Raw genomic sequence first — 230686 nt, 5'->3', positions numbered from 1 at the left:
TTGACAGCATCCGTAACCGGGGTTACGGATATATGCAACCGTAATATTAAATACGCTTTTGAGGATCCAAAATGACCCAACCGAACCGGCATGCATCTGCCGCTCTCGTCACGCTGATCCTGCTACAGTTGATCATGCTGTCCGCGCTCAACGCAGGAATCAGACCGCACCCGCCCGCAGCGACACCGCTTTTTGGTATTGCGCCGTTTATTGGGGCCTCGGTATCCATCGCCGTGTCCGCCCTGATCGTGCAGCCTTTGACAACGCCGGTGGGTCGTGCCCTCAGCCTTCTTGCCGTGATGATGGCATTGGTTTCCTTCGGACCGCAAAAGTACTTTGATGCACAGTTTGGCCTGATCTGGCCGGCGGTCGTATTGGGCCAGATTGCCGCTGTCGTGATCTTCGCTCGGGTGATGGGCGCCAGCCGGATGAATGTCTAATACCCTGACGAAAAAAACACTCAGACCAAAGCGTTTTGCTGAGCCCAATTTTCAACCACAAAAAACCGTGGACAGAACGCCTACGGCATCTGACCCACGCAAATGCCGCTGTCCTGGCGCATCCAAAGTTTTCTGCAAGATCATCAACAACGAGAGAGCTTGCATGAGGCGAAGAGGGGTAGGTTCTCGACGGGACAGAAATCGAAAAACTACGGCCCCATCCACCACGCGCGCAGTTTTGCAGACGATAGTGTGTCTCTGAGCCCAATAGCCACAACACCCGGAGATTGAACATCTTCGAGCTTCCGGAGGTCTATTTGCGCGCCGACAACGTGAATTTCCCAATACCCACCGGCGGTGTTTGGAAGCAGAGCCTTCAATCTCAACAAGCCTGGTGGAATGGAAGAAAGACGGGCGTCAAGGTCATCCTTTGACAAGGCCTGGGGTGCCGGTTCGGACCATTGCACATAGGCCGGATGGGGTTGAGTTCCGGGCGCTGGATCGAGAGACAAAAGACTGTTCCCGAAAATCACCCCGGTGACCGCCGCGATGTCCGAAGTGCTGACACATGGCGCAACGCCTTCACCCTTCAAAAGAGATGCCACCTTTTCCCGGCTGGTTTTGCTGACAGCAATCAGGTCGGCTGAGCGGAACTGATCCTTCACCTGCTCGGAAATTCGCGGGTCAGCAAGCTGACGCTCGACATTCAACCCGTCGATGACGGTAATGATGCCTGCATAGCGCAGCTCCTTCTCTGCCAATGACACGGCAGCAATCTTCGCCGGGTTCGCAATGCCGCTGGCTTCGACAAGGATGTGGTCCGGGCGTGGCCTGCGATCAAGCAGATCACCAATAGTGAAGAACAGATCGCCCGACATAGTGCAACACACGCACCCGTTGGTCAGCTCGATGGTATCTTCGCTGGCCGATTGCAAAAGGGCGGCGTCGATGTTGATCGCACCGAAATCATTGACCAGAATGGCCAGCCTCAGCCCGTGATCCAAGCCCAGCAACTGGTTGATCAAGGTTGTCTTGCCAGCGCCAAGATACCCACCAATCACCGAAAGGGGTACAGGGCTCATAGCAAGTGTACCCGACCTCCGGAAACCGTGCCGAGCACGGGCACGTCTTTCAGTTCTGCCGCGCCGATTGTTGACGGATCACTTCCCAGCACCGCAAAATCGGCGCGTTTGCCCGGTTCGATGCTGCCGATTTCATGGTCCAGCCTCAAGCTACGGGCGGCACCCAATGTGATCAGTTCCAACGCTTCCGGCACCGAAATGCATTCTTCCGGCCCAAGCACATTGCCACCCATGGTCTGGCGGTTCACGGCGCACCATGCCGTGAACAAGGGAGCAAGAGGCGTCACCGGGGCGTCGCTGTGAACCGCGACCATCACGCCGGTGTCAATGGCGGTGCGAACGGCATCCATTCGTTCTGCACGATCCGGACCGATGGTCAGAGCGGCGTGTTGATCCCCGAAGTACCAAAGATGGTTGGCAAAGATGTTGCAGGCCACGCCCAGTTCAGCGGCGCGTTCGAACAATGCGCGATCCATCATTTGACAATGCTGCAAGACATGCCGCGCGCCTGGCCAGGGATGCGCACGCGCTGCGGCCTCCAGCGCGTCAAGCGAGACCTCGGCGGCCTCGTCGCCGTTGACATGGATGTGCATTTGCACCCCACGGTGCTGCATTTCCCGGGTCAGAGCAAAAATCTCGTCAGGTGCCATATTCCAAATCCCGTTTGGTTGCCCGCCGATATAGCCCGGCCACCGAACACGCGCGGTCCACCCTTGGATCGACCCGTCGGTCATCAGCTTGACGGCACCAAGTCTCAACTTGTCGCTCGACCTTTCGCGCAACGCCAGTGCCTTGTCAGCGACCTGCGCAGGTGCGCCGCTTGCCCCAAGAGCCTGGACAATCCGCAGAGGGTAGTCTTCGGCGCCAGTCAGACGCAGCATCAGCGCGATGTCCTCGTCTTCCAACATGGAGTAAAGGTCGGTCATCGTGGTGACCCCGGCACGCACCGCAATCTTGCCATAGTTTTCGATGGCGTCGGCACTTTGCGACAGGGTCCTGAAGTCAATGCCCATGCGACGCAAAACCGGGAACATCGCGGCCATTTCCTGCAACTCGCCAGTCGGGGTGCCGTCGGGGCCTTTCACCACACCCTCCAAGGGCGTCTGGGCGTCATAGCCTGCCATTTCCAATGCCACAGAATTCACGCACATCAGGTGGAAGTTGGAAAACAATACCGCGACCGGTCGGTCGGTCGAGACTTGATCCAGATGCGATCTGTTCAACCTTTCAGAAGACAGAAAAATCGGGTCGAAACCCCAGCCAAAAATTTTCTCGTTGGATTGCGGCGCATCCGATTTGAGGCGGGCGATCATTGCCTCCGCAGTATCAATTCCGGCCCAGGTCTTGCCCTCGGGATCGATCCGGTCGTGATAACCGACATAGGTGAACTGCCACATTGCACCCGCCATTAAGTGCGCGTGTCCCTCGACAAGCCCAGGCATCAGTACCGCATCAGCCAATCTGTCGTCGGCGACGAAGTCCCCCCAGGGCGCGGCACACTCGCTGTTGCCAACTGCGAGAATCCGACCGTCGCGCACAGCGACATGGCTGGCCACGGGCCGCAGCCGGTCCATGGTGATGATCTTTCGTGCTTTGAAAACGCGTATATCGCTCATGGGCCTGCCCCGCAATTGTGCCGCAGCTTTGCCGATCCGATCTCCAAAGTCTATCAGCGCCACCACTTAATTCCTTGACGGCACAACCATTCCCATGATCCGCTTCATTCAAAACAGAAAAATAAAACGTCAAATGATCTTGGGAGGTCCAGAATGATCAGAAGAAGCCTATTGAAAACCACCGCAGCGTTGGTGCTGGCGACTGTAACGGCACTGCCGGCGGCAGCGGCCGACGTCACGATGAATGTCGGCTTTGGCGCGCCGGAGGAATCGCTCTATGGTCGTTTCGGCAAGATTTTCCAGGCCAAGGTCGCCGAAATCTCCGGCGGAGACATCGAAGTCAAGTTGCGCTGCTGCAACCAGATTTCCAGCGAAGACGAAGCCTTCAAGGCCATGCAGCTTGGCACTGTCGATGGTTTCTTCATCACCGCCAACAACGTCTCACCGCATTGGCCGCTGATGGATGTGACAGTCCTGCCCTACATCTTCCAAAACGATGATCACTTGGCGCGGGTACTGGACGGCGACGTCGGGCAGATGATGAAGGACAAGCTTCAGGCTGATACCAGCGTTCATCTGCTGGCTTTCGGTCCTGCGCTTTATCGCGATTTTTACAACTCTGTACGGCCAATCAATACGATGGCCGATATGGATGGCCTGAAAATCCGCGTTCCCAAGAATGAGGTCATGATCGCCACCTTCGAAGCATTCGGGGCGAACCCCGTGCCGCTGGCCTGGTCAGAAACACCGACTGCGCTTCAAACCGGAACCGTCGACGGCGGCGACAATGGTACCTCCTTTATCCGTGACATGAAGTTCTTCGAATTCGAGCCTCACCTCGTGATCCTCGAGCACTTTGTCTCCTTCGCGCCCCTATTTGCCTCGGACAACTTCATGAAAAAATTGACCGACGGGCAGCGCGCACAAATCCTTGAAGCGGCCGAAGCGGCCGGTGAAGAGTTTGCGGCACAGGTCGCGAATGAGACCGAAGAAGTGCGTCAGTGGCTGGTGGACGAAGGCGGCATGACCCGCACCGATCCAGATAAGACAGACTTTGTCGCAGCAGCCAAGACTGTTCAGGACGATTTTGCCACCAAACGCGGTGATGAGTTTGTGGAACTTGTGAAAGCCATTCAGGCGGCAGCTGAATAAGCTCTTCGGGAAAACACCGGGGGCGTGACCATGCCCCCGGCCAAACAAAATTGAGGCAAGGGCAGACATGAAGGCACTCAAATGGCTTGAGCGGCATTTCGAGGAGCTAATCTGCTGCGTGTGCCTGTCCATCATCGCGGTCAGCGTTTTCGCGCAGGTCGTCGCCCGCTATGTTTTCCAGATCGCCCTGCACTGGACGGAAGAGACCGCTGCAATGTGCATGGTCTGGGCAGTTTACATGGGGGCCTCGCTCTGTGTCCGGGAACGCTTCCACATCCGCATCATGGTTGCGGTGGCTTCGCTGCCCACTTCGTTCGGACGCATCGTTATCTTCATCGCCGACATCCTCTGGGCATTCTTCTGCGTGTTCATGATCCGGGTTAGTTGGGATTATCTGGCGATTTTTTGGCGGTTCCCTGAAACCAGCCCCAGCCTTGGGATCAACCAATTCTACCCTCAAACTATTTTGGTCATCGGCTATGGTTTGATGTTGATCCGACTGGTCCAAACGTACTTTGAGTGGTGGCGAGACGGTGCAGACGGTCTGCCCGGCATGCTTGCTGAAGAGTGGGAAGAAACGACCAAGGATCAGGAGCATTCACTTTGAGTCCGCTCATGATCCTGGCCATCGCCTTCGTTGTGTTGACGATCGTGGGTATCCCGCTATTCGTCTCGGTCGGGCTGACAACGGCACTGGCGCTCTATCTGATTGACATCCCCTACACGCTGATGGCGCAGACCGGTTACGGCAGTCTGACACCCTTCCCGCTGCTGACGATACCCTTGTTCGTCCTTGCAGGACGATTGATGGAAACGGGCGGCATGGCCAACCGAATGATCGCCATCGCCACAAATCTTGTCGGGGCTTATCGCGGCTCCATGGGGCTGGTGACGGTCTTTGCGTGCATGCTGTTTGCTGCCCTCTCCGGATCTGGCCCCGCGACGACGGCCGCCATCGGCTCAGTCACTGTGCCAGCGATGAAACGCGACGGCTATGACGTGCCTTTCGCCGCCGCCATCACCGCAAGTGCGGGCGCACTTGGCAGTCTGATCCCGCCCTCGAACCTGATGATCATCTACGGGTTGGTGTCGGAAACCTCGATCCCGCGCCTGTTTCTCGCTGGTCTCGTCCCCGGCCTGATGGTGACGATCCTTCTGATGATTACCACCTATATCATCGCGCGCCGCCGTGGTTACGGCGGCGATGGCGATGCCTTTTCCTGGGGGCCGTTCCTGAAAGCGGCCTGGGATGGCAAATGGGCCATCGGCGCACCTGTCCTCATTCTGGGCGGCATCTACGGCGGGGCCTTTACACCTACGGAAGCCGCCGGTGTCGCTGTCTTTTACGCCCTTTTTGTGGGGCTTTTCGTCTATCGCGAATTGACCTTGATGAAGATCGTCGAGGCGCTGCGCTTTACCGCACTCCTGACCGGCATCCTGATCCTGCTGACACCGACGCTGGCCTTTGGGCAATTGACTGCCTTTTACGACGTGCCGACGGCCGTGCAGGAAGGCATCACCTCGATCACCACGAACGTGTTTCTCGTGATGCTGCTCATTGGCATCTTTTACATTTTCATCGGCACCTTCATGGAGAGCCTGGCGCAGATTGTTCTGTTTACGGCCGTCTTTCTGCCGCTGGTCACCTCGCTTGGCGTTGATCCGGTAATGTTTGGTGTCTTCACTGTCATCACCTGCGAGATCGGATTTCTGACGCCACCGCTTGGGGCCAACCTCACAGTCGCGGCCCGTATTTCAGGCATCTCGATTGAACGCATCTCCGTCGCCGTTTTGCCGTTCATCCTTGCTTATATCATTGGAATGGTGATCCTGATCTTCTTCCCCGAATTGACGTTATTCCTGCCCGACTGGGCCTACGGCGAGGCGAAATAGGAGGCCCGTTATGTTCGATGTGATCCTTAAAGGTGGCGAGGTTCTGGACGGAACCGGAGCAGAAAGCATGACCGCTGATGTGGGCGTGACGGACGGCAAAATCGTCGAAATCGGAGATTTGAGCAAAAGCACCGCCGCCCGGGAAATCAATGTCTCGGGCCTGACCGTCTCGCCGGGTTTCGTCGATATGCACACCCATTCCGATTTCACGCTCATCGCAGACGGTCGCGCGGAAAGTCAGGTCCATCAAGGGGTTACCACCGAGGTCATTGGCCAATGCGGGATCTCTTGCGCCCCGGTCTGTTCTCACAAAGATATCCGGGCGGTGTCGCCCTGGTACACGGATCGGGCCAAACACCGGAACTGGCTTGGATTTGGAGAGTATCTTGATGCATTGAACGCGACCGGTCTTGGTGTCAACGTGATGGCCTTCGTCGGACACGGTACAATTCACCGCGCGGTTCTGGGTGACGAATTACGCGCCGGCGAACCCGAGGAAGTTGTCAAGATGGCCAGATTGGTCGATCAGGCGATGGAGGAAGGCGCAGGCGGTTTCTCCTCCGGTCTGGAGTACTTCCCCGGCATCCTCGCGGCGCCCGAACATCTGGTCCCCATGTGCGAGGTTGCTGCCGAACGCGGCCGCCTCTACGCCACCCATGTCCGCAATCGTGATACGCATTACGACCTGGGGTTTGCCGAGGCCATCGCCACGGCCCGGCAATCGGGCGCGCGTCTGCAAATCAGCCACATCCAACCAAAGTTCGGCGCGCCGGATTACGCGATGAACCACACGTTGGAAATGATCGAACTGGCGCGTCAGCATGATGTGGATATCGCCTTTGACGTGATCCCGCATGATTGGAATCACACTCTGATGGCTGCGATCCTGCCAAAATGGGCGCAGGCTGGTGGTGTTGAAGAGGTCATGAAGCGCCTCGCTGACCCGGTAGCCCGCGCGCGCATCAAGGCGAACCCCCAGCCCATGTGGCTAATCGTAAAGGCCGAGAAATGGGAAGACATCGTGCTTTTGAATGCCACCGTGAACAAGGATATCGTCGGTGCCGATTTTGCCGAGATCGGGCGCATGCGGAACACACACCCATATGACGCCGTCCTCGACATCTTGCTGGAAGAAGGAGACAACCTCATGTCCTGCATGTGGTCGTCGAAGAGCTTTCGCGACAGCGATCTGGACCTCTGTCTGCAACAACCCGAATGCGCCGTCATCTCCGACACGGTTGCCATCGCCAACGACGGCATCCTGAAAGATCACATCGGCTCTCTCAGCGGATATGGCTGGGCGGCGCGCTTCTTGCAGTATTATGTCCGGGACCGGAGTGTGCTGAGCCTTGCCGAAGGGATCGCGAAGATTACCGCCATCCCCGCCGAACGTCTCGGCATAAAGGATCGAGGCAAGCTGCGCCCCGGTTATGCCGCGGACATTTGTGTATTTGATCCGGCCAATATCGCCAGTAACGCAACCGCACGACACCCACGCCGCTACGCCTCGGGCATCGCCCATGTTCTGGTCAATGGCAAACTGGCCATGTCCAACGGAAAGCGCACGGAGGTAAACGCCGGGCAGGTTATCCGAGAGTTTGCGGCCTGACCTCTTCAACTTCCATGATCGCCCGAAGAACTGAAATGCGCTGCCTCTAACATGGTCCCGCGTACTTATCACTTAGCGGGGAAGCGTATTTAAATCCATATGAGGACCGTCAAACAGCTCGAAGAAAGGAGCAACGATGCCCTAGAGTAATTCGAGTTTCGACTGAAAATCAGCGTTTCCGAGCCTTTTTGATTATACCGTTCGCCGTGTTCATTGACAACTTGCGCCCCACTGTCGCTGTCAAGGACAGCGGGAAGCCGGACGATCACACCCGAATGATCGTCGCCAAAGACGGTGAAACAGCGGTTTCCGGTTGTGATGTCCCGTTCGCACCGAACCGGAAAAACGATGTGGATGACTATTCTCAGTATGTTGTCGTAGTCAGAGGTCGCTTAACCGATAACAATCTGACACGCAGAACTCATCAGGGGCAGTGACCAATGCCATGCAAACAGGCCGGACACACGATTGTACTGACAGACCGTCGCAATCATAAAACTCTTGCCATGCACGAGCCATCCACAAGCGGTATTCGCCACATCATCTCGTGCTGCGGTGCTGCTTCCCTAAAACGACGTTGACGGTAGAAGCTGCTGAGCTTCGGACAGCTATGTTAGGCCCGGCACAATCAGTCGGCCAAGGGTTCTGGCGTGGTCCACCTGATCAGGGCTTCCGTCGGTGAGTCACCCGTGCTGTATACAATTGTGATCAAACACGAGCTTTTGACGTTCGAAGGATGTATGAGCTCGCCGCGCTTCCCGCCCTTGCTACCGTTAGCGCTCCGATACACCTCAAAAAATCAAAGGATAGAATGCTTTGGACGTAATTTAACTATGGAAGCGGGCTCTGAGGGTGCATTTCTGACGCATGCCAAGTCCAACCAATAGACTAGGGTCAGAACTCATAGCCAGTAAATGACGATAGCGGCGAGCGCGATGGCTGACAGGAAGACCTTTGGGCATCTGTCGTATCGGATTGCAACACGCCGCCAATCCTTCGGCCTACCAAACATGATCTCGATCCGATTGCGGCGTTTGTACCGGCGCTTGTCGTATTTCACCAGTTTCTTCCGTCGTTTCCGGCCAGGGATACAAGCGCGTATCCCTTTGTCTTTCAATGCTTCCCGAAACCAGTCGGCATCATAACCACGGTCTCCAAGTAGACGGTTGACTTCGGGCAGGTTGCTCAGCAATCCATGGGCACCGATGTAGTTGATTTCGGTGCCCCTGATCGCTTCGAGCGCAGCTTTCGTTGATCGTCGATCTAGTAACCAGAAGGCGACACCTAAAGTCGCAACCACTGCTGTGTAGAACTCCAACGGATTTGCCAGAAACAAATATTGCGCGAAGAAGGGACGCCCCTTTCACGCGATGAGCTGTTTGAAAAGTTGGTGGAGCGCGATACTGCTATTCACGGGAAAAACCCACCTGTCGTTCTTCAAACCATGCTTTTGCGAATGCAAGAACGTATCGTTCATTTGAAAGGTCACGGTTACTGGCCGCGTGAAGATGCTTATAGGCGGCAGATTATGTTGGTGGCACCGAACCGGAAGAGAGTGAAGATTTAGATAGCCTCATATGAGCAAATGATCGGGGCAACTAGTGTGAGTTCCGCTTTGGGTCAAGCACGTATATAAGTCCCAACAAAATTTCCACTATTAACGTGCAAAATTCCCAATCAACTCGGAGCGCGATCTAGATCTGAAGGCCCGCGGCGAGAAGGCTCTCTGAGATCAGTTTGTCTATGCATTCGGCGTTTGCGGCCAACCAATCGATAGCAACATCTGGCGGATGCCGGCTCCTGATTGTGACTTCGGTATCAAGAGCTTCAATCGTTTCAATTTCCAGTTGCAATCCAGCGAGAAGATACCTTAGCGCATTGGGTGCAGTTCGAAGGAAATCCCGGTTGGCTGTTATCCAGCCATCGTCCTGCGGACCCATCGCGCTTTCAGGGTCCGAAAGTAAGGCGAGATCCGTCGTCGCGTTGACGAATGATGGTCGCCAAATGGCAGCAGCAAATCGGCGACCTTTTTCCGTGCCGTTTTTGATCCACTCAAACCAGTCTTTTTCCGGCACCGCATGTACATGGAAACCTGCTGTATCCAGACCATAAACCTGTAGGGCATTGCGCGCGCGGTCGGTGAGTGTTGCACCACCAGGTCCCACTGACACCACCGCCCGCTCAACGGCATCAAACTGTCCAAGGTCAAGGATGCACCGAGCTCCGTCCTGCGCCAGTCTTGGCGATGCAGCAATGTAAAACCCGCCCCCGCGAAACAGGCATCCCAACTTTACAGCCCGTTCTTCGATGGGGGACCATAAAGTTGCATGCGCGCCTGGAAGCCAAGTGGCACAGAAAACGTCGATTTCCCCTGAGCCCAATCTGGGGTAGATCTCGTCGTGGAACGCCATAACATGTTCGGTGGCATATCCGGCCCTTTCCAACACGGCGCAAACAACTGCGCCTTGAACGGCGTAAAATGACAGTGGCGGAGATCCTACTCTGATTGTCATCGCCTTGAAGATCTCGCTCTTAGTTGCATGTCACGGGATGTTAACGCCATTCAAAAGCTGCCGGTCAAAGACGAATTCGACGGTTCACCAAGTCGGGCTTCAAGGGGAGCGTGCCGATTGGCGAGCGGACTCAAGTGCGGCCTGCCAGTCATGCGCATGAACCGACACAATTTCTCCTCGTTGTGAGACGAAGAAAATGGGTGGGTATACCAGCTCTAGCTGCGGCGCCGCCAAACGAAGGATTGGGTCGCGATCGCCGTAAGCGCCCGGATTGGGGACGTCGCGGGTCCTGGCGATGATGTTGTCCTCGATCGCGAATCCATACGCCCGCCCCATTGCCTCAACATCTGACAAGTTGTTCCGCTTGAAGGCCATGCAAGGTGGGCAGTCTTCGGCACCATAGAAGTGAAATGTCACATTTGTGTTCGTATCTGCCTGTCCAGATGACCCCATCGCGAGAGTAGCAAGTGACGCGGTGCAGAACATCCGTCTGTTCATATTGACGCTGCCTGATTGAACGAGATGAAGGGGGTTTAGCATGCGCATTCTCCGTCTTTGGTGTCAAAGCGATCAGCATCAAGGCCATTTGCGGCAAGTGCGTCAGCTATGGATGGAAGGACGTCCCAGGCTTGGGCCGCAATCGCCCAGCCGTCCGGATTTTTGACTAAAAGAAAAGCACTGATATCTTCTGTGACATCTTCTTGGTTTTCGTGCATTTCACAGCCGGCCATGGCCACGGCGACATTGCCCGTGACCCAGATGTGCAGACCAACACCTTTCTCCTCAAAGACCGAAATCCGCCCACTCTCTCTCAAGGCGCGCATGCGTCTACCAAACTCTTCTGCGGTTTGACCACGCGCGGGCCGAGCCGAAGCAAAGAGTTGAGCGCCTTGCAAGTAAGTGCCCGTTAGGGCTTGCGTGTCTGGAGGGGTATCTTCGTTCCAACAAAGAGACCTGAACTGGGTTGCGATCAATTTGGCAATGTCGTCGCGATCACGCGAGATTTGTTCTGTGTCAGTCATGAGGCACCTTGGGTTTTAGCTTAAAGAAGGCCGATGCAATTCATCTCGCTTCGGCCCAAGAGACAGAGCGCGGTCAATCTATTCGCCCGACATCCTGTAGCCTGAATGTCTCCTGCAGGGGGGCATTCTCCTCCAGCGTCGCCCCAAGCGTATGCAAATATCCATGTGTAACGACCATCCGCCCATCGACCATCACTCCTGTCGTAGGGTAGCTGTCGCTTGCCGCTGTGGTGCCCAAAGACGCGGCGCTAGCCCACCCGTTTTCAGACCTGAGCAGGTGAAACGCGTTGCCGACAGTGTCGCCCGCTCGATTGGTGATGGCCAGCAGGGTCCGGTCATCGACAAGTACCAGCCCATCCGGCGCACGCAAAGATGTGTCGATCGTAACCTTTTCAAAGCTGGCAGGGTCTTCGAGCGGGACGCGGAATATGCTGCCATCGCTTTTCTTAGCGACCAGTAGATATCCGTCGGGGTGCACTACGATACCATTAAGGTTGAACCCCGGGCCACGAAACGCCTCGTGCGCAATGAAGACGTCCCCCCGCCCCTCCGGCGTGACCCGGTATATTGCAGCCGCAAGACTGTCGGTCACATAGGCATTTCCATCATTATCAACCGCCAGGTCGTTGATGAAGTTGCTTTCGCCAGGACGCAGCGCAGACAAATCTATGAACTGCAAAGGTGCACCCGTCTCCAGATCATAAACCCCCAGCGCGGCCGTCTCAAACCTATCTTCAGGTCCGGAACGCTCGGCGACGCCGTAGTCGGCTGAGTTCACAAGCAGGCGGCCGCGGGTCGCGTCGGCCCGAATGCCCACAACAGATCGCAGACGATCATCTGCAACCAGCACGGTTGGTGTCCTGTCGCGGTCCACAGCCACGACTTCGCCCCGGCGGATGGAGCCAAGGAGAAAGCGGTCGCGCGCGGCATCATACTCCACGCCTTCCGGATAGAGACCTGGGTCTACGATCTCCAGGAAAGTCCGGTCATCGTCGTGCAGAGTGACTTCAGCTGTCGCCTGCGAGGCCGCGAAAGATGAGGCTGTCATCATCACAGCATACCTGAGAGCTTTGAGTGCCATGTGCAGTTTCCTTAGTTGTGTTCGTCACAACGCATCTGGCCGTGTATCTGGACAGAGGCATCGGAAACCTGGTGAGCATGGGAAAATTTCACCTTATTGTGAAGGCGGAACCACAAAATACGTATTTACAGTGAAATAAACTCAACGTAACCGGATCTTGAGGTCTTCAGAATCTGTTCCATATGCCGCGATCCGGCTGTTTGCTGAAGCGGTAGAGCTTGGATCCCTGAGGGCCGTAGCCAGAGAATCCGGTGTCACGCCATCCGCTGTAAGCCACCGCATAGCCACGCTCGAAGCGTGGATCGGCGCGCCGATATTGGATCGCAGCGTGCGCCGTCCACGACCGACGGCACTTGGTCGGGCTCTTCTGGACGGGTCTGCACCCGCCTTTGAACGGCTGGATCGCGTGGCAATGGCGGTCAGACGCGCGTCGCATCCGGGCCGCGTGGTAATCAGCGCGCCGCCTGCGATAGCTGCTTTGCGCCTTCACCCTATTGTCAGCCAGATTGATGAGGGACTGACCATCGAATTGAGATCGGCAAATTTCAATGCACCCGTCGAGGATGATCCGGTCGATCTTGCCGTACGGTTTTTACACGATGGACCGTCGGACATGCGCCTTGGGGCGCCCGGATGGTCAGCTGTTTGTGCGATTGACCAATGGGAACGCATCGGATGTCCGCACCATGTGCACGATCTGAAGGATGTTGCGCTCCTGCACGAGGTGGTTTTCAACTTCTGGCCAGATATCCTAAGCGGCAGGTCAGAAGTAACACCGCCAAAATTTGTCCCTTTCGGAGACGCGTTGAGCGTCTTTTCCGCGGTCGCGTCCGGGTATGGCGTAGCACTCCTGCCTCGGGAAATAACGCGCTTGGCCGTTGAGCGTGGTGAACTTGTCGCGTTTCAGGGTGGCAATGCCGAACCGGAGGCCGCGTTCTACGTGATCCCGACAGAAATTGGCAAGACGCGTGATACCGCCATGCTGTTACAGCGACGAATCATAGATAGCTTCTGACTTCGAGAAAGGCAGGCAGATGGCAGGAATGCACTTGTCTTCGCAATGAACTTTAGTGGCGAAATTCACGGGCGCTCGACCTTCAACACGATGAATTGAGCATCAGTTTGTACTCAGACTATGAGTATAGTCGGCCCTCGATTTTTCGCCCGAAGTGAACGGCAGGTTTATCGGGCCGCACCGCAACACGTGGGAACTCAAATGGAAGGCAGCTTTGGACCGCCCGCGAAGGCGACCCAATGGCACTAGATTTCAATTGCTTCCGCGATAGCTAATGCATCCTAGAGTTCCACGCCGAGGTATTGGACCGTGCTGTCCATCTTGGTATGGCCGAGGAGGAGCTGGACAGCTCGATGATTTCCGGTCTTCTTGTAGATCTGAGTGATCTTGGGTCGCCGCACTGAATGGGTCCCGTAGGCGCTCGCCTCAAGGCCGATCAGCACCACCCAGTCTCGAACGAGGCGTGCATATTGGCGTGTCGAGATATGCAGGTGCTCGTGGAACCGGCCCGGCCATGGATACTGGGAGCCGACCATCAGCTAGTCTTCCATCCACTTCTCAACTGAGACTCGTGTGCCTTCGGATATTTCAAAGCGCACCGGTTTCTGAGTTTTGCTTCATAGGACGGAGGCGCGTTCCTTGATCTGACCTGGCGCCATGACATCAACGAGTTTAATCTTCAGCAGCTCACAGCCCCGTAGCTTGCTGTCGATGGCCATGTTGAACAGTGCGAGGTCGCGATGGTTCTCGGTCGGTTCAAGTCGAACCCTGATCGCCCAGACGCGCTTTGGCTTCAACGGTCGTTTCTGGCTGACGAGGCGGCCCTTGTTCCAAGCCGGTCGAAGTGCACGAATGGCGGGTGGTTTGGTGTTTCCATGACTGATCCTCGAATCCACCATGCGCCCCCAAAACGACAACCCGACGTTGACCGGAGTACTTGATCATAAGATGCTGCGCAACCTCCGCTGGAAGGAGCCCAACCTGTGAATTCGGTTCTTGCTGGGAGCGCCCGTCGCGGGAGAATTGCTGTGGTCATCCATGAGTTGTCGCTGTTCAGCAGCGGGAGAACTGGTCATTGATGCGACCTGCGCAAAGCCAGTATTGGCAGCTTGTAAGAAGCAGGCAAAATCCGCCTCACTTACAACCTCTGTTCGCCGCTGCATCGCTTGTAACAAGCCGCAGGCTGATCGCTGCGGCACAGCGCTTCTGCCAAAGTAACACGTCAATGCATCTCTTATGCGCTAATCCCTAACTGTTGGCCTTGCCGCGCGGGCTCGATGGCCTGGTTTCGGCCGCATATGCCTGGAAGTCGGAAAACGGCATCGGCTTGCCAAAGAGGTATCCTTGGGCCTCGGCGACTTGTCTGGTTTTGAGGAACCTCAAATGCGCGTCGGTTTCCACGCCTTCGCACAACAGCGTCATGCCAAGTCCGTGGCACAGATCTCTGATTGCAGTCAGGATCGTCTCAGCACCCGGGTCGGTGCCGAGGCCAAGCATGAAGGATTTGTCGACCTTCAGTTTCTCGATTGGAAGCTGCGACAGATACCCTAACGATGAATAACCCGTTCCGAAGTCGTCCAACGCCCAGCAGACGCCTCGAAACTGGATATCGCGCATCTTTTCAACCAGTTCTCCAGTCCCATCGAACAACACCGTCTCTGTGAGCTCAAGACAGAGGCGCGAGGCGGGGAATTGGGTCTCTTGCAACAGCCTATTGATATCGCTGATGATATTGTCCGCCACCATCTGAACGCCCGAAACGTTCACGGCGACGCTCATGGGAGCGGGGAGCAGCATCATGTCCCGGACCGCCTTGTCCAGCACCCATGCGCCCAATTCGTTGATGAAGCCGGTTGATTCCGCGATTTCGATGAATTCGTCAGGATAGACCTGCCCGAGCGTATCGGATTTCCAGCGCAAGAGCGCTTCGGACCCTATGAGTTTGAGATCCCCGACGCGGTGCTGAGGCTGATACCAGACCTCGAACTCTTCACGGTCCAAGGCGCGGCCCATCGCGCGCTCTATCGCCCTGGATCGAAACTGCTTTTTTGACATCGCGGAGTTGTAGGGATGCGGGGCATCGTCGCCGGCCAGTTTCGCAGCATCCAACGCCTCCTCAGCCTGAGACAGCGCATCCGGGGCCGAAACGCCGGTGCCGGGATCAATGAGCGCGTACCCAAGCTTGAGGCCGATCCGGGCGTTGGCGTTTTCAAGCTCGTAGGGCAGGCCAATGATCTCGCAAAGACGGTGCGCCAGATCCAGCGCGCCAGCGTCATCCACCGCAAACTCCGTGAAACATGCAAAAGTGTCTCCGCCAAGGCGCGCGGCGGCGGAAATGTTCAACTCTGCTTCTTCCAAACGCTTCACGACATGTTGCAGGAGGGCGTCCCCGACATCCCGGCCCAACACGACGTTCACGGTTTTGAAACGGTTCAAATTGAACACAAAGATTGCGAAGGGCTCTCCTGCCTCTGCACGGAGAGTGATGAAATCGAGAAAAGCGCCGCGCCGGAGGGCACCCGTGAGTGCGTCGTAGCTGGACAGATATGCAATGTGGCGTTCTTGCTGCTTGATCGTTGTGACATCGCGCATGGACAGTGTGGCAATCTGAACCGTCTGCTCTTTGTTTTGATCGAAAGTCACGGTCTGCGACGGTGTGACCGTATACTCCAGATGTAGGGCGGTGCCAGTGCCGAAGGCCTCGTAGATCCGCATCGCCCCGTCGCCACCTGTCTGCATGGCCACCATAGCATCGTTTTTGAGCCGCGCTGGCAGCATCAGACCCTGTGTGTCGCTATGGTCGAACAGACGCGCGGCTGAATCGCTATGCATTTGCACTTTGCCCGTTTCATCGACAATGGCGATGGCATCGAAGCTGTCGTCGAAGACCTGCCGCAAAAGGGCTGATGTGTTGGCAACCTCCTGCCGCTGCCTGGCAATGATTGTCCTGTTGACATGCAATTTCCAGAGGAGCGACCAACTGCAAAAGACAAACAGGCCCGGATAGAGGGGTGCCGTGGGAATCACGATGGCATGCCGTGCGAAGGCACCGAACGCCGCCGCCTCGCTGGCGACGAGGATAAGACAAGCTGCGGCGATCAATACCGTTGGCTTTTGGAACGCCCGCGTCCGGAACAAAAGCAGCAGAACAAACAGGGCCAGCAAAATCCAATCCGTCGCAAGGGTGGCTGGCACGACACCAGCCGCCAGGGTTTCGGCTGCCAGAACATGAACAAGTGGTCCGGGGATGATCCCGTGCACCGGAACCGCAAAAAGATCCCCCAATTCGATGGCGGAGGCCCCCACAATGATCGAACGGCCCGCGATCATGTCCGGCTCGAACCTGCCTTCAGCAACATCGACGGCAGACAAAACCGGGACGCTGTCCGGTCGAATGGCGTAGTTGATCGGAAAGCTGCCGGATCGTTCAGAAAAGGTGCCGGTGATCAAGGCGGCCGCCGATGGGATGTACTCTCCCGCGATCACCTCGCCATATGGGTAGAAGCGGATCGCCCCCTGCACATCGCCAAAGACGTTGACGAGCGCAGGCCAGCTTCGTTGCGCAAAGGCCTCCATCGGCCAATTGATGGTCTCCTCGCTGCTGTTCGTGCGGTTGAGCTGTTGAAAAACAGGCAGATAGGCGTTTCCCGATCTGTCCAGAGCCGCTGCAAAGGCCGCATCGCCAACCGGATCGGCAGGAAATGCGAAGTCGATGTCAAAAAAGACATCCATAGCACCTGCACTGGTCAGATTATCGAGAATGTCTGCATGTACCTGACGAGACCAAGGCCAGGTACCGACAGCGCGGATGGAGTTTGCGTCAACCGCCACAAATACAAACTCGCCGGACGCGCTTCGGTCTAGCAAACCTGACCTGATGTCTTCCAAACGGTCATTCAGGCCACGTAAAAAGCCGCCGCGGTCAGCGAGGAAAACCGCAGCGACAATCAAATGCGCAACGAGCAAATGTCGCACAACATGGGAGGAGAGTGTCAGTTTCCACCTCCATTGCCGTTTCCATTCCCATTGTTTCCATTGCCGTTTCCACCACCGTTGCCGTTCCCGCCGCCGTTGCCGTTTCCACCACCGTTGCCGTTTCCACCACCGTTGCCATTTCCGCCGCCGTTACCATTCCCATTTCCAACGCCATTGCTGCCGGTGTTGACGGCTCGCGACGCTCCGAAAGCGTTTCCATTGGCGAGCCCTGTCGCGCTCGCATTGTTCAGACGGTTCGACGCGGGGGCCTGTCGCAATTCAATGCTGAAGCTATTCGGTGCGCCCGGAACCTGACTGGTCACTTCTGCAGCAGCAACGCGCAGGGATTGACCATCGGAGACAGCCTCACGCCCCGCTCCGACATCGACGCTGCGTCCGTCACTGCGCACCTCGACAACACCCTTGTCTACCCGAACGGATGCGCCTTTCCGGCCCGTGGTAACCTCCAAGACCGTCCCCTTGATGACAGCGGCCAAATGCGGCGTAACAACGCTGGTGCGTTTACGCTGCTTGGTGATCACAGACAAAAAGACAGATCCACGCTGGTGAGTGACCTGCGTGGTTTGACCCGTTGGTTGAGAAACGGAGACCGCCGCGAGTGTATTCGCACGGTAAATGATCCGCTCGGCTCCGCGACCGAGGATCGCGCGGCTGCGCGCGCCTGTTCGGATCCAGGTTCCACTGGACAGGGTCGTCCCGTCCTCTGCACGGTTCCAGGTCTTTCCATCGACTGAAATGCGGACGTTCCCGTCCGCGCGCTGGAGTTCCCACCCTTCCGCAGCAGCTTGGACAGCAGCACTGATCAGGAAAATAAACGTCAAAAGTATGCGTAGAAACATGGCTCACCTCTTCAAAAAAGCGCTTGAGAAATGCCATGGAGAAGTAAAAGAAATTAGAACCAGGTCATGGTTTGCATGAAGTTGGTTAACGAGCATTTTCGGTTGCGCCTCATCGAGCAAGACCAGAAGATGAAACGTTTCTTATGCGTGTGCTGAAGTGACCCTTTGGATCGTTCGATTGCAAAAGGGTCAGCTTGCGACCTGCATGAGTGGGCATTTAGCCACATGGACATCTGGACCATGCCGTCACTCACCCGCCGCACAGACCTAAGCCAACGACCAAACGTTAGTGCGGGCGCAGACGAGCCCGTCTTGCGCGCGCCATTTGAATTGATCGCGTGGATCTCACCGCAAGCAGCGCGACAACCAAGGCCAAAAACGGTTTTTCAGCCGCCCAACGTCAACGTTTCCACCCAGTAAATTTCGATGGTGTGAAACCCGTCATTCGAAAAGAAGGCCAGCTCATTGATGTTTCACCACCCGCCCTGAACCTGCCGCTTTCAACCCGCAGCAGGCATTAAGGATACAGCACGCTGCATGAGCGAAGATTGAAATTCAATGTCAGTTTTGTCCCGCGGTGCGGTCGTTCACTCATGTGCTGTCGAGGGTCCGGTGTGCGTAACGGAATAGACTTTCATTTAAGTGCAGTGAAGATCTGCACTGGTAAATTGGGAATGATCAACACAAGCTCGCATGGGGCGACTTAAGGACAAAGATAGCCATGATCCGCGACGTTTCTTTTCCCGCAATCTATATGGGCCTCCTGGCCGCGTTCGTAGGTTATTCAGCCTCTTTTGCGATCGTTCTCGCAGGGATAATTGCGATGGGGGCAACTGATGCGCAGGCCGCAACTGGGCTGTTCTTTGCAACAATCGGGATGGGGATTTGCAGTCTGTGGTTGCCTGCCATTACCCGAACCCCGGCGGCTGTAGCGTGGTCGACACCAAGCGCGGCTTTCCTTGCCGCGAATGCCGCGTTGCCCGGTGGCTTTGGCGAGGCCGCAGGGGCCCTACTGTGCTGCGCGGGATTGATCGTCCTGACAGGATTAGTCCCTGCCCTAGTGCGGATCGTCGCTGCGATCCCGAAACCGATTGCGAATGGATTGCTCGCCGGTGTTCTGCTGAAGCTTTGTCTGGCCCCCGCGTTGGCCCTTGGTGACATTCCTTACCTTATCGCGCCGGTCCTTCTTGCTTGGCTTGTCGGACTTAGATGGAACAGGCTGGCAGCGATGCCGTTTGCGGTGATCGCCTTTCTGGTGGTTTTGTATTTTTCCGTTGATCAGTCCGAAAGCCTTTTTCGAAATGAAACGGCATGGCTTCCGGCGTTCAACCCAGTTGCCCCGACATTCACTTTTCAGGCGTTCATCTCAATTGCCCTGCCGCTCTACTTGGTGACTATGGCGGGCCAGAATATTCCGGGTTTTGCTGTGCTGGAGCTGAACGGTTATACCGTGGACCGGCAGCCCCTTATCCGCAACACCGGCTTTGTCAGCCTTGTGATCGCGGGGTTCGGGTCAGTTCCGGTGAACATGTCCGCGATCACCGCTGCCATGATGGCCGGCGAAGACGCCGGACGCGATCCTGCGACCCGTTATTGGGCCGCAATTACATCTGGTATCGCGTATGTTTTATTGGCATTCGCCGCTGCGTTGGTAACTTCGCTCGTCAGCCTTGCACCGGTGGCATTGATCACCGGGGTCGCAGGTCTTGCGCTTATCCCCGCTTTGGTCAGTTCACTTTCAGCGGCGTTTGACGAACCATCACAAATGGAGGCACCGGCGCTGACATTTCTTATCGCGGCGAGCGGTATGACTCTCTTTGGAATCAGCGGAGCATTCTGGGGCGTCATCGTTGGGGCCGTGGTCTGGTTCTCGAAAAGGCTGACCCGCTGATCAGCGGAACGATCGATCTCGACAAGGCTTCATTCACCGGGGGCAGCCGTTTGAACGTAACGCAGCATCAGATAATTGGCTCGTTGCACGCGTTTATCGCGCATTGCGCCGATGACCGGTTCGCGGGACTTTTCTGCAGTTCAATGTCCTGGTCCCGATGTCCGCAGTGATACGGTTCGATAAATGCAGATCCCGCTATGATTGGATCGCAGCATCTTTGATCTGCACGATGCCTTCCGTTTGAGAGTGCATGCTGAACTTAAACCATTTTCGAAACGTTTTGATCAATCGCTGGTCTCCGCTCATGAAGAAGCTTCCGTCTTCCACTGCCCGTTCAAATGACCTGCGGCCAAGGTAAAAGCCCGTCATCACAGTGACCTCTGTCTCAATGTAGAGATCGACATCGAACCCAGGATCACTGGCACATAACTCAACCGTCTCGCCCGGTTTGGCGATGAGCCAATACGTCGATGCCGGGGAAGTCGCATCGGAGAAATTGAACCGCATGACATTCTGCTTGGCGGGCAATTCGTCCAGATCTACCTGACGTCGCACATTCCACATAAGCAGATCGGCATCCCGATCTTCCAGCGCGATCTCTGCCTTGATGTAACATTGGGCCCATTTGGCAAGTTCTGTAAGCACTGTATCCAGCTCCGCGGCTTTGTCGGTGCGAAGATAATCGATGTTACCAGTTGCAGGGTCCTCGACGCGCTCCAGCAGCCCATTCTCCTGAATTTCTTTCAGGCGTTTGGTCAGCAGTGTCGGTGAGATGCCCGGCAGTCCACGCTTGATCTCGTTGAAACGCGAAGAGCCGCCCCAAAGCTCCCCTAAAATCTGGATCGTCCAGCGCGGCATCAGAACTTCGCAGGCTTTCGAGGTAGGGCAATAGAGACCGTAGGGTTTGGTTGTCATGATCGAGGCTCCCTGCGAGTGCACGTGTTCCTGGCAGTATAACGTCACTGCATACCTATGAGCTAGTACACATTCTGTACTGGGGGCAGTCCACTTTCTACACTGCCCCATGACAGTGGCGCCGTGTGAGATTGAGTGCATCACGACTGCAAACACAAACCCAAGGAGAAGTCAGATGACCTTCGTTTCGCAAACCGCACCGCTGAGCCAGACACGGATGACCGAGATGTTTGCGGGGCTGATCGAAGCCACCGCAGCGATGGTTCGCAAGTTCATTGATCGCCAGAATATGAAAGCGAGCCTTGAAAAACTGTCCGACAAGCACCTGAGGGACATCGGTCTGACCCGGAACGATTTATCTGCTATCTCCCACACGCCGCTGCCTTCCAATGGCGCGCTCGAACTCTCCAACACCTCCAAGTCGCGGGCTGGCAACTGGTAAATTGGTTTCAGCATTCAACATGGCTATATTGGGCTCGATCTGGACATCGAGGCTCAACATGGTCCTTTGGGATAACGGTCAACTATAAGAGGTGAGACCATGGCGACTGGAAAAAAACTAAACGGAACACTCCGGAAATTCATTGAAAAGCAGCCCGTGTTCTTCGTGGCGACCGCAGATCAGACTGGGCGCGTGAATGTGTCCCCCAAGGGACTGGACACGCTCAGGATCGAGGATGACAACCGGATTGTCTGGCTCAACCTGTCCGGCAGCGGCAACGAGACCGCCGCACATGTTCAAGCAACAGGTCGCATGACACTCATGTTTTGTGCGTTCGAAGGCAATCCCATGATCCTTCGCGTTTACGGCCAGGCGAAAACTTACCATCCGCGCAACGCCGAGTGGGCGCCCTTGGTTTCCAAATTCGCCAAAATGGGCGGAAGCCGCCAGGTCTTTGATCTGACCATCGATCTTGTTCAAACATCGTGCGGGACGGGCGTGCCAGAGATGGATTTGCGGAGGTCCCGTGGCGAAGAAGATCTGGAACCCTATTACGACGAGTTGGGGTCTGACGGCGTCAAGGAATACTGGCAACGCAGAAACGTCGAGACGATTGACGGACGGCCAACTGGCATTTTCGAAGACTAATGTCATCGGTTGGCAACGACAGCGCGGAGGACACGAATAATGACCATCATGAACAAAGGCTTTGACACAAAGCCCATCGAGATGGTGCCGATGTGGCAGGTTACGTTTCTAGCATCGGATGAGGATATCGATCGCATTTTCGATGCCGTTGCTGACGTTGCACCGTTGACCTACGGCGCGACCGATCGCAATGGCCAACCGGACCCTGGCCGACCATTTGCTATTCTGGAGAACCCCGTCGAAGGAGACATTCGCCGCACGCGCAAAATTAGGAACCGGTTAATCTAGCGATCTGCGGACGATGCGCTCTTTCGCTGCGATTGCACCAATGGCCGCTTCTTATAAGCAACCAGTTCTCGAGCAAAAGCTGCCTTGAACAAACGCGCCCGCAACTCATTCAGTTTATCGTGATCCCTGAGAGGAGCACGATCCAGGTCCTTGATGCAGATTTCGGGCAGCGCATTCCGACAGGTCTTGACCGCTTCGACAGCATTTTCTTGGCGTTTAAGTGCAACATGGCTGGCGGCCGAAACAAATACGCGGAATACCACCGTCGCATTCGATGAATTGCACGCTCTGCCCATTCGATTGCGGTCTCAAAACGCCGCGCCATTTAGTGCGCCAGTGCGATCGTAGAAAAGCGGAAGAAAATACTTGGGTCGAGGGGATTGGCGCGGATGGCGATCTCCTGTTTGGCAATGGCCTCTTCTGAGCGGCCAAGGATGCCGAGCAAAGTGCCAAGGCTGCCATCGGATAGCTAGCAGTTTGGATTGAGAGCTACTGCGCGCTCCAGGGTTGCGAGGGGCTCGTCGTACTTGAACAAACCCCAGCAAGAAATCCCCAAAGCCCAATGCGTGTATTCGTTGCGGTCATCCAACTGCGCCGCGCGCCGCGCCAGTACATACGCCGTTTCCATTGCGGGCTGGACCTCGGGGACAAATCCCATGATGGCGATGTGGTGGTTGATCAACGACAAAATCATGTTCGCCTCTGCGCTCCCGGGATCAGTTGCCGAAGCACGTTCCACCAAGGTCTTGGCGAAAGCATAGCTTTCGGGCCTAAAGTCATAGAGCAGATGCCAGGATCGCATTGTCAGCTCCCATACCGTCAGATCGGGGCGAGATGCGCATTCGACAGGTTCTTGGATTGCACTTAGATGAACGGTTGTCTGGATAGACGCCACAACGTCGCGGGTGATCGCATCCTGCAAGTCAAAGACATCCTCAAGCTGCCCATCATAGCGTTCGGACCAGACATGCCCACCGGTCGTTCCGTCGATCAGCTGCGCCGTCAAGCGCACCCGGTTGCCTGACCGCCTGACGCTACCTTCCAAGACAAACCGAACCCCAAGTTCTTCGACAACGCGGCGAACATCGATGGATGTGCCTTTTTAGGTAAAGGTGGTGTTGCGCGCGATGATAAACAGCCAAGGGGAACGCGAAAGGGCGGTTATGATGTCATCACTAATCCCGTCTGAGAAGTATGCCTGCTCTCGATCACCGGACATGTTTTCAAAAGCCAGTACGGCGATCGAGGGTTTTTCTGGCTGGACGGGGTGTTCAAAAGTCAAATCGGCGAGCGTGGTTGCTACAAGTACCAGCCTGTCGCGCAGTTCCGATTTCGAGGACACACCAAGTTTGCAATAGATCGTGGCCAGATGCGTCCGCACCGTTGATGGCGCGAGACACAAGCGATCCGCGATCCGCTGATAGCTTTCGCCTTGTGCGTAGCCCAGGTTTTCGCGGGTGCTGAGCGTGCTTGTATCGTCGGGTGTCTCGGTCACGAATGCGCCGCCTGTATCGCTCTGATCATGCGCGCGTTCTCCAATGCGATCACGCTTTAGGCGGCAAACCTCTGTGCAAGTCGGGTGGTGTCGTCAGAAAACGGACGAACCGTCTGGCGATAGATCGTGAATGCGCCGACCAAACTGTCACCGGCAAGCATAGGAACGGCGACAAAGGATCGCGCCCCACCGAGATCCGCCGTGGCACAGCGCAAGAGATCATCCGATTGGTAAAATGCCTCGGATTTGACGTCGATGATATTGATCACCGCGCGCAACTCGTTCATCCGGCCAAATCCGGTCTCGGGGCTGACTGCAAAGATACCCTGATCGTCTGGCCACGTCTTAAACGGTTTCGGAATTCCGACAGCGTGATTGGCATGAAACCTGCTTCCTGCTGATGCTCGAACAGGATACCAAACTCCGCATCGCAAAGCTCAAGTGCGTAGGTCAGGATCAATGGCATCACAGCATTGAGATCACCTTGTGCCGCACTAACGATCCGCAGCACTTCGCTCAGCGCTTTTTCCCGGCTGATCGCTTCCTCCAAGCTCAACGCCAATTCCGAAACCACAGCGGCCATTTCCGACGGGCTGCGGGGCTGCTGGACTTCGCCATTCAGATGAGTTGCCAGCTCCAGTTTCGAAAATACTTCAAGCTTGCGGTAGATGGTCGCCAAATGCGTCCGCACCGTGGACGGAGCGATGCATAGCGTATCGGCGATTGTCTGACAGGTCGCCCCACCCGCATAAGAACGCGCGATCTGCAATTCCCTTTGGCTGAGACCTGATTGTCCAGATACCTAAAATACTATGAAAAAACAACGTACTATGAGTTTGATGAGAACGCGTTCAACAAGCAATCCTGCAAATGCTGTAGTTCGAATGCTGCACACAGGACGCGGATCTTACGGCATCTGCACGATATCCGGCACCGCGGGCGTTGGTCTAAGCTGACTTCATCACATCAACATGGAAGATGGCACAATGACACAATACGAAACCGCAGTGGCACTTTTCGAAGCCTGCGAATCCGGCAAGGGATGTCAGGGCTGCAAAACATATTGCCACGAAGGTGCTATCTTTTCATGTCAAGCTGATGCGTTGAAACAAACGACGACACTCGCCGCATATGCCGACTGGATGAAGGGGCTTTTGACGCCCGTACCGGATGGCCGTTACCAATTGACGGGTTTTGCGCTGGACGAAGCAAGAGGCACTGTCGTTGCTGCCGCCGAATTCCACGGAACGCAAACGAGTGAAGGCGGACCAGTCGCACCAACCGGCAAAGCCGTGGTGTCGGATTACACATACATTATGCAGTTGGATGGCGACAAAATTGGTCATGTGACCAAGATTTGGAAAGACGTACATGCGCTACGCGGACTTGGCTGGGTGTGATGCGCTGGCGCATCTTGAGCTTACTGTTTCTGGCCCGCATCGGGCTTGGGTTCTAGTTTCACACCTTGGCGTCCGTCGGCGACGATTTGGTCGTCGCCTTCGGGTTCGACTATGTTGATATCGGTTTCCTGATCGGGCTGTTCATGACACCTGGACTGGTTCTGGCCATCCCCACGGAGTATTAGGGACGTTACCTGTCGGATCGAGTCATGGTGGTGTTTGGGTTGAGCGCATTGGCCGCGGGTGGGGCCGCGTCCTCCCTTGCGACAGATAGCTGGGCCATTGGGGTGGGCGGGGTCTTTGCCGGGATCGGTTTTCTGTTCACCTCGCTTTATTTCACCAGGATGGCGGCGGATTGGTTTGAAGGCCGCGAGATCGCGACAGCTATGAGCATCCTCGTGATGTCCTGGCCTTTCGGCATGGCTATGGGTCAAGTCGGCCATGCTTGGTTTTCCCAGATATATGGCTGGCAGGTTCCGTTTTCAGGCGGCCTCAGTCTATTGCCTGATCGCCGCCCTCGGCGTCTTTCTGTTTTACCGCCCGCCACACGACTACCGCACGCGGATGGCGGCAAACGGGGTGCGATGACCACCCGCGTCTGATCCTCTGTGCTGCCGCCGCATGGGGCGTGTTTAATGCCGCCTATGTCACCTATCTTACCTTTGGGCCGAAGGTTCTTGAGGACCACGGCCAATCCGCCACCGCCGCCGCTGGCATCAATAGCATTGGCAACTGGATCATGATCTTTTCCGGTGCCGCCTGCGGGGAGATCGTAGATCGCTTTGGTGAGCGGAGTATTGTCTTGGCGGTCTGCATGGGTGGCGCCATCGCTGCGCTCTTGCTGCTCAGCCTGCCGGGCGCTGGCTTCGGTGCAAGCATGCTATTTGATCTGATCGGCATGGCCCCGGCTGGTGTTATCATCGCAATGCAGGGCAGGCCATGCCGCCTCAAGTCAGAGCTTTAGGCATGGGGATTTTTTACGGTTTGCTATGCGATCATATTAGTCACGCCACCCGTCGCAGGTGCGATCCTTGATGCGACAGGCAATACGCGGGCACCACTGTGGCTTGCAATGATCCTCTTCGCTGCGGTGGTTCCGCTTGGCATCGCATTTCAGTTTTTCAAGGATGCACCCCTTACAGGTCAGGAGAAGAGAGTGTGACCACGGACGCTCGAAAAACGGTATTCACTAAGGAAATCATCACTGCAGATGAGATGGTGTGGTCTGTGACCGGATCAAGCGCGTTGTTGCAATGGCGGTTTTTGAGAACCCCTTCGCGGGGATGCATCAAGACGACCTGTCGCCCCTATTCGACGTTGGCGCGCAACTTGGCCAATCGCTGACGCAGGAGCTTGTGAACACGTTGGAGCAGCCTCCAGTTTCCTACGGAAAGGCGGCCCTTGTCGGGTCCGCTGGCACGATGGAGCATGGTGCTGCTGTGTTGCACCCCGCGCCTGGCAAACCTGTGCGCGCAACCGTTGGTGGTGGTAAATCCCTGATGCCTTCCAACCACAAAGCCGGAGCTTTGGCCGGGTCCATTGATCTGCCTCTGGGTCATAAAGACGAGGCATGGTCATTCGATCACATCGACACGATGACCCTCTGGGTGCCGGACGCGCCCCGCGCGGACGAAATTTTACTTTGTATTGGACTGTCGGACGGAACACGCGCGCATCCGCGCGTTGGAAAAGGCCCAAGTCCCTCTTGATCAGTTATTCTGTCTTTAAGCTGCCATTGGCAACAAGCGCTGCATCGGTGACCGTGGCGGGCGAAGCTGATGGCGGCGACGGTTCAGCACCCCGCCTGCCCTACCCCTAGCCTCGGATTTTGACGGCCCCTTAGCTACCATCCAGCAACGGTTCGCGATACTGAGGTTGCAGCCTGCTTTCCCGACATTCGCCGTGAGTGCGAAATCAGGCGACGCGCGAACTACGCTATTGGCCCAAAGCGGATTCTCGGCACAGCATCGCGAGGCTGCGGTCACAACCCACGATGCCGTCATTCGCTGCGAGAGCAAGATATGAGGTTGGGCGAACTCACAAGGTGAGGACGAAGCGATCACTTGTTTTTCGAGCACCGGACTGCTCTCAAAAAACCCCGGCCACCTCATACATCACTGGCTCGAAGCGCGTGGAAAGCTGTGCGATCTCGCGGTTCCGCGCCCGCATTTCTTCGCTACGTATCATCGCCTGAAAGTCCTCGCGCTTCGCCCATTGCGAATAGTTGGCTATCCGCGTCTGCGCGTCGTTAACGTGCAACCCAGCGGCGATGAAGCCTTGCTGTTGTGAGATGAAGTCGCGATAGGCGCTCTGCAACTTGTCCATTAGATCCGCGCAAGTGCCTGGGGAGCATTCGAAGGTGGTGATGACTGTCTGGTATGTGGCGGCTGAATCAATCTTGAGCATCGGGTCCTCCTCCCTGACACTATAGCAGTTATCGCACCACCTTGCGCGGCTGCATGTTTACTTGGCGTCGAACCAACGGTTTTTAAGGTATTGGATGGGCGGTGAGGCTCGGTAGGATTGGGTTCGCGGCTCCCGATCCTGGCAACGCGGCGACCGACAATACGCATTGTCGTGTCTAAGGAACTGCTTTCCCAATCCAGACCTTCGACCCAAGTCGAGTATGCCGCGGAGCCAGCTGTTCGCGGCGCACACAAGTCTCAAGGTGCTCGAACTCACTCAATGTGGAAAAGAGCCATCCCATGCCCACCCAACCTGCATGCCTCTCCTGATGCGGATTTTTATGTTAAGGTAGGATGTCTGTTTCACCGCAGGGTCTGTTGGCAAACGGATCAGTGCAGCGCCATACTTTGGGAGGAGTATGTCATGACATCCAAGACAAAAGGGGCCACATCACCGGACAACTTGACGCCGCAGCATGCCCAGCCCAAGCCCAACAAAGTGACTGCGAATGACATCATCGCGTCGCTGAGGGCCGGGTTTTCCGACTTTTTGGCGCGCCCCTTTATGAGCAGCTTCTTCGGCCTCTTCTATGCGGCATTCGGGCTCTTGTTTGTGTGGACCCTGGTCTGGCTCGGCAAGATATGGATGATCATTCCTGCGGTTGTAGCTTTCCCGTTGGTCGCTCCTTTCGCGGCCGCCGGACTTTATGAAATGTCCCGCCGGTTGCAGCAGGGAGAAAGCTTCGGCTGGGCGGAAATCCTGACCGTCGTAGCCGATCAGCGCAACCGCGAAATGGGTTGGATGGCCTTTGTCACTCTGTTCATTTTCTGGGTGTGGATTTACCAGGTCCGGCTTTTGCTGGCGATCATCCTACAGGATGCATCCTTCTCGGATTTCAAGGGGTTTTCGAACGTCATATTCTACACACCAGAGGGTTGGGCCTTTCTTGCTATTGGCACCTGCGCAGGTGCAATTCTGTCTGCTGTCCTGTTCTCGGTGACCGTCATCGCTATGCCCATGCTGCTCGATCGGGAAACCAATTTCGTTTCTGCCATGATAACGTCTGTCCGCGTTGTCATAGAAAACCCGGTGGTTATGCTCACCTGGGCGGCGATCATCTCGGCCACCATCCTCTTGTCGTTGGCTTCGGCGTTTCTGGGCCTGATCTTCGCCCTACCGATCCTTGGCCACACCACGTGGCATCTTTATCGGCGGGCAGTGCCACCGGTGGAGGGGTGATCTGAGGCGCTTCGACTTTAATTTGAGGCTACGGGCTTACTTGAGCTGAACGGACGGCCCATTGCCGACATCCGCCGCACTGTCTTTATGCCGCAGTTGCGCCTGCTTTTCCGGACATTCGCTGCAGACGCAAAACAATTTGATGGTTGAATTCACGCATCGCGGACCGCGCCAACTTTCATTTAGGCATTGAGGTCGCTTAGTATATTTCGGCAGAACTCATGGAATGTTCTGGTATCAGTCGATTTGATCACCCAGCGTCGATCCAGGTCCAGTTTCCTGACAGGTACAACTCTCTCTGCGACCTCGGTTGGTGTCGTCTCATCGACACGACCACTCGCCCAGTCGTGAAAGGCAGAAGAATATCGAACGACCGCGCCGCTATCTGGAAGCTCCATCAACCCGCCTTCGGCGAAAAATGTAAGCCCATCCCCCATCTCTTCCCCGATCAGTTCGAGCCGCTCTCCGAGGCGGTGCTTCAACAACGCGGCGAACACGATTGCGGCTGAGAACGTGAACTTGTCGACAAGCAAACCAACGCGGCGAGCACCGCCACCATTTGTGATGGCATCAAGCAGAGGAAGTGTCTTCAGAAAATCACCGCCTGTATTGCCTCGCAGGTCAATGATGAGAGGGGAGTCTGGCTGAGAGCGCACGCGTCTTGCGGCCCCGAACATTGCATCCGAAAGCGTTCCACGACAGGGATCGAAAAAACTTGGCAAAGAGATCAAAAGCCCGAGCTCATCGAAATCTTTAATCTCAACAAAGCTGTCAGGAGACCAGCTTGCATTGGGTTTGCCATGCTCGTTTCGAGGGTAGTAGATCGATCCAGTAACCACATCTGTCGTTTCAAACTTCAATGCAGTTACATGCCCCGTCGCACTCTGCATTGTGTACTCGACTGCGCTGCTACCTGCATTAAAACCCAATCGCTCCAATGCTTTCGGCCATGCAAAAAGGATTGACCCGATAACGCGCTGCCGTTGGCGTGTCCCAGACAAGAATTGGTCGGCCGCAGTTTCAATCGCCCCAACGGGAGCGCCATTAATGGCAATCAAGGTGTCACCGATCGATTTCGCGAGAGCTGGCTTTACCGCGACTAAGTGCACGGCAGAACCTATGGACAAGAACCTCATAGGCAGCACTGAGATCGCATCATTTGGAATTAGGCGTGTATGCCCATTTCTTGGCAGTGCCATCAAGCGCATCAAAGAAAGCAAGAAATCGTCTTTCGAATCTGCAAGCGCAGCACGCCTCGCATCGCTGATGCAACGATCCATTTCCTCGCGCCCGATCACCCGAAAGCTGGGATCAATCGGCAACACCTGTGTCAGAACTAACTCGAGATCGTGGATCATAGACATGACAAAGACTGCAGCCCGATTTGCTTCAATTTTAATAATGAACTCTCAATAGACCTCGAGTGCTGCGCGGTATCAACACCAACCTGATCAAACTGCTCGACAAAGGCGGCCCGAAGCCGACCTTGAGCACAGTCCTCAAATTCTAGACATGCAACCCGCGTTGCCGACATTCGCTGCGCGCGCGAAATCTTGATGTCGTCGGGGGAAGCCGCACCAAAGGACGGAGCGGCCGGTTGATACGGGCACGCAATGGCCCGCTTTGTAAATCGGCATTGGTGCTGACCCCCGATAGTTATCCAATATTAGAGCTGTTTCAGAATCGATCCAGTCTAAGGTGACCGAAGTCACGAAAAAGGTGAAAACGCAGAGCGCGAGAGTCTGACTAAACCAGGAATGGTTGATCACGGATTCGTTACCGCTTGGCTGAAACTATTCTGGTGCCGCATTCGATACTTGAGTGATCCGGAAAGAACATTTGTTCGGATTGTCCGGGTCGATTGTAAACAAAGGATATTAGTTATGACTGAAGCATTTATTCCACCGCGGCGCATCAATCCCAGTGAAATTACCGTCCTAGAGGAGCGGCGCGCGACGAGCCCGACCGATCCATCCCCGTCCGATTTTGCCTCCCGAGTCGCCATGGCCGATGCGGCGGGACTCTTGGCACAGGTGCGTATGCTTGCGGAACTCGAGCCCGATATGATCGAGAGCGATCCGCAGATGGCTCTACTCGCCAAAATGAAGGCCGAGGACCTGCAATACGTTTCCCAAGAAATCAAAGAAATCGCCCCTGCAATGCGCGAATCCTTCAACGCCTTCGCAGTGAACTGGCCGGAGCTTCCAGCCTATTGGCCGCCAAGTTCCGTTTCGTTGTTCTCTGACCTCTACACGGATGCCCTGCACATCTCAGGGCTGACGATTCCGTGGAGGTCGACCGTGAACACCATTGTAACGCCCGATCGGCGAGGCCTGACATGGATCGAGGACCGTGACTATTCTGCTCATGTGTTCTTCGTAATTGAGGCACGGCTTCCGGGAATGGAAGAACCCTTCGCCCAACTGATCCGGCGGCAAGACGCCGGGGCTGTGAAACTCTATAGCGATGGGCAAGACTATACATTTACACAGGTCGACGGCGAATTCCCGGGCAAGTTGGACCCAATCCTGCATTCCGACCGGCATAAGTCATTTCCAAAAGAGGTCGCGAAAGGCACCTTCCACCGCTTCACGCATATTGCCGGGTACGATCCACTGGCGGTGGCAAAATCCGGAGAAGTTCTGTCAAAGGATGAAATCAAGGCGCAGCGCCAGCAATATGTCAACGATGATGATCGCTCGAAAGGTCTGAAGACACTGGCCCTGTTGGGCAATCACATCCATGAAGATCTGCGCTACTATCTGGTCGATGCCTTTCTTGTCCTTGAACCAATACCGACGGGCTCGACGAAAACACCGTTCGTGAGCCGCGTCGCCATGTCTCAGATCGAGAACAAGGCCAAGGCGCTGGCAGGAAAGTTGGCCGATACAGTGCTCAAGAATCTGCTCGGTCCGGTGGGCGGCGCTGCCTCGGCGCTCGGTAAGGCGTTCATCAATGAATTGACCAAGGAATTGAAGGCAAACGACGCCCCGGTCTCCAGCATTTTGACGATCCCACTCAATCAACGTGGTTTGAATGGCAAGGCAGTCAGTACGAACAAGATCGAGATTCCGATCGAGAATGAGACCCCACATTCAAAGTTCGACACTCCCATCGGCACAACTCCCGAGCTCTGGGCCTACGGGTCCGGTAGAAACGATGTGCTGTTTGAACAGGATGAGTCGAGTGTGATTGCGATTGGTGCCCTCAAGCGTGCTCAGAAGAAGATGGAGACGCATTTCGATATATGTCCGTCCGTGCGGCTGATGATCAGGCGAGGCAAATTGGAGGGATCCACTCCGAAATAGCTGATCGCAGCGGCACGGGTTGTCGCATACATCAGTGATGGAAATTCTCCTGCTATTCTTTCTGGGCCTTGGGCCGCATGTTCAGTTCCGATTGAAGTAGGGGCAACCGCTCTGTCTGCAGAATTGGTTGTTGTACCTTTCAGCAATGCCCGTTTCGGAAACCCAGACGGGCATTGCTTGCAAGATTGGAGGCCACCGCCTGATATGAGTTCCCGCCCTGATCGCTGAGGAGCGAAGTCGAAATCAGAAGGAGGTAGATCGATCTGATAAGAACGGTTGGGACGTAGGTTCGTCTGCCAACTCCGCAATTGACATTGGAGACGATCCGCCACCGAAAACCATTGTGAGACGCGAGCACCACGACCACCTTGATCGGATTTTGTGCATCTGGCGGGCTCGCCCTATTTGTATGTACCGGCTGCTGCTCGCAAGTGATTTTTTCGCATGTTCTTGGAAGTCGCTCATACGTATCCGATGAGGTAGACGCCCCTCCGACGGCATCCATGTGCCAAATTGGTGGTGTGATCACCACGTTGAGGAGGAGACGTCCATGGAAGAGATTAGCATAGTTGGCCTAGATTTGGCCAAGAACATATTCAAGGTTCACGGAGCGACTTCCGATGGGAGGCTGGTTTTCAAAAAGAAGGCTCGGCGATCAAAGCTGCTGTATCTGCTGGCTGGCATTCCGACTTGCAACGTGGCCATGGAGGCGTGTGCCAACTCTCATCATTGGGGACGTGAGATTGGAGCTCTTGGGCATACTGTCAAAATGATCCCCCTATCTACGTGAAAACCTACGTCAAGCGACAAAAAAACGATACAAATGACGCTTAAGCAATTGCTGAAGCTGCGTCTCGCGCCACGATGCGTTTTGCTGCAGTGAAGAGTGCATAGAAACAGGCATCAGGCATTGCACTTCGAACCGTTGACCTGCCCGTGCGGAAAAACCCAAACAATTAATGCGCTACGTGGGCATCTGGCCGAATACGGGCTGGTAGCACCTTCTGGGACAGTCCCCCTCAATCGGTTACAGGCAGCGGTCAGAGACGGGATCGATAAAACCAGGCATAGGCCCTGCGCCTAAGAGCGTGCGTATCCGAGTTGGACCTAAGCCGCACATCTCCATACCGGCCTGCCGCGTGTTGGGTCCTTCTACAACTAAACCATCACCCGGGCTCTCTGCTTAACTCTGAGGCAGTGCAGAATCTTGATTGCCGCAATCCTTCAATCACCGATGAGGACGGCCCCAAAGCGGTCACTCGAGTGGGTGCCAGAATGCTGCGGTTGCAGCTCGCTTTGCCAACGTTCGCTACGCCAGCATCATCCGGAAGCATTGAATCTCACACTTTGCCGACGAAGACGAAATCCACCGCTGTCGTCTAATTGGTATTTTTAAATCGAGACATGCCAAAAGGCATTAGATTTTAATACCGCATTCGCAAACGTGCCTTTCGAGTTTATGTCTTTCGCCGCATCGGTTGCAGTCGCATGTAAGTAAGCGAACGCCAGAGCCACTCCAGTGGGCCAAAACGGAATCTTGCGAGCCAAAGCGGGGCGATGATTATCTGCAAGGTCCAAACTGCAATGACGATTAGCACCTGTTCCCAACGTTGAACATAGCCGAAAAGGCCGATACCGAACCCATAGAAAAGGAATGTGCAGATCAGTGATTGCATGATGTAGTTGGTGAAGGCAGTTCGCCCGACCGCCGCAAGCCGTTTTTGCAGGCCCGGCAACCACTTACCTTGCACCAACCGCATAACGACACCGATATAGGCCAAAGCTATGGCGATGCTGCCGATGTAGTTATAAATTATCCCCATCCCCAGCTGACCGAAGAGGGGATCATAGCCGTGTTCGGTCAGCTTGAGGGTGCTGAGAGTGACCAGCGGCAGACCGACCGCCAACCCCGCGATCGCAAGCTTCATGTAGAACCGCGCAGAGCAACGCCCCGCCAAAACACCGGTTTTGAACAGCCCCATGCCGATCAGCATGAGACCGCCCGCCCGCCAAAAGAGGAAACCTGGGAGAGCGGCAAGGTGCATGTCCAGGGTGGCTGGAATGCGGTACGCGAATGCCTCTGACCAGCTACCCCGGTATGCTGTGAGCTCGGCGGTGATCTCTTCCATCGTGTAGGCGAAGTCTGCCGCGACCTCCTTCAGGACCTCCGGGGGGGCAAGTGTCAGCGACAGGTTGATCAGCAGGGGAATACTGAGCAACACCGTCCCGAGAATAAACAACCTTAGCGCTCGCAGGTTGCGCAGCCAGTAAAGCACAAAAGCCGCAAGCGCATAGGTCACGAGGATATCGCCATACCAGATCAGGTAGGCATGGATCAGGCCAAAGACCAGCAACCAGAAGTTCCTGCTATAGTGATGCGCGAGCGTGGGGAGACATTTGGCCTGCCGCGTCTGCGTCACAAGCACGATCCCTGCGCCGAACAACATCGAAAACAGTGCCATGAACTTCATATCCGCAAAGGCATGGCTGAGCGCCCAAACCCACCAGTTTGTGCCGGTCAGATCGCCATATTGCGACGGATCGAAATAGGCCGCCTCAACCAACGCATAGCTCTGGATGTTCATCAGCAAAATGCCCAAAAGCGCGAAGCCTCGCAGCACGTCGATGCTCTCTATCCGGTCCCGTGCGCGAACCGGTGCTGCAAGTGCCGTCACGATCGCCTCCTGTTTTGCGGCCTGTTCGTGGTGATGTGGCTTGGCCCTTTCCGGGGCTTCGGCTGCAACACTCTAAGACAAACAGGTATCGGGTGCGATGGCGCTCTAAACAAATATGTCGTTCGCTGCGATTTACCACTCGCGTTGGTGGAGCAGTAAGCTGACCTCAGAGGCAACGCATTGGCTGAAGCGGCTGGGACAAAAGTCTTTCACGGTCCAAAGCCGCCTTCGAACATAGTGTGCAAATTCTGCGATCACAGCCCGCACAACGGACATTCACCGCGAGCGCAAAACTAGATTAATCAACCTCTGTAGTTCTACGGAATTCAAAACCGCACCGAGAGGTTGCGCTCAACCTGACTTCACAATGCGCAATGCACCGGAGCACCGGGCCTACCATGTCGTGACCATCGCCACGGTAGCAACGGTCCCAAGCTCATGTCGCTCGCGATCGATCTCGGTAACGATCCGGGATTTTTCACCAGCCCCTACGACGGCACCGCGCACATCGCCGCAGCCCATCTCAACCTTGATGCATTCACCAAAATCCGCGCTAGAGCGTGTTGAATTTCGCTATCCGGTCCAAAGTGTCCGTCGTCAGGGGTTTTGGCACAGATAGCAGCGTGACCTAAGAGAGGGCCTGGCACATCTGGTTGGTTTAATTATGTGGCGGATTTGCGGTGACGCAAGCGCCGCGCCGCCACTTCTATTGGTTTGCTATCCAGCAGTAACGCATCGAAAGCGTAGTTCTGAATTGGCCACACTTATTAAAGTAATCGGTCGCTTTGTTGGCGGCAATTGCGAAACCGAGTCGAAAGCTCCGAGTCTCACATTTCAACGCCCCACAAGCGAGCCGTAGACGGCGGCTGAGCTTAGAGATCTTTGCGAAACACCCAAAGAACGTATCTGCACGGGTTGTATGGATACCTGGTATCACTGCGCACCTTATATGTATAATCTGATTTCTAGATAGTCTGGAAACGAGATTACTGGAAGTGTTCGAGGCATCTTACGGACACTCAATTGACCAAAACACTTCGCACCAACGGACACTTGGCGCTCATTGAAGTGCTCATTTCTGCCCGGGCGTCAAAAAATCTCCCTCAGATAGCCCTGGCTGAGCGGTTGAGGTGTCATCTAATCGTTCGTCGCGCGGATCGAGTCAGGTCAGCGATGTATTGATGTACCGGAATTGGTGATCATAGCGCGGGCGCTTGATGTTCCGACGGAACACTTCTTCGAAGCAGTCATCAAGGCCGTGCCACCTGATGATCGGCTTTAAGGCCCTGATTCCATTTAAATTATCACGCATGTCTCGAATGATTTTCGCTGCTTTTGGTGTGACCAAAGCATGATTTTCGCGTCCAAAAACCTCCTCAACCCCATACTCAAAATAGAGACGGCTTCACCCAGAAAGCATCGTTGTGAAGCCGCTCAATGTACAAGCTATGTGTAGATAATGGACCCAAGTTAGAACGAAATGGGCAAACTATGGGTCACTTCACATCACCACAGATTGCATTATCAAGCGGCTAACTACATTTGTTATCAGCGCAATTACTTAGACCACTTAGTTAATAAATTCATCAAAACAACAACTTGCGTCGAAAACACCTAACCTATCCGTCCAGATACTCGGCATTTGTAGTGTTCACTTACGTTGCAACCACTCCAAAACTGACAACAGTATCAAAGACCTAGGGGACTCAGGAGGAACTTAATGCCACGCTGGTTCTCTCGTCTCGAGTGGTTTTGTTACCTGATGACAGGCCGTTGAAGTGTTAGGGATTCAACCGATCAAAACATGGGCATTGAAACACAGACTTTCAGATGAACAGATTATAGTATTGTTCTAAGATTATCATAGCGATGTGAAAACGAACGAGCGGTGCCGGAAGGACCAGCATTTAAGCCTCGTCAGTGACGGCCGAGCGGGCGTTTTCGTGGTTCTTAGGATTTGCTATGTTCTCTTTCGAGTTTTGAAGCAGGAGGCGGTGGTTGAGAGTTCGACCAGGTTTGCACCCTCCGAATTAGGTGGCAAGCCTCCGCATAGAACGCAGCGTCCGTCGCGTTGCGAAACCGCGATGGCTTCGTCGTGCACTAGCGCCGCGACAGGTGCCGACCGCATTAGGAACCGCCCGTACAGCTCGGCGTGATGGGAACGCAAAGCCGCCAGTTCAGCTTTCAGAACTGCGATTTCTTCCTTGTGTAGTTCTTCACGGTGGGCGAGCGCTTCGGTACGTGCCTGACCGGAACATCGCGCTGCGCGATAACCCAGATCGCGCAACGCGTCTGCAACAACCGTTTCGTATTTCAGCAACGTCGTACGTGAGCATGGCACGCGTTCTGCGATCGCCTTCATCGAGACACGCTTCGGATCGATCCGGTCCCCCAGGTCGCGCGCATGTTCGCGCACGGCATCTTCGATGCGCACTTTCAAGCCCTCGCCCCGAAGCTGGCGAGGCTTGGGCGCCTGGAGTGATTTGGGACCTTGCTCCGGCCGAGTGCTTAGGTTTCGTGCGGTAGGTCGTTTATTCATGAGCGTCCGGCCTTTTTTAGAATAGTGAGCGTGGAGCGGGCAATCCGTTGAAACTTAATATACTGCGGGCTTCCCTCAGCGCCGTCCTCTTCCAAGATTTCGGAGATCGATAAGGCGTTGCGGTGAATTTGCGCGACCTCATCGAGGTGCGCGGCGTCATTCGCGTCGATGATCAAGTGCTCGCAGGGCTCGGATTCATCGTCACGTAGATCGCCGCAGCTGAAGCAACTCAGCGCGTGAGGGCACGGCTCCAACGCCCAGTTCAGACGGCAGATACCGTGCGGCATCGGGTTTTGGAACTTGATGGCGGCCTCAAGATACTCAGTAGCCTCTTCGGCACTTTCCTTAGCGATCTGTGCGTATGCCGCGGGGGCGTGCCCAATGAGGAGGCCATCGGCCATGGCGTCCTTCAGGCGCTCACGTCTCACCACGCTGTTGGTGTGGTCGTAGACTGAGTTTGAAGAGGGGGATGATCGATTGAAAAGGGTCGCGATCTGCGTTTGTGACAGACCGCCATTCTCATAGGCGGTCGCGAGCCAATGGCGGAAGTCGTGATTGGTAAATTTTGCCGGCTCTTCAGTCCTTGGGTCAAGGATTCCCAACCGCGCGCACACAGCGTCCCCGGGCTTTCCCGTACCGCGGTCGCGTGCATAACCGCCCAACCAGTGGTTGAATTGGTTGATCGACACCGCTTTGATCCTCCCTTTGACCATGGCGTGGCCCGACGATAGCTGGTTCTTGAATAAGACGAACAGAGCTTCGTCCAAGCGCAACACTACGTCACCAGTCTCCGGGTGGAGAAGCACTTCCGGCGTGACGCGATATTGCTCTTCCAAAACTGCGTTACGATGAGGTCGGTGAAATTCAGATTGCGAGAGCTGCGCATTCCGAGCCTCATCAACGAGTTCCATCAAGAGCGCGTTTCGAGGGGACTTTTGAAGGTTTAGGCCGGTTAGTCTACCAAAGGCGGCGATTGACGGAAAACGACGGTCGGTGTCGAAAGCGCGCTGGGAGTTCGAATTCTTAGATCCGAGATAAACCTCATTGCGTTTTGACGCTTCAAGTTGCCTGACTAACTTTGTCACGCTGACCCGGGCCATGCTGAGCTTTCGCGAGATAGCTGAAATGTTGCCTTTGTGAATGTCGAGAAGTTCGGTCAGAAGCACCCATTGGGATCGATCACCCTGCGAGAAATATGCACAATGCTGGTCGATCATCCTGTGGTCTGGATCTGTGATCCAATCGCCTAGCCAGCGCCTTACGAAATACTTGAATGCCGTAGGATCGGGATCCCGTACGACAGACATCCAATCTATTGGTACTTCATTTGCCCAGGCTCGCGCCTGTTCACGTGCGGGCTGAGTGATTGCCCGGATGCAACCAATCGCGTCGATCACTATGTCAGCCATTTCCGCCGGAACAGGCCGCGGTGCTGCCTTGCCACTCTTCGAGACGAAGCTGCGCACCAGGAGGACACCTTGGTCGTGAATGAGGCAATCGGCGGGGAGCGTAAGAAGCTCGCACAACCGGAAGCCGGTGGCGACCGAGATTGAGGTCGCGGCGAGATAAAAGCGGTCGCGGTCAGAGAGATTAGACTTATGTCGAGCACCAAGGAGATCGGCAACGACGGCGTCTGGTAGCAGCTTGGCGTCGCGTCTGTCGTCGGTCACCATACGCCCGTGAGCGAAAGGCACACGAAGCGTTGAGGTGTAATCCAGCCGAAGCTCGGTTTGACGGTTGAGCCATGCGCTGACGCGTTGCAAACCGGCATTCATGCGCGCACTGGTTCCTGCAGAGTAATGACTACGGATTTCAAGTTCTGCGGCGTGGAAGTCTTCGGTTTTCAAGGTCTTCAGAGGTCGTGCACCAAGCTGATTACCAAGATAAATGAAGACGCTGAGCGCACCAGTTAGAGTAGAAGGACCGACCCGTTGTTCGACGATTTGCCAAAGCGCGTGCGCGCGGGCGACTGCTCTGAGTTCTGGATGCACGACGCGTCGAAAGTCGAGAGACCAGGTCTTCTTGTCTGACCGCGGATGGAGCGACGCGACGTTCCAGATGTCGGCCTCAGGATTGAGCCACTCTGGTGCCCCGGAAACATAGCGCGGCAACGCGTGGACGATAGCTCCAGATCCAACAGCGCCGCGAACAAGGTCTCGGAGAGCCTCAGCGGTGGCCATCCACAGTCTCTCCGTCGATTAGGGACATGATTTCGCGTACGCTTGCCGCAATGCGGTCAAAGTCCTTGATGGCCTTGGATCGAGAGTTGCTAGCCTCTACCGCACGCCAGCGCACATATTCTGCCTCAACGAAGTCCAGCACCTTCTGGTGATTGGCATCTCGGAACGCGAGGAAATGCTCGCAGGAATAGCAACTGAAGAGTGGGTGCACAGAGCAGGAACCGCCTTTTCCGCAGGCACCAACAGCCGCGGGCGCGTTGGTGTCAGGAACAATAATAGGACGGTTTGGTGCGTCTTTTCTGTCAACAACGCGGCCATTGAACCATGCGTCGCGCATCATTGAGAACCGCCCTCCGAGGCTGCTATCGACCCTTTCAAACGCCGGAAGGAATTCGGCACCCACAGCATCGATGTAGTAGCGTGTGGAGACCGTACTCTCGTGCTCGAGAATGTCGGCGATGAGTTCGAGCGGATAACCTTGCATTGCTAGGTGCGTCGCGCCCGTGTGTCGGATCCTGCGCAGATTGATGTATAGCGGTTTTCCTGTGCGGGGGCTGATGATGCATTGGCCTTTAACCCACGATTGAGACGCCGCTTTGGCGTGGCTGGCGTTGGGCGCGATTACGCGTTTCGCGACGCCGCCGCGAGTTCTTTTATCGTATGACCCAATTGCGAAGGGAAGGAGCACCTCATCAGAAACCGGCGAGCTCACAATCTCAGGTCGCGAGCGGCAGGCATCGATATCGTTGGCCAGATCGACGGGAATAGGTAGCCGGGGCGCTTGAGCTCCAGTTTGCGCCTTGCCTGTTGGGATCCGAAGATCCGTTGTCGTCCCGACTGTGGTCGAGATGCGGCGCAGTCCGCCCGCCTCAATCGAGATCAACTGAGAGGGCCGGCGCAACGTCGTGAGGGTAAGCCGGACCACAAGACGTGCAAAATGCTCATAAGGCGTTTCCGACGCTGGCGGAGATAGATGGACGCGCAATACTTCCAGCTCCGCAGATGTCATGGATCCGTCCCGTGGGTCCCACTCAAGAACCGACCGCCTCCAATTCAGCCGCCTCTTGGCTTTCCAGTCTTTCAAAAGAAGCGACATTGCGTAGGCTGCGTGAGGATTTTGCGGCGCGATGAGATCTGGAAGCAAGCCACGCATATGAGGTCGCAGATCACTGGGCAGCGTATCCCACAGTGCGCGGACGATTTCGCCATCGAGAAGATCGTCGCTTCGGAGCCGGCGGCCATCGACGCGAAGACGCACCATCGCGTCGATTACTCGCCGATACTTTTCGAGCGCGGACGGGGCCATGTGCCGCATTCGATCTTTCAGTACGCTCTCCAGAAGCCTTCGAAGGTCGGGGTCGAGAGCAGTCGGCCAAGTCAAAGTATAGGCTTTCTGAAGATGAACCCCAGACCAACTCTTCTCGCTAACTGACAGGTAAATTGGACGAGTGGGGTTAAACTCGTTCTTGATGAAGCCGGCGCCCTGAGCGTCGATCCAGAAACCTGATGATGTATCGAACTTCATCCAAGGGCCTCCCAAAGATTCGAACCGTTCCAGATAGCGAGGCCTGTGCGGGCGCGCTCTTTGCGTACGCGTCGCACATAGCAGTCGAGGCTTCTTGGATCACGCCAACCGCCCCAATAAACGAGGTCGCTGAGGCGTGTTGTGCGCTGGGTTGGATTCTCGATGGCCGCAACGGCGCCATATGTGCGATTGAAAAAGGCATGGCGCGCAAGGTGCCATGTAAAGGAAACACCAGTGTTTTTTTCGATCGCCTTCGCGAGATTGCGCGCAGTAAAGACAGATAAAGGATCGCCATCATCGTTGACGAGTAGATAAGTATGGGACAAAACAGGGCGCCAGACAACCCGTCCATTTGCACGATGAACGCGCTTCAATCGGTGATCAGCTTGGTAGTCGATCACGAGACGAGGAAAAACGGTGTTCGACAGAATTGGCGCTAGATCACGCCCTGAGGTCTTCGGGCGTGGCGAGTAGACACTCCGAGAATCCGATATTACATCGCGATCTTCTATGCGGACAACTCTGAAAGCTGGATTTACGCGACTAGGGCAGTCTTCCAGCCGGAGTGCCAGAATCTCACCGATGCGCAGACCAAACTCGATAGCTAGTCGCCAAATCAGATACGCGCGGATCCATCGCCGTTCAGGATACTTGCATATTGCAGCGTTTCGCAGAAAGGTCTCGATGGCTGAGATGTCGTCATCGGAGATGTCGGGTGCCTCCGGGTCGGCGGCGTCCTTGATCCGCTGGTTCTTCCAAGCGCGCTTTGAGGTTTCGTGGAGAGCGTCAAGCAACACTCCGCGAGGCAGTTGCGCGTGAGAAGCGTCGTAGTACCTGTCGACGAACCACGTCACCATTCGTCGAGCGCCATCCAGGTGAGCGTTGTAGGTTCTTATGCCAGCGCGGGTAAGCGTGTTCGCCTGTCCCCTGTGGTGCGCCTCGAGCCAATGGCCAAAAGCTTCGATGTCCTGCGGTTCAAGCGAAGCACCGTAGAGAAGCCGTCGCTCGAGATTGATGCCGACGTCGTGTGCCCAGGAGAGAAGAATCTGCGCGGAACTGAGTGCATGGTAGAGCGTGTTGGGAGACGCGTACTTTCGGCTGAGGGACGTCTCGTATAGAGATCCGGCGATTGACGGTTCAAAAGTTCGCGCGTTCAGCAAGATACCGCGTGCTTTGCCATCAACGGTTTGAAAACAGCGGAGCTTAATAGGAAGGTTTGTCTTTCGCAAATTTCAATTTCTTTCAGCACCGATTTTCAGATTCGTTCGACGTAGATTGACAATGACAATCAGCGCCGATTTCGGTCGCTAGCGGCACCAAAACCTAAGATTTGTTAAATCAGGCCTTTTCTGTACACCGAACCGTCCGCTTCGGGCTCTAAGCCGCGCCTTGGTCTCTTCTCTATTTTAGACCTCTTTGTTCTACTCCAAAGTAACGACCAACAATTGCTGGCTAACGCTAACTCCAAGGATCTCAAAAATCAATCCTAAGGTTCTGTTATCATTAGGTTAAAAATTGATTCTACTTTTGACACTATCGAAATGCCCCTGGTAAAATAACTTTCTGATTTCACGTCTATTTTGGCAATGCTTGGCTCTCAATCACTAGTCCGTTAGCGATTCACTAGACATTTTCGATTAGAAAAATCTGCTCAGAACTTTCCACCGCACCTTAGTGCGTTCGGTCGAAACCCGCCTTTTCGGCTAGCCTTTCCAATGGGCGGCGATATTCCGCAATTGGCGCTTAGGCGTTTTCTCCATAGAGCGTTCCATTCAAGAAAACCGTATTTGGCCATACCTGTCTTAAGATACATTCGCGATTGCCCATTGCGATGAACAGTGCAGGATGTAGAATAGATCGCGTGATCGATAGTCGATCAGATGCATGCATAGACAATCGAAAAAATTGCTCTCATGTATCTTGAAGATGACCTGGGCCTCCAGCAGAAACTACTCTCCAACGAAATGTGAGCTAATCTCTCAGGAGTACCCAGCTTTCAATGTCTAGTCCGACAGCTACGCGGTAAAGGTTATCAATGGAAATGTTCTGCTCAGACCGCTCTACCGCACTCAAGTAAGTACGATTCAACCCTGCTTCTTCGGCAAGGCGTTCCTGAGACCAGCCGCGTTCTGCCCTCAACTTTCGCAAGTTTCGGGCGACAATGTCTCTGAGAGGGCTTTTGGGCGTTCTTTTCACACATAAGTCTATTGATGAACGCCTGTTTTAACTCTACCTGTTTTAACATACATTCGCAATTGCGATGTACCGAAGAACTTCATGATAGAAGGTGAGATCGAGATGCTATGGCTAAGGCTACCAATGAAAACGCGAACACTATTGATGACATCCAATCCAAATTTGGACCTGTCTTCGCGCTCAAGTCTACAGTTCTGGCGGCGAGCCCAGAAGCAACGCCATTAGATGCGGCTCAACAGCAACTAAGCTGGGACACGTTGATGGCAGTTGTTCCAGATATTCTGGCGCAATGCTCCGGCATATCCGTCCATCCTGATAACGAAGACTTTCCCCTCCTTTTGAAACTTTGGGATTTCTTCAATGGGCGCGAGATAAGCGTCAGCGTCAACAAACATGGCGGATACAATCTGAGCATCCAATCTGAGGAAATACGTTGGATGGAGACGCAGTTGCCGCTTGATCTGCTCCTGCTAAAATTACTAGCACTCGACTACACCCCCGAAGAATTTCGGGCCCTTGTAGGCTGAACGAACCGAGTAAACACACAATGACAATCTGGTATACGGCTGACACGCATTTTGGCCATGAAAACATCATAGGTTTCTGCGATCGCCCATTTACTTCTGTCGCCCAGATGGACGCGGTGTTGTTGGAAAACATGTGGAAGCTGGTCAAACCAGAAGACCAGTTTTGGATTCTGGGTGATTTTGCCTTCGGTGCCAAAGCGAAAGAAAGCGCTTATGTCGAACAAATTTTCAACCAGTTGCCAGGTGCAGAACATCATTTGATTATTGGCAACCACGACCATAAGCCAACGCTGGAACTGCCTTGGAAGTCAATCTCCCACTTAGCAGAACTACGAGATGGACCCCAGAACCAGCCCAACACATTGTGCCATTATCCAATGATCACCTGGAACCACGCTCGTAAGGGCGGGCTGCAGTTCTTCGGCCACGTTCATGAGAACTGGCGAGGGTCGCGAAATTCGGTGAATGTTGGGGTTGATGTGTGGAACTTCATGCCAGTCACCTTTGACGATATAGCGCGACGGGCAAAGAAGTTGCTGCCAAACAAGCACTGGGTCGATGTTGAACACCGGGCAGAACTCGACACTTAATTGGCGATGAGGACAAATATGAAGGTCTTTTCGATGACCCAATTGAGGTGAAACACGATGGAGATTCTTGAGGCCGCTCAATGCGAACCTGTCACGATCACCTGGCACGGAAAACCGCGCTTCGTCCTGATGCCATACGAACAATTCGAATCAATGCAACTTACGCTCAATCATGCCAACATAAGTGAAAAGACAGACGATCAATGTTGAGGGGCGGCTTCTGGACATTCGCTGCACTGTGCACGCATGTCCGCATTTAGACCTTAGGGGCTCCAGTGCCAGGTAGAGCGGTAGATGGTTTTTCCGTTCCAGTCGGCGCTCGTCCACATGAGTCTTTTCGGATTTCCACCATACTTGGAGGTGTCGTTGAGCATGCTGAATACGGCTGACGAGATCCTTGTAGGGTAGTCGCTTGAAAGGGAATTCATCCTAGCGGCATGGTTTGCTGCGCTTCCAACCCAAACCAAGTCATTGTTGTTGCGGATTCCACTCCGCACTACCAACATGTCAGATGTGTCGATGCCCACCGTGTGTCGAAGTTCGTAGTTGGTTGCGCTGTACTGATTTTTCAGCGCTGGCCGAATGATCCTTTTGACAGCGTAGTTGATTTGAAGCCCGGCTTTTGCTGCAGAAGAGTTCTTGGCATCACCGATGAAGACTCCCATTACACGATCTCCATCGAAAGATCGAACCTCGCCGCCGTTCAGCCTAATGATCCGTGTAGCACAGAGCAGGAAGGCTTTGTAGACTTCCGCAGCAAACTGAGAAGAGAATTCGTCAACTAGACGAGTAGAACCGTCAATGTCAGCGTAAAGAACCGTTGCAGTAAGTCTCCGGCCCACGTTGGATAGCCCAAGATCTTTTGATTCTGGGACCACTTGCCCCTTCGTCTCATTCCAAGCAATTCGAAAAACCTCTCGAACATCGGTAATCAGTTTTGCTTCAAACTCAGACATAAAATCTTCGGCAGCCAACTGGGTTCAAGAGAACGCAGTTGCATCTGCGACTATCTCCTATTCTCCATATGATCTTTCCATAAGCACATTCCCATCACCAAGATTATGGGAAGCGAGGTCCCGATCGAGGTACCAATGTCGGTTGGAGCGCCACTAGGTAGCAGTCCAAACTGTAAGCTGCCGAACCCTTGACTGGCTTCAAGCGATATCGAAGTTTCCAGAAAGGATTTCCCAACAAAACACCAAAGAAGTACTGAGAAACTGCGTCTCCATATGTACGCAGGGTTTTGCAGCAGGACGAAAAGGAAAGTTCCAATAGCAGCGCAGCCCGTTGAAACTGAACGCGCAGCGAGGGTCCAGTCGCCGGACGCAATTGCCAACCACACAATAGAGGCGACTATGATCGCAGTTCCGACCGATACACCAAACCAAAGCAACGACATGTTTTCCTTGACGATCTGACCAGCCGCGAGTTGCTCCCTATGACGCGAAGCCATCTCAACCTGAAGCCTACCTTTGAACTCAACTTGTTCACTCCAAACCGCCCGAAATTTTCCGCCTGATATTCGCCACGCGCAAACTGTTTCGCTGCGAACTTGATTTGTTGCGGAGCGGGCCTTGCCAGGTTCGATAGCTGCCATCTCTCCGATTTGGTTTGGCGCGCCCCTGAATGTACGCTTGCGTCCATCCACAAGGACGTCTGCTTCACCGGCGAGCAGGAAGTACACGTCATCATCGTCAGAGCCTTGCTCAATGATCTTGTCTCCTCGGTGGAAACCAACCAGCTCTCCTGCAGATATGATCTCGGCGACGATCTTTGCGTCTCCGCCGACGGCAGGATTTTGCATTAGAGTTTTTTGAATTCTATCTTCAGCGCCATCTCCCCGAAAGTTAACCAACGGGTCCGCCTTGTTCTTCAAGCCGAATGCGTGCGCTAACCTCTGCGACCAAGACATTTCTCAACCTCTTTCAGGTTCGAAACCTGCAAATGGAAACTACTCTTGTTTCTGAACGCTGCACCGTCAATGTCGTCTGGATTGAAGCCGTAGTGTCTGAGGTAGTACCAGAGCATTGCTTGCCGAACCTTCAGGCTTAAGCGTCCGTCCGTCATGCCATACTCTAGTTCCAACCTGTCACGCTTTTGCTTCGTCAATCCGGTTTCGGGCTTCAACACGATCTCGACATCAACATTCCACTCAATATCCTCCCGGACCTGCTGTTCGGGAGCACTCAAAATCTCGGAAACGTCCAGCCTGGATAGAACAAAGTCTGAGTAGCGGTCCTTTGCAAAATCAAACGCTCGTACATGCCATCTGTGCCCATCGCTGCCGATCGCATGCGGCAAAAGAACCCGTGGTTCGACGTTGTCGGAACTCAATGAAATGTAGCGCGCCTCAACGCGATGGCCCTCGCGGATCGCTGACAAGATGCATTTGAAAGTTCCGGGGTCTATCTCACGATTTCTCGTTGAGACCACATCAAAAGTTGGAAGGCTGCCGACCCAAATCTCCCCTACCGATCGGTAACCTTTTTGCAGCATATCCAGCTGCATCAGGTACTCAGTAACACGTCCGCTGGTTAAGCGAGGGCGAAAGTCTGGGCTCGGCACGTAAGCCTTTTGCCGGGGGTCATAGAGCATATTCCCTGGGAAAAGGTCGAGGTATGCGTTGAGATCGTTAGTCGCTTGCTGCAACGAAATTTGCAGCTGATCTTTCAGTTTCTTCCTACCTACTGAACCTTCCCAATTGAGCTGAAACTCAATGTATTCGAAGCGCCGCCGGACGCTCGGCTTGATCTCGATACCTGTCATCTTCTCCCCCAGGTGTTTTTTGAATTTTGTAGCATATTGACATTTTTTTGGAAGCTCCTATTTTTTAGGAGGATTCGTCAAAATGTGCGACTCGCTGCCATGCTAAGCCGCCGATTAAGGAGAAGATGATCATGCCTTGGAAGCACCCGGTCGCACGTGATCGTATTCAGAAGCTCTTGGATGAGGTGCCTGAAATGGATGTGCAGCGCTTCGACCAGTATTGGTTGCGATATCAAATCGATAAGGCGCTCCAGACAGCGATGAAGCAGCCCACTACGCCGCCGCTTTTCAGCCTGCCAAGGGACAAGGCAGTCGTAGTTGATACCGTACAGATCTATATCTCGATCGTTGGGTACGATGAGATGCGTTTGGATGATGGTCGTGAAACGGAAGCATCCCACGCGCGGGCGCTTAAGGGGCTGCATCTGTACTACGGTGCAGCAGATCGCGTGATCGAAGAAACCAACGCACAGAGGGTCGATTTCCACAGTGGGCGGATGCATGCAGTATTTCTTGAGACCGGAAGCGGCGGGGTATCGCGAGAGACTATTGGTCAGGCCCTTGCACTGGCTGAAGATTTCAAGCGCGTAGTCAAATTGGCCAATGATCGGTTGGCCAACGGGGAGTTCGGAACTGAGTTCCGGGTGGGTATTGATGTTGGGACATGCGTTGCGATCAACAACGGGACTGGTTCCGAACAAGAACCGATGTTCCTCGGCTCGGCGGCCAACCATGCGGCAAAGCTTGCGGAAGGGGACACGCCTGGCGTGTACGTTTCCGACCGCGTTAGAGCTGTGTTGGGATATCAAGAGGTCGGCTTGCTTGAGAAGTATTTGGAGCTAAACTCCAGTCAAATCAGCGCGAATTCAGCTTATACTTCCGATGATGGCAGCGTGTTGTTTGGCGTGACCAACAGGCAAGCCTTTTCAGATCGAATTGTCGACACTTGGTCGGACGATGTTCGAAAGCGGATTGTCGACGACTTAACGTCCCCCGATTTCAAGTTTTCCTTCAAACAACCTCCTTTGAGCGAGATTGACTACTCGGAACTCTATCCGAGCAAGTCAATCCGGATGCCCCTGGTCTCATTGTTCGCCGACATATCGGGCTACACCAATTTCATCGACGAGGCGGTGTCCGAAGGAAACATTCAGGTTGCTGTGCGCGCGCTTTTTGTCATACGCCAAGAGTTTCAAAATGTTGCCGAAAACGACTTTGGCGGTCGAAAGGTTCGTTTCATCGGTGATTGTATCCATGCCTTAGTTGCAGAAGGCAGCGGCACATCAACTGACGAAGTCAGGAGTGTCGCCACAGCCACACAGTGCGCAGCGGGATTTCATGCTTCCTTCGACCTCTGCAAATCTATGCTTGATGGGATAGAAAGCTTGGAGCTTGCCGTAGGTCTAGAGCTCGGCACGACTCCGGTCTCGAGGATTGGTATTCGCGGCGAGCGATCCGTACGTGTGGCATCATCAAAGGCCACATCTGAGTCGGAGAAAATGCAGCGAGAGTGTAACGAGGGCGGTGTAAAGATCGGACCAGATGCACTTCGCGTCGCTCCCAAGGGCCTTATTGATATCCTCGGTGACCAAGGGTACGCGAGAGAAGTCGATTACGACGATGTGTCAGCTAGCATTCTTGCGACGCCGACTGAATTGGCTCAACCGTTGTACGCCCGCGCCCACGTCCCCGCAGAACCAAGCAAACCGCGCGCCCATCTAGCAAAGAAATGAACTCTCTTAGGCTGCTACTGAAACACACCCCTTCATGGGTCAGAGTAAAAAAAGATAGACAAGCAGCGGCTCAGGTGACTTGTGCACCCCAAAAGGCGAGCGGATTGATCGCGGGACACTACCTTCTGAAGCTCGCTCTATTGCGCGGAGGAGGCGTTAGCGTGGCGGAGGTCGAAGAGGCCAGCCATTTCCCCGCTTCCTGCCCAGAGAGACACATCAATCCCGATGCCACCTTTTGTATCTCCTATGGATCGACTGAACCGCTTATCGAGACGCATGCGGCGATAGCGTGGTGGGAATACCTACGTATGTTCCTCCTCCATCAGGAGTATGCGCGGAAGTACGGAGTGTGGCCTCTTGAAGGAGGTCTTTCTCACGGGGACGCGGCGTGGATTCAGGAAAAAATGGAAAAGTTGGCTGCTCCGTTGGGCTGGAAGGAAGAGATCCTAATCGGCATGTTCCGCGGGAAGGGTTGGCTGGCCAACTCCTTGCCTAAAGCGTCTCAGCGCTTGGACCGATTGCTCAATTCTAGAACTCCTTGCCCGAGGGGTTGTAAGCGTCAGGCCGACAGCAACCGTTCGATTGTTTGTCGCCCAGCAGACACCGACCGTGAGGTAACAGGTGGGAAACCGATCCTCAGAGCAGAGTGTCCAAACAGATCTGCACTGGAGTGCATTGCCTTACTGGAGCACAGGCGTCGCAAGGCGCAGAATGACTTCATCCAGAATACTTGTAAGGATGCGCCCAAGTGTTGCGGGACGATGAAATACTGCCCACTGGCGAAATCGAGTTCGTGACCGGCACCCGTTTGGCATCGTTGCATTACAGCGAATGACTGCTACCCAACCGTACATCCGTTCTTTCATCAATGTCGGCTCTGGGCCGTCCACATCGCCGCGACCTGGGCCTGCCAATAAGATGCTGCAATTGCTCCGATGGCGGCAACGAGCCCAATTCGGTCGTGACCTTTCCTCGCTGCGCGCGCTCGCAGCTCGAAAATCGCTGCAATCGCTCGGTCGCGGACGCTGGTATGCGGCGGCCAAACCGGTCGTTCATGTCTGCCGCAGTACTGATTGCTTGTGCAAGGATCAAGTCGCGGGACATTGCTACCGTTCAGCTTTTTCAGATCAAAGTCCACTATGTGAAGTTTGGGGTCGCAGTGAAAAGCGACACTCGCTGCAAAAGTACCGGCGTCGCCAGTATCGGTATCGGAGCTTGAATTCAACACGGCGCACTCGCCTTGCAGCATAGGGTCAATTGTCAATCGTCACTAAGAAATCCATTGCAGTTGGATTGAGTCTAGAGAGATTTAATCAGGTGCCCCGTGCAACTCTTTGCAAAAAGAGCGTCAATACAAAAAAACTAGCAGCAAAAACTGCTAAGGAGATCTGCCCTGCCGACGCAATGAATGTCGCATCATAAAGTGAAATCCCCGCAATCATGCTGATGACCGCGATTGGCACGTCACCCGGTTGGCGTCGGAAGAGCCGCCAGAGCGCCTGGGCGAGCATTGCGATGAAGAGTGCGGCGAAGGAGATCACCAGTGGTGTTGAAACGGCCGCAGTGATGATTAGTAGAACCGGGACTGCCAGCACTGCGAGCGGCCAGGCGGATCCAATTGTATCATATTCTTCCTGCTTGGCAGCGTAGGTGAGACCAATGATATAAGCAAATAGGCCAAGGGCAGGTAGAAGCGCTGTTGTCTCCATCGTCCCCGCCGCCATCATTGCGGCGAGCGCGTATGACAAGAACCGCGTCGTAGCCATGATTACGGGACCAAAAGATACTCTCTTATGCAGCCAGTCGTAAAGGATGATAGCGACGGCAAGCGCTACTGCGACCACCGCACTTCGCCCGCCAAAGGTGGCCCCTAACGCCAGCCCAACGCCTAGAAACCCGAAGCCCCAAGCGAACACAGACTGGGCCGAAACTTCACCGTTTGGGATCGGTCGGTCGGCCCGCTTTGCCTTATCATATTCAGCATCAAAGGCGTCGTTAAGGAACATGCCGCCGACGTAAAAGAATGACAGCGCCACCCCCGCCGCCAAGAAGCTGAGCACGGGGGACTCAACTGGCTTTGGTACGCTAACGAGCACAATGGCGGCTAGCGCGTTGGTCCAGACGGTTGGCAGGTTCGAAATGCGCCCAAGGCGCAGAAACGTCGTGATCATACCGCAGCCAGCTGTTTGGAGACCCATTTGAGTTCCCGCAAAATGTCTTGCTCAATCGTCTCGGCCCGGATTCCGTCTGGCAGCACGTCCCAGGTATAGGTCTCAATTTCCAAGTGTCGGGACAACGGGGTCTTGCGATGCAGCGCCAGAACCTGTTTCAAAAACGCCTGCGTGCTGTCGAACTTCGCGAGTGTTTCGACGAAGAGTGGGACATGAAAATGCACGCGCCATTCCTCGCCATCCGCTGCCCCATCTGGGCCAAGCGCCTCAGGCAGGTCCGAGAATCGTCGCAGGCCGTTTTCGCCTTTTGAGATCAACTGATGCAGATAGGTTGGTTCATTGAAGGGTGCCAAGGCTTCGCGCATTGCAGGCGACCCCTTGGCAACGCGGAGGGCAGAGGAAAGCTGGATCTTGTGAACCTCAATCCCTTCTGCTGCGAGGTCCTTAAAGTTCTGCGCGGGGTCTTCGAATTCAACCGCTGCATGGCAGACGTCGTAGCATAGACCGATTTGATCATGCAGGGCCTGCTCTGCTTGGCTCAGAGCCAGGCCAGTTTTCTCGGCAAGGGTCTGAGCCGCCTCGCGCGAGAACAGGTAGTCTTTGAAGAAAGCAATCGTTTCTTCGATGGTTTCAAGGAAACAGAAGGGTTCAGGTTCGATTGCCAAGGCGATCGTCTGGCCTTTCTCGCGTCCAATCCGAATGCAGTCCGCAACGCTTGCGATGTATTTTGCGGTCATCGCCGCCTCTGCACCGACCCCGTTGGGGCGAAAAGCCCCCGGCACGGTTGATATGGTCAGGAAGGTCTCGGGTCTATTAATATCTGCCATCAGGGTGATCAGATCGTGGGTGTAATCCACCCGTTCCGACGCCCGCCAGTCTGGCAGATACACGTTTTCCTTCACCCGCGTCCCGTGGAACGGGCCGTAAGGGAAACCGTTCATGGTCAGTGGCAAGAGGCCAATATCCGAAAGCACATCGGCCAGTTCTGCTGTTTTGCCTCCGGCCAAGACGGCCCGGGCTGTTTCCGCAGAAAAACGTAGGCCGATGGGGAAATCTATCTTCGGCGAGAAACCAGCCTTCACCTTGCGCACAGGCCCCTGCAGCGATTGGATCGTTTCCGCATAGGTCTGCGTCGGGTGGATATTCATACAATAAGTGAGCATCGGCACCGTCTCATTCAGCCGCGTGCGGCAATGGGCCAAAGCTGTCTTTAAGCCAATGCAAGGCTTGCAACATTAGCGCATCGTCGATCTCGTGCACCTCAACGTCGATCCCGAGTCTGGATATTAATGTGATGGTCAACTCACCGCCTAGATGTTCACGGAATTCTTCCAGACCGGCAATCAGGCGCGACCTGCCATCTGGTCCTTCGGCAAACAGATCGGGGTGATAGAGAGAGAAGCCTAGCCCTTCCAACAAAGTCATCACCCGGTCCGCCTGATCCGCATCCAACAATCCGGTCAGAACGGAATAACGGGTGTCGAGTGCGATGCCGATGGCCACGGCCTCACCATGGCGCAGGGTATTGCGCGTTATCGACTCCAGCTTGTGGGCTGCCCAATGGCCGAAATCTAGGGGGCGGGCCGAACCGCGCTCGAACGGATCACCGCCCTGGCCGATCTGACGCATATGCAACTCAGCACAACGGCGGATCACGTAACGCTCTGCACTTTCTTCAAACCGGGTAAGATCGCCGGTATGCGTTTCCATCCAGTCAAAGAACGCGCCGTCGCGGATCATTGCGACTTTGACCGCCTCTGCCAGACCGGCGATCCGGTCACGTGTCGGCAACGAACGGATGAACTGATAGTCGTTGATAACGGCCCATGGTGGGGCAAATGTGCCAGAGTAGTTCTTCACCCCGTGCAGGTTGATTGCGTTCTTAACCCCAACACCGCTGTCGTTCTGAGCCAGCACGGTTGTGGGCAGGCGAATGTGGCGGACGCCCCGGTGCGCAATCGCGCTGGCATAGCCGACTGCGTCCAGCACCGCACCGCCCCCGATGGCGATCACGTAAGAGTGGCGATCAATCCGATATTTGTGGATGTCATTCTGTATCTTCTCAAGATGTTCTGGGCCCGTTTTGATTGCTTCGCCACTTGGGACAGCAATCGGATGAGCAACCATATCTATTCGGTTAGGGTGAGCCGCGCAAAATGTCGCAATCTGGTCAAGTAGGTCCGATGAGCCGTTTTCGAGCAATCCAGCATCTACAAACAAAAGGCACTTGTGGCAGGAATCTGGCTCTCGGTACGACATAGCATCGAGCAGCGTGGTGCTGGTTGGATCAAGTACATTATCGCAAAAGACGACCGGAAATTCGTAAGGAACTTCAAAGCGCTGCCATACTAAATCAGAACCATCACCAATTGTTTCTAACTCTAAACCCATTCATCCAACCTTAAACCAAAGGACTTCGCCACGCGAATTAACGACAGGTGCAGCACAACCATTCCTAAAGTCAGAAGACTGCGAGTGCCGTCATCAAAAAAAGCTTTGCACGATTTTGCCATCCTTGCAAATGAGTGGTACAGTAAAGTTGTTAGGGCTTAGGAGCACAAACCCGACGGGATGGCTCGAAAATGAGAAGCTTATCTCTTTGGAAATTTGATGAAAACTGAGAAAATTGAAGAGGTCCTGTATCGGATCGTTTCCGTACGCGTTGGCACAGAGGCAGGCTGGTTCAACAACCAGTGCGCCGAGTTGAAAAGCAGTGATGTCGAGAGTGATTTGCACCTCTACCTTGGGTTCGTACCTCGCAAATTGGGTAAGGCCGATCTCGACCCAACGCCGGATGAAGCGGCTGCGGTGAAAGACGCCTATGACGGATGGTCCGTTGATAACTGGAGTATCGACGTCGCTGCCCGCATTTATGGTTTGTTGGTTTTCAAGCCGCAGCGCCCCTTCGCAGACATGTTCAAAGATTTGCGCCGGACCTCTGATGCGGCCGAGATGATCGCCCTTTATTGCGGCCTTGCGCTCTATCCAAAGCCCCAGTCGCTCGCGTTCGAGGTCGGCGAAGGTTTGCGCTCAAACCTGCGCCCAGTGTTTGAGGCAATTTGCCATCACAATCCTTACCCGCGTGATCACTTCGACGAGCATCGCTGGAACCACATGATCCTCAAGGCGCTGTTTGTCGGCTCTGAACTGTCGCCGATCCTGGGCCTGCGCGAACGGGCCAACCGGGAACTGGCTCGGATCCTTGTCGACTATGCCGCTGAGCGGCATGCGGCAGGCCGACCGATCACCGAAGAGCTGTGGATACCGATTGAACCTTTCCATACTGATCCAGAGATTGCAGCTTTGCTCGACCGCCTTGGCGATGCCGCCCCATCCTTTTAAGAGTTTTGCACCATGATGTTGATAGACCCTCACGCACATATGATTTCGCGCACGACCGATGACTACGAGGCGATGGCCGCCTCCGGGGTCGTTGCGTTGATTGAACCTGCCTTTTGGGTGGGCCAGCCGCGTACGTTCGTCGGCACCTACGTTGACTATCTGTCGACCATCGTCGGATGGGAGCGCTTCCGCGCCGGGCAGTTTGGTATCCGCCACTACTGCACAATCGGGTTGAACTCAAAAGAAGCCAACAACGAGGAACTTGCTGAAGGCGTCATGGAGTGGCTGCCCCGCTTTGCCTTGAAAGAGGGCGTCGTAGCAATTGGTGAGATCGGATATGACGAACAGACCGAGCTGGAAGACAAATACTTTCGCCTGCAACTAGCCCTCGCCAAAGACCTAAACCTGCCAGTCATGGTCCATACCCCGCATCGCGATAAGAAGCGCGGCACGTCCCGGTCGATGGATGTGTGTGAAGAGATGGGCGTCGACCCGTCGATGGTGATCATCGACCACAATAACGAGGAAACTGTGGGCGAGGTCCTTCAGCGTGGCTATTGGGCTGGCTTTTCGATCTATCCCTCGACCAAGATGGGCAATGCGCGGATGGTGGAACTGCTCAAACAGTACGGTGGAGAACGGATCATCGTGGACAGCGCTTGCGACTGGGGCATCTCCGATTGTCTTGGTGTCGCGAAGACAGCGCAACTGGCGCTCGAAAGCGGGATTGCCAAGGATGTGGTGGAACGGGTGTGCTACAGAAACGCGCTCACGGCTTACGGCCAGTCTGGTCAAATGAAGGAAGAAGACTGGCTAAACCCACCCGCGATTGACCAGCGGACACTGTACGAAGGCAACTCGATCCTGCGCGGCGGGCGTGATCCGGTGATTGAAGAGCCGGGTGCACAACGTAAGTCGTTGATTATCGAATAGTCTATCACCATCAAGTATTCACGGTTTGGCGTTCAATTCATGGGGCCAGACCTACGAAGGGTAATGAATATGCGGGATACGCTGGTAATTCTTGTGGTGGGCCTGGCCCCACATCTGTTGGGGCAACATACGCCCAACCTGAACAAGCTCGTCGCTCGCGGTGGATTAAGACACCTCAACACGGTGACACCAGCGGTGACCTGCACAGTACAGGCCACACTGGCCACCGGCCTCACGCCGTCCGAGCATGGGATCGTCGCGAACGGCTGGTTCTTTGATGACCTGAAAGAGATATTATTGTGGCGCCAGCCCAATAACCTTGTGAACGGGGAAAAGATCTGGGACGCGGGCAAGAAGATGAACCCGGATTTCACCTGCGCCAAGATGTTCTGGTGGTACAATATGTATTCCACCGCTGATTGGTCCGCGACGCCCCGCCCGATGTACCCAGCAGATGGGCGCAAAATCCCCGATCACTATGCCTATCCGCCTGAACTGCATGATGAGCTGGACGCGAAGCTGGGCCAATTCCCGCTGTTTAAGTTCTGGGGCCCGCTGACGGATCGGTCCTCTTCGGACTGGATCGCGCAATCGACGATCCACGTGATGGAAACCCGCAAACCCACGCTGGCGCTGGCGTATCTGCCGCATCTGGATTACAACCTGCAGCGGCTTGGACCCGACCTCGACCATCCGACATTGCAGCAAGACCTGCGCGAGATCGACGAAATTTGCGGCGACCTGATCACGGTCGCCGACGCGCAGCACCGGCGCATCGTCGTCGTCTCCGAATACGGGGTCACCGAGGCGACGGACGCCATCCACATCAATCGCGCGCTGCGCAAGGCGGGCTTGATCGCTGTGCGTCCCGAGGAACACGGGCGCGAAATCCTCGACGCAGGCGCCAGTGCCGTCTTTGCGATGGCCGACCACCAAATTGCCCACGTCTATGTCAACGACGAAAGCAAACGGAAAGAGGCCCGCAACATCATCGCAGCGCTTGATGGCGTGGAAAGCATCTGGGAAGGCGAAGAGCGGGCCGCAAACGGCCTCGACCATCCACGCTCTGGTGACATGGTCGTGGTCAGCAAGGCAGATCGCTGGTTCAGCTACTACTACTGGCTGGACGAAGCCAAATCCCCCGACTTCGCCCGCACCGTCGATATCCACCGCAAGCCTGGATATGACCCGGTTGAGCTATTCATTGACCCTAAGATCAAGCACCCAAAGCTGACTGCGGGTCTGAAACTCGCCAAACGCAAACTGGGGTTCCGACAGCTTCTTGATATCATTTCGCAGTCAGAAACCGGGCTCGTGAAAGGCACGCATGGTCGGATCACCGACGATCCGTACTTCGGCCCGCTCGTGATATCATCAGAAGCAGACTTGCTACCCAAAAGCGCAGTGAACGCAGTGGATTTCAAATCGCTGGTTTTGAATCACGTTTTTGGCGAATAAAATTGATGACTTCTCTTTTTGCTGCGGACGACGCGGCATTACCCATTTCTGGCCCACCAATACGGTCTCGGTAATTCCGAATGGATCTGCACTCCGAGGAAATGTGGACAATTACTGACCGCAACGCACCCTGACTGGTAAAACTCGAGGAGTCACTCCGAATGTTGATTGCCGGCGTGAATGACCGCATAGCGCGTCATACGTCTATGTGAGCGCGACGCAGCATCGGTTAGAGTCGACTCTCTCCCGCCTATTGCTGGAGCAGCAGCGTTGTAGTCGGGGGGCAACTGGGACCGGTCATCCATCACTGTCGCCAACCTCATGAATTTCTTCCATCACAACCGAATGACTGACCTTGGTGCGGCTAGCCGCGAAGCCAACGTGCAAGCCTATGACGCAGATGCTGCGCACCAAACGAATGGCAACGAAGTGCCGAAAACCGTAACCCGTTTTGGTAAACACGATTCACATATTCTGATTTTGGTGATCAACTGCTTCCTTGCAAACTTGTTTTGAAGCTGTTTTCCTTTATTCCTGTGCAACGATGTGTACTTTATGAAAAACGCAAAAAGCTACTTCTCTGTCTTCCTGATCTCGACGATTTTTGTCATCGTCCCGTTCCTGCTGTGGGGCGAAGATATAGAGAATTGGGTTGAACTAGAGTTGTTGAACCGACCTTTGTTCATGGTTGCATTTATTGGCAGCGTACTCCTGATAGTCGATATTTTCCTTCCTATCCCGTCGAGCGCCGTTGGCATCCTACTTGGTGCTACCTTAGGCATTTCTGTCGCGTTACCGCTTGTTGCAGTCTCCTTAACCTTAGGTGTCGTTGTTGGGTATTGGGCAGGCGTCTACGTACCACAACTTTTGCTGAAAACGGAAGAGACGGAAAAGCAGCCGGCCCCAGTAGACCTTGTGTCTCTTGCAATCTTTCGGCCCGTGCCTGTGCTCGCGGAAGTATCTGTCGTTATGGCGGGGTTTCGGCGCGTTCCGTTTCTTCAAGTGATTGCTGTAACTTCAATTGCCAACGTTGGACTCGCGGCACTCTATGTGTTGATCGGCGTGGCACTACCATTTAGCGTTGCCGCAACCATGGCCTTCATTTTGATGGTGCTCGCAGTTTTTTATGCGGTTCGCAAGCCATCTCAACACAGTTAGCTACATCAACCACTCGAAGGGACGATTGCCGTAATTGTCGAACTCAACGGCAATTTCTTCGGCGTCGCGACCCTTCCACTTTGTGGTTATCGAGTCTGTGACTTGCTGAGCGAGAGGTTCATTTTGGTTCGGGTAGATCTCCTGCGGGCGTGCTTTGCATTGCAGTTCCCAGCCCATCCCATTGATCCATCTGAGGTCTGTCCAAAAGTCCGCTTCATCCTCAAGAACCAAGGCCGCCTCAATGAAGCCATGCCAACTGTGATAATCCTGTGCGAGCAGACCGCCGTTCATCGTATGCACAAGTTCATTGGGCGGCCGCTCTGTGGTTCCTGGGCTGGCCAGGATCCCAAACGCGAAGTCTTGGAACGCGCGTTTGACGTCGTCCATATCACCATTGAATGCTGTGTCGAAAGAGCGGCGCTGCTCAGCAGCCAGATACAGGATGTCTTCCTTTTTTTCTTCGCAAAACCCGGTGAAAATATTCATGTCGCCGGCAGCGCGCGCCTCCGACCATTTTTGCGCGGGTGCGTTGTAACCACCCAATGCGGTATACCGGTCGGCCAAGCCATTGCTGCCAGCTTTGAACTTAAAATAGTCGTCGAAATCGAACCAGAATTTCCGACCGATTGCTTGCGTATATGCCATAGTGAGACCTTTCCACTCCTTTGAAAGAAATTCATTCAACCAATCTGGTTTAGGACTTGTTCGATGAAGGTTGCACGCCTTCCGTCCAGGAACCCTATTTTCAGCGACAACGGATTTGGTATGGTCACTTTCTTCATCTGTTCCATGCTTTGGGCATGGAGCATTTCTTGATGTAACCAGATCAGCCGTGGCCTGTCCGGTAAGGCCAAAGTATAGGGGAGTTCGAACGGCCCCGCTGCGACCAAGTTTCTGCCCTCATCATCTTTGGTGCCATCAGTATCTCTAGGCAGCTCTACAAGGTGTTCTGCGATCTCGCTCAAGAGAAACATGTCCTCGAAAGCCCATTGCGCCAATGTCGCGCGATCCTGTCCTTCTGGAAGGAACAAGTGACTGCCGACGCTCGCAAGTGTCCAGCGAAACCGATGATTGAAGACATCTGCCCAGAGCCGGGCCTCGGGGTTCTCGATGTAGCCCTCCGCCGATGGCTCGTGAACCGTTGGGTCGGTCGGTACCGGGAGCGACAAAGGGCCAGGAGCAGCTTTGGCTGCTTTGTAAATCTCGAACAGGCGTTCAAAGTGCGAGACGCCGGGGGTTCCAGGCAGACTGACGCCCTCGCCCTGCTCAGCAATCTCGTCGACCATTTTTAGCACTTCCGCTTTGGTCGAAACTTTGTTTAAGACCAGACCGTTGATGCCAGCGCGCCAAGCACCGGGATCGCCTTGGTATACTTCTGCGCCTGCGATCAGTAGATCTTCATCCGCTTCGCCGATGAGCTCTAATAGCAGCTCAAAGAGCAAACCCACCCGGTTGACGTTTCCGGCTCCGGGGGCCAATCCGGCATCTGAACGAACTTCCTCGAGGCTAAATCCAATCTCATCCGGAATGGTGGTCGGATCCGGCATTTCTGCAAGCACATACCGAGCGACAGCAGAGACAGAGAACGGTTCCAGCTTGAAGGGGAACGGATAGAAGATGTTAAAGGGATAGTCTTCTCGTTCAAAGTTCAACACGCCGCCGATCGCGGAGAGAATGTTCTGGACCGCCATAAGGTGTCCCATCTCTTCCTTCGCGATCAAAATGAGCTGTCGTCGCCAATCCCCTTGAGCGCCGGTTTTTGGCAGAGAAAACGCGCTATAAAGATACTGCGCCATCAAGGCATGTTCGATCTCAGCTGCGGTGTGAAGCAAAAAGATGATCTCATCGCGCAGAAGCACTGGAGGGTCTTGCCGACGCAAGACCAGATCTTCAGAGCTTTCGGCTGCAAACTCCGCAATTGCGGCATCGAATGAGGTCAGACTTTTTGCATCGAACGAAAAGAGCACCGTTTCAGGCTTAGATCGTGCGGCAAATGCGTATTTGCCTTTTCGTCTCAGCATGCTTCACATCTCACTAAGCGACCGAAGGAAGGTCATACTTGGTGCAAAAAAGTACTCTCCGCCCAGCATCCGGACAAAGTTCGCCATAGTGAATTCTACGTCTCCGTTACTGGGCCAAGTCTGAGCGACGGGGGATTCATTCTGCCCAATCACCGCATCAACGCCTGTGCCAGGTCGCACAAAGTCGTTTCCGTCGGACCCCTCTTGCTGAATGATGAAACTATCTAGGTTTGATTGGTAGCACATGAACAAAAGGCCGACACCGGAGGATGGCGGTGGCCCTCCATCGCTTAGATCTGGTCGTTCGCCATATGTTATGCCCCTCCGAACAATCCTGCGGGCACGTTCGAACGCATCAAAACCTCCAAGAATACGAGCGATGTCTCCACGAGGATTTGTCTTTCGAATATGGGCATGAAACGGGCACGCAGACCCGTCGGGGTCCTGATCAAAATGAAAATCGTTCGGGTCTACGGCTGGATCGGCGGGCCGATCGCCGACCAGCGGAATACCATCTGTTGTGCGGCCAACAGCCATCGCGCCGACCTCCTCCGGACTGACCCCCATGACGGCTGACCCATCAACGAGCGCTTGGCTGAATCCAAGAACGTTCTGTTCAAGTTTTCTGAAGACAAGGAAACTGCCGTAGCCGCCTGCCGGATCAGGCGCTAAGGCCAGCGACAGTGGTGCCTCAGGGGACCAATGATCGTTTCCCCGCCGGGCAACTTCTTCCTCGATCTTTTGCTTGATCATGAGAGGTTGGCTGACGCCATCCTGATACCCAAAGTGTTCGATGACCAACGTGCCGCGATCAAACTCCTTCTTTAGTTTACGCCCTGTCTCTAAGGCCGCAACTTCGAAAACACCGTCGATTGCCTGCCGAAACAGATCGATCCTCTCAGCGAGGCGTTGATTGTCATTGTCTGCAAGAATGACCAATGCGTGTATGTCGCCTCGATAGGACGCCTCCCAATTCGACGCAGGCGGATCGTTGTAATGCCTGCCCGGAGGCGGTACATTGGACTGGTTTTTCATTCCAAGGGCGAAATATCGATCATCTACCGGTCCTTTGAAAGCCCCCCCTGCAAGGGGAATAGCCTCATCGGAAACGCCCAAATAACGATAGCCCTGATGGGAAAGTGCAATGCAGGCAAACGGCTCCCCAACGCCTCTATCGGATCTCCAAACCGCAGCAAGGTCACGCGACGCAAGCGCGGTTGTAACACTCTCGGCAAAGCTTCCAATCCAGTTCGCGACGTCGCGCGGCTCACCGATCATGCGCAGCAAAAAGTGGGCGGCAAAATCACGCCCGTGGCCACGTAGGATATTGCCTTGAAGATCATCTAAAAATTCTTCGGCCTGGGGGTCTGCCAAGTCCAACGGTGCATCAATTGATATCAAAAAAACGTCTCGCTTCTAAACTAATATTAAAATATATTAGGGGATGTATTGGTTTAAATCAATAATCAGCCCTGCTTGGGTTTTTCTAAATCCCTAGCCTATCAGTTCTTCAATGATGTCAGGCAGTTTCACGAGCCTTCATTGCGGATATGGCATGTCGAAGAAGCTACTTTCATATGAGAATGAAGTAAGAAAGCTTCAGGAGATAGAGCGTAGGCCAAACATCTGGGGACGTCAGCGCTTATGGTTTTGGATATCTTTATACCAGTCCCGTCCAGTCTGGTGAACACACTCGCGGACGCATTGTTAGGGCTCTCACATGGGGCATTTTCTGCGTGGGCCGGGATGACACTTGGCTGTGCAATCGCTAATTGGGTTGGATCAAAAGCGGGCACACCGTTCGTACGTGAACTGGTTGGTCAGGTTGAGTTGCATAGGGCAGCAGCGATATCGAAAAAGATCGGTTTTGCCTCGCATGTCGTTTCCCGTGGCGTTCCGGTTCTTGCTGAAGCGTCCACGGTCGCCGCAGGCATTGTCTCTTACCCTTTTCGCAAGTTTGTTGTCATTACCGGAATAGGCAATGCAGCGATTGCGGGCAATTATGCAGGTCTTGGCGTATATGCCCATGAACAGAAAGCGTTTCTTCTGGCGTTTGCTGCGGCTATCTTGTTGCCCACTGTCTGCTCGTTGCTGTACCGTTTTGCATTTCGGAAGTCATGATGACTTTTGCTGCGCTACGCGGCAAGATCACGCGACCAACGCATTTTCAGTTAGTGTTGGGAGTTCCAAACTGCCCTTTGCATATGCACAAAGCACGTCAGAGTCCCAGCACCCCATCCAGAGGTCCATCGCCCAAGCTCCGCCTGCAATATTGGGGTTGAGCACACCCGCGGGATCGGAAACTTCCCACCACGGGCCCTGGAAAATATAGCGCCATGTCATGCCCACAAACAACGGCACAGGTCCTCCCGTTGTGGCCATGATCGGGCGCCCGCTTTGATCAGCGCGTGCTCGAGCGCGGTATAAGCGACTAAGCCGATCTTTCTTGGCAACGAGTCCCGCTGCGTCGGCTTCGAGAGCCTCAAGATTGGATATTCGCTTTTCGAGGAAGTCTTTCGGATCTCCGATGCCAGATTCTTCGAGCATCTCAAATCGCGCCTGCGTTCCTGGTGCTCTGACGCTCAGCAAGGAACCGTCACTCAGATCGCGCAGCTCTCTGCGAACTTTGAGCTTTTCCCGCTCAATTTCAATGATCATCGGTAAAATGGGTTCGATCGTGTCCGGCGCAACAAGATCGTTTCTGCCTTCGAATACGGGCGACCCCGCGAAGTTGACTGGTGCGCCGAGCAAGACATGTGCGTCCTGCTTAACGCCATTGAGTTCGACCGCTTGAACCGAGAGCCCAACCTTTGGAGACAAAGGTCTCTGGACAGCTTCCGCGCCATTTGTTTGGACAATCCGGTCAAGAGGTGGCTCTCCTGAATATGCGCGGACATACCCCGAGACACCCCATCTTTCGTCGGAAGGATCGGGATCCGTTGCAAGACGGCACTCAACCCAACCGCCAAATGTCAACTTAAGCATTGCGCGATCCTCCTGGCCTTACCTGATCGATCTCCTCGTGGATGATTTCAATGTTCCGCAGAACAAACTCGAAGCGTCCATGCACACCGTCGCTCTGCAGCTTTCTGCATTTTTCCAAGGATGAAGATACACGTTCAAATAGTCGCTTCCAGCGAGCAGGTGATTTAGGGGCCACTGAAACATAGGCCCCAATCTCAAACGTTGGTGCGGCGCGTACATCACCTTTATCAAAGGCAGGAAGGTCTGTGATTATCTCGGCGAGCGGTCGGATTATTCCACTCATTGTGCCCTTCATGAGCCGACGAAGCAGTGCGCGTTCCTCGTCGGTCTCCTGCGCGTGATCGTAAAATGCCATCAGCATCAGGAGCAATGAAACGTAAAAATCGTTGAACAACTCAGCTGCCCGAACAGCGTTTTCGCTCTCAATAAGCGTGACATCTCCGTGACGTGCCGGATCTTCTTTCGCCGCTGGGTTGTTGAGGACGTTTTTCCGCCATGGCACCTTCTCTGTCTCCAACCGCGCAACGAGCTGTTGTATGTACAAAAACCGCTCGTAGTGAGACCGACGGCCATTAAAAAACTCATGCGGAGGAAGTTTCAGATCGGACAAATCGGGCTGGATCGAGCTTCCTTCGCCTTCCTCGATGATAAAACGGATAGCGGATTCGACATCATCGGTTGATCGAACCGAAAAGATCTCGAGCCCCGCACCCCAATCATTAGAATCCTGATCAAAAAAATCTCCGTCAAATAGAGTTTCCGTTGTCCCGGCAACGTTCAGGAACCCGGAATAAATCGAACGATACAACTCTCCGATGTGATCGATCTCGCCGTCTGAGTCGTCTTCTTCTGGCTGCTCAAACCTTAGGAATCGCTCCATTGATTCATTGCCGATCCTCTCAAGACAGAAGGGAAACGGGAACCACTCGCCAATGTTCTTTTGTGGAAAGGGCGGGAGGCTGAAATCCGGTGTCGCGCCAATCGCGATCATAAGATTTGCCACAGTTCCCAAATGCGCCATTTCTTCGCGGGCCACCTTTAGAATTTGCTCGCGGATAACCCGAACCGCTTCCCAAGTTTCGGGATCCAGACCGTCGGGCTCGGATGCCAGGGAGAAGGATGCGAACAGATACTGGACCATCAAACCATGCTCAAGACGGCACGCGAGTCGCAGCGCCTCTATCAGGTCATCGCGCGTATGAATTGCGCTCTCCGTCGTTATTGTTGGCCCAGTAAATTCAGGTGTAAAAATCACCAGCGTGACGAATCGATCAGAGCCTAAGAAACTGTGTGCATGATGCTTAGGAACATAGACCAGATCGAGCGGCTTTAGTGATTTGTGAATGGGATCCTGGCCATTTGGCAGGTGGATCTCTATTTCTCGCTCCCCTTCAAGAACAAGATAAAGCTCATCTTGATCGTGTTTCCCCTGCTTATCTTCGGCGTCTTTCGCCAACCGATAAATATGCGCACTCAATTGCGTATCATTGGGCGCATTCGCTGCTCCGTATCGACCAATCAACGTTGTAAATGGCATTTCGTCGGAAACGAGATCAGCGAGTTCGAACTTGGTGCCGGGATTGATCATCGACAGAACCTCTTCTGAAGATTCAATTCAGAAATGGAAATTTCAATACAACCAAGTTCTCATAAAGTCCGGCACAGCGCAAGACAATCGCGGGTAACACGTGCGTTTTCGGTACTCGTAAGATGATAGACTAAAGAAGAGCAGTGAATCCTCGGCAGGAGGAGCGGGTTAGCCGAATGATCTCAGCAGAAGGTCTGGACAGCGCTCAGGGCGGACACGAACAAATACAACTCAACTGTTTTGGCGGATCAATCATTCTGCTTAAACAGTTAGTCTGAAAAGGCTCCGTTACCAAAGTCCTGAGCCTTCTGTATATCTGTTTTGCAGTCGTGCCCCTTCCTTTCACCTTGGTCGAGGTTGCTGAATGGGCGTTGAATCGTGTCAGAGCCTTATGGGATTGACTACGGACGTCTTACCGGATTGACCGCGGCTGTTAGAGAAGCAGCATTCGTTCCCAAGCTAAAGACGGTAGCTTCGCCCCGCACCTTTCGAGTTTAGCGTCTCTGCGGCGAAGGTGTGGCTCAGGAACTGCACTGCGCGGGCGTGTTTAAAGACCGCTTTGGCGAACCTGATTGCGATTGCAAAGTATCTATGCCGCGCTTGCTCGGTGGAGGTGCTAGATCTTGCTGCGTGAGCGCAATGTCGGGAAAGTCCCGCATTGTGTGAACTGAGGAGCTGCTCGTTTTTTGCTTTGTAACGAATGTCGCCTTCCATGGACCGCTTTGGCCAGAAACGCTGCGATATTTGAGGTCTACGCGCTTCTGGCCAAAGCTACGTTGGGCGCGTCATGAGATAGTTAAACGTCCAGTCCAGACCGGTTTGTACGTTCAAGCTCGATTGGAACGGATGTTCATCTTTGTTGGTATGAGCAGTGGTCTATGCGCTTCTGGCTAATGCCGCGTTGGGTTGATGGCTTCACATCGAATAGCTGACGTAATTGTAGTGGGCCGCTTGTCACAATGAGTAGTCATTCCAATAACTGGTCAAGAGAAACAATTTGGATCTGGAAAAACGTGCAAAATCCATAATTTACATAACCAAAAAAAAAATCGACTAACAGTTTGGCCAATTTTATCCGTAGGGTGGGATGCCAGTTGTGCCCGGAAACAACAGGGCGACACAGAAAAAAGCGGCCAAGTCAGCGACTTGGCGGCCTTCCTATTATGATGTGGTGAATTCATTAAGTGGACTTAGCTCATGGCTATTGACATTTCGAAAAGCCGCAGCTTCCACAGGTCATACATCCTTCGACCATGCGGAGATCATATTGGCCACAACTGCTGCACGCCTGCCCTCGCTGCGCATCCAGGCCAACGACCTGCGCTTGCGGGTCCGATTTCAGCCCCATCCCTTCACCTTCGATGAACCCTGTTGCAATCATGTGTTGCTCGATCACCCCGCCGATAGCAGCCAGAATGGACGGGATATATTTGCCCTGCATCCAGGCGCCACCGCGCGGATCAAATACCGCTTTCAACTCTTCAACGACAAAGGACACGTCCCCGCCGCGCCGGAACACCGCAGAAATCATTCTTGTCAACGCAACGGTCCATGCGAAATGCTCCATGTTTTTGGAGTTGATGAATACTTCAAAAGGCCGCCGATGGCCGCCGAGCACAATGTCATTAATCGTTATGTAGAGCGCATGCTCGCTATCCGGCCACTTGACCTTGTAGGTGTTGCCTTCCAGTTCGCTAGGGCGATCCAGCGGTTCTGACATATAAATGACGTCACCATGGGGCTGCTGCGGCTCGGCGACGTCACTGGTGATCACCTCCGGAGCGCCATTGGCCGGTTTGTCCTCCGCCACGCTCAGAACCGACCCTGTCACCGCATTTGGCCGATATGTCGTGCATCCTTTGCAGCCCGTGTCCCAGGCTTGCATGTAGACGTCCTTGAAATCGTCAAAACCGATGTCCTCGGGGCAGTTGATCGTCTTCGAAATTGACGAATCCACCCATTTCTGCGCGGCGGCCTGCATCTTCACATGATCAAGCGGCGCCAGAGTCTGGGCATTGGCAAAATACTCAGGCAGAGCCTTGTCCCCGAATTTCTCGCGCCAGAGATTGACCGCGTAATCAACGACTTCCTCTTCGGTGCGCGATCCGTCCTTTTGCAGAACTTTCCGCGTGTAGGCATAGGCGAACACCGGCTCAATGCCCGAAGATACATTGCCCGCATAAAGACTGATGGTCCCTGTCGGCGCAATCGACGTCAGGAGCGCATTGCGAATACCGTGGGTCCGAACGGCATCCCGCACGTCGTCATCCATCGCCTGCATCGTGCCGGATGCCAGATAGGCATCTGCGTCGAACAAGGGGAACGGCCCTTTCTCCTTCGCCAATTGCACCGACGCCAGGTACGCGGCGCGGGCGATCGCGTGCAACCAGTCCTCGGTCTGACGCGCCGCCTCGTCGGAGCCATATCTCAAGCCCATCATCAGCAAAGCATCAGCAAGACCCGTCACGCCCAGCCCGATGCGCCGCTTGGCCTGCGCTTCTCCGGCCTGCGCTTCCAAAGGAAATCGTGACACATCCACAACGTTATCCATCATCCGAACGGCGGTGCCGACCAGCTCCTGCAGCGCAGCATCATCCAAAGCCGCCGCCTCTTCAAAGGGGTCCGACACCAGCCGCGCCAGATTGATGGATCCCAGCAGACATGCGCCATAGGGCGGCAAGGGCTGCTCGCCACAGGGATTGGTGGCAGCAATGCTCTCGCAATAGCTGAGGTTGTTGGCGGCATTGATCCGGTCGATGAAAATCACACCCGGCTCCGCGTAGTCATATGTCGCCTGCATGATCCGGTTCCAGAGATCCAATGCCTGTACCGTCCGGTAGGTCTTACCGTCGAAAACCAGATCCCAGGATGCATCCGCTTTGACCGCTTCCATAAAAGGATCAGTGACCAGAACCGACATGTTGAACATGCGCAGCCGCGCCGGGTCTGATTTTGCGGCGATAAAATCTTCGATGTCGGGATGATCACAGCGCATGGTGGCCATCATCGCCCCGCGCCGCGACCCCGCAGACATGATTGTCCGGCACATGGCATCCCACACATCCATGAAACTCAACGGACCGGAAGCATCTGCTGCAACGCCATGTACATCCGCGCCCTTGGGACGGATCGTCGAAAAATCATAGCCGATGCCACCGCCCTGCTGCATGGTCAGGGCCGCCTCCTTCAGCATCTCAAAAATGCCACCCATGCTGTCAGGCACCGTGCCCATCACGAAACAGTTGAAAAGCGTCACCGACCGCGCCGTACCCGCCCCGGCCGTAATCCGCCCCGCAGGCAGGTATTTGAAATCTTCCAGCGCCGCATAAAAGCGGTCTTCCCATACCTCCGGTTCATTCTCGGCTTTCGCGAGGTCCCGCGCGATGCGACGCCATGTATCCTCGACCGTTTTGTCTTTGGGCGTGCCGTCCGCTTCTTTGAAGCGATATTTCATGTCCCAAATCTGTTCAGCAATCGGGGCGGCAAAACGTGTCATCGGTTCCGTTCCTTGGAGTGGGGGAGATACGTAAATTAACCCAGAATCGCGAGTATTTCCACAAGAAGTTGAAGAAGACCTGCACAGTATTAATATATATAGTGTTCAGGCAGGGGATTCTGTGAGTGTTTTGGTGGGCAAAGCTGTGGATAAATGCGTCAATCTGATCAAGCTTTCCGTGGGATCGGAAAACGTGGAAAGCCTGGCAGCCTGGCAGGCCACGAAGCCTGCGCAAACCAAAGATGGTCTGCCCCGGCATGTCACGCGCATGTGGCCAAAACGCGAAGCCGAAATCCTGAACGGCGGTTCGATCTACTGGGTGATCAAAGGCGTCGTGCAATGCCGCCAAAAAGTCCTGCGTCTGGATGAAGTGATCGGAAACGATGGTATTCGCCGCTGCGCGATTGTGCTGGACCATGAAGTCATCCGCACTCAGGGCAGCCTCAAACGCCCCTTTCAGGGATGGCGTTATCTGCCAGTGAGCGATGCACCACCAGATCTGCCAAAGGGTCGCGCTTCAGAAGATCCATTGCCAGTAGAACTCAACCGTGCTCTGGCCGAGATTGGGGTTCTTTGAAGATCAAAAAGACAGCTGGTCAATCAGATTCTTGATCACGTTGCGATCCTGATCGTCGACCGGTGCCATCCGACTGCGCCAGAGCGTTGCCTGAGACTTCAGTATTGGCTCTTCCTTCAGCACTTTCAAATGGTTTGCCCGTAGCGTTTCACCGCTTGAGGTTATATCCGCAATAGCCTCGGCCGTTTCATTCGCAACAGTGCCTTCCGTTGCTCCCTGACTGTCGACCAGCGCATAGTCGGCGACACCCCCGTGACGCAGATAATCCCGCACCAGCCGGTGGTATTTTGTCGCAATCCGCAGACGCATCCCATGCGTGGTTCGGAATGCAGCGGCCACTGCATCGAGGTCATCCAGCGTGTCCACATCGACCCATGCTTTCGGGACAGCCATGACCAAATCCGCCTGACCGAAACCAAGTTCCTGCATACATTGAAGCTGCTGCTCCCAGAGGGGAAGTTTTTCCCGAACCAGATCGGTACCGGTAATCCCGAAGTGGAGACGACCGGCAGCCAACTCCCGCGGCACTTCTCCTGCGGACAGCAAGACCAAAGATACGCCTTCTATCCCCCCAACGGCGCCGGCATACTCGCGCTCCGATCCGGTACGCGTCAGTAAAACGCCACGTTGTCTGAACCAGTCAAAGGTCTTTTCCATCAACCGTCCCTTGGAGGGAACACCCAGCTTCACGGTCATGGCTGCGCCTCCAGTTCCAGCATCAATCCCGGGCGCAGAACGCCACCCACTGCGGGGATTTCCGCACCACTACCGAGGCGATGTGTAAGCGCATCATAGCGTCCGCCCGTGGCAACCGCGGGCAGATCGGGGCGTTTCGCACTGAAAAACCCAAAGACAAAGCCGTCGTAGTATTCCATCGACGTACGCCCGAAACTCGCCTCGAAAGCCAGATGTTCCACATCGACACCCCGCCTGTCGAGCGCGTCGGCCCGCATTTCGATACCTGAGACGGCAAGAGAAATTGACGGCATATCGACGGCGATGTCGCGCAGTCTCTCCAAAGCGAAGGGGGTCGTTTCCCTGACATCAAGCAAGGCGTCCAGCAGATCGACTTCCCCAGCGGACAGGGGGGCGGCAGTTGCATCTTCGCGTAATGCGTCGATGCGCCTCTCAATTTCCCTTCGGCTGCGCTTGCCCACCATGGGTATGCTGGTATCGGAAAGCGCGCCGGATAGCAGTTTTGCACGTTCATCGGATACAGGCACCCGCCCTGCGTAACGCTCAAGCAACGCCCGAAACCTGCGGGGGCGCCAGATGTGCCGGAGCAGCGCTGCCTTGCGCGGCGCTGTTGTCTGCAATCCTTTAACTGCGGCCATGAGAACACCGATATCGCCGGTCGCAGCGCGCAAATTCAGATGAACCACCGCCTCTGACAGCAATGAAAAGACTTCGGCGTCAGCGGAGGCTGGATCAGTTCGGTCAAAAATCTCGTACCCTACCTGAACGTACTCGTTGGCCCTGTCAGGGTCATGCTCCTGACGCCGGAACACTTCGCCGGAGTAAGTATACCGCGCGGGCTCAGCCCCGTGCGCCATATGCATCTGCACGACGGGCACCGTAAAATCCGGGCGCAGCATTTGCTCCCCGCGTAGCGCGTCAGACGTCACATAGGCCCGTGCCCGGATTTCCTCGCCATAAAGATCAAGCAATGTCCGCGCGGGTTGCAGAATCGGGGTCTCCACAGGTACGGCACCTGCCGCCTCGAAATCCGCCCGAAGCTCTGCTGCGCGCGCAAGCGTCTTTGCGCGATGGATCATTGATCAGCACCGCCTCCGGGCAGGCCATGTTGCGAGAGAATATCTCGCACTTTTGAAACCAGCTGATTGCGGGGAACTTCGAATTGGCTCGGACGATCTTTCCACTCTTCCAGGGTCGCACTTTCGGCGATCCGGGCACCCAGGATCAGATCCTTGATCTGAATGACGCCCTGCTCTTTTTCATCGCCCCCTTCAATGACGGCAATCGGACTGCCCCGCCGATCCGCATACTTCAGCTGGTTGCCAAAGTTCTTCGGATTGCCAAGGTAAACCTCCGCCCGAATGCCCGCACTGCGCAGCTCCGCAACCATCGCCTGATAATCTGCCATGCGGTCGCGGTCCATGACGGTCACGACGACCGGCCCCTGCATATCAGCCCGCATACGGCCCTTCGCGTGCAATGCGGCAAGCAACCGGTCCACGCCAATCGACACGCCCGTCGCCGGAACTTCTTGCCCAGTAAACCGCTTGACCAGATCGTCATAGCGCCCACCACCTGCGACGGAGCCAAACTGACGTTTACGACCCTTTTCATCGAATATCTCGAAGGTGAGTTCCGCCTCAAATACAGGACCGGTGTAATACCCAAGGCCGCGCACAACCGAAGGGTCGATCTCTATCCGATCCGGTCCGTAGCCTCCCGCTGCAAGCAAATCTGCGATGGTTTCAAGCTCGTTCACGCCCTGCACACCTATCTCGGAATCCTGCACCAGCGCACGCAGTCCGGCGACCGTTTCCGCGCCGGTGTCTGCTTTGGCTTGCATGAAACTCATGATGACATCCGCTTGCGCGTCGCTGAGCCCGGCACCATCGGTGAAATCTCCGCTTTCGTCCTTGCGTCCGGGACCGAGCAGCGCCTTGACGCCCTCCAACCCCAGCCGGTCCAGCTTGTCGATGGCCCGCAACACAATGCCCCGTTCGGATTGCCTGTCATCGCCGGACAGGCCCGCAACTTCAAGCACACCGTTCAGGACTTTGCGGTTGTTGACGCGCACTACATAGTCGCCGCGTGGAATGCCAACCTCTTCAAGACAATCGGCCAGCATGGCGCAAATCTCCGCGTCCGCAGCAACCGAAGGCGCGCCCACCGTATCCGCATCACATTGATAGAACTGGCGAAACCGGCCCGGACCGGGCTTCTCATTACGCCAGACCGGGCCCATCGCGTAGCGGCGATACGGCTTGGGCAAATCATTCTGATGCTGCGCGTATACGCGGGCCAGTGGTGCAGTCAGATCATAGCGCAGCGCCAGCCAATCACCCGGCTTTTCGCCTTCTGCATCTTCTTGCCAGGCAAAGACACCTTCATTTGGGCGGTCCACATCTGGTAGAAACTTTCCCAAAGCCTCAACCGTTTCCACGCCGGAGCTTTCGAGCGCATCGAACCCGTAACGATGATAGACCGCCGCGATCTTGCGCAGCATTTCGGCACGTTGCGTCACTTCGGCACCGAAATAATCACGGAAACCCTTGGGCGTCTCTGCCTTGGGGCGCGGGGTCTTTTTGGTTTTGGCCATGGTTCTACCTTTGGCGTTTGGGCTCGCGCGCGGTCTAGCGGATGGGGCTGGAACAGACAAGGCGGCGATGACACTTGATGATTATGGCTTTATCGCATCGGCTCCCCATGATACGCGACCGCCTTCAATCAAAGGAAATCGCCATGGAAAAGCTCGAAGAACAGATTGCGCATTTAACGCGCGTGGTCGACGATCTGTCCGATGTGATTGCCCGACAGGAAACTGAAATTGCAACCTTGAACCGCCGCGTATTCATGTTGATGCAGCGTGAAGGGGAACGCGACGCACAACAATCCGGCGGTGTGGTTGTTGGCGACGAACGGCCCCCTCATTACTAGAGCTCTTCGACCTCCAGAACACCAGCGAGCGATCTTATGGCGCCCTTGATTTGCGGATTTACAACGAACTCCTGACCAAGCTCGACCTCCACCTCGCCGGGCAAGGTCGGATCCATCAAACAAAGCTCCACGGGCCCCCGCGCGGCGGTTTTTACGGCGTTTGCGGCCCCCTCCAACACCTTTGCCACAGCGGTGATCGCCTCGGGCGCTTCGACAAATACCCTGAGCCCCATGCCGCCCGCGTCTGCCGTGACAACGTCGATCGGCGACACCGATCGCGCCAACAGCTTAAGCTGATCGGCCTCCAGGCTCGCTTCGACGGCGATGACGACCTTCGCCCCGGTTTCAAGATGCTCGCGGGATTTTTCGAGTGTTTCAGAGAAAAGCGTTACCTCATACGCGCCGGTGGTGTCCGACATCTGGCAAAAGGCGAAACGGTTGCCACGCGCAGATTTGCGCTCCTGCCTGCCCGCGACGATGCCCGCCAGCTTCGCATTCATCGGACCTGACTGCGCTTTTTCCAGGACTTCATCCAATGTCAGAATACCCTTGCGCTTCAACGGCCCCATGTAATCGTCGAGGGGGTGACCAGAGAGATAAAAGCCCACCGCCTTGAATTCTTCGCCAAGCCGTTCGGCAGGCAGCCAATCTTCCATCGGATGCAGCCTTGGCTCTGGTAAGTCCTCCCCCGCCTCTCCAAACAACGACACCTGATTGGAGGCCTTTTGTTCATGAATCGCCGCTGAATACCCGACAAGCGCGTCCAGCGCGCCGAACACACGGCGGCGATTGGGGTCGAGTTGATCAAATGCGCCAGAGCGCGCCAACATCTCCAACGGGCGCTTTCCCACGCGTTTGAGATCGACCCGGCGCGCAAGATCAAACAGCGTCGCAAAGGGTCTGTCACCTTTGCCATCGGTGATCAGCCTCATCGCCTCAACGCCTACGTTTTTCAACGCACCAAGCGCATAGATGAGCGCCCCATCCACCACTTTGAACGTCGCATCCGAGCGGTTCACACAAGGGGGCACCCAGGGCAATTCAAGCTGCTTGCGCACCTCTTCGAAATAAACGGCCAGTTTATCGGTCAGATGAATATCGCAATTCATCACGCCAGCCATGAATTCGACAGGATGGTTCGCTTTCAGCCACGCAGTCTGATAGCTGACCACCGCATAGGCCGCCGCGTGCGACTTGTTGAAGCCGTAGTTGGCAAATTTTTCCAAAAGGTCGAAAACTTCGGTGGCCTTTTTCTTCTCCACCCCGTTTTCCATCGCTCCCTTTTCGAATTTAGGACGTTCCTTGGCCATCTCTTCGGCAATCTTCTTGCCCATGGCGCGACGCAGCAAATCGGCACCGCCAAGGCTGTATCCGGCCATGACCTGCGCGATCTGCATCACCTGCTCCTGATAAACGATGATCCCTTGGGTTTCCTCCAGGATATCGTCGATCAGCGGGTGAATGGATTCGCGGTTCTTCAGCCCGTTCTTGACCTCGCAATAAGTCGGAATGTTCTCCATCGGGCCGGGCCGGTAGAGCGCAACCAGCGCCACGATATCCTCAATACAGGTGGGCTTCATACGTTTGAGGGCATCCATCATGCCCGAACTTTCAACCTGAAAAACCGCAACCGTCTTGGCAGAGGCATAAAGCTTGTAGGACGCGTCATCATCCAAAGGAATGGTGCCAATGTCATCTTCGAGCCCATCGGGCGGCTGAAAAAGCTCCGTCCCATCCGCCGCAATGTGCAGATGACGACCCGACGCCTTGATCTGATCCACCGCGTTCTGAATGACAGTCAGGGTTTTCAGGCCCAGAAAGTCGAATTTCACCAACCCGGCCTGTTCCACCCATTTCATGTTGAATTGCGTGGCGGGCATGTCCGAACGTGGATCCTGATAGAGCGGCACCAGCGCATCCAGTGGCCGATCCCCGATCACCACACCCGCCGCGTGGGTAGACGCATTCCGGAGCAGACCCTCGACCTGCTGACCATAGTCGAGCAGGCGCGCCACAACCTCTTCGTTGCGGGCTTCTTCACGCAGACGCGGCTCATCTGCCAACGCCTTTTCGATGGAGACAGGTTTGACCCCTTCAACCGGGATCATTTTGGACAAACGATCCACCTGACCGTACGGCATTTGCAATACACGTCCGATATCGCGCACCGCCGCCTTTGACAAAAGCGCACCAAAAGTGATGATTTGCCCGACCTTATCGCGGCCATACTTATCCTGAACGTACCGAATGACCTCTTCACGCCGATCCATACAGAAGTCGATGTCGAAATCGGGCATGGACACGCGTTCAGGGTTCAAAAATCGTTCAAACAGCAGATTGTAGCGCAGCGGATCCAGATCCGTGATGGTCAGCGCATAGGCCACCAGAGAGCCCGCACCCGACCCCCGGCCCGGGCCGACCGGAATGTGATTGTCCTTGGCCCATTTGATGAAATCCGCAACGATCAGAAAATAACCCGGAAACCCCATCCCTTCGATGATGTCCAATTCGAAATCGAGCCGTTTCTCGTACTCTTCCACGCTGGTGGCATGCGGAATGACGGACAGCCGGTTTTTCAAACCGGCGTGCGACTGGCGCCTGAGCTCTTCAATCTCGTTATCGGCAAACCGGGGCAGAATGGGGTCGCGTCGATAGGCCTGAAACGCGCAGCGCTTTGCAATCTCAACCGTGTTTTCAATGGCTTCGGGGAGATCGGCAAAAAGTGTCACCATCTCGGACTGTGACTTGAAATAGTGCTGCGCCGTAAGGCGGCGGCGTGCATCCTGCTGATCGACATAAGCCCCTTCGGCAATGCAGATCAGCGCATCATGGGCCTCATACATGTCGGATTTGGGGAAATAGACGTCATTGGTCGCGACCAAGGGCAAATCCATCGCATAGGCCATCTCCACAAAGCCCCGTTCGGTCAGACGTTCCGCTTCGGGTTGCCCATTCTCATCCGGATGGCGCTGCAATTCCACATACAGCCTGTCGCCGAAAGCCGCCTTCAACTGGTTCATCAACGTCTGAGCCGCTGGTTTTTGCCCCCCTTGCAGCAACATCCCAACCGGGCCATTTGCACCACCCGTTAAGCAAATCACATCCGCAGCATGCGTTTCCAGTTCATCCAGACTGACTTGCGGCAGCGCACCGCCCTTGTCCAGATAGAGGCAGGAATTGAGCTTCATCAGGTTTTCATAACCGACCTCGGATTGAGCCAATAAAACCAGCGGCGCAGGCAGGCGCGGTTTCTCTCCAGGGTGCGTTTGCATGTAAGTGACATCGACCTGACAACCGAGGATCGGCTGTACACCAGCACCAGACATCGCAACAGAAAACTCCAGTGCTGCGAACATGTTGTTTGTGTCGGTCAGCGCCAGTGCTGGCATCTGCGCGTCACGGCATAGGCCAGGCAATTTCTTGAGACGCAAAGCCCCTTCCAACAACGAGTATTCGGAATGGCTGCGCAGATGAATGAATCGGGGATCAGAGCTCATGACGTGACCCTAGAGGACCATATTGATCGCTGCCAGAGGGAAGAAGATCGCGATGCCAGATTTCGTCAGGACCTATTCAAGCCACGGTAGAAATACATATTTTTACTTGCAAAACGACATTGCGTGCGCTTAGCCTCTGTTTGCTTAACGCCTGCCTGACGTTCTACGCCGCATCGAACGCATGGCAGTCCGGGCCCTTGGTACCGCGGCGGATCTGACTAAATGAACTCAGCGTTTCGCCGAATTGGAGAAACAGAGGCGCAGCGCTTGCGGGTGTTGCTCTTGGATCGGGTTACCCGCTCGATCGACAAAGCCACAATTCTCTCAATCCCGAACTTGCGGACGACACTTTGATGACGCCCTTGTTGTCGCTCAAGGGGCTGACCAAGGCCTACCCGGGTGTTGTCGCGAACGACGATGTATCTTTGGAAATCAACCCCGGAGAAGTGCATTCCCTGCTAGGCGAAAACGGCGCCGGCAAATCAACGCTCGTCAAAATGATCTATGGGTTGGTCAAGCCGGATCATGGCGAGATGAAAATGAACGGCGTAGCCTACGCCCCGTCCGAGCCCCGCGCGGCGCGCGGTTCTGGTGTGGGAATGGTCTTCCAGCACTTTTCCCTCTTTGACGCGCTGAGTGTTGCCGAAAATATCGCCCTGGGCATGGAGAACGCACCTAAACTGACCGCATTGTCGGAACAAATCAGGAAGGTCTCCGACACCTATGGATTGCCGCTGGCACCCGACAGGATTGTGGGTGACCTGTCTGCGGGAGAAAGACAGCGAGTCGAGATCATCCGCTGTTTGTTGCAGGAACCTAAATTGCTGATCATGGATGAACCGACATCGGTTCTGACGCCGCAGGAAGTGGACATTCTGTTTCAGACCCTGCGCAAGCTAAGCGCCGAAGGAACGGCGATTTTGTATATATCCCATAAGCTTGAAGAAATCCGGAGCCTGTGCGATTCAGCAACAATTCTGCGGCTTGGCAAGGTCGTCGGCACCTGTGTCCCGCGCGAAACTACAGCGCGGGAGATGGCCGAAATGATGGTCGGTAAAGTCCTCGGGACACCAACGCGCGCCGGTGTCACATTGGGAGAAATTGTGCTTGAGGTCAGCGCGTTGTCGCTGCCATCACCTTCCGCGTTCGGCATGCCCTTGCGGGAAGTTTCCATTCAACTGCGCAAGGGTGAGATTCTGGGCGTCGGCGGCGTCGCTGGCAACGGGCAGGACGAGCTGCTGGCGGCATTATCAGGCGAACTCCTGTCACCTGCGGGCAGTATCAAGATGAGGAATGAAGACATTGGGCATCTGGGGCCCAACGCGCGGCGCGCAATCGGGTTACTGGCAGCCCCAGAAGAGCGATTGGGCCATGCCGCCGCGCCGGATATGTCTTTGACCGAAAACGCTATGCTCACAGGAGCGGCGCGCCAGAACCTGGAGCGGAATGGTTTTTTGAACTGGCCCGCAGCACGTGGCTTCGCAGAAAAAATTATCGAAGCATTTGATGTACGTACGCCCGGCCCGGGAAATGCCGCACGGTCCCTCTCCGGCGGTAACCTGCAAAAATTTGTTATCGGTCGCGAGGTATTGCAGCGCCCCGATGTGCTGGTCGTCAATCAACCGACATGGGGCGTTGATGCCTCCGCTGCGGCCGCCATCCGGCAGTCATTGCTCGATCTGGCGGGCAAGGGGGCTGCGGTCATCGTGATCAGCCAGGACCTCGACGAGTTGATGGAAATTTCTGACCATTTTGCAGCGCTCAACGAAGGACGGTTGTCGGAGCCGTGCAGCACGGATGGTCTCTCGGTCGAGCAGATCGGGCTGATGATGGGCGGCGCACATGGCATGGAGGTGGCGCATGTCTGAACGTCTGAAGCCAACGATCCTTCTTGACCCACGGGGCGTACCGCAATGATTGCGCTGGAAAAACGCCCCGAACCCAGTCGCGCCTTTTCTTATTTGACGCCTGTTCTTGCGGTGATCGCCACTTTCTTTTTTGGCGGGTTGCTCTTTGCGGCCTTGGGCAAGGATCCGGTGACCTCCATTCTCACCATCTTCTGGGAACCGCTTTTTGGCGAGTTCTCGTTTTATTATCGCCCGCAGCTTCTGATCAAGGGCGCGCCGCTCGTTCTGATCGCGATTGGTCTGAGTCTTGGCTTCAAGGCCGGTATCTGGAACATCGGGGCCGAAGGGCAGTACATCATGGGCGCGCTTTTCGGGGCCGGGGCCGGGCTGGCCTTCTACCCCAGTGAAAATGTCCTGATCTTTCCGTTTATGGTGCTGGCGGGTGCATTCGGCGGCTGGCTCTGGGCGATGATCCCCGCTTTCCTGAAGGTAAAATTCGGGACGAATGAAATCCTCGTATCGCTGATGCTGGTCTATGTGGCGGAGCAGTTCTTGGCCTCCATGTCTTTGGGATTGCTGAAAAACCCGGAAGGCTTCGGATTTCCGGGCAGCCGTAACCTGCAACAATATGCTTCCGCCCATAACGCCGAGATCATTGCCGGGTCTGGCATGCATTGGGGTGTTGTCGCGGCCCTGATTGCCGTGATTTTTGCCTATGTGCTGCTGGCGCGGCACCGGCTGGGATTTGCGGTTCGGGTCACCGGCGAAGCCCCGCGCGCGGCGCGGTTTGCTGGTGTCAATCCAAACCGGCTGATCCTCTTCTGCCTTGGCACATCTGGTCTGCTAGCCGGACTTGCCGGTCTTTTCGAAGTCTCCGGCCCGGCGGGGCAGGTCAGCATCGACTTTAACGTAGGATACGGTTTCACAGCCATCATTGTGGCGTTTCTGGGCCGCCTGCATCCCATCGGCATCGTGCTTGCGGGGCTGTTGATGGCGCTGACCTACATTGGCGGTGACATAGCGCAAAGCCAATTGGGCCTGCCTGCCGCGGCCATTCAGGTCTTTCAGGGCATGTTGCTGTTCTTCCTGCTGGCGCTGGACATGTTCACGAACTACAGGCTGCGTTTTGGCCGGTCGGAGGCCGCATAATGGACCTTTCAGTCATTAATCCGATCCTGCTATTTGCTGCACTGATGAGTGCCGCGACACCCATTCTGCTGGCGGCCACCGGCGAGCTTGTGGTCGAGCGTGCGGGTGTCCTGAACCTCGGTGTCGAAGGCATGATGATCCTCGGAGCGATCTGCGGCTTTGCCATTGCGGTTGAAACCGGGTCCCCGATCATCGGCTTTGTGGCAGCGGCTGCGGGTGGCGCGGTGCTCAGTCTGCTTTTCGCGTTTCTGACCCAGATTACGCTGGCCAATCAAGTGGCTTCCGGCCTCGCGCTCACGCTCTTTGGTCTGGGTTTGTCGGCCCTTCTGGGGCAGGGGTATGTGGGTATCAAACCACCGCGTCTGCCGGATATCAACTTCGGGTTTCTGGCGGAAATTCCGGTCATCGGACCGGTCGTCTTTTCCCATGACCCGATCCTTTATTTCGGCATTGGCCTGGTTGCGGCAGTCTGGGCGACGCTCAAATATACCCGCGTCGGTCTGGTTCTGCGGGCCGTCGGCGAAAACCACGACGCGGCCCATGCGCTTGGCTACAAGGTCGTTCGCATCCGCACGCTTGCCATAATGTTCGGCGGTGCCTGCGCGGGCATGGGGGGCGCCTACATCAGCCTGATCCGCGTGCCGCAATGGACCGAAGGGATGACGGCGGGCGTTGGCTGGATCGCGCTCGCGCTGGTTGTCTTTGCCAGTTGGAAACCCTGGCGCGTTCTGCTGGGTGCCTATCTTTTTGGCGGGATCACGCAATTGCAGCTCAATCTGCAGGGGGCGGGCGTTGCCATTCCCGTCGAATATCTGGCAATGTCACCCTATCTGATCACCATCGTCGTACTGGTCATCCTGTCTGCGGATAAAAGTGCGGCACCCGGCTCTTTGGGCCGAACATTCCACGCCTCGCACTAGAGGCCAATCAACGCTCCAAACAAGGGGCTGCACAACATGGGGAAGACCTGAAATGAAAATCACAACCCTTTTGGCCAGCGCTGCGGTGGCGCTGGGTCTGGCCACAAGCGCCTTTGCCGATGGCCACGAAAAAACCAAGGTTGGTTTCGTCTACGTGGGCCCGGTCGGCGACGGCGGCTGGACCTATGAACACAACAAGGGCCGCCTTGCGGTCGAAGAGGCATTTGGCGATGCGGTTGAGACCGTGTTCGTGGAGAACGTGGCAGAAGGCCCGGACAGCGAGCGCGTGATGACACAAATGGCGCTTGACGGGGCGGATCTGATCTTCACCACGTCGTTTGGCTACATGGATCCGACGATCAACATCGCCAAGAAGTTCCCGAAGGTGAAATTTGAACATGCTACGGGCTACAAACGTGCGGAGAATGTCTCGACCTATTCGGCGCGGTTCTACGAAGGGCGCGCGATCCAGGGACATATCGCCGGGTCGATGACCAAATCGAATATCATCGGGTATATCGGGTCTTTCCCCATTCCCGAAGTGATCCGGGGCATCAATTCCGCCTATATTCATGCGAAAAAAGTAAATCCTGACGTGCAGTTCAAGATTGTTTGGGCCTACACTTGGTTTGATCCTGCCAAAGAAGCGGACGCGGCCAAAGTTCTGATCGAACAGGGGGCTGATGTTGTTCTGCAACACACGGATTCGACCGCGCCACAGGCGGCCGCACAGGAAGCGGGGAATGTGATCACCTTTGGTCAGGCGTCCGATATGGGCCAATATGCGCCCCTGCCGCGCGTTTCCTCGATCATTGATGACTGGGCGCCCTACTACATCGCGCGGACAAAAGCGGTGATGGATGGCACCTGGGAAAGTGTTGACACATGGGACGGCATCGGCGCGGGCATGGTCGGGATTGGCGAGATTTCTGACGCGGTGCCGGCCGACGTGAAGGCCGAAGCGCTGGCGATGAAAGACGCGATTGCCTCCGGCGAATATCACCCCTTCACCGGCCCTTTGAAAAAGCAGGACGGCAGCGATTGGCTGGCGGATGGCGAAGTGGCCGATGACGGCACCCTTGCGGGCATGAGCTTTTATGTCGAGGGCATTGAAGGCGATATTCCGAACTGATCCATCTGACATCAGCCCCAAGCGATGCTCCGGCCCAACCGCCGGGGCATTTTTTTTCGACCACTGCCCGAATGGTCACCAAGGCGTACGCGCAACACCGCGAGGCGGCCCGGACATGCCCCCTGGCCCGGGTCCCAAACCGGCCCGCAAAACAAGGGATATCCCCGGCGCACACCCCGTACACAAGCTGTGCACAGCCCGTGCACCGATCAGCGGCGTTTCCATGCATATCCACGTCAAAGACCGGAAAACACCCGCCTCGGTTAAACAAACCCTGCCCCGGCGCACGTATCTTAACGCCGATCCACGATGTTCCATGCTGCACAGTTTCTGCACATCCTGACAGGCCCATCTGCAAAGCCGCGCGTCATACCACCAAGCATGGAACAAAAACGCGATACATTGCTTTGGACGGGTTTGGCGCTGGCCTCTGCCCTGCTGGCTGTCGAGCCCCTCAAATGGCTCGTTCACAGCTGGCACGATCCATCCTATCAATCCGATGGGGGACTTTATTGTCTGGCACTTTTCGGTCTGGTTGGTCTGTCCCTTAAAAGCTCCTCCCCCAGAGCGGCACCCCCGACCGGTCGCGTTTTTGTTCTGTTTCTCTTCGCTGCGGGCCTGCGCCTGCTGGGCCAAATACTTGCCGTAAACATCGTAAGCGCGCTTGCCCTTGCGGCTGATATCTACGCGCTGGCGGCCTTGCTACGCCTTGAACATCGCCGTTTCGCGATCTCGCCGTTCTGGCTCGCGGTATTTTTCCTCTTTGCCTTGCCGCTTGGCCCGATCCTGCAGCGGGTCGCAGGCTATCCGTTGCAAAGGCTATCCGCGGAAGTCGCCTGCCGAATGCTGTCGCCGGTCTTTGACGATCTGATCTGCGAAGGCGTGCGGCTCCAGGTGAACGGGGCTGACGTTCTGGTGGACCTGCCCTGCTCCGGTGCGTCGGGATTGTTGTTGATGGTCAGTCTCTGGGCCTTTCTGAACGTGATTTATCGGCCAGCTTTTTTGCCTGCCATCAGTGGTCTGGGGGTGGTTATGCTGTTTGCCTTGTTGGGAAATGCCCTGCGGATCAGCCTTTTGGCCGCTGGGCTGGCACTTGGTTATGACACGATGGTCCAAGTGCCGCATGTGGCAATCGGGGTGATGACGATTGCCCTGTCCGGCGGGCTGTCCCTTTGTTTCTACCGTCCGACCCCAGCGCGCCGAAACAGCCGCATCTGCGTCGCATGGCAAATACCATGGCAAGCGCAGCTGCCCATCGTGGCCTGCGCGATCATCGCCGCGTTGAGCATCGTCAGCGCGCCCGGACGGCCCCTCGACGTATCCGCCCCCGTAAAAGCAGCGATTTTGCCCATACAGTTGCGCGGCCACCCCGCGGTCGAGGTTGCCCTGTCAGAGATCGAACAGCATTATTTCACCGCCTTCGGGGGAACGGCCCAGAAGGTGCAATACGGCCCGCTTGGCCTGAACCTTGTCAGCACCTCATCGCCATTGCGCCACTTGCATTCCCCGGAAACCTGCCTGCGGGGCATGGGCTTTGAGGTCGCGTTCAAGGGCACCCGGTTCGACCCGATCCCGACCTCGATCTATGAGGCCACGGGACCGGACGGTCAGGTCTGGACCGTCGCGGTAAGTTTCATCTCGGAACAGGGGTATGCAACCGCAAGCGTGGGAGAGGCGGTGTGGCGGTGGCTCATCGGCACATCCCGCACTTGGCGGTCCGTTCAACGGATCACCCCCGCAGCACTTCCCGAGACCGCCCGAAATTCCTATGAGCTGGCAACGCTGGCTGCACTCGACCTTCCCTAACACGAGGATACCATGCGACACTCATTGCTTGCGCTTCTCTGCGCCCTTTTCAGCCTCACAAGCGCGCCTGTCGCGCGGGCACTCACCCCCGACGACATGGGAGGTCACGTGATCGGGTCCTTGGGAGGTGAGGCGTTTCTGCTGCCGATGCTGCACAGCGACATCGCGGTCAGCATCGAAGGCGATGTGGCCACGGTCGAGATCACGCAGACCTTTGTCAACGACGCGCAGCTGCCGATTGAGGCGGAATATCTTTTCCCCCTGAACCAGAGCGCGGCCATCTACGGCATGGAGATGGTCGTGGGCGATGACATCGTAACAGCCGTCATTCAGGAGAAGGCCCAGGCCGAAGCCACGTTTGAGGAGGCTGCCGAGGCGGGTAAGGCCGCAGCCCTCCTGACCCAGCACCGCCCGAATATGTTCACGCAACGCATCGCCAATCTGATGCCGGGGCTGCCCATCGAAGTGACCCTGCGCTACGTACAGATGGTGCCGAAAATCGACGGCCAACAGGAGCTGGTCATCCCCCTGGTCGTCGGCCCGCGCTACAAGGGATCGCCGGAGGCGGCAGAAACCGCAGCGATTGCGACAGAGGAGTCTGCGGCGTTGCCGGTCAACACATGGACCATCGCCGATGTGCCGGATCACCCGCCGGTGTTTGGGCTGGAGATCCCAGAGACCTTTCGCGCTGAGCGGGTCTCGCTTGACCTGAAAATGATCAGCGGCATTTCCGTCGCGGATTTCGGCAGTGCGACGCATCCTCTGACCGTTGAAAGAACCGAAAACGGGCTGACCGCTGCCTTCTCCGATGCGCGGGTGCTCGACAACAAAGACCTCGTGATCCGCTACAAGCTGGGGCGCGCGACCCTTGAGGCGGCGAGCCTGTCGCATGTTGACGAACGCGGCGGCTTTCTGTCGCTGATGGTGGAACCCCCCGCACTGCCTGACGACGCGATGATTACCCCGCGCGAGCTTGTCTTTGTTCTGGACACCTCTGGTTCCATGAATGGCGCGCCAATGGAGGCCAGCAAGGTTTTCATGGACAGGGCCCTTCAGGGGCTGCGTGAAGATGACTATTTCCGGATCATCCCTTTTTCCGATACCACCCGGACCTATTCCGCCGAGGCCCAGCCTGCGACGGGGCGTAATGTTCGGCAGGCGCGCGATTACGTGCGCCGCCTGAGTGCCGGTGGCGGGACCGAGATCGACAAGGCCATCCGCACGGCCCTTGCCACAGAGCAGCCCGCCGACACCCTGCGGATCGTTGTCTTTCTGAGCGACGGCTACATCGGTGACGAAGCACAGGTCTTGCGGACGATCCACCGACAGATCGGTGATGCGCGCATCTATGCCTTTGGCATTGGCAGTTCGGTGAACCGCTATCTGCTCGATGCCATGACGCAAGAGGGGCGTGGCTATACCCGCTACGTGCCGGTGGGGGAAAAGGCCAATGATGTGGCCGAAACCCTTGCCGCAGACTTAAAGACGCCGCTGTTGACCGACATCCATATTGATTGGGGCGATCTGGAGGTTTCCGATGTTACGCCGTCGCGCATTCCTGACCTCTTCGCGGGGCAGGGTCTGCGGGTCTATGCGCGTCACAACGGCCCCGACACGGCACAGATCATGGTCAAAGGTCTCGTCCAGGGCCGGGCTGCGGAAATGCCGGTGGCGCTGAGCCTGACACATAACGAACAGGCGGCGGGTTTGCCGCTGGTCTGGGCCCGCAACCGGATTGCGACGCTGACGCGCGACGTGGCCCTTGGGCGCGACAATGCGCAGGCCGCGAATGCGGAGATCACCCGCCTTGGCCTGGCCTTCTCGCTGCAAACGCAGAACACCTCCTTTGTTGCGGTGTCCCGGCAAAAGGTGAACACGACCGGACAGGCGGCGACACCGGCATCGGTTCCGTTGCCGATCCCCGCAGGCGTGCCCGTCACCGCGTTTCAGGGCGGGTTTTCCGGCGCGTCCACACCGGAGCCTCAAACGATCTTCGGCTTTCTGATCGTCCTCGTCATGTCGCTGATCAGCCTGCGCCGCAGGATCGCAAGTGCCGGTTGGTTCTGGACAAAGCGATGCGCGGAAGTACAACGTCACCCATGATGTCCCGCGTCCTGATTGTTGATGATGACCCGCATATTCGCGATGTCGTGCGGATCGCCTTGCAATCGGCGGGTTTCGAGACGCTGGAGGCGGCAAATGGTCAGGCTGCGCTGACCCGGATCTCGCGTGAGGCTGTCGATCTGGTGGTTCTTGATATCGGGATGCCACAAATGGATGGCTTTGACTGCTGCAAGGCGATCCGCGCCACCTCAAATGTTCCGGTGCTCTTCCTGACTGCACAGGAAGATGAGATTGACCGGGTGCTGGGCTTTGAACTGGGCGCGGATGATTTCGTGCCCAAACCCTTCAGTCCGCGCGAACTGGTTCTGCGGATCAAGGCGATCCTTGCGCGCGGTAAACCTGCGGCGGATGACAGTCTGAGCCACGGGGATCTGACCTTGCATCCGACCGCTCACAGCTGTGTTCTTGGCGGGGCCGAACTGGTCCTGACCGCGACGGAATTTTCCTTGCTGGAACTGCTGGTGCGCGCGCCACAGCGGGTTTTTGACCGCAACCAGCTGATCACCGGCATCTATGGGCCCAATACCGCCCTGTCAGGCCGGACATTGGACAGCCACCTGCGCAATATTCGCGCAAAGGCAGCGGCAGTGGGGTGTGGCGATCTGATCGCAACCGTCCATAGCGTTGGCCTGAAACTGGGCACATGTCGCAGGTGACCGGCATCCGAAAACGCCGGCGCCCGTCCATTGCGATGGTTGTTGCAGGCGTTTGTGCGGCCCTTGTCTCGGTTCCGCTGATCGCACTGCTCGCCCTTCGGCTGACCTCGAACCAGTTCGTGCGGGAGACAGAACAATCGCTTATTCAGCAAGCCGCCATCTATGCCGAGCTTTACGCGAGCGCCTTCAGCCCCCTGCCCGGACCGACAATTGGCACCGCTCTGACGGATGCACAAAAGCAGCACTGGGGCCAGGACCTGCATCCGGCGCGGGCGCTGTTGAATGTGCGTCACGATCCGGTGCTGCCACCGCGCCCGGCAGGTGACCCGGTTTCGACGGAAATTGACCCGCGGTATATGGCCATCATTGACCCGCTTGTCAGCATCGCCCGGGGGGCGCAGCAGACAACCTTCTCCGGCGTTGCGTTTCTGAGCCATGACGGGCGGCTTTTGAACGCGCCCGGTGCCCCGAGCCTTGGCGATCTTGTCGAAGTTCAGGCGGCACTGGGTGGTGATATCGGTCGGGTGCTGCGGTTGCGCGGCGATGGCAACAAGGTGCATCCGCTTGCGTCCCTGAGCCGCGACACCGGGTTTCGCGTTTTTGTCGCCTATCCGGTGATTGTTGCAGATCGCGTCATTGGTGCCGTCCACATTTCACGAACACCCCTCAATCTGGGCAAATTCCTCTATCAGGAACGCAGCGCCATCCTGACCATGTTTGTCGTCATGCTCGCCCTTGCCTCTCTGATCGGATGGGTGCTGATCCGGCTGATTTCACGTCCCGTGACGGGGCTGCGCGATGCGGCAATGGCGGTGGCTGAGGGCCACAAGGACCACGCGGCAGCGCTGCCGCATTACGGATTTCGCGAGCTTGCCACCCTGGGCGAAAGCGTTGAACAGATGGCCGCGACACTGACCAAACGCTCGCAGGAGATCACAACCTATTCGGATCATGTGACCCATGAGCTGAAATCACCCGTCACGACCATCGTGGCTGCGGCAGAGCTGTTACAGGGCGATGGCCTTGCCGATGACGACCGCCTCAAACTGCTGGATAACATCGCCGCCGAGGGTCACCGCATGAACGCCTTGCTGGAGCAATTGCGTGAAATGACTCAGGCGAGAACCATGGCGCCGGGTGAGCCGGGCAAGCTCTGCGAAATGATCCCGCAGGTAGACGGCTTGCGCATCGACAATGGCTGCCCTGAGGATACACAGCTGCCCCTGACCGTGGAACATGGCCGGATGATCCTGCTGCACATGGCGCAAAACGCGCAGGCCCATAATGCACAAACGCTGCGGATTTCCCGGGATGGGCATGTCCTGACCTTGGCAGATGATGGCGATGGCATCGAGGCGGAGGATATTGACCGCCTGTCCGAGCCGTTTTTCACGACACGGCGCGACACGGGCGGCACCGGCATGGGGCTAGCGATCTGCAAAACCATTCTGGAGGGCTATGGCGCGACATTGAGAGCGAAACCCGGCAACAAGGGTGCCATTTTTCAGATCGTGTTCAGGCGCTGAGCGGCGCGCGATCCTTGAAACCAGGGCCCTACCATTTACGGAAGCCCGTTATCGTGACCGGCGTTCGGGCCTCGCGCCTGCATCAGGCTGCGGGGCGCTCTGCGCTCAGTAGGAATATTCCGAATAGATGCGGTTCAGATCACCCTGCCAGTCGCCGTGATAGTGATCCAGCAGCTCATCGGCGGGCACTTTGCCGCTTTCGATGCTCTCTTGCAGCGCGTTGAGGAAATGGGTTTCATCCGGCACCAAGCCACCGGCTCCGGGACGGGCGCGGGCCTTGAGTCCTTCGTGGCTGAGCGCCACCGCCTCGCGCGCGATGTCATGCATGTTGATCCCGTTCACCTCGGCCTGAAGCCCGTCAACGGAGGCCGCCACGCGCATGGTCTCACGGGTCTCTGCATCCCAGTCTTTTGCGAGATCCCAGGCCCCGTCCAGTGCCGACTGGTCATACATCAGTCCGACCCAGAACGCGGGCAAGGCACAAAGACGGCGCCATGGGCCGCCATCGGCCCCGCGCATCTCGATAAACCGCTTCATCCGCGCCTCGGGGAAGGCGGTGGTCAGATGATCCGCCCAATCGCTCAATGTCGGGATTTCGCCCGGCAAGGCAGGCAGTTCGCCTTTCAGGAAGTCGCGGAAAGACATGCCCAGCGCGTCGATATACTGGCCGTCGCGATAGACAAAATACATCGGCACATCGAGCGCATATTCAGCCCAGCGCTCAAAACCGAATCCGTCTTCAAAGACAAAGGGCAAGGTCCCGGTGCGCGCGTCATCAAGATCGCGCCAGACGCGGCTGCGCCAGGATTTATGCCCGTTGGGTTTGCCTTCAAAGAAGGGCGAATTGGCGAACAGCGCCGTGGCAATCGGTTGCAGCGCCAGCGCCACGCGCATTTTCTGGATCATGTCCTGCTCGGAGCCGAAATCGAGGTTGACCTGAACCGTGCAGGTGCGGCGCATCATGACCCGGCCCATGGTGCCGACCTTGGCCATATATTCATTCATCAGTTTGTAGCGGCCCTTGGGCATCAGATCCATGTCGTCATGGGTCCAGATCGGGGCTGCCCCCAGACCGATGAACCCCGCGCCGATCCTGTCGGCCACGTCCTGCACTTCGCGCAGATGGGTGTTCACCTCGTCGCAGGTCTCGTGGATGGTCTCCAGCGGACCCCCCGAAAGCTCAAGCTGCCCGCCGGGTTCCAGGCTGATATTGGCCCCGTCCTTTTCCAGCCCGATGAGCTTGCCGCCTTCTTCGACCGGCGCCCAGCCGTGGGTGTCGCGCAGACCTTCCAGCATCACCCGGATCGAACGCGCACCCTCATAGGGCAGCGGTTGCAGCGTGTCTTTGCAATAGCCAAACTTCTCGTGCTCGGTCCCGATGCGCCAGTCTTCTTTCGGCTTGCATCCATCCGCCAGATATTGCGCCAATTGGTCATGGGAGGTGATCGGGCCGCCGCCGGATTGAGGAATGGACATGTGCGAGGCTCCGTTTGTTCAGCCGATGCGTATCAGGGCTCAGGGATGCGGCGAATTCATCGGGGTGTCAATGCAGACTAATCTGTGCATTCGCCGAAGGATCGCGCTGCCAGATCACAATCGGGTGTTTGCCCTTTGTCTGCAGGGCGCTCAGCATGCGTTCTGTCCGCAATCCCGAGAGCGTCGCGAAAGCGTCAAAAAGTGCGTCGGCCCCTTCGGCGTTGATCGGGATCAGCAGTTCAGGATGACCGGGCTGCCGCAACCGCCAATGCGCCGGGAAAAGTCCTTTGTCCAGAGTGAGTTGCGACAGTTCCTGCAAAGCAACCGCGCCCCCCGTCAGGGGTCCGAAATAGGTGATCTGTCCCTCATCGACACGCACGGAACCCGGCCCTTCACCCGCATTTCGAAACCGCGCGCGTTGCACACCGATCCAGATCAGCGCGCCCCCGGCAACAATCAGTGCCGCTGCCGGGAAGATCAAGAGCCGCCCCGGACCCAGAAGCCACCACAGGCCCACAGCAACCATGAAAGCGCCCGCGAGGGCTTCGCGCCATCTGAGCAGCTGGGCCTTGGCCTCGGGTCGGATCATTGCCAGTCTCCCAGTTGATTTTGCCACAGTGTCAGGGCCGCAACAGCCGCCGTGTCCGCTCTCAGGATCCGTGGGCCGAGCGGCACCGGGTGCGCAACCTCCAGCCGGTGCAGGCGGTCCCGTTCCTTGGGTGAAAACCCGCCTTCGGGACCAATCAGGATTGCCCAGGGGCCGTTTGCCGGAGGCAAAGCCGCCTGCTCCCCAGCCCGGGCTTCGTCGCAGAACATGATCTGGCGCGACCGATCCCATCGGTCCAGTGCCGCATCCAGCCGGACCATATCGGCCACTTCGGGCACATATGTAGCGCCACATTGTTCGGCTGCCTCCACCGCGTGGGCCTGAAGGCGATCTTTGTGGATACGTCCGGAATTCGTGAACGCGGTCTGGACCGGAACGATCCTGCCCGCCCCCAACTCGACCGCTTTTTCCACGATGAAATCCGTGCGCGCCTTTTTGATCGGCGCAAAGAGCAACCACAGATCGGGCGGCATCTGCAACGGCCTTGTCTGCTCCAGAACGCTCAGCACGCCTCCGCGTTTGCCAGCCTCGGCCACTTCGGCCAGCCATTCGCCATTCTTTCCATCGAAAAGTAGCACGGGGGCACCCACACCCAGCCGCATCACGCCAAAAAGGTAATGTGCCTGCTCCCGCGACATCGGAACCAATTGCCCCTGCCCCAAAGCATGCTCTACATAAAGTCGGATCTTGGCTGTCACGATACGGTCCATGGAGAGATACATATGCAAGACCCGAAGACAGTACCAGATGGTCAGGTGGCCGATGCGGTAAAAGACAACTGGGTCGATATACATGCCCCTGCGTGGTCACGCCCGTATTTGCGCCTCAGCCGCGCCGACCGACCGATCGGCACGTGGCTCTTGCTGTTGCCCTGTTGGTGGGGCCTCATTCTGGCGATGATCCACGATGGCAACACCAGCTGGCACGATCTGTGGATCGCGGTCGGCTGTGGCATTGGTGCCTGGCTCATGCGGGGCGCGGGCTGCACCTGGAATGACATCAGTGATCGCAATTTTGACGGGCAGGTCGAGCGCACGCGATCACGGCCCATCCCGTCAGGGCAGGTCAGCGTTCGGGGCGCGGTGATCTGGATGTGCGCGCAATCCCTGCTGGCCCTTTGCATTCTGCTGACCTTCCATCAGGCGGCGATTGCCATGGGGGTGCTTGCGCTGTTGCCGGTGGCGATCTACCCCTTCGCAAAGCGGTTCACATGGTGGCCGCAGGTTTTTCTGGGGCTCGCCTTCAACTGGGGTGCCATGCTGGCCTGGGCCGCCCATAGCGGCACCCTGCACGCCCCGGCGATAGTGTTATACGCCGCCGGAATCGCCTGGACATTGTTCTACGACACGATCTACGCCCATCAGGATACCGAGGATGACGCCCTGATCGGCATCAAATCCACCGCCCGTCTTTTTGGAAAAAACACGGCTAAATGGCTGCGCCGCTTCCTGATGGCGACGGTGGGGTTGATGGGATTGGCAGTGATTTACAGCGCACTGCCGCATGCCAGCGTCCTGGCCATGGTGCTGGCGCTGGCGGGACCCTGGGCCATGGGCTGGCACATGGCCTGGCAATTGCGCGGGCTCGACATCGAGGATAGCGGGAAATTGTTACAACTGTTTCGCGCCAACCGGGATACTGGCATGATCCCGCTGCTCTTTTTTGCCGCAGCGCTGCTGGCATGATTGAAACCCCGCGCCCGGAGGCGTATCAGGTAAGAGACCTTGTTCAGACCACCCGGTGATATGCGCCTGTCTCAGTATTCTCTTGTTATCTCTGCCTTTGTGGCCGCTGCCGCGGCGGCTTTGTTTGCCGCCAATTCATCGGTTCAACTGATCGAGGACTCATCTGAAATCGGCGTGAGAGATGCGCTGGACAGCAATGATCTTGTCTGGGCGGAGGTTGAGGCAGACGGGCTGCGCGTCACCCTTGCCGGGCTGGCCCCGAATGAAGCTGTGCGGTTTCGCGCCCTCAGCGTCGCGGGCTCGGTCGTGGATGCCGCGCGGGTGATCGACGAGATGGAAGTCGAAGCCGCGGCCTCCATCATCGCCCCGCGATTTTCCGTCGAAGTTCTGCGCAATACCGCGGGTTTGTCGATCATCGGGTTGATCCCGGAAGCGACGGACCGGGACGCGCTGATTGAAGGCTTCGTGGACATGAGCGATCTGCCGGTGACCGATCTTCTGGAGACCGCAGACTACCCCGTCCCCGGCGGTTGGGACGATGCGCTGGCCTTTGCGACAGCCGCCATAGAAGACCTGCCGCGCGCCAAAGTGTCGGTTGACGCAGGCCGCGTTGAAATCACGGCCATCGCCGACAGCAGCGATGCCAAGGCCAAAATGGAAGCGGATCTGATCCGCTCGGCCCCCCCGGCGCTGCGCCTGTCGATGAACATCACGGCCCCGCGCCCGGTTATCACGCCCTTCACGCTGCGCTTTGTGAAAGATGAAAACGGCAGCCGGTTCGATTCCTGCTCGGCGGACACCGAAGAAAGCCAGCGGCGTATTCTGACAGCCGCTTTTGAGGCGGGCCTTACCGGGCCCGGGCGCTGTACCATTGGCATGGGTGTGCCGTCCAGAAACTGGACCGACGCCGCCGAAGCGGCCATTGGGGCGCTGGCCGAATTGGGCGCGGGCAGTGTGACCTTTTCCAATGCCGACATCACCCTTGTGGCCGCGGAAGGGACTGAACAACGCCTGTTTGATCGGGTCACGGGCGAGTTGGAAAACAGCCTGCCGGAAGTCTTCGCGCTCTACCCGGTGCTGCCCGAGACCCCTGAGCCATCAGCGGGACCACCGGAATTCGTGGCCACCCTGAGCCCCGAGGGTCAGATTCAGTTACGCGGGCGCATCACGGACGCAAAAATGCGCGAGGTCGCCGACAGTTTCGCGCGGGCAAAGTTCGGATCGGAAAATGTCTACACGGCCGCGCGGGTTGTCGATGACTTGCCCGCAGATTGGCCCGCGCGTGTCCTGACGGGCATTGAGGCTCTGGGTTTTCTCAACAATGGTGCCGCAACCGTCACCCCGGATGCCATTACCATGACAGGCCGTTCCGGCAATGCCAATGCCAGCACCGCCATTGCCCAGTTGATGGCTGACAAGCTGGGTGAAGAGGCCACCTTCGAGATCGACATTGCTTATGTCGAAGCGCTCGACCCGATTGCGGCATTGCCATCACCCGAAGAGTGCGAGGCGCAGATCGCGACGGTTGTTTCTGAGGCCAAGATCAACTTTGAACCCGGCAGCGCGACCATTGACACCAGCGCCTTGAGCACGATGGACAGCATCGCCGAGATTCTGAAGGAATGCGGCGATATCCGCCTTGAGGTACAGGGTCATACCGACAGCCAGGGCCGTGAAGAAATGAACCTGTCATTGAGCCAGGCACGAGCGGAATCGGTTCTGAACGAATTGCGCGCGCGCCGGGTTTTGACGGGCTCTTTTGCGGCCAAGGGATATGGTGAGACCGCCCCCGTCGCCGACAACGGCAGCGAGGCAGGCCGAGAAGCCAACAGGCGCATTGAATTCAGGCTGATCCGCCCGAAACCTTCAGAGCCTGAGCCGCAAACAACACTGGAAAGCGTGGCCGAATCCGGTGATACAGGAGCTCAGACCGGTGACGCAGCAGCAGGCACCGCGGAAGAGGGAAGCAACAATGAGTAGGACAGAGTTTGTCATTGCGACAGCGATCATCCTCTTTGTGGCTTTCTGCCTTGGTTGGTTTGCCAACTGGATCGTGCATCGCTTCAGCCGCGTGGCGGCTGGGGATGTGGCAGAACTTGACCGGATGAGCCAGGAGTTACACGAGGCCGAAGAGACCCGCGATCAGGCCATTACCTACCTGCAACAGCGCGAGGCCGAGCTGACCAATCAGCTGGCCCAAACCGAGGCCGAGTTGCGCGCCGCCATGGACGGGCTGCGCGATGCGCGCCACGAAGCCGAAGAGCTGCGCGCGCGCCTTGATCGCCTGCATGTCGGCTGACGCGCGGCTAGGAAACCGTCAGATGGGCACATGTCGCCAGATGGCTGACCTTTTGCGATGTGCTGCCCAGAACCAAAGCGGATAAATTACCCAGACCGCGACGCCCCGTCACGATCAGATCAGAACCCAGGGTTTCGGCTGTATCCAGCAGGGATTGCGCAGGATCGCCATGTTCGATGTGCGTGGCAACCGATGGCAAGCCTGCCTCCTTGGTGATCTCGATGGCGGTGGACAATAACTTCTGGGCGGTTTTTTCCACTTCCTCGGCCGACGGCATGGTGGTGGCAACGTGGTAGCCCGCCACCGCCCCTGTGGCAAAGGCAACGGTTTCGGGTTTCGGCGTGTGAACGATGTGAATCTCCGCGGCGTATTTCCCTGCAAGGTCGCAGGCGAGCCGAAGTGCGTTTTCAGATGGTTTCGATCCGTCAAATCCGACCGTGATCTTGCTGAACATTGCTTTTGTCTCCTGCTAAAAAATTGGGATGTCAAAAGCTTAGCGCCCACGCGGAACCCGCGCCTTGATACACGTCAACACAAGACCCGGATGGCGCGGCAGATAAAGTTCTGGCGGGCGCCGAAGCCACCCGCCAAAATAGTCTGGTTTATCTGAAACTGGCCCGCCAAGCAGGCCAATTTGTTAGGACAGATCGAAACGGTCCAGCTCCATCACCTTGACCCAGGCGTCCACGAACTGCCGGGCAAAAGCGTCTTTGGCGTCGTCCTGCGCATAGGCCTCGGCAAGCGCACGCAACTGCGAGTTCGACCCGAAAACGAGATCGACACGGGTTGCCGTCCACTTCACCGCCCCATCTGCGCTGCCCTCGAACACGGCGTCGTCAGAGGTGGGTGCCCATCTGGTGTTCATATCCACGAGATTGGTGAAGAAATCCGTGGTCAGAGCCCCTTCGCGGTCGGTGAAGACACCATGTTTGGAGCCCCCCACGTTGGCACCAAGAACCCGCAGGCCCCCTACCAGGACGGCCATTTCCGGCGCGGTCAGTGTGAGCAATTGTGCTTTGTCGACCAGCATCTCTTCGGCAGATACGGTGAACTCGGCTTTCTGATAGTTGCGGAAACCATCTGCATCCGGCTCCAGAACCGCAAAGCTCTCGACATCTGTCTGCTCCTGCGAGGCGTCCGTCCGTCCGGCTGTGAAAGGAACCTCAAGATCATGGCCAGCAGCCTTCGCCGCCTGCTCGACCGCCGCCGAACCCGCCAGCACGATCACATCCGCCAGCGAAATTGCCTTGTCGGATTGCGCGCTGTTGAAGCTGGCCTGGATGCCTTCCAATACGCCAAGCACCTTGGACAGCTGCGCGGGTTGATTGACCTCCCAGTCTTTCTGCGGAGAAAGACGGATGCGGGCACCATTGGCACCACCGCGACGGTCCGACCCACGGAAGGTCGATGCAGACGCCCACGCGGTCGACACCAATTCCGAAATCGACAGCCCTGACGCCAGAACCCTGGCCTTCAGATCCGCGACGTCGGATGCGTCGACCAGAGCGTGATCAACGGCGGGCAAGGGATCCTGCCACAACAGGTCTTCTGCTGGAACTTCGTTGCCGAGATAGCGCGATTTTGGCCCCATATCGCGGTGGATCAGCTTGAACCATGCCCGCGCATAGGCATCCGCGAACTCCTCGGAATTGGCATGGAAATGGCGCGAGATTTTCTCGTAGGCTGGGTCCATCCGCATGGCCATATCCGCAGTGGTCATCATCGGCGCATGGCTTTTGCCGCCATCATGGGCATCCGGCACGGTGCCTTCACCGCCGACGGCTGTCCACTGCTGCGCGCCCGCCGGGCTTTTCGTCAGTTCCCACTCGTACCCAAACAGCGTATCGAAATAGGACATGTCCCACGTTGTCGGCGTTGGCGTCCACGCGCCCTCGATCCCGCTGACGGTGGCATGGCCCCCAACACCGGATTCAAAAGCGTTCTTCCACCCCAGACCCATCTGTTCGATGGGCGCGCCTTCGGGTTCGGGGCCAACCAATGCCGCATCGCCCGCACCATGAGCCTTGCCAAAGGTGTGACCGCCGGCCGTCAGGGCCACGGTTTCATAATCGTCCATCCCCATCCGCGCGAATGTCTCGCGGATGTCGCGGCCGGAGGCCACCGGATCAGGATTGCCATCCGGGCCTTCCGGGTTCACATAAATCAGGCCCATCTGCACGGCGGCAAGCGGGTTTTCCAACTCGCGGTCGCCGGTGTAACGGCTGTTGCCCAGCCATGTTTCCTCGGTACCCCAATAAATATCTTCCTCGGGCTCCCAGACATCTTCACGACCGCCGCCGAAGCCAAAGGTTTTGAAACCCATTGATTCCATGGCGACATTGCCCGCCAGAACGATCAGATCAGCCCAGGAAATCTGGTTACCGTATTTCTGCTTGATCGGCCACAGCAAGCGACGCGCCTTGTCCAGACCGCCGTTATCCGGCCAGCTGTTGAGCGGCGCAAACCGCTGAGAACCCGAAGACGCACCCCCCCGCCCGTCACCGGTGCGATAGGTGCCCGCCGAATGCCAGGCCATCCGCACGAACAAAGGACCGTAGTGACCGTAATCCGCCGGCCACCAGTCCTGGCTGTCGGTCATCAGGGCGGTCAGGTCTTTCTTGAGCGCCTGAAGGTCAAGGTTTTTGAACGCTTCGGCATAATCCACCGCGTTTCCGAAAGGGTCCGTCTGCGGCGCGTTCTGGTTCAGGATTTTCAGGTTGAGCTGGTTGGGCCACCAATCGCGGTTGCCCCTGACTTCATTGGTCGCATGAATGCTGGCCCCATGCATGACCGGGCACTTGCCAATATCGTTTCCGTCCATTTTCTCGCTCCTGAAGATGTTGCTGTCGAAGGTGGTTTACCAGATCACTTCGATATGTTTAATTTGGATTTTCCTATCGCAGCGATAATCTGAACCTATGACCCTCAATCTCACCTTCAAGCAATTGCGCTATTTCGAAGCCGTGGCCGCGCTGGGGCATTTTGGTCGCGCGGCAGACAGTTGTTCGATCTCGCAGCCGGCGATCTCGGTGCAGATAAAGGAGCTTGAGGAATCGCTTGGCACACCGCTTTTCGAGCGCGGCGCGCGTCATGTACGCCTGACAGCCTTTGGCGAGGTTTTTGCCGAGCGGGTTCGCGCGATCCTGCAATCTGTGGATGATCTGGGCGATCTGGCGCGCGCGTCCAATGACGGGCTGGTGGGGAAGCTGCGCATTGGCATTATTCCCACAATTGCCCCTTATCTCTTGCCCAGGATCATTGGCAACCTGTCCCTGGCCCATGCCGATCTGGACATTCACATCCGCGAAACGCTGACGGACAAGCTGATCAAGGAGCTGATCGAGGGGCGGCTTGATACGGCCATTGTGGCCTTGCCGATTTCCGAGCCTTCGCTGACAGAAATTCCGCTGTTCGAGGAGAATTTTGTCCTTGTTCGCAGTCAGGAAGATGCCGGAAAACCGGTGCCAAATCGCGAGTCCTTACGCGAAATGCGGCTGCTTTTGCTCGAAGAAGGCCATTGTTTTCGCGATCAGGCTCTGTCGTTCTGCGGCTTGCGGTCGCCCTTGGCACGCGAGGGGATGGATGGCAGTTCGCTCTCGACCCTTGTGCAAATGGTCGGGACAGGCATTGGTGTCACATTGATCCCGGAGATGGCCGTGCCGGTCGAAACCAAATCAGCCGCCGTTTCCATTGCCTCCCTGAACGCGCCGGAACCCTCTCGCACCATTGGGATGGTCTGGCGAAAAACCAGCCCACTGTCGGCTCAGCTTCACCAGATTTCCGATGTCGTGCAACGTTCCGCCGAAGCCCTCAAAACAGAACAGTGCAAGCGATCCGGAGGATAGGTGCGGCATTACCAGCGGCTTAACGCATCCTCATCTTCACCCCGCGCCTCAACCCAGGAGGCCCCTTCGGCAGTAACTTCCCGCTTCCAGAACGGCGCGCGGGATTTCAGATAATCCATCAGGTATTCAGCCGCCTCAAAGGCATCCTTGCGGTGCCGTGACGCGGTGGCAACCATCATGATCATATCGCCGGTCTCAAGCCGCCCATGGCGATGAATGATCAGAACATCCGCCAGCGACCAGCGGGTTTGCGCCTCGCGCGCCATCTCGGTCACCGCCGTTTCGGTCATGCCCGGGTAATGCTCGATCTCCATCGCATCCAGCCGCGCATTGCCGGTATCGCGCACAATCCCCGTGAATGTTACCACGGCACCGACATCGCGATGACCGGCCGCAAAACGGGTACTTTCGACACCCAGATCAAAAGGCGCTTGCTGAATGGCAATCCGCATGTTTCAGCCCCCGGTCATTGGCGGAAAGAACGCTACCTCACGCACCCCATCAAGCTTGGCATCAAAATCGCTGAGTTCCTGATCAACCGCCACGCGCAGGGCGGAAAGGTCCGAAAAAGCCAGCGCATAACGATCCTCGCGGGCCCGGAGCTCGTCGACAAGTTCCGCAACCGTCGTGGCCGTTGTGTCAACATCCTCGCGTGGCAAACCGATACGTTCACGCACCCAGGCGAAATATAATACGTTCATTTCTCATCATCCTTGAGGTGAGGCATGGCCTTGCGTAGATAGTCCACGCCGGTGATCAACGTCAGAGCTGCGGCCACCCACAAGAGCACATGTCCGGTACTGCCCGCCCATTCCATTGCCGCATGTTTCCAGCGCAGCCCCTGTAAATCCGGCTCCGTGCCCTCGAAAATCGCATTGACCATGGTTTGGTCCATTCCATAGGCCGACATGCCAAGGTAATGTTCGAACACGCCCTGCGAAAAAAGAACCGCAATCGCGACCATCTGAAAGGTCGTCTTCCACTTTGCCAGTTTCGTAACCTTGAGTGTGCCGGCGGTATCCCCCAGAAACTCCCTAAGCCCGGAGACGAAAACCTCGCGAAACAGGATGACCGTCGCGGGCAGAACCAGCCACGGTGACCAGCTGGAAAATCCGATGATCACCATCAGAGCAATGACAACCATGGCTTTATCCGCAATCGGGTCCAGCATCGCCCCAAGCTTGGTTTCTTGTTTCCAGGCCCGCGCCAGATACCCGTCGAACCAATCGGTGATAGCGGCCAGCACAAACAGCACCAAGGCAAACCAGTCCGCATAAGGTCTTGTGAAATAAAGGAACATGACAGCCACCATGGGTGCCGCCAGCAAGCGAACGATCGTCAGGACATTGGGCATCGTGAGTGTCATGAGGCTACCTTACATCGCTCAAATTGGCTGCGAAAGCGACAACCGCAAGAGCGCATGAACTAACCGTGACACGCAGCCGCGCTTTTCGGCAGAAAAGCAAAACATCGTGTCGCGCGGCACGCGCGTCCGCTGGATCAACCGCGCTCGTGGAAATAGTCATAAATCTTTTCGGCCAGGGCGCCCGAGACACCCTCCACCGCTTTGAGATCACTCAGATTTGCCCGCGATACCGCCTTGGCCGATCCGAAATGCGCCAACAAGGCCCGTTTGCGCGCAGCCCCCACACCGGGCACGTTATCAAGCGGCGTCGCGCCAACGGCCTTGGACCGTTTTGCCCGATGTGTTCCGATGGCAAACCGATGTGCCTCGTCCCGCATCCTCTGCACGAAATACAAAACCGGGTCATTGTGCCTCAGCGCAAAGGGCCGCTTTCCGGTCCGGTGGAATTCTTCCTTGCCCGCATCTCGATCCAGCCCCTTGGCCACGCCAACCATGGGAATGTCTTCGACGCCGAATTCCCGCATGATCTCACGCACTGCACTGACCTGCCCGGCCCCACCGTCGATCAGCAGGAGATCCGGCCAATGGCCTTCCTTACGATCCGGGTCTTCCTTTTTGAGCCGTTTGAAGCGCCGGGTCAGCACCTCCTTCATCATGCCAAAGTCGTCCCCCGGCGTCAGCTCCTCCCCCCGAATATTGAATTTGCGGTACTGGTTCTTCATGAACCCTTCAGCACCCGCGACAATCATGGCCCCGACAGCAAATGCGCCCTGAATATGAGAGTTGTCGTAGACCTCGATGCGTTCGGGCGGATTTGGCAGATCGAAGGCTTCCGCCACCCCTTTCATCAAGCGCGCCTGTGTCGCCGTCTCCGCCATCTTGCGTGCCAGCGATTCCCGGGCATTTCGCAAGGCACTGTCGATCAGTTCGGCCTTTTCGCCCCGTTGCGGCACAATCAGCTCGACCTTGCGCCCGAGTTTCCCGGTCAGAGCATCTGCCATCAGATCTGGGTTTTCAATTTCATTGCTCAGGATCAGCTGACGCGGCGGCTCACGCGTGTCGTAGAACTGCCCGACAAAGGCTTCCAGAACTTCCGCCGCATCCACATCATTGCCCACCCGCGGATAATAGTCTCGGTTACCCCAGTTCTGATTAGCGCGAATGAAAAACACCTGAACGCAAGCCTGTCCGCTGTCCATATGCAGCGCGATGATATCAGCCTCAGCCACATTCTTTGGGTTGATGCCCTGCGCTGTTTGCACCTGGGTCAGGGCCTTGATGCGGTCCCGCAATGCCGCGGCACGTTCGAATTCCATGGCGTCGGAGGCAGCGCTCATTTCGGCGGCCAGGCGCGCCTGGATATCAGTTGTTTTGCCGGTCAGGAATTTTTCCGCATCCCGAACGGTTTGCTGGTACTCCTGCGGGGTGATCTTGCCGACGCAGGGGGCCGAGCATCTTTTGATCTGGAATTGCAGACAGGGACGCGTGCGGCTTTCAAACATGGCATTGGAACAATCCCGCAGCAGAAAAACCCGCTGCAACTGGTTCAGCGTCCGGTTGACCGCCCCCGCACTCGCAAAGGGGCCGTAGTAGCTGCCCTTTTCCTTCTTGGCCCCGCGGTGTTTCTTGATCTGGGGAAAATCGTGCTCCGCAGTCACCAGGATGTTGGGAAAGCTTTTGTCATCCCTCAGCAGAACGTTGAACTTCGGCTTCAGCTGCTTGATCAGGTTCTGCTCCAGAAGGAGCGCCTCGGTTTCCGTCCGCGTGGTCAGAAACATCATCGAAGCGGTATTGGAGATCATGCGCGCAATCCGCGGCGAATGCCCGGCGGGCCGCGCGTAACTGCTGACACGCGCACGCAGGTTGCGCGCCTTGCCCACGTATAAAACACGGCTTTCCCCATCCAGCATCCGGTAGACACCCGGCGAGGAATCGAGGGTCTTGAGATAACCCTGGATCACTTCATGCCCGGTCAGCTCGCGCGGAAGCTGAATGTTGTCTCTGTCTGTCATCTGATCCCGGTGTCGATTCTATCTGCTGGCTGCACTGTAGCGTAGCCGACTGCAAGCCATAACCTTTCCACGGATCGTGTGGATAACTCTGCCGATAACTTCAAGGCATTTGGAAAATTCTGTTTGAATTGGGGCATTTCCACGATTTGCACAAAAAATAGGCACTATGTTAAAGTACTGATAAATAAAGAAATATTCTTTTACACAGTGCAAGTTTTTGAAAACAAAGACATTTTGGTAACGGTTTTGTAACACCCATTAACGTGGTGCAAAACTCGAACCGGGTCACCGAATTATTCAACGCCCAAGACATCGGGGGTCTGCCATCCAAGGTGCTGCCCGCCATCCACGCAAAGCAGCTGGCCGGTCACCGCAGGCGCGTCCAGAAAGTACCCCAGCGCCGCCGTCATATCCTGTGGATTTGAGCCACGCTCAAGGGTTGTATTCGCACGTTGGGTGGCGAAATGTTCCGCCGACTGACGACCGCCCTGCAACGTCGGCCCGGGACCAATACCATTCACCCGTATCGCCGGAGCAAGCGCCTGAGCCGTCGTGCGCGTCATCGCCCAAAGCCCCATCTTGGCCAGCGTATACGTCATGAACTCAGGCGTCAGCTTGCGCACCCGTTGATCCACCATATTGACGATCAGCGCCGCGGCCATCGGCTCACCGGCATCATCCTTCAGCGGGGACAATCCCTGCGCGGCCATGGCTTGTGTCAACAGGAATGGCGCGCGCAAATTGCTTTGCATGTGCCGGTCCCAGGTGTCGCGGGTTGCCGTTTCAACCGTATCATATTCAAAGATCGACGCATTATTGACCAGACAGGTAATCGGCCCTCCCAATTGCGCAATCGCATCCGAGAAGAGCTTTGTTGTCTGCGCGTCGTCCAAAAGGTCGGCTTGCAAGGCAATGGCACGACCGTTTCGCTCTTCGATCAGAGCCACGGTTTCGCGCGCGCCTTTGTCTGATGAGGCATAGTGCACGGCCACGGAATACCCGCGGTCTGCCAGAAATAGTGCCATGGCACGCCCGATACGATGCCCAGCACCGGTGACTAACGCTGTTGCCATATCCTCTGCTCCTCAAGTTAGATCAGCTCAGAACCACGATCAGATACGTCAGGTAGAGCGTTGTCAGGATGACGCCCCAGATACGTGTGATGTTCCAACACAGATAGACGAAGGGGGCCAAAAGAACAGAGGCCCCCAGCATGACCCACAAATCAAAGGTCAAAAAGCCCGGGTCTACCCTGATCGGTCCAACGAAACTTGCGATGCCGATGATCGCCAGCAGATTGAACATGTTGGACCCTATGACATTACCAAGCGCCACGTCCGCCTGACGGCGCAGTGCGGCCATGACAGTTGTTGCCAGTTCCGGCAGTGAGGTGCCCACTGCCACCAGGGTAAGGCCGATCACAGTGTCCGAGACCCCATAGGTTTTCGCAATGATCGTCGCGTTATCGACAAGCAGGTCGGCCCCCAGAGGCAGGCCAATCAGACCCAGGACAAGAAACACGATGATCCGCCACCAGGGCATATCTGGATCAGCGCCCTCAGGCTCTTCTTCGGGCAGATCTCTGCAGGCCTTCCGGTGTTTTTGGGCATCGCGAAAGGCGTCCCCCAGCATCAGTGCCAGGCAGACCAGCAGCACCATACCTGCGATCCAGTCGAAGACACCGCGAAAGGCGAGCCCGATAAAGAGCAGGCTGGCCAGAATCATGAAATTATAGGTTTTCCGGGTGTTGCACTCCGCCATATGCATGGTGGCCAGCAGCGCCGGAACTCCCAGAACCAGAAGGATATTCGCGGTGTTGGATCCCACGACGTTGCCCAATGCCAGACCCGGCGCCTCGTCCTTGATGGCCTGAATGGCGATCAACAATTCGGGCGCAGAGGTGCCAAAAGCCACAATTGTCAAACTGACAATCAGAGCCGGGACACCCAATCGCAGACTGAGGTTAACCGCGCCTTTGACCAGCGCGTCCCCTGCAAGCAGCAACAGGATCAGGCCAAAGCCGCAGAGAAACCACGGCATCATCACGAACGATCATCCCCGCCGCAGGCACAAGGCCCGCGCCCGATCCGGTAGCGACCGCAGCGGCTGCATTTTGCTGATGTCAGTCGTTTGCCACCCAACCAATGCATTTTTCCGAACATGGCAAGGACGCCCATAACGACCAGAAAGAGGGTGACAATCTTGAAAATCATATGGGTTAAAGCCCGAACTGCGCAAAGGCGCTGCGTTCTTCCACACTTTGAAGCGCGTCATCCACAACCCGCGCACCGAAGCGCGACAGGAAGGATTTACGCACCCCGTAGCGGCGGAATTTCACTTTTTCTCCAAAACGGTCCTGCATCATTGGTTTCAGATGCCCAATGCCGTCAATCAGTCCAAGATCCACCGCCCGTCGTGCCAGCCAGACTTCACCGGTAAAGAGATCCTGATCTTCCGGCAGTTTGCCTTTACGGCGCGCGCTGACGTGGTCTTTGAAATTCGTATGGATGTCTTCCAGCAACCCCTTCAGACGCGCCACATCCTCGGGGTTTTCCGGGCGGAACGGGTCCAGCATGGATTTCGACTTGCCCGCCGTATAGACGCGTCGCTCGATACCCTGACGCGCCAGCAGTTCATGCGCGCCGAAAGAGGCAGAGATCACGCCAATTGATCCCACAACCGAGCTTTCATCCGCAAATATCTCATCTGCAGCAGCGGCCAGCCAATAGCCACCGGAGGCCGCAACATCCTCTACAAAGGCGATCACGGGGATGTCTTTTTCTTCGGCCAATCGGCGAATACGGGCGCCGATCAGCGACGATTGCACGGGGCTGCCGCCCGGCGAATTCACCTCCAATACCACGGCTTTGGGTTTGCCGCGCGAGAAGGCTTTTTCGATCACCGGCGCGAGTGCTGCGTCATTCAATGCGCCACGCCCCGACGCGCTGATCATGCCAGCAAGGCGAATAACAGCAACGGTCGGGTCAGATTTCAGAAAGGGTATCCAGCGTTTCATGTGTTCCCATGTAGAATGGCACCCCCCTCCAAACAAGGAGAAGAACCCTAGAGTTTTACACTGCGTCTTTATTGCCGGATGCGCCAGCCGGTTTTGAAGATCCAGCCAATGACCAGCAGGCACAAAGACGTGAAGCCGGCGATTGCGACCAGCGACAGGGCAATTGGCACATCCGCCGTGCCAAAGAATGCCCAGCGAAAGCCTGAGATCAGGTAAACGACCGGATTGAAATAGGAGATTGTCTGCCAGACCGGAGGCAGCATGGAGATCGAGTAAAACGACCCGCCCAGAAACACCAGGGGCGTGACCACCAGCAACGGCACAAGTTGCAATTGTTCAAAATTGCCGGCCCAGATGCCAATGATGAAACCGAGAAGCGCAAAACTCAGGCAGGTCAGAAGCAGGAATGCCACCATGGCCAGCGGATGCGCAATCTGGACATCCACAAAGAAAAACGCGGTGATCAGTATGATCACGCCAATGAACAGGGCCTTGGTTGCCGCAGCGCCGACATATCCGGCGACGATCTCCAGAAAATTCACCGGTGCTGACAGCAGTTCATAGATGGTGCCGATGAACTTGGGGAAATAGATGCCGAAGGAGGCGTTGGAAATGGCCTGGGTGATCACCGACAGCATGATCAGACCCGGCACGATGAAGGCCCCGTAGCTGACGCCTTCGATTTCCTGAATGCGGCTGCCGATGGCGGCACCAAACACGACGAAATAGAGCGAGGTGGACAGCACCGGCGAAATCAGGCTTTGCGCCAACGTGCGGAAGAAACGTGCCATTTCAAAGAGATAAATCGCCTTGATCGCAGTCCAGTTCATGACGCACCCCCCATGTCTTCGTGCACAAGGCCGACAAAGATATCCTCAAGACTGCTTTGACGGGTGACTACATCCCGCAGGACAAGCCCGGCGGCGGAGACATCCGACAACAGCTTCGTGATGCCGGTGCGTTCAGCGCGGGTGTCGTAGCTGTATGTCAGCGTGCGATTGTTGTCGCAGAGGATGAGATCGTATTTCTCCAACGCCTTTGGGACCGCCGACAAAGGTTCTGACAGTTGCACATCAAGCTGTTTTTGCCCCATGCGCGCCATCAGGTTCTCCTTGTCTTCGACCAGAAGCAATTCGCCCTTGGCGATCACGCCCACCCGGTCGGCGATGGCTTCGGCTTCCTCGATGTAATGGGTGGTCAACACGATGGTCACGCCATCGGCTTTCAGCCCTTCGACGATTTCCCACATGTCCTTGCGCAATTCCACATCGACCCCGGCGGTGGGCTCGTCTAGAAACAGCAGGCGCGGCTCGTGGCTCAGCGCCTTGGCGATCAGCACGCGGCGTTTCATCCCGCCGGACAGTTCACGGATCTGGCTATTGCGTTTGTCCCACAGCGACAATTGCCGCAAGATCCGTTCCAGCGCTGCGTCATCGGGGGCTTTGCCAAAAAGCCCCCGGGAGAACCGCACCGTGTTGATGACCTTCTCAAAAGGCTCAAGATTGATCTCCTGGGGCACCAGACCGATCATGGATCGCGCGGCGCGAAAATCGCGGATGATGTCATGGCCGCCAACCTCGACGGTCCCGGACGTTGCCGTGGTAATGCCGCAAACGGTTGAAATCAGTGTTGTCTTGCCAGCCCCGTTTGGCCCCAGCAATGCGATGATTTCACCCGCATCTATTTGCAGGCTGACCCCTTTGAGCGCTTCAAATCCGTCAGAATAGGATTTCCGCAACTCTGAAATGTTGAGAATTGGTGGCATTGTCGCTCTGTCCCACTTGCTATCCTGCGCAAACTAGGCGGCGCGCGCCGTAAACAACAGCGCAGATACGCACAGCTTTTCGCTGAAATGTGCGCCAGTCCGCAAAGGGGATATCAGGATTTGCCGGTCAGACGCTTCAACCAGCTTTTCTTTTCCGCCTCAGGCGCATCATCGGCGGGTGCCTCCTCGTCAGTTGCCGGGCCTTCGAGCGTTTCCTGCAGGTTGGTAAAGAACTGGTCCGCCATTTTCTTAGCAAACCCATCAATGATCCGGCTGCCCAGCTGCGCGAGCTTACCGCCCACCTTTGCTTCAACGTCATAGGACAATTCGGTGCCACCATCCTTGGCGGTCATGCGCACCTCTGCGCCACCCTTTGCAAAGCCTGCCGCACCGCCCTTGCCCTCACCGGAAATTGTCAGGGACTGGTCCGGCACAAGATCAGACAGGGTCACGGCCCCTTTGAAGGTCGCTTTGACCGGCCCCACCTTCTGCACAACTGTCGCCTCGAAACCGTCCTCTGCCGATCCGGTCACTCCCTGCGCGCCTGGCACACAGGCCTCCAACACTTCCGGGCTCAGCAAGGCTGCGTAAACCTGCGCCGGGGAAGCTGCTATCTGGCGGGTATCGGACATCTGCATCGGAAGGCTCCTTCTTACTGACCTTTGGCCGTTCTACCTCAGAGAATCGCAAAGCACCAATCGGCATTTGGTCTATGTCGTTTCTGTGCTGGACAGCCCCTGCCTGCCTGATAGGAGTGGGCCATGACTGCCCTCCCTCAGAACCGCGCCGGGCTTGGAATTCTCTTCGTGCTGGCAGGCGTTTTTGCAATATCCATCAACGATATGCTGATCAAGCAGTTGTCGGGTGGCTATCCCCTGCATGAGATCGTTTTTCTGCGGTCCGGGATCGGCATGTTGTTTTCGCTGATCATGGTACAGATGGAAGGCGGCTTTGGCATTCTCAGGACACGCCGCCCACTCCTGCATGCAACAAGAGGCCTTCTGATTGTCATCGCAAACATGAGCTATTTCGTGGCTCTGGCGGCAATTCCTCTGGCGGATGCGACAGCGCTGTTCTTCGCAGCCCCCCTCTTCATCACTGTCCTTTCCATTCCGATCCTCGGCGAAAAAGTCGGCCTGATGCGCATGAGCGCGGTTCTTGTGGGCTTTGCAGGCGTCATCATCATGCAACGGCCCTGGGCGGACGCAGACAGCCTGCAAGCGTCCCGCCTTGTCCTGCTGCTCCCCATCGTCGCGGCCCTGACCTATGCGCTCAATCAATTGATGACCCGCAAGCTGGGTGTCGAAAGCAAGGCCTCTGCCCTTGCGGTCTATATTCAGGCGACGTTCGTCGTCGTCTCCCTGCTGTTCTATGTCGTCGCCGGAGATGGCCGCTTTGTGACAGGCATCGACAATCCTTCGATGCAATTTTTGCTGCGCGCCTGGGTCTGGCCTGCGGCGGCGGACTGGTGGGTCATCATCGGGTTGGGCGCAAATTCCGCAATCATCGGCTATTGCCTCAGCCAGGCGTATCGATTGGCAGATGCCGCAACGGTTGCTCCGTTCGAATATGTGGGCCTGCCTCTTGCCGTGTTCTGGGGCTGGGCGGTTTTTGCCGAATTGCCCGTCTGGGAGGTCTGGGCGGGGATCGCCCTGATCCTGGGCTCTGGTCTCTTTGTCTTTCTGCGCGAACGCCAAAAGGCCCGCATTGTTGCCCGTGCCCCGGTCCGGCGGCGCTAGGCGTGCGCCTGCCTTATCCGCGCCTGCACCAGCCCATTGTTTCCTGACCCGTCTCGCGACATCCTTCGCGGATGGTTGGTGCGCTAAACTCCCCCGTCAAAAACCTGACGACACAGGCGCAGGACGCGCTAGGATGATCCCAGACCAACGATCGGATCAATAAGGGAGAGTGAAATGTTCAAACATCTGATAGCCGCCACCCTGGTATTCACCGCAACGATTGCAGCGGCGGAAGACCGATGGCTGTCGATCCCGGAAACACCCGCGATGCCGAAAGCAGCGACGAGCGGCACGATCCCGGTCAATGGGATCGAAATGTATCACGCCACCTACGGCGATGCTTCGGAAACCCCTATTCTGCTTATCCATGGGGGTTTGGCCCATGCGGACATCTGGGCGGAGCAGGTCAAGGATCTGATGACAGATTTCAAGGTCATTGTTGCCGATACGCGCGGGCACGGGCGAAGCTCGAACGATGGCAGCGCCTATTCCTACGACCTGCTGGCCTCCGATTACCTCGCGCTGCTGGATCAGATCGGCGTGGACAAAGTGCATCTTGTCGGCTGGTCCGACGGGGCCAATATTGGCTATGCCATCTCCCAGTCACACCCTGAACGGTTGGCCAGCCATTTTGCCCATGCAGGCAATATCACGCTCGATGGCATCGACCCTTCCGTTGAAAACAACGCGGTCTTTCGCACCTACGTCGGGATGATGGCGTCTGACTACGCGCAGATGTCGCCGGTCCCAGAGGGGTTCGATGATTTTCTGGCGGGCGTGGTGGAGATGTGGAGTACCTCAAAACCCGGCGGGGCCGAGGCGCTCAAAAGCGTGACGGTGCCGACCCTGGTGGTGCAGAGCGAATTCGACGAAGCCATCCTGATGGATCATTCGAAAATGATCGCGGGCATCATGCCTGCGGCTGAGTTGCGCGTTCTGGAAAACGTGAGCCATTTCGCATCGTTCCAGGCCCCCGGTGAATATACCAACGCCATTCGCCAGTTCATCGCGCAGTAACACAGCCCCGGAACCGCCAACAAATGAGGGTTATATCATAGCGCCAAAGTCATGCGGGCTCAGTCGATCCGCACAACGACCTTGCCCGTGGCTTTGCGTGTTTTCAGCAGATCGAGCGCTTCGTTGGCCTGCGCCAGAGGTAGGATGTTACTGACATGCGGTTTGATCCTGCCGTCCACGTACCATTGCGTCAGGACCTCGAAACTGTCGGTCAGAACTTTCGGATTCACACGTGTATACCCCCCCCAATAGAACCCGATGACGGTGAGGTTCTTGACCAGCAGATGATTGGCGGGGATTTGCGGCACCTCTCCCGAGGCAAAGCCCAGCGGGATAAGCCGCGCCTCGGGTCTGCACGCCCGCAGAGCGGATTTGAACTGATCCCCTCCGATGGGATCATAAACCACGTCCGCACCCCCCAGTGATTTGACAGTATCGCGGATGTCATCAGTCTCGGAATTGATCAGATGATCCGCACCAGCGGCCTTGGCGACCTGTAGTTTGTCGTCACCTCTGGCAACAGCGATGACCTCGGCCCCCATGAGCTTGCCCAGTTCCACCGCCGTCAGCCCAACCCCGCCGGAAGCGCCCAACACCAGCAACCTTTCGCCCGGTTTCAAATGCGCCTTGTAGTCAAGCGCCACGTGGCTGGTGCCATAAGCGATCAAAAATGCGGCGGCGTCTTCATCTGTCATCTGGTCCGGGATCGGCACACAGATATCGGCGGAAATGGCGGCGTAATCTGCCAAGGCGTCAAACCCGCAGTAGGCCGCCACCCGCTGGCCGACCCGCAAAGTCGTGACACCTTCACCGATGTCGGTCACCGTGCCGCAAAGTTCCATACCCAGCGTGAAGGGGAGTGCGGGCTTTTCCTGATAGGTTCCCTTGATGATCAGCAGATCGCCAAAATTCAGGCCACATGTGTGCACCTTGACCTGTACCTGCCCTGGCGCGGGCTTTGGTGTCGGGATATCCCGCAGTACGAGAGGTTGACCGAGTTCGGTGACCTGCATGGCGCGCATCGACGTTTCCTTTCTGGGTCGCGGCTGACCGGATCAAGCCAGCGCTATTCGTGAATGACCGTAAATGACCAAGGCATCAAATCCAGTGACCTTCCTGTCATGACAGTGTTATCTTTCACTGATCCAAGCGACTGGCAACGACGAAAAGCAGCCCATGACCTTCTCCAGATACGGCATTTATTTCACACCCGCTCCGGGCCCCTTCGCCGAAGCAGGCGCGACATGGCTCGGGTGGGACGTGGCGAACGGGTGCCGCGTGGGTGCCCCCGATGATGATGTCACCAAGCGCCCGCGCCGCTACGGGTTTCACGGCACCATCAAGCCACCGTTTCATCTGGTGCCCGGCAAGACCGCACAGGCGCTTGAGAGCGATCTGGAAAGGCTCTGTGATGCTCTTGAACCGGTGGTACTGGAAGGACTGACGCTGAGCAGGATTGGCCCGTTCCTCGCGCTGACGGCTGTGGGAGACGTCCGGGAACTGGCGCAGATGGCAGGTCAGGTTGTGCGCGGATTGGATGGCTACCGCGCGCGCCCCGATGAGGCAGAGCTTGCCCGCCGGCGGCAATCCAACCTGACGGCCTTGCAGGAACAAAACCTCAAAGACTGGGGCTATCCTTACGTGATGGAGGCTTTCAAGTTTCACATGACCCTGACCGGCCCGCTCCCGCAAGCACAGCGTGATGCTGTTCTGGCGCGGGCCAATACACATTTTGGCGATCTCCCGCCGCGCCCCTTTGTCATCGACAGCCTGACGCTGGTGGGGGAAGGCGCGGATAGCCGGTTCCGCGAAATCAGGCGCTTTAAGCTGCGCGCCGGCCTGTAAAAGCTTGCCCCGCTCAAGGGGCCTGCTCCGCCAGAAAACGGCGAAGCAGGGATTTTGATGTTGTCAGTTCAACGCCTTGCGCGAGATGTTCCCGATGTCAAAGAACATGGTCTCGCCGGAATGATCATCAACCCCGTCGTTATCGGTTGCAATCCATGCCTGGCCCTCCGGCGAGATGGCCAGACCCTCGATCTTGTCGAGAACATATCCGCCCGTCGCTTTGAGGTCCGGGATCATGTCGCGCACCAACGTTTTGGAAACCACCGGCAAATCCGATCCGAGTGCTGCGGGTGCCAAATCATCAAGCGGCACCGCATAGATTTTCTTGGTCACGGCGTCGCTTGCGTGCTGATTGTCGCGCTCAATGATGTAGACGCTGTCCCCATAGAGGCTCAACTCGCTCAGGCCAACCCAGCCTTTTTCTGCGGCCGCTTTTGGATAGAGCACAGCGCCCCACTCTTCGGTCTCAAGATTGTAGGCGACAAGTTTCACGTGATCTTTGGGGTCATCCGCCCATTGACGCTGAACCGGCATCCAGAGCATCTCCCCCACCTTCGCAATACCCTCAAAGCCAAAGCGCCGTTCAAAGGCCATGAGGTAGGGGGGCAAACCGATTTCCGCGATGATTTCGCCGGTTGCGCTTACGTTCAGAATGGCATGGGGCCGCAGACGATCCGTGCGCCCTTCAGACGCAATCCAGAAGCCGCCTTTGCCGTCCAGCGCGATCCCTTCCATGTCCAGCTTTTGCGCTGGCAAGCCATTACGCGTTACATCAATCGCCTCGACGATGCGGGCGGGCGAAGTTCTGGGATCGATCTTGAAAATCCGGGGCTGGTGGCCATAGAAACTGTCAGAAACCGCGTAGATCATGCCGTTCTGATCCGACACCAGGCCCGAGATCGCCCCCCACCCGGTCAGCGTTTCCATTCCCTTCGATGTAAGGTGCGGATAGCTCGCCGCCCTGTCCGTGTATTCATAGAGCATGACATGTGCGGGCGCGGCCCCGTCCTGGCGCCCATCAAATTCATTGGCGGTGACCAACAACCCTCTTTCAGGAATGGCCACGGCGCCCTCGGGGGAGATGCCAGACGGCAGCAGCTGATGCAGAACCGGTGCCGTAGGGTCAGTGACATCGTATACGGCAACGATAGAGGCGCGTTCCGCCATGACAAATACGAAAGGCGTGCCGTCATAGACGGCGAACTCCATACCTTCCGGTTCAACGCCTTTGCTATCGGAGCGCTTGTCGGGATAATGCCCGATCTGCACAATCGCCTGTTCCAGCGTGGCACCGCTTTCCCAGATCAACGTGCCGTCCTTGCGAAAGATGGTCATCCCACGCGCACCGCCGTCCATGTCGCCCTCATTGGCGATGGTGAAGTGGTCATCGTCGATCCACTGCACACCATCGGGCTCACGAAGGCGGCCCGGCTGGCGTTCATCAAAGATCAATGCCGCCCGTTCATCGGTGGCATCAATCCCTTCCAGATCAACCGCTCCGGCGGAGAAATGCGACAAGACCAATCCGTCCCTGGCGACAATGGCGATGTGGTTATTTTCCTGAAGCGTCACGACGACCTCACCGAGGCTATTGATGTCGACAAATTCCGGCTCGGGATCTTCGCCTGCGATATCGGCCAATCCAGCCAGACCGGACCGGCGCAGGGAGCCGCAATCCATTCTGCCGTCAGCGACATCCACAAGGACCAGATCACCCGCAGGCATTTGCGGCACCCGCCCTTCTCCTAAATCTTCGTCACGTTCGTTTTCGATGGCAATAGCGAGGAAGGATCCATCCTTTGCCCGCGCTGTGCTATCGGGCTGCCCCCCCAAATTGCAGGATTGCACGACCTGCATGTCCACAAGATCAACAGCTTTGATCATACCAGAGGGCGCTGTGTAGCTTTCGGATGTGTTCACGGCGACGAAGGCTGTGTTGCCGATCACGGAGACGGCTGTCGGCTCGCCCTGCATTGGCAAGGTTCCCTTGGGCAAAGGCGCATGGGCATTCGTGATATCAATGGCCCCAATCACCCCTGCGGGGCTATCGGTATATATCAGCGTCAGCCCGTCACCGGAGACATCAATGATCTCCGCGGATGTCTCTTCGGGGACGTCGCCCTCAAAGTTGGCGGTCACGGGAAAAGAGGCGATGCGGTTGAAGTTCATCTCCGCATGGGCAGGCGACAAGGCAATTCCGGCAAGCAAGGTGCTGGTCAGCAGCAGGGTCTTGGTCATTGATTTCTCCATATGTCTCGACATGCGCGCAAAGGCGCAGATTCAGGACACATGGACATGACAGTCCGGTATCAGTTTTGTGAAAGCAGGTTTTAAAGATCGATTGCGATTTCGCCGTTTTCGTCCGCCGCCCGGGATTGGCACAGGATGATGTTGTTCTCGCGCTGCGCCTTGGACAGAACAAAATCGCGATGCTCGACCTCGCCGGCAATCACCCCACATTTGCACACACCGCAAATGCCATCCGAGCATTTGATATCCACCTTCAGGCCATGCTCGACCAGTACATCCGCCGCCGAACGGTCCGCCGGGACGGCGATTTTTCGACCGTCTTTCAAGGCCAATGTGAAGGGGTGGTTTTCATATTCCGGCAGTTCAGGGACTGAAAAATACTCCAATCGCCGCGCCTCTTCCGGGAAACCCCCACGCTCGGCTGCCGCAACAACCGCGTTCATGTAGCTTTCGGGTCCACAGGTATAAACATGCCAGCCCGGCTGGTACCCTTCCAGTACCTTATCCAGATCAGCGCGCGTATCTTCATCTGAAATATGGATGTGGACCCGATCCGCCCAGGGCATTTCAGCCAGATCATGGATGAACGCACCTGCCTGCCGGGTGGGCACAGAATAATGCAGATCGAAGGGTTTGCCCAAGCGATGCAGCTCATGCGCCATGGCGATCATCGGCGTGATCCCAATCCCGCCGCCCATCAGAAAGCTGTGCGAAGCCGATTTTTCGACCGGGAAGTGATTGATCGGACGGGACACAAAAACCTTGCGACCCTCGTTGAAAATACGGTGCAGCAGTTCTGAACCACCGCGCCCGTCCGCTTCCCGCAAGACTGCAATTTCATAGCGTGAGCGGTCGCCTGGGTCCCCACACATCGAATATTGCCGCAGCTTGTCCGGCGTCACGACGATGTCGAGATGGGCGCCCGCGGTCCATTCCGGCAATTCCCCGCCGTCCAATGCACGAAAGACGTAGCGGCTGACCTCGCTTGTCAGCTTTTCTGATTGCGCGATCTCAACCCGAACCACCGGGCTGTCACTGCCATTGAGGTAGCGGTGATCCCACGCGCCCGTCTCACCCGCCGCCTTGCGGGATTTGTATTCCTCCGCCGTGATCATCGCCTGATAGGCCTCGATCCCCGCCTCGCGATCCATCGGGAACGGGTAGGGCCAGGGGTGCGGGGCGAGACTGGCCGGATAGACCGCCAGCGTCTGGTCCTCGTATTTCAGCGCCAGATCCTTTTGCAGATCACGCGCATTCACCGGTTTGCGGGTTGGATGGTATCCGCCGTCTTCGGCCAATTCGATGTCCCACCACCACTTCTTGATCGGGTTCAAACGGCCGTTGCCCACCGCATCGTCCAGTTTTGCGAGGACCGGTGCCAACTTCGGTACATTCATCGCCGCCCACCTGAAGGGACGTTCTGCAAAGAGCCCTTCGAGGTTCCAGGGGCATGTTTTCATGCACCGGCCACACATGGCCCCGCCCGGTGTGGTGATCCGATATGTCGCACATTTCTGGCTGTCCGACTTCCAGATCTCGTAGCCGTTGAACATCAGCTTGGGGCCTGCGGTAATTGCCCCCGAGGGGCATTCGCGCGCGCATTTGTTGCAGCTTTCGCAGAACTTCTGCAGGCCGAAGTCAATCGGCTTGTCATGCGCCAGAGGCATATCCGTGGTCACAACGCCCGACTTCAGCCGCGGCCCCAGAAAGGGGTTCAGAATGACTTCGCCAATGCGGCTGACCTCCCCTAACCCGGACAACAACAACAGCGGCGGCTGCAATACTTCGCCATCCAGAACCGTATGCGCCTTGGCTTTATAGCCGAGATTTCGGATTTGACGAGCGATCACGCCGCCCAGCAGAGAAAACCGAAGATAGGCCCGCATGGACTGGGCCACGGATATCCAGTCGTCGCCAGAGGCCCCTTCCATGGTGTCAAACCCCTGATCAATGATCATGCTGATCGCCTGATCATGTGGCGGTTTGAGCGGCGCGCCCGTGGCGTCGTGGCTGTACCAGGTCCAGTCCGGACACCGGCTCAGCCCAACAGCGTCCACGCCCAGGAAATAACAGGCCGCTTTGACATTCGCGGCATTGCGCTCTGCATCATCGGGGCGGGGTCCTTCATTGCGCGGGCCATCCTGCAACAGGACAAACGCCCCCAACATGCGGCGCTGTGCCATGGATGGCGCTGCTTTGCGGGCATAGTGCCCCCCTGCTGATCCTTCCTGATTGGCCTTGCCCATATCGCCAAACTGCGCCCGTGCGAACATGTCGGTGCGTTTGGGCACACGCGCCACATTGGGCTCGTCAATATAGGTTGTGGGCTGATCTACGCGTGTGAGCGTCTCAAATGGATGCGGCCCAAGGGCAAAATCCCGGCTGGCGAACGGGTCCTTGGTGAAAGCCGATTTCTGACTGCCTTTGCCCAGCCACCAGGCCGGGGCATTGGTGCGCAACCAGGTCTGAGCGCGCATCGGTGCCAGCGGGGCGTCATGGGCAAGCGGCATGGTCGTTGTCAAAACGGCCACGCCAAATCGGGTTCCGAGATAGGGATTCACAAGGGTCCCCTCTTCGATCGAGGCGAGACCGGCGGCCACCGTCAACCGGTCGAGGTCAACATCGGTGCTGGTGCCGGTATGGGCCTTGGCATCCCAACCCAACAGTCGGATGTAGTTGGCCAGAACGACCGCTGTCTCTGCGGCGCGCAGACAGGCGCGATGGGCCTGCGCGTCCTCCAGCCAGTCTGTACCAGCCTCCCCGTCACGCGGGTCACGCGGCATTTCATACAGGAAAACCACGCAATGGGCGTGATCGACAATCGTGGTCGGTGGCGCGGTCATGGAATCGCGCAGATCCGCCATGATCACATCTATGCCCGACGCGAGGGTTTTGGTTTGCTTGGTGCGCAAATCCTCTGCCAGCCTGTCAATGTCAGGGTTTCGAATGGGCTGGTTCAGAATTGCAGACGCAACCAGCGGGCCAACCCCCACCATCGAGGCATCACTGAAGTACCCGAACGACTTCAGATGATTGGCCCTTTCGTGCAAGTCATCCGGACATTGGGACCGCGTTTTGTTGACCAGCCCGTCACGGATGGCGTCCATTGTCGCCTGATAGTCCGCCATCGCATTCACGATCGAGGCAGGGGTATGCGGTCGTTGGAAATCCGGAGGTTGGAATGGCGGGAGTGACGCCAAATCCGGCATCTCGCCACGCACAAGTCGCTCCAGCGGGTAGGGCCCCAGATGTGGCGCCCTATTCCGGGTGGAGAAAAACCGGAAGCTCATTTTGCGCCTCCTCGAAGGTCTTTTTGGCCTGTGCAGATCACTGTGCAGATCACCGCACAAATTTTAGGCAAGGTACGTTTAATCAGCACCCGATGACAATGCATTGCGCCCCGTCAACAGGCGCAATGTGCCGATTTCTCCGAATTGTGAACGACTTGCGCGGGGGTCTGCGAAGCCCCCCGCAGCCTCAGGTTGTTCCAAGTATCAGATCAGAGGCCTTTTCCCCGATCATGATCGCAGGCGCGTTTGTATTTCCTGAAACGATCTCGGGCATGATCGAACAATCCGCCACGCGCAGGCCCTTGATGCCATGGACCTTCAGCTCAGCGTCAACCACCGCGTCCTCGCCTGATCCCATCTTGCAGGTCCCTGTCGGGTGATAGATCGAGGCCGTATTGTTCCGCGCCCAATCGAGCGTTGCATCATAGTCGTCAATGTCCAGGGTTGAATGCGGCCTGAATTCCTCCGAGATCTTGGAGGTCAGGGGCGCATGGCGCGCGATTTTGCGCGCGATGTTCACGCCTGCCACAATCGTCCGGCAATCGGTTTCGGTGGACAGGTAATTTGGAATAATTTTCGGATAGGCGCGCGGCTGAGCAGAACTCAGACGAATTTCGCCCTTGCTCTCGGGTCGTAACTGGCAAACCGACATGGTGAAGGCCGAGAACTTATCCGCTCCCTTGCCCGGATTCTCGGCTGACAAGGGTTGGACATGGAACTGAATGTCCGGCGTTTCCATATCTTCGCGGGTTTTGAGAAAACCGGTTGCGAGGCTTGCCGCCATGGTCATGGGACCCGCCCGGAAAAGCGCGTATTTCAGGCCGATTTTTGCCTGACCAAACAAACTGCTGACCTCATCGTTCAAGGTCGGCTCATTGCATTTGTATACCAGGCGCGCCTGCAAATGGTCCTGCATGTTCTTGCCGACCCCTTTGAGTTCTTTTTTGACCTCAATGCCGTGTTCGGAAAGTTGCTCAGCTTCGCCAATACCTGACAGCATCAAGAGCTGTGGAGAATTTATGGCCCCTCCGCAGAGGATAATGTCGCGATTTGCCTTGATGGTCTGGACCCGTCCTGATCGGTCCTTGTAACTGACCCCCGTGGCACGGCCATCTTCAATTTCAACCTTGTCCACCTGCGCATGTGTAACAATCTGCAGGTTCGGCCGCTTCTTGACCGGGTTCAGATAGGCGACGGCGGAGCTGCACCGACGGCCGTTGCGGGCAGTAAGTTGGAAAAACCCTACCCCCTCCTGATCAGCGCCGTTGTAGTCGGGATTAAATTTGTACCCTGCCGCCTGGGCCGCCGCGACCCATGCATCTGTAATGGGGCGCTGAATGCGCATGTTGGAAACCGACAGCGGGCCCTGATCGCCATGATACGCGTCTGCGCCGCGTTCATTGCTCTCGGCACGTTTGAACAGGGGCAGCACATCATCCCATCCCCACCCGGTATTCCCCATCTGACGCCAGCGGTCATAATCCTGTGGTTGCCCGCGTACATAAAGCAGACCGTTCAGTGAAGAAGACCCCCCAAGCACCTTGCCACGGGGCCATTCGATCGACCGGCCATTCAGCCCGGGATCAGGCTCGGTCTTGTAGCACCAGTCCACGGAAGGGTTGTGGATGGTTTTGAAGTATCCAACTGGAATGTGGATCCAGGGGTTCAAATCCCGCCCACCTGCCTCCAGCAAGATCACCTTGTTTTTGGGGTCGGCGCTCAACCGATTGGCCAACACACATCCTGCGGACCCTGCTCCGACGACAACAAAATCAGCTTCCATATCGACCTCCCAAACCAGTGTGAAAAAAACTCTATGCAAAAAGAGAATACTATACTAGTGTTTTTTGGGACTAATAGTCTCAATAAATGACATTCAGGGAGGAAGTCATGGGAATTTACGACAAACTAAACCACATTTCGCGCCGGGATCTGTTCCGGGTCGCGGGGCGCTACGGCATGAGCTCCACTTTGCTCGCTGCGGGTGGCTTTGGTGGGGCGATGAGCCTTGCAAACTTGGCTAATGCGGCCGAATCGACCTACGAAAAACGTTTCGCAAAAGAGCCCAAATTTACGTTGAAATTCGGTGCCGCGGGCTTCAATGCACGCAACCTTTTGATCGAACGCGCCGGTGCGCTGGAATTCGCTCGTGACCTTGAAAGTCGCACCGACGGAGAGATTCGCGTCGAGTTTATCGGCGATAATCAGATTTGTGGTCAGGTTTCCTGCGTCGAAAAAGCCCAACAGGGAATCGTTGATATCTATGCGGCCTCCACTCAGAACTCCGCCGGGGGCGCCCCTTATCTGAACGTTCTGGACTACGCCTTCATGTTCCGCAGCCGGGCCGACCAGTATCACTTCCTCTATCACCCCAAATCTCAGGAACTGCTGCGCGAACCCTATGAGCGCCGCCACGGTCTGAAATTCCTGTTCTCCCACGCGGAGCTTCGCGGCATCCAGTTGGGCCTGTCCTGGGAAGACAAGCCAACGGTGACCAGCATCGAAGAACTCTTTGGCACGAAAAACCGCGTCACGGGCACCCAGTTGGGCCGAATCGCCATGACAGCGCTGAACCTGAACCCGGTGCCCGTCGCCTGGGAAGAAACCCTCGACGGTCTCAAGCAGGGTCTGATTGATGGTGCGGAAACATGGGCATCCGCCGTGGCCTACGCCAACATGTCGCCGGTTGTGTCCCAGTCCGTACACCTCGACTTCTTCTGCGGCACAGAGCACACGGCGATGAACGCAGGTGTCTTCGACAGCCTTGGCGGCGAATTGCAGGACGCCGTGATGGAAAGTTCCTATTGGAGCCAGGTCCATGTACAGGCTGCAAACGAGGCGGCTCTGGTCAAAACGGTTGGTCTTTCCGATCCGATTCTGCCAAACACAATCTTCGCTCAAAACAACGTGCGTAACGCCTTCCTGTCGAAAGAAGAGCGTCGCAAGGCCGAAGAAATGTGCTCGCCAGAGTTCCAGCCACAATTGTGGGAAGACTGGCGCGAGCGTCTCAACGGATGGTCGGGTGGTCTCGACACGTATCAGGAGATCTACAACATCGCGCGCGAGATCGACGAAGATACACTGCCAGAAAACGTCGAACCACGCCGCTGGTGGAAAGCCTAATTCCGGCCTAACCCAAATAAGAAGCCGGTCCGTCAACAGGCGGGCCGGCTTTCCAGTACTTTTCAGTATCTCGCAAATGGCCCTTGAACGGTTCATCCGTTTGAAAAAGTCCAAAAAATGTTCGGGCCGATGGTTATAGTGCTTTGATCCAATGGTGCTTTTCGGGCAGCATTGCATGAGAACAACATAGGGAGGGCGCCAGATGTCAATCTTGGCGGATATGGGCACCATCGTCACGGCGACGCTGAGTGGCGATATTAATTTCAAAGTGGTCCAGGCCTACCGGTCCCCGGGGGCTTGGTTCGTGTTTGGACCACTGACCGTGATCGGCGGCTTTCTGGTGCTTTGGTTGTACAAGAAGATTCCGTGGCTTGACCGGCATCTGGAACGCACGATCATCGTCTACACCTACATCATCATCGCCCTGATCATCTTTGTCGGCGTGATCCAGCGTTTCGTCTTTTCGGCGCAGGTGCCCTGGTCGACGACGATCCCCCCGCTCCTGTTCATGATCATGGCGTGGTACGGATGTTCCTATAATGTCAAACTGCGCACGCACCTCAGTTTCAACGAGTTCCGCACCAAGATGGGACCCAAAGGGCAATTGACCTGCCTGCTGCTCGACAACTTGCTGTGGTTTATCTTCTGCATCATCGTTGTCACCACTACCGCGCGGGTGACCGTCAACACCTATGACAATTTCGCCATCGTGCTGGGCACCGACAACGTCATGCGTTGGTGGTTCATCGTCACCATGCCGATTTGTTTCGTGATGATGGCCGGGCGGGTTCTGGAGAACCTTTTCGAAGACCTTGAGAAATACCGCAACGGCGAGCCGTTGATTGAACAAGCCGTTATCGGGGGAGATGTCTGATGTCTGACGGATCATGGATCACAATTATCTCGCTCGGGGTGACCTTTCTCTTCATGCTTGGCACCCCTGTCTTGCTCATCATCTTCTACTGGGTTGTGGGCTGTAGCTTCGTCCTCGATCTGACGCTCGACAATACCGGCTCGGAGATGCTCAACGTCTTCAAGGACGGGTTTGCGCTGCTGGCGATGCCGCTTTTCATCCTGACCGGGGACCTGATCAACAAATCAGGGATCGCCAAACGCCTGTCGGATTATGCTTACGCCTGTCTCGGTTGGTTGCGCGGCGGCCTTGCGATGGCTTCCATCGGGGCCTGCGGCCTTTTCGCTGCGATCTCAGGATCGAACTCGGCGACTACCGCAACCATCGGCTCGATGCTACACCCCGAGATGGTCAAGGGCGGCTACGACGAACGCTTCTCCGCGGCCACGGCTGCTGCTGGTGGTACAGTCGGAATCATCATTCCGCCGTCGATCATCTTCATCGTCTACGGCTTCCTGATGAATCTCGAAGTGGGACAGCTGTTCCTGGCAGGTATCATTCCGGGTATTCTGATGGTCCTCGCCATGATGTCGGTCTGCTTTGTGGTCTGCACGATCAACAAGTGGGGCATTCTGACAAACCTCAGCATCACCCGTATGACCAAAACGGCGCTTGGCGCTTGGTTGGGTTTCTTTGCCATCGGTCTGGTGCTGTGGGGCATTTACACCGGTAAGTTCTCCCCCACCGAAGCGGCGGGGGTCACCGTTGGGTTCGGGATCATCGTTGGTTTGGTCAGCTACCCGCTGAACAAGCTGATGGGCAACGATTCCAGCATTCCCGTGGATGAAAGAACCTTCGGCTCAATGGTTGTCGTCGAAGGGTTCACCCTGCCGGAAATCCCGTCAATTGTCGTGCGCTCCGCACAGATCACCGGCATTCTCGCTCCGCTGATCGCGGTATCAGTGGTGATGCAGCAAATCCTGTCGCTCCTGGGCGCACAGGAGACCATTGGTGGGTTCGTGACCAGCATGGGTGGATACTATCCGGTGCTCTTTACGGCGATGGCGATGGTCTTTGTCGCCGGAATGATCCTGGAAAGCCTTCCTGTAACGATCATCATGGCCCCGATCCTTGCGCCTATTGCAGCCTCCGTTGGTGTGGATCCGATCCACTTCGCGGTCATTTTCCTGGTTGGCGCATCCATCGGCTTCATCACGCCACCATATGGCTTGAACCTTTACGTGGCGTCGGGTGTCACAGGCGTTCCCTATTTCCGCCTGCTGAGATATTCGACAATGTATCTGTTCTCGCTCCTGGCGGTTTGGATACTGGTCGCCCTGACACCTCAACTGGCACTCTTTTTGCTACCAAACTAAAGAAGACAAATGCCGGACGATTTTGCAAATGAAGGACAGGGCCAGATACCAACCAACCTGCGGTTGCTGGTCCTGTTGGAAGAAGTTGCAAAGGCGGGTGTCCCTGTCACACCGTCGGCTCTGAAGGAAAGTCTGCAATTACCCAAACCAACCCTGCATCGGCTGTTTCACACGGCCGAAGCATCCGGTTTCCTACAGCGAGATATTGATGGCAAGTCCTATGGCCCCGGCCCCAGGCTGCGGCAACTTTCCATCAATACGGTCTCTTCGCAGCGCCTCAGAACCGTGCGTCTGGCAATTCTGCGCAGTGTCGCTGAGAAGATCGGTGAAACCTGCAATATCGCGGTCCCCGACCGGGATGGGATGACCTATCTTGACCGCGTAGAGACACATTGGCCCTTGCGTATTCAACTGCCTGTGGGAACGCAGGTACCGTTTTACTGCACCGCCAGTGGCAAGATGTTCCTGTCCTCCCTGAGACCCGCTTATCTGGACCGGTTTCTCTCCAATGCGCGACTGGAAAGACGTGCACCCGGAACGATCACCAGCAAGGCCAAGCTCAAAGAGGAAATCGAGGCAACGCGCAAGCGCGGATACTCGACCGATGATCAGGAGTTCATGGAGGGTATGGCCGCCATTGCCGTCCCCATCCTGGACGATCGCAAACGTCTAGTGTCGACCTTGTCAGTCCATGCGCCGTTGCAGCGTCAGGATTTGGCCGGTTTGGCCAAGAACATTGATGCGTTAAAGACCGCAGCGCAGGAGCTTACAGCGCTGATCAACAGCTGAGGTTCTGAACGTTGTGCCAAAGGTGGACCTGTGCCTCCTCCTGCCGTCCACGTACCTTCACCGGTTTCACATCGCTCGAAGGCTGCGAGGCAGGGGTACCAAGCCCTTGCATCAATTCCTCGGTGGCTGCAATGACCGCGCTTTCCGATTTGGCTACTTCCATCAAACGGCTGGCCAGATTGACGGTATCACCGGCAACCGAGACCTGTTGATGCCGCTCACCCCCCAGCCGCGAGAGCACCACCTCACCACGATGAATGCCGACGCGGCACCCGAGTACGGGCGTCCCAACGACCGCCCGACCCAGACCCCGCACATCATCAACCAGCTCAAAACCAGCCTGCAATGCATTATCCGCGCTGGGTTTGACGGCATCCGTCATCCCGAAAACGGCCAATGCACCATCACCCATGTAATTCAGAACGATGCCATCGTGTTCTTCGACTCGATTGGCAATCACCTGATGGAACCGTTTCAGGAAATCTTGCGTATTAGCCGGGCCAAGCGCTTCGGACAATTGGGTGAACCCGCTGAGGTCCACGAAAAATACGGAAAGGATCATCGGGGTTGGCTCTTTCAGGAATGCCGGGTTCTCTGAAATCATCTCGGCCAGAGCAGGTGACTGAAACTGCTTGAGCGCGGCAAGGGCGCGCGCGCCGTGACTGGCTTTGCGCTTCTCGCGGAAGTAACGCAGCGCCGATCCGGCGATGATAGGCAGGCCGGCGCTGGCCAGCGGCACAGCGGCACTGAGCCAGATGCCATTCGAAAAAGCAAACCAAACGACCGCCATATAGGCCCCGAGCACCCCAAGCGCCAGCGGTATGCCCGTAGACAAAGGCAGGCTGAGTACCAGAACCGTGCAAATCAGAGCAAGCCCGATCGAGGCTGCCACATCTGCCCATCGGGTAGTCATATCACGCAGCAGGGTCTCACCACCCAGCAATTGAGAGACCGCCGTGGCAATGACCTCAACACCGGGTGTGTCGTCCCCGAAAGCGGTGGGAAACCGATCCCCGAAGGCCGTTGCGGTGTAGCCAATGATGACGGCTTTACCGCGAAGGCGCGCATCCTGACTTCCCGCCAGAACATCCAGGGCAGAGAGGGTCGGCAAGGTTCTCTCCGGACCAACCAGCCGAAGCGGCATCTGCATGCCCAGATCCAATGGAATGACCGCGCCCGCCAGGGTCACGGCATCTTCGGAGACCCTCGGTTCTGCACCAGCGAACAAGGCAGCGACACGCAGCGGCAAAGAGGGTTCAATGCCTTGGTCCGTCAGGAAAACAACAGGCATATGGCGCGGCGTCCCGCTGGCGTCAGTCGAGACATTCACCAATCCGGTCATAGCAGCACTGGCAAAAATTGATTGCGGCCTGAGCACCGTGTCAGGTGTCACAATTTCCCAAGGTGCATTGGCTTGCGAGAAACTTCCTGCGGAGGCTATCACCGTGGGGACACTGGCCAGTGCCGCCGCCAGCTTGTTATGGGTTTCCGGAGCACCGGCATCGGCCAGGATCACGTCGAGCCCCACAACCTTGGGTTCTGCGGCACTTACGCTCTCGATCACTTTGGCCAAGAGCAACCGGCCTTCGGCAGCCGTATCGCGCGTGCCTTCGATGGTCGCGTTGTCGATCGCGACAATGATAACCTCCCCGGCAGGGTCGACCGGGCCCGTCAAGGCGAACCGGTAGTCCAGAAGCACTGCTTCCAACCCATCCAATCGACTGCTGGTCCCGGAGATATGGGGAAGAGAAATCCAGTAAACCCACAAAGCGGCCATGCCCAACGCGATGACGCCGGTCCAGAGTGGCGACGCAGATGCGGTTTTCATCTCCCGAAGCGTGCCATCAATGCCGCGGCACGTTCCTCCCCCCAAACCCCAACCTCGGACGCGCCTTGCGAAGATACATCAATGCCCTCGCCTGCGCGCACCAAGGCCACTGGCGCATCGGCCCCAAGCGGTGACACAGAAACTTCGCCCAGCACGACAAACACCGCCGTCGACGTCTCCGAAACATCGACCACGAAAACTGTGCCGCGTACCGCCGCGATCGCATGTGGCGTTCGGATTTGAGGGCGCGCCTCTCCGGGCGTCACCTCAAGTAAAACTGCGCCGTTTTTCAGGTCGAATTCAGCCTCGTCACCGTCAGTAAACGCCATCTCGGCGACAGCCTCGATCTCGAGGATGATGCCAAATGCACACCGCAGGACATCACGCTCGGGATCGCCTGCCTTGGTGATCTCACAGTTCGGAGGCACCTGAGCGATCGCAAAGCCTGGTGGCAAAACGATACCAATCAGAAACAGCGCAACAACAAATCTGGCAAAAATCATCATATGTACTCTTTCAAAACAATAGGGTGCGCAGTTCCGGCAAGGATGCGATCCACCAGCCAAATGATTAACATTATTTTTGCCTGCGCTAAAGACACTCGCGCGTGCAAGGCGGATAATGGCAAAGCCGATGAATTCTTCGGTTTTCTGAAGGTTACCGCTGCGTACGCCCGTTTAAGCGCGCGGCAATGCGATTGACGCACGTTGGGGCAGATCACAACTGTCTCATGGGAAAACCAATGGCCGATACCTCAAGCTGCCTGTCTTTGCCGTTCATTCAACCGAACCAGGCCCAGAAACACGTCACGCACAATGAAGCCTTGCGGATCCTCGATATCCTGACCCAATTGGGCGTGCAGGCCGATGACCAGCCCGTGCCACCTGCAACACCCGTTGAAGGAGACCGCTATATCGTCGGGGATAGCGGGACAGGCGACTGGGCCGGGCACGACGGGGATATCGCGCTTTTTGAGAACAGCGTCTGGCAGTTTTTCACCCCGAAACCCGGCTGGCGCGCCTATGTGATCGGGCGGGATTCCCTGATTGTGCATGATGGCACGGATTGGATCGATCTGGACAGCGCCGAGCTGCAGGAGATCGAAGCCTTCGGGCTTGGCATGATCTCCCTGCCCTCATCCCCTTTTTCCGCCAAGCTGAACGCAGCACTCTGGACCGCGCTCTATCGGGATGATGGTGGCAATGGCAGCATGATTTCCACCCTGAACAAGGAAGCCAGTGGGGATGATGCCGGATTCATCCTGCAACAGGATTTTGAAACGCGCGGTCTCTTTGGGCTTTTCGGCAGCGATAATATTCGGCTGGCGACATCTGCGGATGGCACCAGTTTTCATGACGGATTGATCGTGGATGCAGGTTCCGGCGTGGTCGATCAGCCCAACTTGCCGCGCTTCAAGGGTGTGACGAATTTCGACAACTATCTGTCTGCGGATGCATGGACCAAAATCGCCATCAACCTGACCGAGTTCAACGATCAGAATGCGTTTGATTCAGCAAACAATCACTTTGTTGCCCCGGCGGCTGGCAGCTACGTTTTTGCTGCCGCGCTGACATTCAAGCAAAACGCATCAAACCAGGCCCGAATTGGCGCGCGCCTGCTCCGAAACGGCGCAGAAGTGATCAGTGGGTCGGTGGGTGAAAACACCGGGCCGCACATCTCGGAGCAGACGTGCCTGAACATTCAATGCATGGTGCTGTTGAATGCCGGGGATACGGTCGAATTGCAGGGACACCTGCGCGGATTTGATGGATATTTCCTGGCTGATCAAACCAGTTTCTGGGGGTATAAGGTCGGATAATGCAGCCAGATCACGAGAGGGCTACTTGCACACTGTAACCCTGTCCGGTCCCGCTGAAGACAATGGCCACTGCCTCACGGTAGTGGCTGTTTCAACATCGTGAACCTGGTTTCTGCGCTCTTGACCGTGGTTCACAGAACGGATCGCAGCTTGTTGACCTGAATGCCCATTTTACTGTCTTTGCCATTGCTCTAGGATGACGCCCAGCTTCTTGCGGAACCCGCGGCAGCCCCCTAAAGAGCAAGGCCCATGCACCTCCAGTCCCACCATACCTACCCTTCTCGCCGATCTGCTGTTGCTGCGGACAACCTCGTCGCAACATCACATCCGCTGGCCGCCCAGGCCGGTTTGTCCATGCTCTATCAGGGCGGAAATGCAGTAGATGCGGCTCTGGCCGCTGCCATAGCGCTCACGGTCGTAGAACCAACAGGCAATGGTATTGGTTCAGACGCCTTTGCGATTCTTTGGGATGGCGCAGAATTGCACGGTCTGAACGCGTCCGGGCGATCTCCCGCCAACTGGACCGCTGAGCGTTTTTCCGGTCACGCGAAGATGCCTTTTCACGGATGGGAAAGCGTGACCGTCCCCGGGGCCGTATCGGCCTGGGTCAATCTGTCAGAGAGATTTGGCAAACTGCCTTTCGAAAAACTGTTCGAGCCAGCAATCGGCTATGCGGAGAACGGGTTTCCGGTGTCTCCCGTCATCGCCGCCCGTTGGCAACGTGGCGCTGGACAGCTCTCGCATCAGCCGGGTTTTGCTGAAACGTTCATGCCCGACGGGCGGGCCCCCAAAGCAGGTGAGTACTTCAAAAGTCCCGGGCACGCGCGAACTTTGAAACGCATTGCCGAGACAAAAGGCAAAGCCTTTTACGAAGGGGATATTGCTGAAGAGATCGCAGCCTTTGCCGCTGAGCATGATGCGGCCCTGACCCTGGATGATCTGGCCACGCACCGCGCGGACTGGTGCGGCACGATCAGCAAAGGGTTTGACGACAGTATCCTGCATGAAATACCGCCAAATGGTCAGGGCATTGCGGCGCTTATGGGGTTGGGCATTCTGTCGGGCACCAACATCCGCGATCTGGATGCCGACGACCCGCAAGCACATCATTTGCAGATCGAGGCCATGAAACTGGCGCTGCGCGACGCGGAACACTACGTGGCCGATCTGGATCACATGTGCAATATCACCGTGTCTGACATGCTTGATGACGGGTATCTGGCCGCACGTGCGCGCGAAATTGACCCCAACCGCGCCTGTGATTTTGGCGTTGGCGCACCCAGACACGGCGGCACCGTCTATCTGACCGCCGCTGACGCCAGTGGCATGATGGTCTCCTTTATCCAGTCGAATTACGCAGGCTTCGGCTCGGGTGTTGTGGTGCCCGGCACCGGTATCGCCTTGCAAAATCGCGGAGCCGGTTTCTCGCTTGATCCAAGCAATCAAAACGCCGTTGGCCCGCGCAAAAGGCCGTTTCACACCATTATCCCCGGCTTCCTGATGGATCGCGCGGGGCCGGTGATGAGCTTTGGTGTCATGGGCGGGCCGATGCAGGCCCAAGGCCATGTGCAGATGGTGCTGAGAACGCAGCTATTTGCTCAGGACCCCCAGATGGCCGTCGATGCCCCACGGTGGCGCGTAACAGATGGGCTGGGCGTGGCCTGCGAGACCACCATGCCCGCGGAGGTTCTGGAAAGGCTGCGCGCCATGGGTCACGACATATCGCTGGAAACACCGGACAACGCCTTTGGGTTTGGCGGTGCGCAACTGATCCACCGATTGCCGGGCAAAGGTTATGTGGCCGGGTCCGATCCGCGAAAAGACGGCATGGCGGTTGGTTTCTAATTTTTTGGCGTGTGACGCGTGACGCCGAAACCGATGGGTTTGCGTCTGTTGCCGGGCAAGGCCGGGTCTGGCCCCCAGATCGCCTGATAGGTGTCCACGGCCATGCCGCGCCGTTGAAAAAGGATTGAAAGTACCAACAGGCCAAGCCACCAGAGCGACAGGCACAGCCACATCCAGTTGGGCGCATTGGCCTGCCGCAACCCGGCCAGAATGGTTGCGACCGACAGGATCAGGGCGGTGTATCCGGCCAATTTATGGACATATTCAAAGGCAAGACGGCGCGGGGTCATGTCGAAGTGGTCCCCATGCAGTGAGCCATCGGCGGCAGGTTCCGTCGGGCCGCCCTTGGTGCCGCGCAGAATACCGCCCAGAATCTGCACCAGCGCCAGCACCAACACGGTCCAGCCCAGCCACATATGCGGGCCAGCAAGTGCCGCAAAAGGGGGAGCGATTAGGATCAGAATGAGCCCGACGCACATCAGGACGCAGGCCGAATATTGACAAAGCCGGTGCGTGTTCCACCAGAAATGGCTGTCCAGATGAGCGGGCCAGTTCTGCCCCGGGAATACTTTGAAGTAGCGCGCAATGAAAATGCCTATTGGCACCAGCACGCCCCAGGCGATCACCATGAACCGTGCGTGCCAGCTCAAATGCCAGCCCACGTCATGCGCGCGGGTCACATCCATGGGAGCCAGCAGCCACTCCATCATCAGCCTTTGACCGCGCCTGCGGTCATGCCGGTGATGATCTGTCGCGACGCCACGAAGGTGAAGATGATAGGCGGGATTGCCAGCAACATGCCCGTTGCCATGATCACCCCCCAGTCGATGTCAAATTCAGTGATGGAATTCACGATGGTGACCGGCACAGTGCGCGAATTGCGATCCGCCAGCGCATTGGCCAGCAGGAATTCGTTCCACGCGACCCGGAAGGTGAAAATCGCCGCTGCCGCGAGGCCCGGTTTGATCAGCGGCAGGACGACCAGGAAAAAGACCTGAAACGGCCCCGCCCCGTCCATACGCGCGGCTTCTTCAAGCTGGATGGGCACCTGAACGATGAAGCTTTGCAAGATCCAGATGACGAAGGGCAGGTTCATCGCCACATAGACCAGAATGATCCCTGCGCGCGTCCCGTCGATCTGAAACTGGAAGGTCCAGATGCCAAAGACCGGCACCAGCAGCACCGCCGGCGGCACCATGCGCATGGCCAGCGTCGACAGGGACACCGCATCGCGTCCCATAAACCTGAACCGGACCAGCGCATAGGCCGCCATGCAGCCGATCACCAGTGTCAGCACGGTCGAGACCAGCGATATGATCAGGGAATTGACCAGCGCGCGCCCGAAGGTCTTGTCGCAATAGTCGATATGGGGCGCTTCGTACCAGAGAAAGTCGCAGAGCGCGGTTTCGTAGTTGCGCAGGGTCGGCATGAACAGAAGCGACGAACTGTCGGACATGATGTCCACATTCAGCTTCAGCGAGGTCGTCAGCATCATCAGGATGGGGCCAATGGCCATGACGACGAGCGCCACAAGCAGCGCATAAAAGGCCGGGTTCTGTTTTTCGTAGGTCCTGTCGGCCATCAGATGTCCTCCTCCGCGGCTTTGCGCAGGCGGGCGGTGCGCGCTTCGACCGCCTTGTTGTAGGCGAACATCGCGAAGGTCAGGATCACCAGCAGGATCAGAAGGTAGTTCGACATGGCCGCCGCCTCCCCCAACTCGCGGAACTCTGATGCGGTTCGGGAAATGCGCAAGGACAGGATTTCAGTCGACAGACCCGGCCCGCCGTTGGTGAGCACAAGAATGACTTCGAGCACCTTGAAGGCATCAATCAGCCGCAGCAGCAAGGTGACAATCAAGACCGGCATCATCAGCGGCAGCTTGATATAGAGCACCTGCTGCCAGCCCATGGCACCATCAATCCGGGCCGCTTCCATGGCAGATTGCGGCAGCGATTGCAGCGCGGCCAGCGACAGAATGAAAATGAAAGGGGTCCATTGCCAGATGTCGGCAATCACCACGGAGGCAAAAGCCCAGGACCCATCGGACAACCACGGGATCGGATCGAGCCCAAGTGATTTCAGCGTGCGGTTAAAGACACCGACAGACGGGTGATACATGTAACGCCACATCAGGCCGACAACGATGGGCGCAATCATCATGGGCAGGATAAAGAGTGTGCGCAGCACCGACATGCCACGGATGTTCCTGTCGAGCAGGAGCGCCAGCCCAACGCCAATGACCATCTCCAGACTGACCACCACGGCGGCGAATTTCAGCGTTACAAAAAAGCTCTCGCGAAAGGCGGCGTCGCCCAGCAGGTTGATATAGTTCCGCAATCCGACAAATTCGGCCTCACCAATGCGCTGGCTGGGGTTCCAGTCCAGAAAACTGGCGTAGATCATGTACCCGATCGGGTAGAGCAGTGCCACCGCCATGACCAGCGCCGCCGGGGCGAGGAACAGATAAGGCGTCACCCTGTTTACATTTGCGCTTTGCATGATCTCATTTCCGGGAAAGCCGTGGTTTGGCCGGGCGACGATCTTGTGCCGCCCGACCCCTCTGGGAGAGGGTTACTGCCAGGTGTAGTACCCTGCCTCATCCATGATGGCCCGCGCCCGTTCGGCAACACCATTCAGGGCTTCCTGCGGGTCGAGCCCCTCGGTGAGAACCTGGCTCATGGTGGTGCCGATATCGGCGTTGATCTTGCCCCATGTCGGGATGATCGGACGCCAGTCGGGATCGGCATATTTCAGCGCTTCGCCAAAGGTCGCGGAGTAGGGATATTTCTCATTCAACCCTGCATCCTGATAGGTGGAGAAACGCGACGGATTGCCCCCGGCCATGGCGACAAGAAGATCGCCTTTTTTCGACGTCAGCCACTGCATCAGCAAAAAGGCGGCTTCCTTGTTCTGCGCATTTTTTGGGATTGCGATGCCGAAACCACCGGTTTGCGAGCCTCTGCGCACGCCCTCGGGGTGCAGCGCGTAGCCGACCTTGCCCGCCACCTTCGATTTGCTGGGATCTTCAAACCCGGCGGCGAAGGCGATGCTGTCCATGAACATCGCAGCTTGCCCCTGACTGAAAGCGGCAGCGGCTTCGGCGGGGCCGAATGTCTGGCTGCCTTCCGGGCCGCAATCCACGATGGTTTTCAGTGCGTTGGCGGCGGCAACACCGGCCTCATTGTTGATGATCGGTTCCCATTTGTCGTCGAAAACACGACCCCCCAGAGGGGCGAGATGCAACAGGAATGCATGAGATGCCTGGTGGCCGGAGGCTGCGCGCGACGCCATGCCGCCCATGCCCGGTTCCACTTCGGGCACCTTGCAGGCCGCATCCAACAGTTGATCGTAGTGTTGCGGCACGTCAATGCCGTGCTTTTCAAAGATGTCCTTGCGATAGGCCAAAACGGATGTCTCCGACCCGTAGGGGATGCCGAAAAGCGATCCGGTGGCCCCCGGCAGATACCCTTTGAACCCGCCTGCAACACCGATGTTGGCGACATAACCGTCAATCAGGTCTTCGGCGTCATAAGCCGGATCCGCCAGCTTGGGATTCATGAAGAACCGCGCAAGGTTTTCAAGCTGGTCCGCAAAAACATAGTCCGCCTTGGAGAAAACCACATAGGCGATCATGTCATAATCGCCTTCGGATTTGGTCAGTTCCAGCGTCTGTTTCTCGCGCATCTTGAGGTACTGGAGTTGGTCGACCTCAACCTCAATGCCGGTCTCTTTGGTGAACTCCGGCAGGACTTTCATCATCGCATTGTAGTGCGGGTGCGCCGGTACGTTGATCACCAGCGTGGTGCCGGCATAGGGCGCATATGGCCCGCCGTGGCCGTCCGCAAGTGCGACCCCCGCCATGGAGACGGACACCGCCGTCCCCGTCAGAACTGATTTCAGTGATAGCATTCTTGGTTCCTCCCTAATGCCAATTTCGGCCTATGTCAGAGCCTGAGCCCTGTTGATTTGTCGAAAATCATGATTTCGTCAGTAAGCACGCCAAACGTCCGGACAGCGCCGGATTTGATCGGGGTGGCGCTTTGTGTTTCCACCAGAACATCCGCCTCGCCGCAGCGCGTCACCAGCACGGATTGCGCGCCCAGGTATTCAGATACGATCACGCGCAACTCAATCGCCGCCCCTTCGGTGCCTTCAGAGACAAAGCTCGATGGTCTGAGCCCCAATGTCACATCCTTAGCGTTGGCATTTTTGACGTCGGCCGCAGTTTCAGGGCTCAGCGGCAGCGCATAGCCCGCGCCACGCACCCACATGGCGTCGCCTTCCTGCGTCAACTCGCCATCCAGAAAATTCATTGTGGGCGATCCGATGAACCCCGCCACGAACTTGTTGACCGGGCGTTTGAACAGTTCTTCGGGCGTGCCCTGCTGCTGGATGAACCCATCGCTCATCACGACGATCCGGTCGCCAAGGGTCATCGCCTCGACCTGATCATGGGTCACATAGACCATGTTCTTGTCGATGGTGTCGCGCATCTCGGCAAGCTCGGCACGCATCTTGCCGCGTAGCTTGGCGTCAAGGTTCGAGAGCGGTTCATCAAAAAGGAAGGTCCCCGCATCGCGCACCAAAGCACGCCCCATCGCCACGCGCTGACGTTGCCCGCCGCTAAGCTCCGCTGGTTTGCGATCCAGCAGATGCGCGATGTTCAGCATCTTCGCGACGCGTTGCACTTTTTCTTCGATTTCGGATTTCGGCACCCGCGCCAGACGCAGCGCAAAGGACATGTTTTTGGCGATGTTCATATGCGGGTAAAGCGCGTAGTCCTGAAACACCATCGCAAGATCACGCTCTTTCGGATCGAGCCTGCTGATAGGTTTTTCATCGAAATAGATCTCGCCGCCGCTGAGCGTTTCAAGACCGGCGAGCATTCTGAGTGTCGTGGATTTGCCGCACCCTGAGGGGCCAACCAGCACGGTGAATTCACCGTCATCCAACGTCAGATCGAATGGCGGTAGCACCTCTACCGATCCGTAGCTTTTTGACACTTGATCAAAGATAATTTTTGGCACGTGTTCCCCCACCAACACCGCGGCAGCGATGTGACTGATCGCGCCTCTAGAGTGCACAAAGGGCTGGCAATCCCGAAGGGAAAAAGCGATAAACAACGTTAGCGTTAACGTATTGCAACTGACAAGCCATTGATAATAATAGGTATATAGGTGGACGGGTAAATGGCCAGACGTGGTAAACTCACGAAGATTGAGCACGTTGCGGCCAAGGCGAATGTCAGCATCATGAGCGTGTCACGGGCCATTCGAGGTGTTGAAGGGGTTTCTGAAAAGAAACGCGCCGAGATTCTGAAGATTGCCCGGGAACTGAAATATGTGCCCAACAGCAATGCCCGATCCTTGGCGGTGGCGAACTCAAACCTGATCGGAATTTCACTACCGACATTTGCGGGCGAGGTCTTTGCCGACATCCTCAACGGCATGCGTAAAACGTTTGAATCCGCCGGTTATGCGAGCGTGATCGACACAACGGAATACAGCCCGGATGCCGAACTCAACTGGGTGCGGCGCCTGTTATCATGGCAACCCGCCGGGATTATCCTGACAGGCACCGATCACCGGCCGGAAACCGTTGAGCTGCTGCGCGCAGCACCCATTCCGGTTCTGGAAATCTGGGATGAGGCCGAAAACCCCATAGATATCTGCGTCGGCATTGATCACTTCAAAGCCGGACAGATGATTGGGGAACACGCCGTCGCCCTGGGGTATGAAAGGCCCGCCTTTGTCAGCACCGCGCGGGGCCATGATACGCGCGCCGATGCGCGTCTTGACGGTGTTCGGGAGGTCTTTGGCAGGCTGAAATCTGTCGCTGTCGCGTCTTCCAGGCCAGAGGCAGGGAACACCTTCGCGACCGGTTTTGAAGGAACAGCCGCGCTTCTTTCGGACGATCCACCGGATATCATCTGCTATCTGAACGACCACATGGCGTTTGGCGGCATGATGTGCTGCCAGTCGCGGGGGCTGTCTGTTCCGGGGGATATTGGCATTGTCGGGTTCAACGAGCTTGATCTGGCCAGCGTTTTGCCGATGCAGCTTACCACGGTGCGGACGTTGCGAAAACTGATGGGCATTGTCGGTGCACGCAATTTGCTGGCTCGGATAAACGGGGCCAGAACTGATGTCAAAACGGTACTCCCGATTGAGTTTGTCGCCGGTCAAACCACGCGGCAACAAGGGGGCAAATGATCAGCAATAAAACGAAACGCCCGCAGAGAACGTCAAATCTGAGCCGTCGAAAACTCCGTTGCAATCCGGTCAATGAGCGCAGCATCATTGCCACCGATAAGCAGGTAATCATACCCGTCACGCGCCCATCGGGCGGCGCTGAGACCTTCCATTTCGCTCAATGCCGGATCTGGCGTGTCAGCCACGTTTGACCGAATGATACAGAGGGCCACCGGTTCCCCGGTGCTGGTCAGAAACGCCAATTGTATAAGGGCACGCCCATTGAAACTCAGCACCTGCGCACGCTTGTATTCCACCTCGGGCAGTGTCTGAAGGGTCCCAACACCAACCGATTTGCCTATGGCCGCGGTGACCCTGTCGAGTTCGGCTTGCTTGGCGGTCTCGGCCTGGTCGATGTGCGCCAGGGTGCTGTTTGAGTAGAGCGCCTGATAAGCGGCGACATAATCAACCCAACCCTGGGTTCTTTGACCTGAAGAGTAGGCCCCGATGCCGATCCCTATTGCCAGCGCCACACTGGCTGCCAGTGCCATTCCAGCGATCTGGAATTTCGGTGCACGTAACGCGGGCTCAGGTAATTTCGGCATCGGTCGTTCATCCGCTTTCAGCAGATCAAAACTGGCCGCAATACGCGCCGTGTCCACGGTCAACGCCGCAATGCGCGCGCCAAGCGCCGCATCGGTTTCAGCCGCCTGCGCGATATCTGCCACCGGGGCCAAATCATCCTCGCCGTCCAGATAGGCGACAAGTTCTTCATCGGTGAAGTATCTATCTTGCATCACGCGCCTGCCCTTCTTCTCTGAATTTCTGACCCAATGTCGCGCGGGCTGTCGCCAGTCGGCTCATGACGGTGCCCAGGGGGATGTCCAGTATCATGGCCGCATCCCTGTAAGAGTACCCTTCAACATAAACCAATACGACTGTCGAGCGCTGCGCCTCCGGTAAATGCAGAACGGCCATCATCACCTCGCGGTTTATCGCAACAGCCTCGGGACCCGGTTCAGGGCTGATGATATCAGCTTCTTCGATGGCGACCAAACCGCCCCCTGCCCGCACAGTATTCTTGCGGATTTCGCTGACCCAGAGGTTATGAGCGATGCGAAACATCCACCGGTCCAACCTCGTGCCGATCTCGAATTTCCCGGCTTTTTCCAGGGCGCGCAACACTGCAGCCTGCGCCAGGTCGTCCGCACGTTCTGGCGTGCCGGTCAACGTCAAACTATAACGCCAAATGCGCGGGAAAATCACGGGAATACCTTCCCGTACAACCTGCTGTGCATTGTTGTTACGCCAGAGTTTCACCTGATATCCTTAGCCGAGGGTACCGATTACCGCATTCATTTTTCACCCGCAGCGATGAGATATGCAATGACGTCCTGAATCTGCTCCGGTTTTTTCAGGCCAGGAAAGGCCATCTTGTTGCCGGGAACCACATCTTTCGGCTTGGCAAGGAACGCTGCGAGCGTTTCTTCGTCCCAAACCAGATTAGCCTCGGCCATCGCGCCCGAATATGAAAACCCTTCCACGGCCCCCGAAGAGGCGCCTACGATCTTGTAAAGCGATGGGCCGGATTTGTTCTTATCGGCTTTCACTTCGTGGCAAGCTTTGCACTTCTTGAAGACCTTCTTGCCGGCTTTTGCATCACCTTCAGCAAAACTCTGGGTCGCCAAGCAACACACGGTCGAAAGACCAATCAATAGCATTTTCACTGCTTCACTCCTGTGTTCGAACAGATCACCACCGCGTTGCACCAGTCGGCGCAACGCGGTCGCGTCACTCGTTAACAACCTACTTTTCAAAAACCATACGAACTGAAACGGGCGTCACCCGGGTAATCCCTGGCAGGCTGGCAAGTTCCATAAGTTTATCGACGCCAGCATTGATCCCGAGATCTTCTGTTGAAAGCATGATGAAATCAGCCGTTGTCACCAACACGCGGTCTTCGCTCAGACGGGCGACGAGCATCTCCGCTTCGACATCGGTTTCAAGTCCGGCGAAAGCCAATGTGCCTTCGACATCTACGAGCGTGGTCGCACCTACCGCCAATGCGTCGACCTCGGCCATGTCCAACTCACCGCTAAGTACGGCTGTGGCTTTGCCAGACTGAAACACATGCTCCATCATCCGTTCGTTGCGAATATCGATGTTTGTCTCGACCGAAGACAAATCAATGGTGACCACCAGATCGCCCGCTTCGCTCACGGTGCCGCTTACGCCACTAAAATGATGTACCTCGCCGACCGTGTCTTTCTTGATCGATCCGAATGCTACGCTGGATTCAGCTTCGACAGACGCCCAATTTGCGTGCCCTCCGGCGAAGGCTGTGGAAGCCATCAGGGCAGTGGCGCAGGCGACATTGGCAAAAAACTTCATGAAACATTTCCTCCGAGTTTCCTGTGAACTCAAAGGGTCCACATAAAGAAAACGCGTGGCGCCGGAAATCTATACAAAAAAAATTCATCGCCATGAGGCGCATTGCATAACATCAAGAATTCGCCCCGCTTGACACGAGCGAGGCGACCAGGCTGACAAGGCGCCGGATCAAACAGATCGTGTGATCCCGCCGTCCACACGGATGTTCTGCCCGGTGATATAGGCACCTCCCGGAGAGGCGAGAAAGGCCACGACACTGGCAATCTCGTTCAGCGAACTGCCGTAGCGGCCCATCGGGATCATCGCGCGGAATTCGTCCTTTTCGGGCAGGCTGTCAATGAAACCGGGCAGGACGTTGTTCATCCGAATGTTTTCGGCGGCATATTTATCGGCGAAGAGTTTGCTGAATGCTGCCAGCCCCGCGCGCATGACACCCGATGTGGGAAAGACCGGGTTCGGCTCGAACGCGGCAAAGGTTGAGATATTGATGATCGCGCCGCCGCCCTGTTTCTGCATGATCGGGGTCACCAGCCGCGTCGGGCGCACCGCATTCAGGAAATAGACATCCATGCCCGAATGCCAATCTTCATCCGTCAACTCCAGCACCGGCGCGCGCGGGCCGTGACCGGCCGAGTTAACGAGCACATCAATCCGGCCCCAATGGGTCATCGCCGCATCCACAAGCCTTTGCAAATCTTCTTCGGACTGGTTGGTGCCCGTGATACCGACACCGCCCAGTTCCTTTGCCAGCGCTTCGCCCTTGCCGGAAGACGACAGGATGCCCAATTTGAACCCATCGGCTGCCAGCGCGCGGGCACTGTCCGCCCCCATGCCGCTACCACCCGCCGTCACCAGCGCTACTTTGACATCTGTCATTTTCTGTCCTTTTGATGCAGGCAGCCAAAGCTGCGTTAAATGTCTTCACCCAACCGCCGGGCCTTCTCGACGGCAGCGATCTCATCCTCCGTTAGTCCGTAATCGACCGCCGCCACATCCGGCGAAATATAGCCGCGTGCCAGGTCACGTTTGACGCGGGCCTTGTCACGTTCTGCCGCGACGCCGTAACCGGCCCCGCCCGGGAAGGCTAAAACAACCCTGCGCCCGTGTGCCACGAACTGCTTGCCCTTGCCGCGCATCGCCGCACCGTCGTCGCGCGCGATGGTTGTGGGTGCACCGGACGCCCCGCCGCGCCGTCCGCGCGCGGGATGCGCCACGCGGTCAAACATCGCCTGAAAATCGAACTCATGACCTTCGCGCGCGCCCACTTCCATGTGCTGACCCAGCCCGCCGCGTTGTTTGCCTGCACCGCCTGAATCGGGGCGCAACTCCTTGCGCCAGATGATCACCGGGCCCGCATGTTCCGTCGCCTCAATGGGCATGGTCATCACCCCGGATGGAAAGGCGGTGGCATTCAGCCCGTCATGGGCCGGGCGCGCGCCAGAGCCGCCGGAGTTGAAGGTCAGCACTTCGGAGCGCATCGCACCCGGCGGCGCTGGTGCATCGGTGCGCGGTCGCAGGCTGACCTGAAAATTGCACAGACATCCCGCTCCTTCGGCAGGCACAACCCCCGGCAGAATCTTGTCAAGCGCCGCATAGACCGTGTCGGGCACAAAATGGCCCACGATGTGACGCAGAGCCACCGGGGCCGGATGCAGCGCATGCACGATGGAGTTCTCAGGGGCTGCAATCTCGAACGGGGCCAGAGAGGCGGCATTGTTAGGAATTTCCGGCGCAATCGCACATTTGAGCGCATAGCAGGCATAGGCTTTGGTGTAGACCAGCGGGCAGTTGATGCCTTTCTTGTCGAGCCCCGAAGTGCCTGCGAAATCCGACAGGATGCGGTCCGCCTCGATGGTCAGCGTCACTTTGAGCGTGATCGGGGTGTCGAACCCATCCACTGTCATGTCGCCACTGGCCTGCCCACGCGGCAAGGCGGCAATGCGCTCCAGCGTGGCGCGCCGCGAATTCTCCAGAATGAACGCGGCAATGCCATCGAGGTCGGAAAGGCCAAATTCCGTCATCATTGCCGTCAGGCGGCGATGTCCGATCTCGTTACAGGTGGCCAGCGCATGGATATCGCCAATAAGCTGGTCGGGCTCGCGCACATTGCCACGGATGATCCGCACCAATGTGTCGTCCACCGCCCCAGCGTCGGCGAATTTCATGATCGGAATATAGAGCCCTTCTTCATAGACGCTGGCCGCATCCGCACCGAAACCGCGCCCGCCGATATCCACGATATGCGCCGTGCAGGCGAAAAATCCCACCAGCCGCCCGTCGTGGAACGAAGGCGTCACCATGGTGATGTCGTGCAAATGGCCGGTGCCTTCCCAGGGATCATTGGTGATGTAGACGTCCCCGTCGATAATGTTCTGCCGCCCGATCCGGCGGATAAAATGCGCCACGGCGTCGGCCATGGCATTGACGTGCCCCGGTGTCCCTGTGACTGCCTGCGCCAGCATCCGCCCGTGGGTGTCATAAACGCCCGCCGAAAGATCGCCCGCTTCGCGCACCGACGTCGAAAAAGCCGTCCGCACAAGCGCCTGGGCCTGTTCCTCAACCACCGAAATGAGTCGGTTCCACATGACCTGATAGGCGACGTTGGAATGTGTCTCTGCCATGGTTTCAGCCCTTCGCTATCACATCGATGCAACCGTCCGGCTGGCCTATGGCCCGGCGCGAGGACAGCACGATGATGGTGGTTTCATCCTCTGTGATGGCCGCAGGGCCACTGACCTCCGCCCCCTCAGTCATGCCGTCCCGCAGCACCACCGCTGCTTTTTCGAAACCGGATGTCGCCGGGTCAAACATCTGCCTGTGGCCAGCAATGGTTGCCACACTGCGCGCCCCCGCCAAGGTGACCGGGGTGACCACATCCTGCGGGGTTGTCGCATTGACCGACCAGACGGTGATTTCAACGTCCAATCCCTGCACCGTGCGGCCAAAAAGCTTGGCATAATCTTCTTCGAAAAGGCGCTCAAAAGTGGCGGCGTCAGGGGCCATGGCCTGCGCCTGGGTCAGCCCAATCGGGATTTCCCACCCCTGCCCGGTATAGCGCATATAGACTTTGAATTCCGACAGGATGTCGGCCGTGGCATCGCAGTTGCGCACAAACCCCGTGGCTTCGGATTGCAGTTCCGACAGCAGCGCCTGAATTCTGACCGCATCAAAATCCGACAGCTTCATGTAGACGGAGCGGTTCGCCTCAAAACTGAAAGGAGCGCGCAAAAAGCCGATGGCCGATCCCACCCCGGCACCCGGCGGCACCAGCAGCCTGTCTACCCCGAGTTTTTCACACAGACGCCCGGCATGCAGCGGGGCGGCGCCACCAAAGGCGATCATGGTGTATTCGCTGAGGTCCTCGCCATTCTCGACAGCATGCACCCGCGCGGCATTGGCCATGTTTTCATCCACCACTTCGGCCAATCCAAAGGCCGATGTTGCGGCATCCATGTCCAGTGTCTCGCCCAGTTCTGACATCAGGGCGTTTTTGGAATTTTCCGTATGCAGTGGAATGGACCCGCCCGCGAAATTCTCCGGATCGAGCTTGCCCAGCACCAGATCAGCATCCGTCACAGCAGGTCTGTCTCCGCCCCGACCGTAGCAGGCAGGCCCCGGCTCAGAACCTGCACTTTCGGGCCCCACCCGGATTTGCCGCAGCGCATCCACATGGGCCAGTGACCCGCCGCCCGCGCCAATTTCCACCATGTCGATAACCGGGATCGAAATCGGCATGCCGGAGCCCTTCTTGAACCGGTAGGTGCGCGCCACTTCAAAAACCCGGCTGGTTTTTGGCGTCTGGTTCTTGATAAGGCAGATTTTCGCCGTGGTGCCCCCCATGTCGAAGGACAGCACCTTGTTCAACCCGTAGCGCGCCGCAATATGGGCGGCAAAAACCGCACCACCCGCCGGGCCGGATTCCACCAGACGCACAGGAAATTCCGCAGCGCTTTCCAGCGAGATGATCCCGCCGCCCGAATGCATCAGAAAGGTATTGCAGCGCACGCCCTCGTCGCTCAAACGCCCCTCAAGCCGACCAAGGTAGGATTTCATCAGCGGCTTGATATAGGCATTCGCAACCACCGTATTGAAACGCTCGTATTCGCGCATCTGCGGGGAGACTTCGGCGGATATTGAGATCATCGCGTCGGGCATTTTCTCGGCGACGACCTCGGCCACCAGCCTTTCATGCGCGTCATTCAGATAGGAATGGATCAGGCCAATGGCGACACTCTCGTAACCGGCCTGCGCGATCTCGTCGACAAGCGTTTCGACCTCCCTGCGGTCCATCGCGATCAGCACCTCACCCCGCGCGTCAATGCGTTCGGTCACGGTATAGCGCCTTTGGCGCGGCAACAGCGGTTCGGGCAGGTTGAGGTTCAGATCATATTGCTCAAACCGGCTTTCGGTGCGCATTTCGATCACGTCGCGAAATCCGCGCGTAGTGATCAATGCCGTTTTGGCCCCGCGACGTTCGATCAACGCATTGGTGGCCAGCGTTGTCCCATGAATGATCTGATCAATGTCTGATGGGCTGACACCCGCCTTGGCACAAACCTGATGCATACCATCAATGATCGCGTTTTCCGGCGCGGCATAGGTGGTCAGCACCTTGGTGGAGAATGGCTCCCCCGCCTTTTCCAGCACCACATCCGTAAACGTGCCGCCAATATCTACACCAAGGCGAATTGAAGACTGCATAACAGGCCTACTCTGATCAAAGCTCACCGACACTTAATCAGGCGCACATGATAGCTTCAAATTCTTATTTTCGATACACTTGATAAGTAAACATGATCTTCTGATTTCAGATGCCGGTCGGCAGCGCGCCCTTTATGGTTCTTCGCTCAGGCGCTTTTCCATATGGACCTTACTGCCGGCTCTCCCGGTTTCCCGCCATCCCAGGTGTTCATACATCGCCACATTGTCAGGCATGTTGACGTGGGTACTCAGTTTCAGAACCTGCACCTCCAGCGTTTGGCATGCCTGTTCAATATGTCTCAACAGCATGCGCCCCACCCCGCGCCCTTTTGCAGAACCGGCCACGGCGATGTTGGCCAGTTGAGCATCGGGAATATCCAAGACAACAATGGCCCCGCCGACGATCTCACCCTCCAGCACCGCAACCCAGGTAAAGTGATTGGCTATGTCCTGCTCTACATCTGCGGCAACATCCGGCAAATCCGGTATCGTTTCTGTGTAACTGGCGTATGCATCTTGAATGCAAGCAGCGAGGCGGTCGGCATCAACGGGCGTGGCGCGTCGAATATCAATGGGTCCCATAGGCAAATACTATTGTGCGGTTCGGAGATCGCAAGGCATCGTCATCAAGCTATGAGACTCCTGATATCTTTTCCAGGTTGGCAAGTTTCCGCAGCACACTACTCAATTTCTTTACGAAACTTCCCAAAAAATGCCACCCTTAGCTCAGGTGGATCCTGAGTGGTCAGTTTTGACCGCTATACCTGTTTGATTTTGAACAGGTCGGCTAGGGAATCTGCGGGATATTTAAGGAATTAACCATGATAAATCGCCGAAAGTTATTACACTTTTCCGCCTTTGGAGCCGCTGCAGCATTGGGTGGATGTTCTGTCCTCCGAAGCCTGACACCCACAGATTTTGATTTTCCGGTAATTGATATCCACGGCCATATCTTCAACGGTACGGACATTCCCGTTCAGGGCTATTTGGAGCAGGTCTTCTTGCGCGATCCCCATTCGGAGATTGAGCCGCCCGGCCTCGTCGGGTCGCTGCTGCGCCTGCTGGTCTTCATTTTTAGGGAAGCCACGCCGGACGCGAAACAGGAGTTGAATGCCCTGAGGGCCCCGGCGCAGGGTGATTTTGCACCGGCCGTGGCGGGACGATCAGACGCCAGTGACAGCGCCGCCGTGGCACGCGCGCTGGCCAATTTTCGCGCCAGCCTTGCCAATCGGGATGCGGCACCCTCACTCGATGGCAGCAATCCCGATCAGGAGCTTCTGGATCTGCTCGCGGGCCCTTCTGACGAGATCTCTGACTTCGCCCCAAGCATCGGTGCCCCCGCGGATTTTCCCACCGCTCAACGCATTTATGAACGTGAACCGGGTCAGAAAACCTATGTCCGCAATTCGCGCATCTTTCAGACGATCCGTTGGGCAGGGCTTCTGACCCGACCACGCAGTCGCATTCTTGATGAATATGTCTCGCTCTACAAAGAAACCGGTCAGGTCAGCGTGTTGTCGCCTTCCATATTGGATTTTGAGCTGTGGTTCCGCGCCGATGACAAGGTGTCGCCAATGAGTGATCAGGTTGAGGTCATGTCCGAAATCGCCAGGCGGAACAATGAGTTGCTTGTTCTGAACTTCCTGCAATTCTGCCCGCTTCGGGCCGCCTTGCAGCGCAGGCAGGGACGAAACCCACTGCAGTTGCTGGAACACGCGGTGAAGCGGCGCGGTTTTGCAGGCGTCAAGCTGTATCCACCGCTCGGCTATAAGCCAATCGGCAATGCCGCAGACGCAAGCTTTGGAGAGAAGCCTGGGAAGAAGGTACGCGGCGCCCAGATAGATCGCGAATTGAATGCCCTTTTTGATTGGTGCGTCAGAAACGATGTCCCGATCAAATCCCATGCCACCAATTCGAATGATGCCGGCGTTTGCACTGCCCAGAATGCCTCTCCGGCACTTTGGGCACCGGTCCTCAAGGCCCGGCCCGAGCTCCGGTTGAACCTCGCGCATTTTGGTCGGTTTGATGAATCGGTTGAAACAGGCAAATGCAGCGGCGGCCCCACCGATTGGGAAGAGCTGACCGCGCAAATGCTGGATAGCGATAAAGGTCTCCATACCGATCTTGGCTATTGGGTCGAAGCCTATGACGGACCGTTTTCCAATAGATCGAGGATCAGGAACCGCTTGCGCCAATTGGTCCGCGACTACCCTACGCTCGAAGATCGCCTGATGTTTGGCACCGATTGGTCGATACTTGCCAGAGAGCCCACGCATCCTGACTATATTGGACAAATCGAAGGCGTGGTGCAGACCGTTGGGCTTGATGCCCGCCGGGTATTTCATGACAATGCCGTGGGTTTTCTCGGCCTCATGCCGGGAACCCAACAGTGGGCGCGCCTGTCTGCATTCTTCGGCGAAGACAGGCTCAGAAACAGTTTGATGTAGGCTGTTGCAGCCCCTCAGTCGTAGCGCAGTTCGGTCGCCTTGCCCCGGAAGATATAATAGGACAGCACCGTGTAGCCGAGGATGGCGGGCAAAACGAATACTGTGCCGATCAGGATGATAAAGAGGCTTTCGGGCGCAGACGCCGCTTCGTAAATGGTGATCTGCTCGGGCACCACATAGGGGTAAAACGAATAGGCCATACCGCAGAAAGCCAGCGCAAACAACGCCATGGCGGCGGCAAAGGGGGCCCAGACCCGTTTGCCCGTGCTCTTTGGAAGGTTGCGCAGTTGCCACCACAAGTAGATGACCAGCACAGCCGACAGAACGGGCAGCGGCGACAGGTAAAGAAACTCTGGCAGGCTGAACCATTTCTCAAAAATGCGCGAACTGACAAAGGGCGTGGCCAGCGATATCGCCACGATCCCCAGGATCAGCCCCCAGATGCCCCCCTTGGCCCAGCCAACGGCGCGTCGTTGCAGCGCACCATCGGTCTTGGCAATCAGCCACGCCGCGCCGATGAAACTGTATCCCACGGTCAGAAAAACCGCTGTCAGCAGCGCAAAGCCGATGTGGCTCCATGTCCAGGTCAGCCCCATGACATACATCCCAAGCATGAACCCCTGGCTCATCGACGCCATCAGGGACCCGGCGAAAAACGCGGCATTCCACCGCGGTTTCTGCGCGATGGGTGCCTTGGCGCGAAACTCAAAGGAAACACCCCGCAGGATCAGCCCGATCAGCATCACAAAGACCGGAAAATAAAGCGAGGTCAGGATGACCCCATGGGCGGTTGGAAAGGCGACAAGCAACAGGCCGATGGCCAGCACCAGCCATGTTTCATTGGCGTCCCAGAAAGGGCCGATGGAGGCGACCAGACGATCCTTTTCGACTGGTTCCGCCAGCGGCATCAACAGGCCCACGCCCAGATCAAACCCGTCAAGGATCACATAGATCAGGATCGACAGGCCCATCAGGAAGGCGAAAGTCCAGGGCAGCCAGACGGCGGGGTCTCCAAACATCTCCATGCTCATTCTCCCGGTTGCAGGGCGGCGACTTCGGCTTCACCGCTGCGCGGATATCGGCGCGTCGACATGGGCTCGCCCCGGGAGGCCTTGCGTGCCAGATAGGTGATGACAGCGATATAGGCGATGATCAGCGCGGCATAGACCAGCAAGTATCCGATCAACGTGCCCAGAACCATGCCCGACGGCACATCACTGACCGCCTCCTTGGTTGTCAGAATGCCCTGCACCAGCCACGGCTGTCGCCCGATTTCAGTGGTGTACCAACCGGCCAGCGTCGCGATCCAGCCACTGAAACTCATCGCCGTAAAGGCGTATAGCGGCAATCTGGGCATGTTTTCCGCCCCGTATCTGCGCAGATAGTACAGACCGGCCCAGGACAAGATCAGCATGGCCATGCCAGTGCCAACCATCACGCGGAAACTAAAAAACACCGGGGCCACACGCGGGTGCAGGGGCGTGCCATCTTCGGCCACAAAATCGTTCAGCCCCGGCACCACGCCATCCAGTTTATGGGTCAGGATCAGAGAGGCACCATTGGGTATGCGCAGCTCAAAATGGTTGGTGCGCTCCGCGTCATCCGGGATCGCAAAGAGCAACAGCGGCACGTTCGGTCCGGTCTCCCAATTGCCTTCCATGGCCGCGACCTTGGCAGGCTGGTATTCCAACGTATTCAGACCATGATGATCGCCCGCCAGAATTTGCAAGGGGATCAGCACCGCCCCGGTGATGATGCCAAAACGAAAAGTGGATTTCACATTCTCTGCCCGGTCCCCCCACAGCAGGCGCAGAGCAGAGATACCCGCGATCAGGAAGGCCACGGTCAGTCCCGAGGCCAGCAGCATGTGGATCAACCGGTAGGGCATCGAGGGGTTGAAAATAATCTCCCACCAGTTGGTGGCAAAAACGATCCCGTCGCGCAGTTCATGCCCCTGTGGTGTGTGCATCCAGGAATTCAGCACGATGATCCAAAAGGCGGACATGGTGGTGCCGAAAGCCACGAGGAATGTCGCCAACGTGTGCACCCAGGGCTTCACTCGCGATGCGCCAAAGAGCATGATCCCCAGAAAGACCGCTTCGAGGAAAAAGGCAGTCATCACCTCATAGGCCAGCAGCGGCCCCGCCACATTCCCGACGGTTTCCATGAACCCCGGCCAGTTGGTGCCAAACTGGAAAGACATGGTGATGCCCGACACCACACCCATGGCAAAGGAAAGGGCAAAGATTTTCACCCAAAACATATAGGCGTCCATCCACTTCTGCTCTCCCGTTGCGTTGAAACGCAGCTTGAAGAACAGCAGCACCCAGCCCAGAGCGATGGTGATTGTCGGGAACAGGATATGGAACGATATATTCGCGCCGAACTGAATGCGCGACAAAAGCAATGTGTCCATGGTGCGTACCTCAAATCATCAACAACCGCCTCGATGGCGCTTAACCCAGAAGTAGTTGCGGATGTCTCAATGCCCATTGCGATGCGACGATTTGCGCATCTTTAGATGGGTGTGCGTTGTGAGGCTTCACCCTCTTGCGAGCGGCCCCAACCGCCAGACGGCGCGGTTTTCAGTCTTTCGCTTCTGGGTATTCGACCGGTCCACCTTGTTTTTCCCATGTCGAAAACCCTTCTTTCAGATGGGCGGCGTCGAACCCCATATCCTGCAGGGTCGCGGTGGTAATCGCAGAGCGCCACCCAGAGGCGCAGTGAAAAACAAATTTCTTGTCCTGCCCAAAAATGTCCTTGAAATAAGGGCTGTCGGGGTCGACCCAGAACTCGATCATCCCGCGCGGCGCGTGAAAACTGCCCGGAATATACCCGCTGCGCTGCCGTTCGCGCACATCACGAATATCCACGATTACCACATCCGGATCATCCACCATCGCGATCAGATCGCTTGTTTCAATCTCTTCAATCCGCGCACGGGCCTCCGCAACCATCTGTGCGGAAGTCGTTTTTAATGCAGCCATGTTTCGCTCTCCGGTTCTTGAGGGGATCGGGTATGATGCGAACTCTTGCACAGCTTGCAGGGGGCAACAACTGCTGCCACAAGAGCAATGGCGCGAACCTCTTCAATTGACACATGCGGGACGTCAGAACGATCCTCCTGCGCGGATTACCCGCAAGGCCCATCAAGACAGGAAGCAGCACTTTGGACTATTCGGTACTCCTGTTGATCGCCGCCGGGGCGTTTCTTTTTTCGGGTGCAATCAAGGGGCTGACGGGCATTGGTCTGCCAACAGCTGCCATCGCGCTGATGACGCTCTTCCTTGACCCCCGCACCGCAATTGCCCTCGTGATGTTCCCGATGATCGGATCAAATGCATGGCAGGTGTTTCGTGCGGGTCATCTTTGGCGAACTGTCCGTCTCTATGCCGTGTTTGCTGTTGTTCTGCTTGTGGGCGTCGCCGCCACGACCTTTTTCACAAAAGACACATCGGATCGCGCTTTGCTCGCTGTTCTGGGCGTGGTCATCCTGATTTTTGTCGCCGTCAGTTGGAAGGGTATGGTGCCGCCATTGCCGGAACGCCACGATCGCAAGGCGCAGTTTGGCTTCGGTCTCATGGCCGGCATCATCGGTGGCATGACCGCCGGATGGGGCGCACCGCTGGCCATGTATCTGGCCACAAAACGCGTCGATAAGGATGAGTTTGTCCGCGCGACCGGGTTTCTCATCTTCGTGGGCAGCCTGCCCCTTTGCATCGCCTATGCCCAATTGGGGTTCCTGACGGGTCCCCTTGCCGGGGCATCAGCGATCATGCTGATCCCCACAATCGCAGGGTTCAGCATGGGAGAGGTTTTGCGCAAAAAGCTCTCCGTCTCCGGCTTTCGCAACGCGCTGCTGATCGTCTTTGTTTTCCTGGGCCTCAACCTGCTACGTCGCGCAATATGGTACGCTTAGAAACAGGATTGCAACAGTTCGGTTGTGTTCTTGACCGTCATCTTGACCGGGTTGCCACCGCAGCTCGGGTCCTGAAGGGCCGAAGCGACCAGCGCGTCGATATCCGGGCGCGTCACACCCAAATCGGTCAAGTTTTTCGGTATCCCCAGTTTGTCGTTCAAATCGCCCACAAACCCGTAAAACCCATCGAAACCGCCCGAGATGCTGAGGTAGTTCGCCGCCCGCGCAAGATGTTTGCGCACCTTGGGCCGGTTGAACATCAACACCTGCTGCATCACCACCGCATTTGTCGTGCCATGATGCGTATGATGCACAGCCCCGATGGGGTGGCTGAGCGCGTGAATGGCTCCAAGGCCCTTCTGAAAGGCCGTGGCCCCCATCGCCGCCGCCGACATCATATGCGCGCGCGCCGTCAGGTTGGTGCCATCCTCATAGGCCAGCAGCAGGTTGTCCTTGACCAAGCGCATCCCTTCGAGCGCGATGCCCTGGCTCATCGGGTGGTAATGGGGGGAACAATAGGCCTCCAGACAATGGGCGAAGGCGTCCATGCCGGTGCCTGCGGTGATTGCGGGGGGCATGCCCACGGTCAATTCAGGATCGCAGATCACCACGGCGGGCAGAATTTTCGGGTGGAAAATGATCTTCTTCTCATGGGTTTGCGAATTGGTGATGACGCTGGCGCGTCCGACTTCGGACCCGGTGCCCGCCGTTGTCGGCACCGCGACGATAGGCGCAATCGCATCCGCATCCGCGCGCGTCCACCAATCGCCAATATCCTCGAAATCCCACAAAGGGCGCGTTTGCCCCGCCATGAAGGCAATCACCTTGCCCAGATCGAGGCCGGACCCACCGCCAAAGGCCACAACCCCGTCATGCCCGCCCTCGCGGAAAACCCGCACGCCTTCTTCGGCGTTTTTTTCCGTCGGATTCGGATCCACGTCAGAGAACATCGCCCGGCCAAGGCCCGCCGTTGTCAGAAGATCGAGGGTGTTCTGCGTGATCGGCAATTCGGCCAGTCCCTTGTCGGTGACCAGCAAGGGTTTTGTGATCCCCGCCGTCACGCAGGCATCCGCGATTTCCGAAATACGCCCGGCGCCAAAACGCATGGCAGTCGGGTAGGACCAGTTTGCAACGAGTGACATCAGTTCAGGCCTTCTTGAGATGGTATGATTTGGGGTGGGTCAGGTTGTGATAGCCAATGACCGACAGACCGCCCCCGCGACCGGTATCCTTGCAACCAGTCCAGCACAAGCCCGGATCGAGGTAGTCGGCGCGGTTGAGAAACACGGTGCCGGTCTCGATGGCATCACCAATGGCCTCGGCACGGGCGGCATCCGCGGTCCAGAGCGAAGCCGTCAGCCCATAGTCGCTGTCGTTCATCAGCCGGATGGCCTCAGCATCATCCTTGACCGGCATGATCCCGACCACCGGGCCAAAGCTTTCCTCGCGCATCACCCGCATCGAGTGATCCACATCCACGAGGATTTGCGGCATCAGATAGGCGCCCTCATCCTGCGGGAAAAGTGCGGGATCAATCAGCGCGTGGGCACCGGAGGCCACCGCCTCCGCCGTCTGGCTGCGCACAAGATCGGCAAAGCGCGCCTGCGCCATGGGGCCCAGCGTCGTTTCGGGGTCAAGCGGGTTGCCCAGCCTGTAGCCCTCCACGATCTTGACCGCCTTTTCGACAAAGGCGTCAAGAAGGCTCTCGGTCACGTAAATCCGCTCGATCCCGCAGCAGCACTGGCCGGAATTGAACATCGCCCCGTCGATCAGTGTCTCTGCTGCTGCCGTCAGATCCGCGTCCTCCATCACATAGCCGGGGTCCTTGCCGCCAAGCTCAAGCCCCAGACCGGTGAAGGTGCCTTGCGCTGCGGCTTCCATCGCCCGTCCACCGGCGACCGATCCGGTGAAATTCACAAAACCAAAGGCCCGATCGGCGATCAGCGCAGAGGTCGTTTTGTGATCGAGAAAGACATTCTGGAAAACATCCGCCGGTACGCCAGCGTTCTGAAAGGCCCGCGCCATGCGCTCACCCACCAGCGGCGTCTGGCTCGCGTGTTTCAGCATCACGGCATTGCCGGCAATCAGCGCTGGTGCCACGGTGTTAATCGCTGTCATATAGGGGTAATTCCAGGGGGCCACGACAAGCACCAGCCCGTGCGGAACACGTTTGATCATGCGTTTGAAAGCGCCGCTGTCCTCCAACATAATCGGGGCCAGCGCATCCTCAGCAATCTCCGCCATATATTGGCTACGCTCTTCAAACCCGCCGAACTCGCCGCCATAACGGATGGGACGCCCCATTTGCCAGGCCAGTTCCGGCACGATCTCGTCATTCATCGCGCCCACATTCGCGACACCGGCGCGCACCAGTTCGATCCGTTCTATCAGCGGGCGCGCGGCCCAGGCAGTTTGCGCTATTTTGGCCTTGGCGACCGCTTCGGCAGCTTCGAATTCATTCAATGTCGGGCGCGTCGCATAGATCGATCCGTCGACCGGCGAAATACAGGTGATGGTCATGGTTCAGGCCCTTTCAAAACTGCGCGCGATTTCCCAATCGGTCACCGCCCGGTCAAATTCTTCCTGCTCCCATTCAGCAGCGCGGGTGTAGTGGTCGACCACATCATCGCCCATGGCTTCTCGCAGCATTTTCGAATTGCGCAGGGTCTCGGTTGCCGCACGCAGCGTCTGGGGGATATCGGCGGCTTTGTCGTCCTCATAGACATCACCTGTGGTGGGAGGGGCAAGCGCCAGCTTGTCCTCAATCCCCTTGATGCCTGCCGCCAGCATCGCTGCCTGCGCCAGATAGGGGTTGAGGTCTGACCCGCCAATCCGGCACTCGACGCGGACACCTTTGGTGCCATCGCCGCACAACCGAAAGCCCGCCGTGCGGTTATCGACCGACCAGACCGTCTTGGTGGGCGCAAAGGTGCCCTTGGCAAAGCGCTTGTAGCTGTTCACGTAAGGTGCCAGAAAACACACATAATCAGGCGCATAGGCGATCAGCCCGGCCATATAATGTTGCATCAGATCGGACATGCCCAGATCGGCGCCCTCCTGATAGAACACCGGTTTGCCGCCCTGCCACAGGGATTGGTGCACATGTGACGAACTGCCAACCTTCCCCGCGTTCCACTTGGGCATGAAACTCGCGGCATGCCCCTGCTGCCATGCGATCTCCTTGACCGCGTGTTTGGCCAGGCTGTGATGATCGGCACAATCGAGCGCTTCAGCATAGCGGATGTTCAGTTCTTCCTGACCCGCCTCAGCTTCGCCCTTGGTATTCTCAACCGGCACACCCGCAGCATAGAGGTGGTTGCGCAGCGGGCGCATGATCGCCTCTTCCTTCGTGGTCTGAAGAATATGGTAATCCTCGTTATACCCGCTGATCGGCGCGAGATCGCGGAACCCGCTTTTGCGGATGTCGTCAAAACTCTTTTCGAAAAGAAAGAACTCCAGTTCCGTGGCCATCATCGCGGTGAAGCCCAGCGCATCGAGCCGCGCGATCTGCTTTTTCAGAACCGCACGGGGGGAATGCGGCACCGGTTGATGCGTATGATGGTCCAGCACATCGCACAGAACCAAAGCGGTGCCCTCCAGCCACGGCACCGGGCGCAGCGTGTCGAGATCCGGTTTCATGACGTAGTCGCCGTAACCCGACTGCCAGGAGGTGCTGGCGTAGCCATCGGGCGTCGCCATTTCAAGATCGGTGGCCAGCAGATAATTGCAGCAATGGGTTTCCGCATGAGAATGCTCGACAAAGTTCATCGCGTGAAAACGCTTGCCCATCAGGCGGCCCTGCATATCGACGATGCAGGCAAGAACGGTATCAATCTCACCGGATTTGGCGGCTGTTTTCAATGCCTCAAACGTCAGGGTTCCGGCCATGTTCAGGATCCTTTCTCATGGGGAAGCGCCCCCGCGGGACGGGGACGCTTTTGGTCATCTTTGGCGGCTTACTCGAAGTTGTAAGGCACACCCGCCTGGTTGATGACGCTGTTGTATTCCTTGAAGATGTTGACGATCTTCTGATGCACTTCACCTTCCTGGGCAACCTCGTCCCAGAACTCCTTGGCGGCGTTTTCGACCTCGGCCCATTCTGAAGGTGGCACGGACCGCAGTTGCAGCTTGTCGCCGTTGGCCCGCAGGGCCGCTTCGCCGCCCCAGTACCACTGGTTGCGGTAGGTGTGTCCCGCCTCAGTCGCCGCCATAACGACCGATTTCAGATGATCCGGCAGTTCTGCCCAACGCTCCTCGTTGACAAACCACGACCCGATCCACGCGCCCGAGATGTTATTGGTCAGGAAGTAATCGGTAACGTCTGCCCAGCCTACGGTGTAATCTTCGGTAATCCCCGACCAGGCCATGCCGTCAAGCTCACCGGTCTGCACCGCAACCTCCGCATCCTCATAGGGAATGTTCACCGGCACCACGCCGAACTTGGACAGGAAGCGGCCCGCCGTTGGGAAAGTATATAGCTTCAGACCGTCAAGATCAGCGACCGAGGTGATCTCTTTCTTGGTGTTGAAATTACAAGGATCCTGCCCCGCAGCGGACAGCCACTTGACCCCTACCTTGGCGTACTCCTCTTCCCAGATCTCTTTCAGCCCATACTGGTTGAAGAGCACCGGCACATCGAGAATATGCTTGGTCGCAAAGGGGAAATACCCGCCAAACATCCGCAGAGGTGTCGGGGACGCCATCGAGTCGTCATCGGAATGGACCCCGTCAATGGTGCCACGTTGCAGCGCCTGGAAAAGCTCGCCCGTCGGCACGATCTGATCCGCATAGAACAGTTCGACCTCCAGTTCGCCATTGGAATTGGCATTGATGTAATCGATGACCGGTTTGGTCACATGCTCACCCAATGCGCCACCGGCATAGGTCTGAAAGCGCCACTTGATCGCGGTTTGCGCCTTTACGATGGAAGGGCTGGCCAGGGCCGCAGCACCACCGACACCGGCAGTGGTCAGGAACTTACGTCTCGTCGTCATGTTGATTTCCTCTCTGTTGTCGCTCGTCTCATTTGTCCCTTTTAGGGATCTCGCTTGGTTAATTTCCATACACATATCCCGGCAGCCACAGGGCAATTTCGGGGAAGGCCATGATGGTTGCCAGAGCCACCACCATGACCAGCACAAACGGCAGGATGGAGGCATAGATGTCGCGCAGGGTGATTTCCGGCGGGGCCATGGCGCGCATCAGGAAGAGATTGTAGCCGAAGGGCGGCGTCATATAGGCGATCTGCGTGGTGATCGTGTAAAGCACTCCGTACCAGATCAGATCAAAACCCAGCGCACCGACCAGTGGCACGTACAAAGGGGCCACAATCACCAGCATGGCGGTATCATCCAGAAATGTGCCCATCAGGATAAAGCTGAGCTGCATCAGGATCAGGATCATCCAGGGGCTGAGGCCCAGTTTCTCGGTAAAGAGGCTTTCAATGGCCTTCACGGCGCCCAGACCGTCAAACACAGCGCCAAAGGCAAGGGCCGCGAGGATGATCCACATGAACATGCAGGAGATGCCAAGGGTTTTACGCACCGATACCTCGAATACCCTGCGGGTCATCCGCCCTTTCACGACAGCCGCGACAAAGGCCGCGATGGCCCCAATGGCGGAGCTTTCGACAAGTGACGTCCAGCCGTTCACAAAAGGCACCATCATTGCAAAGAAGATGAAGAGCGGCAGGAACCCGGCCCCGAGCAGTTTGAGCTTTTCGCCCATCGGCATGGCGCGTTCTTCGGGCGGCAGGATGGGCCCGAGCGCCGGGTTCAACCGGCAGCGGATCACGATGTAGATTACGAACATGGCCGCCATCAACAGCCCCGGCACGACACCCGCCAGCCACAGCTGGCCCACCGGTTGCCGCGCAATCATCGCATAAAGCACCAGAACCACGGAGGGCGGCACCAGAATGCCCAGCGACGACCCCGCCTGGATGACACCCGTGACCATCCGCTTGTCGTAGTTGCGTTTGAGCAGTTCCGGCAGCGCAATCGTTGCCCCGATCGCCATGCCCGCCACCGACAACCCGTTCATGGCAGAGATCAGCACCATCAATCCGATTGTGCCTACCGCAAGGCCTCCCGAAAGCCCGCCCATCCAGACGTGGAACATCTTGTATAGATCATCGGCAATTTTGGATTCCGACAGGATGTACCCCATGAAAATGAACATCGGCAGAGTCAACAGCGGATACCACTTCATCAGTTTAATCGCAGCAGCAAAGCCCAGATCATAGCCGCCCCGGTCGCCCCAAAGGAAAAACGCGGCCACAACGGCGACAAAACCGATGGCGCCGAAAACCCGCTGGCCCGTCAGCAGCATCAGCATCATCGAGGAGAACATGAGGATGGCGATGGCCTCGTACGACATCAGACCTTCTCTCCCATGTCGTGGCCTTTGATGCGCAGAACATCCTTGAAAAATTCGGAAATGGCCTGCAACAACATCAGGAAGATGCCCAGAACCATGATCGATTTGATCGGCCACAGATAGGGTCGCCAGACCGAGGAGCTGCGCTCTCCGCCATAGCTGAACGAATACATCAGGCTTTCCCAACCGCCCCAGAGCAGGAAGATCAGATAGACGATCAGGAACAACACGGTCATCGCGTCGACCTGCGCTTTACGGTGAGGGGACCAGTCGCCATAGAGCAGGTCCATCCGTACATTTGACCCCATCTGGATCGAGTACGGACCCCCCAGCATATAGTAGGCGACCATTGCAAACTGCGCCACTTCAAGCGTCCAGAGTGATGGCACAAAAAACGTTTTGGAAACCGAGGACCACAGCAGGATCGCCATCATCACGAAGATGCCGTACATCATGACCCGACCGATCCGGTAGTTCATGGCATCCACGATGCGGATGTATCTTTTGGCCAGTTCGGTCATGCGCGCGAAGTATCCGGAGCGACAGAGGCCAGCGCCTGCTTCAGCCAGCCCGCCAGCATCGCGGCGATGGTTTGCTGATCCTTAGGCGTGGCGATCAGGTCGTTGCGCACCTCAAGCATCACATGTGGGATGCCGCGGCCAATACCGTGCCTTTTGAGCGTGTGCATCACCCCGTCACCGGGCCCGTAGGGTTGGTTCCGTGCCACCAACAGGCTTGTGTGATCCCCTGCAATCTCCAGCATCGCATCCGCCAGACGGCTGTCCGCATCGTGCAAAACACCAACTTCAACGTCGCGCGCTTTGCCCAGATAGACCCGTGTGAAGCTGTGAACGGTGATCATAACCTGCGCATGGGTCTCGTCCAGCAGCTCCGAGACGGTCGCGTGAAAGGGATCGTAAATCTGCCGGGCGCGGCGTTGTTTTCTCTCCGCGCTCAGCCCGATGTTTCCGGGGATATCAAAGGCTTCGCTACGCTCTGGAATCGCACTTGCCGCTTCGGGTGGACGATTACAGTCGTAGATCAGACGCGATACGCCCCCTGCCACCAATGTTGCTTCAAGCATTTCAGACAGATATTCCGCCACAGCCAGAGCCCCCGGATCCCACGCCGCGTGGCTGCCGCGCACGGTTTCATCCAACCCCAACCCGCCAAAGGTTTCCGGGAAATGGTTCGACGCATGTTCGCACACCAGAACGATACCAGAGGCACCCGCCGGACGGGTCACGATTGCGGATTCAACCACAGCGTTTATCTGGTTTTCAGGCGTCATATTTCCCCCGGTCCGCACAAACTTCTTGCCGGATCAGGATTCTGTCAACACAATAATGAAAGATTCTCTTCAGATTTCATCTTTCTGTAATAAAATCCGTCAAAATAGGGGCAGGCAACTTGGGTGACGCTAATCTGACCATCGCTGACCGCATTCAGGACCGCCTGGAAAACCTGACCCGGGCCGAACGGCAACTTGCACATTCGATCCTTGAAAACTATCCCGCGTCCGGTCTGGGGCCCATCACGACCCTCGCCAATGACGCCGATGTCTCCACGCCGACAGTGGCGCGGATGGTTCAGAAACTGGGGTTCAAAGGCTATCCTGAATTTCAGGCGGAACTGCGCGAGGAACTGCGCGCGAAGGTCAAAAGCCCCATCGCAAAACACGACACCTGGGCCGAAGGTGCGCCCTCAGGACATGTGCTCAATCGGTTCACCGAGGCTGTCATCGACAATATCCGCCACTCGCTGGGACAGATTGACACCGCCGATTTCGACAAAGCCTGTGCCCAGCTGGCCGACACCAGGTCGCGGTTGAACATTGTCGGTGGCCGCATAACACATACAATGGCGGAATATCTTTTCCTGCACATGCAGATGATCCGGCCCGACGTCATCCACATCCAATCCACCTCAAACGCGTGGCCGCATTATTTGCTGGACGTGGGACCGGGGGATACTTTCGTGATATTCGATGTCCGCCGCTACGAAAGCAATACGCTCAAGCTGGCGGAAATGGCCCATCAGCGCGGCGCAAAGATCATCCTGTTTACCGATCAATGGCGCTCGCCCATCCATCGTCTGGCACATGTTTCCTTCTCCAGCCGCATTGTCGTGCCCTCTGCCTGGGATTCCGCTGCCACCACGCTGTTGCTTGTTGAAACGGTCATCGCAGCCGTGCAGGATCTTAGCTGGGAAACCACAAAAAACCGCATGCACACGCTTGAAGAAATGTTCGACCAAACCAAACTCTTCCGAAAATTCACCTGATATTCAGCCGCTGACGCAATTGCCTGCTGCCCTGACTTTCAGGTAATTTGCGGCAACCCATTGAGGAGCTTTGCGATGACCGATCATGACAGATGTCCAAGGAACGGTGTTTCTCACGTCATCGGCGATCGGGCAGAGCCGCTTTGGAATGTGACGATTTCGGATCTGCTGTCGCAAACAGCCGCGCGCCTTGCAGACCATCCTGCGGCGGTATTTCGGGCCCAGGGTATCAGATGGACATATGCTGAGCTCAATCATCAGGTCGATCGCCTTGCCCACGGATTGCTAGGCCTCAATCTGCAAAAGGGGGACCGCGTTGGTATCTGGTCGCCCAATCGGTTCGAATGGCTGCTCGCCCAATTTGCCACCGCACGTATCGGGGCAATCCTTGTTTGCATCAATCCAGCCTACAGACGGTCAGAACTGGAATACGCCCTTAACAAGGTTGGCTGCATGGCATTGATCACCGCGCGCCGTTTCAAATCATCGGACTACACCGGAATGCTCAGCGAACTGGCGCCGGAACTGGCAGCGGCGACGCCTGGAAATCTACACGCCGAACGCCTGCCACATCTGCGCAGCATCATCGTGATGGGCGATGATGTGCCCGCTGGCATACTGAGCTTCGCAAACCTCTGTAAGGCCAGACCCGAGGCCGATCTCGAAGCCATCGCGCAAACCCTCGACCCACAGGATGTGATCAATATCCAGTTTACCTCCGGCACCACCGGTAGCCCCAAAGGGGCCAGCCTGACCCACCACAACATCGTCAACAACGCCCGCTTCGTCACTCAGGCGATGGAGTTCACGCAAAACGACCGGCTCTGCATCCCCGTGCCCTTCTATCATTGCTTTGGCATGGTTATGGGCACGTTGGGCTGCGTGACCAAAGGGGCAACAATCGTAGTCCCGGGCGAAGGGTTCGACCCGCGTGAAACACTCGCTGCCGTTTCAGAAGAAAAATGCACCGCTCTTTTTGGGGTCCCGACGATGTTCGTGAATGAATTGGCCCTGCCGGATTTTGAAAACCACGATCTGTCCCATCTGCGCACCGGCATCATGGCCGGTGCACCCTGCCCCATCGAAGTGATGCGGCAGGTGCAGGCGAGAATGAACATGCACAATGTGACCATCGCCTACGGGATGACCGAAACTTCCCCAGTCTCCTTTCAGAGCAACGTGGATGATCCGCTTGAACAACGCGTCTCCTCTGTCGGTCGCATCCATCCCCATGTGGAGGTCTGCGTTGTCGATGAAGAAGGACAGACCGTGCCGATTGGTGCCCAGGGTGAATTGCTCACGCGCGGTTATTCGGTGATGCGCGGCTATTGGGGGGAGGACGCCAAGACAGCTGACAGCATTGATCCGGATGGATGGATGCACACTGGCGATCTGGCCACACTGGATGCGCAGGGGTATTGCACCATCACCGGTCGCGTCAAAGACATGATCTTGCGTGGCGGCGAAAACATCTATCCGCGCGAAATCGAAGAATTTCTCTACACGCATCCTGACATCGCCCAGGCGCAGGTGTTTGGCATCCCCAATGATACCTATGGCGAAATTGTCTGCGCATGGATCGTTCTTCACGCAGGCAGCAAGATATCCCCAGAAGACATCAGGCAATTCTGCAAAGACAATATCGCCCACTTCAAGGTGCCGGCCCATTTCTCTATCAGGGATGAATTGCCGATGACCGTCACGGGCAAGCCCCAAAAATTCATCATGCGTGATCAGATGATGGCGGAACTGGCAGGCTGAAAACGCAACAAGCGGGCACGGCAGGTAAACTGTCACGCCCTCTCACCGCGCGCCAGCACCGGACAAATCCTGCAAGAATTTGTCCGGGACATGTCATGCGGCGGAGCCGCTCAATTTTTAGACGGCACCGGTATATTCGCCGCGCGCCGGATAATCGTTCTTGATGGCAAAATCCAAAGCGCCGACAAGTTCGGAAAAATGTGGACGCACGAACGGCATGGTCTGCACCGAACCATAGTACAAGGTTTGCTGCGGGGTGATCATGAACAACCCTGGCTCGGAAAACAGGGCGGGTTCTTCGATCCCGATCGACGTCTTGCCACGCGAGGTTGAAATGTAAAGCCCCCATTCCTTGGCTGTCGACAAGCTCAGGTCATATCCAAACCGCAAGGATTTCGCCTCGATCTTGTCGGCCATCGCACGGGTCCGTTCTTCACCATCCGAGCTTACCGCGATTGTTTTCACACCCCGCTCGGCAAAATCGCCGGTGCGTTTTTCAAGCTCTGCGAGGTAAGTCGCACAGATCGGGCAATGCAACCCGCGATAAAAGCACACAACAGTTCCGGTTTCGGCCGCATCACCCGACAGATCGAACGTGCCCCCATCAAGCAAGGGCAAAACGAGTTTGGGTACTTTCTGGCGTGGCATCAGCATGGCAGATCTCCTGAATTTGAATTTCGGTTGTTATCTCTCATGGATGTCGCACCAAGACCAGTGACCCATGTTCACATAATCTTGTGCTTGATTTCCGCAGCATCCATGTCGCAGACAGACATGCCTCAGGGTGAAAACCGGTGCTTGCTGAGTGGGCAGCAATTGGAAAGCACCCCCAACATGGCATCACCTTTTGACATGGTTTCAGGCTTCATCGACACCCCTGATGTTCCGCCGCCCGCGCGGCGCATGGCAGCTCTCCTGCTGATTGATACCTTGGGTGTCGCGGCCGGTGCAACCAGGCTCGATCCGTCAAGGATTGCGCGGGATTTCGTCGTCGATTTTCATGGCGCGGGCAGCTCAGAACATGCAGCCCCCCTTCTTTTTGACGGTCGTCTGGCCTCGATTCCCGGGGCCGCCTTTGCCGCGGCCACGCAGATCGACAATCTGGACGGACATGATGGTTTCAACCCGGTAAAAGGCCACATTGGCTGTGCGGTTGTCCCGGCGCTGATCGCCTTTTCGGCGGCCCTACCCGATCTGACGGCGACAGCGGCGCTCGACACTCTGGCCATGTCTTACGAAATCGGCGCGCGAGCCGGTCTGGCGCTGCACGCAACGGTGCACGATTATCATACGTCCGGTGCATGGAATGCGCTGGCGGTTGCGGCGCTTGGGTGCCGCCTTCGGAACGCGTCACAGAAACAGCTGCGGGAGGCCCTCGGCATTGCCGAATACCACGGGCCGCGCAGCCAGATGATGCGCGAGATTGCCCATCCGACCATGCTGCACGATGGCTCTGGCATGGGCGCTCTGACCGGTTCCATGGCCACCCTGCTGGCGCTGCGCGGCTTTGAAGGAGCACCCGCGATCACCGTCGAAGCCCCGGAAGTGTGCGACTTCTGGCAGGACCTCGGCACCCGCTGGACGATCCTTGAGAACTACATCAAACCCTATCCTGTCTGCCGCTGGACGCATGCCCCTCTGGATGCGCTGGACGGCCTCATGCGCCGGCACGATCTGACCCACAACCACATAGAAAGCCTGCGCATCGGCACCTTTGCCGAAAGCGCCGCCCTCTATCCGGGCATGCCGGAAACCACCGGACAAGCGCAGTATTCGCTGGCTTTCGCGTTGGCCACGCTGATGCGCTACGGGCACGTGGGGCCTGAACACATCGCAGGTGCCGGTCTCACTGATCCGGAGGTTGCGCGCCTGATGCCGCGCATTTCCGTGCGAGTGGAGAACCGCCACAATGCCACCTTCCCGCAATACCGCATGGCGGATGTGACCCTCACAACAACCGACGGGCGCGTGCTCAAATCCGGAGATACCCATGCGCGCGGCGGGCTTGATGCGCCCCTTACAGAAGCTGAAATCGAGCGGAAGTTCCACAATTTTGCCGCACCGACCCTGGGGGCCGAACGCAGCGCGCGGATCTGGTCCATGCGCGACCGGCTGCTCGAACCGGATGCGCGGTTTTGCGAACTCACCGCGCTGGTGACACCCGCTCCCTAACTGCGCCAGCCCAGCAGGTGCTTTTCGATCACTCCGATCAAAGCGCTCACCAGAACCCCAAGAACAGACAGGATGACCACGCCCGCAAAAAGCCGTTCCAGATCGTAGAGCGCGCCGGCCTCCAGAATATAGGCACCGATCCCGTATTCAGCACCCAGCATCTCCGCCGCGACCAGCAGGATGATGGCGATGGCCAGCGAAATCCGCAGCCCCGCCAGAATGCCCGGCATCGCCCCCGGCAGCACGATCTTGCGCAGAATGCTCACCCAGCTCAGCCCGAAGCTTTGCCCCATGCGAATGAGCGTGCGGTCCACATTGTCCACCGCTGCGTAGGTCGCAACAACCGTCGGCGTGAAGGTGCCAAAGGCGATAAGCGCATATTTCGATCCTTCATCGATCCCGAACCAGATGACAAAGAGCGGTAGCAGCGCAATCTTGGGGATCGGGAAAATCGCCGCTACCAGTGGCACCAGACCGGCGCGAATGTAGGAAAACAACCCCATCATCAGCCCGATGCCGATGCCGACCGTCACCCCCAGCACTGCGCCAATCACCAGCCGGCTCAACGACGGGCCAAGATGTTTGAACAGCAGGCCCGAGGCGTAAAGCTCCTGAAAGGTCAAAATCACGTCGCTGGGGCGTGGCAGGGTCAGGGCGGAAATCACACCCGACCGCGTGCCCCATTCGGCCAGCAGGATCAGCGCGGCAAAAACGGCAAACCCGACCCAACGGCGTGGTGTCGGGGCAAAGCCACCGCCGCGAAAAGCCACCTGCCTGCCCGGTTCAGGCATCTATCAGCTCCGCATCCGCTGCCGCAGCCTCATCGCGCATCATACCCCACAGGTGTTGCTGCGCCCGCTCCAATGTCGCGTCGCCGTAGCCGCGCCGTTCCAGTGGCATCGCCAGTTCGACAATCTCGCGGATCTCGCCCGGCCTGCGCGACAGAACCACAATCCGGTGCCCCAGACGCACCGCTTCGGCCAGATTATGCGTCACATAAACGGCCGTGAAAGGCGTCCGCGTCCAAAGCCCGACCAGATCATCCATCAAGAGTTCGCGGGTCTGGCTGTCCAGCGCGGAGAGCGGTTCGTCCATCAGCATTACCGCCGGATTGACCACCAGTGCGCGCGCAATCGCCACCCGCTGTTTCATCCCGCCCGAAAGCTGGCGCGGCAGCGCATCCGCGAAATCCGACAGCCGGGTCCGGGCCAGCACATCCGCGATCCGCGCGCGCCGTTCCGGTGACGGCATCGCGTGATCTTCCAGTACCAGCGACACATTTCCCGCGACCGTCCGCCAGGGCAGCAGCGCAAAATCCTGAAAGATATAGGTGAGCGCATTGAGGCACCCCGGGGGCGTCTCGCCGCGCTGGATCACCGCGCCTGCATCTGGCCGTTCCAGCCCGCCCATGAGGCGCAGCAACGTCGATTTGCCACAACCAGAAGGGCCAACGACACAGACGATCTGGCCTTCGGGAATGTCCAGAGTGATGTCGCGCAGAACCTCGCGCGCGCCGTAGTGGTGGCCCACATCGGCCAGATGCAATTCCACCCCTAGCTGCCCACGGTCTCGACAAAAGAGGTATCCAGCAGCGTGTCCAGCGTGATCCCCGCATCCACCAGACCCTCAGCCTGAAACCATTCCAGCTGATCGCGCACAGAGGCAACGTTCAGCTTCGCCCCCTCGTTCAACCGCATGGTCCCGTTGATGATCGACGGGGCGGCCTTTTCGCGCGGCCTGTCGGTATAGACATATTTGTGGATCAGATCGACCATCGCATCGATGCCCTCCTGTCCGCTTTCCTGTGCAATCATCGTGGCGTTGTAGTCGGCCACACCTTTCGAATAGGCGCCCAGAAAACCCTGTGTCAGCACAGGTTCATCGCTGGCATTGGCGGCGGATGTGAAAACGGTTGTGACCTGATAGTCGGGCAGATAGTCGGCGATACTGCCGATGATATGCACAGCACCGGACCCGGCCAACGGCTTGGCGATATGGGGCACGATGGACCAGGCATCAATCTGGCCCGACTTCAGCGCGCCGATGATCGCGCCCACCTTTTGCAACGGTTTGAAGGACAGCGTGGCCCCTTCGGCAACAGCCACTTTGGAGCCCATGTAATGGAAGGATGATCCTGCCGTGGACATCCCGAATGTCCTGCCATCCAATGCTGCCGGCGTTGTCAGACCGGCCTGAAACGCCGCATCCGATGCCAGGATTTTCTGACCGTCAATGCCCGGCTCTTCCGAAAGAGCCCCGCCAATGACCTTGATCGCCCCCTTGTCGGCCAGCGATACCAACCCGCCCGAAATGGCCGTCACCGCGTAATCCACATCGCCGCTGGCAATGGCCACGGCCATCGGTTGCGCCGCTTGGAAAAATTTCAGGTCCACGTCCAGCCCGGCATCCGCAAAATAATTCCGCTCAAAAGCGATGAAGGAGCCTGAATGGCTGGTGAACCGCAGCGCACCCACGGTGATCTTCTTGCCGGACGCATAGGCGGGTGCGGCGAGACCCAGAGCCGTTGCGGCTCCTATGCTTGCAAGTGCGTCGCGGCGGTTGAAATTAGGCATGATGGTCTCCCTCAAAGATCGGGCGCAGATGCGCTGTTGCAGTCAGTGTAGCGCAGGTCCTGCCCCGTGCAAGCAGGCTCTGCCCTTGCGCCATGGCCGTGCCGGAGGCTATAGCGCGGATGACCCCTCTCTGACTAAAGGCGCGCGCATGTCCTTCGACCGTTCCATCAAGATAGCCCCCTCCATCCTCGCCGCTGATTTTGCCAATTTCGGCGCTGAATGTGAGGCCATAGAAGCGCAGGGAGCCGATTGGGTCCACGTGGATGTGATGGACGGGCATTTTGTGCCAAACATCACCTTTGGGCCTGCGACCTGTGCCGCCATTCGCCCGCATATCAAAGGCGTGATGGACGTGCACCTGATGATCGCGCCGGTGGATTCCTATATCGACGCTTTCGCGCGGGCCGGTGCCGATGTGATCACCGCCCATGTGGAGGCAGGTCCGCATATCCACCGCACTTTACAAGCCATTCGCGGCGCAGGTGCCAAAGCGGGGGTCGCGCTGAACCCCGGCACACCGGCAGAGGCTGTCTCGGAGCTGATCGACAGCGTCGATCTGATCTGCGTGATGACCGTGAACCCCGGTTTTGGCGGGCAGAAATTCATCGACATGTCAGCCAAGATCAGAAAGCTGCGCGCAATGATCGGGGAGCGCCCCGTGCATATCGAAATCGACGGCGGGGTCGACCCGAGCACCGCGCCGATCGTGGCCTCGGCAGGCGCGGATGTGCTGGTGGCAGGCTCTGCGGTCTTCCGGGGTGGGTCAGTTCAGGACCCGACCCCTTACGGCGCAAACATCCGCGCCATAAGGCAGGCCGCAGAAGGCACATATGTCTGACTGAACGCGCAACAGCGCCGCATCCGGTAAGGTGGGCTTCAGGCCACCGCCACTTAAGACCCCGCCCGTTCGCGCAGTTGATCCGCGAAATGCGTCAGCAACCGATGCTTTAGGATCTTGCCCGTCGGGGCGGCCGGCAGTTCCGTGGCCAGCACAATCGCACTCGGGCGTTTGTACCCCGCCAGCCGGTCCTTCAGAAAATCGCGCAAGCTATCCGGGCTCAGATCACAGGCCGGGGCCACTTGCACAAAGGCCAGAACCTCCTCGTCCCCTGCTGTCATCTTCCCGATCACGGCCGACTGAATGACCTGCGGATGATCGTTGATCGCGGCCTCCACCTCCGGTGGATAGACATTGAACCCCCCGTGGATGATCAGCTCTTTTGAGCGTCCCAATATGTGCAGGTTTCCCGCCTCATCAATCTTGCCCAGATCGCCCGTATGCATCCAGCCCTGCGCATCCAGCACCCGCGCCGTCTCTTCGAGATTGCGGAAGTACCCCAACATGACATGGCCTCCACGCGTCAGCACCTCCCCCAAGCCATCGCCGCCGCCCGGCACGCTTTGGTCAATGCGCAGCTCCACGCCCGGCAAGGGCGGCCCAGCGGAGATATCTTCTGATCCCAACGGGTTATCAGTGATCGTCACCCCTGCTGTCGTCTCCGTCATGCCATATCCGTTTTGCAGCGCCACGCCGTAAAACGCCTCCGCCTTGCGCTTCCACGTGGGATCAAGCGGGGCCGCCCCCGAAGATACATAGCGCAGATTGTCCGACCCCAGCCGCTCATGCCCCTGCGCCGCTGTATACTGCATCAAAAGCGCGTGCATCTGCGGCACGGCCGACAAAAGCGTGATGCCCTGACCCAGTGCCGCATGGAGTTTGGACGCTGAAAACCGTGCCTCAAATCGAATGGCCGCCCCTGTGTAGGCCGCCGCCGTCACAATCGAGGCCAGACCGAACACATGGGAAATCGGCAAAACGCCATAGATCAGGTCGCGCGCCGTCATGCCGCGCAACCGCGCCGACGCCATCCCACCAAACCGCAGGTTGGCATGGCTCAGCATCACACCCTTTGGCATACCCGTCGTGCCGGTGGTATAGAGCAACACCGCAAGGCACGGGTCCTCTTCGGGGTTGGAAGCGTGAGGCGTGGCAATCTGCACCGTGCCGAAGGCACCGGTCAGCGACACCGTATCATGCCGCGCGGCATGGGCGGTCGCATCCGGGGACACGGCGGTCGTGAATACAACCGCGCGAGGGGCCGCATGATCAAAGATGCGCGCAAGTTCCGCCGCCGACTGGCGTGCATTCACCGGCACCGCAACAGCGCCCGTCCGCCAGCAGCCAAAAAGAAACGCAACCGCCGCTGCGGAATTTTCACATAAGATCACAACCCGGTCTCCGGCCACGACGCCCCGCTCGGCCAGACAAGCAGCGGCGGCGTCACTGGCCACGCTCAGATCCTGCCAGCGCCACTGCGCGCCTGTGCCATCGGACATGGCAAAAGCCGCCGGGCGGCGGGCCACCTGATCGCTCAGAAAATCCTCCACACGCGGGCTCATTGTGCGGCCTCCGCCATCTGAACCGCATCCGACAACCGCACCTGGGCAGCCAGCGCCTGTGTCTCGATACGCGCGATGATATCCGCCATGGGTTCGATCCTGTCGGTCAACCCCAGAGCATGACCTGCCGAAAGTAACCCCCGGCTCACATCGCCGCTCTCATAGGCCTTGCGCCCGATCTTACCAGCTACCAGCGGCATCAGGTCCTGAATGGTGATCTCCGGCGTCTCGGCCTCCATCCGGAGTACTTCGGCTGTGGTGTCATTGGCCAGCGTGCGCACAGTATTGCGCACCGACTGCATGCTCAGCGCCGTGTCGCGTTCCGTGGCTGCCACCAGCGCCCGCTTATAGCCCTCATGCGCCACCAGTTCCGTGCTGACCAGCAGGCGTGTACCCATCACAACGCCAGCCGCCCCCATCCCAAGCGCTGCCATCAACTGGCTGCCATGCCCGACACCGCCACCGATCAGAAACGGAATGTCCAGCGCCTCGCCCGCCATGGCCCCATTCACGAAAGAGCCGATCATAACCAGACCCGGGTGCCCGCCACATTCCGCACCCACGATAGAGACCATATCAACGCCCACCGCTTGTGCCTTCAGCGCATAGCGCACCGCCGGAACCTTGTGCAGAACGGTCAGCCCCAGATCTTTCAGCAAGGGCATATAGGGTTCCGGGTTGCGCCCTGATGTCTCGATCACTTTAACACCTTCATCCGCGATGAGCCGGAAAATATCCTCAGTCTGATCACCCGGCACCAGTTTCGGCAGCATGGAGACGTTGACCCCGAAGGGAAGGGTGCCACAGGCCGCGCGCGTTCTGGCGATTTCCGCCCGTAAATCGGCAGGGTCGGGAAAACTGGCTGCCGTGATGAATCCCATGATCCCGGCATGGGCAGCAGCGGAAACGTAAGGCGCATTTGCAAGCCATTGCAAACCTCCCGCCACGATCGGGCGGCGGATGCCCAGACGGCGCGTCAGTTCGGTGTCCCAGATCATGACCCGAACTCCGGCGCGCGTTTTTCCAGAAAGGCGGCAATGCCCTCCGCCGCTTCCGCACCGCCTGCGGCGCGCGCCATGGCGTCGCGTTCCGCGTCCAACTGCTGCGCCTGTGGTGTCTCATAGCTGTCCGCGACCAGCGCCCTAATGACGCGCTGCGCGTCACGCGGCCCCTGTGCCAGGCTGTCCGCCAGCACCATAGCGCGGGCAAAGGCCTCCCCCGGTGCTGCCACCTCATTGACCACGCCCAATGCGCCCATGCGTTCCGCCGACACCGCTTGTGCCAGCAGGCACATCTCCATGGCCAGCGGGCGCGGTAGGCAGCGCGCCATTGAGGCGGTCAGCCCCGCATCCGGCACCAGCCCGGCCTTGACATAGGCCGCCGTGAATTTGGCTCCCGCTGCCGCGATGATGAGATCACAGGCCAGTGCCAGCGACAAACCGGCACCCGCCGCCCCACCTTCTATCGCAGCAATCAGCGGCACCGGGCAGGCGCGCAGCGCGCGGATGAGATCATGCAGGTCGTCCACCCTGGCGCGGCGCGCCGTTTCGGAGAGTTTGCGACGCTCGATCAGCACATTGAGGTCCCCGCCCGCGCAGAAAAAATCCCCTTCCGAGGTCAGGATAACGGCCCGGACGCGCGGCTCTTCAGCACGGCGCATCGCTTCGGCCAGCGCGGCATAAAGTTCGGGCGAAAGCGCCCCCCGCCGAGCCGCATTGCCGTTCCAGATGATCAGACGGTCCCCCTTATCCTCGACCCGCGCCATTACGTAACCCTCTTGAACGTGCCGGAGGCCTTGGCGATCAAGCGACCTTCGGCATCATGCAGGACCGCATCCGCATGAATAATTTTGCGCCCGCCTCCCGATAGCGTGCCGCGCGCCACCACACGGCCGTCGTGCACAGGGGCAATGAACTGCGTGCTCAGCGACACGGTGACAACCTGCGCCAGTGTGTCACCGCCAAAGCCCAGCGAGGCGGCAAACCCCGCCGCGCTATCAAGCATCATCGCCAGAATACCGCCGTGCAGGCTGGCGTTGCGGTTCAGATGCTGCGGCGCGATCTCAAGGCTGACCTCGGCGCGTCCGGAAGCGCGGTCGAGATCGACCTCGTAGCCAATCAGCTCCTGCGCGCCGCTGATGGGAAATTCAGGCTGCTGAGAGGGCAATGAACCGCTCCAGATGATGGTCGCAATCGCCGAACCTGTGTTCGGCCATCACGATGCGTTTTGCGATATGGGCCAGTTCGTATTCCTGCGTCATGGCGATGCCGCCGTGCATCTGGATACTGTCCTCGGCCACCAGACGCCCGGCACGGCTCATCAGGTTCTTGGCCGCCGACACATGGCGTTCCCGCTCCGGCCGGGGGCGTTCCAGATGCCCTGCTGCATTGATGACGGCGGATCGGGCCTGTTCCAGTTCGATCAGCATATCCGACATGCGGTGCGCCAACGCCTGAAAACTGCCAATGGGGCGGCCAAACTGCTTGCGCGTCACCAGATAGTCCTGCGTGAGGCGGCTGGCTGTTTCCATACCCCCCAGCGTCTCAGCACAAAGCGCCACATTCGCGGCGGCAACACGGGCCTCGATGGCGGCAAATGCCTGCCCCGCTGGTCCAAGGCGCGCGCTGGCTGGCAGGCTCACATCTTCCAGAATGACCTCCGCCGCTCGCCCCCCGGCAAGCAGCGCATAGCCCTGACGCGTGACCCCTTCGGTCTCTGTCGGCACCAAGAACAGCGAAAGGCCCCCTGCATCATCGACACCGCCGCTTTCGCGCGCCGATACCACCAGCAGGTCCGCAGCCTCGGCATTATGCACAACCGCCTTGCGCCCATTCAGCACCACGCGGTCGTTTTCCGGCACGGCACCTGTGGCAACCCGGCTCAGATCATAGCGGCTGGCCGGTTCACCGTGGGCAAAGGCCAGATGCAGCTCGCCCGCGATGATCGCCGCAACATGGGCGCGCTGGCTTTCATTGCCCAGATCCGCGATCAGCCCCCCGGCCAGCACGGCACTGTCGAGAAAGGGTTCAACCACCCCGGCGCGCCCCAGTTCCTCAAAGACCACGGCCAGATCAAAGCCGCGCCCGCCAAAACCGCCTTGCGCTTCGGCAAAAAGCGCCCCGATCACGCCCAGTTCCGCCAGCTCGCGCCAGATTTCCGGCGACAGGCCCCTGTCGCTTTGCAGAATATCATGGCGTATCTGCGGCGTATACCGGTCCCTCAGAAACCGGCGCAGCGTGTCCTGCAACATCTGCCGTTCTTCGGTCAGATCGAAATTCATGCTCTGCCCCCCAAGGTCGTCTTGGCAATGATCTCGCGCTGGATTTCATTCGACCCGCCAAAAATCGACAGTTTACGGTTGTTGAAATACTGCCCCGCAACCGGACCGGCACCATTGGGATCGGGCAGGGGATCATTGGTCCCCTCTACGGCCTCAGAGGCAAAGGGCATCGCATAAACCCCCGCCGCACGCCGTGCCAGATCGTTGATTTCCTGCCGGATGATTGTCCCTTTGACCTTGAGCATAGAGCTTTCGACGCCCGGAGCCTGCCCCGCCGCCGCCCGAGAGACGATCCGCAGGTTGGTGGTGGACATGGCCATCAGATCAATCTCCACCTGCGCCAGACGGGCGGCGAAATGCGGGTTTTCGATCAGCGGCCTGCCACCGGCCATCTCCGACCGGGCCAGGCGTTTGACCGCCGCAAGACCGGCCTGTGAAAAACCGACACCGGCGATATTCGTGCGCTCATGGGTGAGCAGGTACTTGGCATAGGTCCAGCCCTTGTTTTCTTCGCCCACGAGGTTCTCGACCGGCACACGCACATCCGTAAACCAGACCTCATTGACCTCCGCACCGCCATCCAGCAGCACAATGGGGCGCACCTCGATACCGGGGGTGGCCATGTCGATCAGCAGAAAGGAAATCCCCTCCTGCTGCTTGACCGATTTATCGGTGCGCACCAGACAGAAAATCATGTTGGCGTGCTGACCGAGCGTGGTCCAGGTTTTCTGACCATTGACCACATAATGCGCGCCATCACGCACCGCAGAAGTCTGGAGAGAGGCCAGATCAGACCCAGCGCCCGGTTCCGAATAGCCCTGACACCACCAGTCCTGCCCGGACAGAATGCGCGGCAGCCAGTGTTCCTGCTGGGCCTTGGAGCCGAACTTCTGCAGGACCGGCCCCAGCATCGACAGGCCAAAGGGCACGATGCGCGGCGCATGCGCCCGCGCACAGGCCTCTTCAAAGAGATGGCGTTGTACTGCGTTCCATTCCGCCCCGCCAAATTCCTTGGGCCAGTTGGGTGCCAGCCAGCCCTGCGCATTCAGGATCGCATGCCAGCGCTCGTGATTGGCTTTCGTCAAGGCCCTGCCGGACCGCACCTTCTCCGATAATTCCGCAGGCAGGTTCTGCGTCAGAAACTGCTCAACTTCCGTCCGGAAGGCCCGTTCCGTGTCGCTGTAGCTCAGGTCCATGATCGCTCCTCATCCGTAGATTTCGAATAACCCGGCAGCGCCCATACCGCCGCCAATGCACATGCTGACAACGCCGAACTTTGCCCCGCGCCGCTTGCCCTCGCGCAGCAAATGCCCCGCCATACGCGCGCCGGTCATGCCAAAGGGATGGCCAATCGCTATTGATCCGCCATTGACGTTGAATATCTCCGGGTCAATGCCCAGCCGATCCCGGCAGTAAAGCGCCTGACTGGCGAAGGCTTCGTTCAGCTCCCACAGGTCGATGTCCGCCACCTTTAGCCCGTGCCGCTCCAGCAGACGCGGCACCGCAAAAACCGGCCCGATGCCCATTTCGTCCGGCTCGCATCCGGCAACGGCAAAGCCCCTGAAGGCACCCATCGGCTCAAGCCCCGCCCGCTCTGCCGCGCTCGCCTCCATCAGCACAACTGCCGCAGCCCCGTCCGACAACTGGCTGGCGTTCCCGGCGGTTACTGCACCGCCGTCGCGCACCGGGGTCAACGCGGCCAGCCCTTCCGCCGTGCTGTCAGGCCGGTTGCATTCGTCCCGATCAACACGCACCTGCCGGTGTGAAACCTCCCCAGTCGCGCGGTCCTGAACCGCCATTGTGGTCTGCATCGGCACGATTTCATCATCGAAAAGACCGTTCTGCTGGGCGGCGGCGATGCGCCTCTGGCTGCGCAACCCGTAGGCGTCCTGCGCGTCGCGGGCGATGCCATAGCGCGCGGCCACAATGTCGGCCGTCTCGATCATGGCCATATAGACCTCGGGCTTGTGTTCCAGCAGCCAGGGCTCCGGGGTCGGTTGCGTCTTGGGCTGCACCAGAGAGATGCTCTCCACACCACCCGCCACCATCGGCCCCGCGCCCTCCGAGACAATCGCTGCCGCAGCCGTCGCGATGGTTTGCAGCCCGGACGCGCAATACCGGTTGAGCGTCATGCCGGAAGTGGTCACCGGCAACCCGGCCCGCAGCGCGATCTGACGTGCGATGTTCTGGCCCGTCGCCCCTTCGGGAAAGCCGCAGCCGATCACGCAATCCTCGATCTGGTCCGCTGCCAGCCCCGCGCGCGCCACGGCGGCGGCCACGACGTGACCGCCCATGCTCGCCCCATGGGTCTGGTTGAACGAGCCGCGAAAGGATTTGGCCAACCCGGTGCGGGCGGCGGAGACGATCACAGCCTCTTTCATGACGCGGCCTCCTTGTTCAGGTCGTCAAAACTGCGGCCTTCGGCAACCAGCTTTTGCAACAGCGGTGCGGGTTGCCAGAAATAGGCGTCTTCACGCGCATAGCTTTCGATGTCCGCCAGCAGGCCGGGCAAACCTGTCAGATCAGCCCATTTCAGCGGCCCGCCCCAATAGCGCGGAAACCCGTAGCCGAAAAGCAGCACCATATCGACGTCGAGCGGGCGGCGTGCGATGCTTTCGCCGACAGTTTTCGCGGCCTCGTTGACCATGGCCGCCATATAGCGGCGGAGGATCTCCGCATCCGGGAAGTCACGCGGCGTGATGCCCCTTTCCTGCCGCTCTGCCTCGATCAGCGGCATGACTTCCGGGTTCGGCACACCTGCGCGCTGGCCTTTTTCGTAAACGTAGAAGCCTTTCCCGGTTTTCTGGCCGAAATGCCCCGCTTCGCAGAGCCTGTCGGGGTAGCGCCCGACCCGTTCGCGCGCATCGCGGTTGGGGGCCAGACGTTTGCGCATCGCCCACCCGATGTCGAGCCCCGCGAGATCCGCCACCGCGTGAGGTCCCATGGCGAAACCGAAATCCGTCAGCACCCTGTCGATCTGATAGGGCGAGGCCCCGTCGAGGATCATATGATCCGCCGCCGTTCGGTAAGTGCTCAGAATGCGGTTGCCGATGAAGCCGTCGCAGACCCCTGCGCGCACCGAAATCTTGCCCAAGCGTTGGCCAAGGGCAAACCCGGTGGCCACCACATCGGCAGCGCTCTGATCCCCCACAACGACCTCCAGCAGCTTCATCACATGCGCGGGCGAGAAAAAATGCAGCCCGATCACATCGCCCGGTCGCGAGGTGCTGGCGGCAATCTCGTTGATGTCCAGATAGGAAGTGTTGCTGGCCAGAATGGCCCGGGGTTTGCAGGCAGCATCCAGCCGCGCAAAGACGGATTTCTTGACGGCCATCTCTTCGAATACCGCCTCGATCACCAGATCGACCGTGCCAAGCGCGTCATAATCCGTAGCAATCGTCAGGGCCTCGTTCAGCATCGCGTCATGGGCTGACTGGCTGATCTTGCAGCGCCTCAGTGCCCCGGCCAGATTGCCGGCAATCCGGGATTTTGCGGCGTCCATCGCAGCGTCGTTCATCTCAATCAGCGTCACTGGCAGACCCGCCAACAGGGCGGCGGTGGCAATGCCCGCGCCCATCGTGCCACCCCCGATGACCCCGATGGCGGCCAGATCGCGCGGTGCCACAGATTTCAACTCTGGCAGGTTGCCAACCGCCCGTTCGGCAAAGAACGCATGGATCATCCCCTGCCGCTGGTCGGTTTTCATCAGATCCCAGAACATCTGCCGCTCGGCCTTGAGACCTTCGGCAAAGGGCAGCTCCACACTCGCCTGTACCGCACGCACGGCCTGCGCCGGTGCAATCTGGCCCCGGCCCTTTTTCAGCACCGCGTCATAGGTCGCATCCCAGTCGATGGGGTCCGGTGCAGGCAAGGCGCTGACCGGACGGCGCGCGGCCCCCTCCGACAAGAGCGCCTGCGCATAGGCCAGCCCCACGGTTTGCGGATCGCCCGCCTCGATCCGGTCGATGACGCCAGCCTCCAGCGCCTCGGGGGCTTTGACGTGGCGGCCCGTGGTGATCATGTCGATGGCCGCCGCCACACCTGTGACACGCGGCAGACGCTGCGTGCCCCCTGCGCCGGGCAAAAGCCCCAGATGCACCTCCGGCAGGCCCACGCGCGCATCGGGCTGCGCAACGCGGTAATGGGTGGACAGCGCCACCTCCAGCCCGCCGCCCAGACTGACCCCGTGCATTGAGGCCACCACGATCAACGGCGAGGCCTCCAGACGATTGCACAGATCGGGCAAATGCGGCTCCAGCGGGGTTTTGCCGAACTCCTTGATGTCCGCCCCCGCGATGAACGCACGCCCGTCACCCACCAGCAGCACCGCTTTGACGCCGTCATCGGCCTCGGCGCGCTCCAACCCGGACAGCAGCCCCTTGCGCACCGCGTGGCTCAGCGCGTTCACCGGCGGGTTCTGGATACGTAAAACGGCGATGTCACCATGGCGCTCATAGGCAATTTTATCTGTCATCTGATCTCTCTTTTCATGCTCTCAACCACGCCGCGTCAGAGCAGGCGCCTGACCGGTTCTGTGTTCCAACTCCCGGACCACCTCACGCAGGGCCGGGCCCACCTCCTCAACCATACGGGCATCCGTCAACACTTCGGGCAACGCCCCGCAGGAAATCGCGACGGGCGCTCCGAATTCCGACGCAAAGAACGGGACGCCCACCGCATTGACCGTTCGGGCATAGCGGGTCGGGCGGGGGGCAATGGTGAACCCCTGCGCAATCAACTGGGCGTAGCCATCCTGCCGAAAATCGACCAGAGCCGGGTTGGGCGCCAGACCTGCAAACTTGTCATCCGACATGGCAGCAAGTGTGGCCTGACCGGAAGAAGACCCAAAAAGCGGGATTCTATGGCCGGGTTCAAGCCAGATGGATGCCGTTCCTTCCGGTCGCCATGTCTTGACCAGCATCATGCGCATCGTATCACGAACCGCGATCAGACCAAGCGTGCCGGTTTCATTTGCAAGCTCCTGCATGGCGTCAGATATCAGATCGATGAAAGTTGCCGAAATAGTCGCAACCGATCCCAGCGCAATCGCTGCCGGGCCAAGGTGAAAGCGGTCATTCCGGCTGGCCTGGGTTAAAAAACCCAATTCGCACAGCGTATACGTGAGACGCGATATCGTTGGTTTTGGCAAGGCCGTCCGTTCCGCGATCTGGGCGTGCGTCAACCCATCATCGCTGGCCCGAAAAACGCCAAGAACTTTCAGCCCTCTTGCCAATGTGTTGGCAAATTTTCGATCTGTTGTGGAGTGGTTCATCGCGCGGCCATCGGAACAAATAGCGAAATTGCAGGAAAACTCATGATGAGGATCAAAACGATGATATCGACACTCAGGAAACGGGCGATGCCTGCAAAAATCTTGTCTATCGGGGCTTCCTTCCCAACCACATTGGCAATCACAAAAACATTCAGGCCAACAGGCGGCGTGATCAGCCCGATCTCCAGCAGTTTGATGACGACCACCCCGAACCAGATGAGGTTGAGCCCGTAGCTTTCCACCAGTGGGATCATCAGTGGCAGGGTCAGCACCATGATGCCAATGGGATCGAGAAACATGCCCAACAACAGATAGATCAGTGCAATCGCGACCATCAGCACAATCACTGAAAGCTGGGCTTGTGTGACCGCCTCGACGATCATGGGGGCAATCCCTGTCAGGGCGATAAAGGCCACGAAAATCTTGGCACCCGCTGCAATGAAGAAGATCGCAGTGGTTTGCACGCAGGTCTCTTTGACCGAAACCCACAGCCCGTGCAAATCCAGTCTGCGTTGCCCGAACCCGATCAGAACCGCAGCACTTACACAAACGGCGGCGGCTTCGGTTGCGGTGAAAATACCGCCATATATGCCGCCAATGATCACCCCGAAAAGAAGAACCGCCGGCCAGGCACCGATCGCGGCTTGCATACGTTGTGACGTCGAATATCTCTGATCCGTTGGCGGGGCGATCTCTGGCCTGCGCCAGACCCATATCGCGATGACCAGAACAAATCCGGCAAGTGTCAAAAGACCGGGCAGAACCCCTGCCAGGAACAGAGCAGAGATCGAGGTTTCGGTAAATATCCCGTAGATGATAAACAGCACCGACGGGGGAATAAGTGAGCCCAACGTGCCGCCTGCGGCAACACTTGCGGTGGCCAGACGCGGGTCATATCCCATCCGCAGCATTTCAGGCGTACAAATGCGCCCCATGGTCGACGCGCAGGCAATGGAACTGCCGGTAATGGCCGAGAAGCCGCCACACCCCATCACGCTGGCCATGGCCACGCCGCCGGGCACCCGGGTCAGCCAGACCTTGGCAGCGTCATAGATGCGTGTGGTGATCCCGGCGCGGTAGGCGATATGCCCCAGAGCCACGAACAGCGGGATCATCGACAGGTCGTAGGAGTGGATCAAATCGAACGAATTCGAAAAGACCATGGATGTGGTCGCTCGAAGGGCACGTTCCGGCATGAAGGTGCCGCTGCGAAAGGCAAAAATGAAAAACGTGGCAAGGGTCGCAACTGCCGCCAGCGCAAAGGCAATGGGCACGCGCAGAGCCAAAAGCACCAGCACCGCGCCAAATGCGAAGAAACCGATGGTCGCAGGGTCCATTACTCCGCCCCTCCACCGGTCAGGGAATGATCCTGTGTATCGAGAACCGTTCCCCCCCTCAGAATGGTGCATGTATCTCGCCACGCCAGTTCAGCCAAGCGCAACCAGCAGGCTGCGATGCCCAGCACGAAGACCAACCTGCCCGGCCATTTGGGCAGGCTCAGATCACCATAAAAGAAGCTTCCCGACGCCAGAACTTTGCTCAGATCGCGCGTGCCCGCCCAGATCAGCGCAGATAGGGCGATCATTCCCATCAGCGACCCCAGCACGATCAACCACGACCGCAATCGCGCACCAAACCGGTCCGAAATGAAATCGACACAGACATGCGCACGTGCTGCCGTCGTTGCGGCCAGCGGCAAAAGAATGGCCGCGACCATCAATTCGCGCACGATCGTCACACTGTCTGGCACGGCAGTGGCGAAAAGAGCCCGGGCGATCACGTTGGCGGTAATTACGCCGCCCAGAAGGAGCACCGCGACCGCGCCGAGGGCCAACAGAAACTGCTCCAGTTTGACTTGCATCTCAGACCTCAAGCCAGCGATCAGTTACCTTCTCGCTCCCAAGGATAGCCTTTCTGATCACGTTCGGCTGAAAACCTGGCGACCAACACCTGATAATCCTCAAGCAGCGCCTGACCCGGCAACCCTGACTTTTCAGCGGTGTTGACCCATTCAGCAAGAAACTTGCCACCCTTGCGAACGAGTTTTTCACGCTCAGGTTCCGGCAAGACAATCACTTCCACGCCAGCTTCCTTCATCGCAGCAACGGCATCTTCGTTCGCCTGGGTGATGATGCGCCCAAACTCATCCGCCATGTCAGAGCCCACCGCGTTCAAAAGATCCTGCTGAGCGGCGGAGAGACTGTCATAGACATCAGCGTTCATGAACATGCCGACACCGCCCACCTGCCCCCAGTTAAGCAATGTGTAGCTATCCATGACTTCTGCCTGCTTGAGCGCGGCAACGGCATAGCTATAGCCCTGACTGCAATCGATCAGCCCGGTGTCGAGCCCCTGATAGGCGTCATATATGGACATGCGCACCATGTTGGCGCCCATCTCGCCGAAGACCTTGCCGTAGGCGCCAACGCCGCGCACCTTGAGGCGTTCGATGTCCGATGCCTTTCTGATCGCAGCCCCCTTACACCCGATGTTCACCTGGCTTGTCGTCCAGGTGCCGATGTAGACGAGGTTCTTGTCCCTCAGGTTTTCCGCAATTTCCTTGGAATTGCGCATCAACGCGTCGGTGGCCCGCATCCCCACCCAAGCGTCCGGGTTGTTGATGGGCAGATCCGCAATGCCGTAGGCAACCATTTCCTGCGGATAATAGACCGCGATAACAGACCCCATGTCTGCGACGCCATCGCCAACCGATTGCATCGCGGCGTTGGATTTGAATAGGGCACCGCCCCACTGAATATCCAGTTTGATCTCCCCTTCCGACCGCTCAGCGATTTCATCCGCAAACCACTGCAAGGCGGCGGCGCGCGCGCCGCGATTGGGACCTGCCTCGCCATGTATCAAAGTGATGTCAGCCTGTGCCAGTGTCGCCGTGGCAATCATTGCAAGACCAAGGGCAGCGGATTTCAGCTTCATCAAGGCAATCTCTCCCAAAATTGTTTTACATAGTGAAACTATGTTTCACTATTTTTACCATTGTTATGAGACACACGCCAAGCGTGCAAGAAAATTCACTGCAAACAGCCGTGCAACGAATTGGACAGGACCGTAGCGTTAGCGCTGATAGATGAAGCATCGTCCCGGAACAGCGTCGGACGGGAGGGCAATCTCTGTCATATCGTCGAAATACATCCTGTCGCTGGAGACCATAAGCCCTCCCGGCGCAAGAAGCGGGGCGATCACCGGCGAAATCCGGCGCGCAAAGATGTCGTTCTTCTCGGCATTATGGCCCCCAAGATCAGCGTGAATGAGGCGCACCGTGGCACCAAACTGCGCAAACGCAGCTGGCAGTGTTTCAAAGACATCACCTAAAAATACCTGAGCGTCCGGCGGTGTGCTGTCAGGGTGTGAGGCGACTGCCCGCTCGAACACATAAATGTCGCCTTGCGGCATGATGGAGCACATATGATGATAGGTACGCCCATTTCCCAAACCCAGCTCGAACACCGGTCCCGGCAGGCCCTTGGTCAACTCTGCAGCATGGTTCAGACAAGCGCGCTGGGACACCATTCGGTCGATGAAAAGATCTAGACGGCTCATGCGAATACCCTTGAAAACACTTCCTGCACAAATGCCTCTAATTTGGGAAAATTGGTAGTACAAAGATAATCACGTATCTGTGCGCTGGACGCGGGCGGAGAAATCGCGTTGACTGTCTGCGCAAACATGCGGCTTTTTGGGACGAAAAGAGTAGCAAGGAAGTGACTGTAGCGTGATGACCCCATTGCTTGATGTGCAAGATCTGAGCATTGGCTTTGGGCCGTCAGAACCGGTGGTGCGCGGCGTCAGTTTTCAGGTTATGCCCGGCGAGACCCTCGCTCTTGTCGGCGAGAGCGGATCAGGCAAGACAATCACCTGCCGGTCGGTTCTGCGTATCCTGCCGGAAACGGCACGCATTCATGGCGGAACGATCAATTTCAAGTGCAATGGCAAGGCCATCAATCTGCTCGACCGCAGCGAGCGTGTCATGCGCTCCATTCGGGGTGACCAGATTTCAATGATCTTTCAGGAACCCATGCGATCGCTGTCCCCGCTGCACCGTTTGGGAGATCAGGTGTCTGAGGTGCTCAGGCTTCATCGCAATATGCGCCCGGCAGACTGCAAGAAAACCGTTCTTGAGACCTTCGAGAGAGTTGGGTTTCCGGACCCGGCCCGTGTCTGGCGGTCCTATCCCTTTGAGATGTCCGGCGGGATGCGCCAGCGGGCGATGATTGCCATGGCCATGGTTGCGAAACCCGATTTGCTGATCGCGGACGAGCCGACCACGGCCCTCGATGTCACGACACAAGCGCAGGTTCTGGGCCTGATCAAGGATTTGCAAAAAGACACTGGCATGTCCGTCATTCTGGTGACCCACGACCTTGGCGTCGTAGCCAACATGGCGGAATCCGTGGTTGTGATGAACAAGGGGCGCGTGATGGAGCGTGGCCCTGCCGCCGCCGTTCTGGGCGCCCCCGCGCATGGCTATACCAAAAAGCTCTTCGCCGCAGCACCCATGATACCGGAGGTCGCCGCCCCCGCCCGAGAGGGCAAACATGATGATCTGATCCTGCATCTGCGCAATGTGTCGAAAACCTATACCATGCGCGCGGGCGGATGGAGCAAACCGATGACAGTCACGGCCTGTCACGAAGTTGATTTATCTCTCCAACGCGGCAAGACACTGGCTGTTGTCGGTGAAAGCGGATCAGGCAAGACAACCTGCGCCCGGATTGCACTGGGCGCTGAAACGCCCGATGACGGCGGACAGGTGCTGTTTCGGCCCGCAGCCGGGGCGACACCTGTGCAGATCAACGCCATGTCACAAGCCGAGCGGATTGCATTTCAGCGCCAGGCGCAGATGGTGTTTCAAGACCCCTATTCGTCCCTTTCTCCCCGCATGCGCGTGCAACAGGCGTTGACCGAACCCATGGAAATTCACAAGCTCGGCACAAAAGCCGAACGTCGTGAGAAAGCAGCAGAGATGCTGCGCTTGGTCGGGTTGGATTCATCCATGCTGGGTCGTTTCCCACACGCCTTTTCCGGTGGGCAGCGGCAGCGCCTGTCGATTGCGCGGGCGCTGACGCTCGACCCTGTGCTGCTTGTGTGCGATGAGCCGACCTCAGCACTCGACGTTTCCGTCCAGGAACAGATACTGACCCTTCTTGAAGATATCCGCGATCGGGCCGGTCTAAGTTATCTTTTCATCAGTCACGATCTGGCTGTGGTCGCACGCATTGCCGATGAGGTCGCGGTCATGCGTCAGGGCGTGGTCGTGGAACAGGCACCTCCTGACACGCTGTTTTACAACCCGCGCCACCCTTACACGCGCGCCCTGATCGCCGCACAGCCCGAACCGGATGTGAACAGGCCCATCGATTTGACCCTGGTCGCCAAAGGGGCCGGAACCCCCGCCAGCTGGCCTGAACAATTCCGTTTCGAGGGCATTGCCGTGCCGGCGCTGACAGAACTCGAACCCGGACATAAGGTGCGTTGCCATGTCTAGACTAATCACCGCATTTGCTCTGCTCGCAATGTCCACGCTCGCGGCGTTGGCGGACCCCCAAACGCCTGCTGAAAGTTCGTTCTGGCAGATGGAGGTTGAAAACGGCGCCTTGCCACCTGTGGAGCAACGGTTGCCGGATGACCCGCTTGTTGTCGATCTGGAAGCAAAGGGGCGCAGTTTCGGTGAGCAAGGTGGCACGCTGCGTACGCTCGTTTCACGGTCAAAAGACGTGCGCCAGATGGTGGTTTATGGCTACGCGCGGCTGATCGGATATGACCAGAATTACGAGCTCTATCCTGACATCCTGAGAGACCTTGAAGTCTTTGAGGGACGTAAATTCACTTTGCATCTGCGGCGGGGTCACCGGTGGTCGGACGGGCATCCCTTTACGTCAAAGGACTTTGAATACTATTGGAAACACGTGGCGCTGAACAAGGAACTTAACCCGTCGGGTCCGCCACAGAACATGATTGTCGACGGCGTTCTGGCCGAGGTATCGTTCCCGGACAATCATACCGTGGTCATAGAATGGCCGACGCCGAACCCGCAGTTCCTGCAATTGCTGGCGCAGGCCAGCCCGTTCTTCATCTATCGCCCGGCGCATTACCTCAAACAGTTTCATGCCGATTTTACCGACGCCAAGATCCTGAAGAAAAAGATCAAAAAGGCCAGAGTGCGTGCCTGGGCCGCGCTGCACAATGATCGTGACAACATGTATAAATTCGACAATCCGGATTTGCCCACCTTGCAGCCGTGGTTGAATGCCTCTGGCAGCAAATCCAGCCGGCATCTCTTTGTGCGCAATCCCTATTATCACCGCATTGATGCGCGCGGGGTTCAGCTTCCCTACATCGATGTTGTGGAAATGACGATCGTTGGAGGTGGGCTGATCGCGGCAAAAGCCAATGCAGGCGAGGTTGATCTGCAGGCGCGCGGGCTTGATTTTCCGGATATCTCCATCCTGAAAAAAGGCGAAAACGACGGTGCGGGATATCGCACGCTGCTGTGGGCCAATGGGGCGGCCAACCAGATCACCATCTATCCAAACCTCAATTTTGCAGACCCCGTCTGGCGCGACGTTATCCGGGATGTCCGGTTCCGCCGTGCCCTCAGTCTGGGCATCGACCGGCGGATGATAAATCGGGCCCTCTACTTTGGCCTCGCCAAGGAAGGCGGCATGACCGCGCTTGCCAAAAGCCCGTTCTTTGATCCTGCCAACCTCTTCTCATGGTCAATCTACTACCCGACCAAGGCCAATGCCCTGCTCAATGAAATGGGGCTGACCGAGCGCACGCCGGACGGCATTCGTAAACTGCCCGACGGGCGTCCGATGGAATTCGTGATCGAGACCGCCGGGGAGCGACAGGAGGTTGAAAACGCGCTTGCCATCGTCACCGACACCTGGCGCGAAATCGGGATCAAACTGATCATGCGCCCCCTGGACCGCGACATTCTTCGGAACCGCGTCTATTCAGGACTGTCGATGGCCGCCGTCTGGTTTGGCTGGGACAATGGGCTTCCGCAACCCTATACGCCCCCTGAATATCTGGCTCCAACGCATCAGGAATTCTTTGCCTGGCCCAAATGGGGTCAGTATTACCAAACTGGCGGGGAATTGGGTGAAGCGCCGGACATGCCCGCCGCCCAACGTCTGATGACACTCAGTTGGGAATGGGATCACACCAATGATCCGGACAAACGTGCCACCATATGGCGCGAAATGCTTGCGATCCATGCGGATCATCAGTTCGGCATCGGAATCCTTGCCGAAGCGCCACAGCCTGTGGTGGTTTCGGAACGGCTGCGCAATGTGCCAGAGGAGGCAAAATGGGCGTGGGATCCCGGGGCGCATTTCGGAATTCACCGTATTGATGAATTCTACTACGATGAACCATTCCAGCAGCTCACCCAATGATGTTTCTCAAATACGCGATCTACCGGTTCATCACGATGCTACTCACCCTGTGGGTTGTCTCGATCATGATTTTCGTGATCATCAACCTGCCTCCGGGCGACTACCTCAGCAATCAGATCGCGGAACTGCGCGCCACCGGGCAGGCTGAGGGCGTCGCCAAGGCGGAATTCCTGCGCACCGAATATGCGCTCGACCGACCGATCTGGGAACAGTACCTCATATGGGTCGGCATGGCACCGGGCCCGCAGGGCTGGTACGGGCTCATTCAGGGCAATTTCGGCTGGTCTTTTGAGTTCGATCGCCCCGTCTCAGAGATCGTAGGTGACGCCCTCTGGCTGACCGTACTCGTCAACCTTGCCGCAGTGCTGTTTGTGTATCTGGTGGCGCTACCCTTGGGTGTCATCGCCGCCGCGAAATCCGAGACATGGATTGACTACACAGCCGCCTTCGTCGGCTATCTGGGTCTGGCCACACCCAATTTCCTGCTTGCCCTGATGCTGTTTTACTATGGAAACAAGTATTTCGATTTGCCGATTGGCGGACTGATGTCACCTGAATTCGAAGGCGAGCCGATGTCCTTCGACAAGGTGAAGTCCATTCTCGTGCATCTGATTGTGCCAACCTTCGTGATCGGCACCTCGGGGGCGGCCGCCATGATGCAGCGCCTGCGGGCCAACATGCTGGACGAACTGTCAAAACCCTACGTTGAAACCGCCAAGGCCAAAGGCCTCGCCCCCTCAAAGCTGCTGGCAAAATACCCGCTGCGGATGGCGTTCAATCCCTTCGTCGCGGATATCGGCAATCTGCTGCCCGCGATGGTCTCAGGCTCGGTTCTGGTCTCCGTTGTCCTGGGGCTACAGACCATCGGGCCGTCCTTGCTGACTGCGCTGAAATCCCAGGACCAGTTCCTGGCGGGCTTCGTGTTGATGTTCGTGGCGCTGTTGACCCTGATCGGAACGATGATTTCGGATTTGCTGCTGGTGCTGCTTGATCCACGCATCCGGTACGGAGCACGCGGATCATGACGCAGTTGCCAGACGGTCGCTTTGTCGACGATGCGCCTTATTCCGACAGCACCGACCTCAGCGCGCCCGAACGCTCGGACATGGACGCCTCAACATGGGTTCTGGTCTGGCGCAAGTTCAAACGCCACAAGCTGGGGTTGATCTCGGGCATTTTTCTGCTGCTGAGCTATCTGATGTTACCCGTTGCCGGGTTCATAGCCCCCTACACGCCCAATGAACGCAGCGCTGACTATCTCTATGCGCCCCCACAATCGGTGAATTTCTGGCATGAAGGTGAGTTTATCGGGCCCTTCGTCTATCCGACCACAGCGACCGCTGACCTCGTCAACTACCGTTGGACCTACGAGACCGATGAAACCCGCCCGATGCCTTTGCAGTTCTTCTGTGAGGGGGCGACCTACAATCTCTTTGGGTTCATCCGGTCGGACACTCATCTGTTCTGCGCGCCGGAAGGGGCCACCATCTTCCTCTGGGGTTCAGATCGGCTGGGCCGCGACGTCTTCAGCCGCATTCTTTACGGCGCGCAGCTGTCGCTGACGGTGGGGTTGATCGGCATCACTGTCTCCTTCGCCCTCGGCATCTTCTTTGGCTCCATCGCAGGGTATTTTGGCGGCAAAACAGATTGGCTGATCAACCGGGCCATCGAAATCCTGCGCTCGCTACCCGAGTTGCCGCTGTGGCTGGCCTTGTCCGCTGCTGTACCCTCGAACTGGGGGCCGGTGGCCGTCTTCTTCATCATTTCGATCATCCTGGGCATTCTGGACTGGCCGGGCCTCGCGCGAGCGGTTCGAAGTAAATTCTTGTCGCTCAGAGAAGAAGAATACGTCCGCGCCGCTGAAATGATGGGCGCCAAACCGGGCCGCGTGATCCGACGCCATCTCTTACCCAACTTCATGTCTCACCTGATCGCTTCGGCAACCCTGTCGATCCCGGCAATGATCCTTGGTGAGACCGCATTGAGCTTTCTGGGTCTGGGCCTGCGCGCCCCTGCGGTGAGCTGGGGCGTCATGCTCAACGATGCGCAAAACCTCGCCTCTATCGAGATCTACCCATGGACGGCCATCCCCATGCTTCCCATCATCTTCGTGGTCCTGGCCTTCAACTTCCTTGGCGACGGCCTGCGCGCCTCACTGGATCCGTACAAGAGCTGACCTCTAACGATCATCACCAAAGTCATCGCCGTCCAGCAGTTCCTCTTCGATCTGCGCCTGCGCGGCGGCCGTGATCGTCTTCTTGTCCTCCTCGGAAAGTTCATCGACCTTGCCATCGGCAAGTCGCACCGTGACTTCCTTATGGGCGAACCGGACCCCTTCGCGCTCGAACAATGCGCGGATTTCTTCGTAGACTTTCTTGCGCACCAGCCACTGATCCCCGGGTTTGGTCATGAATTTAACGCGGATGATCATCGCGGAGTCCTGCATTTCGATCACCCCTTGCGACTTCAGCGGCTGGATGAAATTATCGCCGATCACCGGGTCATCCAGCAGCGCGACCCCAAGGTTCTTGATCAGCTTGCGCACCCTTTCCACATCCGTGTCGTAAGTAACGCGCAGGGGCAATTTCATGATCACCCAGTCACGCGAATAATTGGTCATCACCTGAATTTCGCCGAAAGGTATCGTGTGCAAAGCGCCCAAGTGGTGCCGCAACTGAAAGGACCGGACCGAGATTTTTTCCACGGTGCCTTTGACACCGCCGATATCGAGGTATTCGCCTTTGCGGAACGCATCGTCAAACAGAAAGAACCCACCTGAGAAGATGTCCCGTACCAGCGCCTGCGAGCCGAAACCAACGGCCACACCAACCACACCGGCACCGGCAAACAGAGGTCCGACATTGACGCCCAGTTCCAGCAGGATAATCAGCGTGATGGTCACCAGCACGACGATCAGGATGAAGTTGCGAAAGAGCGGCAGCAGGGTCGCCAGACGGCTGGCGCTTGAACCTCCGCCTTCGTCTCCCAGCTCACCTTCAACCATGTCGCCTTGCTCTTCGAGTATCTTGTTGTCGATCCAGATGCGGAAGATGTGGAAAACGATGTAGCCAATGAAGATGATGACCATGATGTCCAACAACTGCGTCGCGAAACCTTCAACCATCTGGGCGGAGTTGTTGTCCCAGATGTAAAAGAACGCGTAGGTGCCCGCGACAAAAGCGAGTATCCCGGCAACGCGGCGGGCCAGAGCCTCGAACGTCCCCAAAGGGTGTCGTCGCGGCAGCGCGTCGATCTGTTGCGCCTCGGCATCCGGGTCGTTCTCTTCTTCCTCGCTTTCTCCGTCCATTCGGGTTTCGTTCATTTCGCGCAGCGCCCGGGCACGTTGGAAGCTGCGTTCAATGACGAAATTGATGACGCCGTAGACCACGATAATCGACATCAGGATTGCATATGCACCGCCAATCAGCGGGATCGACGAGGGGTTACCCAGAACCAGATCATAAGTCAGTTCCAGCCAGGCGAAGATCACATATCCAATGACGAGGGGCGCCCATAGGGCCGTCAGTATCTTGACGGCCCAACTCAATTCAGCCGCCGGTTTGCCCTGACGCATTGCATTCGAAATTGCACGTCTGTTGACCAGAACCATCAGGATGTTCAGCATCACCACCAGCGCCGACATCAAGGACGACAGGAAGGCGTAGACATCGTAGTTCAGCCCTAACTCACCAATCCAAACGCCAAAGAGAATGGCCGTGATGTCAACCGTCCCAAGCACCCAAAGCCAATTATAGAGACGCCGCGCATCACGCGTTTCCAGCACCGGAATACGATATTGATCCAGGAAGGGAGACAAAACCATGCGCCAGAGGTTCGCGACCAACCGGCACATGAAATATGCGGTGTTGATCACACTGACGGTGAATTGCATCGCCTTGTCTTCGAGCGGCCCAAAGATGATCGCCCCCAGAATATAGGCAACCACCATCGAGACGATGATGCCCAGAACGCCCATAAAGAAACGAAACACCAGGAATGGCATCTTTTCAGCATAGCCTTCGGGCTTTTCCCTGATGCGGGACACCACGAAGTTCTTGACGATCCGTTTGCCGTAAACCTGCGCTTCGAAAACCATGCCCACGGCGAATAGCAGCAGCGAAATCCACAGTGCGTCGAAAAACGCCTTGATGGTGCCGTCAGGGCTGGTGGCACGCAGGATGTAGAGTACTTCGTTGAACGCATTTGGAAGGTCGAGAATGCGTTCGATCAGCACCGACCGGAAATTGACCACCGCATCCTGCGCCTTCATCAGGCTTGAACCGTCCGCATGTTCTTCGGTGGCGGGATCGCTCGCGACAGGTGATGTCAGCAGCTGACCATTTTGGTCTATGACCACGACACCCACGCCATTCTCCGCCGCCTGCCGCATGATTTCGGATATCTGGTCTGTTTCTTCGCTGCTCTGACTTACGCCGAGGCCAGCAAGCGAACCCAAGCCTTGGGTCTGGCCAGGGGTGGGCTGGCCGATGGCAAAGGTTACGGTGGCAAAAAACCACAAAGCAAACCAGAGAGCGCGCATATAGAGACGATCCGTAGAAGTAATCAATTTAGGCGACGGTATGGGACGCGGCATACCATTGCAATTGCACATCAGTTGAAACTCCGGCGATCAGTCGTGTTTTGCACCTCATTAACTTTTGTGCCAAAGAAGAATGAAAGGATGGGCGAGACCCTGTAAAAAGACACAAGGACTGGCCTATGCGCCCGAAATTGCCGCTGATAGCAGGGTCTTACGTATTGCGGAAACGGCTCTCCAGGGTGTACGCCACCCGCGCAGACACGTGGATGAGTGTGATGTCATGAATGTGTCTGATCGAACGGGTACGGTGGAAGAGATGATACGAACAGCTCAAGTTGGCGCTTCTGAGCGCTCTGTACGTGTCATGCTTTACAGCCACGACACCTTTGGCCTGGGTCATTTGCGCAGATCGCGCGCGCTGGCCTCTGCGCTGACCGCATCCGATCCAAGTGCTTCGGCGATCATCCTGACCGGATCCCCGGTTGCCGGGCGCTTCACTTTTCCCGAGCGCGTCGATCACGTCCGCTTGCCTGGTGTCACTAAATTGCCCGACGGGTCATATGTCAGCCAGACCCTGGGTCTTGACATCGACGAGACAACGGCGCTGCGGTCCGGTCTGATACAGACGGCCGTCGAACAATACGACCCGGACCTTCTGGTGGTAGACAAGGAACCCACCGGCTTTCGCGGAGAATTGCTGCCAACACTGGAATGGATGGCCAAACGTAAATCCGCCCGTTGTGTTTTGGGATTGCGGGACGTTCTGGACGAACCGGCCGTTTTGGCGGCGGAATGGGAACGAAAAGGCGCCGTGGACGCGACAGAGCGCTTTTACGATGAAATCTGGGTCTATGGCCCCCGGTCGGTCTATGACCCGACCCAAGGATTGCCGCTGTCAGATGACACCCGCAAACGCATTCATTGGACAGGTTATCTGCGACGGGAGGTCACCGACGCGGCAGAGACCCCGGACGTGCCATATGTGTTGATCACGCCAGGTGGCGGCGGGGACGGTCAGGCAATGGTCAGCCTTGTTCTGGAAGCTTACGAAACGGACCCGACACTCACCCCGCACGCTGTGCTGGTTTATGGGCCATTTCTTTCCGGCGACGTGCGGGACGCCTTCGATGCGCGGGTGGCCAGGTTGAACGGGCGCGTTACCGCCTTGGGGTTTGACGCCCGCATCGAAGCCCTTTTCGCCGGAGCTGAAGGTGTCATCTCAATGGGCGGCTACAACACGTTCTGCGAGGTGTTGTCTTTCGACAAACGCGCGGTGATCGTCCCGCGCACCGTGCCGCGCCTGGAACAGTGGATACGGGCGTCACGCGCCGAAGAGCTTGGCCTCGTCCGCATGCTGGACGAAAAACGCGACGGTATGAACCCGCAGACGATGGTCAAGTTTATTCGCGCCTTGCCGAGCCAGCAAAAGCCGTCTCAGGCCGGCGCGGACGGCCTTTTGGACGGTCTCGATGTGGTAGTCGATCGCGCGACGGCCCTCATGGCGGCGCGATGACGTCGGAGACTGCGCGACTTGCCGTTGTTGTCAAAGGATGGCCGCGGCTGTCGGAGACATTCATCGCCCAGGAATTGGTGGCACTCGAAGCCGCTGGTATTGATTTCGAAATCTGGTCCTTGCGACACCCAACAGACAAGAAAACTCATCCGTTGCATGATCGCCTGCAAGCCGCCGTTCACTATTTGCCCGAATATCTGCGGGACGAACCGCTGCGCGTCGCCAGAGGTTTCATCAATGCGGTGACGCAACCTGGTTTTGCGAAAACATGGCGTATGATCCGTGCGGATTATGCGCGGGAGCGGACGCCAAACCGGCTAAGGCGATTTGGGCAAGCCTGCGTTCTGGCGCGCGAATTGCCCGACGCGACGCTGGGTCTCTATGCTCATTTTCTGCACACCCCTTCATCGGTTGCCCGCTATGCAGCGATGCTGAGAGGCATTCCCTGGTCCTTCTCCGCGCATGCCAAGGACATCTGGACATCGCCAGAGTGGGAGTTGCGCGAAAAACTTGCCGCTGACAGCCATGGTGCCGAATTCGGGGCCACGTGCACAGCTTTTGGCGCTGAGCATCTGAATTCGTTGGCGGATCGCGAGGACCGTGTGGATCTCGTGTACCATGGGCTTGACCTGGAACGTTTTCCACCTCCGCCAGAGAAAAAGAGGCGCAAACCGGACGAGCCCATGGCCCTGATGTCTGTTGGACGTCTGGTGGAGAAGAAGGGATTTGACCGGCTGATCCATGCATTGGCCCAGCTGCCGAAATCGCTGGATTGGCATTGGACCCATATCGGTGGTGGTGCGCTCAAGGAAGAGTTGCAGCGGTTGGCCCTTGAACACGGGGTCGCAGATCGCATCACCTGGCGCGGTGCCTGCGATCAGCCCGAGGTGATTGCAGAAATGCGCGCCGCCGATCTGTTTGTCCTGCCGAGCAGGGTCGCAGAGGACGGTGACAGAGACGGGCTGCCCAACGTGCTGATGGAAGCGGCCAGCCAGAAACTGCCAATCCTGTCGACTCCGGTATCTGCTATTCCGGAGTTTATCGACAATGGCATTCACGGTCTTCTGACGGATGACGCGCCGCAGAGTATCGCAAGTGAAGTTCAGCGTCTGGCGGCTGACCCCGCGCTGGGGGAAAAGATGGCCAAAGCAGCCTTTGAGCGGCTGATGTCCGACTTCCAGATGGCCCCGGGGATTGCACATCTGGCAAAGCGGCTCAGGCAGATGATGGACCTGCCCTCGTGAAAAAGATTGCCTTTTATGCCCCGATGAAGCCACCCACGCACCCGGTGCCATCAGGTGACAGAGCCATGGCGCGCGCGCTCCTGAAAGCGCTTGATTACGGCGGTGTGACAGCTGAAGTCGTCTCCACACTGCAAACGCGGGACAAAGCCGGAGACGAAGAAGTCCAGGCGCGGCTTTTTGAACAGGCTGATGCCGAGATCAACCGTTTGATTGATCAGGGGCGCCGGGCTGACTGGCAGGTATGGGTGACCTATCACAGCTATTACAAAGCGCCCGACCTCGTCGGCCCGACGGTTTCGGCGGCCCTGAACCTGCCGTATGTTCAGATCGAAGCTACCCGCGCGCGCAAACGCCTCAAGGGACCATGGGCTCATTTCGCCCAAGCCGCCGAAGCCGCCAGCGATGCAGCTCAGGTCATTTTTCATCTGACGGAAAGGGACGCGGAAGCCCTGCACGCCTATGGGCCATCACATCAACAGATCAAGCACCTGCGCCCTTTCCTGCCACGCGTAGAACTGCCGCCCGCAAGTTCCGGTTTCGGACCGATGCTGAGCGTGGGCATGTTGCGGCATGGCGATAAATTCGCGTCCTACCAGTTGATCGCTGATGCGCTCAAATTGCTGGAAACCCCGGAATGGCATCTTGTTATCGCCGGCAATGGGCCGGCCCTTGATGCTGTGGCCTCCATGATGCAGGAGTTTGGAGATCGCGTCGATTTGCGCGGGTCGCTGGATGAAAGCGACATGCAGAAGCTCTATTCCGAGGCCAGCCTGTTGTTTTGGCCCGGCGTGAATGAAGCATTCGGCATGACCTATCTTGAGGCCCAGGCCGCCGCTTTGCCCGTGGTGGCGCAACGACGGCCCGGGGTTTGTGATGTGCTGGCTCCGGGTGTCTATCCCGAGCCCGAGCGCGGCCCCGAGGCACTGGCCCGGGACTTGGACGCTCTGCTTGGAGACAGCGGCGCGCGTATTGCGCGCGGACAAGCAGCGCGCAAATACGTCGCAGATCATCACTTGATGCCCGCAGCCAGCCGTGTTCTTTGCCAAACCATCGCGGAGCTGGCCCCATGATCCGATTGGCTTTGCTTCGACATGGACATACCTCCTGGAACCGCCAAGGCCGGATACAGGGGCGAACGGACGTACCGCTGGATTCCGATGCAGTAGCGCAACTTTCAAAACTGGTCTTGCCCGCGCCATGGCGCAACGCTCAGCTATGTGCCAGCCCACTGGAAAGAGCGCGCGAAACTGCCCGTCTGATTTCCGGGCGGGCACCACGGACAGAGCCCGCCCTGATGGAGATGAATTGGGGAGAGTGGGAAGGCAAACGTGGCATCGACCTGCAAACTGATCCCGCGTCGGGTTTCAGGGATATTGAGCAATGGGGTTGGTCCTATTGCCCGCCCAATGGCGAAAGCCCGGCCGATCTCAGAGAACGTCTCGTTCCGTGGGTTCATGCCCTTGCCAGCGATACAGTTGCGGTTTGCCACATCGGGGTGATGCGGGTCTTGCTCGCGCATGCAAGCGGTTGGGATTTTGACGGCCCCGCGCCTTTTCAGATCAAGCGCAACCGGCTCTATGTGCTTGGCATTGAAGCGGACAGTTGGGCGCTGCAACCCTCTCCTCTGAAGTTGGAGGCGCACAGTTCATGAAAGTCATGATTGTTGTCACCCACCTGCTTGGAACCGGTCACCTTGCGCGGGCGCTGACGCTTGCGCGCGCCTTCAAAAAGGCTGGTCACGCCGTTTGGGTGGTATCTGGGGGTATGCCGGCAGCACATCTGAACTGTTCCCAGATCACCTTCATGCAACTGCCGCCGCTGCGGTCTGATGGAGTAAATTTCACGAAACTACTCGATGCTGAAAACCGGATTGCCAGCCCTCAATACCTGAAGGCGCGACAAGACAGTTTGCTTGCCAACGTGCTTGAGGTTCAACCCGACGTCATCATCACCGAACTTTTCCCATTCGGGCGGCGCGTTCTGCGCGATGAGTTCGTAGCAATGCTTACCGAAGCGCGTGAACGACCCATACGACCGCTGATCTGTGCATCAATCCGTGACATCCTCGCGCCGCCCTCAAAGCCCGCGAAAGCAATTGCTACCGAAGATATGGTCCAAACCTTCTACGACGCCGTTTTGGTGCATTCAGACCGCCAGATCACTCCGTTGGAGGCCAGCTGGCCGGTCACATCAAAGCTCGAACCATACCTGCACTATACAGGGTTCGTAGCCGCCGAGGCACCCCGTGATCACCCGACCGAGGCCGGTACAGGCGAAATTCTGGTCAGCGCAGGTGGCGGCGATGTTGGCGCAGAGTTGTTCCGGCAGGTAGTAAACGCCGCCGCCGCCCGCCCGGAGTGGCACTGGCGAATTCTCGTGGGCGGCCAACATGCGCAGGAACTGGTGCATCAACTACACTCTGAAGCGACATCAAACGTGATTGTTGAGCCCGCACGCGCTGATTTTCGTCAAATGCTTCGCCATGCCGAAGCATCGGTCTCAATGTGCGGCTACAACACGGCGCTTGACATATTGCAGGCGGGAACACCCGCCGTTTTCATCCCCTTTGATGCGGGTGGAGAGGTCGAGCAGACCTTGCGCGCCGAGGCACTTGCCTTGCTTCCGGGTATCGCACTCTTGCGTAGTTCCGACGTGACCCCCACCAGTTTGCTGAAGAGCCTGGACCTGGTCCGCTCCTCACCTCGACGAAGCGTTCAAGCCACGAATTTCGAAGGCGCCGGCCATTCGGTCAGGATCATCGAGGCACTCGCGGAGCGCATAAAGTGAAAGTCGATTGGAGCCCTTTGCGCCGGGAGTTGGCCCGGCTGCGCGCCGCTGATGTGGCACTTCCGATCTGGTGGCGTGATGATGACGCAGTCAGGGCCACCCCTGAATTCGAGCAGCTTTGTAGACTGTCAGAAGAACTCCGCATGCCTGTCCATCTTGCGGTTATTCCCGGGCTTGCGGAACCGACACTTGCCGCCGCCATCGCCCCCCTGCCCTATGTTCTTCCAGTCGCCCATGGATGGCGGCACCAGAACCAAGCTCCTGAAGGTGAGAAGAAAGCAGAGTTTGGCCACTTTCGGGTTGATGCGAGTTTTGACCTAGAGCGTGGTTTTTCGCAGATGCGCCAGCTTTTTGGAAAGCGTTTCATTCCCGCATTCGTGGCGCCATGGAACCGTTTGAGTGACGCCTATCACAAGCCTCTGGCCGATGTTGGCTACAAGGTCGTATCCACTTTTTCGCCAAGAGAGACCGTGAGTTCGGCACACAGTTTGATCACGATAAACACACATGTCGATCCCATCGCCTGGCGTGGAACCCGTGGCCTGGTCGACCCGGAAGTCCTCATCGCCAGAACCTGTCAGAACCTATCTAACCGCACTGAGGGAAAGTCCGATGCCACCGAACCAATGGGTTATCTGACGCATCATTTAGTACACACACCTGAAATCTGGGAGTTTTCGCGGATGTTTCTAAGCGAATTGCTCAGCGGTGGCGGATATGAAAAATCTCTCTCCACATCCATTGAGGAAATCCCATGAGCCGACTGGAATCCATGCGTCGCAGGCTGTCTGCGCAAATCGACGGCCTCAATTGGGCTGCTGAAGCCATTGGAGATATTGGCGGAGATGTTCTGGAATTGGGCCTTGGGAATGGCCGCACTTACGATCATCTCAGGCAACAACTGCCCACCCGGCGCATCTGGGTCATCGACCGCGTCCTGCAACCCCATCCGTCCTGCGTGCCGCCCGAAGAGAATTTTCTTTTGGGGGAAGCTGATGACATGTTGCAGGAACTGGCCCGCAGGGGTCAGAAATTCGCTCTTGCCCATTACGATTTTGGCTTTGGAATCAAGGACCTGGATGTGAAAGAGGGAGCTCGCCTGTCGCCTCTGATCGCGCCACTGATGGTTTCAGGTGGATTGCTGGTCAGCCAGCAACCCCTGACCGGATTTACCAAGATTTCGGGCCCGGATACGATTGACCCTGAAAGGTACCTCTTCTTTCGCGCACCTTGAAAAGAATGGCTGTCGGGCGCAATAACAAACGGTGGATGGGAAATCCAACGCCCTGGCGAGCCACTTGAGGGGTCTATGGTTAAGCCAGCAGAGCTCCGAGACATCCAAGCCGGAATGTGATCCGATTTTTCGCGTGAACTGAGTGCGGAATGCGGTATATTCATCTTGCAAACATACCTCAACAAAGGACTTTCCTGATGATCAGACTTGCTCTTGCCCTAACAACCATTCTGGCTCTTGCTGCGTGTGAGACGACCAAAGGTGTGGGCCGTGACGTCCAAAATGCGGGGCAAGCGCTGGACGACGCGATCTGATTGGCTGCCGCTTTGGACGAACCGGAGCTAAGCCCCCCTTTGGCCCGGCCCTTGAAGGGGCCGGGCTTTCACGTTTCCGCCTGTGACAGACATGCACGACCTGTGCACAGGCCGTACACCGGAATATATGTCAAATTAGGGTTACCCGATCTGAAGCGGATCAATGAACCACATGATCGAGCGCAATCCGGAGCTTTGCCACCTAGCACAAAGGGCGCTCGGGCGCGATCATCGTTGGTTTGAAACGTTCTGAAAAAAGCGAAAGGCGCCAGGGGATCGAACCGAAGTCCTTTCCATGCCTTGCGGCACATCCTGACGCCTTCTTGAACCTCATCATCCCCCCAGAGGGCGACATTTGGCCCAGCTTGCTTGAGAGCGTTACCCCTCCCAGCCGAAACCGTCGATCCGAAAACCAACCGTTCCCCACTCAACCCAACCGAAATCTGCCGTCCTTTCAAGCCCTTACGGACCCTTCGGGTAAGACCTACTTCAGCCAATTCAGACCTTCGTCACGGCTCTTTCGAGCCCACACGATCTGGCCTGTATCCTCCTGATTTTGAACGATTTAGGCCTGACGCCGAAGCGCCTATCCCATCTCGCCCGCCACCCTGAGGGGCCTTTGCGTCCGCTCCTTCGTTCAGTGAACTCCGTTGCGGTAACTACAGGTTGCGCTTTCAACCTGAGTCGCGCAACAGAAAAATGAAGGAATCGTGAAATTTCTTGTGGATAACACATTGAATTTGCTTGTGTTTTCCCTGTGGGTAATCGGTGGATAAGTCAAATTTCCTCTGGTTTTCGGCCTGGTTACACGATTGAAAATCGCGCGGAAATACATTTCATGTGTGTAGATATTTCGAGGGATTTTCTATCGCAATTAGACGTGATTCCGCGCCCATGGAGGAGGCGTAAAATGCGGATGGGGCCCCGGGTAAAGACTGTGCCCACTTGTTTTGGATTGGGGTCACATTCGATGATTTTGACGGTATGACTTGCGTGCACAGGCTGTGCACAGCGCGTATGACACTGAGTCATATTTTGGTTGGGGGTGAGACACGGTCCGGCGGAGCCGGATTGAACAGTCCGGGGGACTGTTCGAAGTGTCGAACGCGGATTTCGCAAGAAATTCGCCGGGGAAGCTGACGGAAGGGTTCATTGATGCACCGCGCCGACTCCGCGTTGGCCCTGCCAACGCTCTGTCGGTGACGCCCGCGCGTTCCGCGCAGGCTGACCCGAACCGAGGGGGTTGGCACCGGACCGGGCATAGCCCGGCAATTGATCCGGGGGATCAATTGAGGTGACAACGGGCGGAGCCCCGGGAGAGAGGCGCTTTTGATGTTTGGCGATGTGTGTCGAATTACGCGGCGCGTCCGAACCGAGGGGTGGGAAGCGAAGCGCCCGCCCCGTGGGGGCGCTTCGGGCGCGGCACATTCTTTGAATATGTATTGTCGCTTTCGATCTTCTTCGAAAATCGATCTGGAGCAGGACTTTTAAATTTTCAACATTTTCAAAATGTCTTTGAAGAAATTTACATTTAAAATCGCTGCCATCTACTTTAGATTAACTGAGATTGAACACAGTCAAGTGATTTGAGGGTTATGAGCGAACAGGTACCTAAGGCTTGTCTTTTAAATGTTGTAACGTCTTATACCGTCTCAGCTCTGGCGCTAGCGTCACCATTGCTCAACTCCATGGGAGCAAACGTGAAATCAACTATGTCGTTCACGGGGTTGGATTTTTCCTTCTTATCTCTTATCATATTGATAGTTTGGGCACTAAGCGGTGTTGTGAACAGTGCCCAGACCCATAGCCATATTGTTCTGTGTGTTCTCAATTCGTTAGGATTTCCTGGCTTACTACTAGCGGTGTTGTCATTCTTATGAGAGTCGACCCTATGATCCCGTCAAAGATAAAATACCATATTATTGGCCTGTTGGCAGGTTGTGCGGTTTTCTTCATCGCTTGGGTTTTTTTTTATTCTTCTGACGATACAGAATTCGCAGATTCTGACATTGAGAGTTTTGAGTTGGTAAGCTTGAAACAGAAGTACAGACTGGCAAAGTTCTCTGCGGCGAAAGCTCTGGACCGAAATATACCGGCAGGATGGGCATATAGTATCAGTCCAACCATGTGTTTGGCTATCCGAAATGCATTGGAGAGCTTAGATCCAAATGTACGAAAGACAGTAAACATCGTTTTGCTTAAACCAGCGGGTAAGCCGATATCCGGTCACGAAAACCAAAATGCCGAACAGTGGCGAAGAACAATGATCAGGATACAGGGGTCAGAGCTAACAGCAGTATCTAATGGCGACGCCTTAACTTCTCACTTGTGTCAAAGTGGTTTTAGCGAAAACTCAATGGCGGTAGCAATTACTGATTCAGCGCAAGTATGGAAAGCCCTCCATGATGAGGGTGCCGATGCAAACGCAATCGCAATTCCAGTCGGCTTGTTGAAAGACTAGTTTTCTTCAATACTTGGAAAAGACGTACTGCCAAGACTACGTGCAGTCCGGTTTAGTGTTGGCTTTGGGCAACTTAAAAAACGCCTGAAAACTTGGCAATTGTTGGGGTTTTTCCCATCACGGAAACGGGACAGTCCGATCTTTTCGGTAAAGTCTAACTGTCCATCTTCAGCGCCGAAATAAACGCCTCCTGAGGTATATCCACCTTGCCGAACTGCCGCATCTTCTTCTTCCCCGCCTTCTGCTTATCCAACAGCTTGCGTTTGCGCGTGGCGTCGCCTCCGTAACATTTGGCGGTCACGTCCTTGCGCATCGCAGACAGGGTTTCGCGGGCGATCACTTTGCCGCCGATGGCCGCCTGGATCGGGATTTTGAACATGTGGCGGGGGATTAGATCTTTCAGCTTTTCGACCATGGCACGGCCCCGCGCCTCAGCCCGGTCGCGGTGGACCATGGTGGAGAGCGCGTCTACCGGTTCGTCATTCACAAGGATAGACATTTTCACCAGATTGTCCTGCCGGTAGCCGATCATGGCGTAGTCGAAAGAGGCATAGCCCTTGGTCACCGATTTCAGCCGGTCGTAGAAATCAAAGACGACTTCGTTGAGCGGCAGATCGTAGACCACCATGGCGCGGGAACCGGCATAGGTGAGGTCCATCTGGATGCCGCGCCGGTCCTGACAGAGTTTGAGCACATCGCCGAGGTAGTCGTCGGGCACGAGGATGGTGGCCTTGATGCGCGGCTCTTCAAGGTGATCGACAAGGGTGAGGTCGGGCATGTCGGCGGGGTTGTGCAGTTCCATCATCGTGCCGTCCTTCATGTGGATGTGGTAGATGACGGAGGGCGCGGTGGTGATCAGTTCGATGTCATATTCGCGTTCGATCCGGTCGCGGATGACCTCAAGGTGCAAAAGGCCCAGGAAACCGCAGCGGAAGCCAAAGCCGAGGGCGGCGGAGGTTTCCATTTCGGAGGAGAAGGAGGCGTCATTGAGGGCGAGTTTTTCGATGGCGTCGCGCAGGTCTTCGAATTCGGCGGAATCCACGGGGAAGAGGCCACAGAAGACCACGGGCTGCGAAGGTTTGAAGCCGGGCAGCGCGGTTTCGGTGCCTTTCTTTTCGTGGGTAATGGTGTCGCCGACGCGGGTGTCGCGCACCTGTTTGATGGAGGCGGTCAGAAAGCCGATCTCGCCCGGGCCAAGTTCATCAATCACGGTCATGGCGGGGCGGAAAACGCCGATGCGGTCCACGTGGTGGGTGGAGTTGTTCGACAGCATGCGGATGCGGTCGCCCTTTTTCAGCACGCCGTCCATGATGCGCACCAGAACGATGACGCCGAGGTAGCTGTCGTACCAGCTGTCGACCAGCATGGCCTTGAGCGGCGCGTCACGGGTGCCTTTGGGGGCGGGCAGGTTCTGGACGATGGATTCCAGCGTTTCGGTGATCCCCTGCCCGGTCTTGGCGGAGACCTGAATGGCGCCGGAGGCATCAATGCCGATGACATCCTCGATCTGTTCGGCCACGCGGTCACAATCCGACGCGGGCAGGTCGATCTTGTTCAGCACGGGCACGATTTCATGATCGGCGTCGATGGCGTGATAGACATTGGCCAGCGTCTGCGCCTCGACCCCTTGCGTGCTGTCGACCACCAGCAGCGAGCCTTCGACCGCGCGCATGGAGCGGGAGACCTCATAGGCGAAATCGACGTGGCCCGGCGTGTCGATCAGGTTGAGCACGTATTCCTCGCCGCTCTGCGCGGTGTAATTGATCCGCACGGTCTGGGCCTTGATGGTGATGCCGCGCTCGCGCTCGATGTCCATACTGTCGAGCATCTGCTCTTTCATATCCCGGTCGGCCACGGTGTTGGTGGACTGAATGAGCCGGTCGGCCAGCGTCGATTTCCCGTGGTCGATGTGGGCGACGATGGAGAAATTGCGGATATGAGATAGCGGTGTCATGGTGCAGGGATATGGTGTGGTTTTGCGGGGCGGTCAAGGTGGTTGAGCACGTTGAGATTACGGACGACAAAAGCGTGCGTGCTTGGCTGGAAAAGCAAGATCACCAGACGCAGGTCCGGTTTGCTGTGCGATGCAGCCTGCGTGCTTTGCCTGCATTGGCACTTTGGGACAACGCAACATCTAGCGGGCTTTCTTTGGCGACCCTTCGATGCATACTAATCTCTGCTGCTGCTGGCACATGCCCAACTGCGGAAATGGGACGTTTGAAGTCAGCAGCCCTTTCTGCCGTTAATGCGGCCGATACATCCCATTCCCATAGCCCTGCCGCCACCGCCATCTCCGCTGAAAGTGATGCTCTAACCGTCGACTCGGCCGGTTCTGCTGCCCTCTCCGTCGACTCGACCTTTTACGTCGCCCTCTCAGCGACCAATACCATTCCCTCCACCGACTCCGCTCTGTCTTTCGCTATCTCCGCCTTCTCGTTTTCATTCTTTGCAGAAACTGCACCGTCCACTCACGCAGCCCTATACTCCGCGACCTCCGCCGATGCCAATACCTCAACTCTTTGGCCAGACCTCTGGGGCGAACGAACAGCTTCTGGACTTGATGACGAATGGGGCGAGCTCAAAGCGCAATGGGTTGCCGATAGTGCTGACTGGTCTTTCTGGATCGAGTGGTACGAAGCAATTCTAATTGGCACTCCGTTGCCTTGGGATTTCACTTTCAAAATCGCTGCTGAACTCACAGAAGATGAATGGGACGCGGGTCAAACAATCGTTTCCCGGCGTATCGGTGAAATCAGGTCGAAGTGGCAGCTCGAAAAGGAAATTGAACGGCTCAGAGAACAACTTTCGCTAGCAAATATGCGCTCTGCAACAATCCGCAAGCACAACAATCCGCCACCCCTAGAGGATGAAGCAGAGCTAGCTGCGGAAACGATGACATTGATTTGGAATGAACTCGACGCGCTGGAAACAGAAATTGCAAAGCCCCATGCTGAACCGTCAGTGCTTCAACATATCGCCCAAAATCTTTGGGCCATAGCTGAAAGGATCACCATTTATTGCGGCGGCAAAATTGACGCTGCTCTGGAAGCTGTCGCGAGAGAACTCGGATCGACTGCCACCAAGTGGGCGATACGATCCGGCGTTGCCTATTGGATATCGACACAAGAAGGTACTCAGTCCGTCGCAAAGCTCGCATGGCAGTATGCCGAAAAGCTACTGTCCGGAGGGTAACCAGAACGCCCAATATACGATTGGGCAGCGCCCGACCGGCACCCCGCCTCACCGACCTTCACTTCCCGGCGATGCACTTCAATCAGTGGTTGTGTCACGACACGTATAGGGTCACACTGAGCGCATTAATTGACAGGGCATGTGCGGTTTTGTGCAGTCGCATATCGGGCCTGCGTTCTTACGTCAGACATGTCCTCTCAGCACAAAAAAGGTCTTCAGATGAGACAACTCCGCCTCTCCCGCCTCGCCCTTCCCGCCATCAGCGGTGTAATCCTCGCCCTGCCGCAGACGGCGCTGGCGCAGGACCCGACGTTCACCTTTTACGGGCAATTGAACTTTGGGATTTTCAGCGTCGATGACGGCACCCAAAGCGAGACATTCGTCACCGATAACGATAATTCCAACACGCGGATCGGGGCAATCTGGGAGAGCGGCTTGGCCAATGGCGGAAAGCTGAAGTTCCATTTTGAATCCGCTCTTGGGCTGTTCGGCTCAAGCTCGGTCACGATTGATGACACCGATCTGGATTTCAACTACCGCCGGACGGAACTGCGCAAGTTCGAAGTGGTCTATACGACGCCTTCGGTGGGCACATTCTCCTTTGGTCAGGGCAGCACGGCCACGGATGGGTTTGCGGAGGCCGATTTCTCCGGCACCTCAGTTATTGCCTATTCCGCGCTTGGCGATCTGGCAGGCAATATCGCCTTTCGCCCACAGGGAGGGGCCGCGACAGCTGTGACCGTTGGCGATGCTTTCAGCAACTTTGACGGCGCGCGCCGGTTTCGGGTGCGCTACGACACACCGGAGTTCAATGGCTTCACGGTCAGCGCTTCGGCCGGCGAAGAGGTGCTGCGGCGCGGTGATGACCGCGAATTCTACGATCTGGGGCTGAAATACGCGCAGGACTACGGCGACATCAAAGTGGATGCGCGGCTGGGGTATTCCTGGATCGACAGCGATGAGGAACTGGCCATCGGATCGGTCGCCCTGCTGCATGAACCCACGGGCCTGAACGCGGCAATCTCCACCGGCCGCCAGCAGGAAGGTGACGCTGATTACATCTATGCCAAGCTCGGCTACATCCAGAACTGGTTCTCGGTCGGATCCACGGCGCTGTCACTGGACATTTACGAGGGCAATGATTTCGCCATCGCTGGATCGGAAAGCTCTTCGGTCGGGCTGGGGGTCGTGCAGCGTCTGGACAAGCAGAACGTGGAAATCTACGCGACCTACCGCACGCTGTCATTCGAAGGCGGGGCCACGGCGGTCGAGGATATTGACGTGATGGTGGTGGGCGCACGCTGGAAGTTCTGACCCCCGATCAGCGCTTGTCTGCCCCCTTTGCGGGGCAGCATGCCGTGCTGAACGATTGAAACCCGGCCCGGCGTGCTACATAGTTTTGCGGTGCGGGTCAGGGCAAGGGGTACAAGCGATGGTCAAATGGTGCGCAGCGGCAAGCGCATTTGCGATACTGGCGGCCTGCGGCGGCACTGCGCCCGAGCGCATCATCAGCCCGCCCGCGACGTCAGTGCGTTTCGCTGCCGGTCCTATTGCAAGCGCCTGCCTGATCCACAATCGTCCGGCTGCATCGCGCGCGCGATGTGGCTGCATTCAAGCCGTGGCGGACCGGACACTCAGCCAACAGCAGCAGCAGCGCAGCGTTGTGTTTTTCAGCGATCCCGGTCAGTTGCAGGACATCCGGCAATCGGACGCGCCGGGCAATGAACGTTTCTGGAACGCCTGGAAAAACTTCGCCGAGACCGCCGAAGTGCAGTGCCAGAGCGTGTGACCGCCAGGCCGGTCAGCCAGACCAAGAGGTGCGACCCGGTTCCCCGTTCCGGTCACACCTCCTGAGGTTGGACCTTGCCCGGAAACACACGCCTGATTGCGACGTAGAATACCGGTGTGAAGAACAGCCCCATGAAGGTCACGCCCGACATGCCAAAGAACACGGCGGTCCCCAGTGCCTGACGCATTTCGGCCCCCGGCCCGGTGGCGATCATCAGAGGAATCACCCCGAGGATGAAGGCGAAGGCGGTCATCAGGATGGGCCGCAGGCGTAACCGGCTGGCCTCAAGTGCCGCCTCTACCGGGCCAAGGCCGCGTTCCTCCTGCGCCTGTTTGGCAAATTCCACGATCATGATCGCATTCTTGGCCGCAAGCCCCACAAGCACAATCAGCCCCACCTGCGTGAGAATATTGTTGTCCATGGCCCGGTACATCACACCGCCCAGCGCGCCCAGGACCGCCAGCGGCACAATCAGGATGATCGCGACGGGCAAGGCCCAGCTTTCATAGAGGGCGGCGAGGAACAGGAAGGCGAAGAGGATGGAGAAGGCAAAGATATAGGCCGTCGTATTGCCCTGGTTGCGCTCCTGCAATGCCAGTTCCGTCCACTCGAAATCCACACCTTGCGGCATGAATGACGCGGCCAGTTCCTCCATCGCGATCAAGGCATCACCCGATGACACCCCGGGCACCGGCGCGCCTTGCAACGGCACGGAAACCTGCTGGTTGTAGCGCTGCACCAGCGCTGGCCCTGCAGTATCAACAATCGAGACCAGCGTGCCCAGAGGCACCAGCGCGCCGGTAGCCGAGCGCACCTTGAGCGCTGTTATGTCCGCTTCTTCCAGGCGGAACTGTTCATCGGCCTGCGCGCGCACCTGATAGAGACGCCCAAAGGCGTTGAAGTCATTGACGTAGGAAGACCCGAGATTGATCGCCAGTGTCTCAAAAATTTCCCCGATGGGCACGTTCAGCATCTGCGCCCGAACCCTGTCGATCTCCAGAAAGACCTGCGGTGATCCGGCGGAAAAGGTGGTGAAGAGCCCCTGCACCTTATCCGATTGCTGGGAGGCCCCCATCAAGGCGTAAGCCGTATTCAGAACGCGCGACATCTCCGCGCTTTCGTTCTCTTTCAGCTGCATCTTGAAACCACCACCGGTGCCCACGCCGCTGACGGCGGGTGGCGCGATCACGATGATGAAGGCCTCGCGCAACGCCTGCATACGCCCGAAGAGCTGCCCCACGATGGCAGTCGCGCCCATACCCGTTTCCGCACGTTCCTCAAAACTGTCGAATGTGGTGAAGATGACCCCCTGATTGGACGCATTGGTAAAGGTGGCTCCGGAAAATCCGGCAAAAGCCACCGCATCGGAAACACCGGGAGTGTTCAGCGCTACCTCGGTGGCCTGCTTGACCACCTCATCCGTGCGCTCCAGCGACGCCCCGTCAGGCAGCTGCACAACCACGATGGCATACCCCTGATCAGCCTCCGGGATGAAGCCCGTAGGCACCTGCTGGCTGATCCACCAGGTGGCGCCGAGCAGACCGGCAAACACTGCAAACGTCAGCAGAATGGTTTTGGTGGAGCTGATCAGGAAGGCCACGATGCGGGTATACCCCGCCGTCATGGCATCAAAGCCACGGTTAAACCCGCGCGCAAGCGGGCCGGTGATCAGGGCGATGGGATTGCGGCTGGGTGTCTCCGATTTCGACCGCAGCATCACCGCGGCCATCGCGGGCGAAAGGCTCAGCGAATTGATCGTGGAGATCACCGTGGCGACCGAGATCGTGACCGCGAATTGTTTGTAGAACTGCCCCGTGATCCCCGGCACCAGCGTCGAAGGGACAAATACAGCGATCAACACCAGCGACGTGCCAATAATTGCGCTCTGGACCTCATCCATTGTGCGCGCGGAGGCCTGCCTTGGCGACATGCCCTGCTCGATGTTTCGCTCGACGTTCTCGACAACGACAATCGCGTCGTCCACCACGATCCCGATGGCGAGGATCAGGCCGAAAAGCGTGAGCAGGTTGAGCGTATAGCCAAGCGCCAGCATGATCGCAAAGGTACCGATCAGCGACACCGGAATGGCCAGCAGCGGGATCACCGCCGTACGCCAGCTTTGCAGGAAGACGACGATCACGATCAACACCAGCACAATGGCCTCAAAGAGCGTGCGGTAGACCTCGTTCACCGAGGATTCGATGAATTCCGTCGGGTTATAGACAATGCTGTATTCCAGACCTGCCGGGAAATCCTCGGAGAGCCTTTCCATCGTCTGAATGATGCTGTCAGCCGTCGCCAGCGCGTTGGAGCCCGGTCGCTGGAACACCCCCAGCGCCACGGCAGGTTTGTTGTTCAGATAAGAGTTATTGGTGTAGGACCGCGCCGCAATTTCGACGCGCGCCACATCGCGCACACGCACCACGCGCCCCTCCTCAGAAGCCTTGACGATCACCTGGCCAAATTCACGCGGTGTCTGGAGGCGGCCTTGTGTGGTCACTGCAATCTGAAAAGCGCTGTCGCTGTTGTTGGGCGGCGCGCCAAGCGAGCCGCCGGAGACCTGGACGTTCTGTTCCCTAAGCGCGTTGACTACATCCGCTGCAGTGAGCCCAAGCGAGGAAAGCCGGTCAGGATCGAGCCAGACCCGTGCGGAGAATTCGCGCTCGCCAAAGATCGTCAGATCGCCCACACCATCCAGTCGGACCAGCTGGTCGCGCACCCGCGATCTCGCGTAATTGGAGACATAGAGCTGGTCAAAGCTGTCATCGGGCGACAGCATATGCACAACCATCATCAGGTCGGGTGACGATTTGGTGGTGGTCACGCCAAGGCTGCGCACTTCCTGCGGCAGCCGTGGCTCGGCGATGGCGACGCGGTTTTGCACCAGCACCTGCGCGGCATCGAGATCAGTGCCCAACTCGAAGGTGATGCTGAGGCTCATGGAGCCGTCCGCTGTGGAATAGGACGAGAGGTAAAGCATATCCTCCACCCCGTTGATTTCCTGCTCCAGCGGCGTGGCCACGGTGGCCGCGACGGTTTCAGCATCCGCACCAGGGTAGCTCGCCCGCACGACAATGGAGGGGGGCGCGATCTCGGGGTATTGTTCAACCGGTAGCTGGGTGTAGGAAATGATACCGACGATGGTCAGCAGGATCGAGATGACGATGGCAAAAACCGGGCGGCCTACGAAAAAGCGCCCCATCTCAGTTTTCCGCGATCAAGGGCAGTTCCACCTTTTCCGGTGTCACAACCGTGCCCGGTCGGGCCCTCACGACACCCTCGATCACGATGACCTCCGAGCCGTCGAGCCCCTCGCGCACCACCCGGTATCCGTCGATACGCGGCCCGGTCCTGATCTCGATCGGGATCACATTGCCCCCGTCATCCACGGACATGACCAACCGGCGGTTCTGATCGGCCACAACCGCCGCGTCCGGGATCAGCACGCCGTCATAGGGCAATGATCCGGGCACGTTGACACGTCCGAAAAGGCCCGGCGTCAGGATTTCATCGGGGTTGTCCAGAATGGCGCGCACCCGCATGGTGCCGGTTTGCTGATCAATGCGGTTCTCGGAGAAGTCCAACACACCCGACTGCGGGGGTATCTTCTGGTCGGAAAGGGACACTTTAACCTCCAGACCGCCGCCGCCTTCCTGCAGGGACGCGCCGCGTGCCCTGGCGTCGCGTGCATAGGCCAGAAAGTAGCGTTCATCGATGTCAAAGTAGAAGTAGATCGGATCAGAGGAGACGATGGAGGTCAGTTCAGTCTGATCGGCAGAGACGAGGTTGCCCGGGTCGACCAACGCCTGGTCAATCCGTCCGGCCATGGGCGCGCGAATTTCGGAATATTCCAGATCGAGTTGCGCCAGTTCCAGCGCGGCACGCGCCTGTTCCAGCGATCCCTGTGCCGAAAGGTAGACCTCGCGCCGTTCGTCAACCACGCTTTGCGCGATGTTCCCGTTGCGGATCAGCGCCTCGGCGCGTTCCAGCTGCTCTGCGGCGAAATCAAAGGTGGCCTGGGCGATATCAATCTGTGACTGAGCCTGTCGAAGAGCGGTGCTGAACTGGCGCTGATCAATGGTGAAAAGCAACTGCCCTTCCTCCACCAGACTGCCGTCGGTGAATTCGACCGCGTTCAGATAGCCGGAGACGCGGGATCGGATCACCACATCTGCCCGAGCCTCAAAACGACCGACGAATTCGTCATCTTCGACGATCTTCTTGACCACCGGGTTGGCAACCGTGACCGGCGGCGGCCCCTGCTGCGCGCTCAGTTGAGAAGCAAAAGCAAGCGCGCTGGCGAAAACGAGCGATCCGAGAAGATGTTTCATACGTCGGTCCATGTGATATCCGTTTGTGCTTTGGTAACACGGGTTTGGCGAGATGACAGTGGAAAACTTAACCTGCGCGGGCATTCACCACCGCAAGATGGCTCAGATGGTCGGCTGCTGTTGCCTGCTGCGGGTCCGCCGATGCCCTACCCATCAAAGGCGCGTGTTGTGCCCGCCCGGGCATGAGCGACCTGCCCTCTTCTTTATGCGCTTCAGCCGCAGGTCCAAGGCGGGATTCTGCGGCTGATTGCTGGGTCTATCGCTCGCGAGCGGCAAGGCGTCTCAGGTCACGGCGGGCACAAAGAGCTCTGCCTGCACAGCCACGTTCGGAGCGGGCACAGCCGGATGCGTGATCTGCTGATTGGCACGACGCGAGACCTCGATGATACGATTGGTCGCCTCTGCGCTGCATTCCCTGATGAATTGGCAATTGGAAATTGCCTCATGCTGCATTGTAAGAGCCCGGTCACTCAACGCCTCAAGACGATCGCGCAAGGCAATGTTGGCGCATTCGGGCCGCGCGATCATCTCCGACAGCCCAGAGACATAAGCAAACCGCTCGGTGTAGGTGCGCGCATAATGATCTGGTGCCGCGTCCACAATATCGAGGGCTGCTTGAAGACTACCCGTAGTCGCCAGCGCATTTTGCGTGGCCTTAAGTGTCGCCGAAGCTTGGCTCAGGCTGGACTTTCGCCATAAATCCACCGCCGTCAGTGCCGCATTTTGCGACAGCGCGATGCTGCCTTGGGTTTGCACCATGAGCTTTTTCGGCGCCTTGCTGGCCCGGAACTTCGCCACGGCAGTTTTCCTGGCATCGGGGACAATATCACCGCCGATCCAACCTTTGCGGAAGCTCAAGCAGGAAATGAACAGAAGTACCGCAGCCATCGCCCAATTAGCCAGCGATCCGGTGAACAGCGTCTTCAGACCTTCCCCCAGCAGGAATGGCACCACAATGTCCATGGCTTCCGCAAGATCGAAAAGCTCCGCTGCTTTGGCGCGCAAGGCCACGATCGAAACGACCATGGGCGCTACCAGACCGACGAACAGGATCACAGATGCCGCAATACCCAAAGTGGGGCCAATCCAGTGTTTCAGCCCAAAAAGCGGCCGGATAGCACGCCCCAGGAGATACACGGGCAAAGTGAGCAATATGCCTGCGATCAGCGCCGAGAAAAAGGCCGCCATTGGTGATCCCGCATAATCCTTGAGGCTATAGGCCACCGCGACAGATTCCATGACCAAAAGCGTCGCCACACCGCCGATTGCCAAAGTATCCGCCAGAGTGCCAGAAAGACTGACCGACACACCACCATACCTGGCGCGAAGCGCGCGCTCATTGCGGTCGGCAGCGGTTTTTTCCTCGATCAGGTCCAGCTTCGATGTCGCAAAGGCTGCCACCTCGCGCGTGGTCACACAGTCATGTGTTTGCACGGCCTTCTGGGCGCCAACCGGATCAGCACCGCTGCTGGCGGTCGCGAATTGGTCCACCTGCTTTTCGATCCTTTTGATTTTCGCAGCGGCAATCCGGTTGAACTCTGCAGTGGTTTCCTGACATGCGGCCTCGACCGGTCCGTGGCATGTGGTGCCGCGCAACCCGTCTTCGGTGGCCAGCTTTTTCACCCGCGCCGAACGTGCCGCGACGACAGCACTCATCCGCTCTTCGGGTGTCGGTGCAAAAAATCTGCGTATGGATGCAAACATATTTTGAAAGATCGGTTTCATTGGAATTCCCCCTATCGTTTGGCTTTGAATGTTTCGACGATCTCAGTGATGAGCAGGTCGTCGAATGTGGTAAAATCGGTGGTCGGGATGAACACGAATTCGATCGGCATTCCCGCGATCTCGCTCAGGCTTTCGCCGTATTTGGCCTGCCAGCGCCGGTAAAATTCGTCGCGTGACATGTTTTCGTTTTCAGAAATCGCAATCAAACCCGAGACGTTCATTCTACCGTCGCTGACAAGCGTCAATTTTTGTGGCGGACCCGAAAGCTTGTGCATGTCGATCATGGCCCTGACCAAGGGGGAGCCATCCAGATTCCATCTTGTGTGGTCAGAACCATCCGGGTGTTCGGCGACCACAGCCGCCAGCGCCGCCTCTGCCAGACCATGTGGGTCCGCATCTCCAAGACATTTCTGGAAGCGTGGCTCGGCACCCTGATGGGTGACCGCGTAAACCCTCACCAGCGTGTTGGGAGTATCCCAGGCCGCCGTGAGCGTCTGTTCGAAGATCTCCAGACTGTCCAGCGGGTCGGTGACGTCGAGACCGATGGCGACAACCTTTGGCGCAATGCCTTGGGTTTCGCTCACAAGACAGCCGAGCCTGTTCGGCACCAGCGGTTTTGGGTCCGCCGGGATAGCACGGAGGAGGATGACCGAGTCCGGCGCCTGCCCCGCCCAGGCCTCCGCCTCCGGTTCCAATGCGATGAGACGCCACGAGGTCAGCTTTTCGGCGGTGGGCAATGCCGGGGCGCCAACCGAAGCCACCATAACGATGCCGTCAGGCGGTGTACCGAGAACACGCCGGACAGACCGACCAAGTCGCGTAAGGTCAGCTTGGGCCAACCGCGCGAAAGCCGCCGCCGGTGGGGGCGTTGCCATGTAGGCGTTCAGGAGCTTGCCAATGGCTCCTTCGCGCAGCACCCGGGTGCGTTCGGGCGTCGCCGACCAGATCTTGCCGTCGGTGGCTGGCGGCAGACAGACGTCTGCGAGCACAATTGGAGTATCGGCTGGATCCCCTGAATGGGACATATAGACAAGCCGAAGGTCATCCGGCGCCGCATAAACAAGGTTTTCGACCTCTGCCAGGGCGTCGTCTTGCTGGACCGGGCCAGAAAACGCGGCACTTGCATTCACAATCGCCTGTACGGGTGCGCCTGGGCATTGGCTTGCAGCCTGGGCTTGCGTAACCCCTGCGCTGACCACCCCCGCGAGCAGGCAAATCCGGATCATATCTGAGAAAGTTTTCATTGGTGTAGCCCCCCTTGTAGCTAGTTTTCGATGCAATTTTTGGTTGGATGGAGTCGGATCATTGTTATGAACACCGTGAGTTTCTGCGGCACTTGCATGTTGCTCGGGCGTGTAAAATTGACCTCCACAGCATGGATGGCTGCGCGATCGAGCCGGAGGTCGTTCTGAAGCGAACCAACGCCAAAGCTGATTTTGGCCGTGTCGAGATTTGCGCAAAGCGTGTAGGTGCCCGGCGCGATGTCTGGGAAGTCGACCCACCAGAACTCCTCCTTGCCGTTCACCCTGTCTGTCATTGTGAAACGCGGGCTGAACCTGCTGTGGCCCCGAAGATCAAGCGTCAGTTCGACGCTGTTCATTGCGGCAAAGGCGACATGGTCAACGGCCCGGGTACGCAGCGAAACCCAATCGCCAGTGTTGAATTTTGCTTCGAGGAGATATCCTTGAGGTGTTACCTTCGTCCGCGCGTCAACACCATTCGCGCTAAAGAGGCTGAACGGCGGGACATGCCCTGAAGCAGCGTCCAGCAAGTATGAAACCTGAGCACTGGCCAAGCTTGCCGACGTCAGGGTCAGAAGGGGAAGAGCTGTGCGAAGTATCATGGGTGCGATCCTCTGTAAGGTGCGCCCAGAATGCAGAAGAGTGCAAGAGTATGTCAACTACAGCATGAATATTCATTTATAATTATAATTGTGAATATTCTTTACAGATAATGAATGATATTGCATTACCAGTCGTTCCATCCTAAGCTGATGATCACATAAACCACGGTGGAATCATGACAGCTGACGCGGACGAAAAACCAACAATTGACCACATGATGGCGGCTTACCTGTTTTCCGAACGGGGCAAGACGCAGGTTGAGATTGCCGATTTGATGGGGATTTCCCAATCCAAGGCCAGCCGGTTGCTGTCCAAGGCCAAGGAGCTGAACGTCTACCGCGAAGAGCGCGTCTTCAACATCAAGAAATCACCCGAACTTGAAGAGATGATCCACTCGTTGCTGCACAATTCGGATGCCGTCAGCCAGCTGCGCCAGTATCAAGCCGCCTTTCATGCAGACGGTGTTGACGCGAATTGCTACTTGCGCAGCGTGGAAATTGTCCATGCCAACAGACCTGACAAGAGAGCGTCCGTAGAATTCGACAAGGATCAGCACTATAAATACACAAAGGAATTCAGTCAGCGCGCCGGAGAATTTCTTGGCCACTCAATGCAGGACGAACGTGTATTCGGACTGAGCTGGGGTGCAGTCGTGTATTTCTCCTGCGAAACATTCGTCAAGGCGATTGAGAACGTCGACGGGATGACGCGCTTTGTCGCGGCGGCACCGACCATCACATCCGGACGAAACGCATTTTCTGCGGGTGCGATCTGCGGCATCGCCAATATTCAGCTGGGAACGGTCAACGATGTTTCCAACTTCCGGTCCTTCGCGGTCCCTGCGTTCATTCAGCGGGCCTATCGCAACACCCCCTATCCGGGTGCCAGCGGCGAGACCGAGCGGGCCAAGTTCGTGCGGTTGTCCCTCGAAGGCTCCAAACACTACGTCGCGACCCTGGGAGGATATACGGATCGCGATCCGACAACGGCAGCAAGCGTTTTTGGCACTTTCATCACTGGTCTCGGCCGGTTTGAGGACCCATATGGCAAGAACCTTGATGATTTTCTGTCGGCCATCAATTCCGAAGGATCGGAGGATCCGGTTGGGGAAGCAGACATCCGAAGATTTTACGTCGGCGATTTTGCAGGCGCGCTGCTGATCAAGTCCGATCTGTCGGAAGACGATCGGAAACGGGCCGAAGAGTACCGCGACCTCTGGACCGGAATTCGGGTTGAGGATATGCGCGAAATTACCCGCAGGGCCGGTACCGAAAACGCCCATGGGGGCGTATCGCATGGGGTTGTTGCAATTGGTGCGGGACGTGATCGCGCGCTTGTCCTGCTGGCAGCACTCGAACAGGGCGTAGTGAGCAAGCTGCTCGTCGATGAACCACTTTATGATGAGTTGATGTCACAAGCCAGCAAGAGGCTGCACAAACGTGCCGTCGATCTGGCCGCGAAGGAAAAGAGGTAGCGATGTGCCGCCTCCTGAAATACGGGCTGGTGGCGCTGGTCATACTTTCGGGGAGTGCACGGGCGAACACATCGATCGGGGGGTGGGGCACCTTCCATGATGTCGCGCGCGAGATCAGCGACCCATCGCGGATAACAGCACTGTTCCAGCAGTGGGATTTTCGGATCAACGGATTGGTCGCGGAGCTGAAATGGCAGGGCACTTTGCTCGACCGCAAACACTCCTCCATTTTGCTGAAAGACAATATCGGAAATGCGCCCAATGTCACGATTCTGATCTGCGGCGGCGGGTCAACAACTGTCGATGGATGCAAGGCCTCGATCGGGCATTTCCGCGATACGAAATCGGATATGATTGCAGCCTATGCCCCGAATGTCATATGGCTGAAACGACGCCAGCACGTTGACAAGACAGCGCGTCAAATCCTCGATGACATTCGCTCGGTCCTAGCAAAAAACCCTGACGCAACCTTTAATTTCCATTCTGCCAGCCTCGGCTATCCGGTTTTTGCAGCCCTTTTCGGTGAAAACGGGCGTTACTCGGACGAAATGCGGCATCTGATGACAATTCGGGGTCAACCGGAGGCGTCGCGCCTGAAGTCGCTGGTCGTTACCACCCCTGCCCGCGGCTTTTGGTATATCTTTTCCCTGCGGCGCTTGCGTGATGGTCTGATTGGCTTTTGGGAAGGACCAAAAGAGCTGTTTCTGACAGGCGTTTTTGGCAAGGCGCTTTTGACGGTGATCCATGACGGCGAGCGGTTCGCCTATCTGTCGCCGCAAATCTACACGGAAGGGATCGCAACCTATGTGTATCCGCAATCCCTCAGCGATCCGAAGGTAAAGCGCAAAGCAACCGAAACGACGCCCGAGATCACTGAGCAGAAGGTAAGCGACTCGCATCGCCTGGTGCACCGGGGTGGCAATGAATGGCAGGGGCCGGCAGCCATCAAGGCGGCGAACCAATACGGCAGCACCGAACAGGCCAGCGCTCAAATAATGACTGCGATGCGTACGTCAGAGAACGTGTTCAGAGCCATGGCCGCCGTACAGGGCCTCGATCCGCCCAAATTCGGCATTTATCAGGTCAATAACAGCGCAGCACTACGCAAATCCGCTGGCAAGCTGCTGCATGAGGAACAATTCAACGATGCACAAGAATTGGGCGGGGTTCGGTTGTCGACGCCGGGGATGACCCGAATTCCCGGCGACCTTTCGGACTTCGCAGCCGATATTAAAGGGAGTGTGACGCGATGATACAATATCTTGTTGGCGGGATCGCCTTCATGTGCTTGGGCATGCCCGTAGTTGGACAAGACCTTCATGTTGTGTCGCTCGGCGGGTTACAATCCGAAGCAAGCGTCTGCCACCCGGGCTGCGATGAAAAGATCCTAAGGTTATCGGGATTAACCGATCTGGATGCTTATGTCGTCGACACTCAACACTCTGACATATTGCTGGTGGGCCGCAAGGAACCGGGACGCATCGCTCTCAGATTGAGTGACCTCGCCATGGCCTTTCAGGCCACTGCGTACAAGTTCGCCAAAGAGGAAGGGCGGGTTCTTGTGGTTTCGGAACTGGCGGTTTCACTTGATCCTTCGCCCGAGAACGTCGCCGCCTTGATGGCTGTCGGCGACGCGTTGAGCCATGCGTCTCAGGGTGCCCAGTTACAGGCTGTGCTGGACCGATGGGTTGCGCTGTGCGAAAACCCCCACACAGCTTCTGTCTACGGCATGCCCCGCTCGGCCGGAATTTCGAAAGCGGCTTTGTCAATTGATTATGCTCTGAAGCGACAGGTGTCGGGAGCTTCGCGAATCCCGTCTGATCGGTATTTCAGCCTGACCGATTTGACCCGGCAGGAAATCGAGGCCGACTTTTTTTCAGACCATCCGAAGGGTGTCGAGCTATCGGGCCTGTCGCGCTTCTGGATCACGCCGCGCAAGGGGACCTACCGGTATGATGACGCAGCTCAAGCTGCAATCATCGACGATTTCGGGCTGGAGATTCTGACCGAACAGCAAAAACTGGTCGGCAGCGAGGTTGTGGATCGCGGAGGGCCGGGGCGCTTGCCTGCAAAATGGGCCGAACGGGCAACCGAACTGATCCCGGTCTTGCTGGATATCGATGAGGACTGGCAGCGCGTGGACCAGTTTGCGCGGATGCTGGCACTGGCCCATATGATACGGGATGAAGGTGCACTGGAGACCAGCACCTTGTCGCTGGACTGGTTGATCGACGCTTTTGCGGGGCCCGTCGAAGAGGTTCCCAGTGGCTTTGCCGGGCATCCGCATATCGAGCGATTTGAGCTGTCCAAGTCGCAGGGCAATATGCGCATGACAAGCAATGTCGTTCTGCCCAGTTGCGGTGGTGTATCGTTTAGAATTGAGCTTGAAAAGCTCCCTCCCGAGATCGAACCCGACCGGCAGCTACGCGATTTTGCAGATGGCTTGCGGCACGAGTAGCGCGCGGGTCGGTGGCTCGTGGGGCGCTGTCCATCGGGAGGCAACATCCCACAGAGATTTCCGCCCTAAGAGCCTTGAATTGGCGGGCCCGAACGGTCGTTTTGAAACGCGGCGACGCAACGAGTGGCAGCGCCAACGTCGACCGCATGGAACCTGCCTAGGTATCGTTGGAGGCCAATCCATGCCATACTTGCTGGTAAGCCCATCAGAATGCAGGGCCGGATTTGTTGTCTACGTTCAACATCGGCTTGCCGCGCGCACTACCTGTCACTGGCTGCGGACTGGATGGTGCTAGTCAGTCAAAGGCTGTTGCATATGCCAAACATAACCGAGCGCCAGCAAAAGAAGAGCTTCGTCACTTCCCGAGGTGCGACGCAAAAACCCGCAGCTAGCGCGGCAGCAACTTTTTCCGCTCAACCCTCTGAAGCCACCAAGGCGTTGCAGTTGAAGGCCAATGCCAGCCCGAATGTGGAACGCCTTCAGAGACTTCAGCGGGCCGCCGACGGCCGCATTCAGCTTAAAGCTCTGGCATCAACGCAGGTTGTGCAACGCTTCACTGACGAAGAGATCGAACAGATCAAGTTGATCCAAGCGCTTATACGGCGTCGCCTTGTCCAGAACCAAGTTCGCGTTCAAAGCGAGGGGGATGGGATCGTCGGTACGCGCATCAAAAAACAGCCCGAAGGCACCAAACCCGTTGCTGGCGAGGGGTCCGCCCTGCGCACCATTCAAGACAACCTCGATCAATCGTCGGTATATAATCAGATGAGGGTACTTGGTGGCGCCAAGAAGGGCGCAGTGATAGGACCCGAAGACAAGGGAAAGCCCCAGCCGGTTGCCTCGCTGTCTGCTGGTTTGCCGGAAGGTACAGCCGTTATTAACGGCGGATTCTTTGCGCATCAGCCAAATATGAGAAGTGAAGAGGGCTGGGATCCGGCAAACGCGCAAAGCAGCTCAATCAATGATCCAAGTTTCGCTGCGTTTCTCAAACACGAAGAACTGAAGGAAGTCGGACCGGAGGGCGTTGGCAGGCCGGTTGGACCTACCAGCACCCGGACCGATCACCTGCCAATCCCATCCGAGTATCAGGACTACTATGGTCAGGTGACTGTCGGTTCCGAAGTGGGTTTGAGCAGCGGCCCTCTCCTTGCTTTGGATGGCGCCGCGACGCATATACCAAGCCCGCAGAATGACGATAGATTTGAGTACAGGGTCACCACTGAGGGAGGGCTGGAAGAGAACCCGCGCAACAAGCAGGTCGGGGTCATGACCCACGCAGGTGACCGAAATGCGCGCGCTGCAATCACTGTGCAGGGCGATGATACCATTATGCACACGGTTACACCGACTGAAATGCGGCCTCAGGAAGGGGTCACCATGGAGCAGTGGCAGCAGATCACAATGGCCGGGGCCGGAATTCGCCAAATGGGGGAGACACCCGCCAGCGGCTCCACGCTCAACCTCGATGGTGGCGGATCCGTATTCATGGGTGTTACCGGGGCCAGCCCCGAGGAGATGCGGTTGGTCGCCAAAGGCCAACGACTGGGCGAAGAGAAAGACAGGGATGTCGGTAACATCATTGCCAGTTTGCCGGACGCCAGTTTCCGTGAAAAAGACGTTTAGTCTATTTGTTAATGCCAGAGTTCAAGCCACGGGGCTGATGGGGTGATCGTAGCGTCATATGCCGCGGCAGCGCACTCTGAATGCCCAACGCCCTCTACCAAGCTCTCCTAGCGAAAACGCCAATCTAGGCCTGGTTAATGGCAATTCAGCCGCTCCGGGCGCGGAGATAGCAGTACTGTCAGGCACATCCCTTTTTTTGATCAGCAACACACGACAGGTTTTGATCTTCTGAGAGGCTGCCCACGCAAACCGTCGGCACGAAAGCGAAACCGCGCATATCTTGCCATGCGATCCGCACGTTCCCGCAGAGCCATGCCCTGAATTCGATACGAAAACGGAAGTTGCTTCGGGGCGTATGTATTTTCCACCTTGCTTGATTGTTTGTGAGCGTTTATGAATGAATGCGAAGTTATGTGACTGATCGTGATGAGGCGACTGACAATTGGGCGCACAAAAAATGAAGACTTCAGACACTATTGAATTGGCTGCCGTGAGGCGCGAAAAGATCGCTGATCTGGTGGCATCGCGCGGTGCGATGACCCTGCGTGACCTTTGTGGCCACTTCAGCGTATCAGATGCGACGATGCGTCGGGATCTTCAGGCGCTGGATGGCGCGGGTCAGGTCGTGCGCACGCACGGCGGTGTAATGAAGAACACCAGCGTTCTGGGAGATTTGCCCAACGACCAGCGCAAACGCGTCGGCGCAGAAGAAAAAAGCCGGATCGGTCTGGCTGCGATTAACCTGCTGAAGGGCGGTGAGGTCGTCTTTCTCGACGCGGGCACCACGGCGCATGCGGTCGCGGTTCATGCGATAAAACAGCCCGGCTGCACCTATGTCACGACCTCTCTGGGGATCGCCAAAAAGCTGCAATCACTCGGGATTGCGGACTTCTATCTGGTCGGCGGGTCCTATGAGCCGGTCAACGATTCCTTCGCCGGAACGCTGGCGATTGAGGCTTTGCGCGCCCTGTCCTTTGACGTCGCCTTCATCTGTTGTTCGGCCATCGATCTGAAAAGCAGGTCAATCAGCGTTGCCAGCGAGGCTTACAGTCAGGTCCAGAAAGAAGTGCTGTCCAATTCCAGGAAAAAGCTTGTGATTGCCGACAGCAGCAAGTTCAAGCCGAGTGCTTTCATGCGTACCGCGAGTTTTTCCCAGATATCGGGCATTATCACCAATCGCGAAGCCAGCCCGCAAGATCTGGACCTTCTGCGTCAGACCGATCTTGAACTGGTGCTCGCATGAGCGCCCCTGGCGTATCACTGGAGGTGAGGGACCTGCGCAAAAGCTGGGGTGCGACAGATGTTCTGAAAGGCGTGAATTTCGATATCCACGCCGGTGGGTTTCTGACCTTGCTGGGCCCGTCGGGTTGCGGCAAGAGCACCGCCCTGAAGTTGATTTCAGGACTTGAGACGGTAACCGGCGGCCACATTCTGATTGGTGATCAGGATGTGACAGGTGTCGCAGCCGCGGAACGCAATCTGGGCATGGTATTCCAGAACTATGCGCTGTTTCCCCATATGAGCGTCGCCGAGAACATTATTTACGGCTTGAAAGTGCGCAAGGTGCCCAAGGCAAAGCAACAGGCCTCTCTCAAACGGGTGGCAGAGCTAATGGCGCTCAGCCCCTTGCTGGATCGCAAACCCGCGCAATTGTCCGGCGGTCAACAACAACGGGTGGCCTTGGCGCGTGTTCTGGTGTCGGATCGCCCGTTGGTCCTGATGGATGAACCCCTGTCCAACCTTGATGCCAAGCTACGCGTCGAAATCCGCAGTGAAATCCGATCCCTGAACAAGCAACTGGGGATCACCGTGCTCTACGTCACCCATGATCAAAGCGAAGCCCTTTCGATGTCGGATACGGTTGTTCTGATGAGCGACGGACAGGCCTCGCAGATCGGGACGCCGCAGGAACTCTACGACCAGCCTGCGAATACATTTGCCGCCAGCTTCATCGGGACACCGCCCATGAATCTTCTGGCGGCAGCGGATGTGACGCTGCCCGACTGGGTCGCCGCGCGGGTCAAGACAGATCATGCCGATCTGCTCGTGGGTGTGCGCCCGGAGACAATGACACTGGGCGGTGCTGGAGCTGATTTCAGCGCGACCTGCAAAGTCCTCAGCGTTGAATATGAAGGCAGCGTGTTTCTGGTGCATCTGGTCAGCGCCTCGGGCGCACGTTTCATTCTGGCGCATCATGGTGCTGACGCACCGCAGGTGGGCGAAGACATCACGGTGAGTTGGGACAACGATGCCGCGCATCTGTTTTCCAGCGCATCGGGGCAACGACTTTCGAGCGGTTAACTCAGACGGCGAAGAACAGCCGTTCACTTATTCAAACGGGGAGGAGACCCAATGACAATCATGACAAAACTCGCTGGCTCATGCTGCACGGCGGCCATGTTCAGCCTGGCTGCAACCAGTGTTTCAGCAGCAGATCTGGAATTCTATTTTCCTGTTGGCGTGAATGCGCCCGCCGTCGAAACGATCCAGGCGCTGACAGATGAATGGGCGGCGCAAAACCCGCAACACAGCGTGAAGGCGGTCTATGCTGGCAACTACGAAGAAACCACAACCAAGGCGCTGACGGCTGCCAATGCGGGGCAACCGCCGCAGGTGGCCGTGCTGCTGTCCATCGATCTTTTCACGCTGGTGGAGGAAGATGTCATCGTGGCGATTTCCGACATCGCGAACACGCCCGAAGACCAGGAATGGATTGACGGGTTTTACGATGGGTTCATGAAAGACGCCGAATTCGAGGGCAAGACCTACGCCATACCATTTCAGCGCTCTACCCCGGTCTACTATTACAACAAGGACGCCTTTCGCGCCGCTGGGCTGGACCCAGAGACACCGCCCAAGACCTGGGACGAGATGATCGAGATGGGCAAGAAACTGACCATCAAGGACGATAACGGCAATGTCACCCAATGGGGCACCCGCATTCCGACCCTGGGTCTGGGCGGCGCCTGGCTGTTTGGCGGTCTGGTTGTGTCCAAAGGCGATGTGCTGACCACTGACACGGGCATCGAGGCGCGGATGGATACGCCCGCGACCAAGGCATCACTGGAGTTCCTGCTGGAGTTGTCGAAGCAGGAAGTGATGGCACCGGGCGGCATTTCCTGGGGGGACACGCCGAAGGCATTCCTCGAAGGTCAAACAGCCTCCATGTGGACATCGACCGGCAACCTCGCCTTTGTTGAGGAGAACGCAACCTTCGATTGGGGTGTTGGCTTCCTGCCGGGCGGCGACGGACCGGGTGCGCCGATCGGCGGCGGCAACTTCTACATCTTCCAGGATACCACGGATGAAGAACGTGCAGCGGCGCTGGACTTCATCAAATTCATGACGTCGCCTGCAAATGCCGCCAAATGGAGCATTGCAACGGGCTATGTGGCCCCGCGGCCTGATGCCTGGGAAACCCCGGAGATGAAGGCCTATGCCGAACGCCTGCCGCAAGCCTTGGTGGCGCTCGATCAGCTTCAATATGCCGAGCGTGAGTTCGCAACATTCCAGCGCGCAAAGGTGACGCAATATCTTGTGGATGCCATCGAGAGCGTCGTGACAGGCAATGCAGAGCCTGCCGAAGCCCTTAAGGCGGCCCAGGAAGGCGCCGACGGCGTTCTTGGTGACTACCAGTAGGCAAGGATTGCCGAAGGCCCCGCGCGTCTTGATAGATGCGCGGGGCCAAACGCGAAGCCCGCGAGAGGACAGCGGATCATGAACAAGCGGTTACCCTTCGGATTGGCGATGATCATGCTGGTGATCCCCTGCCTGCTGCTGGTCGCTTTCACGCATTACCCTGCCCTGCGCGCTTTGCTGAATTCCTTCTGGAACAATGCCAGTTCGCGGCGCCCGTCGAAATTCGTCGGAGTCGAGAACTACCAGACACTTCTGGAGGACGACCGGCTTGTTCAGGTCATGCTGAACAGCACGTTTTACGCATTGGGAACGATCCCGCTGGCCATCGGTCTGGCCATTGGCATGGCGCTTTTGGTCAATGCCAAGCTGCCCGGTACCTCGCTGATGCGCCTGTCATTTTTTATGCCGACGATGCTGCCGATGATTGCAGTGGCCAATATCTGGCTGTTTTTCTATGCGCCGGGTATTGGTCTGGCCTCGCAGATTCTCGGTGTTTTCGGCCTGCCGCCGATCAACTTTCTGGGCAGCACCGAAACCTCGCTGATCTCGATGATGTTCGTCGCCGTCTGGAAAGAGGCGGGGCTGTTCATGATCTTCTACCTCGCGGCCTTGCAAGCGGTGCCCGAAAACCTGAAAGACGCAGCCCGGCTTGAAGGCGCGGGCCCCGTACGTATTTTCTTCAACATCGTGTTGCCGCTCCTGCGCCCGACAACGATTTTCGTGGCCGTCAACGCGCTGATCAATGCCTTCCGTCTGGTGGATCATGTGATCGTCATGACACGCGGCGGGCCGAACAATTCCAGCGCGCTGCTGCTCTATTATGTCTACGAAGTCACCTTCTCCCAACGGGACTTCGCCTATGGCGCGACGCTGACCGTCCTGATGGTGTGTCTGTTAGGTGTGCTCGCCGCCGTTCAGTATTGGGTGCTGAACAGAAAGGCACATTACCAATGACACAAGGCCTCAACAGGATAATGTGGTCAACCATCGGTCTGCTCTTGGCCGCGCTCTGGGGCCTGCCGTTTCTCTACTCTGTCTGGACGGCGTTCCACGATGAGATTTATTCGGCCAATTTCGTCTGGAATGCCCCGCTGACCCTTGAGAACTTTTTCGAGGCCTGGCAGGCAGCACCCTTTGCACTCTATTTTCTCAACACGGTCATTCTCATCACCATCGTTCTGGTGGCGAACCTCATCCTGTGCACGCTGGTGGCTTATGCCTTCGTGCGCTACCGCTTCCGCTGGGCGGGATTTCTTTTTGCGCTGATCATGGTGCAGCTTTTGGTGTCACCCGAGATTCTGATCGTCGAGAATTATCTGACGCTCTCGAAGATCGGGATGATCGACACGATCCTCGGCATCGCCCTGCCCTACCTGACCTCCGCCTTCGGGATTTTCCTTTTGCGGCAGACCTTCCTTACGGTGCCCGTCTCGCTGGACGAAGCCGCGCAGATCGAAGGTGCCGGCGCGTGTCGCGTGCTGTGGAACATTTACGTACCGCTCGCCAAGCCTGTCTATCTGGCCTATGCGCTGGTTTCGATCAGTTTTCACTGGAACAATTTCCTCTGGCCGCTGATTGTCACCAACTCTCCCGAAGTGCGCCCGGTCACGGTTGGCCTGAGTGTCTTTGCAACGGTTGAAAGTGGTGTGGAATGGTCGCTGGTCAATGCGGCAACATTGATGACCACCGCTCCGCTGATCATTGCCTTCATCATTTTCCAGCGTCAGTTCGTTGCCAACTTCATGCGCGCCGGCATCAAGTAGATCGATTGGACCCTGTCATGTTGATTGCCCATATCTCAGACTTCCATGTCTTCGCCGACGCCCCGGAGACGCCGCTTGTGCGCCCGGATGCGGCTGAGGCGGCGCGCAGGGTCATAGACGACATCGCATCGCATCAGCCAAGGTTCGATGCCATATTGTTCACAGGGGATTTGGTGGATTGCGGGACTGCGGCCGACTACGCGCTTCTGGCGGATATCCTTGCGCCGCTCGATATGCCGGTCTTTGTGGTACCCGGGAACCACGATAACCGCGCCGGATTGCGCGCCGCCTTCGATGGCATTCTGCCTTTTGGAGAAGGCCCCTACCTCAACTACGAGGCACGCCTTGGTGATTTGCGCATCCTTGCGCTCGACACGCTGGTCGAAGGCAAGGTTCACGGCGCGCTGGACCCCTCCCAGCTAGACTGGCTGGCAGAGAAGCTCACCGCCGAGCTGACCACACCGACCGTGATCGCGATGCACCACCCGCCCTTTCCATCCGGGGTCCCCAAACTCGACGCCATGGCGCTGACAGATGGGTGCGACAGGTTCGGCGAGCTTGTCGCCGCAGGTGATGCACCGCTCTATATTTTTGCGGGTCACATCCACCGCCCCATTCAGGCCGTTTGGAAAGGCGCGTTTTGCCAGATCGGCGGCGGCCCTTCGTTTCAGCACGCGCTGGATCTGCGACCCGAAGCCCCGGAGCCGGGCAGCATTGCTGAACCCTATGCCTATTTCATCCTGCGCATCGACGCGCAAGGAACCGTGACCATTCATAGAAGGTATGTCTCGCTGTGACCCAAGCCGTGACCCAGGACTGCGCCAACACCGTCGAGGCCATTGCCCGGAAGGCCGGCGATCTGGCCCTGTCTCATTTCCATGAATTGAGTTCCGTGCCGGTTGAATCCAAGGGCCATCTTGATCTTGTCACGGCAGCAGATCAGGAGGTTGAGACCTTCGTCACGCGCGCGCTCATCGAGGCCTTTCCTGACGATGGCATCTTCGGGGAGGAAGGTGCTGCCCGTCAGGGAAGCTCTGGTCGCATTTGGGTGATTGATCCCATAGATGGCACCTTCAATTTCGTGCGTGGCGGTGATCAATGGGCGGTATCGATCGGCCTCTACAAAGGTGGGCGGCCGGTTTTTGGTGTTCTTCACGTACCGGTACGGGGCCAAACACTGGTCGGCGGCAACGGCTTGGCCAGCACGTTGAACGGCACCGAGCTGGCGTTGCGATCAGGTATGAAGTCCAGGCAGGCGGCCTGTGGCGTCGGGTTTCACCCTGTGATCCCGATTGATCTGCGGCTCGATACGCTTCGGTTCGTTCTGGAAGACGTCAAAATGTCATTTCGCTGTTGCGGTTCGGCGACCCTGTCGCTGATCGAGATCGCCCAAGGTCAGGTCGACGGATACTTGGGCACCGGCGAAAGCACCTGGGATCTGATGGCAGCCCTGCCGATCTTGGAAACGATCGGAATTAGATGCACTGTTGACTGGGCGCAGACCGACCTGAGTGACAAGTTGCGTTTCGCCTGTGGAACACAGGCGTTCCTGGACGCGGTCGCGCCTCTTGTTCCCTTCGGCACAACCCTGCGCCTGGATTGAATTGAGCAAGGTATTGTTGCCGTAGTAGTTACCTTGTTTGGGAGTGATGCATACTTCTGGGCTTAATAAGCCGAGGGTGCTGCCGCGATTCCGATCTGCTCGGTGCGGCTTGCGCGTATGAACATTCAAGACGCGTTTTCAGTGCAATTGCGTCCGCAACCAAGCGCTCGGAAAAGAGCCGGTCACTTGCGATCCCGTCGGGCATCGTGTCGACGCTGTTTCAGCGGAGCGTACCCGACGAGAATTGCAGGCAAAGCCATAAGCTTTGGTTAAGTGAAGGCAATTGCACATCAACAACACGCCACCTGAACTCTCTTTTTGTCAATCGGTCGAAGAAGTTAGAAGCCTTTGTCACTAGCTGCGTTTCGATTTGCAGTACTTTCCGCACAGACAGTTTACGAATTAGAGAAATGCAACGCGTATACAAACCTAAATCATGGAGGATGATTCAAACCTACTACGCAGCATATTTTCTGCACATTCTTACTAAGGTTTTTTTGGTAGGTTCTTCTCTCACCTCGAAAATTGCCATGTTCATTTTCTCAAAAACCGATGTGTCAGTGAGGCGGGTTATGTCCCAACATGCCGTCATCTCATTATCTAATGTCACTTTCGCCGGGAAACCGGTCTCTAGCATTCAGGAAGGGCAGCAAGAGCCATAAAGATCTGTGGAAATGCTTCTCGGATTGACGCGCTTCTATCTGCTCGAACCATTCGCAGCACCATATTATATCGCACATTACGACATGAGGTCGGCCATTGGGTTCAGTATTACGAAGAAGTTTTGGATGCGACAACGGCCCTCGATCCTGACAAGGACGTCGCGAGCGAATTGTACTTTGCCAATTCGCATGGAATGCAGACTTTGTCCGCAGAGTCGCCTTTGACCAAATCGAGATAGGTCGCAAGACCTACCGAATGCGTCGGATGTCCGCTGAGAGGTCAAATTGGCGTTGTAAAATGGCCGCAATATTGACTTCCTGCCAAGTCCTACTCACGTCACTCAAGTGCTCAATCGACAGCTCGGAAAATCGGACGAAATCCACTTCAAGTTCCAAATGGACAATCACATCCTGAAAGTCAGAGTTAATAGAAAGCGCCGCCTGATAAAGCTCCAAGTGGGACCTAGTGATGAGTCAAAACGATCCAGTACTGCTCGACTATAAGCGATGGGCGCTTGCGAACTCTCCGTCCCATTTCAGCCTGTTTGACTACCTGCATGGACTATTTTCGACAAATCAATACCCTGCAGATGTTGCGATAGCCTTTAGTGAATTGGTTGCACCGAGGTTTCAAAGTTGGGAAGGCCAGGTGTTTTTGGCCGAACAATTCGACCTTCAGAAAATCGAAGCTATGAAAGATGAGGGAACGACCAATTCGGAACGCCAGTACTGGATTAACTTGGTCAGCATCAGTGATCTCTTGGTGAATGCACCACTGGACATGGCCGAGTCTTTTGGGAAGCGTATCGTAAAGTCCTAGGATATGAAATTGAAGATAGATTTTCCTGAAAGAATATTTGATGTGCGTTGCTCTTCTGAACTTGATGGCGGTGTCTTCGTTGTCTTGACTGAAGAGACTAGAATTGGGCAGAGTAATAGGGGCAAATCGATGGCCAAGCGATTTGATAAAAACTTGATAAAGCGCCTTCCGATCAACGGCGAGGTCTAGGCGGTCTACGAATGCTCGTCCAGCCTGTCCGGATAGGTGCCGATGTCTGCTTTAGTGCCGCTGAGCGGCCCTTGGTCCATCGGAGAGACACACTTGGGAAAGATAAGATCAAAGGCTTTCTTTGCGGCATATCGATTCGGCAAGTTTGAAATCAGATTCGAAGGATCAAAGGAAAATGGTCAGCTCAAAACCTGAAAAAGTGTGGATTCAGCAACATTTATTGCGCTGAACCCCGTATGGTCCCATCACAAGTGCTTGATATCCGTTATTTTGGCCAAACCGATGCTACGCTGGGTTGTAGTCCAGATTAATACGGGAGAGGCACGGTGAATATTTCAAATGCGGCTTTGGCAGCGGTTATTTTCGCTGGTGGAACAGCGGTTGGTTTCGCAACTGGAACTCAAGTGGTGCCTGATTCCGGTGAAGGGGAGCGGCTTGCATCGGTTGAAAGTGCCGCCTTGATAGAAGACCAGAAACTCATTTCGAATTCTATATCGAGGAGTGAACCCGCCCTAGAAAACCTCTCAGCTGATGTACTATCGGATCAGGAAACACTTGGTTCGCAGTTTGAGGAACTGAACCGCCGCCGAGAACAGGCTGCGCAACGCGAGTCTGAGCTAGACGCACAATCTGAGCAACTCGAGGAAAAGCTAGCTTCGCTGAAAGTGCTCGAGGAAGATTTGGCGCGAATGCACGAAAACTTGCGTGTCGACGGTGAAGCCCTCGAAGAACGACAAGCAGAATTGGACAAACAGGGAGAGATGAATTCAGCGCAGCTACGGTCAGTTTTGGAACGCGAAAGCCAGTTGGTTGCACTCCAGCAGAAACTGGCCGCGCAGAGCGCCGCAGCTAGCGCACAGGACTTGGCTGAAACCACGGAGGCCAAGCTTGATCTTCATGTTGACCGATCGGTGTCCAGAACAGGGAGCAATCCAGCGCTTTCCGACGTTGAGTTGAGTGCTATCGCGCTTCAAGAACCAACGAATGTGGACAAGAGCTTTGAAGAAGGCAGTCAGCCCGAACAATTTTCTGAAGCCGAGGCGACCGAAAGCGATCCTGCGATACCAAACAACGGTCCCATCGCGGAAGTCCACTTTGAACTTAACAGCGCAAAGTTGACGCCCGGGGCTCTGATGCGCGCGCGCGAGGCGGCTGACCGCTTGCAGACTATGAAGTTCTCGAAGATCAGGATATCCGGACATACCGATACGACGGGAAACGTCGGTCGAAATCGGGCCCTCTCTAACGCGCGCGCGGAAGCTGTGGCCGAAATTTTCGTGCAATCTGGTTTGTCCAGGCAAATGATCGAAATTGTTGGCTTTGGTGAGACTTATGACATGCTGCCCGTGTCAACGGGAGATGGGATCTCAGAACCGCTAAATCGTTGTGTGGGCATTTTTGTCGAAGAGATCGCGCAGTCTTCTCTACAGTAATCTTTTAGAGCACCTAACCGGGAAAGGTCTGCGGGATCGCGGCCTCTGCGAGAGTTGGTTTTCGCAGGGTATAGCCAAGTTGTTCTTACTGCCCCATTCGTTTAGGCGGTCCGGATGACCACTCCTACCGCTGCGCCGTCTAGGCCTATCATCGATTTGCCCAGAGCGCATCAGATGTTGAGAATCTGCTGGCGCAACGTGGCGCGATCGCGAGCCACGAAGCAAACCACGTTTGGGTTAATCGCCCTCGATCGTTGGAACAAATATGCAATTGAAATAACCGCCTGAAAGTGGCCTTCGAGTTTCCTTCGGCACGTATCAAAAATTTGGCAATGCCATTTTTCCGGCATTAAACTGTGAGGGTTAGTTGGACTAATCTGTCGGGATTTCCAGATGCTGAAGTGGCGTCAGTCCAGGCTCTCGCAGCCTTTGCACTACGGCATTTGCCAGATGTCGCCCTGCAGCGACGATGTCTTCCAGTTCAACGATTATGTCCTTCCGGAACATCTTCAAAATTGGGACCACTTCTTTACCGTAGACGTCGATATCTGTGCCCAATTCGAGTCCATGTTTTTCGATGGCCACAATGGCAGCAATAGCCGCCTTGGATGAAGTGCAGATGACGGCATCAATCTCCGGCGATTGCTCCAATCGGCGCGCAATCCAATGGCGAATTTCGTCTGCGGACCTGTCGCCATTGACGTTGTGAGAAATACGGTAGTTGAGCTTCAGAAGTTGGCTCTCGTCCTCCAATCCGAGCATCATGTCTTGTGCATAGTTCTGATTGAGTGGCGGCAGGACCGTTAGAATGTTCTTCCGCCCTCGAGCCGCCAGCCGCCGCAGTGCCAGGCGCATGAAGGCCGAGTTATCATAGTCATAAAACGCATGTTGAGCGCTCCATTTGGTGCGCCCATGGGTGGCAAAAGGGAAATCTTGCTTCAGCAGATAAGCGACGCGCTTGTCCTCTGGCTCTGTCATGTTGAAAATGACAGCATCGGCGGATCTCGTTTCGACAATGTATTTTATCGGACGCAGCGGATCCTCGTCGGGAAACCAAGGCAACACATTCAGATGAAACGGTGTACCGCGCAATTCCTCAGCAATGGAACTGGTCAGTTTTGATGCATTATTCAAAACGTCACCCTCTGCCGGGATGACCAGTGAAATCACATTGGTGCGCCCCGTGCGAAGACGCACTCCGGCGCGGTTTGGGACGTAACCGATTTCATCTGCGATACGGTGCACAAGTTCCTTGGTGTCGAGGCCAATGTCATGTGCATCTCCCAGAGCACGCGACACTGTGGGGACCGCCAGACCACTTATCCGCGCGATGGTTTTGAGCGTCGGTCTTTCGCCGGGCTCCACCAGTTTGCGCAACTCTTCGTCGCTCAGCTTTGATGCCACAGATGCGCCACGTTTCATCGGTGATGGTCCATTCTTGCAGTCGTAAATTCCAAAATCGCTCAGGCGTGGCGTAATACCCATGCGCGTGCCCAGCATGTCGATTATTCTAGGAATATAAGCACCGCAAGAAATATCTTGCAATGAGAAACTAAAACGATGTAGTTCTTACTATAACGATTTAGATTTGGGAGGATTAATCGTGTCTCTGACTGCGAAACTGCTAGCTGCGACGGCCTTCGTGGCCGCTTCCAGCGCTTCTGCAACTGAACTTGAGGTGATGCACTGGTGGACATCTGGTGGCGAGGCCGCGGCCGTCAATGAATTCGCCGAAGCCTTCAACGCCACAGGTAACACATGGGTCGATGCTGCAATCGCTGGTGGTGATGGCGCACGCGCTGTGATGGTCAGCCGCCTGACCGGGGGCGACCCAATGGGCGCATTTCAGTTCAACCACGGTCGTCAGGCCGAAGAGTTGATCGAAGCAGGCTTGCTGCGCGACATCACTGACATCGCAGAAGCCGAGGGTTGGAAGGATATCGTAAATCCCTCTTCACTACTGGACTCGTGCACAGTGGACGGGCGGATTTATTGCGCGCCGGTCAACATCCACTCTTGGCAATGGCTCTGGCTATCGCACAAGGCCTATGAAGACGCAGGCGTTGCCGTTCCAACCAATTGGGCGGAATTTGTGAGTGCTGCATCAGCACTAGAAGACGCGGGCAAAATTCCGATGGCAATGGGTCAACAGGGTTGGCAGCAAGCGGGCGCATTCAGCGTTTTGATCGCAAGCCTTCTGCCCAGCGAAGTGTACAACAGTGTCTACGGTGACAAAGACACGGATGTAGCCGGTGGAGCCGAAATGGCGACCGTTTTCCAGGCTGCCGCGGACGCACGAAAAATGGCGACAAAATCAACAGTCCAGAACTGGAACGACGCAACAGCATTGGTGATCAAGGGTGAGGCCGGTGGTCAGATCATGGGTGACTGGGCGCAAGGCGAAATGGCCGTGGCTGAAGTTTCAGCCGGTGAAGACTATAGCTGTTTGCCAGGTCTTGGAACGAACCCGAGACTGTCCACTGGTGGCGATGCATTCTATTTCCCCGTGCTGGACGACGAGGCACAGACTGCCGCGCAGACCGAGCTTGCCAAGCTGATGCTGGCACCTGAAACGCAAGTGAACTTCAACCTGAAAAAGGGTTCACTGCCGGTGCGTGGTGACGTCGATCTCGCGACTGCAAACGATTGTATGTCGAAAGGTTTGGCGCTCCTGAAGGCAGGTGCTCTGCTGCCGGATGTCAACCAGCTCATCACGCCTGACACCAATGAACAGTTGAAAACACTCTTCACCGAGTTCTTCGCGGACCCCACCATGACGCCAGAAGCCGCGCAGGAAGAGTTTGTGAAGATTATCGGATCCGCCGACTGACCCGTGTCCTCCTGCTGGCCAGCGACTTGCGGGCCAGCACTCACCGGCATCCCCGTCAAGAGGAGGTAGGCTTGTGGCTACTGAGCGCCCAAACCAGCTGTTTCGCAACAAATCTTCAAAGATTGCAGCGATCCCCATGATTGTAACTGCGTTGTTCGTTTTTGTCGGCGGGACAATCTGGACAGTTGTTTACAGCTTTACCAAATCGGGCCTGTTGCCGCGCCTGAATTGGGTCGGACTGGATCAATATGAGCGCCTATGGGCGACCAGAAAGTGGCTTGTCGCAATCGAAAACCTGGTGATTTACGGCATCTGCATGCTGGTGCTTGTCTTCGTGATTGGGTTTATCCTCGCTGCGTTGATCGACCAGAAGATCCGCTTTGAAAACACCGTACGAACGATCATCCTATATCCCTATGCACTCAGCTTTGTGGTCACCGGCCTTGTGTGGCAGTGGATTCTGAACCCTGAATTCGGCGTGGAAAGCATCGTCCGGGCATGGGGGTGGGAAAGCTTCTCCTTCGATCCACTCTATAATGCCGACATTGCAATCTACGGCGTCCTGATTGCTGGGCTGTGGCAAGGCAGCGGGCTGGTTATGGTCCTGATGCTCGCCGGTCTGCGCGGCATAGACCAAGAGGTGTGGAAGGCTGCCCGAGTAGACGGCATTCCGACTTGGAAAACATACATTTTCATCGTCATTCCGATGATGCGGCCTGTGTTCATAACCACCCTGGTGCTGGTCGTGACCGGCATTGTGAAACTCTATGACCTGATCGTTGCCCAGACCGGCGGCGGGCCGGGGATATCAACCGAAGTACCTGCAAAATACGTCTACGACATGATGTTCCAGGCCAACAATCTGGGCCAGGGCTTTGCTGCCTCAACCATGATGTTGGTGACTGTTGCATTGATTGTGATCCCTTGGGCAATTCTTGAATTCGGAGGCTCGAAGAACCGTGGCTGATGCATCTACCAATGCACTTTCCGGCCCGCAGGGACCAAAACCGCGCAAAATGCTGTCGCGCCGTAACATCTTTCTCTATGGCACGCTGTTTGTCATCACGGTTTACTATGCACTGCCGCTCTATGTGATGATCGTCACCTCTCTCAAAGGGATGCCGGAAATCCGGCTGGGAAACGTGTTCTCTCCGCCTGTGGAAGTGACGTTTCAGCCATGGGTCAAAGCCTGGTCAGAAGCTTGCACCGGCCTGACCTGCAACGGGCTGAGCACCGGCTTCTGGAACTCGGTGCAGATCACCATTCCGTCGGTGATCCTCTCGATCATGATCGCCTCTGTGAATGGCTACGCGCTGGCCAACTGGAAGTTCAAAGGCGCTGATATCTTCTTCACCATCCTGATCTTTGGCGCCTTCATTCCCTATCAGGTGATGCTCTATCCAATTGTGATTATCCTGCGCGAAATCGGTTTATACGGCTCACTGGGCGGCCTCGTGCTCGTGCACACCATCTTCGGCATGCCGATCCTGACTCTGCTGTTCCGCAACTACTTCACGTCACTACCCGAAGAGCTGTTCAAAGCGGCGCGGGTGGACGGGGCCGGCTTCTGGGGCATCTATTTTCGGATCATGGTGCCCATGTCCTTGCCGATTTTCACCGTCGCAATGATCCTGCAAGTGACCGGCATCTGGAATGATTTCCTTTTTGGCGTCGTCTACACGGGCCCGGAAACATACCCGATGACCGTTTCTCTCAATAACATCGTGAACTCCACGCAAGGCGTGAAGGAATACAACGTCAACATGGCCGCAACCCTCCTCACCGGACTGGTGCCCCTGTTGATCTACTTCGTCTCAGGAAGACTGTTTGTGCGCGGCATCGCCGCTGGAGCGGTCAAAGGATGAACACCATGAATAACTCGGTTGAAATTAAGAACCTCGATCTGCAGTTCGGCGCCGTCAAGGTTTTGCAGGATCTCAACCTCGACATCGGCAAGGGTGAGTTCCTTGTACTACTGGGGTCTTCGGGTTGTGGGAAATCCACGCTGCTGAACTGTATCGCGGGCCTTCTGGATGTGACCGCTGGCCAAATTCATATCAACGACACTAACGTCACCTGGACCGAGCCTTCCGAGCGGGGCATTGGAATGGTTTTCCAGTCTTATGCGCTTTACCCGCAAATGACCGTCGAGGGAAATCTGTCCTTTGGCCTCAAAAACGCAAAACTGCCCAAAGCCGAGATCGCAAAACGGGTTAAACACGCGTCAGAAATTCTACAGATCGAACCGCTATTGAAACGCAAACCGGCTGCACTGTCCGGCGGGCAACGCCAGCGGGTCGCCATTGGGCGGGCGCTGGTGCGCGATGTGGATGTCTTTCTTTTTGATGAACCACTCAGCAATCTTGATGCCAAGTTGCGCGCAGACCTGAGGGTCGAAATCAAGCGTCTGCACCAGAGGCTTGAAAACACCATGATCTATGTGACCCACGATCAGATCGAGGCGATGACGCTCGCCGACCGTATAGCCATCATGCGCGGCGGCCAGATCATGCAACTGGGATCGCCAGACGATATCTATGGCCGCCCGGTGAACAAATACGTGGCCGGGTTCATCGGCTCCCCATCCATGAACTTCTTCGATGGCGCAATCAAGGGCGGTGCCTTCACGACAGGTGATCTGACCATTCCGCTGACGGGATATGATTTTGCATCTGGCGGTGCGGTCGACGGCCCCGCCACTCTGGGCATTCGCCCCGAACACGTGGTGACAGGCGAACTGGTTGATAACGCGCCGGTCAAGGTCGATGTGGGCGTCGAACTGATCGAGCCAACAGGATCAGACAAGCTGATCGACTGTCAGGTTGCAGGCCGTCACTTCCGTGTGCGGATGGATGGGCAGGCAGATGTCGCTGTGGGCCAAAAGCTGAGAATTGGCTTCGATCCCGGGCGCGCCTCGCTCTTTGATGCCGCCACCGAGGAGCGCCTGTAGGCCCCATTCCATGACCCGCCTGACACCATCCAACTCATCTACGTGAGCTTAATATGACCCTTTCTTTTCAACTCTACTCCGCCCGCAACTTCTTGCCTTGGAGCAACGTAATCCCGCGCCTTGCCGAACTGGGCTACAGGCAGGTTGAGGGATTTGCCGGCCTCTACGCCGACGCGCCCGCGTTCCGCGATCTACTGGATAGCCACGACATGACTATGCCGTCTGGCCATTTCTTTCCATTGGGCGCTCTGGAAGGCGAACTTGATGCGTCGCTTTCAACAGCCAGAACCCTCGGTATGCAACGCGTGATCTGCCCCGCACCCGAGGAACTCTGGCGCCAAGGTACGACTGCTGCCAATTGGGTCGCGCTTGCGAAACGACTGAACGATGCGTGCAAACGTGTCACCGATGCCGGATTCCGCTTCGGCTGGCACAACCACCACTGGGAATTCATGGCGCTGCAGGACGGCACATTGCCGATGAACCTGCTGTTGGAGCATGCCCCGGATATGGAATGGGAAATGGATGTGGCATGGGCCCTGCGCGGCGGTGCGGACCCTCTGGAGTGGATCGAAACTCACGCCGACCGGGTCACTGCGGCACATGTCAAAGACATCGCGCCGGATGGGGAAAAAGAGGACGAAGATGGCTGGGCTGACTTAGGTGATGGCGTGATGGATTGGGAAACACTAATCGCCGCCCTGCGCCAGGCAGGCACTGACTATTTTGTGGCGGAGCACGACAACCCGTCAGACTGGGACCGTTTCGCAAACCGGTCTATCGCAGCATTCGGAAAGTACTAGGGAGCACCATGCAAAGTTTCGGTATCGGCATTATCGGCTGCGGCAATATATCGGCCACATATTTCAAACTCGCACCGCTTTTCAAATCGCTCGACATTCGGGCCGTCGCTGATTTGAACATGGATGCGGCAATAATGCGCGCTGCAGAATACTCGGTGCGGGCAGACACCATTCAGGACCTGCTGAACGCGGACGACATCGACATTGTGATAAACCTGACGGTACCAGCAGCGCATTTCGAGGTGACGATGCAGATTCTTACCGCAGGCAAACACGCCTATTCCGAAAAACCATTTGTGCTGACCGTGGAAGAAGGCGAAGTTCTGCGGCGCCTTGCCAGCGAAAAGGGGCTTCGCGTTGGATCGGCACCCGACACATTCCTGGGCGGTGCACACCAACTGGCCCGCGCCGCGATTGACGACGGTCAGGTGGGCGAAATCATCGGCGGCACCTGTCACGTGATGTCGCATGGAATGGAGGCCTGGCATCCAAACCCAGACTTCTTCTTTCAAAAAGGCGGCGGCCCGGTGCTGGATCTTGGGCCCTACTACATTACCAATCTGGTACAGCTGATCGGACCAGTAAAGGCGGTCACGGCAATGGCTTCCGCCAGCTTTGACACGCGCACCATCGGCAACGGTCCACGCGAAGGTGAAATGGTGTCGGTGGAAACGCCCACCAACATTCACGCGGTTCTTGAGTTCCAGAACGGCGCCCTTATCACATTCGGGGCCAGCTGGGATGTCTGGGCACATCGCCACGATAGCATGGAGCTTTACGGAACCAAGGCGTCGCTCTACGTGCCTGATCCGAATTTCTTTGCAGGCGACGTTTTGTTGGCAGGACTTGAGGACGAGCCGATTGAAATCACGTCGCGCAACCACCCGTTCTCCGTTCACAACAGCCAGGACGGTCGGGGCGCCGACCAGGCCAATTACCGCTGTGCCGGGCTCGCAGACATGGCCGCAGCGATCAGCGAAGGTAGAGAGCATCGCTGTGGTCTGGAACTGGCCACGCATGTTGTGGAGGTCATGACAGCCATCCTGCGCTCGGCGGAAGACCGGCGCTGGTTGGAAATGACGACAACCTGCACCCGTCCTGAGCCACTCGACCCCGCCCAAGCCGCCGCGTTGCTCGCCTAAGTTCAGAACGCGCCCCAGATAACTAGGGGATGGTTCAAACAGTTTGAAGAGTTGGAGAGGGCCGCCGTTCGACCAATTCCAAATTCATAAACAGGGCAACGACGGATGGGACGGGCAAAACCCCAAGTCGCCGCAACTGCTCAAAACAAGTAATTTCAATTGCCGACTGATAAAGGAGGGCGAATTTGGTTGAAAAGAGTATCCTTGATCGGCGAGTGAACTGCTGATTGAATTCTCTCGACGCATGGAAGTATC

Annotated in this window: 200 protein-coding genes and 3 pseudogenes; 94 read left to right on the top strand and 109 right to left on the bottom strand. The window is 57.2% G+C overall.

The genetic code is table 11. The features are described 5' to 3' along the window. The first annotated feature begins 71 nt into the window (after positions 1-71). On the top strand, positions 72-440 hold the full coding sequence (locus Q0802_RS04400) for a hypothetical protein (RefSeq protein ID WP_298914129.1): 369 nt from the start codon (positions 72-74) through the stop codon (positions 438-440). Between the two features lie 209 nt (positions 441-649). Here Q0802_RS04400 and Q0802_RS04395 read toward each other — a convergent pair whose 3' ends face one another. Together Q0802_RS04395 and Q0802_RS04390 are read right to left on the bottom strand one after the other, a co-directional pair. Continuing rightward, the gene (locus tag Q0802_RS04395) at positions 650-1522 is read right to left on the bottom strand and encodes a GTP-binding protein (RefSeq protein WP_298914126.1); all 873 of its coding nucleotides are present in this window, start codon (positions 1520-1522) and stop codon (positions 650-652) included. Then, positions 1519-3138, bottom strand: a complete 1620-nt coding sequence (locus Q0802_RS04390) for an amidohydrolase (RefSeq protein ID WP_298914123.1) — start codon at positions 3136-3138, stop codon at positions 1519-1521. The genes Q0802_RS04395 and Q0802_RS04390 overlap by 4 nt, the downstream gene beginning before the upstream one ends. A 153-nt stretch (positions 3139-3291) precedes the next feature. Here Q0802_RS04390 and Q0802_RS04385 point away from each other — a divergent pair, with 153 nt between their 5' ends. The 4 genes from Q0802_RS04385 to Q0802_RS04370 all read left to right on the top strand — a co-directional run bounded on the left by Q0802_RS04385 (position 3292) and on the right by Q0802_RS04370 (position 7792). After that, complete coding sequence (locus Q0802_RS04385; RefSeq protein WP_298914120.1) at positions 3292-4290, top strand: TRAP transporter substrate-binding protein; 999 nt, start codon at positions 3292-3294, stop codon at positions 4288-4290. A gap of 67 nt (positions 4291-4357) precedes the next feature. Beyond that, complete coding sequence (locus tag Q0802_RS04380; RefSeq protein WP_298914118.1) at positions 4358-4897, top strand: TRAP transporter small permease; 540 nt, start codon at positions 4358-4360, stop codon at positions 4895-4897. Beyond that, positions 4894-6183 carry a TRAP transporter large permease gene (locus Q0802_RS04375; RefSeq protein WP_298914115.1) on the top strand — a complete coding sequence of 430 codons (1290 nt, stop codon included), beginning with the start codon at positions 4894-4896 and terminating at the stop codon, positions 6181-6183. The genes Q0802_RS04380 and Q0802_RS04375 overlap by 4 nt, the downstream gene beginning before the upstream one ends. A gap of 10 nt (positions 6184-6193) precedes the next feature. Beyond that, positions 6194-7792, top strand: coding sequence for an amidohydrolase family protein (locus Q0802_RS04370; protein WP_298914113.1), 1599 nt, complete (start codon positions 6194-6196; stop codon positions 7790-7792). Positions 7793-8693: 901 nt separating this feature from the next. Here Q0802_RS04370 and Q0802_RS04365 read toward each other — a convergent pair. The 5 genes and pseudogenes from Q0802_RS04365 to Q0802_RS04345 all read right to left on the bottom strand — a co-directional run. Continuing rightward, positions 8694-9005, bottom strand: a pseudogene (locus tag Q0802_RS04365) (transposase); the annotation flags it as partial. Positions 9006-9486: 481 nt separating this feature from the next. Next, positions 9487-10305: a glycine betaine ABC transporter substrate-binding protein gene (locus tag Q0802_RS04360; protein ID WP_298914110.1), complete on the bottom strand. Its 819-nt coding sequence runs from the start codon at positions 10303-10305 to the stop codon at positions 9487-9489. A gap of 99 nt (positions 10306-10404) precedes the next feature. After that, positions 10405-10845, bottom strand: a complete 441-nt coding sequence (locus Q0802_RS04355; RefSeq protein ID WP_298914107.1) for a hypothetical protein — start codon at positions 10843-10845, stop codon at positions 10405-10407. Further along, positions 10839-11327 (bottom strand): hypothetical protein, encoded by a 489-nt coding sequence (locus tag Q0802_RS04350; RefSeq protein WP_298914104.1) that lies wholly within the window; start codon positions 11325-11327, stop codon positions 10839-10841. The genes Q0802_RS04355 and Q0802_RS04350 overlap by 7 nt, the downstream gene beginning before the upstream one ends. 73 nt (positions 11328-11400) lie before the next feature. After that, complete coding sequence (locus Q0802_RS04345; RefSeq protein ID WP_298914101.1) at positions 11401-12408, bottom strand: hypothetical protein; 1008 nt, start codon at positions 12406-12408, stop codon at positions 11401-11403. A gap of 157 nt (positions 12409-12565) precedes the next feature. Between Q0802_RS04345 and Q0802_RS04340 the strand changes: the two genes are divergently transcribed. After that, positions 12566-13423, top strand: coding sequence for a LysR family transcriptional regulator (locus Q0802_RS04340; protein ID WP_298914098.1), 858 nt, complete (start codon positions 12566-12568; stop codon positions 13421-13423). 281 nt (positions 13424-13704) lie between these two features. Here the strand turns inward: Q0802_RS04340 and Q0802_RS04335 are convergent. The 3 genes and pseudogenes from Q0802_RS04335 to Q0802_RS04325 form a co-directional block, all read right to left on the bottom strand. Continuing rightward, positions 13705-14300: pseudogene (locus tag Q0802_RS04335) on the bottom strand (tyrosine-type recombinase/integrase). Positions 14301-14671: 371 nt separating this feature from the next. Beyond that, the gene (locus Q0802_RS04330) at positions 14672-17398 is read right to left on the bottom strand and encodes an EAL domain-containing protein (RefSeq protein WP_298914095.1); all 2727 of its coding nucleotides are present in this window, start codon (positions 17396-17398) and stop codon (positions 14672-14674) included. A gap of 17 nt (positions 17399-17415) precedes the next feature. Continuing rightward, positions 17416-18258, bottom strand: coding sequence for a FecR domain-containing protein (locus tag Q0802_RS04325; protein ID WP_298914092.1), 843 nt, complete (start codon positions 18256-18258; stop codon positions 17416-17418). A gap of 338 nt (positions 18259-18596) precedes the next feature. On the opposite strand from Q0802_RS04325, the gene Q0802_RS04320 reads away from it, so the two are divergent. Continuing rightward, positions 18597-18779 carry a hypothetical protein gene (locus Q0802_RS04320; protein ID WP_298914089.1) on the top strand — a complete coding sequence of 61 codons (183 nt, stop codon included), beginning with the start codon at positions 18597-18599 and terminating at the stop codon, positions 18777-18779. Positions 18780-18979: 200 nt separating this feature from the next. Next, complete coding sequence (locus Q0802_RS04315; protein ID WP_298914086.1) at positions 18980-20149, top strand: benzoate/H(+) symporter BenE family transporter; 1170 nt, start codon at positions 18980-18982, stop codon at positions 20147-20149. Between the two features lie 195 nt (positions 20150-20344). Here Q0802_RS04315 and Q0802_RS04310 read toward each other — a convergent pair whose 3' ends face one another. Continuing rightward, positions 20345-21064: a helix-turn-helix domain-containing protein gene (locus tag Q0802_RS04310; protein WP_298914084.1), complete on the bottom strand. Its 720-nt coding sequence runs from the start codon at positions 21062-21064 to the stop codon at positions 20345-20347. A gap of 175 nt (positions 21065-21239) precedes the next feature. Here Q0802_RS04310 and Q0802_RS04305 point away from each other — a divergent pair, with 175 nt between their 5' ends. From Q0802_RS04305 to Q0802_RS04295, 3 genes are all read left to right on the top strand, one after another. Beyond that, the gene (locus tag Q0802_RS04305; protein WP_298914082.1) at positions 21240-21506 is read left to right on the top strand and encodes a hypothetical protein; all 267 of its coding nucleotides are present in this window, start codon (positions 21240-21242) and stop codon (positions 21504-21506) included. A 99-nt stretch (positions 21507-21605) separates the two neighbouring features. Beyond that, a complete protein-coding gene (locus Q0802_RS04300) occupies positions 21606-22154 on the top strand; it encodes a pyridoxamine 5'-phosphate oxidase family protein (protein WP_298914080.1) in 549 nt (182 codons plus the stop codon). 39 nt (positions 22155-22193) lie between these two features. Then, entirely contained in the window at positions 22194-22442 is a 249-nt protein-coding gene (locus Q0802_RS04295; protein WP_298914079.1) for a hypothetical protein, read from the top strand. Positions 22443-22911: 469 nt separating this feature from the next. Here the strand turns inward: Q0802_RS04295 and Q0802_RS04290 are convergent, their stop codons facing one another. From Q0802_RS04290 to Q0802_RS04275, 4 genes and pseudogenes are all read right to left on the bottom strand, one after another. Continuing rightward, complete coding sequence (locus tag Q0802_RS04290; RefSeq protein WP_298914077.1) at positions 22912-23454, bottom strand: hypothetical protein; 543 nt, start codon at positions 23452-23454, stop codon at positions 22912-22914. A 90-nt stretch (positions 23455-23544) separates the two neighbouring features. Further along, positions 23545-23937 carry a LuxR C-terminal-related transcriptional regulator gene (locus Q0802_RS04285; protein WP_298914075.1) on the bottom strand — a complete coding sequence of 131 codons (393 nt, stop codon included), beginning with the start codon at positions 23935-23937 and terminating at the stop codon, positions 23545-23547. 56 nt (positions 23938-23993) lie between these two features. Then, complete coding sequence (locus tag Q0802_RS04280; protein WP_298914072.1) at positions 23994-24371, bottom strand: GAF domain-containing protein; 378 nt, start codon at positions 24369-24371, stop codon at positions 23994-23996. A gap of 248 nt (positions 24372-24619) precedes the next feature. Then, a pseudogene (locus tag Q0802_RS04275) lies at positions 24620-24706 on the bottom strand (histidine kinase); the annotation flags it as partial. Between the two features lie 217 nt (positions 24707-24923). Here Q0802_RS04275 and Q0802_RS04270 point away from each other — a divergent pair. The 4 genes from Q0802_RS04270 to Q0802_RS04255 all read left to right on the top strand — a co-directional run bounded on the left by Q0802_RS04270 (position 24924) and on the right by Q0802_RS04255 (position 27046). Next, positions 24924-25337 carry a nuclear transport factor 2 family protein gene (locus Q0802_RS04270; protein ID WP_298914070.1) on the top strand — a complete coding sequence of 138 codons (414 nt, stop codon included), beginning with the start codon at positions 24924-24926 and terminating at the stop codon, positions 25335-25337. A gap of 209 nt (positions 25338-25546) precedes the next feature. Further along, the gene (locus Q0802_RS04265; protein ID WP_298914067.1) at positions 25547-25939 is read left to right on the top strand and encodes a hypothetical protein; all 393 of its coding nucleotides are present in this window, start codon (positions 25547-25549) and stop codon (positions 25937-25939) included. 26 nt (positions 25940-25965) lie between these two features. Next, positions 25966-26301, top strand: a complete 336-nt coding sequence (locus tag Q0802_RS04260; RefSeq protein WP_298914064.1) for a hypothetical protein — start codon at positions 25966-25968, stop codon at positions 26299-26301. A 289-nt stretch (positions 26302-26590) separates the two neighbouring features. After that, the gene (locus Q0802_RS04255; protein ID WP_298914061.1) at positions 26591-27046 is read left to right on the top strand and encodes an amino acid synthesis family protein; all 456 of its coding nucleotides are present in this window, start codon (positions 26591-26593) and stop codon (positions 27044-27046) included. 379 nt (positions 27047-27425) lie between these two features. On the opposite strand, the gene Q0802_RS04250 is transcribed toward Q0802_RS04255, so the two are convergent. Further along, the gene (locus Q0802_RS04250; protein ID WP_298914059.1) at positions 27426-27743 is read right to left on the bottom strand and encodes an antibiotic biosynthesis monooxygenase; all 318 of its coding nucleotides are present in this window, start codon (positions 27741-27743) and stop codon (positions 27426-27428) included. A 423-nt stretch (positions 27744-28166) separates the two neighbouring features. On the opposite strand from Q0802_RS04250, the gene Q0802_RS04245 reads away from it, so the two are divergent. After that, on the top strand, positions 28167-28982 hold the full coding sequence (locus Q0802_RS04245) for a DUF2189 domain-containing protein (protein WP_298914056.1): 816 nt from the start codon (positions 28167-28169) through the stop codon (positions 28980-28982). Positions 28983-29164: 182 nt separating this feature from the next. Here Q0802_RS04245 and Q0802_RS04240 read toward each other — a convergent pair whose 3' ends face one another. Beyond that, on the bottom strand, positions 29165-30340 hold the full coding sequence (locus Q0802_RS04240) for a peptidase S41 (protein ID WP_298914053.1): 1176 nt from the start codon (positions 30338-30340) through the stop codon (positions 29165-29167). 525 nt (positions 30341-30865) lie between these two features. On the opposite strand from Q0802_RS04240, the gene Q0802_RS04235 reads away from it, so the two are divergent. After that, on the top strand, positions 30866-32290 hold the full coding sequence (locus Q0802_RS04235) for a hypothetical protein (protein ID WP_298914049.1): 1425 nt from the start codon (positions 30866-30868) through the stop codon (positions 32288-32290). Positions 32291-33747: 1457 nt separating this feature from the next. Here Q0802_RS04235 and Q0802_RS04230 read toward each other — a convergent pair. Continuing rightward, positions 33748-34965 carry a DUF418 domain-containing protein gene (locus Q0802_RS04230; protein ID WP_298914047.1) on the bottom strand — a complete coding sequence of 406 codons (1218 nt, stop codon included), beginning with the start codon at positions 34963-34965 and terminating at the stop codon, positions 33748-33750. 1156 nt (positions 34966-36121) lie between these two features. Between Q0802_RS04230 and Q0802_RS04225 the strand changes: the two genes are divergently transcribed. Beyond that, positions 36122-36247: a hypothetical protein gene (locus tag Q0802_RS04225; protein WP_366523304.1), complete on the top strand. Its 126-nt coding sequence runs from the start codon at positions 36122-36124 to the stop codon at positions 36245-36247. Between the two features lie 678 nt (positions 36248-36925). On the opposite strand, the gene Q0802_RS04220 is transcribed toward Q0802_RS04225, so the two are convergent. The 5 genes from Q0802_RS04220 to Q0802_RS04200 all read right to left on the bottom strand — a co-directional run bounded on the left by Q0802_RS04220 (position 36926) and on the right by Q0802_RS04200 (position 43405). Beyond that, positions 36926-37405: a hypothetical protein gene (locus Q0802_RS04220; protein ID WP_298914045.1), complete on the bottom strand. Its 480-nt coding sequence runs from the start codon at positions 37403-37405 to the stop codon at positions 36926-36928. 95 nt (positions 37406-37500) lie between these two features. Next, a complete protein-coding gene (locus tag Q0802_RS04215; protein ID WP_298914042.1) occupies positions 37501-39684 on the bottom strand; it encodes a hypothetical protein in 2184 nt (727 codons plus the stop codon). Continuing rightward, positions 39671-41209, bottom strand: a complete 1539-nt coding sequence (locus Q0802_RS04210; protein WP_298914039.1) for a hypothetical protein — start codon at positions 41207-41209, stop codon at positions 39671-39673. The genes Q0802_RS04215 and Q0802_RS04210 overlap by 14 nt, the downstream gene beginning before the upstream one ends. Further along, on the bottom strand, positions 41206-42438 hold the full coding sequence (locus Q0802_RS04205; RefSeq protein ID WP_298914036.1) for a site-specific integrase: 1233 nt from the start codon (positions 42436-42438) through the stop codon (positions 41206-41208). The genes Q0802_RS04210 and Q0802_RS04205 overlap by 4 nt, the downstream gene beginning before the upstream one ends. Positions 42439-43180: 742 nt before the next feature. Further along, on the bottom strand, positions 43181-43405 hold the full coding sequence (locus tag Q0802_RS04200; protein WP_298914033.1) for a helix-turn-helix transcriptional regulator: 225 nt from the start codon (positions 43403-43405) through the stop codon (positions 43181-43183). Positions 43406-43512: 107 nt separating this feature from the next. Between Q0802_RS04200 and Q0802_RS04195 the strand changes: the two genes are divergently transcribed. Genes Q0802_RS04195 through Q0802_RS24725 form a run of 3 tightly spaced genes read left to right on the top strand, consistent with a single transcriptional unit; the run spans position 43513 to position 44732 of the window. Continuing rightward, entirely contained in the window at positions 43513-43932 is a 420-nt protein-coding gene (locus tag Q0802_RS04195) for a hypothetical protein (RefSeq protein WP_298914031.1), read from the top strand. A 20-nt stretch (positions 43933-43952) separates the two neighbouring features. Further along, positions 43953-44522: a metallophosphoesterase gene (locus Q0802_RS04190; RefSeq protein WP_298914029.1), complete on the top strand. Its 570-nt coding sequence runs from the start codon at positions 43953-43955 to the stop codon at positions 44520-44522. Positions 44523-44579: 57 nt separating this feature from the next. Next, on the top strand, positions 44580-44732 hold the full coding sequence (locus Q0802_RS24725) for a type II toxin-antitoxin system Phd/YefM family antitoxin (protein WP_366523298.1): 153 nt from the start codon (positions 44580-44582) through the stop codon (positions 44730-44732). Positions 44733-44785: 53 nt separating this feature from the next. On the opposite strand, the gene Q0802_RS04185 is transcribed toward Q0802_RS24725, so the two are convergent. From Q0802_RS04185 to Q0802_RS04175, 3 genes are read right to left on the bottom strand one after another with little or no spacing between them, the layout of a single operon-like run. After that, a complete protein-coding gene (locus Q0802_RS04185; RefSeq protein WP_298914027.1) occupies positions 44786-45478 on the bottom strand; it encodes an adenylate/guanylate cyclase domain-containing protein in 693 nt (230 codons plus the stop codon). Between the two features lie 50 nt (positions 45479-45528). Further along, on the bottom strand, positions 45529-46434 hold the full coding sequence (locus Q0802_RS04180) for a cyclic nucleotide-binding domain-containing protein (protein ID WP_298914025.1): 906 nt from the start codon (positions 46432-46434) through the stop codon (positions 45529-45531). Further along, the gene (locus tag Q0802_RS04175) at positions 46413-47288 is read right to left on the bottom strand and encodes a WYL domain-containing protein (RefSeq protein WP_298914024.1); all 876 of its coding nucleotides are present in this window, start codon (positions 47286-47288) and stop codon (positions 46413-46415) included. The genes Q0802_RS04180 and Q0802_RS04175 overlap by 22 nt, the downstream gene beginning before the upstream one ends. A 131-nt stretch (positions 47289-47419) precedes the next feature. On the opposite strand from Q0802_RS04175, the gene Q0802_RS04170 reads away from it, so the two are divergent. Together Q0802_RS04170 and Q0802_RS24720 are read left to right on the top strand one after the other, a co-directional pair. Beyond that, positions 47420-49021: an adenylate/guanylate cyclase domain-containing protein gene (locus Q0802_RS04170; protein WP_298914022.1), complete on the top strand. Its 1602-nt coding sequence runs from the start codon at positions 47420-47422 to the stop codon at positions 49019-49021. After that, the gene (locus tag Q0802_RS24720) at positions 49018-49818 is read left to right on the top strand and encodes an E2 domain-containing protein (protein WP_366523297.1); all 801 of its coding nucleotides are present in this window, start codon (positions 49018-49020) and stop codon (positions 49816-49818) included. The genes Q0802_RS04170 and Q0802_RS24720 overlap by 4 nt, the downstream gene beginning before the upstream one ends. Positions 49819-50334: 516 nt before the next feature. Here the strand turns inward: Q0802_RS24720 and Q0802_RS04165 are convergent. Genes Q0802_RS04165 through Q0802_RS04155 form a run of 3 tightly spaced genes read right to left on the bottom strand, consistent with a single transcriptional unit; the run spans position 50335 to position 53583 of the window. After that, positions 50335-51192 (bottom strand): UbiA family prenyltransferase, encoded by an 858-nt coding sequence (locus tag Q0802_RS04165; protein ID WP_298915258.1) that lies wholly within the window; start codon positions 51190-51192, stop codon positions 50335-50337. Further along, the gene (gene eboE, locus Q0802_RS04160) at positions 51189-52355 is read right to left on the bottom strand and encodes a metabolite traffic protein EboE (RefSeq protein ID WP_298914016.1); all 1167 of its coding nucleotides are present in this window, start codon (positions 52353-52355) and stop codon (positions 51189-51191) included. Before eboE ends, Q0802_RS04165 begins: the two co-directional genes overlap by 4 nt. A gap of 10 nt (positions 52356-52365) precedes the next feature. Further along, a complete protein-coding gene (locus Q0802_RS04155; protein ID WP_298914011.1) occupies positions 52366-53583 on the bottom strand; it encodes a 3-dehydroquinate synthase in 1218 nt (405 codons plus the stop codon). A 219-nt stretch (positions 53584-53802) separates the two neighbouring features. Here Q0802_RS04155 and Q0802_RS04150 point away from each other — a divergent pair, with 219 nt between their 5' ends. The 5 genes from Q0802_RS04150 to Q0802_RS04130 all read left to right on the top strand — a co-directional run bounded on the left by Q0802_RS04150 (position 53803) and on the right by Q0802_RS04130 (position 58083). Continuing rightward, entirely contained in the window at positions 53803-54534 is a 732-nt protein-coding gene (locus tag Q0802_RS04150) for an EboA domain-containing protein (RefSeq protein ID WP_298914008.1), read from the top strand. A 12-nt stretch (positions 54535-54546) separates the two neighbouring features. Continuing rightward, positions 54547-55467, top strand: a complete 921-nt coding sequence (locus tag Q0802_RS04145) for a TatD family hydrolase (RefSeq protein ID WP_298914006.1) — start codon at positions 54547-54549, stop codon at positions 55465-55467. 69 nt (positions 55468-55536) lie between these two features. Then, on the top strand, positions 55537-56925 hold the full coding sequence (locus Q0802_RS04140) for a nucleotide pyrophosphatase/phosphodiesterase family protein (RefSeq protein ID WP_298914003.1): 1389 nt from the start codon (positions 55537-55539) through the stop codon (positions 56923-56925). A 345-nt stretch (positions 56926-57270) separates the two neighbouring features. Beyond that, positions 57271-57441: a hypothetical protein gene (locus tag Q0802_RS04135; RefSeq protein ID WP_298914000.1), complete on the top strand. Its 171-nt coding sequence runs from the start codon at positions 57271-57273 to the stop codon at positions 57439-57441. Positions 57442-57480: 39 nt separating this feature from the next. After that, positions 57481-58083, top strand: coding sequence for a hypothetical protein (locus Q0802_RS04130; RefSeq protein WP_298913998.1), 603 nt, complete (start codon positions 57481-57483; stop codon positions 58081-58083). Here the strand turns inward: Q0802_RS04130 and Q0802_RS04125 are convergent, their stop codons facing one another. From Q0802_RS04125 to Q0802_RS04115, 3 genes are read right to left on the bottom strand one after another with little or no spacing between them, the layout of a single operon-like run. After that, positions 58084-58728 carry a hypothetical protein gene (locus tag Q0802_RS04125; protein WP_298913996.1) on the bottom strand — a complete coding sequence of 215 codons (645 nt, stop codon included), beginning with the start codon at positions 58726-58728 and terminating at the stop codon, positions 58084-58086. 35 nt (positions 58729-58763) lie between these two features. After that, positions 58764-60104: a ferritin-like domain-containing protein gene (locus Q0802_RS04120; RefSeq protein ID WP_298913992.1), complete on the bottom strand. Its 1341-nt coding sequence runs from the start codon at positions 60102-60104 to the stop codon at positions 58764-58766. Between the two features lie 3 nt (positions 60105-60107). Next, the gene (locus Q0802_RS04115) at positions 60108-61478 is read right to left on the bottom strand and encodes a hypothetical protein (protein WP_298913989.1); all 1371 of its coding nucleotides are present in this window, start codon (positions 61476-61478) and stop codon (positions 60108-60110) included. Positions 61479-61748: 270 nt separating this feature from the next. Between Q0802_RS04115 and Q0802_RS04110 the strand changes: the two genes are divergently transcribed. Then, a complete protein-coding gene (locus Q0802_RS04110; RefSeq protein WP_298913986.1) occupies positions 61749-62225 on the top strand; it encodes a VTT domain-containing protein in 477 nt (158 codons plus the stop codon). Positions 62226-62252: 27 nt separating this feature from the next. Here the strand turns inward: Q0802_RS04110 and Q0802_RS04105 are convergent, their stop codons facing one another. From Q0802_RS04105 to Q0802_RS04095, 3 genes are all read right to left on the bottom strand, one after another. After that, on the bottom strand, positions 62253-63089 hold the full coding sequence (locus tag Q0802_RS04105) for a hypothetical protein (protein ID WP_298913983.1): 837 nt from the start codon (positions 63087-63089) through the stop codon (positions 62253-62255). Then, positions 63082-64677 carry a ferritin-like domain-containing protein gene (locus tag Q0802_RS04100; RefSeq protein WP_298913980.1) on the bottom strand — a complete coding sequence of 532 codons (1596 nt, stop codon included), beginning with the start codon at positions 64675-64677 and terminating at the stop codon, positions 63082-63084. Before Q0802_RS04100 ends, Q0802_RS04105 begins: the two co-directional genes overlap by 8 nt. Before the next feature lie 1201 nt (positions 64678-65878). After that, a complete protein-coding gene (locus Q0802_RS04095) occupies positions 65879-68173 on the bottom strand; it encodes an adenosylcobalamin-dependent ribonucleoside-diphosphate reductase (RefSeq protein WP_298913977.1) in 2295 nt (764 codons plus the stop codon). Positions 68174-68318: 145 nt separating this feature from the next. Between Q0802_RS04095 and Q0802_RS04090 the strand changes: the two genes are divergently transcribed. Beyond that, entirely contained in the window at positions 68319-68750 is a 432-nt protein-coding gene (locus tag Q0802_RS04090; protein ID WP_298915256.1) for a DUF1489 domain-containing protein, read from the top strand. Between the two features lie 3 nt (positions 68751-68753). Here the strand turns inward: Q0802_RS04090 and hisG are convergent, their stop codons facing one another. From hisG to hisS, 3 genes are read right to left on the bottom strand one after another with little or no spacing between them, the layout of a single operon-like run. Then, positions 68754-69446, bottom strand: a complete 693-nt coding sequence (gene hisG / locus Q0802_RS04085; protein WP_298913974.1) for an ATP phosphoribosyltransferase — start codon at positions 69444-69446, stop codon at positions 68754-68756. Further along, the gene (locus tag Q0802_RS04080; protein ID WP_298913971.1) at positions 69443-70525 is read right to left on the bottom strand and encodes an ATP phosphoribosyltransferase regulatory subunit; all 1083 of its coding nucleotides are present in this window, start codon (positions 70523-70525) and stop codon (positions 69443-69445) included. The genes hisG and Q0802_RS04080 overlap by 4 nt, the downstream gene beginning before the upstream one ends. Further along, positions 70522-72042 (bottom strand): histidine--tRNA ligase, encoded by a 1521-nt coding sequence (gene hisS, locus Q0802_RS04075; RefSeq protein ID WP_298913969.1) that lies wholly within the window; start codon positions 72040-72042, stop codon positions 70522-70524. The genes Q0802_RS04080 and hisS overlap by 4 nt, the downstream gene beginning before the upstream one ends. 143 nt (positions 72043-72185) lie before the next feature. Here hisS and Q0802_RS04070 point away from each other — a divergent pair, with 143 nt between their 5' ends. After that, complete coding sequence (locus Q0802_RS04070; RefSeq protein WP_298913967.1) at positions 72186-72380, top strand: SlyX family protein; 195 nt, start codon at positions 72186-72188, stop codon at positions 72378-72380. On the opposite strand, the gene dnaE is transcribed toward Q0802_RS04070, so the two are convergent. Then, positions 72377-75877, bottom strand: coding sequence for a DNA polymerase III subunit alpha (gene dnaE, locus Q0802_RS04065; protein ID WP_298913965.1), 3501 nt, complete (start codon positions 75875-75877; stop codon positions 72377-72379). The genes Q0802_RS04070 and dnaE overlap by 4 nt on opposite strands. A 353-nt stretch (positions 75878-76230) precedes the next feature. Between dnaE and Q0802_RS04060 the strand changes: the two genes are divergently transcribed. The 8 genes from Q0802_RS04060 to Q0802_RS04025 all read left to right on the top strand — a co-directional run bounded on the left by Q0802_RS04060 (position 76231) and on the right by Q0802_RS04025 (position 87037). Then, positions 76231-77745, top strand: a complete 1515-nt coding sequence (locus tag Q0802_RS04060) for an ABC transporter ATP-binding protein (protein ID WP_298913963.1) — start codon at positions 76231-76233, stop codon at positions 77743-77745. 45 nt (positions 77746-77790) lie between these two features. Then, on the top strand, positions 77791-78873 hold the full coding sequence (locus tag Q0802_RS04055) for an ABC transporter permease (RefSeq protein ID WP_298913961.1): 1083 nt from the start codon (positions 77791-77793) through the stop codon (positions 78871-78873). Further along, positions 78873-79793 carry an ABC transporter permease gene (locus Q0802_RS04050; protein WP_298913959.1) on the top strand — a complete coding sequence of 307 codons (921 nt, stop codon included), beginning with the start codon at positions 78873-78875 and terminating at the stop codon, positions 79791-79793. Before Q0802_RS04055 ends, Q0802_RS04050 begins: the two co-directional genes overlap by 1 nt. Positions 79794-79845: 52 nt before the next feature. Beyond that, positions 79846-80925, top strand: a complete 1080-nt coding sequence (locus Q0802_RS04045; RefSeq protein WP_298913957.1) for a BMP family ABC transporter substrate-binding protein — start codon at positions 79846-79848, stop codon at positions 80923-80925. Positions 80926-81306: 381 nt separating this feature from the next. Continuing rightward, complete coding sequence (xrtT, locus tag Q0802_RS04040) at positions 81307-82731, top strand: exosortase T (RefSeq protein WP_298913956.1); 1425 nt, start codon at positions 81307-81309, stop codon at positions 82729-82731. A 12-nt stretch (positions 82732-82743) separates the two neighbouring features. Then, positions 82744-84834: a VIT and VWA domain-containing protein gene (locus Q0802_RS04035; RefSeq protein ID WP_298913954.1), complete on the top strand. Its 2091-nt coding sequence runs from the start codon at positions 82744-82746 to the stop codon at positions 84832-84834. Continuing rightward, positions 84807-85511, top strand: a complete 705-nt coding sequence (locus Q0802_RS04030) for a response regulator transcription factor (protein ID WP_298913952.1) — start codon at positions 84807-84809, stop codon at positions 85509-85511. The genes Q0802_RS04035 and Q0802_RS04030 overlap by 28 nt, the downstream gene beginning before the upstream one ends. Continuing rightward, positions 85499-87037, top strand: coding sequence for an ATP-binding protein (locus tag Q0802_RS04025; RefSeq protein WP_298913950.1), 1539 nt, complete (start codon positions 85499-85501; stop codon positions 87035-87037). Before Q0802_RS04030 ends, Q0802_RS04025 begins: the two co-directional genes overlap by 13 nt. 105 nt (positions 87038-87142) lie before the next feature. Here the strand turns inward: Q0802_RS04025 and Q0802_RS04020 are convergent, their stop codons facing one another. The 3 genes from Q0802_RS04020 to Q0802_RS04010 form a co-directional block, all read right to left on the bottom strand. Next, a complete protein-coding gene (locus Q0802_RS04020; RefSeq protein WP_298913947.1) occupies positions 87143-88513 on the bottom strand; it encodes a glutamate--cysteine ligase in 1371 nt (456 codons plus the stop codon). A gap of 67 nt (positions 88514-88580) precedes the next feature. Then, positions 88581-89102 carry a hypothetical protein gene (locus tag Q0802_RS04015; protein ID WP_298913945.1) on the bottom strand — a complete coding sequence of 174 codons (522 nt, stop codon included), beginning with the start codon at positions 89100-89102 and terminating at the stop codon, positions 88581-88583. After that, positions 89099-89818, bottom strand: a complete 720-nt coding sequence (locus Q0802_RS04010) for a 16S rRNA (uracil(1498)-N(3))-methyltransferase (RefSeq protein WP_298913944.1) — start codon at positions 89816-89818, stop codon at positions 89099-89101. The genes Q0802_RS04015 and Q0802_RS04010 overlap by 4 nt, the downstream gene beginning before the upstream one ends. A gap of 24 nt (positions 89819-89842) precedes the next feature. Between Q0802_RS04010 and ubiA the strand changes: the two genes are divergently transcribed. From ubiA to Q0802_RS03995, 3 genes are read left to right on the top strand one after another with little or no spacing between them, the layout of a single operon-like run. Then, positions 89843-90805 carry a 4-hydroxybenzoate octaprenyltransferase gene (ubiA, locus tag Q0802_RS04005; RefSeq protein ID WP_298913941.1) on the top strand — a complete coding sequence of 321 codons (963 nt, stop codon included), beginning with the start codon at positions 89843-89845 and terminating at the stop codon, positions 90803-90805. A 60-nt stretch (positions 90806-90865) separates the two neighbouring features. Then, the gene (locus Q0802_RS04000) at positions 90866-92785 is read left to right on the top strand and encodes an OmpA family protein (protein WP_298915254.1); all 1920 of its coding nucleotides are present in this window, start codon (positions 90866-90868) and stop codon (positions 92783-92785) included. Continuing rightward, positions 92778-93104: a hypothetical protein gene (locus Q0802_RS03995; protein ID WP_298913938.1), complete on the top strand. Its 327-nt coding sequence runs from the start codon at positions 92778-92780 to the stop codon at positions 93102-93104. Before Q0802_RS04000 ends, Q0802_RS03995 begins: the two co-directional genes overlap by 8 nt. Positions 93105-93111: 7 nt before the next feature. Here Q0802_RS03995 and Q0802_RS03990 read toward each other — a convergent pair whose 3' ends face one another. Then, the gene (locus Q0802_RS03990) at positions 93112-93558 is read right to left on the bottom strand and encodes a universal stress protein (protein WP_298913935.1); all 447 of its coding nucleotides are present in this window, start codon (positions 93556-93558) and stop codon (positions 93112-93114) included. Positions 93559-93741: 183 nt separating this feature from the next. Further along, positions 93742-95925, bottom strand: coding sequence for a catalase/peroxidase HPI (katG, locus tag Q0802_RS03985; protein WP_298913932.1), 2184 nt, complete (start codon positions 95923-95925; stop codon positions 93742-93744). 97 nt (positions 95926-96022) lie between these two features. Here katG and Q0802_RS03980 point away from each other — a divergent pair, with 97 nt between their 5' ends. Then, entirely contained in the window at positions 96023-96949 is a 927-nt protein-coding gene (locus Q0802_RS03980) for a hydrogen peroxide-inducible genes activator (RefSeq protein WP_298913929.1), read from the top strand. An 8-nt stretch (positions 96950-96957) separates the two neighbouring features. Here Q0802_RS03980 and Q0802_RS03975 read toward each other — a convergent pair whose 3' ends face one another. The 10 genes from Q0802_RS03975 to Q0802_RS03930 form a co-directional block, all read right to left on the bottom strand. Next, positions 96958-97401: a molybdenum cofactor biosynthesis protein MoaE gene (locus tag Q0802_RS03975; RefSeq protein WP_298913926.1), complete on the bottom strand. Its 444-nt coding sequence runs from the start codon at positions 97399-97401 to the stop codon at positions 96958-96960. A gap of 3 nt (positions 97402-97404) precedes the next feature. Further along, positions 97405-97650: a molybdopterin converting factor subunit 1 gene (gene moaD / locus Q0802_RS03970; RefSeq protein WP_298913923.1), complete on the bottom strand. Its 246-nt coding sequence runs from the start codon at positions 97648-97650 to the stop codon at positions 97405-97407. Beyond that, the gene (gene pgsA, locus Q0802_RS03965; RefSeq protein ID WP_298913921.1) at positions 97647-98315 is read right to left on the bottom strand and encodes a CDP-diacylglycerol--glycerol-3-phosphate 3-phosphatidyltransferase; all 669 of its coding nucleotides are present in this window, start codon (positions 98313-98315) and stop codon (positions 97647-97649) included. The genes moaD and pgsA overlap by 4 nt, the downstream gene beginning before the upstream one ends. A gap of 134 nt (positions 98316-98449) precedes the next feature. Further along, positions 98450-100327, bottom strand: a complete 1878-nt coding sequence (gene uvrC / locus Q0802_RS03960; RefSeq protein WP_298913918.1) for an excinuclease ABC subunit UvrC — start codon at positions 100325-100327, stop codon at positions 98450-98452. Between the two features lie 293 nt (positions 100328-100620). After that, entirely contained in the window at positions 100621-101400 is a 780-nt protein-coding gene (locus tag Q0802_RS03955) for an SDR family oxidoreductase (protein ID WP_298913915.1), read from the bottom strand. A 22-nt stretch (positions 101401-101422) separates the two neighbouring features. Then, on the bottom strand, positions 101423-102370 hold the full coding sequence (locus Q0802_RS03950; RefSeq protein WP_298913913.1) for a calcium/sodium antiporter: 948 nt from the start codon (positions 102368-102370) through the stop codon (positions 101423-101425). A 175-nt stretch (positions 102371-102545) separates the two neighbouring features. After that, entirely contained in the window at positions 102546-103343 is a 798-nt protein-coding gene (locus Q0802_RS03945; RefSeq protein ID WP_298913910.1) for a S49 family peptidase, read from the bottom strand. 68 nt (positions 103344-103411) lie between these two features. Next, positions 103412-104173: an ABC transporter permease gene (locus Q0802_RS03940; RefSeq protein WP_298913908.1), complete on the bottom strand. Its 762-nt coding sequence runs from the start codon at positions 104171-104173 to the stop codon at positions 103412-103414. After that, positions 104170-105108, bottom strand: a complete 939-nt coding sequence (locus Q0802_RS03935; protein ID WP_298913906.1) for an ABC transporter ATP-binding protein — start codon at positions 105106-105108, stop codon at positions 104170-104172. Before Q0802_RS03935 ends, Q0802_RS03940 begins: the two co-directional genes overlap by 4 nt. A gap of 113 nt (positions 105109-105221) precedes the next feature. Beyond that, positions 105222-105746 (bottom strand): carbon monoxide dehydrogenase subunit G, encoded by a 525-nt coding sequence (locus Q0802_RS03930; RefSeq protein ID WP_298913903.1) that lies wholly within the window; start codon positions 105744-105746, stop codon positions 105222-105224. A 123-nt stretch (positions 105747-105869) separates the two neighbouring features. Here Q0802_RS03930 and Q0802_RS03925 point away from each other — a divergent pair, with 123 nt between their 5' ends. Then, complete coding sequence (locus Q0802_RS03925; RefSeq protein ID WP_298913900.1) at positions 105870-106847, top strand: DMT family transporter; 978 nt, start codon at positions 105870-105872, stop codon at positions 106845-106847. Between the two features lie 174 nt (positions 106848-107021). Then, complete coding sequence (locus Q0802_RS03920) at positions 107022-107864, top strand: alpha/beta hydrolase (protein ID WP_298913897.1); 843 nt, start codon at positions 107022-107024, stop codon at positions 107862-107864. Positions 107865-107923: 59 nt separating this feature from the next. Here Q0802_RS03920 and Q0802_RS03915 read toward each other — a convergent pair whose 3' ends face one another. Then, positions 107924-108886, bottom strand: coding sequence for an NADPH:quinone oxidoreductase family protein (locus tag Q0802_RS03915; RefSeq protein ID WP_298913894.1), 963 nt, complete (start codon positions 108884-108886; stop codon positions 107924-107926). A gap of 154 nt (positions 108887-109040) precedes the next feature. On the opposite strand from Q0802_RS03915, the gene Q0802_RS03910 reads away from it, so the two are divergent. Beyond that, a complete protein-coding gene (locus Q0802_RS03910) occupies positions 109041-109709 on the top strand; it encodes a DUF1045 domain-containing protein (protein WP_298913891.1) in 669 nt (222 codons plus the stop codon). 63 nt (positions 109710-109772) lie between these two features. On the opposite strand, the gene Q0802_RS03905 is transcribed toward Q0802_RS03910, so the two are convergent. The 3 genes from Q0802_RS03905 to Q0802_RS03895 all read right to left on the bottom strand — a co-directional run bounded on the left by Q0802_RS03905 (position 109773) and on the right by Q0802_RS03895 (position 117032). Continuing rightward, positions 109773-111947: an esterase-like activity of phytase family protein gene (locus Q0802_RS03905; RefSeq protein ID WP_298913888.1), complete on the bottom strand. Its 2175-nt coding sequence runs from the start codon at positions 111945-111947 to the stop codon at positions 109773-109775. Between the two features lie 92 nt (positions 111948-112039). Continuing rightward, a complete protein-coding gene (locus tag Q0802_RS03900; protein WP_298913885.1) occupies positions 112040-115249 on the bottom strand; it encodes a reductive dehalogenase domain-containing protein in 3210 nt (1069 codons plus the stop codon). 187 nt (positions 115250-115436) lie between these two features. Further along, positions 115437-117032 (bottom strand): choline dehydrogenase, encoded by a 1596-nt coding sequence (locus tag Q0802_RS03895; RefSeq protein ID WP_298913882.1) that lies wholly within the window; start codon positions 117030-117032, stop codon positions 115437-115439. Positions 117033-117139: 107 nt separating this feature from the next. On the opposite strand from Q0802_RS03895, the gene Q0802_RS03890 reads away from it, so the two are divergent. From Q0802_RS03890 to Q0802_RS03875, 4 genes are all read left to right on the top strand, one after another. Beyond that, positions 117140-118372, top strand: a complete 1233-nt coding sequence (locus Q0802_RS03890) for a TRAP transporter substrate-binding protein (RefSeq protein ID WP_298913879.1) — start codon at positions 117140-117142, stop codon at positions 118370-118372. Positions 118373-118574: 202 nt separating this feature from the next. After that, on the top strand, positions 118575-119246 hold the full coding sequence (locus Q0802_RS03885; RefSeq protein WP_298913876.1) for a TRAP transporter small permease subunit: 672 nt from the start codon (positions 118575-118577) through the stop codon (positions 119244-119246). Next, positions 119246-120601 carry a TRAP transporter large permease gene (locus Q0802_RS03880; RefSeq protein ID WP_298913873.1) on the top strand — a complete coding sequence of 452 codons (1356 nt, stop codon included), beginning with the start codon at positions 119246-119248 and terminating at the stop codon, positions 120599-120601. Before Q0802_RS03885 ends, Q0802_RS03880 begins: the two co-directional genes overlap by 1 nt. Before the next feature lie 9 nt (positions 120602-120610). After that, positions 120611-121390, top strand: coding sequence for an IclR family transcriptional regulator (locus Q0802_RS03875; RefSeq protein ID WP_298913870.1), 780 nt, complete (start codon positions 120611-120613; stop codon positions 121388-121390). Here Q0802_RS03875 and Q0802_RS03870 read toward each other — a convergent pair. Both Q0802_RS03870 and Q0802_RS03865 read right to left on the bottom strand, forming a co-directional pair. Continuing rightward, a complete protein-coding gene (locus Q0802_RS03870; RefSeq protein ID WP_298913867.1) occupies positions 121380-123218 on the bottom strand; it encodes an adenylate/guanylate cyclase domain-containing protein in 1839 nt (612 codons plus the stop codon). The two genes, Q0802_RS03875 and Q0802_RS03870, sit on opposite strands and share 11 nt — an antisense overlap. Beyond that, on the bottom strand, positions 123215-123724 hold the full coding sequence (locus Q0802_RS03865; RefSeq protein WP_298913864.1) for a FecR family protein: 510 nt from the start codon (positions 123722-123724) through the stop codon (positions 123215-123217). The genes Q0802_RS03870 and Q0802_RS03865 overlap by 4 nt, the downstream gene beginning before the upstream one ends. Before the next feature lie 236 nt (positions 123725-123960). Between Q0802_RS03865 and Q0802_RS03860 the strand changes: the two genes are divergently transcribed. Then, positions 123961-125037, top strand: a complete 1077-nt coding sequence (locus Q0802_RS03860) for a DUF2793 domain-containing protein (protein ID WP_298913862.1) — start codon at positions 123961-123963, stop codon at positions 125035-125037. Between the two features lie 249 nt (positions 125038-125286). Further along, positions 125287-126882 (top strand): gamma-glutamyltransferase family protein, encoded by a 1596-nt coding sequence (locus Q0802_RS03855; RefSeq protein ID WP_298913859.1) that lies wholly within the window; start codon positions 125287-125289, stop codon positions 126880-126882. Here Q0802_RS03855 and Q0802_RS03850 read toward each other — a convergent pair. The 5 genes from Q0802_RS03850 to ugpC all read right to left on the bottom strand — a co-directional run bounded on the left by Q0802_RS03850 (position 126879) and on the right by ugpC (position 131909). Next, positions 126879-127592, bottom strand: coding sequence for a cytochrome b561 domain-containing protein (locus Q0802_RS03850; RefSeq protein ID WP_298913857.1), 714 nt, complete (start codon positions 127590-127592; stop codon positions 126879-126881). The genes Q0802_RS03855 and Q0802_RS03850 overlap by 4 nt on opposite strands. Beyond that, complete coding sequence (locus tag Q0802_RS03845) at positions 127592-128464, bottom strand: carbohydrate ABC transporter permease (RefSeq protein WP_298913854.1); 873 nt, start codon at positions 128462-128464, stop codon at positions 127592-127594. The genes Q0802_RS03850 and Q0802_RS03845 overlap by 1 nt, the downstream gene beginning before the upstream one ends. Then, positions 128464-129381, bottom strand: coding sequence for a sugar ABC transporter permease (locus tag Q0802_RS03840; protein ID WP_298913852.1), 918 nt, complete (start codon positions 129379-129381; stop codon positions 128464-128466). Before Q0802_RS03840 ends, Q0802_RS03845 begins: the two co-directional genes overlap by 1 nt. Positions 129382-129453: 72 nt before the next feature. After that, positions 129454-130791 carry an extracellular solute-binding protein gene (locus tag Q0802_RS03835; RefSeq protein WP_298913849.1) on the bottom strand — a complete coding sequence of 446 codons (1338 nt, stop codon included), beginning with the start codon at positions 130789-130791 and terminating at the stop codon, positions 129454-129456. Positions 130792-130826: 35 nt separating this feature from the next. Continuing rightward, a complete protein-coding gene (gene ugpC, locus Q0802_RS03830; protein ID WP_298913846.1) occupies positions 130827-131909 on the bottom strand; it encodes a sn-glycerol-3-phosphate ABC transporter ATP-binding protein UgpC in 1083 nt (360 codons plus the stop codon). A 162-nt stretch (positions 131910-132071) separates the two neighbouring features. Here ugpC and Q0802_RS03825 point away from each other — a divergent pair, with 162 nt between their 5' ends. Further along, positions 132072-133094: a LacI family DNA-binding transcriptional regulator gene (locus tag Q0802_RS03825; RefSeq protein ID WP_298913844.1), complete on the top strand. Its 1023-nt coding sequence runs from the start codon at positions 132072-132074 to the stop codon at positions 133092-133094. Between the two features lie 32 nt (positions 133095-133126). Here the strand turns inward: Q0802_RS03825 and Q0802_RS03820 are convergent, their stop codons facing one another. The 8 genes from Q0802_RS03820 to Q0802_RS03785 all read right to left on the bottom strand — a co-directional run bounded on the left by Q0802_RS03820 (position 133127) and on the right by Q0802_RS03785 (position 140747). Further along, on the bottom strand, positions 133127-133870 hold the full coding sequence (locus Q0802_RS03820) for a hypothetical protein (protein ID WP_298913842.1): 744 nt from the start codon (positions 133868-133870) through the stop codon (positions 133127-133129). Then, a complete protein-coding gene (locus Q0802_RS03815; RefSeq protein WP_298913839.1) occupies positions 133860-134393 on the bottom strand; it encodes an RNA polymerase sigma factor in 534 nt (177 codons plus the stop codon). The genes Q0802_RS03820 and Q0802_RS03815 overlap by 11 nt, the downstream gene beginning before the upstream one ends. A gap of 35 nt (positions 134394-134428) precedes the next feature. Further along, entirely contained in the window at positions 134429-134794 is a 366-nt protein-coding gene (locus Q0802_RS03810) for a cytochrome c family protein (RefSeq protein ID WP_298915251.1), read from the bottom strand. Positions 134795-134879: 85 nt separating this feature from the next. After that, a complete protein-coding gene (locus Q0802_RS03805; RefSeq protein WP_298913835.1) occupies positions 134880-135464 on the bottom strand; it encodes a YceI family protein in 585 nt (194 codons plus the stop codon). A 168-nt stretch (positions 135465-135632) separates the two neighbouring features. Beyond that, a complete protein-coding gene (locus tag Q0802_RS03800; RefSeq protein ID WP_298913832.1) occupies positions 135633-136340 on the bottom strand; it encodes an SDR family oxidoreductase in 708 nt (235 codons plus the stop codon). Between the two features lie 35 nt (positions 136341-136375). Beyond that, positions 136376-138085 carry a hydantoinase B/oxoprolinase family protein gene (locus tag Q0802_RS03795; RefSeq protein ID WP_298913829.1) on the bottom strand — a complete coding sequence of 570 codons (1710 nt, stop codon included), beginning with the start codon at positions 138083-138085 and terminating at the stop codon, positions 136376-136378. Positions 138086-138089: 4 nt separating this feature from the next. Next, the gene (locus Q0802_RS03790) at positions 138090-140165 is read right to left on the bottom strand and encodes a hydantoinase/oxoprolinase family protein (protein ID WP_298913827.1); all 2076 of its coding nucleotides are present in this window, start codon (positions 140163-140165) and stop codon (positions 138090-138092) included. 132 nt (positions 140166-140297) lie between these two features. Then, positions 140298-140747 carry a GNAT family N-acetyltransferase gene (locus Q0802_RS03785; RefSeq protein ID WP_298913824.1) on the bottom strand — a complete coding sequence of 150 codons (450 nt, stop codon included), beginning with the start codon at positions 140745-140747 and terminating at the stop codon, positions 140298-140300. 239 nt (positions 140748-140986) lie between these two features. Between Q0802_RS03785 and Q0802_RS03780 the strand changes: the two genes are divergently transcribed. Continuing rightward, positions 140987-142612, top strand: coding sequence for an amidohydrolase family protein (locus tag Q0802_RS03780; RefSeq protein WP_298913821.1), 1626 nt, complete (start codon positions 140987-140989; stop codon positions 142610-142612). Positions 142613-142626: 14 nt separating this feature from the next. Here the strand turns inward: Q0802_RS03780 and Q0802_RS03775 are convergent, their stop codons facing one another. The 3 genes from Q0802_RS03775 to Q0802_RS03765 all read right to left on the bottom strand — a co-directional run bounded on the left by Q0802_RS03775 (position 142627) and on the right by Q0802_RS03765 (position 145599). Then, on the bottom strand, positions 142627-143637 hold the full coding sequence (locus tag Q0802_RS03775) for a cytochrome d ubiquinol oxidase subunit II (protein WP_298913818.1): 1011 nt from the start codon (positions 143635-143637) through the stop codon (positions 142627-142629). A gap of 2 nt (positions 143638-143639) precedes the next feature. Next, positions 143640-145028 carry a cytochrome ubiquinol oxidase subunit I gene (locus Q0802_RS03770; RefSeq protein ID WP_298913815.1) on the bottom strand — a complete coding sequence of 463 codons (1389 nt, stop codon included), beginning with the start codon at positions 145026-145028 and terminating at the stop codon, positions 143640-143642. Between the two features lie 169 nt (positions 145029-145197). After that, positions 145198-145599, bottom strand: a complete 402-nt coding sequence (locus tag Q0802_RS03765; RefSeq protein ID WP_298913812.1) for a rhodanese-like domain-containing protein — start codon at positions 145597-145599, stop codon at positions 145198-145200. Positions 145600-145781: 182 nt separating this feature from the next. On the opposite strand from Q0802_RS03765, the gene Q0802_RS03760 reads away from it, so the two are divergent. After that, positions 145782-146531 (top strand): sulfite exporter TauE/SafE family protein, encoded by a 750-nt coding sequence (locus Q0802_RS03760; protein WP_298913809.1) that lies wholly within the window; start codon positions 145782-145784, stop codon positions 146529-146531. On the opposite strand, the gene Q0802_RS03755 is transcribed toward Q0802_RS03760, so the two are convergent. The 7 genes from Q0802_RS03755 to Q0802_RS03725 all read right to left on the bottom strand — a co-directional run bounded on the left by Q0802_RS03755 (position 146528) and on the right by Q0802_RS03725 (position 154200). Further along, positions 146528-147673, bottom strand: a complete 1146-nt coding sequence (locus Q0802_RS03755; protein WP_298913806.1) for an iron-containing alcohol dehydrogenase — start codon at positions 147671-147673, stop codon at positions 146528-146530. The two genes, Q0802_RS03760 and Q0802_RS03755, sit on opposite strands and share 4 nt — an antisense overlap. Before the next feature lie 4 nt (positions 147674-147677). Next, the gene (locus tag Q0802_RS03750) at positions 147678-149051 is read right to left on the bottom strand and encodes an aldehyde dehydrogenase family protein (protein WP_298913803.1); all 1374 of its coding nucleotides are present in this window, start codon (positions 149049-149051) and stop codon (positions 147678-147680) included. Between the two features lie 3 nt (positions 149052-149054). Beyond that, on the bottom strand, positions 149055-150419 hold the full coding sequence (locus tag Q0802_RS03745; RefSeq protein ID WP_298913800.1) for a glutamine synthetase family protein: 1365 nt from the start codon (positions 150417-150419) through the stop codon (positions 149055-149057). 68 nt (positions 150420-150487) lie between these two features. Then, positions 150488-151525 (bottom strand): TRAP transporter substrate-binding protein, encoded by a 1038-nt coding sequence (locus Q0802_RS03740; RefSeq protein WP_298913797.1) that lies wholly within the window; start codon positions 151523-151525, stop codon positions 150488-150490. A 58-nt stretch (positions 151526-151583) separates the two neighbouring features. Beyond that, entirely contained in the window at positions 151584-152909 is a 1326-nt protein-coding gene (locus tag Q0802_RS03735) for a TRAP transporter large permease subunit (RefSeq protein ID WP_298913795.1), read from the bottom strand. Then, a complete protein-coding gene (locus Q0802_RS03730) occupies positions 152909-153430 on the bottom strand; it encodes a TRAP transporter small permease subunit (RefSeq protein WP_298913793.1) in 522 nt (173 codons plus the stop codon). The genes Q0802_RS03735 and Q0802_RS03730 overlap by 1 nt, the downstream gene beginning before the upstream one ends. Then, on the bottom strand, positions 153427-154200 hold the full coding sequence (locus Q0802_RS03725) for an N-formylglutamate amidohydrolase (protein WP_298913790.1): 774 nt from the start codon (positions 154198-154200) through the stop codon (positions 153427-153429). Before Q0802_RS03725 ends, Q0802_RS03730 begins: the two co-directional genes overlap by 4 nt. Before the next feature lie 119 nt (positions 154201-154319). Here Q0802_RS03725 and Q0802_RS03720 point away from each other — a divergent pair, with 119 nt between their 5' ends. Together Q0802_RS03720 and Q0802_RS03715 are read left to right on the top strand one after the other, a co-directional pair. After that, complete coding sequence (locus tag Q0802_RS03720; protein WP_298913788.1) at positions 154320-155192, top strand: MurR/RpiR family transcriptional regulator; 873 nt, start codon at positions 154320-154322, stop codon at positions 155190-155192. Between the two features lie 75 nt (positions 155193-155267). Then, a complete protein-coding gene (locus Q0802_RS03715; protein WP_298913785.1) occupies positions 155268-156953 on the top strand; it encodes an AMP-binding protein in 1686 nt (561 codons plus the stop codon). A 117-nt stretch (positions 156954-157070) separates the two neighbouring features. Here the strand turns inward: Q0802_RS03715 and Q0802_RS03710 are convergent, their stop codons facing one another. Then, the gene (locus tag Q0802_RS03710; RefSeq protein WP_298913782.1) at positions 157071-157607 is read right to left on the bottom strand and encodes a peroxiredoxin-like family protein; all 537 of its coding nucleotides are present in this window, start codon (positions 157605-157607) and stop codon (positions 157071-157073) included. A 105-nt stretch (positions 157608-157712) separates the two neighbouring features. On the opposite strand from Q0802_RS03710, the gene Q0802_RS03705 reads away from it, so the two are divergent. Continuing rightward, positions 157713-159125, top strand: coding sequence for an MmgE/PrpD family protein (locus Q0802_RS03705; protein WP_298913779.1), 1413 nt, complete (start codon positions 157713-157715; stop codon positions 159123-159125). Here Q0802_RS03705 and Q0802_RS03700 read toward each other — a convergent pair. From Q0802_RS03700 to Q0802_RS03690, 3 genes are read right to left on the bottom strand one after another with little or no spacing between them, the layout of a single operon-like run. Then, on the bottom strand, positions 159122-159916 hold the full coding sequence (locus tag Q0802_RS03700; protein WP_298913776.1) for an ABC transporter permease: 795 nt from the start codon (positions 159914-159916) through the stop codon (positions 159122-159124). The genes Q0802_RS03705 and Q0802_RS03700 overlap by 4 nt on opposite strands. After that, positions 159909-160676 (bottom strand): ABC transporter ATP-binding protein, encoded by a 768-nt coding sequence (locus tag Q0802_RS03695; RefSeq protein WP_298913773.1) that lies wholly within the window; start codon positions 160674-160676, stop codon positions 159909-159911. Before Q0802_RS03695 ends, Q0802_RS03700 begins: the two co-directional genes overlap by 8 nt. 2 nt (positions 160677-160678) lie before the next feature. Beyond that, on the bottom strand, positions 160679-161698 hold the full coding sequence (locus Q0802_RS03690) for an ABC transporter substrate-binding protein (protein WP_298913771.1): 1020 nt from the start codon (positions 161696-161698) through the stop codon (positions 160679-160681). A 148-nt stretch (positions 161699-161846) separates the two neighbouring features. Between Q0802_RS03690 and rpe the strand changes: the two genes are divergently transcribed. Next, positions 161847-162536 (top strand): ribulose-phosphate 3-epimerase, encoded by a 690-nt coding sequence (rpe, locus tag Q0802_RS03685; protein WP_298913768.1) that lies wholly within the window; start codon positions 161847-161849, stop codon positions 162534-162536. Positions 162537-162589: 53 nt separating this feature from the next. On the opposite strand, the gene Q0802_RS03680 is transcribed toward rpe, so the two are convergent. The 13 genes from Q0802_RS03680 to Q0802_RS03620 form a co-directional block, all read right to left on the bottom strand. Then, the gene (locus Q0802_RS03680; RefSeq protein WP_298913765.1) at positions 162590-164098 is read right to left on the bottom strand and encodes a class I adenylate-forming enzyme family protein; all 1509 of its coding nucleotides are present in this window, start codon (positions 164096-164098) and stop codon (positions 162590-162592) included. Beyond that, positions 164095-165096: a nitronate monooxygenase gene (locus Q0802_RS03675; RefSeq protein ID WP_298913762.1), complete on the bottom strand. Its 1002-nt coding sequence runs from the start codon at positions 165094-165096 to the stop codon at positions 164095-164097. Before Q0802_RS03675 ends, Q0802_RS03680 begins: the two co-directional genes overlap by 4 nt. Then, positions 165093-165863, bottom strand: coding sequence for an oxepin-CoA hydrolase, alternative type (locus Q0802_RS03670; protein WP_298913759.1), 771 nt, complete (start codon positions 165861-165863; stop codon positions 165093-165095). The genes Q0802_RS03675 and Q0802_RS03670 overlap by 4 nt, the downstream gene beginning before the upstream one ends. Continuing rightward, positions 165863-166264: a PaaI family thioesterase gene (locus Q0802_RS03665; RefSeq protein WP_298913756.1), complete on the bottom strand. Its 402-nt coding sequence runs from the start codon at positions 166262-166264 to the stop codon at positions 165863-165865. The genes Q0802_RS03670 and Q0802_RS03665 overlap by 1 nt, the downstream gene beginning before the upstream one ends. Beyond that, positions 166245-167378: an acyl-CoA dehydrogenase gene (locus Q0802_RS03660; RefSeq protein ID WP_298913753.1), complete on the bottom strand. Its 1134-nt coding sequence runs from the start codon at positions 167376-167378 to the stop codon at positions 166245-166247. The genes Q0802_RS03665 and Q0802_RS03660 overlap by 20 nt, the downstream gene beginning before the upstream one ends. Beyond that, a complete protein-coding gene (locus Q0802_RS03655) occupies positions 167375-168574 on the bottom strand; it encodes an acyl-CoA dehydrogenase family protein (protein WP_298913750.1) in 1200 nt (399 codons plus the stop codon). The genes Q0802_RS03660 and Q0802_RS03655 overlap by 4 nt, the downstream gene beginning before the upstream one ends. Positions 168575-168583: 9 nt before the next feature. Then, complete coding sequence (locus Q0802_RS03650; protein ID WP_298913747.1) at positions 168584-169759, bottom strand: acetyl-CoA C-acyltransferase; 1176 nt, start codon at positions 169757-169759, stop codon at positions 168584-168586. Next, positions 169756-171852 carry a 3-hydroxyacyl-CoA dehydrogenase NAD-binding domain-containing protein gene (locus Q0802_RS03645; RefSeq protein ID WP_298913744.1) on the bottom strand — a complete coding sequence of 699 codons (2097 nt, stop codon included), beginning with the start codon at positions 171850-171852 and terminating at the stop codon, positions 169756-169758. Before Q0802_RS03645 ends, Q0802_RS03650 begins: the two co-directional genes overlap by 4 nt. 21 nt (positions 171853-171873) lie before the next feature. Further along, the gene (locus tag Q0802_RS03640; protein ID WP_298913741.1) at positions 171874-172650 is read right to left on the bottom strand and encodes a helix-turn-helix domain-containing protein; all 777 of its coding nucleotides are present in this window, start codon (positions 172648-172650) and stop codon (positions 171874-171876) included. After that, a complete protein-coding gene (locus Q0802_RS03635; RefSeq protein WP_298913738.1) occupies positions 172647-173987 on the bottom strand; it encodes a TRAP transporter large permease in 1341 nt (446 codons plus the stop codon). Before Q0802_RS03635 ends, Q0802_RS03640 begins: the two co-directional genes overlap by 4 nt. Then, complete coding sequence (locus tag Q0802_RS03630; protein WP_298913736.1) at positions 173987-174511, bottom strand: TRAP transporter small permease; 525 nt, start codon at positions 174509-174511, stop codon at positions 173987-173989. Before Q0802_RS03630 ends, Q0802_RS03635 begins: the two co-directional genes overlap by 1 nt. Positions 174512-174531: 20 nt before the next feature. Beyond that, positions 174532-175584, bottom strand: coding sequence for a C4-dicarboxylate TRAP transporter substrate-binding protein (locus Q0802_RS03625; protein ID WP_298913733.1), 1053 nt, complete (start codon positions 175582-175584; stop codon positions 174532-174534). Positions 175585-175722: 138 nt separating this feature from the next. Next, on the bottom strand, positions 175723-176208 hold the full coding sequence (locus tag Q0802_RS03620) for a class I SAM-dependent methyltransferase (protein WP_298913730.1): 486 nt from the start codon (positions 176206-176208) through the stop codon (positions 175723-175725). 175 nt (positions 176209-176383) lie between these two features. Between Q0802_RS03620 and Q0802_RS03615 the strand changes: the two genes are divergently transcribed. Genes Q0802_RS03615 through Q0802_RS03600 form a run of 4 tightly spaced genes read left to right on the top strand, consistent with a single transcriptional unit; the run spans position 176384 to position 182244 of the window. After that, positions 176384-178153, top strand: a complete 1770-nt coding sequence (locus tag Q0802_RS03615; protein ID WP_298913727.1) for an ABC transporter ATP-binding protein — start codon at positions 176384-176386, stop codon at positions 178151-178153. Further along, positions 178146-180068: an ABC transporter substrate-binding protein gene (locus tag Q0802_RS03610; RefSeq protein ID WP_298913722.1), complete on the top strand. Its 1923-nt coding sequence runs from the start codon at positions 178146-178148 to the stop codon at positions 180066-180068. Before Q0802_RS03615 ends, Q0802_RS03610 begins: the two co-directional genes overlap by 8 nt. Further along, positions 180065-181093 (top strand): ABC transporter permease, encoded by a 1029-nt coding sequence (locus tag Q0802_RS03605; protein ID WP_298913720.1) that lies wholly within the window; start codon positions 180065-180067, stop codon positions 181091-181093. The genes Q0802_RS03610 and Q0802_RS03605 overlap by 4 nt, the downstream gene beginning before the upstream one ends. Beyond that, positions 181090-182244 (top strand): ABC transporter permease, encoded by a 1155-nt coding sequence (locus Q0802_RS03600; protein WP_298913717.1) that lies wholly within the window; start codon positions 181090-181092, stop codon positions 182242-182244. The genes Q0802_RS03605 and Q0802_RS03600 overlap by 4 nt, the downstream gene beginning before the upstream one ends. Positions 182245-182247: 3 nt before the next feature. On the opposite strand, the gene Q0802_RS03595 is transcribed toward Q0802_RS03600, so the two are convergent. Continuing rightward, entirely contained in the window at positions 182248-184608 is a 2361-nt protein-coding gene (locus Q0802_RS03595; protein ID WP_298913714.1) for a mechanosensitive ion channel family protein, read from the bottom strand. Positions 184609-184924: 316 nt separating this feature from the next. Here Q0802_RS03595 and Q0802_RS03590 point away from each other — a divergent pair, with 316 nt between their 5' ends. The 9 genes from Q0802_RS03590 (at position 184925) to Q0802_RS03550 (ending at position 194161) form a co-directional block, all read left to right on the top strand. Continuing rightward, positions 184925-186121 carry a glycosyltransferase gene (locus Q0802_RS03590; RefSeq protein WP_298913712.1) on the top strand — a complete coding sequence of 399 codons (1197 nt, stop codon included), beginning with the start codon at positions 184925-184927 and terminating at the stop codon, positions 186119-186121. Further along, a complete protein-coding gene (locus Q0802_RS03585) occupies positions 186118-187365 on the top strand; it encodes a glycosyltransferase family 4 protein (RefSeq protein ID WP_298913709.1) in 1248 nt (415 codons plus the stop codon). Before Q0802_RS03590 ends, Q0802_RS03585 begins: the two co-directional genes overlap by 4 nt. Beyond that, positions 187362-188435: a glycosyltransferase family 4 protein gene (locus Q0802_RS03580; RefSeq protein WP_298913706.1), complete on the top strand. Its 1074-nt coding sequence runs from the start codon at positions 187362-187364 to the stop codon at positions 188433-188435. Before Q0802_RS03585 ends, Q0802_RS03580 begins: the two co-directional genes overlap by 4 nt. After that, positions 188432-189016, top strand: coding sequence for a histidine phosphatase family protein (locus Q0802_RS03575; protein WP_298913704.1), 585 nt, complete (start codon positions 188432-188434; stop codon positions 189014-189016). Before Q0802_RS03580 ends, Q0802_RS03575 begins: the two co-directional genes overlap by 4 nt. Further along, positions 189013-190152 carry a glycosyltransferase gene (locus tag Q0802_RS03570; RefSeq protein WP_298913701.1) on the top strand — a complete coding sequence of 380 codons (1140 nt, stop codon included), beginning with the start codon at positions 189013-189015 and terminating at the stop codon, positions 190150-190152. Before Q0802_RS03575 ends, Q0802_RS03570 begins: the two co-directional genes overlap by 4 nt. Then, positions 190149-190910, top strand: coding sequence for a polysaccharide deacetylase family protein (locus Q0802_RS03565; protein ID WP_298913698.1), 762 nt, complete (start codon positions 190149-190151; stop codon positions 190908-190910). Before Q0802_RS03570 ends, Q0802_RS03565 begins: the two co-directional genes overlap by 4 nt. Further along, on the top strand, positions 190907-191386 hold the full coding sequence (locus tag Q0802_RS03560) for a class I SAM-dependent methyltransferase (protein ID WP_298913695.1): 480 nt from the start codon (positions 190907-190909) through the stop codon (positions 191384-191386). The genes Q0802_RS03565 and Q0802_RS03560 overlap by 4 nt, the downstream gene beginning before the upstream one ends. Positions 191387-191583: 197 nt before the next feature. Beyond that, positions 191584-191700, top strand: coding sequence for an entericidin A/B family lipoprotein (locus Q0802_RS03555; protein WP_298913692.1), 117 nt, complete (start codon positions 191584-191586; stop codon positions 191698-191700). Between the two features lie 1891 nt (positions 191701-193591). After that, positions 193592-194161, top strand: coding sequence for a hypothetical protein (locus tag Q0802_RS03550; RefSeq protein ID WP_298913689.1), 570 nt, complete (start codon positions 193592-193594; stop codon positions 194159-194161). A gap of 154 nt (positions 194162-194315) precedes the next feature. On the opposite strand, the gene lepA is transcribed toward Q0802_RS03550, so the two are convergent. Beyond that, positions 194316-196115 (bottom strand): translation elongation factor 4, encoded by a 1800-nt coding sequence (gene lepA, locus Q0802_RS03545; protein ID WP_298913687.1) that lies wholly within the window; start codon positions 196113-196115, stop codon positions 194316-194318. A gap of 11 nt (positions 196116-196126) precedes the next feature. On the opposite strand from lepA, the gene Q0802_RS03540 reads away from it, so the two are divergent. From Q0802_RS03540 to Q0802_RS03530, 3 genes are all read left to right on the top strand, one after another. Beyond that, positions 196127-197353 carry a hypothetical protein gene (locus Q0802_RS03540; protein ID WP_298913684.1) on the top strand — a complete coding sequence of 409 codons (1227 nt, stop codon included), beginning with the start codon at positions 196127-196129 and terminating at the stop codon, positions 197351-197353. A 219-nt stretch (positions 197354-197572) separates the two neighbouring features. Beyond that, positions 197573-198667 carry a porin gene (locus Q0802_RS03535; RefSeq protein WP_298913681.1) on the top strand — a complete coding sequence of 365 codons (1095 nt, stop codon included), beginning with the start codon at positions 197573-197575 and terminating at the stop codon, positions 198665-198667. Between the two features lie 118 nt (positions 198668-198785). Beyond that, positions 198786-199142, top strand: coding sequence for a hypothetical protein (locus Q0802_RS03530; RefSeq protein ID WP_298913678.1), 357 nt, complete (start codon positions 198786-198788; stop codon positions 199140-199142). Between the two features lie 52 nt (positions 199143-199194). On the opposite strand, the gene Q0802_RS03525 is transcribed toward Q0802_RS03530, so the two are convergent. The 5 genes from Q0802_RS03525 to Q0802_RS03505 all read right to left on the bottom strand — a co-directional run bounded on the left by Q0802_RS03525 (position 199195) and on the right by Q0802_RS03505 (position 207041). Further along, positions 199195-202344, bottom strand: coding sequence for a multidrug efflux RND transporter permease subunit (locus tag Q0802_RS03525; RefSeq protein ID WP_298913676.1), 3150 nt, complete (start codon positions 202342-202344; stop codon positions 199195-199197). A gap of 1 nt (position 202345) precedes the next feature. Then, on the bottom strand, positions 202346-203473 hold the full coding sequence (locus Q0802_RS03520) for an efflux RND transporter periplasmic adaptor subunit (RefSeq protein WP_298913674.1): 1128 nt from the start codon (positions 203471-203473) through the stop codon (positions 202346-202348). A gap of 282 nt (positions 203474-203755) precedes the next feature. Further along, on the bottom strand, positions 203756-205198 hold the full coding sequence (locus Q0802_RS03515) for a hypothetical protein (RefSeq protein WP_298913671.1): 1443 nt from the start codon (positions 205196-205198) through the stop codon (positions 203756-203758). An 11-nt stretch (positions 205199-205209) separates the two neighbouring features. Next, positions 205210-206442 carry a hypothetical protein gene (locus Q0802_RS03510; protein WP_298913669.1) on the bottom strand — a complete coding sequence of 411 codons (1233 nt, stop codon included), beginning with the start codon at positions 206440-206442 and terminating at the stop codon, positions 205210-205212. A gap of 20 nt (positions 206443-206462) precedes the next feature. Then, positions 206463-207041, bottom strand: a complete 579-nt coding sequence (locus Q0802_RS03505) for a hypothetical protein (RefSeq protein WP_298913666.1) — start codon at positions 207039-207041, stop codon at positions 206463-206465. A 176-nt stretch (positions 207042-207217) separates the two neighbouring features. Here Q0802_RS03505 and Q0802_RS03500 point away from each other — a divergent pair, with 176 nt between their 5' ends. From Q0802_RS03500 to Q0802_RS03440, 13 genes are all read left to right on the top strand, one after another. Beyond that, on the top strand, positions 207218-208516 hold the full coding sequence (locus Q0802_RS03500; protein ID WP_298913663.1) for a hypothetical protein: 1299 nt from the start codon (positions 207218-207220) through the stop codon (positions 208514-208516). Between the two features lie 2 nt (positions 208517-208518). Next, positions 208519-209769: a hypothetical protein gene (locus tag Q0802_RS03495; RefSeq protein WP_298913660.1), complete on the top strand. Its 1251-nt coding sequence runs from the start codon at positions 208519-208521 to the stop codon at positions 209767-209769. Beyond that, the gene (locus tag Q0802_RS03490) at positions 209766-210974 is read left to right on the top strand and encodes a hypothetical protein (RefSeq protein ID WP_298913657.1); all 1209 of its coding nucleotides are present in this window, start codon (positions 209766-209768) and stop codon (positions 210972-210974) included. Before Q0802_RS03495 ends, Q0802_RS03490 begins: the two co-directional genes overlap by 4 nt. A gap of 315 nt (positions 210975-211289) precedes the next feature. Continuing rightward, positions 211290-212597: a phosphodiester glycosidase family protein gene (locus tag Q0802_RS03485; protein ID WP_298913654.1), complete on the top strand. Its 1308-nt coding sequence runs from the start codon at positions 211290-211292 to the stop codon at positions 212595-212597. Positions 212598-213054: 457 nt separating this feature from the next. Beyond that, on the top strand, positions 213055-213840 hold the full coding sequence (locus Q0802_RS03480) for a DeoR/GlpR family DNA-binding transcription regulator (protein ID WP_298913651.1): 786 nt from the start codon (positions 213055-213057) through the stop codon (positions 213838-213840). Then, positions 213837-214898, top strand: a complete 1062-nt coding sequence (locus Q0802_RS03475; protein WP_298913648.1) for an ABC transporter ATP-binding protein — start codon at positions 213837-213839, stop codon at positions 214896-214898. Before Q0802_RS03480 ends, Q0802_RS03475 begins: the two co-directional genes overlap by 4 nt. Before the next feature lie 51 nt (positions 214899-214949). Continuing rightward, entirely contained in the window at positions 214950-216236 is a 1287-nt protein-coding gene (locus Q0802_RS03470; RefSeq protein ID WP_298913646.1) for an ABC transporter substrate-binding protein, read from the top strand. A 78-nt stretch (positions 216237-216314) separates the two neighbouring features. Next, positions 216315-217190, top strand: coding sequence for a sugar ABC transporter permease (locus Q0802_RS03465; RefSeq protein WP_298913643.1), 876 nt, complete (start codon positions 216315-216317; stop codon positions 217188-217190). Next, positions 217187-217999, top strand: coding sequence for a carbohydrate ABC transporter permease (locus Q0802_RS03460; RefSeq protein ID WP_298913640.1), 813 nt, complete (start codon positions 217187-217189; stop codon positions 217997-217999). The genes Q0802_RS03465 and Q0802_RS03460 overlap by 4 nt, the downstream gene beginning before the upstream one ends. 17 nt (positions 218000-218016) lie before the next feature. After that, a complete protein-coding gene (locus Q0802_RS03455) occupies positions 218017-218796 on the top strand; it encodes a phosphodiesterase (protein ID WP_298913637.1) in 780 nt (259 codons plus the stop codon). Next, complete coding sequence (locus tag Q0802_RS03450) at positions 218793-219602, top strand: inositol monophosphatase family protein (protein WP_298913634.1); 810 nt, start codon at positions 218793-218795, stop codon at positions 219600-219602. The genes Q0802_RS03455 and Q0802_RS03450 overlap by 4 nt, the downstream gene beginning before the upstream one ends. Positions 219603-220733: 1131 nt before the next feature. Further along, positions 220734-221084, top strand: coding sequence for a hypothetical protein (locus Q0802_RS03445; protein WP_298913631.1), 351 nt, complete (start codon positions 220734-220736; stop codon positions 221082-221084). A gap of 536 nt (positions 221085-221620) precedes the next feature. Continuing rightward, positions 221621-222706, top strand: coding sequence for an OmpA family protein (locus Q0802_RS03440; RefSeq protein ID WP_298913627.1), 1086 nt, complete (start codon positions 221621-221623; stop codon positions 222704-222706). A gap of 372 nt (positions 222707-223078) precedes the next feature. On the opposite strand, the gene Q0802_RS03435 is transcribed toward Q0802_RS03440, so the two are convergent. Then, positions 223079-224206 (bottom strand): LacI family transcriptional regulator, encoded by a 1128-nt coding sequence (locus Q0802_RS03435; protein WP_298913624.1) that lies wholly within the window; start codon positions 224204-224206, stop codon positions 223079-223081. 103 nt (positions 224207-224309) lie between these two features. Here Q0802_RS03435 and Q0802_RS03430 point away from each other — a divergent pair, with 103 nt between their 5' ends. The 6 genes from Q0802_RS03430 (at position 224310) to Q0802_RS03405 (ending at position 230431) form a co-directional block, all read left to right on the top strand. Then, positions 224310-225536, top strand: coding sequence for an ABC transporter substrate-binding protein (locus Q0802_RS03430; protein WP_298913621.1), 1227 nt, complete (start codon positions 224310-224312; stop codon positions 225534-225536). Between the two features lie 73 nt (positions 225537-225609). Beyond that, the gene (locus Q0802_RS03425; RefSeq protein ID WP_298913618.1) at positions 225610-226503 is read left to right on the top strand and encodes a sugar ABC transporter permease; all 894 of its coding nucleotides are present in this window, start codon (positions 225610-225612) and stop codon (positions 226501-226503) included. Next, positions 226496-227401, top strand: coding sequence for a carbohydrate ABC transporter permease (locus Q0802_RS03420; RefSeq protein ID WP_298913615.1), 906 nt, complete (start codon positions 226496-226498; stop codon positions 227399-227401). The genes Q0802_RS03425 and Q0802_RS03420 overlap by 8 nt, the downstream gene beginning before the upstream one ends. Before the next feature lie 5 nt (positions 227402-227406). After that, positions 227407-228486, top strand: a complete 1080-nt coding sequence (locus Q0802_RS03415) for an ABC transporter ATP-binding protein (RefSeq protein WP_298913612.1) — start codon at positions 227407-227409, stop codon at positions 228484-228486. Positions 228487-228539: 53 nt separating this feature from the next. Next, complete coding sequence (locus Q0802_RS03410; RefSeq protein ID WP_298913609.1) at positions 228540-229289, top strand: sugar phosphate isomerase/epimerase; 750 nt, start codon at positions 228540-228542, stop codon at positions 229287-229289. A gap of 8 nt (positions 229290-229297) precedes the next feature. Continuing rightward, positions 229298-230431: a Gfo/Idh/MocA family oxidoreductase gene (locus Q0802_RS03405; protein ID WP_298913606.1), complete on the top strand. Its 1134-nt coding sequence runs from the start codon at positions 229298-229300 to the stop codon at positions 230429-230431. Positions 230432-230465: 34 nt separating this feature from the next. On the opposite strand, the gene Q0802_RS03400 is transcribed toward Q0802_RS03405, so the two are convergent. After that, positions 230466-230686: hypothetical protein (locus tag Q0802_RS03400; protein ID WP_298913603.1), on the bottom strand; the 221-nt coding region annotated here is incomplete at its 5' end.

The sequence above is a fragment of the uncultured Roseobacter sp. genome (assembly GCF_947495275.1).
GTDB lineage: Bacteria > Pseudomonadota > Alphaproteobacteria > Rhodobacterales > Rhodobacteraceae > Roseobacter.
Note: the sequence above shows the minus strand (reverse complement) of the source record. Positions and strands in the feature narration are given on the sequence as shown.

Bases quoted from the DNA above. Each gene is read 5' to 3' on its own strand.
- Q0802_RS04360 (WP_298914110.1), bottom strand. From the start codon at position 10,305: ATGACAATCAGAGTAGGATCTCCGCCACTGTCATTTTACGCCGTTCAA.
- Q0802_RS03460 (WP_298913640.1), top strand. From the start codon at position 217,187: ATGACACAAGGCCTCAACAGGATAATGTGGTCAACCATCGGTCTGCTC.
- Q0802_RS04395 (WP_298914126.1), bottom strand. From the start codon at position 1,522: ATGAGCCCTGTACCCCTTTCGGTGATTGGTGGGTATCTTGGCGCTGGC.
- Q0802_RS03930 (WP_298913903.1), bottom strand. From the start codon at position 105,746: ATGCAGATGTCCGATACCCGCCAGATAGCAGCTTCCCCGGCGCAGGTT.
- Q0802_RS04130 (WP_298913998.1), top strand. From the start codon at position 57,481: ATGAAAAACGCAAAAAGCTACTTCTCTGTCTTCCTGATCTCGACGATT.
- Q0802_RS03500 (WP_298913663.1), top strand. From the start codon at position 207,218: ATGACAGCTGACGCGGACGAAAAACCAACAATTGACCACATGATGGCG.
- Q0802_RS03955 (WP_298913915.1), bottom strand. From the start codon at position 101,400: ATGGCAACAGCGTTAGTCACCGGTGCTGGGCATCGTATCGGGCGTGCC.
- Q0802_RS03725 (WP_298913790.1), bottom strand. From the start codon at position 154,200: ATGACGCCTGAAAACCAGATAAACGCTGTGGTTGAATCCGCAATCGTG.
- Q0802_RS04120 (WP_298913992.1), bottom strand. From the start codon at position 60,104: ATGCTGAGACGAAAAGGCAAATACGCATTTGCCGCACGATCTAAGCCT.
- Q0802_RS24720 (WP_366523297.1), top strand. From the start codon at position 49,018: ATGAACTCTCTTAGGCTGCTACTGAAACACACCCCTTCATGGGTCAGA.
- Q0802_RS03750 (WP_298913803.1), bottom strand. From the start codon at position 149,051: ATGACCATCACCTGTATTTCGCCGGTCGACGGATCGATCTATGCGACG.
- Q0802_RS03410 (WP_298913609.1), top strand. From the start codon at position 228,540: ATGACCCTTTCTTTTCAACTCTACTCCGCCCGCAACTTCTTGCCTTGG.
- Q0802_RS04165 (WP_298915258.1), bottom strand. From the start codon at position 51,192: ATGATCACGACGTTTCTGCGCCTTGGGCGCATTTCGAACCTGCCAACC.
- Q0802_RS03905 (WP_298913888.1), bottom strand. From the start codon at position 111,947: ATGACCAAGACCCTGCTGCTGACCAGCACCTTGCTTGCCGGAATTGCC.
- Q0802_RS03740 (WP_298913797.1), bottom strand. From the start codon at position 151,525: ATGACGACGAGACGTAAGTTCCTGACCACTGCCGGTGTCGGTGGTGCT.
- Q0802_RS03755 (WP_298913806.1), bottom strand. From the start codon at position 147,673: ATGTCACTCGTTGCAAACTGGTCCTACCCGACTGCCATGCGTTTTGGC.
- Q0802_RS03415 (WP_298913612.1), top strand. From the start codon at position 227,407: ATGAATAACTCGGTTGAAATTAAGAACCTCGATCTGCAGTTCGGCGCC.
- Q0802_RS04080 (WP_298913971.1), bottom strand. From the start codon at position 70,525: ATGATCCATCGCGCAAAGACGCTTGCGCGCGCAGCAGAGCTTCGGGCG.
- Q0802_RS03520 (WP_298913674.1), bottom strand. From the start codon at position 203,473: ATGAAACATCTTCTCGGATCGCTCGTTTTCGCCAGCGCGCTTGCTTTT.
- Q0802_RS03700 (WP_298913776.1), bottom strand. From the start codon at position 159,916: ATGCCTGAACCGGGCAGGCAGGTGGCTTTTCGCGGCGGTGGCTTTGCC.
- Q0802_RS04310 (WP_298914084.1), bottom strand. From the start codon at position 21,064: ATGACAACCAAACCCTACGGTCTCTATTGCCCTACCTCGAAAGCCTGC.
- Q0802_RS04155 (WP_298914011.1), bottom strand. From the start codon at position 53,583: ATGGGTTTAGAGTTAGAAACAATTGGTGATGGTTCTGATTTAGTATGG.
- Q0802_RS04215 (WP_298914042.1), bottom strand. From the start codon at position 39,684: ATGGCCACCGCTGAGGCTCTCCGAGACCTTGTTCGCGGCGCTGTTGGA.
- Q0802_RS03875 (WP_298913870.1), top strand. From the start codon at position 120,611: ATGCCGGACGATTTTGCAAATGAAGGACAGGGCCAGATACCAACCAAC.
- Q0802_RS03870 (WP_298913867.1), bottom strand. From the start codon at position 123,218: ATGAAAACCGCATCTGCGTCGCCACTCTGGACCGGCGTCATCGCGTTG.
- uvrC (WP_298913918.1), bottom strand. From the start codon at position 100,327: ATGACAGACAGAGACAACATTCAGCTTCCGCGCGAGCTGACCGGGCAT.
- Q0802_RS04250 (WP_298914059.1), bottom strand. From the start codon at position 27,743: ATGCTCAAGATTGATTCAGCCGCCACATACCAGACAGTCATCACCACC.
- Q0802_RS04240 (WP_298914053.1), bottom strand. From the start codon at position 30,340: ATGATCCACGATCTCGAGTTAGTTCTGACACAGGTGTTGCCGATTGAT.
- Q0802_RS04400 (WP_298914129.1), top strand. From the start codon at position 72: ATGACCCAACCGAACCGGCATGCATCTGCCGCTCTCGTCACGCTGATC.
- Q0802_RS03995 (WP_298913938.1), top strand. From the start codon at position 92,778: ATGAGTAGGACAGAGTTTGTCATTGCGACAGCGATCATCCTCTTTGTG.
- Q0802_RS04315 (WP_298914086.1), top strand. From the start codon at position 18,980: ATGATCCGCGACGTTTCTTTTCCCGCAATCTATATGGGCCTCCTGGCC.
- Q0802_RS03575 (WP_298913704.1), top strand. From the start codon at position 188,432: ATGATCCGATTGGCTTTGCTTCGACATGGACATACCTCCTGGAACCGC.
- lepA (WP_298913687.1), bottom strand. From the start codon at position 196,115: ATGACACCGCTATCTCATATCCGCAATTTCTCCATCGTCGCCCACATC.
- Q0802_RS03465 (WP_298913643.1), top strand. From the start codon at position 216,315: ATGAACAAGCGGTTACCCTTCGGATTGGCGATGATCATGCTGGTGATC.
- Q0802_RS03865 (WP_298913864.1), bottom strand. From the start codon at position 123,724: ATGATGATTTTTGCCAGATTTGTTGTTGCGCTGTTTCTGATTGGTATC.
- Q0802_RS03990 (WP_298913935.1), bottom strand. From the start codon at position 93,558: ATGTTCAGCAAGATCACGGTCGGATTTGACGGATCGAAACCATCTGAA.
- Q0802_RS03570 (WP_298913701.1), top strand. From the start codon at position 189,013: ATGAAAGTCATGATTGTTGTCACCCACCTGCTTGGAACCGGTCACCTT.
- Q0802_RS04355 (WP_298914107.1), bottom strand. From the start codon at position 10,845: ATGCTAAACCCCCTTCATCTCGTTCAATCAGGCAGCGTCAATATGAAC.
- Q0802_RS04265 (WP_298914067.1), top strand. From the start codon at position 25,547: ATGGTGGTGTTTGGGTTGAGCGCATTGGCCGCGGGTGGGGCCGCGTCC.
- Q0802_RS03640 (WP_298913741.1), bottom strand. From the start codon at position 172,650: ATGAACCACTCCACAACAGATCGAAAATTTGCCAACACATTGGCAAGA.
- Q0802_RS04185 (WP_298914027.1), bottom strand. From the start codon at position 45,478: ATGTCTGAGTTTGAAGCAAAACTGATTACCGATGTTCGAGAGGTTTTT.
- hisG (WP_298913974.1), bottom strand. From the start codon at position 69,446: ATGACCGTGAAGCTGGGTGTTCCCTCCAAGGGACGGTTGATGGAAAAG.
- Q0802_RS03480 (WP_298913651.1), top strand. From the start codon at position 213,055: ATGAAGACTTCAGACACTATTGAATTGGCTGCCGTGAGGCGCGAAAAG.
- Q0802_RS03505 (WP_298913666.1), bottom strand. From the start codon at position 207,041: ATGATACTTCGCACAGCTCTTCCCCTTCTGACCCTGACGTCGGCAAGC.
- Q0802_RS04000 (WP_298915254.1), top strand. From the start codon at position 90,866: ATGCGCCTGTCTCAGTATTCTCTTGTTATCTCTGCCTTTGTGGCCGCT.
- Q0802_RS03435 (WP_298913624.1), bottom strand. From the start codon at position 224,206: ATGCTGGGCACGCGCATGGGTATTACGCCACGCCTGAGCGATTTTGGA.
- Q0802_RS03800 (WP_298913832.1), bottom strand. From the start codon at position 136,340: ATGACAGATGTCAAAGTAGCGCTGGTGACGGCGGGTGGTAGCGGCATG.
- Q0802_RS03745 (WP_298913800.1), bottom strand. From the start codon at position 150,419: ATGGCCGGAACCCTGACGTTTGAGGCATTGAAAACAGCCGCCAAATCC.
- Q0802_RS03840 (WP_298913852.1), bottom strand. From the start codon at position 129,381: ATGCAAAGCGCAAATGTAAACAGGGTGACGCCTTATCTGTTCCTCGCC.
- hisS (WP_298913969.1), bottom strand. From the start codon at position 72,042: ATGGCCAAAACCAAAAAGACCCCGCGCCCCAAGGCAGAGACGCCCAAG.
- Q0802_RS03670 (WP_298913759.1), bottom strand. From the start codon at position 165,863: ATGGCGCGGGTCGAGGATAAGGGGGACCGTCTGATCATCTGGAACGGC.
- Q0802_RS03620 (WP_298913730.1), bottom strand. From the start codon at position 176,208: ATGAGCCGTCTAGATCTTTTCATCGACCGAATGGTGTCCCAGCGCGCT.
- Q0802_RS04100 (WP_298913980.1), bottom strand. From the start codon at position 64,677: ATGATCAATCCCGGCACCAAGTTCGAACTCGCTGATCTCGTTTCCGAC.
- Q0802_RS04150 (WP_298914008.1), top strand. From the start codon at position 53,803: ATGAAAACTGAGAAAATTGAAGAGGTCCTGTATCGGATCGTTTCCGTA.
- Q0802_RS03880 (WP_298913873.1), top strand. From the start codon at position 119,246: ATGTCTGACGGATCATGGATCACAATTATCTCGCTCGGGGTGACCTTT.
- Q0802_RS04025 (WP_298913950.1), top strand. From the start codon at position 85,499: ATGTCGCAGGTGACCGGCATCCGAAAACGCCGGCGCCCGTCCATTGCG.
- Q0802_RS03625 (WP_298913733.1), bottom strand. From the start codon at position 175,584: ATGAAGCTGAAATCCGCTGCCCTTGGTCTTGCAATGATTGCCACGGCG.
- Q0802_RS03910 (WP_298913891.1), top strand. From the start codon at position 109,041: ATGACCTTCTCCAGATACGGCATTTATTTCACACCCGCTCCGGGCCCC.
- Q0802_RS04370 (WP_298914113.1), top strand. From the start codon at position 6,194: ATGTTCGATGTGATCCTTAAAGGTGGCGAGGTTCTGGACGGAACCGGA.
- Q0802_RS04060 (WP_298913963.1), top strand. From the start codon at position 76,231: ATGACGCCCTTGTTGTCGCTCAAGGGGCTGACCAAGGCCTACCCGGGT.
- Q0802_RS03980 (WP_298913929.1), top strand. From the start codon at position 96,023: ATGACCCTCAATCTCACCTTCAAGCAATTGCGCTATTTCGAAGCCGTG.
- Q0802_RS03775 (WP_298913818.1), bottom strand. From the start codon at position 143,637: ATGGAGATGTTTGGAGACCCCGCCGTCTGGCTGCCCTGGACTTTCGCC.
- Q0802_RS04135 (WP_298914000.1), top strand. From the start codon at position 57,271: ATGACTGACCTTGGTGCGGCTAGCCGCGAAGCCAACGTGCAAGCCTAT.
- Q0802_RS03975 (WP_298913926.1), bottom strand. From the start codon at position 97,401: ATGCGGATTGCCATTCAGCAAGCGCCTTTTGATCTGGGTGTCGAAAGT.
- Q0802_RS03560 (WP_298913695.1), top strand. From the start codon at position 190,907: ATGAGCCGACTGGAATCCATGCGTCGCAGGCTGTCTGCGCAAATCGAC.
- Q0802_RS03735 (WP_298913795.1), bottom strand. From the start codon at position 152,909: ATGTCGTACGAGGCCATCGCCATCCTCATGTTCTCCTCGATGATGCTG.
- Q0802_RS03485 (WP_298913654.1), top strand. From the start codon at position 211,290: ATGCCAAACATAACCGAGCGCCAGCAAAAGAAGAGCTTCGTCACTTCC.
- Q0802_RS03710 (WP_298913782.1), bottom strand. From the start codon at position 157,607: ATGCTGATGCCACGCCAGAAAGTACCCAAACTCGTTTTGCCCTTGCTT.
- Q0802_RS04070 (WP_298913967.1), top strand. From the start codon at position 72,186: ATGGAAAAGCTCGAAGAACAGATTGCGCATTTAACGCGCGTGGTCGAC.
- moaD (WP_298913923.1), bottom strand. From the start codon at position 97,650: ATGAACGTATTATATTTCGCCTGGGTGCGTGAACGTATCGGTTTGCCA.
- Q0802_RS03820 (WP_298913842.1), bottom strand. From the start codon at position 133,870: ATGCAAGATAGATACTTCACCGATGAAGAACTTGTCGCCTATCTGGAC.
- Q0802_RS04390 (WP_298914123.1), bottom strand. From the start codon at position 3,138: ATGAGCGATATACGCGTTTTCAAAGCACGAAAGATCATCACCATGGAC.
- Q0802_RS03555 (WP_298913692.1), top strand. From the start codon at position 191,584: ATGATCAGACTTGCTCTTGCCCTAACAACCATTCTGGCTCTTGCTGCG.
- Q0802_RS04305 (WP_298914082.1), top strand. From the start codon at position 21,240: ATGACCTTCGTTTCGCAAACCGCACCGCTGAGCCAGACACGGATGACC.
- Q0802_RS03645 (WP_298913744.1), bottom strand. From the start codon at position 171,852: ATGACAGATAAAATTGCCTATGAGCGCCATGGTGACATCGCCGTTTTA.
- Q0802_RS03890 (WP_298913879.1), top strand. From the start codon at position 117,140: ATGGGAATTTACGACAAACTAAACCACATTTCGCGCCGGGATCTGTTC.
- Q0802_RS03915 (WP_298913894.1), bottom strand. From the start codon at position 108,886: ATGCGCGCCATGCAGGTCACCGAACTCGGTCAACCTCTCGTACTGCGG.
- Q0802_RS03885 (WP_298913876.1), top strand. From the start codon at position 118,575: ATGTCAATCTTGGCGGATATGGGCACCATCGTCACGGCGACGCTGAGT.
- Q0802_RS03705 (WP_298913779.1), top strand. From the start codon at position 157,713: ATGTCGCAGACAGACATGCCTCAGGGTGAAAACCGGTGCTTGCTGAGT.
- Q0802_RS04035 (WP_298913954.1), top strand. From the start codon at position 82,744: ATGCGACACTCATTGCTTGCGCTTCTCTGCGCCCTTTTCAGCCTCACA.
- Q0802_RS04300 (WP_298914080.1), top strand. From the start codon at position 21,606: ATGGCGACTGGAAAAAAACTAAACGGAACACTCCGGAAATTCATTGAA.
- Q0802_RS03795 (WP_298913829.1), bottom strand. From the start codon at position 138,085: ATGGCAGAGACACATTCCAACGTCGCCTATCAGGTCATGTGGAACCGA.
- Q0802_RS03805 (WP_298913835.1), bottom strand. From the start codon at position 135,464: ATGAAGTTTTTTGCCAATGTCGCCTGCGCCACTGCCCTGATGGCTTCC.
- Q0802_RS03790 (WP_298913827.1), bottom strand. From the start codon at position 140,165: ATGCAGTCTTCAATTCGCCTTGGTGTAGATATTGGCGGCACGTTTACG.
- Q0802_RS03445 (WP_298913631.1), top strand. From the start codon at position 220,734: ATGAGTCAAAACGATCCAGTACTGCTCGACTATAAGCGATGGGCGCTT.
- Q0802_RS03950 (WP_298913913.1), bottom strand. From the start codon at position 102,370: ATGATGCCGTGGTTTCTCTGCGGCTTTGGCCTGATCCTGTTGCTGCTT.
- Q0802_RS04325 (WP_298914092.1), bottom strand. From the start codon at position 18,258: ATGTTTCTACGCATACTTTTGACGTTTATTTTCCTGATCAGTGCTGCT.
- Q0802_RS04270 (WP_298914070.1), top strand. From the start codon at position 24,924: ATGACACAATACGAAACCGCAGTGGCACTTTTCGAAGCCTGCGAATCC.
- Q0802_RS03600 (WP_298913717.1), top strand. From the start codon at position 181,090: ATGACGCAGTTGCCAGACGGTCGCTTTGTCGACGATGCGCCTTATTCC.
- Q0802_RS03690 (WP_298913771.1), bottom strand. From the start codon at position 161,698: ATGCCTAATTTCAACCGCCGCGACGCACTTGCAAGCATAGGAGCCGCA.
- Q0802_RS03615 (WP_298913727.1), top strand. From the start codon at position 176,384: ATGACCCCATTGCTTGATGTGCAAGATCTGAGCATTGGCTTTGGGCCG.
- rpe (WP_298913768.1), top strand. From the start codon at position 161,847: ATGTCCTTCGACCGTTCCATCAAGATAGCCCCCTCCATCCTCGCCGCT.
- Q0802_RS03920 (WP_298913897.1), top strand. From the start codon at position 107,022: ATGTTCAAACATCTGATAGCCGCCACCCTGGTATTCACCGCAACGATT.
- Q0802_RS03785 (WP_298913824.1), bottom strand. From the start codon at position 140,747: ATGGGACCCATTGATATTCGACGCGCCACGCCCGTTGATGCCGACCGC.
- Q0802_RS03845 (WP_298913854.1), bottom strand. From the start codon at position 128,464: ATGGCCGACAGGACCTACGAAAAACAGAACCCGGCCTTTTATGCGCTG.
- Q0802_RS03900 (WP_298913885.1), bottom strand. From the start codon at position 115,249: ATGAGCTTCCGGTTTTTCTCCACCCGGAATAGGGCGCCACATCTGGGG.
- Q0802_RS24725 (WP_366523298.1), top strand. From the start codon at position 44,580: ATGGAGATTCTTGAGGCCGCTCAATGCGAACCTGTCACGATCACCTGG.
- Q0802_RS04210 (WP_298914039.1), bottom strand. From the start codon at position 41,209: ATGAAGTTCGATACATCATCAGGTTTCTGGATCGACGCTCAGGGCGCC.
- Q0802_RS03675 (WP_298913762.1), bottom strand. From the start codon at position 165,096: ATGATCTGGGACACCGAACTGACGCGCCGTCTGGGCATCCGCCGCCCG.
- Q0802_RS03405 (WP_298913606.1), top strand. From the start codon at position 229,298: ATGCAAAGTTTCGGTATCGGCATTATCGGCTGCGGCAATATATCGGCC.
- Q0802_RS04125 (WP_298913996.1), bottom strand. From the start codon at position 58,728: ATGGCATATACGCAAGCAATCGGTCGGAAATTCTGGTTCGATTTCGAC.
- Q0802_RS03635 (WP_298913738.1), bottom strand. From the start codon at position 173,987: ATGGACCCTGCGACCATCGGTTTCTTCGCATTTGGCGCGGTGCTGGTG.
- Q0802_RS04110 (WP_298913986.1), top strand. From the start codon at position 61,749: ATGGTTTTGGATATCTTTATACCAGTCCCGTCCAGTCTGGTGAACACA.
- Q0802_RS04145 (WP_298914006.1), top strand. From the start codon at position 54,547: ATGATGTTGATAGACCCTCACGCACATATGATTTCGCGCACGACCGAT.
- Q0802_RS03850 (WP_298913857.1), bottom strand. From the start codon at position 127,592: ATGATGGAGTGGCTGCTGGCTCCCATGGATGTGACCCGCGCGCATGAC.
- Q0802_RS04350 (WP_298914104.1), bottom strand. From the start codon at position 11,327: ATGACTGACACAGAACAAATCTCGCGTGATCGCGACGACATTGCCAAA.
- Q0802_RS03475 (WP_298913648.1), top strand. From the start codon at position 213,837: ATGAGCGCCCCTGGCGTATCACTGGAGGTGAGGGACCTGCGCAAAAGC.
- Q0802_RS04345 (WP_298914101.1), bottom strand. From the start codon at position 12,408: ATGGCACTCAAAGCTCTCAGGTATGCTGTGATGATGACAGCCTCATCT.
- Q0802_RS03490 (WP_298913657.1), top strand. From the start codon at position 209,766: ATGATACAATATCTTGTTGGCGGGATCGCCTTCATGTGCTTGGGCATG.
- Q0802_RS03515 (WP_298913671.1), bottom strand. From the start codon at position 205,198: ATGAAACCGATCTTTCAAAATATGTTTGCATCCATACGCAGATTTTTT.
- Q0802_RS04055 (WP_298913961.1), top strand. From the start codon at position 77,791: ATGATTGCGCTGGAAAAACGCCCCGAACCCAGTCGCGCCTTTTCTTAT.
- Q0802_RS03765 (WP_298913812.1), bottom strand. From the start codon at position 145,599: ATGGCTGCATTAAAAACGACTTCCGCACAGATGGTTGCGGAGGCCCGT.
- Q0802_RS03935 (WP_298913906.1), bottom strand. From the start codon at position 105,108: ATGCCACCAATTCTCAACATTTCAGAGTTGCGGAAATCCTATTCTGAC.
- Q0802_RS03495 (WP_298913660.1), top strand. From the start codon at position 208,519: ATGTGCCGCCTCCTGAAATACGGGCTGGTGGCGCTGGTCATACTTTCG.
- Q0802_RS03660 (WP_298913753.1), bottom strand. From the start codon at position 167,378: ATGAATTTCGATCTGACCGAAGAACGGCAGATGTTGCAGGACACGCTG.
- Q0802_RS04195 (WP_298914031.1), top strand. From the start codon at position 43,513: ATGGCTAAGGCTACCAATGAAAACGCGAACACTATTGATGACATCCAA.
- Q0802_RS03510 (WP_298913669.1), bottom strand. From the start codon at position 206,442: ATGAAAACTTTCTCAGATATGATCCGGATTTGCCTGCTCGCGGGGGTG.
- Q0802_RS03540 (WP_298913684.1), top strand. From the start codon at position 196,127: ATGGTGTGGTTTTGCGGGGCGGTCAAGGTGGTTGAGCACGTTGAGATT.
- Q0802_RS04050 (WP_298913959.1), top strand. From the start codon at position 78,873: ATGGACCTTTCAGTCATTAATCCGATCCTGCTATTTGCTGCACTGATG.
- Q0802_RS03605 (WP_298913720.1), top strand. From the start codon at position 180,065: ATGATGTTTCTCAAATACGCGATCTACCGGTTCATCACGATGCTACTC.
- Q0802_RS04175 (WP_298914024.1), bottom strand. From the start codon at position 47,288: ATGACAGGTATCGAGATCAAGCCGAGCGTCCGGCGGCGCTTCGAATAC.
- Q0802_RS03895 (WP_298913882.1), bottom strand. From the start codon at position 117,032: ATGGAAGCTGATTTTGTTGTCGTCGGAGCAGGGTCCGCAGGATGTGTG.
- Q0802_RS03835 (WP_298913849.1), bottom strand. From the start codon at position 130,791: ATGCTATCACTGAAATCAGTTCTGACGGGGACGGCGGTGTCCGTCTCC.
- Q0802_RS04255 (WP_298914061.1), top strand. From the start codon at position 26,591: ATGGCGGTTTTTGAGAACCCCTTCGCGGGGATGCATCAAGACGACCTG.
- Q0802_RS03595 (WP_298913714.1), bottom strand. From the start codon at position 184,608: ATGCGCGCTCTCTGGTTTGCTTTGTGGTTTTTTGCCACCGTAACCTTT.
- Q0802_RS03585 (WP_298913709.1), top strand. From the start codon at position 186,118: ATGACGTCGGAGACTGCGCGACTTGCCGTTGTTGTCAAAGGATGGCCG.
- Q0802_RS03680 (WP_298913765.1), bottom strand. From the start codon at position 164,098: ATGAGCCCGCGTGTGGAGGATTTTCTGAGCGATCAGGTGGCCCGCCGC.
- Q0802_RS03770 (WP_298913815.1), bottom strand. From the start codon at position 145,028: ATGGACACATTGCTTTTGTCGCGCATTCAGTTCGGCGCGAATATATCG.
- Q0802_RS03925 (WP_298913900.1), top strand. From the start codon at position 105,870: ATGACTGCCCTCCCTCAGAACCGCGCCGGGCTTGGAATTCTCTTCGTG.
- eboE (WP_298914016.1), bottom strand. From the start codon at position 52,355: ATGCTCACTTATTGTATGAATATCCACCCGACGCAGACCTATGCGGAA.
- Q0802_RS04015 (WP_298913945.1), bottom strand. From the start codon at position 89,102: ATGATCCGACCCGAGGCCAAGGCCCAGCTGCTCAGATGGCGCGAAGCC.
- Q0802_RS04030 (WP_298913952.1), top strand. From the start codon at position 84,807: ATGCGCGGAAGTACAACGTCACCCATGATGTCCCGCGTCCTGATTGTT.
- Q0802_RS03945 (WP_298913910.1), bottom strand. From the start codon at position 103,343: ATGAAACGCTGGATACCCTTTCTGAAATCTGACCCGACCGTTGCTGTT.
- Q0802_RS04105 (WP_298913983.1), bottom strand. From the start codon at position 63,089: ATGCTTAAGTTGACATTTGGCGGTTGGGTTGAGTGCCGTCTTGCAACG.
- Q0802_RS03455 (WP_298913637.1), top strand. From the start codon at position 218,017: ATGTTGATTGCCCATATCTCAGACTTCCATGTCTTCGCCGACGCCCCG.
- Q0802_RS03855 (WP_298913859.1), top strand. From the start codon at position 125,287: ATGCACCTCCAGTCCCACCATACCTACCCTTCTCGCCGATCTGCTGTT.
- Q0802_RS03730 (WP_298913793.1), bottom strand. From the start codon at position 153,430: ATGACCGAACTGGCCAAAAGATACATCCGCATCGTGGATGCCATGAAC.
- Q0802_RS04045 (WP_298913957.1), top strand. From the start codon at position 79,846: ATGAAAATCACAACCCTTTTGGCCAGCGCTGCGGTGGCGCTGGGTCTG.
- Q0802_RS03535 (WP_298913681.1), top strand. From the start codon at position 197,573: ATGAGACAACTCCGCCTCTCCCGCCTCGCCCTTCCCGCCATCAGCGGT.
- Q0802_RS04180 (WP_298914025.1), bottom strand. From the start codon at position 46,434: ATGTCTTGGTCGCAGAGGTTAGCGCACGCATTCGGCTTGAAGAACAAG.
- dnaE (WP_298913965.1), bottom strand. From the start codon at position 75,877: ATGAGCTCTGATCCCCGATTCATTCATCTGCGCAGCCATTCCGAATAC.
- Q0802_RS04295 (WP_298914079.1), top strand. From the start codon at position 22,194: ATGACCATCATGAACAAAGGCTTTGACACAAAGCCCATCGAGATGGTG.
- Q0802_RS03825 (WP_298913844.1), top strand. From the start codon at position 132,072: ATGGCCAGACGTGGTAAACTCACGAAGATTGAGCACGTTGCGGCCAAG.
- Q0802_RS03650 (WP_298913747.1), bottom strand. From the start codon at position 169,759: ATGAAAGAGGCTGTGATCGTCTCCGCCGCCCGCACCGGGTTGGCCAAA.
- ubiA (WP_298913941.1), top strand. From the start codon at position 89,843: ATGCAAGACCCGAAGACAGTACCAGATGGTCAGGTGGCCGATGCGGTA.
- Q0802_RS04170 (WP_298914022.1), top strand. From the start codon at position 47,420: ATGCCTTGGAAGCACCCGGTCGCACGTGATCGTATTCAGAAGCTCTTG.
- Q0802_RS04235 (WP_298914049.1), top strand. From the start codon at position 30,866: ATGACTGAAGCATTTATTCCACCGCGGCGCATCAATCCCAGTGAAATT.
- Q0802_RS04020 (WP_298913947.1), bottom strand. From the start codon at position 88,513: ATGTCCATTCCTCAATCCGGCGGCGGCCCGATCACCTCCCATGACCAA.
- Q0802_RS03610 (WP_298913722.1), top strand. From the start codon at position 178,146: ATGTCTAGACTAATCACCGCATTTGCTCTGCTCGCAATGTCCACGCTC.
- Q0802_RS03470 (WP_298913646.1), top strand. From the start codon at position 214,950: ATGACAATCATGACAAAACTCGCTGGCTCATGCTGCACGGCGGCCATG.
- Q0802_RS04380 (WP_298914118.1), top strand. From the start codon at position 4,358: ATGAAGGCACTCAAATGGCTTGAGCGGCATTTCGAGGAGCTAATCTGC.
- Q0802_RS03780 (WP_298913821.1), top strand. From the start codon at position 140,987: ATGATAAATCGCCGAAAGTTATTACACTTTTCCGCCTTTGGAGCCGCT.
- Q0802_RS03525 (WP_298913676.1), bottom strand. From the start codon at position 202,344: ATGGGGCGCTTTTTCGTAGGCCGCCCGGTTTTTGCCATCGTCATCTCG.
- Q0802_RS03655 (WP_298913750.1), bottom strand. From the start codon at position 168,574: ATGGACCTGAGCTACAGCGACACGGAACGGGCCTTCCGGACGGAAGTT.
- Q0802_RS03590 (WP_298913712.1), top strand. From the start codon at position 184,925: ATGATACGAACAGCTCAAGTTGGCGCTTCTGAGCGCTCTGTACGTGTC.
- Q0802_RS03940 (WP_298913908.1), bottom strand. From the start codon at position 104,173: ATGAACTGGACTGCGATCAAGGCGATTTATCTCTTTGAAATGGCACGT.
- Q0802_RS04095 (WP_298913977.1), bottom strand. From the start codon at position 68,173: ATGACACGTTTTGCCGCCCCGATTGCTGAACAGATTTGGGACATGAAA.
- Q0802_RS04385 (WP_298914120.1), top strand. From the start codon at position 3,292: ATGATCAGAAGAAGCCTATTGAAAACCACCGCAGCGTTGGTGCTGGCG.
- Q0802_RS04140 (WP_298914003.1), top strand. From the start codon at position 55,537: ATGCGGGATACGCTGGTAATTCTTGTGGTGGGCCTGGCCCCACATCTG.
- Q0802_RS04190 (WP_298914029.1), top strand. From the start codon at position 43,953: ATGACAATCTGGTATACGGCTGACACGCATTTTGGCCATGAAAACATC.
- pgsA (WP_298913921.1), bottom strand. From the start codon at position 98,315: ATGACACTCACGATGCCCAATGTCCTGACGATCGTTCGCTTGCTGGCG.
- katG (WP_298913932.1), bottom strand. From the start codon at position 95,925: ATGGACGGAAACGATATTGGCAAGTGCCCGGTCATGCATGGGGCCAGC.
- Q0802_RS03550 (WP_298913689.1), top strand. From the start codon at position 193,592: ATGATCCCGTCAAAGATAAAATACCATATTATTGGCCTGTTGGCAGGT.
- Q0802_RS03630 (WP_298913736.1), bottom strand. From the start codon at position 174,511: ATGCAAGTCAAACTGGAGCAGTTTCTGTTGGCCCTCGGCGCGGTCGCG.
- Q0802_RS04245 (WP_298914056.1), top strand. From the start codon at position 28,167: ATGACATCCAAGACAAAAGGGGCCACATCACCGGACAACTTGACGCCG.
- Q0802_RS03530 (WP_298913678.1), top strand. From the start codon at position 198,786: ATGGTCAAATGGTGCGCAGCGGCAAGCGCATTTGCGATACTGGCGGCC.
- Q0802_RS03715 (WP_298913785.1), top strand. From the start codon at position 155,268: ATGACCGATCATGACAGATGTCCAAGGAACGGTGTTTCTCACGTCATC.
- xrtT (WP_298913956.1), top strand. From the start codon at position 81,307: ATGGAACAAAAACGCGATACATTGCTTTGGACGGGTTTGGCGCTGGCC.
- Q0802_RS03860 (WP_298913862.1), top strand. From the start codon at position 123,961: ATGGCCGATACCTCAAGCTGCCTGTCTTTGCCGTTCATTCAACCGAAC.
- Q0802_RS03810 (WP_298915251.1), bottom strand. From the start codon at position 134,794: ATGCTATTGATTGGTCTTTCGACCGTGTGTTGCTTGGCGACCCAGAGT.